Source organism: Paucibacter sp. DJ2R-2, from assembly GCF_025717675.1.
Classification (GTDB): Bacteria; Pseudomonadota; Gammaproteobacteria; order Burkholderiales; family Burkholderiaceae_C; genus Paucibacter_A.
In genome coordinates this window covers 287,264-469,677 of the sequence record NZ_JAJIRT010000003.1, presented here as the reverse complement: position 1 = coordinate 469,677, position 182,414 = coordinate 287,264, and the positions used below count along the sequence as shown (strand labels likewise).

Here is a 182,414-nt window from a genome sequence, read left to right as displayed (position 1 = left end):
ATGTTCGGAGCGATCGGTACCTTTGGCTATTCATGGTGCGGAGGCAATGTGCACACTTTGCACGCGAGGCTCAACGTTGAAGCTGAGCCGACGCCGCAGGCGATCGGCTCGAGCGACCGGTTATGCAGAGCCACGTCGAGGGCACTGCGGTGGAGGTGGCCGACAGCATACCGAAGCTGTACCCACGAGGCGATCGGCTGAGGCGGCAAGCGCGTAGTTCTTCTGCGGGCCGACGGAGAAACAAGAAAAGAGAATGAGCACCTTGGCCAAGACCGGCAAGATCACGGCGGCCGAATGCTGAGCTGGATCGGATGCAGCCTGACGCCGAGGAAATCATGGCAGATTGCTCCGCGCGATCGAGGCGAGCGCACGACCGAAAACGGACCTTCAAGCGTTGCTTAGCTTGCTGCATAACGTTTGAATTCAGCGGACCAGCCAGCGTAGCTGGCGCAGGTCCGCTGCAATGAAGGGTTGGGCGTCACCGCGCTTGCCACGTAACAAATGAAGCGCTCGACATTTCATGTGCACCACTCACCGAGCGCGTCGTTTGAAGAGAAACCATGCATCATTATGTCCATGGGATCATCCCCAAATCCGAGGGCAAAGTCATCTGCATTCTCAAGCGCTAGCAACCAACTGCCACCATCGCGGGCTATTGCCCAGACCTTCTCGTTCCGGTAACGCTCGAAATCGCCCTCTAACGCGCAAGCCGATGTGACCCTGACCTTGACAGGCTCAATTACACAGGCCAAAAGGTTTCCATACAGCTCCCGCACATATTCAGCATAGGAGCGACCAGGCGGTGTAATTACTTGCGCCTCCACGGTGACCTGGGAGTGCCTTATTTTGGCAATCGCTTCATCCTTGTTCATGACGCCCAACGTTGAAGCTAACTGGCCCGCGACGGCATGCTGCCGGAGGGCCAGAATGAAATGAGGCCCGTAGGCGGCATACCGTTGCGGGTCCGGTTGAGCGACTGGTTATCCCGCACCGCGCACCCCGTGTTCGCTTGATTGGCTCAGTATCTGCTGGACTGACCAATTACGGGTTATCCAGATTGTGAGCGCAGCACCTGAAAGGTGCCACCAGAACATGCCCGACGTACGTCGATGAACCAGGAGATGGCCCGAAGCAACTTGCCACGCGGCAAGCACTCCTGGATCTTGCGGTGCACCCCGGACCGTAGACAAGAGATACGAGTAGGGATTGAGCCTCGGGACCTTTGGCGTTCCTACACCTCGCACACGGTGCCAGGATAGGGCTTGCTGCTCTGTAGTCGCGACCGCAGATGGCGGAATTGGCAGGGTATCAATTGCGTCGAGTCCAAGCCAGTAGAGCGCCATCGGCCCAGCGGCGGCCAAAAATGCTGTGGCGACGACTAGACCAAATGCTAGGCGGAGAATCAGCTTAGCCATGCGGGATAACGTTCGAGCTAACCGGCCCGCGACGGCAGGACGCCGAAGGGCCAGAATGAAATGAGGCCCGCAGGCGGCATGCCGTTGCGGGTCCAGTTGAGCGACCGGTTATCCCTCAGGTGCGCCCAAGGTTTAGAAGTATTCATGGTTTGCCAGGATAGAGCGGCGACGGGTGTGAAATAGAAAGCTTGTCGCTGCGTGGAGTAATAGGCTTCAACGACCAGCTAATGGCAGGAAGGAAAGCGAGTACGGCAGCGACAGCAACTGCTGCAAAAAGCAAGGCCAGCCCACTAAGGAATCCCCAGAGTACCAAGGCTGCTATTGCTGCCAGCTCGAACATCACCGCAGCCGGAACCGATGCAATGCTTGGAAGAAAGCAGAGTTCATCGCAGCCCGCGCATCGAACCGGACGGCGCTTGCTTGAGCGGATTGCCGAAAGCCATGGTATTGATCGAGCCTGGCAATGTGGGCAGCACTTCATGATGAGGGATAACGTTGAAGCTAACTGGCCTGAATCGGCAGGACGCCGCAGGGCCAGAATGAAATGAGGCCCGTAGGCGAAGTGCCGGTGCAGGTCCAGTTGAGCGACTGGTTATGGCTCAGGCTCTGCATTGCGGCCAATCCTCTTCCTTGATCTGAGCCAAGTGGACAGCCAAAACTTCCACCCTGTCATGCCGCTCTTCCGTGATCGGAACTTCGAACAAAAAACAGATGCACTCGCCCGGCTCATTCAGCACTGGCGGTGCAGTAACAGGAAACAGTACTGCCGCTAGAGGATCTCGCGAAGCGTCCTGTAGGCACCAGGTAAGAAACTCAAGAGTGCGCCACCCGTTCTCTGACTTCTCGAGTTGAAACTTGACCCAAGCAATCTGCTGCCTACTCTCACCAATTTGGTCCTCTCTGGTTCCGCAGGTCGCCCAGCGAACTCCCTCGAATGAGGCAATGACGTTCCGCAGTGTCTCAGTGTTTTTCATGAGCCATAACGTGTTGTATATCGGTGGCAAACGCCGCTTATCACGGCTGACGTCGCAATAACCGGGTCCACGCGAGTCCAGGCAAGTGCCTGTCGGCTTTGACTTTTTTCGCTGATTGACTGTTGTTTCATACAGTATTAAATTTCACGTCAAAAGCCGCGCCTGTTACAAACACTCTGACGGGTTCGCGCGGCACCCTCAGGCGGGAAGGCGGAGCGTATGTTGCCATCAAATCGTGGCGTTATTTCAGCTCGCAAAGAACCTGGAGTTCCAGTTTCTGGCGAAGCGACGGGCTCGTCGTCTGCATCGCAGCAACAGCAACAGCAGCAACACTCACCCCGATCACCGCTGCGCCCGGTGAAGCTGCTGGATCAGCTGCGCGAGCGAATTCGATTGCTTCACTACAGCCGCAGCACCGAGCAGGCTTATGTCCATTGGTGCCGGGCTTTCATCCGTTTCCATGGCCTGCGCCACCCGCGCGACATGGGCGGCGCTGAGGTGGAGGCCTACCTGACTCACCTGGCGGCGGATCGTGGATTGGCGCCGTCCAGCCACAGGCAGGCGCTGTCTGCCCTGCTCTTTCTATACGGGCAAGTTTTGGGCTTGCAACTGCCCTGGATGAAAGACATTGGCCGGCCCATCCCCAAGCGGCGATTGCCGGTCGTGCTGAGCCCGGACGAGGTGTCGACAGTGCTGCAAAGAATGGAGGGCGAGCATCAGCTCTTGGCCCAGCTTTTGTACGGCACCGGCATGCGCATTTCCGAAGCCCTCGGGCTGCGGGTCAAAGATCTTGATTTTTCCCAGGGCGCGATCTACGTGCGGCAAGGAAAAGGAAGCAAGGACCGGGTCGTCATGTTGCCCAACTCATTGGGCGCCGCGCTGCAAGACCAACTGCGCCGAGTGCGCGCCATGTGGTGGGCCGATGTGGAAGCAGGCCAGGCCGGGGTGGAGTTGCCCTACGCGCTGGAGCGCAAATACCCACGCGCGGGCAGCAGCTGGGCCTGGTTCTGGCTGTTTCCGCAAGACCGGCTGTCCACCGATCCACGCAGCGGCGTCATCCGCCGACACCACCTCTACGCTGAGACCTTCCAGCGGGCGTTCAAGCGGGCGCTGGCGGCCGCACGCATCAGCAAGCCTGCCACGCCGCACACCTTGCGCCACTGCTTCGCCACCCACTTGCTGCAAACAGGCTACGACATCCGCACGGTGCAGGAGTTGCTGGGCCACTCAGATGTGGCCACCACCATGATCTACACCCATGTGCTCAAGCTGGGGGGTGGCGCGGTGCGCAGCCCGGTCGACAGCTTGCCTCGGCAACTGAGAGAGCCGCAGCCGATCTACCGGCTGCAAGCTCCCGCAGCCCTGCTGCACTGACATCAAGAGGAAGAAGAGAAGAAAGGGAAGTACGGAAGAACGGAGGAAAGAAACAAGCATGCGATCCCACCTCGATGGATCGCATGTCATGTCGGGTCTCGCTTCAGAACGCCGCAATCCCCGTCTGCGCCCGGCCCAGGATCAGGGCGTGGATGTCGTGGGTGCCTTCGTAGGTGTTGACCACCTCGAGATTCACCAGATGGCGGGCGATGCCGAATTCATCGCTGATGCCGTTGCCGCCGAGCATGTCGCGGGCCATGCGGGCGATGTCCAGGCTCTTGCCGCAGCTGTTGCGTTTCATGATGGAGGTGATCTCCACCGCAGCCGTGCCGTCGTCCTTCATGCGGCCCAGGCGCAGGCAGCCTTGCAGGCCCAGGGTGATCTCAGTCTGCATATCGGCCAGCTTTTTCTGGATCAGTTGGTTGGCGGCCAGGGGCTTGCCGAACTGCTGACGGTCTAGCACGTACTGGCGGGCGGTGTGCCAGCAGTCTTCGGCCGCGCCCAGCGCGCCCCAGGCGATGCCGTAGCGGGCGCTGTTCAGGCAGGTAAACGGGCCTTTCAGGCCGCGCACTTCGGGGAAGGCGTTTTCTTCGGGGCAGAACACGCCGTCCATGACGATCTCGCCGGTGATGGACGCACGCAGGCCCACCTTGCCGTGGATGGCCGGGGCGCTCAGACCCTTCCAGCCTTTCTCGAGCACAAAGCCGCGGATGGCGCCTTCGTCGTCCTTGGCCCAGACCACGAACACATCGGCCACCGGGCTGTTGGTGATCCACATCTTGGAACCCGTCAGGCTGTAGCCGCCGTCCACCTTCTTGGCGCGGGTGACCATGGAGCCGGGGTCGGAGCCGTGGTTGGGTTCGGTCAGGCCGAAGCAGCCGATCCACTCGCCCGTGGCCAGCTTGGGCAGGTATTTCTGCTTGGTGGCTTCGTTGCCGAAGTCGTTGATCGGCACCATGACCAGCGAGCTCTGCACACTCATCATCGAGCGGTAGCCCGAATCAACGCGCTCCACCTCACGGGCGATCAAGCCGTAGGCCACGTAGTTGAGGCCAGGGCCGCCGTACTCGGGCGCGATGGTGGGGCCGAGCAGGCCGATCTCGCCCATCTCGCGGAAGATGGCCAGGTCGGTGCGCTCATGGCGGAAGGCCTCGAGCACGCGCGGCGCCAGCCGCTCCTGGCAATAGGCCGCTGCGGCGTCGCGCACCATGCGCTCGTCGTCGCTGAGCTGCTCGTTCAGCAGCAGGGGGTCGTCCCAGTGGAATGAAGGAGAAGGTGCCTTGTTGCTCTTGCTCATGGTGTGTCTCTCGATCTGTTTTCTTCGTTCGTGGTCTCTGAAAGTGTTGTCGGTTGGCACCGACAGCGCCTGTGAATCTCATCGCGGCCTGCGGCTCAGGCCATTGGAAGTAAGGCCACTGTAACCAGCCGGCACCTCAGCCCGGCTGAGGCAGCGCAAAGTCCGGGTTGGCGTTCAAGGTATGACGGCGGTGACCTCGATCTCGACCTTGGCCCGGTCTTCCATCAAGCCCGCCACCTGCACCGCTGACATGGCGATCTGGTACTCATGCCCCAGCACCTCGCGGTAGGCCTGGCCCACCTCGCGGCCGCGGGCCAGGTACTCGCGCTTGTCCAGCAGGTACCAGGTCATGCGGGTGATGTGGGCAGGGGTGGCGCCGGCCTCGGCCAGCACGGCCTTGATGTTGATCAGCGCCTGGCGCACCTGGGCGATGAAGTCATCGCTCTCGAACTGGCATTGCGCGTTCCAGCCGATCTGGCCGGCCACAAAGACCTGGCGGCCCGTGGCCGCCACGCCATTGGCATAGCCGCGTGGCGCGGCCCAGCCGGCCGGTTGCAGGATTTGTTTGTCGAGCGAAGTCGGGTTCTGATCGGTACTGCTCATGGTGAGTTCACTCCTTGGGCCCGTCTTGCGAGCCGGGCGCGCGCAGCGTCAAGGTCAAGGCGGCGCGCAAATCATCGGGAAAGGCTTGGGGGCGGTGGGTGTCCAGCGAGGTGCAGACCAGCACCTGCTGAAACACCACGCGAGGGCCGGGATGGGGCTCACTCGACTCAGGCGCCCTGCCCTCATCGCCCTCCCCCTCAAAATGCACCGTCAGCCCCAGCGAGCTGCGGCCCAGCCGGGTGATGGCGATGCGCTGGATCAGAGTGTCGCCCATGCGGCTGATGCGCCGAAAATCGGTCTCCAGGTGCACGGTCGGCAGGCCCACGCGGCGAGGGCCCAGCAGCTGCGAAAAATCGACGCCCAGGCCCTCGCTGACCCAGTCTTCGATCAAGGCGTTGAGCATCTCGAAATAGCGCGGGTAGAAGACGATGCCGGCCGGGTCGCAATGGCCGAAACGCACCCGCTCGCGGCGCTCGAACACCCAGCGGGGCGCGGGCTCGCCGAGCTTCGTTTCCGTGTTCGTGTTCATATGCGTGCTCACCAATCACACCCCCAGATAACGCTGCCAGAGCTCGGGCTGCGCGGCCAGCTCGGCCGAGTCGCCCGACCAGACCATGCGGCCGCGCTCCAGGATGTGGTGCCGGTCGGCCAGGCGGATCAGGCGCCGCACGTATTTGTCCACCACCAGAATCGTCTGCCCCGCTGCGCGCAAATGGTCGAGGCAGCGCCAGATCTCCTCGCGCACCAGGGGCGCCAGGCCCTCGCTGGCCTCGTCCAGCACCAAGAGGCGCGGGTTGCCCATCAGGGCGCGCGCAATCGCCAGCATCTGCTGCTCACCACCCGAGAGCTGGTTGCCCATATTGGCGGCGCGCTCCTGCAGGCGCGGGAACAGGTGGAACACCCGCTCCTCGGTCCAGGGCTCGCGCGCGGCGCAGCGGTTGGCGGCAAAGGCCGTGAGGTTCTCGCGCACGCTGAGGTTGGGGAAGATCTGCCGCCCTTCCGGCACCAGGCCCAGGCCCAGGCGGGCGATCCGGTCGGCCGACCAGCCGGTCACATCCTCACCGCAGAAGCGAATGCGCCCGGCCGTCGGCGCCATCCATCCGCACAGGCAGCGCAACGTCGTGCTCTTGCCCATGCCATTGCGGCCCAGCAGGGTCAGCACCTCGCCGGCCTGCAAACGCAGATCGAGGCCGAACAGCACCTGGCTGCTGCCGTAGGCGGCCTGCAGGCCGCCCACTTCCAAGAGGGCTTCGCCGCCCGAGCTTTGCACGCCAGCACCCTTGCTCACAGCGCGGCCTCCATTTCGTCACTGGCTTCGTCGCCCAGATAGGCGCGGCGCACCTCGGGGTGCTCGCGAATCTCCTGCGGCGTGCCGCTGGCGATGATGCGGCCGAACACCAGGGTGGAGATGCGGTCGGCCAGGCGGAACACCGCGTCCATGTCATGCTCCACCAGCAGCAGGGTCAGGCCTTGCTCGGCACGCAGGCGCTGCAACAGCAGCACCATGCGCTCGGATTCATCAGGGCCCATGCCGGCCATGGGTTCATCCAGCAGCAGCAGGCGCGGCTGCGCCGCCAGGGCCAGGCCCACCTCCAGCTGCCGCTGCTCGCCATGGGCCAGGCTGCCCGCCAGTTGGTCGGCGCGCGCCGCCAGGCCGCACAGCTCCAGCAAGGCGGCCGCCTGCTCCTGCAAGGCCCGCTCGGCCGAGGCGCGGCGCCAAAGGTTGGGCAAGCCGGGCCGGCGCGCCTGCAAGCCCAGGGCGATGTTGTCGTGCACGCTCAGGCGCTTGAAGATGCTGGTGATCTGGAAGGAGCGCACCAAGCCGGCGGCGACGCGGCCGGCCATGCCCAGCGGGGTCAGGTCTTGCCCGTCGAGCAGCACCCGGCCGCTGTCCGGCCGCAGCGCGCCCGAGAGCTGATGGATCAACGTGGTCTTGCCGGCGCCATTGGGGCCGATCAAGGCATGGATCTCGCCGCGGTGCAGGGCAAAGCTGGCTTCATCCGTCGCAGCCAGGGCGCCGAAGCGCTTGCACAGGCGCTCAACCTGCAGCATGGGCCCGGTGTTCTGGAGTGCCGCGCTCATGCCCGTGCCCTCCAGCGTGCGGCCAGGCCGGCCAGGCCTTGCGGCGCCAGCATCACCACGGCCAGCAGCAGCAGGCCCAGTGCCATCTGCCAATGCAAGGTGTAGCCGCTGAGCAGTTCCTCCAGCAGCAAGAGCACCACAGCACCCAGGGCCCCGCCCCAGAGCGAGCCGGCGCCGCCGATGATGACCATGATCATCAGCTGGCCCGACTGCGACCAGTGCAAGGTGTGCGGCGTGACCAGGCCGCTCAGGTTCGCCAGCAGCGCACCGGCCAGGCCGGCGATCGCCCCCGCCAGCACAAAGGCCTGCCACTGCAGGGCGAACACCCGCGCGCCCAGGGCATGCATGCGCGCCTCGTTCTCCTTGATGCCCTGCAGCAGGTGGCCAAAGGGCGAGTTGATCAGGCGCTGCAAGCCCCACATCACCGCCGCCGCCAAGGCCAGCAGCAGCCAGTACATCTGCGCATCGTTCTGCAAATTAACCAGGCCGCTGAGCTGCGAGCGCTGGACCAGTGGCAAGCCGTCCTCGCCGCCGTAGGCCTTGAGCGACACGGCCAGGTAATAGAACATCTGCGCGAAGGCCAGCGTGATCATGATGAAGTAAACCCCGCGTGTGCGCAGGCTGATGGCGCCGATCAAACCCGCCGCCAGGCCGCTGACCAACATGGCCACCGGCCAGGCGATCCAGGCCGAGCTGATGCCCGCGTCCATCAAGATGCCCACGGTGTACGCACCCAGGCCGACAAAGGCTGCGTGGCCAAAGCTGACCATGCCGCCGAAACCGAGGATCAGGTTCAGGCTGGACGCTGCGATCACAAAGATCAGCACGCGGCTGGCCACGCCGGTGTAGAACTCCAGGCCCAGGGCTGTGAGCAGCGGCGGCAAGGCGGCCAGGGCCGCCAGCAGCGGCCAGGCCCAAGGCCCAAGGCCGCGGTGGTCCAGGCGGCTGAGCGCAGGCGCTGGGGAGACCGTGTTGTTGTGCTTCATGGAATTGTGTTCGTGGGTCCGCATCGCATCTCAACCGCGCGCCGGGAACAGGCCCTGCGGTTTCCAGAACAGCACGGCCGCCATCAAGACATAGATCAGGATGGAGGCCAGCGCCGGGCCCAAATTGGCGGCCAGTTCGGGCGAGGCCAGCTGGCGCAAAGCGGCGGGCAACAAGCTGCGGCTGCAGGTGTCCACCACGCCCACCAGGAGCGCGCCGACCAGGGCACCGCGGATGGAGCCGATGCCGCCGATCACGACCACCACAAAAGCCAGGATCAGGATGCTCTCGCCCATGCCCACCTGCACTGCCAGCAGCGGGCCTAGCAGTGAGCCGGCCAGCGCGCACAGCGCCGCGCCGAAGCCGAACACCGCCGTGAACAACCAGCGGATGTTCACGCCCAAGGCCGTGGCCATGGGCCGGTTCGAGGCCCCGGCCCGCACCCACATGCCGATGCGGCTGCGCGTCACCAGCACATAAAGCAGCAGCGCGACCGCCAAGCCGACACCGATGATGAGCAGGCGGTAAGCCGGGTAGTAGAGCCCCGGCAGCAGCTCCACCGGCCCGGACAGCGCCGCCGGCGTGTTCAGCATCACCGGCTGCTCGCCCCAGATCATGCGCACGCCCTCGTTGCAGATCAGGATCAGGGCAAAGGTCGCCAGCACCTGGGACAGGTGGTCGCGCGCATAAAGCCGGCGCAGCACGCTCATCTCCAGCAGCATGCCGAACACCGCCGTGCCCAAGAGCGAACCCAGCACCGCCAGGCCGAAGGAACCCGTCGCCTGCGCCACGGCGGCCGCCAAGTAGGCGCCCACCATGTACAGCGAGCCATGGGCCAGATTGATCATGTCCATGATGCCGAACACCAGGGTCAGCCCGGCGGCCAGCAAAAACAGCATGAGTCCGAACTGCAGGCCGTTCAAGGCCTGCTCGGCGACGAGCACCCAATCCATCGCTGCGCCTCAGCTCACTTGGCCGCCATCTTGCACGACGCCGCGTAGGCGTCCGCATGGTTGCTGAAGATCTTGCCCAGGGTCTTGTTGGTGACGCGGCCCTGGGTGTCCTTGCCGATCACACGCAGGTAGTAGTCCTGGATCGGGTACTGGTTGTTGTTGAACTTGAAGGCACCACGCACGGACTCGAACTTGGCGGCCTTGATGGCCTTGAGCACGGCATCCTTGTCCTCGATCTTGCCCTTCACATCGCGCACCGCGGCGTTCATCAGCAAGGCCGCGTCATAGCCCTGGCTGGCGTAAAGCGAAGGCAGGCGGCCGTAGTCTTTCTGGAAGTCGGCCACGAACTTCTTGTTGGCGGCGTTGTCCATGTCATGCGCCCAGTGCGAGCTGTTGAACATGCCCAGCATGGGCTCACCCACGGCCTTGATCACATCCTCGTCGGCCGAGAAGCCGGGGCCGAACAGCGTCACGTCCTTGGACAGCCCGGCGCCGACAAACTGCTTGATGAAATTGATGCCCATGCCGCCGGGCAGGAAGATGTACATGGCATCGGGCTTGGCGGCGCGCGCCTGCGCCAGCTCGGCGGCATAGTCCAGTTGGCCGAGCTTGGTGTAGATCTCCTCGACCACCGCGCCCTTGTAGAAGCGCTTGAAGCCGGTCAGCGCGTCCTTGCCGGCCGGGTAGTTGGGCGCCAGCAGCACCAGCTTCTTGAAGCCCTTGTCCATCACCGTCTTGCCCACGGCCTCATGCAGGTTGTCGTTCTGCCAGGCCACGTTGAAGAAATAGGGGTTGCATTGCTCACCCGCGTACTGCGAAGGGCCGGCATTGGCGCTGATGTAGGGCGTCTTGCTCTCGAACACGCTGGGGCCTACGGCCAGCATCAGATTGGAAAACACGATGCCGGTCATGAAGTCGACCTTGTCGCGCTTGATCAGGCGGTCCGAGGTCTGCTTGGCGACCTCGGGGTTCTGCTGGTCGTCCGCGGTGATCAGCTCGACCGGCAGGCCGCCGAACTTGCCACCCGCATGCTTGAGCCCCAGCTGAAAGCCATCGCGGATGTCCACGCCCAGACCGGCGCCAGGGCCAGACAAGGTGCTGAGCAGGCCGACCTTGACCTTGTCGGCCGCCAAAGCGGAGCCGCTGGCGCCGAGCAACACGCAAGCCATCGCAGCTGAGTTCAAGGCGGCGGGCACGAGCTTCATCATCATTGAGCGCTTGGTCTTCATGGCAAGGGTCTCCAGGGCGGGGGTGAATGGGACAATCAGCAAATCACAACACGAGGAATGGAACTGTTAGCTTGGGAATTTTCGTAGCGAGCGGCTGTCAGGCAAGGCGGACGGAGCGCAGGAACCGGAACGTACTTCCTGTACGTGAGGATTCCGAGCACCGGACCAACGACGCATGGCAGTCGCGCAGTAGAAAATTCACAAGCTCTAGGCGGGTTGGCGCAGGCGGAAGCGTTGCAGCTTGCCGGTCTCGGTCCGCGGCAGGCGCTCGCGGAACTCGATGGCGCGCGGGTATTTGTACGGAGCGATGGTGGCCTTGACGAAATCCTGCAAGGTCTTGCACAGCTCGGGCCCGGCCTCGAAGCCGGGGCGCAGCACCACCACGGCCTTGACGATCTGGCCGCGCTCCTCATCAGCCTGCCCCACCACCCCGCACTCGGCCACGGCCGGATGCAGCAGCAGGGCCGCTTCCACCTCGGGGCCGGCGATGTTGTAGCCGCCGGAGATGATCATGTCGTCGGTGCGCGCCTGGTAGACGAAGAAACCCTGCTCGTCGACGAGGTAGGCATCGCCGGTCAGGTTCCAGCCGTTCAGCACATAGTTCTTCTGGCGCTCGTCGGCCAGGTAGCGGCAGCCGGTCGGGCCCTTGACGGCCAGACGACCCACCTGACCGGGAGGCAAGACCTGACCCTCCTCGCCCAGCACGCAGGCGCGGTAACCCGGCACGGGCCGACCGGTGGCACCGGGCCGGGCCGTGGCCTCGTCGTGCGAGATAAAAATGTGCAGCAGCTCGGTGGCGCCGATGCCGTCGATCAGCTCGATACCGCCCTCGCCCGCCGCCGTGCGGCCCCGGGTCGCTTCTTTCCAGAGCTGGCGCGTGGCGGCGGGCAAGGCCTCGCCGGCGCTGACGCATTTGCGCAGGCTGCTCAGCTCATGCTCGCCCAGCAGCGGGGCCATCACCCGGTAAGACGTGGGCGCCGTGAACAGGACGGTGGCGCCATAGCGGGCCACGGCCGGCAGCAAGGCCTCGGGCGAGGCTTTTTCCAGCAGCACGGTCGAGGCGCCCACCGTCATCGGGAACAGCAGCAGGCCGCCAAGACCAAAGGTGAAGGCCAGCGGCGGGCTGCCGATGAAGACATCGTCGACCTGAGGGCGCAGCAGATGCGGCGGCCAGCAGCGGCAGATGGCCATCACATCGCGGTGGAAATGCATGGTGCCTTTGGGCTGGCCGGTGGTGCCCGAGGTGAAGGCGATGATGCAGCAGTCCTCGGCGGCGGTGTCCACCGTGGCGAACTGCGCCGGCTTGGCCGCGGCGCGCGCCTCCAGGCCATCAGGCGCGGCGCTGTGGAACAGCAGGGCCTGTGTCAGACCCGGGCAGCGTTCGCGCGCCAGGTGCAGCTCCTCGGCCAGGCGCTCGTCGCACAGGGCGTGACGGATTTCGGCTTTCTGGATGATCTGTTCCAGCTCCACCGCGCGCAGCAGGGGCATGGTCGCCACGGCGATGGCGCCCACCTTCATCACCGCGAACCAGCAGGCCGCCATGGCCGGCGTGTTGGCACCACGCAGCAGCACGCGGTTGCCCGGCACCACGCCCAGCTCATCGACCAGCACATGGGCGATGCGGTTGGCCTCGGCCTGAAGCTGGGCATAGCTCCAGCGCACCGGCTCACCGCCGACACCCAGGCCTTGCACACAGAGGCGCTCGCCCTGGCCGCGCTCGACCCAGGCGTCCAGAAGCTCATGCGCGCAGTTCAGGCGTTCGGGGAACTGCAGCTCGGGCAGCTCGAAGATCAGCTCGGGCCACTGCTCGCGCGGCGGCAGGTGCTCAAACGCGAAGCAATCCTGGTGCGATGTGTAGGCCATGGCAGTGTTGGAGGCAGAGTTGCTCATTTCAACAAGTCCCGTCCGATGATCAGCTGCTGCACCTCGCTCGCGCCCTCGTAAATGCGCAGGGCACGGATTTCCCGGTACAGCGATTCCACGATTTCGCCGCTGCGCACGCCGCGGCCGCCATGCAGTTGCAGCGCGGCGTCGATCACCTGCTGCGCGCCCTCGGTGGCCATGAGCTTGGCCATCGCCGCCTCGCGCGTGACCGTCTGGCCCTGGTCGCGCTGCCAGGCGGCGCGGTAGACCAGCAGGGCCGAGCTGTCCACCGTGCAGGCCATCTCGGCCAGCTTGGCCTGGGCCAGGGGCAGATCGGCCAGATGGGCACCGAACATGGCCCGGCTCTTGGCCTGGGCCAGGCCCTCTTGCAGGCCGCGCCGCGCAAAGCCCAGGGCGGCGGCGGCCACCGAGGTGCGGAAGACGTCGAGGGTGCGCATGGCAATCTTGAAGCCTTCAGCCGGCGCGCCGATGCGCTGGCTGGCCGGGATGCAGCAGTCGCTGAATTTCAGCCGCGCCAGCGGGTGCGGCGCAATCACCTCGATGCGCTCGGCAATCTCGAAGCCCGGCGTGCCGGCATCGACGATGAAGGCGCTGATGCCGCGCGAACCGGGCGCTTCCCCAGTCCGAGCAAACACCACGTAGAAGTCGGCAATGCCCCCGTTGGAGATCCAGGTCTTCTCGCCGTTCAAGACATAGCTGTCACCGTCCAGCCGCGCGCTGCACTGCAGGGCCGCCACATCGGAGCCAGCCTGCGGCTCGGACAGGGCAAAAGCCGCCAGCTTCTCGCCGCGCGCCACGGCCGGCAGATAACGCGCTCGTTGCTCGGGCGTGCCCGCCAGCGAGATCGCGCCTGAGCCCAGGCCCTGCATGGCAAAGGCGAAATCGGCCAGGCCGTTGTAGCGAGCCAAGGTTTCACGCAGCAGGCAGATGGCGCGGGTGTCGATCACCTCCGCCGCGCCACCAAGCGCCGTGCCGGCCACCGCATGGCGCAGCCAGCCACCCTGCCCCAGGGCGCGCACCAGGCTGATGCACTCGGCATCCACATCGGCACCATGGCCGCTGTGCAGAAATTCGGCGCACCAGGCGTCCAGCTGTGCCGCCAGCTCGCGGTGGCGCGGTTCAAAGAACGGCCACTCCAGGTGCTTGAGCGCGGGGTTTGCCATCGACTCACTCATCGCTCAGTCTCCCTGAAACTCGGGCCGCTGCTTGGCCACGAAGGCGTAGTAAGCGCGATGGAAATCCTGCGTCATCATGCAAATGGCCTGGGCCTGGGCTTCGGACTCGATGGCCTCGTCCACGCCCATGGCCCACTCCTGGTGCAGCATCTTCTTGGTCATGGCGTGGGCAAAGGCCGGGCCACCAGCGATCTGCTGCGCCCATTCCAGGGCCTCGGGCAGCAGACGCTCGGGCTCAACCAGGCGGTTCATGAAGCCCCAGCTCAAGCCCTCCTCGCCGCCCAGGCTGCGGCCGCTGTAGAGCAGGTCAGACGCGCGGCCCTGGCCGACGATGCGCGGCAGGATGGAGCAGGCGCCCATATCGCAGCCGGCCAGGCCGACGCGGGTGAACAGAAACGCAGTCTTGCTGCGCGCTGTGCCGACGCGCAGGTCCGAGGCCATGGCCATGATGGCGCCGGCGCCGGCGCAGACGCCGTCGATGGCGGCGATCACCGGCTGCGGGCAGGCGCGCATGGCCTTGACCAGATCGCCCGTCATGCGGGTGAAGGCCAGCAGGTCGGGCATGCTCATCGTGGTCAGCGGGCCGATGATCTCGTGCACATCGCCGCCGCTGCAGAAGTTGTCGCCCGCGCCCTGCACGACGATGGCGCGCACTTCATCGACATAGCTCAGGCGGCGAAACAGATCGCGCAGCTCGGCATAGCTCTCGAAGGTCAGCGGGTTCTTGCGCTCGGGCCGGTTCAGGGTGATCAGGCCCACATCGCCGTGCTGGGCCCAACCGAAGTGCTGGGGCATGTAGCCCTCCAGGCTCTGGCGGTTGCCCTCGCGCAGGTGTTCGCTCATGGCGCGTTCCGTCATTTCTTTTTCTCCTTGCTCACGGGGCTGGTGGCCGCGGCGGTCGCCGCTGCGGCAGCATCCAGCGCACCCAGATGATTTTTCAAGACGGCCATCAGGCCGTAGAGCTCCGTCTTCTGCTCGGCCGACCAGCCACCCAGCAGCTCCACCACCCATTGCTCATGCGTGGCCGCCATGCGCTTGAACTGGCGCCGGCCTTGCGGCGTGAGCTTGACGGTGAAAGAGCGACGGTCGCTGGGATGGGCCTCGCGCACCACCAGGCCCTCGGATTCGAGCTGGTCGGTGATGCCGGTGATGTTGCCGCCGGTCACCATCAGGCGCTGCGAGAGCTCGCGCATGGCCAGGCCTTCGGGGTGGCGCTCCAGCTGGGCCAGCAGGTCGAAGCGCGGCAAGGTGGTGGCGAAATCCTGGCTCAGGCGCTTGCGGATCACGCCCTCCACCCGGTTGGTGCAGGCCAGCAGGCGCAGCCAGAGCTTGAGCGCCTGGTGGTGGTCGTCGATGACCCGCGATTCCAGATCCGGCCCCAGGTCCAGGCCCGGGTCCAGCTCGGCGGGACCGAGGGCGCTTGTCATGCTTGTCATGGCAGCTCGCCCCCGCAGACCGAGATCGCTTGGCCGTTGATGGCCGCGCTGTCACGGCGCGCCAGCCAAAGCACCGTGGCCGCCACTTCCTGCGGCTGGATCAGGCGGCCCAGCGGGTTGCCGGCGGCCAGCTCGGCGCGCGCCTCCTCGGCGCTGCGGCCGGTCTTTTGCATGATGGTCTGCACCGCCCGGTCGACGATGTCAGTCTCGGTGTAGCCTGGGCAGACGGCGTTGACGGTGACGCCTTTCTTGGCCGTTTCCTGGGCCATGGCACGGGTCAGGCCCAGCACGCCATGCTTGGCGGCGCAGTAGGCCGCCACATAGGCATAACCCGTCAAGGCAGCGGTGCTGGCCACATTGATGATGCGGCCGAAGCCGCGCGCCGTCATCACCGGCAAGACCTCGCGGCTGCACAAAAACGTGCCGGTCAGATTGACCTGCAGCATGCGCTGCCAGAGCTCCAGCGAGGTGCGCGAGATCGGCGCGGTTTCCACTTGGCCCGCGTTGTTGACCAGGATGTCCACCGGCGCCAGCGCCGTGGCGGCGGCGAAGGCGCGCTGCACACTGACCTCATCCCCGACATCGACGATCTGAAACCCCACCTCGCCCAGGGCCGCTAGGGCCAGCTGCTGCACCTGCAGGCGCTCGTGGTTGCGGCCCATCAAGGTGACGCGGGCGCCGGCCTGCAGCAGGCTTTGCGCAATGGCCGCGCCAATGCCGCTGCCACCGCCGGTGACCACGGCGTGCAGGCCTTGCAACGGTTGCTGAACCAGAGGCGGAAAGTTGCCAGCCATGGCTCAGACCCCCAAGGCCTTGTTGGCCTGCTCTTGTGCGCTCAGGCCCGCGCTGGCCGAGGCCTGCTGAGCGCGCTGGCGCTCGAACTCCTTTTCCAGCTGCGGCTTGGCCGAGAGGTAGGCGCGCGGCCAGTCGAGACCGGGCCCCGCTTGGTAGCCGATGCGCGCCGCTTCGCTGAGGGTCCAGGCCGGGTTGGCCAGATGCGGGCGGGCGATGGCGCACAGGTCGGCCCGGCCGGCCGCGATGATGCTGTTGACATGGTCGGCCTCGGAGATGGCACCCACGGCCATGGTGGCGATGCCGACGCGGTTGCGGATGCTCTCGGAGAACGGGGTCTGCCACATGCGGCCGTAGGTGGGCTTCTCCTGCTTGCTGACCTGGCCCGAGGACACATCGATCAGGTCGGCGCCGGCCGCCTTGAAGGCCGCCGCGATCAGCACCGCGTCTTCCGGCGTGTTGCCGCCGGGCACCCAGTCATGGGCGGAGATGCGCACCGACATCGGCCGCTCCTCCGGCCAGACCGCACGCAAGGCGCGGAAGACCTCGAGCGGATAGCGCAGGCGGTTCTCCAGCGAACCGCCGTACTCGTCCTCGCGGTGGTTGGTCAGCGGCGAGAGGAAGCTGGAAAGCAAGTAGCCGTGGGCGCAGTGCAGCTCCAGCCAATCGAATCCGGCCGCGGCTGCGCGGCGGGCGGCGGCGACAAAGTCATCGCGCACCCGGTCCATATCGGCGCGATCCATGGCGCGCGAGGTCTGGCTCACAGCGGCCAGGTACTGCTGGGGCGAGGCCGAGATCAAAGGCCAGTTGCCGGTTTCCAGCGGCTGGTCGATGCCCTCCCAGCCGCGCCGGGTCGAGCCCTTGGCGCCGGCGTGACCCAGCTGCATGGCGATCTTGGCACTGCTGTGCGTGTGCACGAAGTCCACGATGCGCTGCCAGGCCAGGCCCTGCAGATCGGTGTAGAGGCCGGGGCAGCCCGGCGTGATGCGGCCATCGGCCGAAGGGCAGGTCATCTCGGCAAAGACCAGGCCGGCGCCGCCGGTGGCGCGCGCGCCCAGGTGCATCAGGTGGTAGTCGCCGACCACACCATCGACACAGGAGTACTGCGCCATGGGCGAGACCACGACGCGGTTCTTGAGCGTCAAGCCACGCAGGCGGAAAGGCGTGAACATGGGCGGCACGGCCTGCTCGGGCAGGCCGCTCTGCGCTGCCAGCCAGGCCTCGAAGCGGCCCACATAGCCGGCGTCTCGCTGGCGCAGGTTCTCGTGCGAAATGCGCTGCGAGCGGGTCAGCAGGGAATAGGCAAACTGCTCGGGCGCCAGATGGGCATGGCGATCGACGTTCTCGAACCATTCGGTGGAGTTGCGCGCGGCGTTCTGGATGCGCAGCACCTCGATGCTGCGGCTGGCCTGATAGACCTCCAAGGCGCGCGTCAGATCACCGCCGGCCTCGCCAATGTCTCGGGCCAGGGCGATGGCGTCTTCCAGCGCCAGCTTGGTGCCCGAGCCGATGGAGAAGTGCGCGGTGTGGGCGGCATCGCCCATCAGCACCACGGGCGCACGGCCGTTGTGATGCACCCAGTTCTTGCAGACCACGCGCGGGAAACGGATCCACTGTGCCGAGCCACGCAGGTGCGAGGCATTGCTGATCAGCGAGTGGCCGTCCAGCACCTTGGCGAACAGGCGCTCACAGAAGGCAATGCCCTCTTCCTTGCTCATGGCCTCCAGGCCAGCGGCCTGCCAGACTGACTCGGGCGTCTCGACGATGAAGGTCGAGTGCGTCTCGTCGAACTTGTAGGCATGGGCCTGGAACCAGCCATGCTCGGTCTTCTGGAAATCGAAAGTGAAGGCGTCGAAGAGCTTGGTCGTGCCCAGCCAGACAAAGCGGCATTGGCGCAGATCGATGTCGGGCTGGTAGGTGGCGCTGTACTTCTGGCGGATGCGGCTGTTCAGGCCGTCGCAGGCGATGATGAGATCCGCATCCACGCCTTCATCGTCTTGCACATCATGTTCGTAGACCAGCTTCACACCCAGCTCGGCACAGCGCGTTTGCAGGATGTTCAGCAGCTTCATGCGGCCGATGCCGCAAAAACCATGGCCGCCCGAGCGCATGCTGCGGCCGGCGATGTGCACATCGATATCGTCCCAATGGTTGAAGGCGGTCAGGATGGCCTCGGCCGTGGGCGCATCGGCTTCACGCATGGCGCCCAGGGTCTGGTCGGAGAAGACCACGCCCCAGCCGAAGGTGTCACCGGGGCGGTTGCGCTCCAGCACGGTGATCTCATGGCTGGGGTCTTGCTGCTTCATCAGCAGAGCGAAATACAGGCCGGCTGGGCCGCCGCCGATACAGGTGATGCGCATGCTCTGCTCCCGCTGAATCTGTGAACTTGCGACGCACTTTAGGCCTTGATAGTTTAAGCGTCAACAATTATTCTGAACTTGCCGGATCGGGACTTACCCTGTTCAATCTGGCTTCAGATTTCGCTTCAAACCCGGCGCTGGATGCGCGTGAGCAGATGTTGGAATTAACCGACACCACGCGCTTTCAGGCCTTGTTAAGGTCTCGCCCGCTGTGAGCTTGCCCCCCTCCCCCGGGGACTGGCCGCAATGTTTGAGCTGTTGATGAATCACTGAGAGCACCCCACACATGCCGCCCAAGACACTCTGGGACATCTCGCCCACGGTCTCGCCCGAGGCCCCGATCTTTCCCGGCGACGAGCCCTACCGCCTGAACTGGACGGCACGGCTCTCGCCCGACTGCCCGGTCAATCTGAGCGCGCTGACCATGTCGCCTCATGTCGGCGCCCATGCCGATGCGCCCTTGCACTACGCCAACGATGCCGCCGACGCGGCCAACGTGGCGCTCGACGCCTATCTGGGCCCCTGCCGCGTGATCCATGCGATCGGCTGCGGGCCGCTGATCCGCATCGAACATGTGCAGCATGCGGCCGATGGCCTGCCACCGCGCGTTCTGGTGCGCTGCTGCGAGCGCGCCGACACGGTCTGGAACCCTGATTTCAGCGCCTTCGCGCCCGAGACCGTGGCCTGGCTGGCCGCGCGCGGCGTGCGCCTGATCGGCCTGGACACGCCCTCGGTGGACCCGGCCAGCAGCAAGAGCCTGGACAGTCACCAGCAGCTGCTGCGACTGGACCTGCGCGTGCTGGAGAACCTGGTGCTGGACGAGGTGCCCGAGGGCGACTACGAGCTGATCGCCCTGCCCCTGAAACTGGCCGGCGCCTGCGCCTCGCCGGTGCGCGCCGTGCTGCGCGCGCTCTGAACGAACCCACTGATTTCGACTTTCCCCTGGAGACACGACCATGACCACCTTGCAAGACTGCGACGTCCTCGACCAAGAGGACCCCTTGCGCGAGCTGCGCCAGCAGTTCGACCTGCCGCCCGGCGTCATCTACCTGGACGGCAATTCCCTGGGCGTGCTGCCGCGCGCCACCCTGGGCCGCGTGCAGGAGGTGATCCTGCGCGAATGGGGCCAGGACCTGATCAAGAGTTGGAACACGGCCGGCTGGATGGACCTGCCCGGCAAGATCGGCGACAAGATCGCCCGATTGGTGGGCGCCGGCCCGGGCGAGCTGGTGGTGGCCGACTCGACCTCGCTGAACCTCTACAAGGTGCTGTCCGCTGCCTTGCGCATCGCGCAAGCGGATGCCCCGGCGCGCAAGCTCATCGTCTCCGAGCGCAGCAACTTCCCGACCGACCTCTACATCGCCGAAAGCCTGGCCCGCCAGCATGGCGCGCGCCTGCATCTGGTGGACAGCGTGGACGAGATCGCCGGCACGCTGAACGCCGATCTGGCCGTGCTGATGATCACCGAGGTCAACTACCGCACCGGCTACAAACACGATATGAAGGCCTTGACCGCCGCCGCCCACGCGGCCGGCGCCCTGGTGATCTGGGACCTGGCCCACTCGGCCGGCGCCGTGCCGGTGGACCTGAAGGGGGCGGATGCCGACTTCGCCGTCGGCTGCGGCTACAAATACCTGAACGGCGGCCCCGGCGCCCCGGCTTTTGTGTGGGCCCACCCGCGCCATGCCGATCGCTTCTGGCAGCCGCTCTCGGGCTGGCTGGGCCATGCCGCACCCTTCCAGTTCACGCCGGACTACCAGCCCGCCCCCGGCATCAAGCGCTATATCTGCGGCACGCCGGCCATGCTGTCCACCGCGGCGCTGGAATGCGGGGTCGACACGGTGCTGGCGGCCGAGAGCCTGGGCGGCATGGCCGCGCTGCGCAGAAAGAGCATCGCGCTGACCGAGCTCTTCATAGCCCTGGCCGAAGAACGCTGCGGCGCCCTGGGTGTGCGCCTGGCCTCGCCGCGCAAGCCTGAGCAACGCGGCAGCCAGGTCTGCCTGAGCCTGGCCGCACCGCTGCAGCATGCCGGCTATGCGGTGATCCAGGCCCTGATCGCGCGCGGCGTGATCGGCGACTTCCGCGCCGGTGACCCGGCCCGACTCGACGAGGTTCCCCACATCCTGCGCTTCGGCTTCACACCGCTTTACATCGGCTTTGCGGACGTCTATGCCGCCGTGGAGCACCTCTACCAGGTGCTCAAGACCGAAGAGTGGCAGCGCCCCGAATTCGCACGCCAGGGAGCCGTGACATGAGCTGCCCGCACCATCACGAAGGCCAGACGGGCCGGACCGAGCAGATTGTCAAAGAGGAAGGCGCTCAGCTCGATTTCTCGAAAGACATGAGCTACGGCGATTACCTCAAGCTCGACCAGATCCTCAGCGCCCAGCATCCGCTCTCGCCCGAGCACAACGAGATGCTCTTCATCGTCCAGCACCAGACCTCGGAGCTGTGGATGAAGCTGATGCTGCACGAGATGCAGGCGGCCGTGGCCTGTGTGGCGGCCGACCGTCTGCCCGAGGCCTTCAAGATGCTGGCCCGGGTGTCCAAGATCATGGAACAGCTGGTCCATGCCTGGGATGTGCTGGCCACCATGACGCCGCCCGAGTACACGGCCATCCGCCCCTACCTGTCCAACAGCAGCGGTTTCCAAAGCGCGCAGTACCGCCGCATCGAGTTCATGCTGGGCAACAAGAACGCGGCCATGCTCAAGCCCCACGCCCACCGGCCCGATCTGCTGGCCGAGGTAGAAGCCGCCTGGCGCGCGCCCTCGCTCTACGACGAGGCGATCCGCCTGATGCAGCGCCGCGGCATCAGCGTGCCGGCCGAAGCCATGGAGCGCGACTGGACCCAGCCTTATGCCGCCAGCGAAGGCGTCAAGGCCGCCTGGCTGGAGGTCTACCGCAGCCCCGAGCAGCACTGGGACCTGTATCAGATGGGTGAGGAGCTGGTCGACCTGGAAGACGCTTTCCGGCTCTGGCGCTTCCGCCATGTCACCACGGTTGAGCGGGTGATCGGCTTCAAGCGCGGCACGGGCGGCACCTCGGGCGTGTCCTACCTGCGCAAGATGCTGGACACGGTGCTCTTCCCCGAGCTGTGGGCGCTGCGCACGGAACTGTGAGATCGATCGGGCGACAAAGCCTGTTCAGGCCGGCTTCTCCGCCCTTTCCATGACCTAAACGCCCTGGGCTTTGCTATACAGTCGCCGAAGACGGCAGCCCGTGGGAGCACCGGGCCCTGTACGGCCCCCGCAAAGGTGCCTGAATGCATGCCGCACACAGGGGTTTTTGTCATGCGCAGTTCGATTCGTATTCCAGGCTTTGCTCCTGTCTTGGCCGGCCTGGGCTGTTTGGCATTCCTGAGCGCCGCTCCAGTCCCGGCCCAGGCCGGAGAGGTCCTGACACGCGTGCAGCGCAGCCAGTTGCTGCGCGTGTGCATCTGGCCAGCCTATTACGGCGTCACCTTCCGCAGCCCGCGCACGCAGGAGCTGATCGGCATTGACATCGACCTCTCCGCCGCCCTGGCCCAGGACCTGGGCGTCAAGCTGGAGCGTGTCGAATCGTCCTTCGCCAGCTTGATCGAGGACCTGCGCAGTGATCGCTGCGATGTCGCCATGTTCGCCATTGGCATGACGGCCGAGCGGCGCCAACAGCTGAGCTTCAGCAAACCCTATTTGCAGAGCGATGTCTACGGCATCACCACCCGGTCCAGCCGCAGCATCCGCAGCTGGGCCGACATCGACAAGCCCGGTGTCAAGGTGGCGGTGCAGGCCGGCACCTTCATGGAGCCCATCGTCAGCGCCTGGCTGAAGCAGGCGCAGACGGTGGTGATTCGCCCCCCGCAAACACGCGAACAGGAGCTCGAAGCGGGCCGAGTCGACATCTTCATGACCGACTACCCTTACAGCCGCCGCCTGCTGGACAAGGCCGACTGGGCACGCCTGGTGTCGCCGCCCACGCCCTTTTCGGTCATGCCGTACGCCTATGCCGCCAAGCCCGGTGACGAGGAATGGTTGCAGCGTTTGAACGGTTTCGTCAGCGCCATCCAGGGCGACGGGCGCCTGAGCGCGGCGGCCCGCAAGCATGGGCTGAGCGACATCGTGCTGAAGCGCTAACCCCCAGCGCTTCCCGCTTGGCCTTCATGAACAGCCCCCGTGCACCGCAACTGCCCGCCTGGGTGAACGGCCGGATGGCCATCTGGGGCTGCAGCTTGCTGAGTCTGGCCCTGGTGCTGCTTGGCGCGGGCTTTCTCTGGCTGGTCAACAAGCAAGAGCGTCAGGCCGAAAGCGAACACTGCAATCTCTACGCCCACACCCTGGAAGTCCAGAGCAATCAGGCCCTGGGCAGCTCTGAGCTGGCCTTGCAAGGCGTGGCACGCAGCCTGCAAGGCCTGGCTGCGAACCCGGAGAACGCCCGGGCCATCGCCGGCCTGCTCTACCAGAGCTTGAGCAACCTGCCCTTTGTGCGCAGCTTTTCCCTGCTTGATGAGCGCGGGCTGGTGCTGGCCAGCAGCAACCCGGACAACCAAGGCCACGTGGTGGAGCTGGCCCGGCTGCTGCCCAGCGGTGGTGTCCCTGGCCTGGGCAGCTTGATCGCCGGGCGGGACCTGTATGAGGTGCAGGACAAGGTGCCGGCCTCGGGCGCCTCGCTGCTGGCCTTCAGCATGCCTGTGAAGCAGAGCCAAGGGGCCAGGCATTTGATTGCAGTGCTCAACCCCGACTACTTTGCCAACCTGTTCGAGCGGCAGCTCGGGCAAAGCGGCCATCGTGTGGGCTTGTTCAATCTCGAGGGCCAGCTGATCGCGGCAAACCAGACCCTCCATCTGGCACCAGGCAGCCTGCTGCCCTCCCACGAGGTGTTCAAAAGCCTGCTGAAAGCCCGGGAATTCGGCAGCTACAGCACGGCCGATGGCCTGGACGGCGAGCCGGCGCTGGGCAGCTACCGCCTCACACGCAACTACCCCTGGGTGCTGATCGTCGAGCGCTCGCAAAGCCTGCTGGCCGAGGACTTCGCCCAACGCGCTCAGGTGGTCGGCCTGAGCTTGCTGGCTGGTCTGGCCCTGATGGCCATGCTGGGCGCGCTGGCCTGGCGGGCCCTGGCCGCCTATGACCTGGCCCGCCAAGACCTGCAGGCCGCACATGCCGACCTGGCACGCAAGGAAGGCGAGCAAAGACTCTTGATCAGCAGCGTGCAGGAGTTGATGTTTCAAACCGACGCCGAAGGCCGGCTGCAGTTCGTCAACCATGCCGATTTCCTGGGCAAGCAGGGCGCGAAGCTGGGCACCCAGTTCGAGGCCTTGATCGACCCGCGTGACCAGGCGCGTGCGCGCAGCCTCTTCCACCCGAGCAATGCCTTGCTGAATCTGCCCATCGCCTTGCGCCTGCAAGGCCAGCAAGGGCGCCAACGGGTGCTGGAGGTCAGTGTCACCGCGGTGCGTCAGGACAACGGCCAGATTGGTGGCTTCGTCGGCTTTGCCATCGATGTGACCGAGCGCGAGGATGCGCGCCAGCGCCTGCAGGCCCAGCTCGATTTCACGGCCCGGCTGATCGACGTCTGTCCGATTCCCATCTTTGCCAAAGACCTGGGCCTGCGCTTTGTCATGGTCAACCAGGCCTGGAGCGAGATGGCCGGGGTCGACAAAGACTTGGCCCTGGGCCGCCGCCTGAGCGAGCTGCGCCCGGCCACGCTGGCCCATCAGGCCGAGGAGCAAGACACGCGCCTGCTGCGCAGCGGCGGCAGCGAGCAGTTGGAAATGCAGGAGGACGGGCGCCATCTGCTGACCCACCGCACCGTCTTCACCGACGCCCAGGGCCGCACCGCTGGTGTGCTGGGCAGTGCCATCGACATCAGCCGCTTTGTTGAGGCCGAACGCCAGACCCGCGAAGCACGCGATGCTGCCGAGCGGGCCAACAACGTCAAGAGCGAATTCGTCACCCATATGAGCCACGAGCTGCGCACGCCGCTGCAAAGCATCATCGGCTTCTCGGAGCTGGGGGTGGGCCGCAGCGGAGAAACGCCGCGCCTGCAGGACATGTTCGCGCGCATCCATGCTGCCAGCCAGCGCATGCTCGAGCTGGTGGACAAGCTGCTCGACCTGTCCCGGCTGGAAAGCACCGGGGGCCAGCTCAGCTTGACGGTGCAGGACCTGAGCCCATTGCTGATCGCCCTGTCACGCGAGCTTCAGCCCCAGGCCGAGCAGGCCGGCGTGCAACTGAACCTGCAGCTGCCGCCGCAGGAGCTGCGCGCCGCGGTCGAACCGGCACGCCTGCAGCAGGCCTTGCGCAATGTGTTGGACAACGCCTTGCGCTTCAGCCCCAAAGGATCGAGCGTCGAGTTGAGTGCCAGCCAGGACGTCGCCGGCCTGTGCTTGAGCGTGCGCGACCACGGCCCCGGGATTGCGCCGGCCGAGCTCGATCTGGTGTTCGCGCCCTTTGTGCAGGGCCGCGACCACAAGCCCGGTGTTGGCAATATCGGCCTCGGTCTGGCGATCTCGCGCCGCATCATGGCCGCGCATGGCGGATCCATCAGCGCCCACAACCACGCCCAAGGCGGCTGCTTGTTCGAACTGCGGCTGCCGCCCGCCTGAAGACGGCCTGTGTTGGCATTAGCCCTGCCCCTGGGCTAGTCCGTGCCACCTACAATTCCGCCCACTTCCGGCACACACCCGCGCCGCTCGACCGCTTCGGAGACCAGACCATGGACGCCCGCACTTCCACCCTGACCCTGCGCATTGAAAAGATGCGCGACGCCCTGCAGAGCAACAATGCGCAAGCCGTGTTGGTGCCTTCGGCCGACCCGCATCTGTCCGAATACCTGCCCGAGCGCTGGCAGGCACGCCAGTGGCTGTCGGGCTTCACCGGCTCGGTCGGCACGCTGGTGGTGACGCGCGAGCGCGCCGCCATTTTTGCCGACAGCCGCTACTGGACCCAGGCCGAGACCGAGCTGGCCGGCACCGGCATCGAGCTGGTCAAGGTCATGAGTGGCGCAGCCACCGACTACATCGCCTGGATTGCCACCCAGTTGCAAGCCGGCCAGACCCTGGCTGTGGACGGCCAGGTGCTGGGCCTGGCCCTGGCTCGCCTGCTGAGCACGGCCATGGCAGAGGCCCGCATCACGCTGCGCACCGACATCGACCTGGTCGACGAAGTCTGGGCCGAGCGCCCGGGCCTGCCCGACAGCGCGGTCTGGGAACACGCCGCACCGCAGGCCACCGTCAGCCGCGCCGACAAGCTGGCCGCCATCCGCGCCGCCGTGGCCACCCAAGGCTGCAGCCACCACTTCATCAGCAGCGTCGACGATGTCGCCTGGCTGCTGAACCTGCGCGGTGCCGACGTCGACTACAACCCGGTCTTCATGGCCCATGTGCTGCTGGACGCGCAAGCCGCCACCCTCTTTGTGGCCGAAGGCAAGATCGACGCCGCCCTGCAGACCCGCCTGGCCGCTGACGGCGTGAGCTTGCGCCCCTACGCTGAGGCCGCCACCGCCCTGGCCGCCCTGCCGGCCGATGCGCGCGTGCTGATGGACCCCAAGCGCGTCACCTTCGGCCTGCGCCAAGCCGTGCCGGCCAGCGCCAGCATCCGCGAAGCCATCAACCCCAGCACCCTGGCCAAGAGCCGCAAGACCGCCGCCGAAGCGGCCTTTGTGCGCGAAGCCATGGAGCAAGACGGCGCCGCCATGTGCGAGTTTTACGCCTGGCTGGAAGGCGCCCTGGGCCAGCAGCGCATCACCGAACTGACCATCGACGAAGAGCTGACGGCCGCACGCGCCCGCCGCCCCGGCTTCAAGGGCCTGAGCTTCCCCACCATCGCCGGCTTCAATGCCAATGGCGCCATGCCGCATTACCGCGCCACGCCCGCCTCGCACAGCGTGATCGAAGGCAACGGCCTGCTGCTGATCGACTCGGGCGGCCAGTACCTGGGCGGCACCACCGACATCACCCGCGTCTGGGGCATCGGCGAGGTCAGCGCCGCGCAAAAGCGCGACTACACCCTGGTGCTCAAGGGCACGATCAACCTCTCGCGCGCCTGCTTCCCGCGCGGCACGCTCAGCCCCATGCTGGACGTGCTGGCACGCAGCCCGCTGTGGGAGCATGGCCTGGACTACAGCCACGGCACCGGCCACGGTGTCGGCTACTTCATGAACGTCCATGAAGGCCCGCAAAGCATCTCCAAGGCCGTGCCCGACGCGACCATGGCCATGGAGCACGGCATGATCACCTCGATCGAACCGGGCCTCTACCGCCCGGGCCAATGGGGTGTGCGCATCGAGAACCTGGTGCTCAACACCGGCCTGGACACGCCCGAGCGAGGCCAGTTTGGCGAGATGCTGCACTTCGAGACCCTCACCCTGTGCCCGATCGAAACCCGCTGCCTGGACCTGAGCCTGATGCGCGCCGATGAAATCGCCTGGCTGAACCAGTACCACGCCGAAGTGCGCCGCCGCCTGGCGCCGCTGCTCAGCGGCGCGGGCCTGGCCTGGCTGATGGCGCGCAGCGAGGCGATCTAAACCTCAATCCCTCGCTCCTTAGACAAAGCGGCTTCGGCCGCTTTTTTCATGGCCGGCAGGCCGGTAACAGGCCTGGACCTGAGGCGAGAGCGAGCCTAAAGTTGAGCGGTCCGATCGGCGTTTTTTCCACTCGCAAGGAGCGCATCATGGCCCGCAAGAACATTCATGTGTTTTCGGAAGGCGGTCTGCACACGGCTTTGCTCGTGGCCCTGCTGCTGCTGATCCTCGTCGGCGTGGTCGAGAGCTGGTTCTTCACGCCGGAAGGCAAGACGCCAGTGCTCTGGCGCCTGGACCCGGTGGTGGTCACCGCACCGGCCAGCGGGCGCTGAGCAGGAACTGACCCGGCACTGAACAGTGCACTGAACGCGGCGCTCACATCTGCCGGAACAGATGCAAATAGCTGCGGCTGACCGGCAGCACCTCGGGCCGGGCTTTCAGGTGCACATCGGCGGTCTCGTTGGGCCCGCGGGTGACATGGCTGATGGCATGCAGATTGACCACCACCGAACGGTGAACCTGGGCGAAACGCTGCGGGTCGATCTGCTCCATCAGCTCACGGATGGGCGTGCGGATCAAGGCCTCACCTTCGGGCCAGACCACCAGGGTGTACTTCTCGTCCGAGCGCAAATAGATGATCTCGTCGACCGGGATCAGCTTCAAACTGGCGCCGACCGAGGCGCGTATCCATTGCAAAAACGGCCCGGCCGGCGAGGCGGGCGACGAGATGCTTGCCACCGCGTCTGAGGGCATGGCCGCGCTCGCCGTCGGCGAGCGGTGGAGCCGCTCCAGCAGCTGGGCGAGCACAGCATCCAGCGCCGCCGCGGACTGCTCCGCGGCCTGCGGCTGTTGCAACTGCTGCGGCTTCTCGGCGAATCGCTGCTTGAGCCGGGCCACGGTGTCGGCCAGACGCGCCTCTTCGACCGGCTTGACCAAGTAGTCCAAAGCCCCTTGCTCGAAGGCCTGGACGGCGTACTGCTCATAGGCGGTGACGAACACGATGTGGGCGCGCCGAGCCAGCTGGCGCGCTGCTTCCACGCCATTGATGCCCGGCATATGGACATCGAGAAAGACGATATCGGGCCGCAGCTGCTCGAACTTCTCCACCGCCTCGCGGCCATTGCGCGCCTGACCCAGCACCTGAAGCTCAGGCCAGGCCTGCGCCAGTGCGCGCACCAGGCTGTCGCGCAGCAGCGGCTCGTCATCGGCGACCAAGGCCGTGGGCCCTGTGGCCTGTGCGGGGTGCTCGGGCGTATTCGGCAAGGGGTTTGGATTCATGGCTGGAACTCGATCTCGGCGCGCAAGCCGTGCGGCGAATTTTCACTCAGGGTCAGCTGGGCGCCGGCCGGGTAGAAGACCTTGAGGCGCTCGCGCAGATTGCGCAAACCGGTACCGCTGCCGCCGTCCTGCTGCAGTCCGATGCCGCTGTCGCTGACCCAGAGCCGCGCCGGTCCAGAATCTCCCTCGCGCGCGGCGCCGAGTTCGATATGGCCGCCCTCTTCGCTGGGATCGATGCCATGGCGCACCGCGTTCTCCACCAAGGTCAGCAAGGCCATGGGCGGGAAGCGCAAGGCCTCCATGGTCTGAGGCAGCTGGATCTCGAAACTGAGCCGGTCGGGCATGCGCAGATGCATCAGCTCGAGATAGGCACGCACGAGGGTCAGCTCGTCGCCCAGCGTGGCCGCTTCGTTCTGCAGGCGCGGCATGGCTGCGCGCAAGTAGGCGATCAGGCTGCGCAGCACCGGCGCCGCCTGCGGGCTGCCGGTCTCGACCAAGGCACGCACATTGGCCAGGGTGTTGAACAGGAAGTGCGGCTCCACCTGGGCCTGCAACAGACGCAGGCGTACATCGAGGGCCTGACGCTCGAGTTCGCTGCGTTCCAGCTCAAAACGCAAGGCCTGGCTGCGTGCCTCGGCGTCGCGCTGCCGGTAGAGCGCGCCCATGGCGAGCAAAGGTGCCACCAGCAGGCCGGAACCCGCGATCCAGAGGAAGCCAAAGATGCGGTTCTCACTGTTCAGCAAACGCTGCAGATCGCCGCCGACCGCCACCAGATACACCACCAAGGTGGCGGTGGGCACCATCAGCACCACGGCCAGGACCTGCATCAGCCAGCGCCCCAACCATTTGGGCAAGCGGCGGGGCCAATGGCCCGCTGCAGCAAAAGCCAGCAGACCAAGCAGGCCCACGAAGAGCGTGCGGCCCAGCAGCACCGGGAAGCTGGTGGCGAAGATCGGCGACAAGAGCAAGGCCGCAAAGCCGGCCAAGCCCAAGGTCGACAAGACCCGGCTGGGGTTCAGATAGGCCAGAAAGGCCTGCCAGGCTTCGCCTTGACTGAGCACGGCCGACTCGGCCAGCTCGGCCGGCGGGTGCAGCCCACCGATCGGGCTGGTGGCGCTGCTAGAGCTTGCAACCGAACGGCTCAGCGGAGAGGGAACTTTCAACATGCGGCCAGCGTAGCCGCACTGCGCCCGGCGACCAAGGCTTTGCCGGCGTCGAGGCGACGAACAGCGGTTTATCGACCTTGGGCGACTGCCGCCCGCCCCAGTGAACGGCGCTTTTCAACCACAGGCCACAACGCGGGCCAAAGTTTCAGGCCAGAGCGCCGACCCGGCACATCACAAAGTCGCGGCCGGCATTGATGGCAAAGCGCAGGGCCTCGGCCGGCGAAGACCAGCCAAAACCTCCCGCCAGGCTTTCATCCCGAAAGGCCTCCTGCCGCGCCTGCTGGCCGCGCACACGAACCACCACCACGGCGGCCACATAGCCATAGCTATTCAGGCGATTCATGGCCCCGGCGTAGATGCGGTAGTCACCGGTGTCGACTTCTTCGAAATGCATGATGAGCTCCTGTGCGCCGCGGAACATCCCGCTTGCGGTGCACTGTGCGCGCCGGCGCTGCATTTCGCTCTAACTCCAAAGAGGGCCCCCATTGGAGGGGCTGGCGCTCAGGGCGTGCCTGGCTGCAGCAAACCGCGCTGCACGGCCGGGCGTGCCAAAAAGCTGCGCAGCACCCGGTCGACCTCGGGAAAATCTGCAAAGCCGACCAGGTCGCCAGCGCCGTAGAAGTTCAGAAGATTGCTGACCCAGGGCAACACCGCAATGTCAGCCACGGTGTAGTCATCGCCCATCAGCCAGCTGCGGCCCGTCAGGCGCTGATTCAGGACAGCCAGCAAGCGGCGCGACTCTGCCACATAGCGATCGCGCGGACGCTTGTCTTCATAGTCCTTGCCGGCAAATTTATGAAAGAAGCCAAGCTGGCCAAACATCGGGCCGACGCCGCCCATCTGGAACATCAGCCACTGCAAAGTCTCATAACGGCGCGCCGCATCGGTGGGCAAAAGCTGCCCGGTCTTCTCGGCCAAATAGACCAGGATCGCGCCGGATTCCCACAGCGCCAGCGGCGCGCCACCCGGCCCCTGCGGGTCCAGGATGGCAGGAATCTTGTTGTTCGGATTCAGAGACAGGAACTCGGATGACAACTGGTCCTGGCTGTCGAAACTGACCCGGTGCGCCTCGTAGGGCAGACCGAGCTCCTCCAGCGCGATCGACACCTTGACTCCGTTGGGCGTCGGTAGCGAGTAGAGCTGCAAGCGCTCAGGGTGGCGGGCCGGCCATTTGCGGGTGATGGCGAAGGAGCTCAGATCAGTCATGGGCAAGCGGGGAATGGAGTTGAAACAAACACGCAGCGGCAGATCATCGCCGCCTGCCCATGACCTTGCCCTGACAAGCTCATCAATGCATCAACATCAAGCCAGCTTGGCCTTGAAAAAGTCCACCGTGCGCTGCCAGGCCAGCTTAGCCGCCTCGGCGTCGAAGCGCGGCGTGGTGTCGTTGTTGAAGCCATGCTGAGTGCCGGCGTAGATGTGCGCCTCAAACGGCACCCCGGCCGCCTTGAGCGCGGCTTCGTACTTGGGCCAACCGGCGTTGATGCGCTCGTCCTGGGCGGCGTAATGGATCAGCAGTGGCGCCTTGATCTTGGCCACTTCCTCGGCCGGTGGCTGGCCGCCATAGAAAGGCACGGCAGCGGCCAGATCGGGTAGTTGGGTGGCCAGGTAATTGGCGATGCCGCCGCCGAAGCAGAAACCGACCACGCCCACACGGCCATTGCCCTCAGGCAAGGCCTGCAGCGCGCGGGCCGCGGCCACGAAATCGGCCCGGGTCTTGCCGGCATCGAGCTTGCCGAAGAGCTCGCGCGCCTTGTCTTCGTCGCCGGGATAGCCACCGAGATTGAACAGGGCATCGGGCGCAAACGCCAGGAAGCCGTCCAAGGCCAGGCGGCGCGTGATGTCCTCGATATGCGGGTTCAAGCCGCGGTTCTCATGGACCACCAGCACCGAAGGCAGGCGGCCCTTGGCGCCGGCGGGCCGGGCCAGATAACCACGCACTCGGCCATTGCCCTGCGGCGAATCGATCTCCAGCCAGCGCGTGCTGATGCGCGCATCGTCGGGCTTGACCTGCTGGGCGACCGCAAAGCGCGGCGACAGAGCGGCCAGGGTGGCCGTGGCCGCGGCCGCGCTGCCCAGGGCGCGCTGGGCCTGGTCCAGAAAGCCACGGCGGCTGAGCCCCCCGTGCACATAGTGGTCGAAGAGCTGGAGGATCTCGGGCGAGAAATCCTGGGCGGTCAAACGTGTCATGGGTCGCGGCTCCGTGGATGCATTGAGGGGCGCTGGGCCGGTCTTGAGACCGGAGGGGTCTGCTCCGGCCATCAGCCCGGCATTCAAACCGCATAGCAGTCTCCTTGTCTACGAAGCTTTTCGCAAGACGATCTTCGCAATGGCAATGGCAAAGCTGCGACCATTGGCCACTCGGGGCACGCCGAGGGAGCGGTTTGCGTACACTGCCGCCCCTCCCCCATGCCCACCTGCTTTTGTTCCCCGGAGTCCCCTTCATGAAATCGCCCTTGCTGGCCTGTCTCTTGAGTGCCGCCCTGGGCTTGCTGGCCCCGGCCCCGGCCCCGGCCCCGGCCCATGCCCAGACCCTGCGCTGGGCCAGCGCTGGCGACCCGCTGACACTGGACCCCTATGCGCAGAACGAAACCCTGACCAACACCGTCAACGGCCAGATCTACGAGTTCTTGGTCACCCGCGACCCACAGCTGAACCTGGTGCCGCAACTGGCCACCGAGTGGAAGCAGCTGGGCCCGCAGAGCTGGCGCCTGAAGCTGCGCCCCGGCGTGAAGTTCCATGACGGCCGGCCCTTCACGGCCGACGATGTGGTCTTCTCCATCCAGCGCGCCCAGCAGCCCAGCTCGCAGATCGCCATGTATGCCAATGCGGTGGGCGAGCCGCGCAAGGTGGACGAGCTGACGGTGGAGTTCAAGCTGCCGCAGGTGAACCCAGTCTTTTTGCAGCATCTGGCCACCCTCTACATCATGAGCCGCGGCTGGGCCGAGGCCCACAAGGCCACGCGCACCCAGGATTTCTCATCCAAAGAGGAGTCCTACGCCGCCTTCAACGCCAATGGCACCGGCCCCTTCATGCTGGTCAGCCGCGCGCCCGACAGCAAGACGGTGTTCAAGCGCAACCCCAAGTACTGGGGCCAGATCGAGGGCAATGTGCAGGAGGTGATTTACACGCCGATCAAAAGCGACGCCACCCGCACGGCCGCCCTGGTCTCGGGCGAGGTGGACTTCGTGCTCGACCCCTCGCCGCGTGATCTGGAAAACCTGTCGCGCACGCCCGGCGTCAAGATCATCAACGGCCCCGAGAACCGCATCATCTTCATCGGCCTGGACCAGGGTCGCGATGAGCTGCTCTATAGCAATGTCAAGGGCAAGAACCCCTTCAAGGATGTGCGGGTGCGGCGCGCGCTCTACCAGGCCATCGACATTGAGCTGATCAAGACCAAGCTGATGAACGGCCAATCCGCGCCCACCGGTGCCCTGGTGCCCTCGCCCCTGGGCAGCTTCAAGGACCCGGCCCTGGAGGCCCGCCTGCCCTACGACCTGGCGGCCGCCAAGAAGCTGCTGGCCGAGGCCGGCTACGCCAACGGCTTTGAGTTCACACTGGACTGCCCCAACAACCGCTATGTCAACGACGAGCGCATCTGCATGACCCTGGCTTCGCAATGGGCCAAGCTCGGCATCAAAACCCGCGTGAACGCCCAGCCCAAGGGCCTGATCTTCAGCAAGCTGGAGCAGCTGGACACCTCGGCCTATCTGTTCGGCTGGGGCGGCTCCATCACCGACCCCGAGAGCATCTTCACCTCGCATTTCCGCAACCGCGGCGAGAAGGGCGTGGGCGAGTACAACCGCGGCAATTTCAAGGACGATGAGCTCGATGCCCTGGTCGCCGCCTCCAGCAAGGAGCCCGATGAGGCCAAGCGTCAGCAGCTGATCAAGCAGGCCTTCCGGCGTCAGGCCGAACAGGTGCATTACATCCCGCTGCACCGCCAGTTCATCCCCTGGGCAGCGCGCAGCAATGTTGAGGTGGTGCACCGGCCGGACAACTGGTTGGAATGGCGCTGGGTCACCGTGGGCTCCAAGTGAATCAGAGGAGCTTCACGCCCTCTGGCGGCCGACAGCAGCGCCCGAACTCCTGCAGCCGGTGGCCGGCTTTCAATTCAGCTCGTTATTCGATTCGCAGATAAACAAATTAAAAAACTATTGTTCCATGAATAAAGAGCGGCAGGCACAGTGCGGGTCCGACCTCACATACGGGCATGCCCTGCCCCGCCGCACATCATGGACAAGACCTCCCGCCGCACCGTTGCCCTGGCCGCCACCGCCCTGCTGGCCTGGAGCCTGATGCCCGCCGCTGCGCAAGCCCAAGGCGCAGCCGATGCCTTGCTGAACGTGTCCTACGACGTGAGCCGCGAGCTCTACAAAGAGATCAACCCGGCCTTCATCAAGCAGTACCAGGCCAAGAGCGGCAAGACCCTGACCATCAACCAATCGCACGGCGGCTCCAGCAAGCAGATCGGTGCCGTCATCGGCGGCCTGGAAGCCGATGTGGTGACCATGAATCAGGCCACCGACGTCGATGTGCTGGCCGAAAAAGGATTCACCCCGGCCGACTGGCGCAACCGCTTCCCCAACGGCGCGGCCCCCTACAGCTCCACCATCCTGTTCCTGGTTCGCAAAGGCAACCCCAAGGGCATCAAGGACTGGAACGACCTGACCCGTGCCGGTGTGCAGGTCATCATCCCCAACCCCAAGGTCACCGGCAACGGCCGCTACAGCTACCTGGCGGCCTGGGGCAGCGTGCTGGCCAAGGGCGGCTCTGAAGCGCAGGCCAAGGAGCTGGTGAGCAAGATCTTCGCCAATGTGCCGGTGCTGGACGGCGGTGGCCGCGGTGCCACCACCACCTTCACCCAGCGCGGCATCGGTGACGTGCTGCTGACCTTTGAATCGGAAGCCGAGCTGATCGAAAACGAATTCGGCAAGGGCTTGTTCGAGGTGGTCAACCCCAGCGTTTCGATTGAAGCCGACGCGCCCGTGGCCATCAACGACAAGGTCGCCGCCAAGAAAGGCACAGCCGCCACCGCCAAGGCCTACCTGGACTTCCTCTACACGCCCGAGGCCCAGTCCATCATCGCCCGCCACAACTTCCGCCCGCGTGATGCGGCCGTGTTCAAGCGCGAAGAAAAGCGCTTCGCGCCGATCAAGTTGTTCAGTGTCGACCAATTGCTGGGCGGCTGGGCCAAGGTCAGCAAGACCCACTTTGCCGACGGTGGCCAGTACGACCAGATCGTCGCCGGCATCAAGCGCTGAACCTCAGGGCTGGAATCGCTTCTCATGAGTTCTCACGCAATCACCAGCAGCGCCGGTCCGGCCGGGCTGCCTTCGCTGGAGCCGGGCCAGCGCCGGGCCAAGCGCCGCGTGCTGCCCGGCTTCGGCTTGACCCTGGGTTTCACGCTCTTCTACCTCGGCCTGATCATCCTGATCCCGCTCTCAGCGGTGTTCATCAAGTCGGCAGGCCATGGCGCCGAGGCCTTTTGGGCCGCAGCCAGTGCGCCGCGGGTGGTGGCTTCCTACAAGCTCAGCTTCGGCCTGTCGCTGCTGGCGGCCGCCATCAATCTGGTCTTTGGCCTGATCCTGGCCTGGAGCCTGGTGCGCTATGAGTTCCCGGGCAAGAAGCTGGTGGACGCGCTGATCGACCTGCCCTTCGCCTTGCCCACGGCCGTGGCCGGCATCGCGCTGACCGCGCTGTACGCCGGCAATGGCTGGCTCGGCTCGCTGCTGGCGCCTTATGGCATCAAGGTGGCGTTCACGCCGCTGGGCATTCTGGTGGCCCTGATCTTTATCGGCCTGCCCTTCATCGTGCGCACGGTGCAACCGGTGCTGGAGGACATGGAGACCGAGCTCGAAGAAGCCGCCGCCTCGCTGGGCGCGCACCGCTGGCAGACCTTCCGCCTGGTCGTTCTGCCGACGCTGACGCCGGCCCTGCTGACCGGCTTCGCCCTGGCTTTTGCGCGCGCCGTGGGCGAATACGGCTCGGTGATCTTCATTGCCGGCAATCTGCCCATGGTCAGCGAAATCACGCCGCTGATGATCATCTCCAAGCTGGAGCAATACGACTATGTCGGCGCCACGGCGATTGCCGCGGTGATGCTGATGTTCAGCTTCGTGCTGCTGCTGGCCATCAATGGCCTGCAAGCCTGGAGCTCGCGCCGCAACGGACAGGAAGGACGCAAATAATGGCTGGCATCGTTTCCGCCTTGGGCGTGCCGCAAAAGAGCAGCGGCGGCCGCTACCAGAGCAACCCCGCCACCCGAGAGGCTCCCTGGGTGCGCTGGACTCTGCTCACCCTGGGCCTGAGCTTTTTCTTTCTCTTCCTGCTGCTGCCCTTGGTGGCTGTTTTCCACGAGGCCTTGCGCAGAGGCTGGGATGTCTACATCGCTGCCCTGGTCGAGGCCGATGCGGTCTCCGCCATCAAACTGACCCTGATCGCGGCCTTCATCTCGGTGCCCTTGAACTTGGTCTTTGGCGTCAGCGCCGCCTGGGCCGTGGCCAAGCATGACTTCCGCGGCAAGCAACTCCTGATCACCTTCATCGACCTGCCCTTCTCGGTCTCACCGGTGGTGGCAGGCCTGGTCTATGTGCTGCTGTTCGGCGCGCAAGGCTGGTTCGGGCCCTGGCTGCAGGCGAACGATGTGAAGATCATCTTCGCCGTGCCAGGCATCGTGCTGGCCACCATCTTCGTGACCTTCCCCTTCGTGGCGCGCGAGCTGATCCCGCTGATGCAGGCGCAGGGCCGCGACGAGGAAGAAGCCGCCACCGTGCTCGGCGCCTCCGGCTGGCAGACCTTCTGGCGCGTCACCTTGCCCAATGTGAAGTGGGGCCTGCTCTACGGCGTGATTCTTTGCAATGCGCGCGCCATGGGCGAGTTCGGCGCCGTCTCGGTGGTGTCCGGCCACATCCGAGGCTACACCAACACCCTGCCTCTGCACGTGGAAATTCTTTACAACGAGTACCAGTTCGCCGCCGCCTTTGCCGTCGCGTCCTTGCTGGCCCTGCTGGCCCTGGTGACCCTGGTTCTCAAGCAATTCGTCGAGTGGCGCGCCCACCGATCCCTGAAGGAAGCATCGACATGAGCATCCAAGTCCGCAACATCCACAAGTCCTTCGGCGCCTTCACGGCCCTGGGCGACGTCAGCCTCGACTTCCCCTCCGGCGAGTTGGTCGCCCTGCTGGGCCCCTCGGGCTGCGGCAAGACCACGCTCTTGCGCATCATTGCCGGCCTGGAAACGGCCGACCGGGGTCAGGTCTTGCTGGACGGCGACGACGCTTCCGACACCCATGTGCGCGAGCGCCAGGTCGGCTTTGTGTTCCAGCATTACGCCCTGTTCCGCCACATGACGGTGTTTGAGAACGTGGCCTTCGGCCTGCGCGTCAAGCCGCGCAAGGAGCGGCCCAGCGAGGCGGTGATCCGCAAAAAGGTCCATGAGCTTCTGAGCCTGGTTCAGCTGGACTGGCTGGCCGACCGATTCCCGCCCCAGCTCAGCGGCGGCCAGCGCCAGCGCATCGCCCTGGCCCGCGCCCTGGCCGTGGAGCCACGCGTACTGCTGCTGGACGAGCCCTTCGGTGCGCTCGACGCCAAGGTGCGCAAGGAACTGCGCCGCTGGCTGCGCCGCCTGCACGACGAACTGCACATCACCAGCGTCTTCGTCACCCACGACCAGGAAGAAGCCCTGGAAGTGGCCGACCGCGTAGTGCTGATGGACCATGGCCGCGTCGAACAAATCGGCACGCCGCAAGAGGTGTATGAAAAGCCGGCCACGCCTTTTGTCTACGGCTTCCTCGGTGCGGTCAACCGCTTCGAGGGCCATGCCGAGAACGGCGTGGTCCACATCGGCGAACACCAGCTGCAGCACGGCGCCACCTTCAACACCACCGGCCCGGTGCAGGCCTATGCCCGCCCGCATGAGCTGCAAATCCTGACTGCGCCGGATGCCCAAGGCCTGTCGGCCACGGTGGAGCGCGTGCTGAGCTTTGGCGCCAGCGCTCGCGTTGAGCTGCTCGGCCCCAAAGGCCAGCACCTGGAAGCAGAGCTGAGCCGCGAGCGCGCCGAGGTCCTGAGCCTCTACAGCGGTCAGCGCGTGCATCTGGCGGCCAGCCGACTGAGCTTGTTTGAAGCGGGCCAGAACTCCGAAACCCCGCGCGCGGCCAGCACCACCCGGACTGCCTGAGGCATGAACTTCCAGCAACTGCGCTCCATCCGCGAGGCCCAGCGCCGCGGCTTCAATCTGACCGAAGTGGCCCATGCCCTGCACACCTCGCAGCCCGGCGTGAGTCGGCAGATCCGCGAGTTGGAGGACGAGCTGGGCATCGAGATCTTCATGCGCGCTGGCAAGCGTCTGACCGGCCTGACCGAACCGGGCCGCCATGTGCTGCCCATCATCGAACGCATGCTGCACGAGGCCGACAATCTGCGCCGCGCCGGTGATGATTTCGCCCGCACCGGTGTGGGCACGCTGCGCATCGCAGCCACCCACAGCCAGGCCCGCTATGCCCTGCCGCCGGTGGTGCGCGATTTCCGCGCCGCCCACCCCGATGTCGCCCTCCATCTGCACCAAGGCTCACCTCAGCAGGTGGCCCGTCTGCTGCTCGACGGCGAAGCCGACATCGGCATCGCCACCGAGGCCCTGGCCCAGTATGACGAGCTGATCGCCCTGCCCTGCTACCGCTGGACCCACTCGGTGGTCGTTCCACCCGACCATGCGCTGGCGAAAGAAGCGGCCGAGGGTCAGGTCTTGACCCTGGAGCGACTGTCCAAGTTCCCCATCATCACCTACGAGCTCGGCTACACCGGCCGCTCCCACATCGACGACGCGTTCCGCGCTGCTGGCTTGGAACTCAATGTCGTGCTGGCCGCCATGGACGCCGACGTGATCAAGACTTATGTGGAACTGGGCCTTGGCGTTGGCATCGTCGCTTCGATCGCTTACGACGACGAGCGCGACCTGCATCTCTCGGCCATCGACGCGCGTCATCTGTTTGCCGACAACATGACCCGCCTGGCGGTGCGCCGCGGCGCCTATCTGCGGGACTATGTCTACGCTTTCATGTCCACCTTCGCCGCACCCTTGACGCGCGAGGCCGTGGAAGCAGCCGCACAGGAATCAGCATCCCCGGCCAGCCTCTGAGCGGCACAGAACGAAGCCTGTAACTTTCGTTCAATCGTGCAAAAAACGGCAATAGAAAGCTGGAATCCTTCGAAGCCAGAACCCTAGATTGGTCTTATAGTGGCATTCATTGTGACCGAAGGGCGCCCGCTGCTGAAAAGCGAGTGACGCCGCGCTTCAGTTCCACTTTGTCTCCTCGATCGGATGCCCGATCGATTGGTTTGCCGCCTCAGGGCGACTGAACCGGCCCCTGCAGGCTTGCGAGTCTGCCGGGGCATTTTTTTGTCCGCACCGCATTCTCGCGCTCAGGGCAGAACTTGCAGCAGGCGCACCGGCAGGCGGCTGCGTTTGGGCACTTCGCCCTGGGCTTCTCCGCTGTCCAGATCGACCGCCCAACCATGCAGAAAAGCAATGCTGTTGGCATTGTCCGGCCGCCGGCCTTGGGCGATATTGCCGTAGTTGTAAGGGTTGACCGCAGCGGTATCGACCTGTGAGGTGACCGACCAATGCAGCCCTGCCGGCGCCGCAGGAAAGAAGCGCGGGTCCAGGCCCGCAGTCGCGCCATCCTTGACGCCGGCAGGCCGGTGCGCCGCCTGCGCCAGGCGCCGCATCTCGGGCACGCGCGGCAAGCGCCACACACCGTCCGAGCCGGCAGATTTGGCGGCTGCCAGGGTGGCATTGCGCGCACGCACCAAGGAGATGGCTTCGTCACGCGTCATCAGCATCGGCGTGCCGCGGCAGGTCTTGCCATCCCACTGCATGCCCTCAACGCAACGCGGCCAGCGCAGCAGGCCCTCGCCTTCCAAGACCCACGCGCCGTCAGCCGAAATCTGCAGTGAACTCGTATTGGCCGAAGCACTGTTCGCGAAGCCAGCGAGGCCGAGCAGAATGGCCAGCAAAAGGCGCCTTGCCAGCGAATTGCGTGGGCACATGGAAGACTCCTTTGCGTTCGTCACAGCGCGGGCATCGACGGCGCCAGCCCAAGCACTCATTGTGAGGGCGGCCTGAGGAGATTTTGGTCATCTTCACGCCGGGCGTCACAGATATGCGGGCACGCCGGACAATCAGAGCTGGGAGCATCGGTCAAGCCAGTTCACCTCCCCCATCGGAGGGCACCCTTTGCGGGGGTGTGAAGCAGGCCACCTTCGGAGGACAGTTGCATCCATCGACAGGAGAGCCCACATGCAGTTCCAGAACCGTTCCAGCAGCCACGCCTCGTTTCTCAGTTCGGTCCTGCCGCAGGTCCACGCTGCCGCCACGCCGCAGCATGCGATGCGCCGTCGGATCAAGGCCCGCAGCATGCGCGAATCCCAGCACGGCAACATCGCCCCAATGGCACCCGCCCTGCCTACGGCCACTCCGCAAACGCTAGAGCTTGAAGACTGCGACTGGGAGACCTGGCTCGATGCCGGCGGTGACCTGCTGATGGGTATGCCGGACTGAGTCGACGGCACACCTTTGCCCCCATCCAACGCCGATCACAAAATCGGCGCGCACAAAACAAAGACGGGCCACATGGGCCCGTTTTGCTGCGCCTGCTGAGGTAAGGCATCGGAAATCAGGCTGCAGGTCGCGAGAATGCTTGCTCTACTCATTGCCGATCTGATTACGTTCCCCGGTTCGTTCACCGGTCTGCCGACACCTGCTGCTCCTAGAAACAACCCTTTGCACTGATCATGAATCGGATGGTAGGCACTGTGGACTCGCCGTTTCCAGCGGCGTCTAATGAGAAGTTGTCTGATTCCTTGATGGCGGCCCCAGAAGCGCCGCGGGGGCGTTCACTTCGACGCGGGCCCAGGCCGCCCTCCCTGATAGAGATCGAATCTCTTGCGCCACCGGAATGCTCAGTGCTAATTCCAACAATCGCATCGCCACCTCAATCGCAGGCTCATCCAGTTCTCCCTGATGAACTTGCTGCGCAGCCCAACCCACATCGGTGAAGATGCGCCCCACGAGAGGCCCGTTGTACGGGAAGTCGCCCACCAATCCAAAAAGCTAGCGCACAGCCACCGCCATACACAGCAGAAAGCAGTCCTGCAATTCGACTGGACTTTTCATGCACTTATCTAGGCATCATCGCCGCCACCGCCGCACTGCCCCGGGTAAGCACTGCCGGCGCCATGGCAAAGATCACATTCACCTGAGCGATGTCGCGCCAGCCAGGTGCAGCCAATTGCGCCGTGAAATAGCTACCGGCAAAGCATCTGCGCCACGATGGGCGCAATAGTCGGCTGCAGCACGTCACGGCTGATCATCTGATACAGGCTGTCGCTCGGGTGGGCGTTGTCGTGGAGCAGCACCGGCCAGTCGGGCAGAGCGCTGGTGTAGGCGAACACGTCAGCCAGCGGAAGCCCCTTCTCTGCGGCCACCTCTCGCATAACCCTCACAAAAGGGCTGATATCCAGCTTTCGCAAGACGTTGGGTGTCTCGAACACGACGCGAGCGCCGGGTGCCATGCTCAACGTCTGCAGGTTCTTTCGATAGGCTGCGATGTCATTGACTAGATAGAAGTCATTGATGCCGTGGTTCACCACGACGATTTCGGCCGCCACTGAACCAGGCCAAGGCAAGTTCAAGGTGTCGCTACCTGCGACCAGTTGCCAGGCGCCGGACCCGTTCACCGCCCGACTGCTGACCTTGACCTTACCCAATCCATATCGAGCATCAAAAAAGGCTTGCAGCGCGGCGGCAGGGTTGTGCGGCGCCACCTCACCGGGCGAGGCGGAATCGAAACCAACCTGCGTTGAATCGCCGAACAATTGGATTCGAACCATCGGCAAAGCGGTACAGGTGGCAGAGGCCGGAGCATCACCGCCACCGCAGGACGCCAGCAAAATGGCAACCATTGGAAAAAGAAGCTTAAGCATGCGCGTCATTCTCCCGCGCTTCGCCCTCTCCCGCCTTGATGCAATCCGAACGGATGGCCTCGGCGAAGGAATGTGCTCATTGGATCTGGATTGACCGCAGTGAATCTGACTTTACGCCGCCAAACTTATGCCATCTGTCGCCAACAACTTCCATTTGTCAACAATGACAGGTAAACGCCAAAACCTTGCAGAGGGCAACCCTTAAGCATGCTGCACCTCTGCCATCACGCCCCCCCGGACCGGGAAACTGTGCTCCGTGCGCTCCAAGAACCACAGGTTTGAAAGTTGTAACGACGGCCTCTACTGATTCCAAGCAGGCCCCACTAGGCGGCAAGAGGGAGATCTCTCCATTTGGTCGCCACCGTCAATGTGCGGTTGCAGGGTTTCCGGCCGAGGTTACGACGGTGAAGTCCCTGTAGCTACAACCAAGTAAACGATGCACACGAGCAAGCTATAGGCAACCGGACCAACCACTAATGGGCAGGATGATGGGTAGAAACGCAAAACAGGCCCAGAGGGCCCGTTTTTTACGTACTACTTGGAGGAGAGGGGGGGATTCGAACCCCCGAGACGTTACCGTCCGCCTGATTTCGAGTCAGGTACATTCAACCACTCTGCCACCTCTCCGGTATTCTGGTGCTCGCGTTGGTTGCCGCGAGTAAGCCCGCTAGTATAGCGAGCTTTTTCAGATTTGCCAGTACTTTCTCGCTCAGGCCCGCAGAATTTCTGCTCCGCCCATGTACGGCCGCAGAACTTCAGGCACGGTGATGCTGCCGTCGGCGTTCTGACAATTCTCCAGAACAGCCACCAAGGTGCGGCCGACGGCCAAGCCGGAGCCGTTCAGGGTGTGGACCAATTCATTCTTGCCCTGCTCGTTCTTGAAGCGGGCCTGCATGCGGCGCGCCTGGAAGGCTTCCATATTCGAGCAGGAACTGATCTCACGGTAGGTGCTCTGAGCCGGCACCCAGACCTCGAGGTCATAGGTCTTGGTGGCGCCAAAGCCCATATCACCGGTGCACAGCAACACCGTGCGATAAGGCAAGCCCAGCTTCTGCAGGATGGCCTCGGCATGCAGGGTCATCTCTTCCAGCGCGGCCATGCTGTGCTCGGGGTGCTCGATGCGCACCATCTCGACCTTGTCGAACTGGTGCTGACGAATCAGACCCCGGGTGTCGCGACCGGCACTGCCGGCTTCTGAGCGGAAGCACGGGCTGTGCGCGGTCAGCTTGATCGGCAAGTCAGCAGCATCAAGCACTTGCTCGCGAACGGTGTTGGTCAGCGGAATCTCGGAGGTAGAGATCAGGTACTGCTCCTGCGCCTGGTCATCGCCGCCCCGCAGCACCCAGAACATGTCTTCCTTGAACTTGGGCAACTGGCCCGTGCCTTCCAGCACCTCGCGATTGACGATGTAGGGCGTGTAGCACTCGGTGTAGCCATGCTCCTCGGTCTGGGTGTCCAGCATGAACTGGGCCAAGGCGCGGTGCAGGCGGGCGACTTTGCCCTTGAGGAAGGAGAAACGCGAACCGCTGAGCTTGGCGCCGGTCTCGAAATCCAGGCCCAGGGCGGCACCCAGATCGACATGGTCGCGCACCTCGAAATCGAAGCTGCGCGGGGTGCCCCAGCGGCGCACTTCCACATTGCCGCTCTCGTCGCTGCCCACCGGCACGCTCTCGTGCGGCAGATTGGGCACGCTCATCAGCATGGTGCTGAGTTCGGCCTGAATCGCTTCCAAGCGATCGGCTGCAGCCTTGAGCTCATCACCAATGCCGCCGACCTCGGCCATCACGGCCGATGCATCCTGACCCTTGCCCTTCAACATGCCAATCTGCTTGGACAGGCTGTTGCGGCGGCTTTGCAGCTCCTCGGTGCGCATCTGCACCCCTTTGCGCTCGCTCTCAAGCGCGGCGTAACGGGCTTCATCCAGGAAGGCTTGCGGGTTCTTGCGGGTGTTGAGACGGGCCACCACGGCGGCCAGGTCCTTGCGCAATAGATTGATGTCTAGCATTTGAAAAGGTGTCCTTGGAATTCGGTCGATTCTATGAAAGCAAAACGGCGCCGAGTGGGGCGCCGCCGGCATGACGCTGCACCGGCATCAAGATCGAGAGCTGCTCAGCTCGGCCATGGATTTGTCGCCCAGCCCCATGGGCAATGGGAAGCGCACATGCTCTTCCACGCCTGGCAGGCTGCGCACCGTGGTCGCGCCCAGTTCGCGCAAGCGCTGAATCACAGCCTGCACCAACACGTCCGGCGCCGAGGCCCCGGCGGTCAGGCCGACACGGGCACGGCCGTCCAGCCACTCGGGCTGCAAATCTTCAGCGGCGTCGACCATATAGCCGGGCGTACCGAGGCGCTGAGCCAGCTCACGCAAGCGATTGCTGTTTGAGCTGGTCGGGCTGCCAACGACGATGACCACATCGACCTGCGGCGCCAACACCTTGACCGCGTCCTGGCGGTTCTGGGTGGCGTAGCAGATGTCTTGCTTCTTGGGCTCACGCACCAAGGGGAAATGCGCTTTCACCGCCGCCAGAATCTCGGCCGCATCGTCAACGCTGAGCGTGGTCTGCGTCACCACCGCCAGCTTGGCCGGATTGTTGACGCGCACATGGGGCACATCGCCGACCTCCTCGACCAGATAGATGCCTTCACTGAGCTGGCCCATGGTGCCCTCGACCTCGGGATGCCCCTTGTGGCCGATCATGATGAACTCATAGCCCTCGCGGTGCAGCTTGGCCACTTCCACATGGACCTTGGTCACCAAGGGGCAGGTCGCGTCAAACACCTGGAAGCCGCGTTGGGCCGCTTCCTGGCGCACCGCTTGGCTGACGCCGTGGGCGCTGAACACCAAGGTGGCGCCCGGCGGCACTTCGGCCAAGTCCTCGATGAAGATGGCGCCTCGCGCCTTCAAATCATTGACCACATAGGTGTTGTGCACGATCTCGTGGCGCACATAGATCGGCGCGCCGAACTTCACGAGCGCTCGCTCGACGATTTCGATGGCACGGTCCACGCCGGCGCAAAAACCGCGCGGTTCGGCCAGCAGAACTTCCTGAGGCTTGATATTCGGCATGTCAGAGCACCCCGATCACTTGCACTTCAAAACTCACCGGCTGGCCGGCCAGCGGATGGTTGAAGTCGAACAAAAGCGCTTCGCCATCCACTTCCCGGATCACACCCGCATAGCTGGCCTGGCCGTCGGGCGTGGGGAACTGCACCACATCGCCGACGTGGTACTCCTCGTGCGGGTCGCCGAGCTGGCGCAACAAGCTCAGCTTGACCCGCTGCAACATATCGGCATTGCGCTCACCAAAGGCTTCGCCGGCGGCCAGCTCGAACTGGGTGCGCGTGCCTTCGGCCAGGCCGATCAGGCGCGCTTCGATGGCCGGCGACAACTCGCCCGTGCCCAGGGACAGCGTGGCTGGCTTGTCATCGAAGGTGTTGATGACGTCGGCACCGTCCGGCCCCGAAAGGCGGTAGTGCAGAGTCAGGAAAGAACCGGCTTGGATAAGATTCATGAGGGCACGGGGTCGGAATTGCCGCGATTTTAGGGCCTGCGCGCATTGGGCTTGGGCGAGGCGCCGCCAAAGCCTTGCAGACCTCCCTTCCCTCTTGCCCCAGCCCCCTGCCTCCAGCCTGTCCGGAGTCTCCGCCATGCCGCTCCATGACCTGCCGCCCGACGCCCGGCCACGCGAGAAGCTGCTGGCCCGCGGCCCTGAAGCTCTGGCCGATGCGGAGCTGCTGGCCTTGCTGCTGCGAACCGGGCTGAAGGGTTTGCCCGTGCTGCAGATGGCGCAGCAACTGCTCGACCGCTTTGGCGGCTGGCACGGACTCTTGCATGCCAGCGTGGCGGACCTGAAGCAGATCAAAGGCCTGGGCCCGGCCAAGCGGGCCGAAATCGCGGCCGTGCTCGAGATTGCCCGCCGGTCCCTGCACGGTGAGTTGGCACAGCGTGCGGTGTTCGATGCCCCCGAGGCAGTCCGCCGCTACCTCAGCCTCCAGCTCGGCGGCCGGGATCACGAGGTCTTTGCCGTGCTTTTCCTTGACGCCCAGCACCGCCTGATCGCGCTGGAGGAGATGTTTCGCGGCACCTTGACGCAAACCAGCGTCTACCCTCGCGAGGTCGTCAAACGAGGCCTGGCTCTGGGCGCGGCCGCCGTGATCCTGGCCCACAACCACCCCTCCGGCGTGGCCGAACCTTCGCGCGCCGATGAGATCCTGACCAAGGCCCTGCAGTCGGCGCTGAGCCTGGTGGACATCCGGGTACTTGACCATTTCGTGGTGGGCATGGGCGAGGTCATCTCGATGGCGGAGCGTGGGCAAATATGATGGCGCTCGCCATGAAGCCCTCGCCCTCCAAACGCTCGACGCCCGCCCTGAACAGCCTTCAAGACCTGAAGCTGCTGCAGCGCGAACTGGCGCTGCAGCGGCGCGCCGAGGAAGAACGCCAGGAGCGCCTGGCCGCGGCCGCCCGCCTGGCCGAGCAGGAACGGCGCATCTTCGAGCTCAGCATCGGCCCGGTCACGCGCCTGGCGGCCAGCCAGCAGCGAGTGATGCATCGCCTGCCCCCGCCTGCGCCCGAGCCCCTGCAGCGTGAAGCCGATGAGCGACAGGTCCTCTTGCAGGCCTTGTCCGACGACTTTGATGTCGACACCTTGCTGGAAACCGACGACACCCTGTCCTTTCGCCGGCCCGAGATCACGCAAGAAGTGGTGCGCAAGCTGCGGCGCGGCCACTGGAGCTTGCAAGCCCAGCTGGACTTGCACGGTCTGCGTCGGGATCAGGCCCGCGAGGCCTTGGGCCAGTTCGTCCAGGACAGCGCTCGCCGCGGCCTGCGCTGCGTGCGCGTGGTCCACGGCAAAGGCAATGGCTCGCCCGGCCGCGAGCCGGTGCTGAAAGCGCGCGTGCGCCGCTGGTTGGTGCAGAAAGACCAAGTCCTGGCCTTTGTCCAGGCCCGCGCCAGCGACGGCGGCAGCGGCGCCTTGATGGTCTTACTGGCAGGCACGTAGCGCAAAAGCGCCACCAGTTCCACTCAAGCCGGCCGCCGGGCCGCCCCATGGCCGGCTTGAGGGCTCAGCCGCCGGCCACGCCGGCCGCTGAGTCCGGTCCCCTCGGGGGACCGCCCGCGTACCCGCGGGCGAGGGGCTCAAACATTCCTCATCCAGTCCGCCGTCCCCATAAAGCTCTCGAGCAGACGCTGCTGCAACGCGGGGTCCAGCGCGACATCTTGCATGGCCATGCCCATGCAGGCGACCCACTGGTCACGCTCAGCGATGCCAATTTTGAATGGCAGATGCCGGGCGCGCAGGCGCGGGTGGCCGAAGCGTTCGATGTAATGGTCGGGGCCGCCCAACCATCCGCAGAGGAACCAGAACAGCTTGTCGCGAGCGCTGTCGAGGCTGGGGCCATGGGCGGCTCGCAGTTCGGTGAAGGCGGGCTCTAACTCCATCAGGTCGTAAAAACGATCGACCAAGGCGCGCACTCGCGCCTCGCCGCCCACCCACTCGAAGGCAGTGGCAGGCCTGAGCTCTGACGAGCCGGGCGGCGTGGAGGAAGAGGAAGATTCGGGGGACGTGTCTGAACTGCTCATCCCAGCAGTTTATTGGCCAATGCCTTGATGGCCTGGGCCGCGTCACTGCCAGGGTAGTGTTCGAGCACCAACTGGCGCTTGAGCACCGCCTGGCGCACCGCCTGATCACTCTTGACCTCGCCGAGCAACTCCAACTTGAAGGCCTGGCCAGGCTTGGCGCCGACAAAGCGCTGCAGCACCTGCTGCAATTGCCCGCAAATCAGCTTGCCTTCACCGACTCGGTTGGCCTGATTGACCAGCAGGCCGACTTCGCGACGGTCCTGCTGGGTGGCCAGCACCTTGATGGTGGCGTAGGCATCGGTCAGCGAGGTGGGCTCCGGCGTGGCCACAACCAGCACATCGGCGGCCATGGAGATGGAAAACAGCACCACATCGGAGATACCAGCACCGGTATCGAACAAGATCCAGTCGAAGCGCGGACGCACCATCTCGACGATGTGCAAGAGCTTGTCTCGCACCTCAGGCGTCAGGCGCGAGTATTCGACCATGCCGGAGCCGGCGAGCAGCACCGAAAAGCCGCCCGGCGCCGGCAGGATGGCCTGCTCCAGGGTCGCTTTGTCCGTGAACACATCGTGCAGGGTCAGCTTGGGGTGCAAGTTCAGCACCACATCGAGATTGGCCAGGCCCAGGTCAGCGTCCAGCACCAGCACTTTCTGGCCGCGCAGGGCCAAAGCGGCAGCCAGGTTGGCCGTGACAAAGGTCTTGCCCACGCCGCCCTTGCCGCTGGTCACGGCCAAAGTGCGGGCACCCGCGCGGCTGCCCGCCTTGGGCGCCGGCCGAGCCGCCCCTTGCGGTGCCATCGGCATCGATGCAGCAGGATCAGGTGTCGTACTCATTCACTTTCCTGTTGCGTTATGGCGAACAACATGCCTTTTTCCTCGGCGCTGACCAGGGACTCCACCTGATTCTCCAGACAGGCGCGGTTGCGACCTTCGGCCTTGGCCCGGTAAAGCTGACGATCGGCCCGCTCCATCCAAAGCAAGGACGAAGACCTCACCCACTGCGGCGCAAAAGCACCACCCAGGCTGACCGTCACCGACAAAACTTGGCCCGAGGCAATCTCGATGCGCAACTCGGCCACCCGCTCACGCAAGCGCTCAGCCACCGTCGCGGCAAAACCGGCCGCACATTTGGGCAGGACGATGGCGAATTCCTCGCCGCCAACGCGGGCCACCGTATCCATGGGCCGCACCACCTGATTGAGCGCTCCGGCCACGGCTTGAATCACCACATCACCGGCCGCATGGCCGTAGCTGTCGTTGACGGCCTTGAAATGGTCGATGTCCAGCATCAGGAGCAAGGCCGACTCGCCGGACCGAGCAACCCGGTCCACTTCGCGCGACAGCGCCATCTCGAAACTGCGACGATTGACCAGGCCGGTCAAAGCGTCCTTGCTGGACAGGTCGCACAAGGCATCCAGAATGCCTTGCACCCAATCCTCGCTGTAAGGTTCCGCCTCAGGCAGCAAAGCGCCGGCCTGCTGCAACAGCTGCAGGGCCAGATCGAGCCGCAGGCGTCGAGCGTCCATCAAAGCGGGTGGTGGGCTTGTTTCCAAGATGTTCCAAGGGCGAGTGCGGGCTCAGTCTAGCAGTGGGGGTTTGTGGCCAAAGTTGCAATCTGGCCCTCATTGGCGGCTTTGTTTGCCCTATGCTGAAGACGCTTGAACCGCCAGACTGCCAGTCGATGCAAAATCAAAACCCGGGCTGCGCACAGCCGCCATGGGCGATAACCGAGCTCCACCTATGCCAGCTGTTCCAAGTGCCTCAGGCGCCGAAGTCATCGACCACGAGTTCAGCTTCAGTCGCGCCGATTTCGACCGCGTACGGGAACTGATTTACAAGCATGCCGGCATCAGCTTGCACGATGGCAAGCACGCCATGGTCTACAGCCGCCTGTCCCGGCGCTTGCGCGAGACCGGCCACAAGTCCTTTGCGGCCTATCTCCAATGGCTGGAGAACGCCAGCGGCGCAGAGGGCACACAGGAGTGGCAGGAGTTCGTCAACTGCCTGACCACCAACCTGACCTCCTTCTTCCGCGAAGAGCACCACTTCCACGCCCTGACCGACGACCTCAAGCCATTGGCCGGCAAGCCGGTGCGCATCTGGTGTTGCGCGGCTTCAACGGGCGAAGAGCCCTACTCGATCGCCATCACCTGCAGTGAAGCCCTGGGTAGCAATGCGCAGATGCAGATCGTGGCCAGCGACATCGACACCAATGTACTGAACACGGCGCGCCGCGGCGTCTACAACGCCGACGCGCGTGGTCTGGACTCGACCCGGTTGAAGACCTTCTTCATGCGTGGCACCGGCGGCAACTCGGGCCGCATCCGCGTCAAGCCAGAGTTGCAGCGCTGGATCGACTTCAAGTCTCTGAATCTGATGGATGCGCAGTGGTCGCTGGGTGAGCCCTTCCACATCGTGTTCTGCCGCAATGTGATGATCTATTTCGATCCGCCCACGCAGCGCAAGGTGCTGGAGCGCATCCACCGCGTGATGCGCCCGAACGGCTTGCTGTTCGTCGGCCACTCCGAGAATTTCACCGATTCGCGCGACCTCTTCCGCCTGCGCGGCAAGACCATTTACGAGCGCGTCTGAGCCCAGCGCCGGCGCAGCCCTCAAGTTCAAACTCCAGCGACCGATAAAAAAACATGAGCACCCCCCCGCCCCCTTCCGGTGCAGGCACCGGCTCGATGTTCACCAGTGGCGCGGGAGCGGCCCGCGTTGCCCAGCTCAAGGCAGTGCCGCGCAAGCCAGGTGAAGCATCGTTCTTCTTCTACGACGCCCATTTCAAGAATGCGGCGGTGAAGATCCTGCCCGGCGAATACTTCGTTGACAACGAAGACCTGCTGGTCATGACCACCCTCGGCTCCTGCATTGCAGCCTGTCTGTGGGACCGCCATGCGCAAATCGGCGGCATGAATCACTTCATGCTGCCTGAAGGCAGCGGCGACTCAGGCCGCTATGGCTCCTTCGCCATGGAACTGCTGATCAACGAGATGATGAAGCGCGGTGCCTCCAAAGGCCGCATGGAAGCCAAGATCTTTGGCGGAGGCGCCGTGATCGCCGGCATGAACACCATCAATGTCGGCGAACGCAACACCAATTTTGTGATCGATTTCCTCAAGCTCGAGCGCATCCCCATCGTGTCCAAGGACGTGATGGACATTTACCCGCGCAAGGTTTGCTTCCTGCCCTTCAGCGGCAAGGCCATGGTCAAACGACTGGCCCCCGCCAACACCGACGCCCTGGTGCAACAGGATCGCAATGCCGCGCAGAAAGCCCAGCCCGTGGTGGCAACGGGCGGCTCGGTCGACCTGTTCTGATTTCAGGCCCAAGAGGAGAAGTACGCAATGGCCAAAACAACTGTGGTGGTGGTCGACGATTCGGCGCTGGTGCGCAGCATCCTGACCGAGATCATCAATCGCCAGCCCGATATGGAATGCATCGGCGCCGCCGCCGACCCACTGCTGGCGCGCGAGATGATCCGCGCCCTCAACCCAGACGTGATCACCTTGGACATCGAGATGCCGCGCATGGACGGCCTCGATTTTCTGTCCCGCCTGATGCGCCTGCGGCCCATGCCGGTGGTGATGGTGTCCACCCTGACCGAGCGCGGCGCCGAAGTGACCCTGAAGGCGCTCGAACTCGGCGCGGTGGACTTTGTGGCCAAGCCCAAGATCGGCGTGGCCGATGGCATCCGGCTGCTCGCCGATGACATCACCGACAAGATTCGCATTGCCGCCAAGGCCCACATCCGGCGCAGCCATGCCGCCCTGCCCGCCTCCGGTGCCACTGGCGCCTCGGCCCATGCGGGGCACGCACCGGCCGCGCCGGCCAAGCCCGTCACCATGGCCAGTTTGGGCCGGCTTTCGACCGAAAAAATCATCTTCATCGGCGCCTCCACCGGCGGCACCGAAGCGACCAAGGACGTGCTGGTCAATCTGCCCGCCGACTGCCCGGCCGTGGTCATCACCCAGCACATGCCGCCCGGCTTCACCAAGAGCTATGCAGCGCGCCTGGACAGCCTGTGCCGCATCCGCATCAAGGAAGCCACGGACGGCGAGCGCATACTGCCCGGCCACGGCTATATCGCTCCGGGCGGATTCCATCTGAGCGTCGAACGCTCCGGCGCCAACTACATCGCCCGGGTCCAGGACGGTGAACCGGTGAACCGGCACAAGCCCTCGGTCGAGGTGCTGTTCCATTCCGCGGCGCGTGTGGTAGGGCCCAATGCCCTGGGCATCATGTTGACCGGCATGGGCGCCGACGGCGCCAAGGCCATGAAGGTCATGAAGGACGCCGGCTCCTACAACCTGGTGCAAGACGAGGCGACCTGCGTGGTTTTTGGCATGCCGCGTGAGGCCATCAACGCCGGTGCCGCCGACGAAGTGCTACCGCTGAACCAAATCGCACCGCGTCTGATTGAGCGCCTGCGCAGCACCTCGGGCATGTCACTCAATCGCGTGTAGGCCGGCCGCCACACCGGGCCTAACGCCAAGGCCGCAGGGCTGAGCAATTGCTCACGCCGCTGCGGCCTTCGTCGTTTCCGGGGCCGCGTTTCGTCGCCCTGTCACGCATGCGCGGCAGCATGCCAGGTATGACGAACACCGCCACTCTGAACCGCCCGCCGCTCGCGTCGCCACCGGCCCTGCGCGCCCCCTTGAGCGTGCAGACACTGATTGATCAGGCCCTGCTCACGACGGTATTTCAGCCGATTGCGCAGCTCGATTGCGGCCTGATCTACGGCCACGAGGCCCTGGTGCGCGGCCCCCTCGGCAGCGCCCTTGAATTCCCCGATGCCCTGTTCAGCGCCGGACGCCAGGAAGGGCTGAGCAACGAGCTGGAGGTGCACTGCGCCATGCAGGCCATTGCGGACTGGAGCCGGCTCAAGCTGCCCGGTCGCCTGCTGCTCAATATGAGCGCCACGGCCCTGTCCAGCGCCGTCTCCGAGGGCGTGGCGCAAGACCGGCTGTTTGTCTGCGAAGAACATGGCATCTGCGCCAGCCGCCTGATGATCGAGCTGACCGAGCATGAGCGCGTCGCCGACATCGAGAGCCTGCGCCGCGCCATCGCCGTGCTGCGCCGCAAGGGCGTGGGCATCGCCTTGGACGACTTCGGTGACGGCCGTTCCTCGCTGCGCCTGTGGTCGGAGATCCAGCCCGACATCGTCAAGATCGACAAATACTTCACCCACGACCTGCCCGACCATGCGGAGAAGCTGCAGACCTTCCGCGCCCTGCTGCAGCTGGCCGAAACCTTTGGCGCCCAGCTGGTGGCCGAGGGCATCGAAAACGCAGAGGAACTGCGCGTGCTGCGCGATCTCGGCGTGGCCTTCGGGCAGGGCTGGTTGATCGGCCGCCCCAGCCGCGATGGCGCACGCGAAGCCCTCCCTGGCGCGCGCGAGGTGCTGGCCAGCAGCGAGATTGCCGTGCTGCCCGAGTTGCGCCGCGCCTCCAGCAATGGCGTGACCGCCGAGCGCCTGATGATGGAAGCCGTCAGCGTGACGGCGGACACCACCCACGAGCAACTGTTCCGCGTCTTCAATGCACACGAGGACTTGCACGCCATTGCCGTGCTCAACGCCGCCCAGGAGCCAGTGGCCCTGGTCGACCGGGCGCAGTTCATCAACCGCTGGGCCAAGCCTTTCTTCATGGACCTGTACGGTCGCCACGCCTGCACCCTGTTCGCCAACCCGACACCCTTGATCGTCAACGCCGACACCGGCATCGAGGCACTGACGACGGTGCTGACCTCGGCCGACCAGCGCTATTTGCGCGAAGGTTTCATCATCGTGCGCGAAGGCCGCTATCTGGGCCTGGGCACGGGCGAGCAGTTGGTGCGCTCAGTCACCGAAGCGCGCATCGAAGCGGCGCGCCACGCCAACCCGCTGACCTTCCTGCCCGGCAACATCCCGATCAGCCAGCACATCGGACGGCTGCTGACCAGTGGCCGCGAGTTCGTGGCCGCCTATGCCGACCTCAACCACTTCAAACCCTTCAACGACGAATACGGCTATTGGCGCGGCGACGAGATGATCCGCCTGGTGGCGCGCGTGGCCAGCAACCACTGCGACAGCCAGCGCGACTTTCTCGGCCATGTCGGCGGCGATGATTTCGTCATGCTGTTCCAGAGCGCCGACTGGGAGCAGCGTTGCGAGCAGATCGTCAACGGCTTCAATGAACTGGCCCGCAACCTCTTTGATGCCGCAGCACTGCAAGCCGGCGGCATCATGGCCGAGGACCGCCACGGCGATATGCGCTTCCACCCCTGCACCACGCTCAGCATTGGCGCGGTTCGGGTCAGCCCCGGCAGCCTGCAGCGCGCCGAAGATGTGGCCAGCGCTGCGGCCACGGCCAAGCGTCATGCCAAGCATGAGGCCTTGAGTGTCTATGTGATGGCAGCCTGAGGCGCCGAAGCGATCAATCCGCCAAGAACAGGGATTGCAGGTCGCTGAGGAAATCGAAGCCCCGGGCGGTGGCCGCGATGCGCGCCAGGTCGAGCTCGAGCAGGCCGCGCTGGCGACCTTGCTCCAGGGCGCGGGCAATGCTCGACGGCGGCAGGCCGGTGCGTTCCAGATAGGACTGCAGGCCCACGCCCTCGCGCAGGCGCAAGGCATTGAGCATGAACTCGAAAGGCAGCTCGGCGCGGGCCACTTCGTTCTCGTTGGACACCGCCGTTCCGTCAATCGCCTGCGTCATATAGGCCGCCGGCTCACGCCAGCGCACCTGGCGCAGCACGCGGTGCGGGAAGGAGATCTTGCTGTGCGCACCGGCGCCGATGCCGAGGTAGTCACCGAACTGCCAGTAGTTCAGATTGTGGGCGCAACGGTGTCCAGCCCGGGCATAGGCCGAGACTTCATAACGATCCATGCCCACGGCACCGGTGCGCGCCGTGATCAGGTCCAACATCTCGCTGGCCAGGTCAGCATCGGGCAGGTCCTGCGGCGGTACTGTGGCGAAACGGGTGTTGGGCTCGATGGTCAGGTGATAGACGGACAGATGCGGCGGCACAAAAGCCAGGGCCGTGCTCAGTTCCAGATCCAGCTCGGCCAGGCTCTGGCCCGGCAATGCGTACATCAGGTCGATGTTGAAGGTTTCGAACGCCTGCGCTGCCTCGGCGATGGCGGCTCGCGCCTGCTCGCCGCTGTGCACCCGGCCCAAGGCCTTGAGCTTGGCATCGTCGAAACTCTGCACGCCGATGGACAAGCGGGTCACGCCGGCCGCGCGGAAGCCCTTGAAGCGGTCGCGCTCGAAAGTCCCCGGGTTGGCTTCCAGCGTGATTTCGCAGCCCGGCTCCAGCGGCAAGCGGGCGCGCAGGTCCGAGATCAGCTCGGCAATCTGCTCCGGCGGAAACAGGCTGGGCGTGCCGCCGCCGATGAAGATGCTGACCACCGGCCGGCCCCAGATCAAGGGCAATGCCGCCTCCAGGTCTGCCCGCAAGGCGGCCAGGTAGGCTCGCGCGGTGTCCACAGGAAGTTCGCGCGCGGCACCGTCGACACGCCACTCATGGCTGTTGAAATCACAGTACGGGCATTTGCGCAGACACCAGGGCAGGTGCACATAGAGCGAGAGTGGCGGCAGCGCCGGCAGGCTCAGCGTGCCCGGCCGCATCAGGCGAATGACATCAGCCAAGATGCCAGACCTCGCGCATCTGCACCGCCAGATTGGCGGCCGCCAAGGCCCGGTGACTCTGTACATTCTTTTCCGCGGCGCTCAGCTCGGCCACGCTTCGCCCCAGGGACGGAATGAACATCAGCGGATCGTAGCCAAAGCCCGCGTCGCCCTGGGCAGCGCTCAAGATCTGCCCCTGCCATCGGCCCATGGCGATCAGCGGCTCGGGGTCGCGCGCGCTGCGCACGGCCACCAAGGCACAGACGAAACGTGCCGCCCGCTGCTCGGACGCAGGAAACTGCGCCATTTGCTCCAAGAGCACGCGGTTGTTATCGGCGTCCGACTTGGGCTGGCCGAACAGCGTGGCATAACGCGCCGAAAGCACGCCGGGCGCACCGGCCAGAGCTTCGACCGCCAGGCCGGAGTCATCGGCCAGGGCCGGCAGACCGCTGGCCTCGGCCGCATGCCGGGCCTTGGCCAGGGCGTTCTCGGCGAAGGTGCCAAAAGGCTCTTCGGCCTCCGAGATGCCGAGCGAACCCTGGGTCAGCAACTCCACGCCCAGGGGCGCGAACAAGGCCTGCAGCTCAATCAGCTTTTTGGCATTGTTGGAGGCGAGAACAATCTTCATGCCGTCAGAGCTGCCTTTTGGGCAGCCAGCAACTCACGAATACCCTTCTCCGCCAGGTCCAGCAGCGCATTCATCTCGGTGCGGCTGAAGGCCACGCCCTCGGCCGTGCCTTGCAGCTCGACAAAGCCTCCGTCGGCCGTCATCACCACATTCATGTCGGTGTCGCAGGCCGAGTCTTCGGTGTATTCCAGGTCCAGCAAGGGCGTGCCCTCGACGATGCCCACCGAAATGGCTGCCACCGCCTGGCGGATCGGGCTGGCCGTGATCTTGCCCTGAGCCATGAGCCAGCTGACCGCATCGGCGGCTGCCACGTAAGCACCGGTGATGGCCGCGGTGCGGGTGCCGCCATCGGCTTGCAGCACATCGCAGTCGAGTGCGATGGTGCGCTCGCCCAGCAGCTTCAAGTCGAAGACGCAGCGCAGCGAGCGGCCGATCAGGCGCTGAATTTCCTGGGTGCGACCGCTCTGCTTGCCACGGGCGGCCTCGCGGTCGCTGCGGGTATGGGTGGCGCGCGGCAGCATGCCGTATTCCGCGGTGACCCAGCCTTCGCCCGATCCGCGCTTGTGCGGCGGCACTTTTTCTTCCACCGAAGCCGTGCACAGCACCTTGGTGCCGCCGAATTCAATCAGCACCGATCCCTCGGCATGGCAGGTGTATTGACGGGTGATGCGCACTGGGCGAAGTGCATCCGCCGCGCGGCCACTGGCGCGCAGCGCGCTGTTTGTTTCAGTCATGATGAAAAGTCCTTCAGGATTTCTTGAGAACGCCGTTCTGGCGCTCGTTGGCGCGGCGTATGGCTTCATTGATCTCGCGCACCGAGCGCTCGATTTCGGCCTCATCCAGCTCATCACCGCCGGAGCGGGCATCCTGGCCGGCGGCCTGGATGGTGGTGGCAAAGCCGTCGTCGGACAGGCTGCGGGTGGAAATGCCGGCTTCGGTATGGCCGTCGTCCGTATCGGCCTCGCCTTCCCACTCCACCGCCAGTGCAGTCACATTGTCACAGCGCGGCCCGCCATTGCGCAGGGCCTGCTCCACCAATTCCGGCACGGCATCAGCGACCGCGCTGGCAGCAAGATGCTCGGTGATCAAATCATCGGGCACCGTGCCCCACAGACCGTCGGAGCAGAGCAGCAGTCGGTCTCCCTGTTCGAGCAGCATGGGGCCATGGGTGTCGACCATGGGCTTGCCCGGGCTGCCCAGGCAGGTCAGCAAGACATTGCGGTTGAAGGTCTCGCCTTCTTGCGGCACCCGGCCCAAGGCGTTTTGCAGCTCGAGGTAAGAGTGGTCGCGGGTGCGCGCGATCAGCTTGCCGGCGCGCACCATGTACAGGCGCGAATCGCCGCAATGCGCCCAGAAAGCCCGCCGCCCTTGCAACACACAGGCCACGATGGTGGTGCGCGGCGTGTCGCTCATGCCTTTCTCGGCGGCATAGCGGAGCAGTTGCTGATGGGCGATCAGCACGGCATCCTGCAAGAAAGCCGCCGGGTCCTGCAAGGCCGGCGTGGCATCGCGCTGGAACAGCGCCGCCAGGGTCTGTAGCGCCATCTGCGCAGCCACCTCGCCCTCAGGATGCCCACCAAGACCATCGGCCAAGGCAAACAGCCCGGCCTCACGGGTGTAGCAATACCCCATGCGGTCTTCATTCTTCTCACGCCGGCCGCGACGGCTCACCTGGAAGGTGCTGAACCTCACGCTTTGGCTCCGGTCTTCAGATTCTCCAGTTGCAATTTGAGGCGCTCGCTGAAACTGAGTTTGGTGTAGCGACGCTCGGTCTCACGTGCCAGCTCCTTCTGCAAGGAGAACACGCTTTGGGGACGCGACAAAGGGTCCAGCGACATGCACCATTCGGTCACTTCGATGAGATTGTCGGAATAGACATTGCGCAAGCGCGACAAACTCAAGGCCAGGCGATCCTTCTCCAGGCGCTGCGGCGCGTCGTTGGGCGGATAGCCCTGCATGCAGGCGTAGATGCAGGCGCCGATGGCATAGATGTCGGTCCAGGGGCCTAAGGCGCCATCTCGCCGGTACATCTCGGGCGCAGCGAAGCCCGGCGTGTACATGGGACGGATGAAATTGCCTTCCTTGCTCAGCACCTCACGCGCCGCGCCGAAGTCCAGCAAGACCGCCTTGTTTTCATTGGTGATGAAGATATTGGCTGGCTTGATGTCCAGGTGCAGCATCTTGTGCTGGTGCACGATGCGCAAGCCACGCAGGATCTCGTCGAAGAGGCTGCGGATGGTCGACTCGCGGAACACCTTGTCGCGCTTCATATCGCGCGCCGTGACGATGAAATCCTGCAAGGTGTCGCCCTGCAAGTAGTTCATCACCATGTAGACGGTTTCGTTCTCGCGCAGGAAGTTCAGCACCGAAACCACGCTCGGGTGTGAAATCTGCGCCAGGGAACGGCCTTCTTCGAAGAAGCTCTTCAGACCCAGGCGGTACAGTGGCTGCTTCTCGGGTTTGACGCGCGGCGTCAACTCGCCTGGCGAACGTTCAGCCAGGCTGGAGGGCAGATATTCCTTGAGGGCGACGAGGTGGCGTTCCGGGTCTTCGGCCAAATACACCACGCCGAATCCGCCTGCTGCCAACCGTTTGATGATCTGGTAGCCCCCAACCACCGTTCCCGCAGGCAAGGGCGCCGGTTTCGGCTTTGACATAATCGAGTTTTATTCCACACCGAACGCTAGATGCCAGTCTACAGCATGACGGGATATGCCAGCGTCAGCTCGCAACCCTCCGCCCCCAGTGAAAACACCGGGGCCTCCAATGCCAACACTGCGGCAGGCCAGAGCGCCAGCGCGGCCACCGTGACCGTCGAGTTGCGTTCGGTCAACGGCCGTTTCCTGGACCTGGGCTTTCGCATGCCCGAGGATTTGCGCGGTCTGGAACCGGCCCTGCGTGAACTGCTGACAGCCAAACTCAAGCGCGGCAAGATCGAGCTGCGCATCAACACCCAGCGCGAAAGCGACAGCAACTGGCCCCAGCCACAGTCTGATCAGCTGAACAAGCTGGCACGGTTGGAAGGCTCGGTACAGAACTGGCTGCCCAAGGCCCAACCCCTGTCGGTCCACGAGGCCCTGATCTGGTGCAAGGGTGGCGGCTCGGCGACCGAGAAGCTCGACGAACCGGCCCTGGAGGCCGCTCGCCAGTGCGTGGCAGGCCTGCTGGAGGCACGCGAACGCGAGGGCGAGAAGCTGGTCGCCATCTTGCTGGAGCGCATCAGCCATCTGCGCCAGCTGGCTGATGCCGCCGAGCCCATGCTGCCAGCCATCGTGCAACGCCAGCAGCAGCGTTTTCTCGAACGTTGGCAAGAAGCCCTGGCCAGCACCGGCGCGGCCCAGACCATCCCCGAAGAGAACCTGCGCGAGCGCGCCCTCAACGAAGCGGCGGCCTACGCCATCCGCATCGACGTGGCTGAAGAACTGGCCCGTCTGCGCGCTCACCTGGAAGAAATCGCCCGTCTGCTCAAGAAGGGTGGCGAGATCGGCAAGCGCCTGGACTTCCTGATTCAGGAACTGCACCGCGAGGCCAACACCCTGGGCTCCAAGGCCGCGGCCCTGGAGTTGACCAATATCTCGGTGGAGATGAAGGTCGCCGTGGAGCAGTTGCGCGAGCAGGTGCAGAACATCGAATAAGCCGGCTGCCCCACAGCCTTTCGCAGCCCTCCCTTCTAGACAACGCTCCGTTTCATGGAATATCCCGGCAATCTCTTCGTCGTCGCTGCACCCAGCGGCGCCGGCAAATCCAGCTTGGTCAAGGCCTTGCTGGAACTCGACGCCAAGCTCGACGTCTCGATCTCCCACACCTCGCGTGCCCCGCGCGGCCAGGAACAGCACGGCCGAGAGTACTGGTTCACGCCCGAGGCCGAGTTCCGCGCCATGGCGGCCCGTGGTGAGTTCTTCGAATGGGCCGAGGTGCATGGCAATCTGTACGGCACCTCACGCGCCGCCATCGAAGCCCGCATGGCCCATGGTGATGATGTGGTGCTCGAGATCGACTTCCAAGGGGCACTGCAGATCAAGCAGCTGTTCCCCTATGCGGTACTGATCTTCATCCTGCCGCCGAGCTGGGACGAGCTGCAGCAACGATTGAACCGCCGCGGCGACACCGCGCCTGAGGTGATTGCCCAGCGAATGGCCAATGCACGCATCGAGGTGGCGCAAGCGCAAAACTTCGATTTCGTGGTCGTGAACGCCGTGTTTGACACCGCAGTTTTCGATCTCAAGGCCATCGTCCACGCACAGCGGTTAAAATACGCGGCTCAGCGCCGGAATCGCTCAGCCGTCTTCCGCGCTCTTGATCTGCCCTGAAGCCTGTTTGCCTGGCAAATATCTTCAGAATCCGATCCCCACGAACACCTGAACTGGAATCCACACATGGCCCGCATCACCGTTGAAGACTGCCTGACCAAGATCCCCAACCGCTTCCAGCTGGTGCTCGCCGCAACCTACCGCGCCCGCATGCTGAGCCAAGGCCACACGCCCAAGGTCGAAAGCAAGAACAAGCCCGGCATCACCGCCCTGCGCGAGATCGCGGCTGGCGAAGTCGGCATTGAAATGCTGCGCAAAGTGCCGGTCTGATTCAGACGCCACTGCTCTGAACAACGGGCGCCTTCGGGCGCCCGTTGTCGTTTCTGCTCATCGAGATGACAAGCAGGCGATGCCGAATGACACGGTCTTCTGCGCCAGCGCAGATGGCAGCTGATTTCATCGGTTAAATTCGAGCCATGGGTTTTCGATCATTTGCTGTCTCTCGCCTGCCCGCCGCGCTCAGCGGCTTGTCGGGTCTGCGCCCCGCCCCCGAGCCAACGGCCGCCGAGGCGGCATCGTTTGACGCCCTGGTCCAGCATCTGGGCTACCTGCCGAAAGCGGACATCAAGCGCATCCGCGAGGCCTACAAATTCGCCGATGAAGCCCACCTCGGCCAGTTCCGGGCCAGCGGCGAGCCCTACATCACCCACCCGATTGCCGTGGCTGGCATCTGCGCCGAGTGGCGTCTGGACGCCCAGGCCATCATGGCCGCCCTCATGCACGACGCCATGGAAGACTGTGGCGTCACCAAGACGGAACTGATTGAGCGCTTCGAGGCGCCGACGGCCGAGCTGGTCGATGGCCTGACCAAGCTCGACAAGCTGCAGTTCTCGACCAAGGAAGAGTCCCAGGCCGAATCCTTTCGCAAGATGCTGCTGGCCATGGCGCGCGATGTGCGCGTCATCCTGATCAAGCTGGCCGACCGTCTGCACAATATGCGCACCATGGAGGCCATGGCCGCACCCAAGCGCCGCCGTATTGCCCGGGAAACGCTCGACATCTATGCGCCCATCGCGCACCGCCTGGGCCTGAACGAGATCTACCGCGAGCTGCAGGACCTGTCCTTCCAGCACATCCATCCCTGGCGCCACGCTGCCTTGTCGAAGGCGATTGGCAAGGCACGTGGCAACCGCCGCGATCTGGTTTCACGCATCGAACGCGATGTCGTCAAGGCTTTCGCTGCTGGCGCCCATCCGGTGCAGATCCATGGGCGCGAGAAGGCCATCTACTCCATCTACAAGAAGATGCGCGAGAAGCACCTGAGCTTTGCCCAGGTCAGCGACATCTTCGGCTTCCGCGTCGTGGTCGACGAGCTGCCGCAATGCTATTTGTCCCTGGGCGTGCTGCACCAGCTCTACAAGCCGCAGCCGGGCCGTTTCAAGGACTACATCGCCATCCCCAAGCCCAATGGCTACCAAAGCCTGCACACCACCCTGGTCAGCCCGCTGGGCACGCCGGTGGAGTTTCAGATCCGCACCGAGGCCATGCACATGGTGGCGGAAAAAGGCGTGGCCGCCCATTGGCTGTACAAAAAGGGCGGCAACCCCAGCGGCACCAGCGCCGAGAGCGCCCAGCAGCTGGGCTCGCGTTGGCTGCAGTCCCTGATCGACATCCAGGACGAGACACGCGACGCCAACGAGTTCCTCGAACACGTGAAGATCGACCTGTTCCCGGACGCTGTCTACGTCTTCACCCCCAAGAGCCGCATCATGGCCCTACCCAAGGGCGCCACGCCGGTGGACTTCGCCTATGCCATCCATTCGGACGTGGGCGACCATTGCGTGGCCGCCAAGATCAACGGCGAGCCGGTCCCGCTGCGTGCCGAGCTGCGCAGCGGCGATGTGATCGAAATCGTCACGGCCGCGGGCGCCCGCCCCAATCCGGCGTGGCTGAGCTTTGTCCGCACAGGCCGGGCCCGCTCCAAGATCCGCCACTTCCTCAAAAACCTGGAGCAGGAAGAAAGCCGGGATCTGGGCGAGAAGATGCTGGCTCAGGCACTCCGGGCCGAAGGGCTGAGCTTACCCAGCCTCAGTGACGAAGACGACGACGCAGCCTTGCTCTGGCAACAGCTGGCCCGCTGGGCCGGCAACCGCCATGCTGACGAGCTGCTGGTCGAGATCGGCCTGGGCCGCAAGATCGCCACCATCGTGGCCAAGAAGCTGGCCCGCATGCTGGCCGAGCAAGGCCAGCGGCCCGATGCGGTCATGCTCAGCATCGGCCGCTTCACCGCTGATGACGGGCCGTCACAGGGTCAGGTCACGCTGGACGGCAGCGAAGGCGCCTCGGTGCGTCTGGCCGCCTGTTGCCGCCCCATTCCCGGCGACGAGGTCAAGGGCTATCTGGGTCGCGGCGAAGGCCTGTTGGTGCACACGGCCGAATGCCAGGTCGGCCGCAAGCTCTTCCAGCGCGACGCCGAACACTGGATCGCGGTGAACTGGGCCGAGGAGCTGACCCGCCCCTTCGAAGCCGCCGTGTCCTTGCTGCTCAAGAATGGCAAGGGCGTGCTGGCACAAGTGGCGTCGGCAGTCAGCGCCGCCGAAGCTGACATCACGCACATCATGATGAGCGACGAAATGCAGCAACGCGAGACCGCCGAGATGAACCTCATTCTGTCGGTACGCGACCGCCTGCACCTGGCCGATGTGCTGCGCACACTCAAGCGCTCACCCGCCGTGCTGCGGGTCTGGCGCGTCAAACCTTAAGGCTTCGAAGCCTCCGGCTTCGGGTAGCTGACTTCCAGCACCTCGATCTGCTCGACGCCGCCGGGTGTCATCAACTGCAGCTCATCGCCCACTCGCGCCTTCAAGAGCACACGGGCGATCGGTGACACCCAAGACACCTCGCCGGCCAGACTGTCAGACTCATCGATGCCTTTGATGGTGATGGTGCGCTCCTCGCCTTTGGCGGTGGCGTAACTAACAGTGGCGCCGAAGAAGATCTGCTCATTGCCGTGGTGCAGGCTCGGGTCAGCCACCTCAGCCAGGTCCAGACGCTTATTCAGAAAGCGCAGGCGACGATCGATTTCACGCAGACGCTTCTTGCCGTAGAGATAGTCGCCGTTCTCGCTGCGGTCGCCATTCTTGGCCGCCCAGGAAACGATCTCGACGATCTTGGGCCGCTCCTCGTCCAACAGCGTCATGAATTCGGCCCGCATGCGGGCATAGCCTTGCGGCGTCATGTAATTGCGCGCACCTTGAGGCAAGGCCGGTAGGGCCAGATCCTCGTCATCATCGGCGTCGCTTTCCTTGGTGAATGCCTTGCTCATGGGTGTATTGTCCCAGCAAGCACCCCCACTACCGACAAGCTCCCCCATGCATGCACCTCTGAACGCCTCCGGCCCACTGCACGGCCTGCGCGTGATCGAACTGGCCGGCATCGGCCCGGCACCACTGTGCGGCATGCTGCTAGCCGACCTGGGCGCCGACGTGATCGTGATCGAGCGACCCTCTGCCGCCGCCGAGCCCGAACGCATCGGCACCGGCGCCGCGCTGAACCGAGGCAAGCGATCGGTCTGTCTCGACCTCAAGACCATGGCCGGCCGCGAGGCAGCCCGCGCCATGATCCTCAGCGCCGACGCACTGATCGAAGGCTTCCGGCCGGGCGTGATGGAGCGCCTGGGCCTGGGCCCTCAGAGCTTCACCGAGCCGCACCCGCGCCTGGTCTACGGCCGCATCACGGGCTGGGGCCAGACCGGACCCTGGGCCCATCGGGCGGGGCACGACATCAACTACCTGGCCTTGAGCGGCGCCCTGTCGATCGCCTCGCGCCCCGGACAGGCGCCCAGTGCGCCAGCCAGCATGCTGGGCGATATGGGCGGCGGGGCCATGTTCTTGGCACTGGGGCTGCTCAGCGCCTTGTTGGAAGCACAGCGCTCGGGTCAGGGCCAGGTCATCGACGCTGCCATCGTGGACGGCCTGGGCACCTTGAGCAGCCTGGTGCTGGCCATGGGCAGCGAGGGCCATTGGCAGGATCGTGCACAAGACAACTTCTTCCTGCACAACTCACCGTTTTACGACTGCTTCGAATGCGCCGACGGGAAGTTCCTCAGCCTCGGCGCCATCGAAGCACCGTTCTATGCGCAGTTGCTGCAAGGTCTGGGCTTTGATGACGTCGACCCTGGGCTGCAAATGCAGAGCAGCGAATGGCCGGCACTGCGCGAACGGGTCAGCGAGCGCATCAAGACTCGCAGCCGCGATCAATGGATGAATGATCTGGCGGGCTTGGAATGCTGCGTGGCTCCGGTGCTGAGCATGGACGAAGCGGCCCGACATCCGCAGCAGCAGGCGCGCGCCAGTCATGTCATGGTCGAGGGGCACTGGCAAGCGAGCCCGGCACCGCGCTTTTCCCGGAGCACATTGCGTACGCCGCAAGCAGGCCCTAAACCCGGCGAACACACAGAGCAGGTGCTGGCCGAATTGGGCCTTTCCCTGCCGCAGGCCGAAGGTTTGACCTGAGCAAAAGCAACAAAGCCCCGATGATTTCTCATCGAGGCTTTGTGCATTTCTTATTGTTTTGGTGCGGCTGGCAGGATTCGAACCCACGACCCCTTGGTTCGTAGCCAAGTACTCTATCCAACTGAGCTACAGCCGCTCCAAGCCCTCTACTATAGCACGGTATTTTCGTACCGCACAAGTCTTTTTAAAAATTCTTGCGAACTCTTCAAAACCCCCATCCGAGCCGATTTGAATCAATACCTCAATTCAAACCCAACCCCTTCGCCAGACACTGCGTCGAGGGAAACTCGGGGCCAAGTATTCACTCGGCACAACAGGAATTGAAAAAGGTCAGCGATTTCTCACTGACCTTTTCGTTTTCTTCTTTTGGTGCGGCTGGCAGGATTCGAACCCACGACCCCTTGGTTCGTAGCCAAGTACTCTATCCAACTGAGCTACAGCCGCCAAGCCTCAGACTATAGCATGGTTTATACCGCTGAAGCAAAGATTTCAGTTTTTTGCATCACTGGACCAGCGCAGCAGACTCATGACACCGGGCACGGCGCTCCAGGTCGCCGTCCTGCTCGGCCAGCCGAGCGAGCATGAGCCAGCTGCGCCGACGCGCCGCCACAGCCAAGCTGGATTCATCAGCGACCTGCTCCAAAATCAAGCGGGCCTTGCCCCAGAGCTGGCGCTCGGCCAGGGCATGACCCAGGGCATAGCTGAAGGCGCGGTCGCGCGGGAAACGCTGCACCGCCGACTCCAGGCGCTGCAGCCACTCGGGCCCCAGGCCCGGCAAGACCAGCACCAAGGCCTCGGCCAGCGTCGCCCGCTCGTCGGCGCCCAGCTCGGCCACATCGTCCCAGAAGGGGCGCAGCCAGCCACGACCGTCATCGGGCACGCCGAGCGCTCCCGCGCGTTGGGCCGCCCTCGCGGCCACGAACACATCGCGGCGGTCAGCGCTGTCCAGCTGCTGCCAGACGGCACGCAGTTGGTCGGCATCGCGCGCAGCGTCGAGCGCCTCAAAGGCCAGAGAGCGCAGCAGGCCTTGCGCCGCGACCTTGGAAAAGCCTTGGTGCTTGGCCAGCAGACGTGCGGTGCGCAGCGCCTCCAGCGGTTGCTTGGCCAGACGGCTGGCCTGCAGCTTCAGGCGCAAGGCCTGGGTCCGGCGCGCCACGCCCGGCGAGAGCTCAGCCAACAGGCTCAGCGCGCGCGGTGCATCGCGGTCGTCCAGGGCCCATTCGGCAGCCAGCAAGCGGGCGCCCTCCTCCTGCGCACGGCCTTGCGGCGAACGCTTGGCAGCGTCCAGCGCCAGCTGCAGCTGCTCATCACGGCGGCGCTTGTCCTGCAGGCGATGGGCGCTGCTGGCCGACAGCAGATGACCCAGGGCCAGAAAGCCCTCGTCCTGCTGCAGCTCGGGCGTTTGCGCATGGATGCTGAGCGCACGCTGGGCGGCCTTCTGGGCGCGGCCGTAGCGGGCGCCAAAGAACTCGGCCAGCGCATCGCGCAAAGCCAGCTGGGCGCCACGCTCGCGCTGTGCCAGGCGCCATTCATGCGCGCGACGCGGCAGGCTGGTCAGGGCGCCGATGGTCTGGATGGCGGTGACCAAAGCAAAGCAGGTGCCGACCAAGGCCAGCAAGAACAGGTTCAGCGACACATCCAGGCGCCAGCCGTTCCAGTAGAAGCTGGCCAGCCCATCGTTCTGACCCAAGGCCAGCGCAGCCACCACCGCCACGGTGAACAAGAGGACCAACCACACCACCGTACGCATGAACCGAACCTTTGCTTTCGTTCTTATTGACTTGGGGAGCCGCAGCCCTGACCGGCGTGATCAGCGACCGGCCGCAGCTGCCGCCAGCGCGGCCAGGGTGTCATCGGGGCGAGGCACATTGACCTGGCGTGCCTGGCCAGCCACCTGGCGAACCAGCTCGATGGCCGAACTGACCTTGCGCGAGCGGGCATCGAAATAGTGATTCAGCACGTCCTGGCTGTCGCGCAGATCGGCTTGTGCCGTGTCGAACTGGCGGCTCAGCAAGGCCAGGCGGGCATTGAGCAGGCGCAGCTTGAGGTTCTCGCGCAGGAAGAACGCCTGCTCGGGCGCCAGCAACACCGCCTCGGGGTGATCGATGCGGGTGACGCGTACCAGGGTCCGGGTCTCGCCCCAGACCAGGCCGGCCATTTCGGCCAAGCGGGTCTTGGCCCCCCACCACCAGACCGCCAGAAGTCCATCTTCTTCTCTCGGCGCAACTTCGGCCTTGCTTCCAGCCGACTTGCCCCCCGCCGAACTCGGCTTGGGCTTGACGCCCGAGGCCGGTGGCTCACCGCCGCGCTCGGCCACGGCCAGCAGAGGCAGTTCGTCCAGCAAGCGCACCACTTCGTCGAGCTTGATCGTCAAGGTCGAGACGTCGACCACGCTGATGGCCTTGACGCGATCCAGATCGCGCGTTACGGCGCGGCGTACACCTTCCATGCGCGGTTGCTTGTAGCGCAGCAGGCGCTCGTCGGCTTGCTTGAGCGTGGCCACCAGAGGTTCGACGCTGCCGGTCACGGCGGCTTGCTGCAAGGCCACACGGATCGAGGCTTCGATGTCGCCGATCACGTTTTCATCGCGCGAGCGGGACATGGACTGGATCAATTCTTCCAGTTGCCCGCGCTGCAAAGCCACCTCGGCCAGGCGAGCATCGAGCAAAGCCACCTTGGCGGCGGTGTCGCGGGTCAGGTCTTGCGACTGACGCGAAGCGGCGCGGGCCTCGCTGGCCTCGGCCTGCACCAGCTCCTGGCGGCGCACCAGCTCTTGTTCCAGCGCCTGCTGGCGGCTCAGGCCTTGCCAAGCGAGGCCAACACCGGCCAGCGAGGCGACGCCGAGCAAGAGCAGGGTCACCGGCACCCAGCTCGGCAAGGCGGCGGCGGGCAGCGCTGCGGAGGGAACAGAAGTCGCGGAATTCAGGCTCGCGCCGGGCGCATCGCTGGCGGGCGCAGCAGCGCCCGTCGTGGCGTCGAGAGGGGGGGTTTGGGGATCACTCACAGTGAAAATGATTGTAGGCGTCGGCCTGCACCGCACCGAAGGCTTGGGCCACGGCCGCCGCATCGGGTCGCGTCAAAACCACATGCCCCCAACCCTCGGCTCGCGCGCGCTCGGCGATGCGGGTGTGGGTGGCCAGGCAGCGCTGACGTGACCAGTCCACGCCGGCCGGCGCCAGGCGGTGCAAGTGTCCGACCGCTTCGCCGCTGCTGAACAGCCACAGCATGCGCTGCGGCTGAGCGAGCAGATCGGCCAGCTCCTCCTGCTGCGCCGCATCCAACTGCGGGCAGCCGCGCCGGTAGACGCTGAAAAACTCGATCGGCGCCGCACCACGCTCGCGCAAGCGTTCGGCCAGCCAGTCACGGCCGCCCTCACCGCGCAGCATCAGCACCGCCTGGCCTTGCCAATCCATGCCACTGAGCTGGGGCCACAAGTGCTCGGAGTCGAGGCTGGGCGCGTCGGCCGGCGGCTGGATGATGAGGGACGCCGCCACGCCGGCCGCCTGCAAGGCGCGCGCGCTGCCGGGCCCGACACAGGCGGCCAGACAGGCCGCGGGCCATTCAAAGCCCGCCGGTGCTTGCGCAAAAAAGCCCTCGACCGCATTGGGGCTGACGAAGAAGGCCAGGCGCGCCCGCGGCAAGGCCGCCCAGGCCGCTTGCGCCTGCTCGGGCGGCGCGGGGCTGATGGCCAGCAGCGGAAAGCTGCGCGCCGGCACGCCCTGCGCTTGCAAACGCTGCAGCCAGTCGCCGGCCTGCTGCTGCGGCCGGGTCAGGATCAATTGCAAAGCGGCCGTTTCGGGCGACGCCATGGCGGCGAGCGAGTCAGGCCGCGGGCAGATAGTCCGCCGCGCCCAGATCACGCAGGGCCTGCGCGGCCTTTTCGCCCAAGGCCACGGCCTCCGCATCGCTTCGCACCACGGCCTGCAGCTGCGCCTTCAGCAATGGCCGCTCGGGCGACTCGGCATGACCCAGGGCCACGGCCACCTGCAGTTGATCGCCCTGCCAGCGCGCATGGGCCGCCAGCGGCATGCTGCAGCTGCCGCCCAGGCTGCGCGAGACGGCGCGTTCGGTCTGCGTGGCCAGCCAGGTCGGGCGGTCGATCAAGGTGGCCAATTGAGCATTGAGTTCTGCCGCATCGGCGCGCAGTTCGATACCCAGGGCGCCTTGGCCAGCGCAAGGAATCATCTCTTCGACGCTGAAATGGCAGCGGATGCGATCCGCCAGGCCCAGGCGCTTGAGGCCGGCCGCAGCCAGGACGATGGCGTCGTAGCCACCTTCGTCCAGCTTGCGCAAGCGGGTGTCGAGATTGCCGCGCAGCGGCTCGATGCGCAGATCGGGGCGCAAGGCCTTGAGCTGGGCGACGCGGCGCAGGCTGGAGGTGCCAACCAAGGCGCCTTGCGGCAGTTCAGCCAACGAGGCATAACGGTTGGACACCAGGGCATCACGCGGATCTTCGCGCTCCAGGATGGCAGCCAGGGCGAAGCCTTCGGGCAGCTCCATGGGCACGTCCTTGAGCGAATGCACTGCCAGATGGGCGCGGCCTTCTTCCAGCGCGGTTTCAAGCTCTTTCACGAACAAGCCCTTGCCGCCGACCTTGGACAGGGTGCGGTCCAGGATCTGGTCGCCGCGGGTAGTCATGCCCAGCAGGTCGACGTTCAGATGCAGGCTTTGTTCCAGCAGCGCCTTGACATGCTCGGCCTGCCAGAGGGCCAGGCGGCTTTCGCGCGTGGCGATGATGATGGTTTCTTTCATGGCCGGCATGCTAGCAGGCGGCTGTTGTAACTCAGCCGAAATTGGCCACGCGAAGAAACTGCTAGAGTTGGAATAACGTAACCTTGTTACATCACCCCTGTCCAGCCGAGCCCCGCCATGCCCGCCTCCTCGAAAGCCGCCCCGCGTCGCGCCAAATCCGCCCCTCCGGCCACTACCAGCAGCCGCCAGGCGGCAGACAAAAACCAGCCGCTGATGGACGACATCCGCCTGCTGGGCCGGATCCTGGGTGAGGTGATCCGCGAACAGGAAGGCCGCGAGGCCTACGAGCTGGTCGAGCGCATCCGCCAGCTCTCGGTGGCCTTCCGTCACAAGCACGATGCTGCCGCGGGCAAGAGCTTTGACAAGCTGCTCAAGAGCCTGTCGGGCGAGCAGACGGTCAGCGTGATCCGTGCCTTCAGCTATTTCTCGCACCTGGCCAATATTGCCGAGGACCGCCACCATGTGCGCCGCCGCGAGGTGCACGAGCGCGCCGGCAGCTTGGCTGAAGGCTCGCTGGCTTTTGCCCTTGAACGCCTGCACGAGGCCGGGGTGCGGCCGGCCGAGATCGCCAAGACCTTGCAGCACGGCTTCATCTCGCCGGTGCTGACCGCCCACCCGACCGAGGTGCAGCGCAAGAGCATCCTCGATGCCGAGCGCGCCGTGGCCCAACTGGTGGAGCAGCGCGACAGCCTGCACAGCGAGCGCGAGCGCCGCGACAACGAGGCCCTGATTCGCGCCCGCGTGACCCAACTCTGGCAGACCCGCATGCTGCGCTACAGCAAGCTGACCGTGGCCGACGAGATCGAGAACGCCCTGTCCTACTACCAGGCCACCTTCCTGCGCCAGATCCCCAAGCTCTATGCCGAGCTAGAGGAAGCCCTGCCCGGCCATGAGTTCAACAGCTTTTTGCGCATGGGCCACTGGATCGGCGGAGACCGCGACGGCAACCCCAACGTCACCGCCACCACCCTGCGCCATGCGCTCTCGCGTCAGAGCGAAGTGGCGCTGCGCCACTATCTGACCGAGCTGCATGAGCTGGGCGCCGAGCTGTCCATCTCGGCCCGCTTGGCCCAGGTGACGCCCGAGATGCAGGCCTTGGCCGAGCGCAGCCCGGACCGCAATGAGCACCGCATGGACGAGCCCTACCGCCGCGCCCTGACCGGCATGTATGCGCGAGCCGCCGCCAGCTTGCAGCAGCTGACCGGCACCGAGGCCCTGCGCCACGCCGTGGCCCCGCAAGCGCCCTACGCCAGCCCCGACGAGCTGCTGGCCGATCTGCAGGTGATCGAGCGCTCGCTGCGCAGCCACCATGCCGGTGCCCTGATCGCGCCGCGCCTGAAACCCCTGATGCGCGCCGTGCGCGTGTTCGGCTTCCACCTGGCCACGCTGGACCTGCGCCAGAGCTCGGACCAGCACGAAGCCGTGATCGCCGAGCTGCTGAGCACCGCCCGCGTCGAGGCTGACTACAGCGCCTTGGACGAAGCCGGCCGCCGGGCCCTGCTGCTGCGCCTGCTGCAAGACGCCCGGCCGCTGCGCGTGCACGGCGCCCAGTACAGCGAAAAGACCGTGGGTGAGCTGGACATCTTCGAGGCGGCGCTGGAGAGCCTGCAGCGCTTCGGCCGCGAGGCCTTGCGCCACTACATCATCAGCCACACCGAGTCGGTCAGCGACCTGTTGGAAGTGCTCTTGCTGCTCAAGGAAGTCGGCCTGCTGCGCGGCACGCTGGACGGCGAGGCCGTCAGCGACCTGATCGTCTCGCCGCTGTTCGAGACCATCGGTGACCTGCGCGAGGCGCCGGTCATCATGGCCGAGTTCTACGCCCTGCCCGGCATCTCCGCCCTTCTCAAGCGCAGCGGTGGTGAGCAGGACATCATGCTGGGCTACTCCGACTCCAACAAGGACGGTGGCGTGTTCACCAGCAGCTGGGAGCTCTACCGCGCCGAGATCGCACTGGTCGACATGTTCGCCACCCTGCCCGAGGCCCGCGGCATCACCCTGCGCCTGTTCCACGGCCGTGGCGGCACCGTGGGCCGCGGCGGCGGCCCGAGCTACCAGGCCATCCTGGCCCAGCCCCCGGGCACGGTGAACGGCCAGATCCGCCTCACCGAGCAAGGCGAGGTGATCGCCTCCAAATACGCCAACCCCGAGATCGGCCGGCGCAATCTGGAAACCCTGGTGGCCGCCACGCTGGAAGCCACCCTGCTGCACCCGACCAAGAGTGCGCCCAAGAGCTTCCTGGAGGCCGCGCAAGCGCTGTCGGACCTGAGCTTCGGCGCCTACCGCGGCCTGGTCTACGACACGCCCGGCTTTGCCGAGTATTTCTTCGCCGCCACGCCCATCCGCGAGATCGCCGAGCTCAACATCGGCTCACGCCCGGCCTCGCGCAAGCCCACCCGAGCGATCGAAGACCTGCGCGCCATCCCCTGGGGCTTCAGCTGGGGCCAGAGCCGCGTCGCTCTGCCCGGCTGGTGCGGCTTCGGCTCGGCCGTGCTCGACTTCCTCGGCCCTGAGGGCAGCGAGCAACATGGCAAGAACCTGGGCTTGCTCAAGCGCATGTTCAAGCAATGGCCTTTCTTCCGCACCCTGCTGTCCAACCTGGACATGGTGCTGGCCAAGACCGATCTGGCGATTGCCGAGCGCTATGTCGACCTGGTCGAGGACAAGCGTCTGGGCAAAAAAATCTGCGCCGCGGTCAAGGCCGAGTTCGAGCGCACCAGCCTGGCGCTGAGCCTGATCACGGGCGAGCGCGAACGTCTGGCCGGCAACCCGGCCCTGGCCCGCTCGATCAGCCACCGCTTCCCCTACATCGACCCGCTCAACCACCTGCAGGTCGAGCTGCTGCGCCGCTACCGCGCGGTGCCGCTGGAGAGCCGCGCCAGCGACCCCAGCATGGAACGCGTCCAGCGCGGCATCCATCTCTCGATCAACGGCATCGCCGCGGGTTTGCGCAACACCGGCTGATCCGGGCTCAAGTTCCAGGCCGGGGCGGCCGACAACTGCGGAAGAAGCAGCACCAAGGAGCCCCGCATGGAACTCGCCAACACCGCCCTGGCCCACAAGGCCGGCTCCGCCGCGCCCGGCAGCGTGCAGTCGAGTGCGCAGATGCTGGTGCTCAAGAAGGCGATCGACATGCAAGGCCAAGGTGCCCTGGAGTTGCTGGCCTCCGTGCCAGCCCAGCCTGCGCTCGCAAGCAGCGGACATCTGGGCACGCGGCTCAATGCCTACGCCTGAGCTCCAGCGCTGCCCAGGCACCGGGCACTTCGCCGCACGGCTGTTGCTCCTGTAAGCTAGGCCCGTCAAGCTGATCGCCAAGCCGGCCCCTCGGGCCGCAGCCAAGCGACAAAATTGCCGCACAAGGGAGCTTATGCGCGTCGACACACCGTATTCCCGAATCGAAGCCCTGGTCGTGGACGATATGGCCACGCAGCAGACCACCTTGCGCGGCCAGCTGGGCATGCTGGGCATTGGCAAGATCGACGCCGCCGGCTCCGCTGAAGACGCCTTGCGCATGGTGCGCAGCAAGCACTACGGGCTGATCCTGTGCGACTACAACCTCAACCACAAGACCGACGGCCAACAGCTGTTCGAGTTCCTGCGTGAGGCCCAGCTGCTGCCACCCGACACGCTGTTTTTCATGATCACGGCCGAGAGCAACTACAACTCGGTCGCCGCGGCCAGCGAGCACATGCCCGATGCCTATCTGCTCAAGCCCATCACCGCCGGGGACATCGAAGACCGCTTGAAGAGCCAATTGGACAAGCGCCACGCCCTGCTGGACATCAGCAAGGCCTTGAGCAAAGGCGACCTCGCTGGCGCGCTGCTCGCCTGCGACGCCGTGCTGGCCAAGAAGGACCGCTGGTTCATGTACGCCTTGCAACTCAAGGCGCAGACCTTGCTGGATCTGGGCAATGCCGAGGAAGCCCGCCAAATGTTTCAGAGCGCGCTCGACCTGCGCGCCGGACTGATGTGGGCACAGATCGGCCTGGCCCGTGCGCAAAAAGCTGCCGGCAAGTTTGACGAGGCCAAGCGCCTGGCTCTGGCCATCATCGCGACACCCGAGGGCGAAAAGAACTTGGCTGCATTTGATGTGGCCGGCCAGGCCATGGAAGCTCTCGGTGACCCCACGAGCGCCATGCAGATGATGAAGAAAAGCGCCCAGGTGGTGCCTTCAGCACGGCGGCTGCGACAGCTGGCCGAAAGCGCCTACCGCAACGGCGACCTGGCCACGGCCAAGGCCAGCTTGCTCAAGGCGATCAAGTCCAGCCAGGGCTCAATCACGGCCCAAGCGCAGGACCTGCACGCCCTGGCCCAAACCCATATTGACCTCGGTGAGGCCAAAGAGGCCCTGGAACTGATCAGCGATACCGCCACCCGCGCCACCCGCGGCGCGCACGAACCCGATTTCGAATGCGTCACCATGGCCATACGGGCCCAGGCCCATGCCTTGCTGGGTGAAGACGAGAAGGCCCTGCGCGAGGCCACCCAGGCCCTGACCCACCACAGCACGGGCAAGGCCGATTTCGCCTCTGTGGCGCTGGCAAGGGCGGCCTTGGTGACAGGTCAAGTCGAAGCTGGTCTGAAGTTGATTGCGCAAGCCATCAGCGCCGATCATGAGAACAGCCGTATTCAGCAGCTGGTCTGCAAAGCCCTGACCGACACCGGTCACAGCGAGCAGATCGAGCTGGTGGTCCACGCCGCATCCAAGGGCTTGAAGACCCGCCTGCATGAGGCCAAGCTGCTGCTGCGCAGTGGCAAGCTCGACGAAGCCTTGCAGGCGATCGAAGCCGAGCTGGCGGAGTACCCCGAGAACACCACTGTGCTGCTCGAATGTGCGCAGATGAACTGCATGGCTTTGCGTCTGAAGAAGCGGATGGACGACGGCCGCCTCAATCAGGTGCGCGACTATCTGGCTCGCCTGGAGAAGCTGCTGCCGGCGAACGACCGGGTCGCGCAGATGCGACGCTATTTGCGCGAGACTCTGGCCGCTTTGCAGGGCAATGGCGCCTTCAGCATGAGCGCACCGGCACCGCTGACAGGCGCCAGCACCGCGCCATGAACCGCGAATTGCTGGCCATGCTGGTGCATGACCTGAAAAACCAGTTGGGTGTCCTGGAGGCGGAATTGAGCCTGCTGGCTCTCGAGCCAGCGCCCGAGCCCGCGCACCGGGCCCATCAGCGTTGCGCACAGCTGCGCCAGCGCCTGGTCGCCTACCTGACACTTTACGCAGCGCCCGAGCGGCACATGAATGCCCATGTCTCGGACGAATCGCCGCGGGACTTCCTGCAACAGCTGCTGCGCATGGACTCACGCCCCGATGGAGCGCCACTGCGTTTGAGCGGCGAGGCATCGGCACCGGCATTCTGGTACTTCGATCCGCGCCTGGTGCTGCTGGCTCTGGAGGCGGCCCTGCACAACGCCTGGCGCTTTGCCCGCAGCGACGTGCTGCTGGATGTGCGGGTCCGCGACGGATTCCTGGTCTTTGCCGTCGAAGATGACGGTTTGGGACTTGATGCCAAAGACCCTTCGGCGCGCTCCTCGACCGGCCTGGGCATGGAGCTGTGCGCCGCCGTGGCGCGCGCCCACAACCTGGGCGAACGCCACGGTCACGTGCTGCTCCAGCCGCGCGACCCGCTGCAGCGCCACAGCGGAACACGTTTCGAGATCTGGCTGCCCTGAGGCCGCCCCATCAACGCATGGCGAGCGCCACGCGCTCCTGGCGGGCCATGCCAGCGGCTGCTGTGGCCTCTGGGCCGGCGGCATTGAAGCTCAGCACCAGCTTGTATTCGCCGCCCTGTGCCACGCCGGTTTGGCAGCTGACATGGTGCATGGCGCGGCGGACTGCCTTGCGGTACTCGAGCGGTCCGTCCTGGATGCGCAGATCGCTGGGCTGTTCGCCGCCGACCTTGAAGCTCACCCGCACGGTGGCCGCGCTGCCTTCACGCGTCGCCACCGCGCTGAGCTGCTCTTGCAAGGTCTGTGCATATGCGGGGCAGACCATGCTCAGGGGTGGCAGCTGCAAATCATTGACGCCTTGCCCGGTCACATCGACGCGCTGCAAATGCGTCTGCGCCTGAACCGAGGCCGTGGCCGTGGCCAAAGTCATGGCGATGGCAAACAAGGGGGTGAGAAAAGAAATGGGCTTCATGGTGACTCCGTTCGGTGGGCCTGATTTGCCACAAAACTTCCGACTCGTGACGTCGAAAACATGTGGTCTGGGAGTCAGCTTAGAAGTCGCGTCAGCTCACACCAAGTCTCTTGTGACGAGCGCCAAGATCCTGGCCACCAAATGGCAGAAATCGGGCTTGGAATGCATGCGCGGCGGCGGCCCGCAGTCACCCGCATGCCCGGCGCCTCGCATCAGAAGGGGTTGTATGACTTCTTGCTGCGGTAATGCACATAACCCACACTGGCCCCGGCCCGCAAACCCACGCCAAGGCGAATCGGCGCCAAGGTGATGCCCTTCAGGCGCTGGTAGTTGATGCCGGCGCCGCCGACGTAGTAGAGGCTGCCATCCACGCCCGGAAAGCGCTGGTAGATGGCGGCAGGCTTGGGCAAGTGGTAGACCAAGGTGAACACCTTGGATGCGTTGACGCCGGCGTCGAAGCCGATCGATGGCCCGGCCCAGAACACCGGCGCACTGCCGCCCGACTTCATCTGCAAACGACCCTCGCCGTAGCGCAGACCGACGCTCAGTGCCGCCCCGACCTCCTCGCCCTTGATGAAGGCATTGGGTCTACCCTGCTCCTTGAAGGCTTTTTCGATCACCCGCGCCAGGCCCTCGGTGCTGTCGCCGAAGAAGTCGGTCGCGGCCTTGAGGATGGAGTCTTCGTCATAAGCACCATCCTCGCCTTCAGACGGTGCCGCCAGAGCATGGCCAGAGCCCGCCAGCGCAACGAACAGGCCGCCGAGCTGCAGCAGGCTGCCGCGTCGGTCCATGGTTTCCTTGAAATCTTGCATGTCTGTCTCCGGTGGCGCTGAACTGAGTGTGGGCCGGTGCAGAGGCGCGCCGCTTCCGTGACGGTATGCGCGCTTCAACCCTGCATAGGTATCCGGCCATCAGCCTACACTGTCGCACGCTGAAAACGGCCTCTCGCCTCCCACCTACGTCCATGAGTTCGCACACTGATCTGCCCAAGCTGGCCCTGGCGCTGGAGTACGTCGACCTGGCGGCGGCCCTCTATCTGGCCGGCGGCAGCGACCATGCCGCTCGCCTGCTGGCGGCCGCAGCCGAACAGGTGCTCGGCGATTTGGCCAAGCTGCTGGGGCCCCATGCGCACACGGACGAGGTGCAAGGCCTACTCGCACGCATTGCGCTGCGCTACCGCGCGCCGCTGATCGAGCCGCGCAGTCACCAGCAAAGCCGCATGTCTGAGAGCCTCGCCCTGGACAGCGCCGAATTGCGCGGCGTCCCCCTGGGCGAAGCCCGACACGCCACCGCGGCCTATCTGCGCGCCTCCTGGTACACCTTGGAGGCCATGGGCCTGGACGCCGTGGTGCCGGCGCGCCTTCGCAAGGCTGTGGAGCAAAGCACCATCTGCGAGCCCTGGACCGGCTGAGCCTGGCACACCCAACTGAGCCACAAAGCCAGGCTGATTCGCCTCGCCGTTTTCCCAACCCCTCTGCTAGCATGGCTCGGGACATTCCTCGCCATTGGGAGACTGCCATCAATACCGAACGCCGCCAGTTCGCCCGCGTCGCCTTCGACGTGCATGCCGAACTCATCACCACACAAGCCCATCTGCAAGCCCAGGTGCTCGATCTCTCGCTCAAGGGCGCCTTGCTGCGACTGCCGGCCGGCGCAGGCGCCAGTCTTGGCGCGCCCTGTCTGCTCAAAATTTTGCTTGCCGATGGCGAAACTTGCATTGCCATGGCCGGCGAGTTGACACATGTGGAAGGTGAGCGCGCCGGCGTGCTGTGCCGCAGCATCGATATTGAAAGCATCACCCATCTGCGCCGCCTGATCGAAATGAATCTCGGCGACGCCTCACTGGTCGAACGCGAACTGGCCGCGCTGATCAGCGCTTGAGACGCGCGATGGAGGGGCTTGGCATCAAGCCTGAATGAAGCGGCGCAGGACGGCGAATGCCGCCTCCGGGTCGTCTCGCCAAGCGCCATGCCCGACACCGGCAAAACGCACCAGCTGCGACCATTGGCTGGGTAGAGCCGCGGCAATCTCCTCGGCATCCTCGGGCGGGCAGACCGGGTCCTCCTCGCCACACAGCACCAGCACCGGGCACTGCGCCAGCGCCAAGCCGGGCAGCAACTGCATGCCCTGCTTCTCACCGGCGACAAAGTGCAACAGGATTTCGGGCTTGATCAGGGTTCGCGCACCGGCCTCGGGATCCAGTGGCGGGCGGGTGTTGTACAGCCCGCGCACCCCGTGCCAATAGGCCTGCCAGCTGCTGTCGCTGGGCGCAGTCCAGAAAGCCTCGGCCAAGGCCCGTGCCGCGTCCCCGCCGAGACGCTGAAACGCGGCCAGCTTGCGCGACAAGCCCATGTGGTGCGAGGTGCTGGACAGAATCACCTTGCTGGCATGAGCAGGGTGGCGGGCGATGTAGCGCTGCGCCACGAAGCCCCCGAAGCTCTGGCCCAGCACCATGGGCTTGACCAGACCCAGAGCATCGCTGAGGCGCACGACGTCGTCGGCCCAGGTGTCCAGATTCCACTCGCTGGATGGCCTCGGGTCGCTGCGCCCATGGCCGCGATGGTCGTAATAGATGACCTGAGCAATATCGGCCAAGGCGCCGAAACCCGGCTTGAACGCGGCATGGTCAAAACCCGGTCCGCCATGCATGCAGATCAAGGTCGGAAGCTCACGCATGAGAGGACCGTCAGGCAACAAGCCAGGCCCTTGAACATCCACAAACAAGCGTACGCCGGCTTCAATTTCAATTCGCATCGCAGAGACTCCTCTTCTTTAGCGACTGCATCCTAGCCGGCACTCACCAGCTGCCGCCGTAGTAGGCGACGAGGCCGCGCCAGAAAGCATCAGCTTCGCGAGCCAAGCTGGTGTCGCGCGCATGAGGCTTGGCATTGGCACTGGTCTGCACCATCACCAATTTGAGCGCCGGGTCGACAAAAATCATCTGCCCATAGACACCCAGCAAGGCGAAACGGCGCGCGCGACCTGGAAAGGTCCAGAACTGGTAGCCGTAACCAAAGTAGGGCGTGGCCTGGCCGGGCGAAAACATTGCCGGGTGCCGTCCGGCATCGGTCGCTTCGAGCAGATAGTCACGCGGCAAGACCTGCCGGCCGCTGTCCGGTCGCTGGCCGTCATGGGCCAAGAGCATGCCCAAGCGGCCGTAGTCACGCAGGCCGGCATTGAAATTACCGCTGGCAATCTCCACGCCCAGCCGGTCGGTTCGCCATAAGGCCGACATCTCCGCACCCATGGGCTCCCAGAGCCGGCTCTGCAAATACTCGCTCAGGCCCATGCCCGTCGCACCACGCAGCACCAAGGTCAGTGCGATGGTGTCGGCACTGGCGTAATTGAACCGTTCGCCCGGCGGCGCTGCGCGTGTACCGAGCTGCACAGCGGCGGCCTCCAGTCCTTCGCGCGCAGCAACACGTCCGAAGCGCTCCAGATCGTCGACACCGTCGTAGCGCTCGGTGAAGCGCAGGCCGGAAGCCATGCGCAGAAGGTCTCGCAATCGCACAGGGCCGTAAAGAGAGCCCGTCAGAGCGGGTGCATAGCGCTGAGCCGCGTCGTCCAGCGAATGCAACAAACCTTCTTTCAAGGCCAGCCCCACGGCCAAGGAGACCAAGGACTTGGACATGGAGTTCGAAACAAAGCGGTGTTGTGGGCCACGCCGATACTGATAGCGCTCCACCTGAATGACCCCGTCCTTGATCACCAGCAGACCCATGACTCTCTGGCGCGCAAGATAGTCATCCACGCCCAAATTGCGCAAGGCATCGATATGCCAGCGGTAGGTCGGCTCGGTCGCGCTGCGCAGCAAGGTCAGGGGCTGAGCACTGGGCGCCAGTTCCCGCACGCCGCCATTCATCAAGCCCAGGATCTCGCCTTGATGACTGAATGAACCCACACGCACCGATTCCTGACTGAACCAGTTGCTGGCATGCCCGACCGGATAGCCCTGGGCGCGACCCAGCAGCTCTTCATCAGGCGCCGCACAAACGCTGGCTGACCCCAACGTCAGCAGCAAACAGAGAAGCACCGAGGCGCGCGTGGAGCCGCTGGGCGGCGCAAGACTGGAGGCAGTTTTCATGGAGCCGCGCAGCTTGCCAGTTACTGGGGCGCAGAACAAGTCCCATCGCCACGCGCTGGGATCTGTGCTACATTAGCGGCATAGATACGCACAAGACCGTTTCTTCAAGGTCTTCAATCTGCAGCCCCGCCGTACGTTCGCTTCATTCGTCGCGCCAGGCTCGCTTCAGTTTCAACTCCCCGTTTGACTGTTCTTGAGTGTTTCTGTCTCCGCAGGCTTTGCGTTGTCGCGAGCCGCGGAGTATTTTTAATTTGTTCAAAAGGAACACATCATGACAACAATGCAAACTGGCACCGTGAAATGGTTCGACGACGGCAAGGGCTTCGGCTTCATCACGCCTGAAGACGGCTCCAAGGACCTGTTCGCCCACCACAGCGAAATCCGCAACAACGGCGGCTTCCGCACTTTGGCCGAAAACCAAAAGGTTGAATTCGAAGTCAAGCAAGGCCCTAAGGGTCTGCAAGCTTCGAACATCCGCGCTCTGTAATTGAGCCCGGCGAGTGGCGCTCTTGAGCGCCGCTCACCTGATGGGTTGGCGTGCAAGCGTCAACCCATTGTTTTTTGTTTGCATCGGGCACCTTGACCTGGGCAACAGAAAACGAAGTACCAAGAAGTAGAAAAACAAACGAAGAAGACAAGTCCGGCCAGCATCGCGCTCTGTCAAAGCGCACACACTGGACCTGACAAGCCCTGCCGATGATGGCAGGCTGAGGCGGCCCCGCCATGGCCGAGCACCTCAAGCCAAGCCGAGCATCCCAAGCCCGGCCCTGAGATCGATAGAGACCTTGAGGACTCTCGATCCACTGCATGCCCCAACATGCCGTAGCAAGCTACCCTCCCCCTGTTTCGAACGCTTTTCCGAACTCCTTGGACTGAATCTTTTCATTCCAATCCCTGCGGCACGGGCAGCCAGCCCAGCCGCACTGCAAGAAAACAAGAATATGCAAAACAAGCACAGCATCGAAGTCGGCAAGTACCTGGTCTCGCCGATGATCAAGCCGCAATCCGACGGCAGCTTCGCCGCCTCGGTCTCCATCCGTTCTGGCCAAGGCATGGCCAGCCACGACCGCGTCATGCGCTTCACGCCGAGCTTCCACAGCCAGCGCGCCGCCATCCGCTACGCTCGGGCAGAAGGCCTGGCCTGGATCCAAGCTCACTGAGAGCTGCCTGAAGGCCGGATGGACACAAATCCATCCGCATGAATGAGCGAAAAAAAGGCGCCCGGTCACATCGACCGGGCGCCTTTTGCTTGGGAAGAACCACTCAGCGCATCAACCCGCTTTCAAGCCACCGCCCAGAGCCTTGTAGAGCTGCACGCCGTTGAGCAAGGAGCCCAGGCGCACTTGCAGCAAGGCCTGCTCGGCCGCGAAAGCAGCGCGCTGCGCATCGAGAAGCTCCAGACTGTTGGAGGCGCCGTTGGCATGGCGCAGTTCCACCAGCTTCAGGCGCTGCGATTCAGCGGCGCTCTGCGCGGCCTGGGCCTGCAGTTGCTCGCCGAAGGTGGCGCGGCCCGCGAGTGCATCGGCCACCTCACGGAAGGCGGTTTGCACCGCCTTTTCGTACTGCGCCACGGCCACGCCCTGGGCCGCCTTGACGGCTTGCAGATTGGCCTCGTTGCGACCCGAATCAAAGATCGGCATCAAGGCCTGACCCACCAGGCTGAAGGCCGTGTTCTTGAACAATTCGGACAGCTGCGAGCTGGTCGTGCCCAGATTGCTGGTCAGGGTGATGCTGGGGAAGAAGGCCGCACGCGCCGCGCCGATATTGGCATTGGCGGCGCGCAGCTGCTGCTCGGCCTGCAGCACATCGGGGCGCTGCACCAACACTTCCGAGGGCAGGCCGGCCGGCACATCGGACAGGCTTTGCGCTTGCAGGCGCTGGCCCGCCGGCAGATCGGCCGGCAAGGGCTGACCGACCAGCAGCACCAGTGCGTTCTCGTCCTGGGCACGCTGGCGCTGCTGCTGGGCCACGGCCGCGCGGGTGGCGGCTGCGGCCGACTCGGCCGCGCTCAGGTCCAGCGAGGACGCCGCGCCCGCCTCGAACTTCAGGCGGGTCAGGCGCAGCGTGTCTTCGCGCGAGGCCAGGGTGCGCTGGGCCAGCTGCAGCAGCTCCTCATCGGCCTGCAGCACCAGATAGGCCGAGGCCACGCCGGCCACCAGGCTGATCTGGGCGGCGCGGCTGCCTTCGGCCGTGGCCAGGTAGCGGGCCGTGGCGGCATCGACCTGGTTCTTCACCCGGCCCAGCAGATCGACCTCATAGGCCGTGACCTGCAGGCCCGCCTGGAAGTTGTTGCTGCTGCCCACGCCATTGCTATTGGGCTGGCGGCTGGCGCTGAAACCAGCGTTGACCGTGGGCAGGCGGCTGGCTTCGCTGACGCGGGCCAGGGCCCGGGCCTGCTCGACATTGAGCAGAGCCACGCGCAAATCGCGGTTGTTCTTGAGTGACAGGTCGATCAGAGCGCGCAGGCGCTCGTCCTGGCCGTAAAAGCTCTGCCAGCTCAGCTCGGCCGCGGCCGTGCCGCTGGTGGCGGACGGGGCCGACCACTGTGCAGCCACCGGGGCGGCCGGGCGCGCATGCTCGGGCGCCAGGCTGCCGCAGGCCGTCAGGCTCAGGGCCGCGAAGGCCAACGCGCTCAGACGCAGCAACGGGGTCTTGCGAAAGTTCTTGTTGTTTTCCATTCAAACCTCCTCGGCGGGCAAAGCACCGCTGGGCTGGGCACCATCGGCCTGATGGGCGTAGATGCGGCGTTGGCGTTCGCTGCCCTTGAACACGCGGCGCACCACCAGGAAGAACACCGGCACAAAAATCACCGCCAGAACCGTGGCCGACACCATGCCCGAGAGCACGCCGGTGCCGATGGCACGTTGGCTGGCTGAGCCGGCGCCGGTGGCGAAGAACAGCGGCGTCACGCCCAGGATGAAGGCCAGCGAGGTCATGATGATGGGACGGAAGCGCAGGTGGCAGGCTTCGAGGATGGACTCGATCAGCCCCTTGCCTTCGGCCTGCAAGTCCTTGGCGAACTCGATGATCAGGATGGCGTTCTTGGCGGACAGGCCGATGATGGTGATCAGGCCGACCTTGAAGTACACGTCATTGGGCATGTCGCGGAAGCTCGCACCCATCAACGCACCCAGCAGGCCCAGCGGCACGACCAGCAGCACCGACAGCGGGATGGACCAGCTCTCGTACAGCGCAGCCAGGCACAGGAACACGGCCAGCAGCGAGAAGACGAGCAGGATGGTGGCCTGCGAACCCGAGAGCTTTTCTTCGCGCGACAAACCGGTCCATTCGTAGCCGATGCCGGGTGGCAGCTGCTTGACCATCTGCTCCAGCTCGGTCATGGCCGCGCCGGTGGAAGCACCGGGTGCCGCATCGCCAGCAAGGCGCATGGCCGGATAGCCGTTGTAGCGCGTGGCTTGCATCTGACCTGTGATCCAGTGGGTCGAAGCAAAGGCCGACAGCGGCACGCTCTGACCCTTTGTGTTGGTCACGTTGAGGCGCAGCAGATCTTCCGGTTGCATGCGGGCCTGGGCTTCCGCTTGCACGACCACACGTTGCAGGCGGCCGTTGCTCGGGAAGTCGTTGACATAGGCCGAACCCAGCTGGGTGCCGATGACGGCAGCCACCGCGTCGAAATTCACGCCGAGCGCGGCCGCCTTGTCGCGGTCAATGTCCAGCTGCAGCTGCGGCGCATCTTCCAGACCGTCCGGGCGCATGCCGGTGATCAGCTTGCTCTTGCTGGCCATGCCCATCAGCTGGTTGCGGGCGTTCAGCAGGGCCTCGTGGCCGAGGCCGCCGCGGTCCTGCAAGCGCAGGGCGAAGCCGGTGGCCGTGCCCAGTTCGGGAATCGGCGGAGGCGAGAGCGGGAAGATGAATGCATCACGCACCGCCATCATCGCGCCGAAGGCACGACCGGCCAGGGCCGAAGCGCTGTGCTGCGGGCCGATGCGCTCTTCCCAGGGCTTGAGCGGCACGAACACCAGGGCGGCATTCTGGCCTTGGCCCGAGAACGAGAAACCGATCACGCCCACGGTGTTCTGCACCTCGGGCTGGGCCAGCATGAAGTCTTCGACTTGCTTGACCGCCGCCTCGGTGCGGTTGGCCGTGGCGCCCGGAGGCAGCTGCACATTGACGATCAGATAACCCTGATCTTCGTTGGGCAGGAAGGAGGTGGGCATGCGGGTGTACATCAGGCCGACGGCGGCGACGATGACGCCGTAGACCAGCAGCATGCGGCCGCTGCGCTTGAGCAGCTTGGCCACCCAGCCTTCATAGCCCTTGGCCGTGCGCGAGAAACCACGGTTGAACCAGCCGAAGAAACCGGTCTTGGCGTGGCCGTGGCCGGCTTCCACCGGCTTGAGCAAAGTGGCGCACAGGGCCGGGGTCAGGGTCAGCGCCATCAGGGCCGACAGCAGCATGGAGGCCACCATGGCCAGCGAGAACTGGCGGTAGATATTGCCCACCGATCCGGCGAAGAAGGCCATGGGCACGAACACCGAGACCAGGACCACGGTGATGCCGATGATGGCGCCCGAGATCTGGCCCATGGCCTTGCGGGTGGCCTGCAGCGGCGGCAGCCCCTCCTCGTTCATGATGCGCTCGACGTTCTCCACCACCACGATGGCGTCGTCCACCAGGATACCGATGGCCAGCACCATGCCGAACAGGGTCAGCACGTTGATGGAGAAACCCATCCACAACATGATGGCGAAGGTGCCCAGCAAGGCGATCGGCACCACGATGGTGGGGATCAGGGTGTAGCGCCAGTTCTGCAGGAACAGGAACATCACCAGGAACACCAGGACCACGGCCTCGACCAGGGTCTCGACCACTTGCGTGATCGAGATCTTGACGAACTTGGACGAGTCGTAGGGCACCTCGTACGCCACACCCTCGGGGAAGTAGGCTTGCAGCTCGGCCATGCGTTCCTTGACGGCAGTCGCAGAAGCCAAGGCGTTGCCGCCTGGCGCCAGCTGGATGCCGATGCCGGTGGCCGGCTTGCCATTCAGGCGAGAGTAGGAGCCATAGTTCTGACCTCCCAGCTCGACCCGAGCCACGTCCTTCAGGCGCACGCTGGAGCCATCGGTGTTGGCGCGCAAGACGATGTTCTTGAACTGGTCCGCGCTTTCCAGCTGACCCTTGACCACCACGGTGGCCGACATGGTCTGCTCGGACAGATTCGGCAGCTCGCCGATCGAGCCGGCCGGCACCAGCGCATTCTGGGCGCGGATGGCGGCGTTGACCTCGGCCGGGCTGATGTTGAAGGACAGCAGCTTGGCAGGGTCCAGCCAGATACGCATGGCGCGCTCGGTGCCGAAAAGCTGGGCCTGGCCGATGCCGGGCAGGCGCTGCAACTCGGGCACGATGTTGCGCGCCGCATAGTCACCCAGAGCCTTGGTGTCTAAGGTGCCCGTCTTGCTGGACAACATGACAAAGAGCAAGAAGTTGTTGCCGGCCTTGTCGATGCGCACGCCTTGCTGCGTCACCGCAGCGGGCAGGCGTGGCGAGGCGCGGCTCAAACGGTTCTGCACCTCCACCTGAGCCAGCTCCAGATTGGTGCCGGGCTCGAAGGTGACGGTGATGGCGCCCGTGCCATTGGCCTGGCTGACCGATTCCAGATAGGCCAGCTTGGGCGCGCCATTGAGCTCTTGCTCGATGACGGAGATGACGCTCTCGTCCAGGGTCTTGGCCGAGGCGCCGGGATAGGCCACATTGATGGACAGGGCGGGCGGCGCAACCGTGGGGTACTGCGATACCGGCAGCTTGGTGATGGAGACCGCGCCGAAGACCAGGATGAACAGTGCGATCACCCAGGCAAAGACCGGCCGGTCAATGAAGAAACGTGCCATGTTGTGAACCTCGTATTAGCGGCTGGCGGCTGAGGCCGGAGCGGCGGGGGCGGCCGGCGCCGAAGCAGAAGCGGCCGACCAAGGCACCGGCGTAACCGGCGCGCCGGGCACGAACATCTTCTGGAAGCCGTCGACGATGACTTGCTCGCCCGGCTTCAGGCCGTCCAGCACCACCCATTGGTTGCCCTGGGCGCTGCCGACCTTGACCATGCGCGGCTCGGGCTTGTTGCCGGCACCGACCACCAGGACCGAGTCACCCTGGTTGCTGCGCTTGACCGCTTGTTGCGGCAGCAGGATGCCGGCCGGAAGCTCGCCTTGCGACAAACGCACCCGCACATACTGACCCGGCAAGAGCTGACCCTCGGCATTGGGCACCTCGGCGCGCAGGCTGACCTGGCCCGATGCGGCATCGACGCTCAGGTCGGTGAACAGCAGGCGGCCAGGCTTGGCCAGCTCGCTGCCGTCGTCCAGCACGATGCGCACCTGGGCGGCCTGAGCACCGGCCGAGCGCAGCTTGCCGCCCGCCAGGGCACGGCGCAGCTGCTGCACCTCATTGGCGCTCTGCGTGAAGTTGACGTAGACGCTGCTGGTCTGCTGCACCAGGGCCAGCTGCGTGGCTTCCGCCGCGCTGACCAGGGCGCCTTCGGTCACCAGAGCACGGCCGATGCGGCCCGAGATCGGCGCTGTGACGGCGGCGTAGCCGAGGTTGAGCTTGGCGCTCTGCACCGCAGCTTTGCCAGCGGCCACATCGGCCTCGGCGGCCTTGGCGGCGGCCACGCTGCTCAGGTATTCCTGTTGGCTGATGGCACGAGCCTCGACCAAGGGCTTGTTGCGCTCGGCCTGCGCGGCGGCCTGGGCCAGATTGGCTTGCGCCTTGGCCAGACTGGCCTGCGCGCTGTCGAGGGCGGCCTGATACGGTGCCGGATCGATCTGGAACAAGACCTGTCCGGCTTTGATCTCGGAGCCTTCGGTGAACAGGCGCTTGAGCACCACGCCGTTGGCGCGGGCGCGCACCTGAGCCGTGCGCTGGGCTTCCACCCGGCCCGGCAGCTCGGTCTGCAGGCCCACAGCCTGCAGCTCCGTCTTGACCACGCCGACCGGCGCTGGTGGCGGCATGCCGCCACCGGCCGGGCCAGCACCGGCCTTGTCGCCTCCGCCACAGGCGGTCAGCGCGGCAGCCACGGCGATCACCAGGGGCAGCACATAAAGCGCGCGAGTACGCAGAGCGTCACGGGCGGGATTCAGGGCATCAGGGGCTTGAAGTTGGGAGGGCAGCATTGGGCTTGTCCTTTGGTTTCGCTGAGCGTGCGACGCAGCAGGGGCGATCGAAAAAGTGTGATTTGGCGTGTCGGGCATCTTGCTTCAGATCAAGCGCCGGCGACAAATGTCAGGCACGCTCGAGTCGTGGGGCTGTTGCAGAACGGTCGCCAGTATATACATACATTCGCGCATGTATGTTTTGTGACTTAAAATCCCTGCACCATGGCCCGGAAAACCAAACAAGAAGCACAAGAAACACGCATGAGCTTGCTCGACGCGGCGGAACAGCTGTTCCAGCAGCGCGGCGTCTCGCGCTGTTCCCTGCAAGACATTGCCCTTAGCGCCGGGGTCACTCGCGGTGCGATCTACTGGCATTTCAAGGACAAGGCCGAGCTCTTCGACGCCATGATGGAACGCGCCACCATGCCCCTTGAAGAAGGCATGGACATGAATGTGGACGCCAGCGGCGTGCTCAGCCTTGCCGATCTGCGCTGGGGCCTGATCAACGTTTTCTACTCGGCCATGCACAACGAGCGCACCCGGCGCGTGTTCGAAATTGCCATGCAAAAGGTCGAATACACCGGCGAGATGCAGGCCCTGCAGGAGCGCAAGCTGCAGTCGCACCGCAACTGGCGCGAACAGAACCGCCTGGCTTTTGAACATGCCATCAGCCTGGGGCAGCTGCCGCCAAGCTTGAACACCGGCCGCGCCGCCGTAGCCCTGGTGGCCCTGGTGGACGGCTTGCTGCACCAATGGATCATGGACCCGGAGTCCTTTGACCTGATGGAAGTCGGCCAGACCGCCATCGAAGGCTTTCTGACCAGCCTGGCGCAGAGCCGCGAACCCTTGCTGCCACCGATGAGCGCAGAGGAGATCGCCCGCCTCGGCCAGCAAGGCATTTGTCAGGGCCTGAAGCGGGAAAGCTGACGTGGGCCTGTGCAGGCAGCACGGCCAGCGCTCCCCTGCATTTCCACACAGAAAGCCCCGCAAATTTCACGGCTGATGCCGGGTTTGCCCGCAGTCCTGGGACAATCGCAGGTTGCTCTTTTGGAAACCGCCGCCGTGTCCGCACACCCCACCCTCACCGTTCCGAAACCGAACAAAGCCCTGACGGCCTACCGCCCGTTCTGGGCCAAGCGCTTCGGTCCTGCCCCATTCCTGCCCATGAGCCGGGCCGAGATGGAGCAGCTGGGTTGGGATTCCTGCGACATCATCATCGTCACCGGTGACGCCTATGTGGACCACCCCAGCTTCGGCATGGCGGTGATCGGGCGCACGCTGGAGGCCCAGGGCTTCCGCGTCGGCATCATCGCCCAGCCCGATTGGCAGAGTGCCGATCCCTTCAAGGTGCTGGGCAAGCCGAATCTGTTCTTCGGTATTGCGGCCGGCAATATGGATTCGATGATCAACCGCTACACGGCCGATCGAAAAATCCGCAGCGACGACGCCTACACGCCCGGCGGCCTGGGCGGTTCACGACCCGACCGCGCCACCCTGGTCTACACCCAGCGCTGCAAGGAAGCCTGGAACGATGTGCCCATCGTCATCGGCGGCATCGAGGCCTCGCTGCGCCGCATCGCCCATTACGACTACTGGCAGGACAAGGTGCGCCGCTCGGTGTTGGTGGACTCGAAAGCCGATCTGCTGGTCTACGGCAATGCCGAACGAGCCATTGTTGAAATTGCCCACCGCCTGGCCGCGCGCCAGCCGGTCGAGAGCATCACCGATGTGCGCGGCACGGCCTTCATGCGCCGCACCGACGACCCGACTTCGTCGGAATGGTTCGAACTGGACTCGTCCAACGTCGACCAACCCGGCCGCATCGACACCCTGATCAGCCCCTACCAGACCATCGAAGAGACGGCCGAGAGCAAGGCTGCCTCCTGCGTGACCGGCCAGGTGAAAGCACCCGGGCTGGAAGACGGCGCCAAGCCCATCACCATCGTCCGCAAGCCCCAAGCCCAGCCGCCCAGCGGCAAAATCCAGATGCCGCCGCGCGAGCGCACCGTGATCCGCCTGCCGGCCTACGAGCAGGTCAAGAGCGACCCGGTGCTCTATGCCCACGCCAACCGCGTGCTGCATCTGGAGACCAACCCCGGCAATGCCCGCGCCTTGGTGCAGCGCCACGGCGAGCGCGACGTCTGGATCAACCCGCCGCCGATCCCGCTGACCACGCCGGAGATGGACCATGTCTTCGACCTGAACTACGCGCGCTCGCCGCACCCCCGCTATGCCGACGAGAACGGCAGCCACGAGGGCGCGACCAAGATCCCGGCCTGGGAGATGATTCGATTCAGCGTCAACATCATGCGCGGCTGCTTCGGCGGCTGCACCTTCTGCTCGATCACCGAGCATGAGGGCCGCATCATCCAGAGCCGCAGCGAAGACTCGGTGATCCGCGAGATCGAAGAGATGCGCGACAAGGTCAAGGGCTTCACCGGCATCGTTTCCGACCTCGGCGGCCCGACCGCGAATATGTACCGCATCGGCTGCAAGAGCCCCGAGATCGAGGCCGCCTGCCGCAAGCCCTCCTGCGTCTACCCGGGCATCTGCTCCAACCTGAACACCAGCCACGACCCGCTGATCAAGATGTACCGGCGCGCGCGCGCCTTGAAGGGCGTGAAGAAGATCCTGATCGGCTCTGGCCTGCGCTACGACCTGGCCATCAAGTCACCGGAGTATGTGAAGGAGCTGGTCACCCACCATGTCGGCGGCTACCTGAAGATCGCGCCGGAGCACACCGAAGGCGGGCCGCTGTCCAAGATGATGAAGCCCGGCATCGGCACCTACGACAAGTTCAAGCAGATGTTCGAGCAGGCCAGTGAAGAGGCCGGCAAGAAGCAGTACCTGATCCCCTATTTCATCGCCGCCCACCCGGGCACCTCGGACGAGGACATGATGAATCTGGCGGTCTGGCTGAAGAAGAACGGCTTCCGCGCCGACCAGGTGCAGACCTTCTACCCCAGCCCCATGGCCACGGCCACGGCCATGTACCACTCGGGCAAGAACCCGCTGAAGAAGATCACCCGCAGCGCCGAGACCAGCGAAACCGTGGACATCGTCCGCGGCGACCGCCGCCGCCGCCTGCACAAGGCCTTTCTGCGCTACCACGATGCCAACAACTGGCCGATGCTGCGCGAGGCATTGAAGACCATGGGCCGCGAGGACCTGATCGGCAATGGCAAGTACCACCTGATCCCGACCTACCAGCCGGTCACCGACGGCAGCTACGAAAGTGCGCGGCGCAAGAACTCAACGCCGACCGGCGTCAAGACCTCAGTGGCCAAGCCCCTGGCCAAGCAAGGTCTGGGCAATGGCCGTCCGGCGGCACCGCGCCAGGGTCAGATCTTGTCCCAGCACACCGGCTTGCCGCCGCGCGACAACGGCAGCCGCCCGGCCAAGGCTGGCACTCGCCCGGCTCGCCCTGCCGGTTCCGCCAGCCCAAACAGCCCTGCTGCGCGAGCGCCCGGCAAACGGCCACGCTGAAGCTCTGGCGGTCAGAGCTCGGCTTCGCTGGCGGCAGGGCGCGCGCCCTGCCCCTGCCCTCGCCCATCTGCCGCCGCCTCAGGCCTGAAATCGGCCCTGAATTCGGCTTTGACCGCGGTCCAGAGGCGTGCGACCCGCAAGGCCAAGCGCAGCCAGTTCAAGCTTGCACCCAGGCTGCCAGCGCTCGACCTTGCGCCTCTGAAGTACCAGGCCAAAGCCGCGGCCGCCAGGCCCAGGCCGCCCCACAGGCCGGAACGGAATCGTGGCCCTGAGCCCATCAGGCCCTGGACCAACTGCAAGGGCTGGAGCAGATCACGGTGCGCCACTGCCAGCTCGGCACGCAGCTCGATGTGTCGCAGCCGCAAGGCCAGTTGGCGCTGCTGCTGCTCATTCAGTTCACGCTGAAACAACATGGCGGCTCACCTTTCCAGACCAGCGCGATCGCGCGCCAATTCAGCCGCGCTGGCCGCGAACAAGCCCGAAGGCTGGCTCAGCTGCGCACGCGCACCGGACCAGGCCCAAGCCGCCAGGCCTGCATAGATCACCGTCAAGACCAGGCCACTGAACCAGCGCCAACCTTCAGGGCTCAGCAGCAGAACAGCCAAGCTGAACATGAACAGCGCACCGCCGGCCATCAAGAGGGCGAGCAGCATCTGAACCAGGGCGCCGAACAGGCGAAGCTTCTCAGCTTCAAGCTCGCTGGACAGCAGTTCAACCCGAGTCTGCAGCAGCTCCAGGAGCACACGAGCCAGGCGCCCCAGAGGCCCGGCGCCAAGGCCCGCAGCCGCCGCAGTACCTCCGGCCTCTTGTCGCGATTCAGGCCGGGGCCCGGTTTCATTCATGCTTGCCTCCCATATGTGACCATCTTGCATTGCATTTACAGCGATCACATAGCCGGCAAATGCTCTATAAACTCAAACTGCATGTATCGTGAGTACCACCACATAGGCACTTGCGCTCATGGCGACCGGGTACAGAATGAAATACCCTCAAGCTATTGTCAATCCATCGGCTGGAGCACAGGCCCTCATGCGCGAGACAAACAGTCCGGCCAAGCCCGATCACGAAGACGACGACGATCTGCTGGAATTTCTGGACAGCCCCGAGCAAACGGACCCGACCGATGCTCACCTGATCCATCCCTGGCGGGTTCTGATCGTCGATGACGACGGCGATGTTCACAAGGCCACCGAGCTGGCCATGCAAGGCCTTCTGGTGGAAGGCCTGCCCCTGAGTTTTCTGCATGCCACCTCGGCCGCCGAAGCACGCCAGGTGCTGGCCAATGAAGCCGATCTGGCTGTCGTTCTGCTCGATGTGGTGATGGAGTCCGAAGACGCCGGCCTGCAGCTGGTGCGCTACATCCGCGACGAGCTCAAGCTCGGCGCCGCCCGCATCGTCCTGCGCACCGGCCAGCCGGGTTATGCGCCCGAGATCGAGACGGTGCAGGCCTATGACATCAACGACTACAAGACCAAGTCCGAGTTGACCCGCACCCGCCTCTACACGGTGCTCACAGCGGCGATCCGCTCCTACCGGCAGATCTGCGCGCTGGAAGCCAACCGGCGCGGGCTGGAGATGATTGTCGACGCCAGCACCGAGCTGAGCCGTTTGCGCGGCCTGCATCGTTTCGCTGAGGGCGTGGTGACCCAGCTCTGCGCCATGTTGGGCATCTTGCCGGAGGGCCTGGTCTGCGCCCAGGTCGGCATGGAAGCCGACGCCGAGGTGCGGGTGGTGGCCGCCGCCGGCCAGTACAGCGGCATGATCAATGCGCCGCTTTCGGCCGTGCAGATCAAGACGGTGCGCGAGCGCCTGCAGCAATGCCTGGACCAGCGCCAGAACATCTACGACGAAGGCACTTGCCTGTATTTCGGCATGAGCAATGGCCGGCCGATGGCGGCCCTGGTCGACGTCGGCCGCGAGCTCAGCGAAACCGACCAGCAGCTGTTGCGCGCCTTCTGCTCCAACATCTCGGTCGGTTTCGAGAACGTGGTTCTCTATGGCCAGCTGCTGGACCAAGCCTACAACGACCAACTGCTGCATCTGCCCAACCGCAATCGCTTCGTCGAGTTGCTGGACAAAAACCTCAAAAACCCCGCCGATGTCACCCTGGCCCTGATCGACATCGACGACTTCTCCGACATCAATGACGCCTTCGGCCACCACTTTGGCGACCAGGTGCTGCGCGCCGTGGTCTTGCGCCTCGGTGAAGCCCTGGGTCTGAACACCGCCATGGCACGGGTCGGCGCCGACACCTTCGGTCTGCTGGGCCCCAGCGACCAAGTCAGCGCCGACAACATCCAACAGGTCTTCCTGGAGCCCTTCTCGGTGGCCGGCGAACGCCTGCAGCTGTCCGCCACCACAGGCCTGGTGCGCCTGGCCGAGTCCGCAGCCGTGGGCTCCGAGCTGCTGCTCGACGCCCAGATCGCGCTCAAGCAGGCGAAGTCCCAGCACCGAGGCTCCTCGCAGTACTTCTCCTCTGCCATGGGCACCGATGCACGCGAGCGCTTCAAGCTGCTCAAGGGCTTGCGCGCCGGCTTCGAGGAAAACCGCCTGTTCGTGGTCTACCAACCCCAGGTCCTGCTCAGCGATGGCCAGCCCCTGGGCGCAGAAGCACTGCTGCGCTGGCGCACCGAAGAGGGTCAGTTCGTACCGCCCGACCAATTCATTCCGCTGGCGGAGAAGTCCGGCCTGATCATCAGCATCGGCGAGTTTGTGCTGCGCACCGCCTGCCACCAGCTCAAACGCATGCTTGAGCTCGGTTACCAGGACTTCCGCATGTGCGTGAATGTCTCGCTGGCGCAATTCCGTCACCCCGGCTTCATGGCCGTGCTGAGCAGTGCCTTGCGTGACACCGGCGTGGACGGGCGCAATCTCGAACTCGAAATCACCGAGTCCATGGCCATGGAGGACACGGAACTGGTCATGCACATCCTGGCTGACATCAAGCGCTGCGGCGTCAGCGTGGCCATCGACGACTTTGGCACCGGCTTCTCCTCGCTCAGCCATCTGCGCCAGCTCGACGTCGACCGGCTCAAGATCGACCGCGCCTTTGTGCGCGAGGCACAGACCTCGAGCGCCGGCTCGACGATTGCACAGATGGTGATCAACCTCGGCCGCGGCCTCAATCTGACCGTGATCGCCGAGGGCATCGAAACTGAAGAGCAGCGTCAACAGCTGATGGAGCTGGGCTGCCATGAGGGTCAGGGCTATCTGTTCGCCCGCCCCATGCAAGCCGACCAGCTCGAGCGCTGGATGGAACAGGCACCAGGCAAGACCTGACACCTGGCGAATTTTTCGCCTCGTCAACGGTTCAAAGAATAGAAAGCCCCGCAGGCCCTCAGGCCGCGGGGCTTTTTTTGCTCATGAGGCCGAGCGCGCTGCTCGGCCTCAGGCCTTTAGCGCCCCTTAGCGCCGGGCGATCAACATGCCCAGCAACAGGCCGACGCCGGCCGCCACGCCGATCGACTGCCAGGGGTTCTCATGCACATAGTGGTCGGTCGCCCGGCCGGCGGCCTTGGCCTTGTCGACAGCGGCATCCTGCAGATCATGAAGATTTCGCTTGGCACGGTCCAGGCTGGCCTGCACCTTGGCGCGCAGTTCGCTGGCGCCCTCGCTCGCCGAACCGGCGGTCGCCCGCAACAGGCTTTCGGCCTCGGCGACGACCGCATGCAGATCGTCCATCAAACGGTCTTTCTGGGATTGGTTGATGCTGGACATGAGAAACCTCCTGGGTTGAACGAAATCAGATGATGCGGGCCTCGCCGCCGGCGTTCGCCGTTCGCTTGATCGATCGATCAGTCGAACAAAGCCTCGGCCGGCACATACTCGTAGCCGAGGTCACGGGCCACCGCTTCATAGGTGACATGACCCCGGGCCACGTTGAGGCCGGCGCAGAGATGCGGGTTGTCGATCAAGGCCTGCTTCCAGCCCTTGTCGGCCAATGCCACGGCGTGCCCTATGGTGGCATTGTTCAGCGCAAAGGTCGAGGTGCGAGCGACCGCACCCGGCATATTGGCGACGCAGTAATGGACCACACCGTCGACCAAAAAGGTCGGCTCGGCATGGGTGGTGGCGTGCGAAGTCTCGAAGCAGCCGCCCTGGTCGATGGCCACATCGACCACCACAGCGCCCTTTTTCATGCGCGAGACCATGGAGCGGGTCACCAGCTTGGGCGCCGCCGCGCCGGGGATCAGCACACCACCGATGACCAGGTCGGCGCTCAGCACCGCCTCCTCGACACTGGCGACGTTCGAGTACTGGGTGCAGATGCGGTTGCCAAACACCAGATCCAGCTGACGCAGGCGGTCGACATTCTTGTCCAGCACGGTCACTCGCGCGCCCAGGCCCACGGCCATCTGCAGCGCATGGGTGCCGACCACGCCGGCGCCCAAGATCACCACATGGCCCGGGGCCACGCCGGGCACGCCGCCCAGCAGGATGCCCATGCCGCCCTTGCTCTTCTCCAGATGGGCAGCGCCGGCTTGAATGGACATTCGGCCAGCCACTTCGCTCATGGGTGCCAGCAGGGGCAAGCCGCCGCCGACCCCGGTGACGGTTTCGTAGGCGATGCAGATGGCGCCGCTCTTGACCAAGGCCGCCGTCTGCTCGGGGTCCGGTGCCAAATGCAGATAGGTGTAGAGAATCTGACCTTCCCGCAGCATGGCGCATTCCTGCGGCTGCGGCTCCTTGACCTTCACGATCATGTCCGCCTTGGCGAAGATGCGGGCCGCGTCGGCCTCGATCGCGGCGCCGGCGGCCACATACTGCTCGTCACTGAGGCCAATGGCGGCGCCAGCCCCCGCCTGCACCAGCACCTGGTGGCCGCGGCTGCTCAGCTCGCGCACGCTGGCCGGCGTCAGGCCGACACGGTATTCATGGTTCTTGATTTCCTTGGGGCAACCGATCAGCATGTCTGTCTCCGTGGCTCTGTGGCCGAGTTGAGGTGTCTCTTTGTACGAGCTATGTCGGCCGATGGGAAGCGGCATTTCTGCCTCTTCAGTTCGATTAGAACCGCTAATGCAAGAAGCCGACGGCACACGCGGCTTTGTCTGACACGTGCACTGCGCCCCGATGAGGTCCCGGCCTCCATAGACCGTGCTGAGGCGTCCGATCAAGTGCAGCAGCTACTGGGCGGCTGAGTCGCGAGCCACAAGCTCGCGAAAACCTGGCCTGAGCTGCCGCACAATCAAGCCCCATGGCCGGGCTGCGTTCGCCGCCTGCCACCGTCACCGGAGCACCTCATGAGCCCCTGCAAGATTCTCGTCACCCAGGGCGGCGGCCCGACTGCCGTCATCAATCAATCCATGGTCGGCGTGGTGCTGGAAGCCCGCCGCCAGGCCGGTGTGGCCGCCATCTATGGCGCCCGCCACGGCGTGCGCGGCATCCTCACTGAAGACTTTGTCGACCTGGCCCAGGAAACCAGCCACAACCTGGAGTTGGTGGCGCAGACGCCCTCCTCAGCCTTGGGCTCCACCCGCGACAAACCCGATGCCGCCTACTGCCACAAGATCTTCCAGGTGCTGCAGGCCCACGGCATCACGCATTTCTTCAATATCGGCGGCAACGACTCCTCGGACAGCACGCGCATCATCAGCGAGGAGGCTGCAGCCGCGAACTACCCGCTGCGCTGCATCCACATCCCCAAGACGATTGACAACGACCTGGTGCTGAACGACCACACGCCCGGCTTTCCTTCCGCCGCGCGCTTCGTGGCCCAGGCTTTTGCCGGCGCCAACCTCGACAACGCCGCCCTGCCCGGCGTCTACGTCGGTGTGGTCATGGGCCGCCATGCCGGCTTCCTGACCGCCGCCGCGGCCCTGGGCAAAAAGTTTCCCGACGACGGCCCGCACCTGATCTACCTGCCCGAGCGGGTGTTCGAGCTCGATCGCTTCCTGGCCGATGTGAAGGCCATGTATGAACGCTACGGCCGCTGTGTGATCGCCGTGTCCGAAGGTATTCACGATGCCAGCGGCCAGCCCATCGCCGCCCAACTGGCCAAAGACCTGGAGCGCGACGCCCACGGCAATGTGCAGCTCTCGGGCAATGGCGCCCTGGCCGATCTGCTGTGTGAGGAGATCAAGAGCCGGCTGGGCATCAAGCGCGTGCGCGGCGATACCTTCGGCTATCTGCAGCGCAGCTTCATCGGCTGCGTCTCGGACGTGGACCAGCGCGAAGCGCGCGAAGTCGGCGAGAAGGCCGTGCAGTTCGCCTTCCACGGCGCCGGCGGGCGAACTTCGGGTTCGGTGGCCATCAAGCGCAGCGGCACCTACTCGGTGGACTACGAGCTGCTGCCCCTGGCCGATGTGGCCGGCAAGACCCGGGTGATGGAAGACGAATTCATCAGCCCCTGCGGCACCAACATCACCGACGCCTTCCGCCTCTATCTGCGCCCGCTGCTGGGCTCGGGCATGCCGGACGCCTTCCGCCTGCGGCCCAATGCGGTGCCCAAGATCCTGAATCGCAGCTGATTCCATCCTGACCGTTCCTGCGCCCGGCTTCCTTACAGTCAGCGGCTCACTCCACCCCGCATCGCATCGCATCGCTGAACCATGACGCCCACGCCTCTACCGCTGAACCATTTTCTGCCCGGCAGCAGCCGCCTGGTCCTGGGCTGCATGAGCTTGGGCGGCCCCTGGGACGCCCAGGACATCGGCGAGGCCGACATCGCCCAAGCCCATGCGGCGCTGGAAGCGGCACAGTCCATCGGCATCACCGTCTTCGACCATGCCGACATCTACAAACGCGGCCGGGCCGAGCGCTGTTTCGGCGCCCTGCTGCGCCGCCAGCCTTCTCTGCGTGACGGCATCATCCTGCAGAGCAAATGCGGTATCCGCTTTGCCGATGACGCGGGGCCAGGGCGTTATGACCTGTCGGCCGAGCACATCATCGCCTCGGTGCAAGCCAGCCTGGAGAGGCTGGGCACCGAGTACCTCGACTTGCTGCTCTTGCACCGGCCGGACCCGCTGATGGAGCCCGAGGAAATTGCCGAGGCCTTTCGCCTGCTGCAGAGCCGCGGCCAGGTGCGCCACTTCGGCGTTTCGAATATGCAGACCAGCCAGATGCGCTGGCTGCAAAGGGCGCTGGACCAGCCTCTGGTCGCCAACCAGCTGGAAATGAGCCTGGGCAAGCTGGACTGGCTGGCCCAGGATGCCAGCTTCAATGATGGCCAAAGTGGCGCCGCCCTGCCCTGGGCCGGCACCTTGCAGCATTGCCAGGCCGAGGGCGTGCAGCTGCAAGCCTGGAGCCCGCTCGCCCAAGGCCGCTTCAGTGGCGCGGCAGCGGCCGACGATCGCATCGCTCAGGCCGGCACCGCCCTGGTGCGCGAACTGGCCAACCAGCACCAGGTGGCACCCGAAAGCATCGTCTTGGCCTGGCTGCTGAGGCACCCGGCCGGCATCCAGCCCGTGATCGGCAGCAGCCAGCCCGAACGCATCCGGGCCTGCGGTGCCGCGACTCAGGTGCAACTCAGCCGCGAGGATTGGTACCGGCTGTTTGTCTGTGCGCGGGGTCAGGCCTTGCCCTGAGCACCGGGCTCAGAAAGCGCGGCTGAAGCTCATCGCCAGCGTTGGCTGGCGGCGCTTCTGAACCAAGGGGCTGTTGCCGGCATCGCCGCGCAAGCTCTGCAAGCCCATGCGGGCGCTGAAGTTCCAATCCCTGTCCAGCGGCACCTGAGCTTGAGCAAAGACGCCGGCGCTGGCCACTCCTGCACGGACGCTGTGCACGCGCAGCTTGCTGCTGGCAGCCTGGCTCGCATCGACGCCGAACAAGGCCTGGCCCAGGCGGGCATCCATGGCCTCGACGCTGACGCCGGCGGCCAAGGCCAGGCCAGGCGTGGCCAACAAGCCATAGCTGGCATCGAGCTGCACACTGTGCCCACCCTTCTTGTTCTTGCTGCCAGCCGCGCCGCGGCTCAGCGTCCCCAGGCGAGAGCTGCTGCTGAGCTCCACGTTGAACCGCTCGACCTGCCACTGCGCTGCCAAACGCAGGGTCGGCGCGAACTTGACTTCATCCAGGCTGGCCCAGGCGGCGGGCAGGTCCTTGCGGCGCCGCCAATGGCTGTCCAGCACCAAGGCGGCACTGAGGCTCAGGCCCTCTGCTGGCCGCCAGTCGGCGCCCAATCCTTGCAGAGTGCTGGCAAAGAAATGCTCGCCGAAGCGCGCCTCGATCAAGGGCGCGGCGAACAGCTGCTGGCGATCAGCACCGGGGTACTTGGGCAGGCTGATGAGGGCTGCGCCCCAACGCATGGTCTGACCGTCCGGTGCGGGGGCCGGAGGCTGGGCTTGTGCGTAGCCTGCGCTGCACAGGATCAAGGCCATCAGCCCGTTGAAGTGGTGTGTGAGTTTCATGGTGTTCAGCTTCGCAGTCATGGATTCATTCAAGGAGACGCTCATCTCGGGAACGCAAAATCAGTGTCGGCCGACGCGCATGAAGCGGCCATGAAGGCCGCGGCAGCACGGGCGCGCAGCGCACGCTTGGGGCCTGCAGGGCCGTCGCGGCGCGCACCACTCAGGGTCGCGCCAGCAGCGTCTGGCCCTGCTTGGCTTCGCCCCGGGCCCGCACCGAGCCCGAGCCAAGCATCCAGAGCTGCAAGGCCGGTTGTCCGGCATAGCTGACGTCGCCCGAGCCGTAAATGCTGAGTTGCAATTGCTCCATGGCGCCGAGATCAGCATCGCCACTACCAAAACCACGCAGCTTGACCCGCTCGCCTTGCAGGCCGGCAGCCCGCACATCGCCACTGCCGGAAAGCAGCCATTCCTGCTCGCGCGCCCGGCCCGCCTCGATGCTGACCCCGCCGGAGGCACGCAACCTGGCTTCCAGCTGCTCGCTCTGCAAAGCACCGACTTGCACGCTGCCTGAACCCGTGAGGTTGATGGCCAAGCGCCGCGCTTGTACCTGGCCCAGCTGCAGCGAACCCGATCCGTGCACCAGTAGGTCAAGATGTCCTACCTCGACCCGCTCCACCCGCAAGCCACCGGAGCCACTCAGCAACAGCTTCAAGCGGCCTGCCTGCAGGGCACCGATCTGCACCTGGCTGGAGCCACGCAGCTCGATCGATTGCAACTGCTCGGCAGGCTGCTGCAGGCGCACGCGCGGCCGCGCGCTCAAGCCCAGCTCGCTCGCGACGGTGCCGCTGACCGGCGACATCAGGTGCAGGGTGTCACCGTCCACCCAGGCACGCACGCCGCCGCTTGGCAGCTCCAGCACGGCCTCACCATGGGCCATGAGCTGCAGGTCCATGGCGCCGTCCAGCTGCAACTTGCTGAAGGCCGGCAAGCGCTGGCTCTGTACCGCGGGCACGGCGAAGGTCGTGGCGGGCGCTTGGGGTGCCTGCGCCCCGCATGGCAACGCCGCCCACAGGCAGGCTGCGACGGCACAGAGGCGCCGCGCGAATAGGGCTGTACTCATGGAGTGATCTCGATGTTGTGAATCAAGCGGCCAGTTTGAAACCGGGCGCATGAAGGCCCTGTGAACGGTGCGGCCCGCCAGCAGCGGCTGGCGAACGCACCGCAGCCGGGCGCGAGGAAACCGAAATGATGCCCAGATGAAGCCTGGATGAAGACCCGCTCCAGGCAGGCCACAGCCCTGCCAGATACCCGCCCTAGAATCCGCCGCCAACGCCTAACTCCGGACTCACGCGCCAGCCCTCCCGCACATGGCCAACATCCTGCTTGTCGAAGACGATCTGCCCCTGGGCAACTCCCTGCAACGTGTGTTGAGCATGGCCGGCCACCAGGTCGTCTGGCTGCGCAACGGCGGCGATGCTCGCCGCTTTCTCGGCGAAATGGATTTCGCACTGCTGCTGCTGGACATCGGCCTGCCCGACGAGCTGGGCCTGGACCTGCTGGCCTGGTTCCGCCAGCTTGGCCGGCAAACACCAGTGATGCTGCTGACCGCACGCGACAGCGTCGGCGAGCGCGTGCTGGGCCTGGACGCCGGCGCCGATGACTACTTGGGCAAGCCCTTCGCCATGGAAGAGCTGCTCTCGCGCGTGCGCGCCCTGCTGCGCCGCCACAGCGGCCAGGCCAGCAATCAATGGCAGCTCGGCCCGCTGTCCATCGACACTGCGCGCCGCCGCGTGCTGCTGAACAACCAGGAAGTGATGCTGTCGGCGCGCGAGTACGACATCCTCCTGACCCTGGCGGCCGAGCCGGGACGGGTGCTGACCCGAGCCCAGATCGATGCCCGCCACCAGCTCGCCGACACCCTGGACAGCAATGCCACCGATGTCCATGTCTACAAGCTGCGCAAGAAGCTGGGCAACGAGCTGATCGGCACCGTGCGCGGTGTCGGTTATGTGCTCGATGTGCCGAGTGCATGAAGGTGGCCATGGCGAGCAAGAACACACATGTACAGGCCGCGGTGCAGCGCTACCCCTCGCTGATCCAGCGCCTGATCGCATGGCAGGCCCTGGCTCTGGTGCTGGCCTGGCTGGCCCTGGCCGCGCTGCTGACCTGGCGCGGCGTGGCCTGGGGCGAGGCCGAAGTGAACGCCCGGCTGCAGCGCATGGCGACGGTGCTGGCCGGCGCCGCGCTCAGCCCGGAGGCCGAACTGCAAGCCCGAATGGACAGCACCGAGGATGCCGTGATGGCCTTGCTGGGTCTGGAGGGAGACGTCGCCAAGGGCTTGCGCTCCGTCTACCAGCTCTGGGACCACCAAGGCCGGCTGCTGTATCGCAGCGCCAATGCGCCGACCACGCGCCTGGACGCAGCACCGGGCCCGGGCGAGGCGCCGCGCTGGATGGTCCAGCGCTCGGATCCGGGCCAGGGCATGGGCCGTGTGCTCTTGATCGCCGAACCCCTAGAAACCCCGCTGAGCGCGGTGCTGCCCCTGCTCTGGCTGGTGCTGAAGTCGCAGCTGGGCGTTTTTCTCTGGCACGGCCTGGTCATCTGGCTGAGTGTGCGCGTCGGCCTGAGGCCGCTGGCGCAGCTCGCGCAGCGCATCGCCAAACGTCGGGCTGGCGACACGGCGCCGGTGCAGGTGGATCGCCTCTACGCCGAGACTGCGCCGGTGCTGCGCGAACTCAATGATCTGCTGGCGCACGAGGCCCAGCGCCTGGAGCTGGAGCGGCGATTCCTGGCCGACGCCGCCCATGAGCTGCGCACGCCCCTGGCCGCCGTCAATGCCCAGGCTCATCTCTTGCTCAGCGAAGCCGAAGGACCCGCTCGCCACGAGGCCGCCGGCGCCCTCCAGCAAGGTATCGCCCGCGTGTCCCATCTGCTGGCCCAGCTCCTGACCCTGGCCCGCGCCGAGGCCGGGCCGAGCGAACCCGAGGCCAGCCCGGTCGATGCCGCCGATCTGCTGCGCGGACGAGTCGCCCTGCTGGCCGGGCTGGCTCGGCCACGTGCCATCGAGATCTCGCTGCAGGCCCCCGACAGCCTGCCCTTCCGCCTGGAGCACGAAGGCTTTTGCTCCATCGTCGACAACCTGATCGACAACGCCATCCGCTATACCGCCCCAGGGGGTCGCGTCGAGGTCAGCTTGAGTCGGCTCGGGCCGGCGTTGGAGGTCCGCGTGCGCGACAACGGCCGAGGCATTGCGCCCGAACAGCGCGAACGCGTGTTCGAACGTTTCTACCGCGTGCCCGGCAGCAGCGAGCAAGGCACCGGCCTGGGCCTGGCGATCGTCAAGCGCATGGCCGACCGCATGCACGCCGAGCTCAGCTTCTGCGATGGCTTGGATGGGCGCGGCATCGGCCTGCAATTGCTGCTGCCCGAGGCTTGAGCCGCGGTCTGTGGCAGCATGGCGGGCCGCGACACCGAAGGAGCGACCTGCCATGGGTCAGATGATCGAATTCCAGCGCCCCGACGGCGCCCACAGCCCCGCCTACCTGGCCACCGCCTCACGGCCTGACGCATCGGGCTTGATCCTTTTGCAGGAATGGTGGGGCCTGAACGAGAACATCCGCGCCACCGCCGACCGCTATGCGGCGGCCGGCTTTCACACCCTGGCGCCCGACCTCTACCGCGGCCGCCATGCCAGCGATGCCGACGAGGCCAGCCACCTGATGAGCGGCCTGAGCTTTGCCGACGCCACCCACCAGGATCTGGCCGGCGCCTTGCGCCATCTGCGCGAGCAATGCGGCAGCCCCAAGGTCGGGGTCAGCGGTTTTTGCATGGGCGGCGCACTGACGGTGGCGGCCGCCGTGCATGTGCAGGGCTTGTCCGCCGCCAGCTGCTTCTACGGCATCCCGCCGGCCGACTTTGCGGCGCCGCAAAATGTGAAGATCCCATTCCAGGGTCACTATGCCGACATCGACGACTGGTGCACGCCCGCGGCCGTGCGGGCCTTCGTGGCCCAGCTGCCGCCGGGCGCCGAAATCCACCACTACCCGGCCGCCCACGGCTTCTTCAACAGCAGCCGCGCCCATGTCTTTGATGCGGCCTGCGCCGAGCAGGCCTGGCAGCGCACGCTGGTTTTCCTGCGCGCGCGCTTGAGCTGAGCTCAGGCCTGGCGGCGACGCCGGGCCTGCAGGCCGAACAGACCCAGCAAGCCCAGGCTCATCAGGGCGACTGTGCCGGGCTCGGGCACCGGCGCCAGCTCCAGCTTGCCCAGCAGTCCGTCGCGCTCTTCATCCGGGCCGGCCGTGAAGTAGAGCGCGTTGGCGTCGCCCAGCGCCACGCCGTTGCCGAAGGTCAGACCCCAGATGCCGTCGATGCTGATGACCTCACCCTGCGTATCGCGCAGATAGCCCAACGAGGCGCCGCTCTGCACGTCGTAGCCGGCGATGGTGCCATCGCCAAAATTGGCCACCAGCAAGGCGCCGGCAAAGGCACCGAAGCTCTGCGGCGCGATCGCCATGCCCCAGGGGGCGTTGAGCAGGCTGTGCTCGGAGAAATCCTGCAGCAAGCGGCCATCGCGGTCGTAGGCGGCGATACGACCGAAGCCGGCGCCAGGGATCTCCTCGGTCGGTTCGTCGATTTCAAAAGAGTTTTCGGCCCAGGCCACATAGACCCGATCGCCCATCACCTGCACATTGAAAGGGTGGTAGCTGGAGGCCAGGCCCTCGGGCCGGGCGAAGCTGCCGGCGGCGCTGACGTCCTGCCACTGGTTGTCAAAGGTCTGGATGCGGCCGTTGGCAAAGTCGGCGGCATAGAGGCGATTGTCGGCCAGCTTCTGGCCCTGAGCATCCAGGCGCCAAGCATCGGTCGTCATGGCCACGCCGGTGTAACCCGGGGCGACGCGCAGGCCATGGGCGGCCGGCTGGATCAGGGAATAGTCCTTGACCACCACGGCTTCCAACATGCCCGGGTTGGTGCCACTGCGCCAGGCATTGATGGTGCCGTCCATGGTCACGAAGACGAACTTGGCGGCACCCTCGATCACGCCGGCGCTCTGGCCGTTGTTGTAGTTGACGGCCGCGCCCCTGACCTTGAATTCCAGCGGCTGGCCGGCCACATCGCTGGCAGCGTTGTAGACCTGGCCGGTCACCTGGGCCACGCCGTCACTGCCGGTGGCGAAGGGGTCGCGGTCGCGAGCGCTGGTGACGATGGGCACGAGCTTGAGCCCATCCTGATGCAGAGGCAGACCATTGACATCACCGATGTAGGTGCTGGTCGTGCCGGTGCCGGCATTGCTGGTCCAGATGTGGCCGCCGATGCCGGGCGGGCGAAGGGCAATGCCCCAGGGGTTGACCAGATCCGGGTCGATCAGAGCGGTCGGTTGGTATTTGGCGCTGTTGGCGACCAGATTGGTCTGCACAAAGGCGTTGAGCGCATTGGGCGCTGCCTGGCTGGCCACAGAGGTCAGCAAGCTCATCAAGCCAGCCAAGGTGATGCGCGAGGCGGGGTGCAAGTTCAGCATGGGTCGGTTCCGTGAGGACTGAGGCCGACAGGCTGGCTTGCACGCCGAATTCAGGAGCTGGCTTGCCGTCGAGAAAATAAGTTATCAAACAAAATGGTCGGCGCAGCTCCGGCCCACTGGGCCCGGGGCCGCGCCGAACATCAGGGCCGGTCAGGCCTTGCGGCGACGGGCGACGAAGCCCACCAGGCCCAAGCCGGCCAGCAGCATGGCGTAGGTCTGCGGCTCAGGCACGGCCGTGATCTGGACCAGGCGATCAACACCGCTGCTCGGATGCTGCACGTTCACATAGGCCACATTGGGGTTCAGGGTGTCGAAGTACAGGCCGGTAGGTTCGGCACCGGTCGTGCTCAGGCTGGCCCACTTGCCGACGGCATCGGCCACGCCGTCACCATCCGTGTCCTGGGCGAACCAGATGTCGGCCTTGCCACCGTCCTGGTCTTCGATCACATAGATATTGCCGTCGGCGTCGATGGCCAGGTTGTCCGGGTTGCTCCAGGTGGCGCCGACCTTCTGGCCGGTGGCCATGTCGATGGTGTTGTTGTCGGCGAAGAGCTTGACCTCGGTGCTGTCCAGGTTCAGCGAGTAGACGCGACCACGGCCGTTGCTGCTGTTGCCGTCGTTGTCGGAGTCGGTGGTGGTGAAGTAGAGGATCTGCTTGCCATTGGCCAGCGTGCGGATCTCCAGATCTTCCGGACGGTTGTAGCCAGTGGCCAGCACGCTGGCATGGTCAGCTGTGGCACGGCCGTCGATGGTGCCATCAGCCAGCACCGTGGAGATACCAGCCAGGGCACCACCGCTGGCGTTGGTGATGGCCACCCAGGAAGCGGCACCAGCGATGGCCGAGCCGTTCGTGCCTTCGAACTGACCACCGGCACCCACCCTCAATGCGAAGGTCTGGCCGGCTGCGAAGTAGTCGTTGCCATTGTTGGCATTGGGATTGGCCGACACATACTTGTAGACGGAACCGCCGTTCAGCTCATCGACGAAGTACAGGCTGTTCTGCTGATCGAAAGCCAGGCCTTCGTGGGAGACACGCGGCAGGATGCTGCGCTGGATGAAGTTGCCGCCGTTGGCCGTGGCCGTCGTGGCATTGGTCAGCTCGAACAGGCGGCCACGGGTGCTGCCCGTGCCCCAGGACTCTTCGGCCGTGACATAGCTGCCCCAAGGGGTCCAACGCGAAGCGTCGCCCGAGACAAAGCTCTGGGTACCCGGTGCGACGATGGTCACGGTGCGGGTGGCGTAGTTGTTGTCCCACAGGTCCACGCGCTGCACGCCAGCGGTGTTGGTCTCGAAGGGCATGAAGAGGTAGCGGCCGCGGTCCGGGCCGGTCTCATTGGCGGTGATCATGTCCCAGGAACCGGAGTTGCTGCCCGGAACCAGGCTGTTCTGCGTGGCGCGGTCGGCCAGGATGGTCTGGCTGAAGTTGGCCGAAGACAGCTGGAAAGGTGCGGTCTCGGGCAGTGCGCCGGCAGCCACATTGCCGGTCATCGGTGTGAAATTGGAGAACTGGCTGAGGCCGGCAATTGCGCTCTGGCTCAGGGCAAGAAGACCGAGGCCGGCGATGGCGGCAGCGATGCGGGACGGTGCGAAGGTCATGTGGGCGACTCCGTAGGGTGGGCTTGTAGAACTGGCGACTGCTGTCTTGGTGCAAGACCTGCAGCGTGCAGTGTCGACAAATGCCGTGACCTCGGAATGACCCGCAATACCTGGGCATGAGCCGATCGGCTCATGCTCTTGGACTCATCTCAAAGCAGGTTCAGCCCGCCCGTTTCGCCAGCAAGGCCCGGGCCACGCGCGAGACCGGCGGACGGCCGAGCACGCCCGAGATGAAGGCTCCGGCGTCGACGAGAAGATCGAGGTCGATGCCGGTGTCGATACCCAAGCCGTTCAGCATGAAGACCACGTCCTCGCTGGCCACATTGCCGGTGGCACCCTTGGCATAGGGGCAGCCGCCGAGGCCGGCGACGCTGGTGTCGAAATGGTGAACGCCCAGCTCCAGGCAGGCGTAGATATTGGCCAGGGCCTGGCCGTAGGTGTCGTGGAAATGGCCGCTCACCTCGACCAGAGGGTAGTGCTTGAGCGCCCGCTCCATGGCCGCCTGGACCTTCCTCGGCGTGCCCACGCCGATGGTGTCGGCCACGCCCAGGTGATCGACGCCAATGCCCTTCATCAGCTGCACCACGCGCTCAACCTGGTCGGCGCTGATGTCCCCCTCGTAAGGGCAACCCACCGCGCAGGACAAGGCGCCACGCACCTTGATGCCGGCCGCATGCGCGGCTTCGACCACGGGCGCGAAACGCTCGATGCTCTCGGCGATGCTGCAATTGATGTTCTTTTGGCTGAAAGCCTCGGACGCCGCCGCAAAGACCACGATCTCATCCGGTCGGGTGGGCAGGGCCGACTCAAAGCCTTTGAGATTGGGTGTCAACACCGAATAGCGCACACCGGGCTGGCGGGCGATGGCCGCCATCACCGCCATGTTGTCTGCCATCTGCGGCACCCACTTCGGTGACACAAAGCTGGTGACCTCGATTTCCTTCAAGCCCGCAGCCTGCAGCATGGCCACCAGCTGCGCCTTGTCCTCGGTGGAAACCGCCTGTTTCTCGTTCTGCAGGCCGTCACGCGGGCCGACATCGACGAGGGTGACATGATTGGGTAGCTTCATTTAAAACTCCTCATTGCTGGGCAAGACTGCTGTCGGAACAGAGCCGTCGTTCGCTGAGATTTGAATACGAACGCAGAGTGCGCGGAGGACCGCAGAGGTCGCGGAGAAGAGAGCTGGATTTCTAGTCTCAGCGTCCTCTGCGGTCCTCTGCGAGCTCTGCGTGCTGAAATTTCTTCGCGAACAACGGTTGAGTGCCCATTGCCGCAGCTGGCGCTCCGAACATCGCCGCGCCCCTTATCGCATCAAGCCTCGAGCCGCAAAAGCTCTGCGCCGTCGCCGATCTGGTCGCCTACAGCGAACAGCAACTCGGCCACCACGCCGTCCTTGGGCGCATTGATGGTGTGCTCCATCTTCATGGCTTCCATCACCGCCAGGGGCTGGCCCTTGCTGACCTTGTCGCCCACCGCCGCCAAGAAGCTGACCAGCTTACCGGGCATGGGCGCTGTCAGGCGTCCCGCTTCGGCGGCGCCGTCGCCGGCATGGGCCAGGGCATCAATCTCGGTGATGTAGGCACTGCCTTGCGGCGCGAACACGGCCACGGTTTCGCCGTCGGCATAACTGTTCACCAGCACACGCTGCTGCGCCAGGCCCGAGCCCAAGAGCAGCTCATGGCGTTCCAGGCTGCTGGAGTTGACAGCAAAAGCCAGGGCCTCGCCGCCGTCGATGCTCAGCTGCATGCCGCCCTGGTGGTGGCGCGACAGCAGCACCGCGTGGCGCTGTGCGGCGATCTCCAGATCGAAGCGGCGCGCCGAGGCGCCGAACAAGCGCCAGCCGTCGCGACGGCTCCAAGGGTCGGCATCCTGTTGCTGCGCCTCGGCGGCCAGGGTGTGGGCGACCACAGCGGCCGCGCTGATCTGCAGTGGAAGACCTGGCTGCTCGAACAGGGCCGCGCGCTCGCGCTCGATCAGGGCTGTGTCCAGATCGGCACTGGCAAACGAGGCCGTGGCGGCGCAGCGGCGCAGAAACGCCACATTGGTCTGCAGGCCGACGATATGGGTGTCGCGCAGGGCGGCGTCCAAGCGGGCCAGGGCCTGGGCACGGTCCTCGCCCCAGACGATCAGCTTGGCGACCATGGAATCGTAGAAGGGGCTGATGGCATCGCCCTCGCCCACTCCGGCGTCAATCCGCACCGGGCCACGCTCGAAGGCCACATGCTCGGGCCAGCGGGCCACGTTCAGCGCGCCGGTAGCGGGCAGGAAACCAGCCTCGGGGTTCTCGGCGCAAATGCGCGCCTCGATGGCATGCCCATGCATGCTCAACTCGTCCTGCTTCAGCGGCAAGGGCTCGCCCGAGGCCACGCGCAGCTGCCACTCGACCAAATCCTGGCCGGTGATCGCTTCCGTCACCGGATGCTCGACCTGCAGGCGCGTGTTCATTTCCATAAAGTAGAAGCGACCATCCTGCTCGCAAATGAACTCCACCGTGCCGGCACCGCTATAGCCCACGGCCTTGGCCGCCGCGACGGCCGCGCCACCCATCTGGGCACGGCGCTCGGCCGTCATACCCGGGGCCGGGGCTTCTTCCAACACCTTCTGATGGCGGCGCTGGACCGAGCAATCGCGCTCGAAGAGGTAGACACAGTCGCCGAAGTTGTCGCCGAAGACCTGGATCTCAATATGGCGAGGGCGCTGAACATAACGCTCGATCAGCACCGCATCGTCGCCAAAGCTATTGATCGCCTCGCGCTTGCAAGAAGCCAGCGCGGCATCAAACTCGTCGGCGCTGTGCACCGCCCGCATGCCCTTGCCACCACCGCCGGCGCTGGCCTTGATCAAGACGGGGAAACCGATGCGCACGGCCTCGGCCTTGAGCAGGGCCGGGTCTTGATCGGCGCCGTGGTAGCCGGGCACCAGGGGCACGCCGGCCGCTTCCATCAAGCGCTTGGACTCGGCCTTCAAGCCCATGGCCTGAATGGCGCTGGCCGGCGGGCCGATGAAGACCAGACCATGCGCGGCGCAGGCCTGCGCGAACTCCTCGTTCTCGCTCAAAAAGCCATAGCCTGGATGGACGGCTTCGGCGCCGGTGGCCTTGGCGGCGTCGATGATGCGCTGCCACTGCAGGTAGGAATCACGCGGCGCCGGGCCGCCGATCAGCACCGCTTCATCGCAAGCCTGCACATGGCGGGCCTGGGCATCGGCCTCGGAATACACGGCCACGGTTTTCACGCCGATGCGGCGCGCAGTGGCCGCCACGCGGCAAGCGATTTCGCCGCGGTTGGCGATCAGGATCTTCTTAAACATGGCTTGGTCTCCTCTTGGCCCGGAAATGCGTCCGGCTTGTATTGCATGGGGCTCACAGCCCCAGTCGACGCAAAGCGTCTGCCCGCAGGCGAATCACTTGATTCATAGGCGGCGTCGGCAAGCTCGATGGGCAAGCCAGCTCGGTGTCCGGGCCCGCTGCATAGCGAACTGCGATCGGTTGCCCGCCCTGACATGCCTTTGCCACAGCGGCATACGCCGCCACAGGGTCGGCCAGCACCGGCTGCCCTGCCAGGGACTCAACCTCGCCAGTGACACGAAGGCTGCGGCACTGCACAGCTGGGTCCAACCTGAAGGCCTGGGGCAAAGTCCAGAAGCCGACGGAGCCGCCGCAATCGCTGCGCATCAAGGCGGACATCAGCGCGGCGGCCGACTGCCTGCGCATGCCCAAGGGCAGCTGCTCGCTGCGCTGCACCGGCTCGGGATCAGCAAGGCCCAGCGCTTGAAGGCGCGCCAAGAGTCCGCTGGCAAAAGGCTGCTGCGGGTCCTGCAAGAGCTGCGCCATCGCAGCCACGGCGGAACCGGCATCGGCCCAGGCCACAAAGGCGGCCACGTCCAGCGGGCGGTCCTTGCTGTGCAGCGGCCCCATCTGAGCCAAGGCCGACAGCTTGTCGTCGCGGGCCGTGCGCTGGGCTTGGCCGAGCAACATCAGACTCATGCCGCAGGCATAGGCGTCGTCACCTTGGCGCCCCGGCTTCATGGCGGCAGCCACTTGCGCACCGCGGGCGGCCACGCAATTGTTCAGGTTCGACTCGATATCGGCACGCAGCTCCGCGGCATCCAGAAGCGACTGCTCGCGCAAGAGCAAGCGAGCCATCCATTCGGCATGGCCCTCATGCAGCCAAGGGCGCTGCTGATCGGTGCCGAACAGCCCGCTGTTCCACCAATGCACCACCTCATGCGTGACGAAACCTTCCAAGGCGGTGCCGGGCATGGTCTCCAGCGTCCGCGGCAGGCGCAGGCGCATCATGCGCCCGGCCGTGGTGTCGCCGTGAAAACCAGGCAGGCCCGATACCGCAGTGACCACCGCGCCCGGCCCGGGCAAGGCCGCACCATAGAGTTGGGTCAGGCGGGCCAAGGTGTAGTCGAGCACTTTTCGTATGCGTGCAACTCGCTCGTTATCAAGGCTCGGGTCGACCAGGACATTGGCACCGGGCAAGGCGGTCAGCCCCGTGGAACTTCCCATGTACACATACTGGGCCACGCCGAGAGCACGGACTTCATCGCGAGAGGCGCCGGCCAGGACGCGATCCACTTGCTCCGCACTCGCACTCTGCTCGACGGGCGCGCGCTCCACGCGGCCCTGGTGGATGACGATGCCGCCTTGCGGCGGCAGCCAGCGCCAACGCAAGCCATGGCCCTTGAGCAGGACTGCTGCATGGCCGCTGTAAGCGAGCACGCCGCTGGAGTCGCTGAGCGGCTGGGCCGCTTCGTAGGTCGCATCCAGCGCCAAAACGCGCGCCTTCAGGCGCAGCACGGCGCTGCGGCAGTCAGGCTCTTGGCGCAGCCGGATGCCGGTCGCCGTCAGCTCTGTGCATGAGCCTTGCGGCTTCATCATCTCGCCGCGCCAGCGCTTGTGAGCGTCCCGGGCGGCATCGAAAAAGCTCAGCTCATGCACACCCTCGGGAGGCGTGTAACGGACCTCCAGCTCACCACCCGGAAGCAGCTGCTGACTGATCAAGAGCTCTCCGGCCTTCGTCGCCTGGGCGCCCAAGGCCAAGGCTCCGACGGCGGCGCACAGCATGCGCCGCCAGGTCGATGCGCACAGACTCATGGCCATGCTCCGCGCACTCAGTGGCCGTGCGAACAGCCAGCCGCTGCCTCTTGCGGCGCCAGATTGGCCTCGCTGGCGCAGCGCATGCCCAGGCGGTTCAGCAGGGCCCGGTCTTTCTCGGCCTGCGGGTTGCTCGTGGTCAGCAGCTTGTCGCCGTAGAACATGCTGTTGGCGCCAGCCAGGAAGCACAGGGCCTGCATGCTCTCGGGCATTTCTTCGCGGCCCGCCGAGAGGCGGACCATGGCACGAGGCATGGTGATGCGAGCCACGGCGATGCTGCGGATGAATTCGAAGGGGTCGAGCGCCTCCGTGCCCTTGTCGGCCAGCGGCGTGCCTTCAACCTTCACCAGGTTGTTGATGGGCACCGATTCCGGGTATGGGTTCAGATTGGCCAGTTGCACGATCAGGCCGGCGCGCTGGCGGCGGGTTTCACCCATGCCGACGATGCCACCGGAGCAGACCTTGAGGCCGACATTGCGCACGCGGTCCAGCGTGTCCAGGCGGTCCTGGTAGGTGCGGGTGGTGATGATCTGACCGTAGAACTCGGGCGAGGTGTCGAGGTTGTGGTTGTAGTAATCCAGGCCCGCTTCGGCCAATTGCTCGGCCTGGCCGTCACCCAGCATGCCGGCGGTCAGGCAGGTTTCCAGGCCCATGGCTTTGACTTCCTTGACCATCTCGCCAATGGCTTCCAGATGACGCTCTTTCGGCGAGCGCCAGGCGGCGCCCATGCAAAAGCGGGTGGCGCCATTGGCTTTTGCCGCGCGGGCAGCTTCCAGCACTTCTTGCAGCGGGATCAGCTTTTCGGCCTTGAGGCCGGTGTCGAAGTGGGCCGACTGCGGGCAGTAGGCGCAATCCTCTTCGCAACCACCGGTCTTGATGGACAGCAGCGTGGACAGCTGCACCGCATTGGCATCGAAGTTCTCGCGGTGCACTTGCTGGGCTTTGAACAGCAAGTCGTTGAAGGGCAGATCGAACAAGGCCACCACCTCGTTGACGGTCCAGGGCTTGGCGTTCTGGCGGTCGGCGTCCGTGGTCGGCGTCAGCGATTGGATCTGGTTGGTGGTTTGGGTGTGGGAAGAGTGGCTCATGGCGATTCCGAAAAACAGCAGATGTCAGGTATCAGGTGGCAGAGGCGGCCAGCGAGGCTTGCACGCGCTCAAGATTCAGATGGGCGGCCACGGCCGCGGCGGAAGGGTCAGACAAGCGGGGTACATGGCCCCAGCAGGGCGCGGCCAGGGCCGCGTCCAGCGCGGCCAGATTGTCCGCCACATAAGGCATGGCGGTGTCCACGGTGTTGGCCACCCAGCCGACCAGGGCCAGGCCGCGCGCGCGCACGGCTTCCGCCGTCAGCAAGGCATGGTTGATGCAGCCCAGGCGCAGGCCCACGACCAAGACCACAGGCAGGCCCAGATCCTGCGCCAGATCGGCGGTGTCAAAGCCCTCGCCCAGGGGCACACGGAAACCGCCCACCCCTTCCACCAGGGCCAGCTCGCCCAGGGCGGCGCTGGTGCGGATGGCGGCCAGCAGCGGCGCGCGCTCAATGCGCTGCCCTTCCAGGGCGGCGGCGATGTGCGGCGCACAGGCCGCGCGGAACTGCAAAGGCCCGACTTGCTCGGGGCGCATGCCCAGACGCTGGGCCGCCTGCAGGCGTTGCACATCGTCATTGACCCACGCGCCGTCGACCAGCTCCTGCCCCGCCGCCAGCGGCTTGATGGGCGCCACCCGCAAATCAGCCTCGGCCAGCAGATGGGTGAGGCCGGCGGTGATGCTGGTCTTGCCGATTTCGGTGTCGGTGCCGGTGATGAAAAAACCTCTCATGCGGCGGCCCTGTCCATGTCGGCGGCAGCCTCAGCCAGCGCGGCAAGCAGCTGATCCACATCCGCATCGCTGTGCGTCGCGCACAAAGTGATGCGCAGCCGCGCCTCGCCCTTGGGCACGGTGGGCGGACGGATGCCCGGCACGCGGATGCCTTCGCGCTCCAGGCGCGCGGCCAGGGCCATGACCTCGGCATTGCCGCCGACGATCATGGGCTGAACAGGGGTGTCCGAGGGCGCCAGGCGCCAGCCCAGGGCCGGGTGGCGGGCCAGCAAGGCATCCACACCCACGCGCAGCCGCGCCTGCAAGTGGCGAAGGTTGGCACGTCGGGCCTTGCCCAGATCGCCCTCGATCAGGGCAAAGCTGCTCAGCAGCGCATGCTCGACCGCCGGCGGCGAGGCGGTGGAGAAGATGTAGTTGCGGGCCGCCTGCAGCAGGTACTGGGTCACGGTGGCATGGGCCACGACGAAGGCGCCGGCCAGACCGGCCGCCTTGCCCAGGGTACCGACCAGGATCAGGCGTTCACTGCGCAAGCCAAAGTGCTCCAGTGAACCGCGGCCGTGCTCGCCCAGCACACCAAACCCATGGGCGTCGTCGACGATCAGCCAGGCATCGAACTCTTCAGCCAGGGCCAGCAAGGCCGGCAACGGCGCCAGATCGCCATCCATGCTGAAGACCGCATCGGTGACGATGAGCTTGACCTTGGCCGTGCTGGCGGCCAGCAGCTCGCGCAGCGCCGCCACATCGCCATGGGCATAACGTTTCACTTGCGCGCGTGCCAGGCGGGTGCCGTCGATCAGCGAGGCATGGTTCCAGGCCTCGGAGAAGATCTCGGCCTCTTCATCGCCGAGCGCAGTCACCACGGCCAGATTGGCCATATAGCCGGTGCAAAAACCCAGAGCACGGGCCTCGGGGATGTGGGGCACCAGCCAGCGGCTCAAGGTTTCAGCCACCTGCTCATGGGCGCGGCTGTGGCCGCTGATCAGGGGCGAGGCACCGGAGCCGCCGCCATAGATCTGGGCGCCTTCGATCAAGGCTTCACGCAGCGCGGGCTCGGCGGCCAGGCCCAGGTAATCGTTGGAACAGAACATCAGCAGCTCGCGCGTGCGGCCGTCGGCGCCGCGCACCTGCTGGCGCGGCGCGGTGCCGCTCTCGGCCTGGCGCAGGAAACGCGTCAGGCTCTGGGCTTCGATGGTGCGCAGCTTGGCGCTCAGGTGATCAAGCAACATGGACTTCTTTGCTCACGGGCTGGGCGCTGCCCTCAGAAGATTGGGACAGCACCTCATCCAAGGTCAGGCGCACAGCGCGGGCCAGGAAGGCGGCCGCTTCGGCGTCGATCAGATAGGGCGGCATCAGGTACACGGTGCCGCCGATGGGGCGAATCAGCAGCTCATGGGCGCGCGCGGCCAGATGGAAACGCTCGGCAAAACGCAGGCCCGGCTCGATCACATCGAAGGCCAGCACCATGCCCTGCTGGCGCAGATGGGCCACGCGTGGGTGGCTGGCCAGCGGCGCGAAGGCCTGCTTCAAGAGCTGAGCCTGCTCGGCATTGGCCTGCAGCTGACCGGCATCGAAGCGGTCCAGCACCGCATTCGCTGCGGCACAGGCCAGGGCATTGCCGGTGTAGGAATGCGAATGCAAGAAGCCGCGGCTGACGTCTTCACTCCAGAAAGCCTGGTAGACCGCCTCGGTCGTGAGCACCAGGGACAGGGGCATGGTGCCGCCGGTTATGCCTTTGGACAGGGTGATGAAGTCGGGCCACATGGACACGCCCCCACGCTCGTGGGTACACGAGCTGCCCCCCGAGGGGGCGCCGCCAGCTTGGGACGGCCCGGCGCTGGCTTGCCCACCGTCAACCAAAGCGTGTTCCCAAGCAAAAAAGGTCCCCGTGCGGCCGCAGCCCATGGCGATCTCATCGACGATCAGGTGCACCTCGAACTCGGTGCACAAGGCCCGCAGGCCGCGCAGATAGGCAGCGTCATACATCACCATGCCGGCAGCGCCTTGCACCAGAGGCTCGATGATGACGGCGGCGATGTGCGGGCCACGCTCGCTCAGCAGCTCGCGCATGGCAGCCAGGGCGGCCGCTTCGTTGCCCAGGCGGGCATCGGGCGACTCCACGATGTGCGCCCGCATCAAGAGCGGGTCATAGGCGTCGCGGAACACCTTCACATCGGTCACGGCCAGGGCGCCGATGGTTTCACCGTGGTAGCCGTTCTTCAGGCAGACAAACTCGCGCTTCTCGGCCCGGCCACGGTTGCGCCAGCTGTGGAAGCTTTGCTTGAGCGCAATTTCCACCGCGCTGGCGCCATCGCTGCCGAAAAAGACATGGCCCAGGGCCCCGCCCGTGCGCGCGCTCAGGCGCTCGGCCAGGCGCACGGCCGGCGCATGGGTGCAGCCGGCCAGCATCACATGGGGCAAGGTGTCGAGCTGCGCCTTGATGGCGGCGTTCAGGCCGGCATCGGCATGGCCAAAAAGATTGACCCACCAGGAGCTGTTGGCATCGAAGTAGCGCCGGCCCTCGTAGTCGTAAAGCCAGGGGCCGGCACCACGGGCAATCGGCAGCGGCGGCACGACTTCGGCGCGCGCCATCTGCGTGCAGGGGTGCCAGACGGCGGCCACGCTGCGGCGCTGCCAATCCTGCTGGGGTGTCAAAGGTGTACTGCTGGAAGTCATCAAACGGGATCGAAAAGAACTCAGGCCAACCAGCTCGGCCGGCTCTTGTTCAAAAAGCTCTGCACACCTTCACGGCCTTCGTCGCTGGCACGGATGTCAGCGATGCGGCGCGCGGTGTCATCACGCAGCGAAGCCGTGATTGTCGCGTGTGCGACATCCTGCACCAGGCACTTGCAGGCGCGCACCGCCGCCGGGCCGTTGGCACAGAGGGCGGACAGCAGGGCTTCGACCTTTTCGTCCAGGGTCTCGGCCGTGGCCAACTCATGGACCAGACCCAGGCGATGGGCCTCGGCGGCACTGAAGCGCTCGGCGGTGATGAAGTAGCGGCGCGAGGCCTGCTCGCCCAGGGCACGCACGACATAGGGCCCGATGGTGGCCGGCAGCAGGCCCAGCTTGGCCTCGGACAGGCAAAAGCCCGCCGTGTCCACGGCGACCACCACATCGCAGACCGACACCAGGCCCACGCCACCGGCGTAGACATCGCCCTGCACGCGGGCGATCACCGGCACCGGGCAGCTGTAAATCGTCCAGAGCATCTCGGCCAGGCGGGAGGCATCGGCATGGTTTTCGTCCCAGCTGTAGCCGGCCATGGCCTTCATCCAGTTGAGATCGGCGCCGGCGCAAAAAGCCTTGCCCTCGGCAGCCAGCACGATGGCACTCAGGCTGGTGTCCCGGCCCAGTTCCGCGAACGCAGCGCCCAGCTCGGCGATCACGCCCTCGTTGAAGGCATTGCGCACCTCGGGGCGGTTCAGGGTGACGCGGGCGATCTGGCCCGAGGGGCCGCTGCGTTCGATCTTGAGGCTGCTCTGCTGTTCACTCATGGCTGCTGCTTTCTGCTCCACACCACGGCGTCGTCCACCGCGTACAACTGACAGGTTTGGTTGCTGTAACGCTGGCAAAACGCCAGGGCCCGCGCCACGGCCGCATCGCCAAAGGCATAGCCGGTGCGGCCCTGCGCATTGAAGGCAAAAGCGCGCGGCTTCTTGGCGGCGAGAAATTTTCGATAGCTGTCCTTGGCGCCGGAGCCGCTCAGGGGCAAGGCCGCTTCGTCCTGCACGTCCAGCTCGGCATTGGCCGGCGGCACGGCGATCACCCCCGGGGTGCTGAAGCCCAGCTGGGCCAGGAACTCGTCGACCAGGGGCTGCCAGCTGTCACTGCCGGCACCGAACAGCGTATGGCCGTCTTCACCGAAGGCAGGCAAGAGACGGTAATCCAGTGAGGCGCCAGCCTCAGCAAAAGCTTTGGCCCAGCTGCGGCTGTAGCGCGGCGCGAAGTAGCGATCGTTCTCGGTGTAGACCCAGAGCGACTTCAGCTGGGGTGAGTTCTGCGCGATCAATTCGCCATAAGCCTGGTAGATCTGGCGCAGCTGCGTGCCGCCGCAGGGCTCGCCGGGGTGTTTGTCCGGGTCGCCGCCATGGCCGCCGGCGAAATTGATCGAAGCCACCTGCCCCGGCAAGCCGGCCGCCGTGGCGGCCACAGTGGAGATGCCACCGACCGATTGCCCGAGCAGCACCACGCGCTTGGCATCGATGTCAGCCTGCTGCTGCATATAGCCAACCACCGCCAGAATCTGCGAGGCGGCCGCCGCCAGGGCCGGCGCAAAACGCGGCTCGCGGCAGGAGATGCTGCTCTCCGGGTCGCCGGCCTCGGCCAGCTCGCCGTAGCCCAGACGCAGAGGCACAGCCACGGCAAAGCCTTTGCGCACAAAGTAGCGGGCGGCCGTCTCGAAACGCTGGCGTTTGTACTCGGCACGCTTGTCGGTCGAGCGGCCATGGCTGATCAGGACCAGCGGGAAGGGCCCAGGGCCGGCCGGCCGGAAGGTGGTGACCAGCAGATCGCCCTTGCTGGGCTTGCCAAAGGCATCCTGCACCTCGACCGGCACGCGCAGGATCTGCTCGCGCACATCGAGATGCAGACGCTCGGCGTCCGCAGCGGGAGCTGTGACCGCAGTGTCGCTGGCTTGCGAATGCACAACGCTCACGCCGACCAGCAGCGGGGCCGCCAAAAGGCACTTCAGAGCGGCCGGCAGAAAAGCGATGCGGCGCAGGCGTTCTATCAAGGTCATGGGGGTCAGGTCTTGCCTAGCCTTGCGGCCCATCACATGCGGAAGACGCCGAACTTCGTCTCGGCAATCGGCGCATTCATCGCCGCCGACAGACCCAAAGCCAGCACCCGGCGGGTGTCGGCCGGGTCGATCACGCCGTCGTCCCAGAGGCGGGCGCTCGCGTAGTAAGGGTGGCCTTGGTCTTCATACTGCTGGCGGATCGGCGCCTTGAAGGCTTCTTCTTCCTCGGCGCTCCAGCTGCCGCCCTTGCCTTCGATGCCGTCACGCTTGACCGTGGCCAGCACCGAAGCGGCTTGCTCGCCGCCCATCACCGAGATGCGCGCGTTCGGCCACATCCAGAGCCAGCGCGGGCTGAAAGCACGGCCGCACATGCCGTAATTGCCGGCACCGAAACTGCCGCCAATGATGATGGTGAACTTGGGAACACTGGCGCAGGCCACCGCCGTCACCATCTTGGCGCCCGCGCGGGCAATGCCTTCGTTCTCGTACTTGCGGCCAACCATGAAGCCGGTGATGTTCTGCAGGAACACCAAGGGGATCTTGCGCTGGCAGCAGAGCTCGATGAAATGCGCGCCCTTGTTGGCGCTCTCGGCAAACAGGATGCCGTTGTTCGCGACGATGCCGACCGGCATCCCCTCGATGTGCGCAAAACCGCAGACCAGGGTGGCGCCGTAGCGGGCCTTGAACTCGTCGAACTCGGAGCCATCGACGATGCGGGCGATGACCTCGCGCACATCGAAGGGCTTGCGCGTGTCGGTGGGGATCACGCCGTGCAGCTCGGCCGCATCGAACAGCGGCGCGCGCGGCGCTTGCAGGCGCTGCTGCTGCGCGCCTTCCTTGCGCCAGTTCAGCGCCGCCACCGACTGCCGGGCCAGGGCCAAGGCATGGGTGTCGTTGTGAGCCAGATGGTCGGCCACGCCCGAGAGCCGGGTGTGCACATCGCCGCCGCCCAGGTCTTCGGCCGTCACCACCTCGCCGGTGGCTGCCTTCACCAGCGGCGGGCCGCCCAGGAAAATGGTGCCCTGGTTCTTGACGATGATGGTCTCGTCGCTCATGGCCGGCACGTAGGCGCCACCGGCCGTGCAAGAACCCATGACCACAGCGATCTGCGGAATGCCCTCGGCGCTGAGGTTGGCCTGGTTGAAGAAGATGCGGCCAAAGTGATCGCGATCCGGGAAGACCTCGTCCTGGTTGGGCAGATTGGCGCCGCCCGAGTCGACCAAATAGACGCAAGGCAGGCGGTTCTGCGCCGCGATCTCCTGCGCGCGCAGATGCTTCTTGACCGTCATCGGATAGTAGGTGCCGCCCTTCACCGTCGCGTCGTTGCAGACGATCATGCAGTCCACACCCGAAACTCGGCCGATGCCGGCGATCATGCCGGCGCCAGGCGCGGCGTTGTCGTACATGTTCAGCGCGGCCAAGGGCGCGAGCTCCAGAAACGGCGTGCCCGGGTCCAGCAGCATCTCGACGCGGTCGCGCGGCAGCAGCTTGCCCCGGGCCGCATGCTTGGCGCGTGCCGCGTCGCCACCGCCCAGCGCGATCTGCGCCAGGTGCGCATTCAAGTCGTCAAGCAGGCCTTGCATGGCCTCGGCGTTGGACTTGAAATCTGCCGAACGGGCATTGAGCTTGGTGGTCAGCTGGGCCATGGGGTCTCCGAAAAACGGCGGCCCGCAGCGACGACGCCAGGGCCACGGGTGAGTTCAACTCAAATTCTTCTCAGGGCCTCGCACACCAATTGTGAGAGGCGGCGAGGCGCGAAGAATAGGCCAGACCGGAAAGACTGGCAAGTCCGACTTGAGTTCTACTCAATTATTGCGCAGAATCGCGCCGTGACTGCCTCAACGCCCTCCCCCACCGCCGCCGTCACCAAAGCCGCGGCCACGCAGCCCGCCCGCCGTGCGCCCGCCGGCGCCAAGGCCGAGCAGCGCGTGCGCGACATCCTGCGCGTGGGCCGCGAGGTGTTTGCCGAGCGAGGTTTCGAGCGTGCGACGACAACCGAAATTGCCGAACGCCTGGGTGTGTCCGAGGCCACGGTATTCACGTACTTCCGGGGCAAGCGCGAGTTGTGCATGCGCGTGATCGCCGATTGGTATGACGAGATCATTGCTGAGATTGAGGCCGGCCTGCCGCGCGAAGCCTCGGTGCGCGAGCAGCTGGAGTTCATGGTCCACACCCATTTGCGCCTGTTTCTGATCCAAGGCACGGGCTTGTGTGCCCTGGTGCTCTCGGAAGGCCGGCGCAGCGGCGACGACAAGCTGGGCGATGGTTTTGTCGAACTGCAGCGCCGCTACACCGCGCCCCTGATGGACTTGCTGGCCCGCGGCCAGGCCAGCGGCGAGCTGCGCGCCGACATCCCGCTGCGCCTGCTGCGCTCCCTGGTCTTCGGCCCCATGGAGCACATGCTCTGGGAGGTCATCCTGACGGGCCGCCAGATCGACACCGACCGCAGCGCCCGCGATCTGGTCGCCCTGCTCTGGCCCGCCCTGCAAGCGCCCGAGCAAGAGCTTCAGCGGCTGCGTGCTTTGAAGCAGCAGCTTGAGGCGGCATTGGCGCAAGGCTAGCTGACAGCGGGTTTCGGCACCCAGCAGTCGCTCAGATTGGGCTGTTGCCAAGGGTCGCCGGGCGAGTGCTTCCGCTCATGTCCCCCGGCCCGCGCTGCGCGCGGCCCTCCTCCTTGACTTCGCTTCAGCACTCACCCGACACCCCTTGTCAGTTCAATCGGGCGGCGTCTTCGTCGAAGGGGCAAAGCCTTGCTGGATCGGGGCGGCTGGGTGCTCTGCGCAGTGAAGTAAAGGAGGAGGCGCCAGCCGAAGGCTGGGGCCGGGGGACATGAACGGAGCAGAGTGCCCAGTCGGCCCGATCTCCGCCCAATCGAACGGCTGCTCAGTGCCGAAAGCCGGCAAACCGTAAAAAGGGCGGGCATGAAAAAAGGCCGGCATCAAGCCGGCCTCTCAGGTTCATGCTCGAGGGATTCGGGATCCAAGCCGCCTCTCGCGAGTCGGCTCGAACCAGATACCCCCGGGGCAGCTCAGATCACCAGAAGGTGTACTCGGCAGCCAGGCGCAGCATGCGGCCTTGGACGTCTTCACGATCCGGAGGAATCACGCCACCGATACCGAAGCCGCGATAGTCCACCGGCGCGCGGGTGCCCAGGATGTTGCGAACGTTGGCACTCAGCTTCAAAGCCTTGATCGGGCTGTAGCTGACGTTGTAGTCCACACGCGAGTAGGCACCGTAGCGGCACTGATCAGCATTCAGACCCTTGGTCTTGGCGCAGTCTTCGGTGGTCCAGGCAGGGGCATTGAAATCGCTGTTCAGGGCCGTGCTGTTCTGGTAGTGGAAGCTCAGCGCCTGCGACACATTGGCCACCGAGTGGCTCAAGGTGAAGCGCGACTTCCAACGCGGCGTGCCGTAGCGGCCTGCCATATTGTCGCCATAGCCCTTGCGCGCAGCGCTCCAGTAGTAGAGGCCTTCGGTGTAAGTCAGGTCCAGATCGGCACCGAACTTGCCCACTTCCGTGACGACCTGACCCTTGACGGTCACATCCCAACCCGAGGTCTTGGTGCGGAACAGATTCTCGAAGGTCGCGACCACCGAGGTCAGACGACCGGCCGTCACACCGTACTTGGCACGGGCTGCGGCATCAAAAATCTGATCGTCAGCCAAGGGCAGACGGTTGATCACACCGGCAGGCAAAGTGTCTTCGATGTTCAGCAGGTCGTTGGTCCCCTTGCGACCGATTTCGTCCTTGCGCTCGATATGCCAGTAGTCAATGGTTGCGCTCAGGTCCTTGACGGGCGAGAAGGCCAAGCCGAGGGTTGCGGAGCGGGCCGTTTCAGGCTTCAAGTCCGGGTTGTAAGCCACGATGCTGGCCAGACCGCGCGAGCATTCGCCGGTCACGTTGTCCGCCTGGGCGGTCAAGAGCTGCTTGTCGGGGTTGTTGGCCGGCAGAGCTGCGGCTTGCGCCTTCAGATCCTTGGCGTAGTTGGTCGCCGCGGCGCAACGCTTGGGGTCGCTGATGCCGTTGTTGAATGCGAACTTCGTCGAAGGCGCGTTCTCGGTCAGATTCGGAGCACGGAAGCCGGTCTCCACGGTGGCACGGAACAGCAGCTCCTTGCTGGGCTGGAAGCGCAGAGCGACCTTGGGCGAGAAGTGCGCACCGAAGCCAGGGAACTTGTCCACGCGGCCAGCAGCGGCCAGCTCCAGGGTCTTGGTCAGGGGCAGGTTGGCTTCCACGAACAAGGCGCCAAAGTTGCGCGCCGCGTCCGAACGAACCGAACCGTTGCCGACGATGTTGCCGCGCTCCAGACCACCCGTGGGCGTGATCTTCACTTCTTCACGACGCAGTTCGAAGCCGGTCGCAAAACCAATGGCGCCAGCAGGCAGGCTGCCCAGCTCGCCGGTCAGCTTGCCGTCGACAAAGTACTGCTTGATCTCAGCGTCATAGCCGTAGGTCGGGAACAGCTTGGCCAGCACTTCCGGGCTGTTGACTTGACCGATCTTGTAGCCATTGGGCTTGTTGAAGAAGTCGGGGTCCAAGACCTTCTTGGTGTAATCGCCGATGACTTCCTTGAAGCCGGCTTCGCTGAACGCGCCGCGCTGAGCCATGCGGCTCTTGCCGCCCATCACGCCCACAGCACCGTCCCAATCGAAGGCACCCCAGACGCCCTTGAGGCCACCCAGCACGCGGTACTGGTCCGTGTCGACAACGCTGCCGGCGCCAGAGTCCACGAAGCGATAGCGGAACTCAGCCTCGGCTCCGGTGTTGTTGAGTGGGTGACCAGCAGGCAGACCGCGGTTGGTGAAGCTGCGCAGGCCATTGGTCGTTGGGTCGCCCCAGACGGTCGTACCCTGGGCAGTTCCATAGGCGTTGTAGGCGCTTTCGTAGCTGGTCTTGGTGCTGGCGTACAGCGCTTCACCATAGGCCTGCAGATCCGGATTGATCTGGAACTTGGCGGCCACCAGCGCCGTCACGCGGTCGGCAGCGGGCGTGGCTTCAAAGCGCTCATAGCGGTCGTACTGGCACAGTCCACCGATCACGAGGTTGGCTGGGCAGCCAGCCACCGGGCCGATGGTGTTCTTGCCGTTTGCACCCTTGGTCAAGACGTTGCCGGGGTAGCTGTAGCTCGACGGGGTGCCGAAGCCAGAGGAGAAGGCAGCGTAGGCCGGATTAGAGTCACCCAAGACCTCGTTCCACATCACGCTGTTGCGCTTGTAGAGGTCGACATTGGCCAGCACATTGAAGCGCTGGGTGGCCAAATCGCCATAGCCGGCAGTCAGGGTCACGGACTTGTCGTTGAACTGGCTGTTCAACAAGGAACGCTCGCCAGACACCTTGCCAATCAAGCCTTGGAAGTCACGGCGGGTGATGATGTTGATCACGCCGGCCACAGCGTCAGAGCCATAGATTGAAGAGCCGCCGCTCTTCAAGATTTCCACGCGCTCGATGGCTTCCAAGGGCAGCGTGTCGATATTGGTGAAAACTTGGCTGTAGTCGGCCAGCGGATAGCTGGCGACACGGCGGAAGTTCATCAGCACCAGGGTGGACTGCTTGCCCAGGCTGCGCAGCGACACCGAAGAGGCGCCACCCGCAAAGCTGTTGCTGCCGCCCAGGTCACTCAGGCTGCCAGTGCTGGCGGCCAGTTGCTCAACCAGCTGGCGCACGGTGGCGACACCGCTCTTGGCGATGTCCTCACGGCGGAACACGGCCACGGGCGAAGCGCCTTCAGCGTCAACGCGCTTGATGTGGCTGCCGATGATTTCAACGCGCTCGAGCGACTGTGTCTCGGCAGCGAAGGAAGAAGAACAGGCCAGGGCGCTAGCCAAGGCGATGCCGGTCAGGGCCATGGGGGCCTGGCGCTTGATGGAACGGGACATGAGAAACCCTCAGAGTCGCTGCTTGGCCTGGTGGGCCGCCTGCAGCATTTTGTTGCTTACGTGGACTCGAACATGTGCGCCCTGCCACTCTGGAGCCCCTCGGAAAATCCCGATCTGGTGCTCCCGGAGCGGGCGCGGACCACATTCTGGCAGTGGTCCTCATGGTTTTCACGAGGCCGTTTCAGGGGATGCGTGATTGCCACACCTGGGTGCCAACTCGGTTTTTCAGGAGTTTTTGTGGCATGCAGATGTCAGTTCCGACCTTGGCAAGAACGCAAAAACTAGGGAATACCCGAAAGACTTGCGAAACAATTGAGCAAAGATCCACACGAAAACCCTGTCGATTCTGCGTTTGCAGCCTCCTAAGATCGTCTGTTCGAAAGCATGAGCCGTGCGCTCTACGACAACCAAGACGAGGAGACTGTCCATGAACAAACCATTTCTGGCCGCCCTAGGCCTGAGTCTGGCGGCGCTGAGCCACGCCAGCCTGGCCGGCGAGAAGATCTGGATCAGCCTGGGCGACGCCGCCCTGGCCCAGCTGCAAAAGCACAGCGACAGCGCCCGCCCCCGACTGAGCATCAGCAGCGGCCTGAGCCGCTCCGGTGAATTCACCTCCGCCAACGGAGCACGCCGGCCCGGCCTGAGCAGCGGTGCCGCCAGCACTGCGGCAGCCGCCCAGCCCGAATCCATCCACCTGCTGCAAATCGACGAAGACCTGCTCGGCCAGCTGTCCGATTCCATCCACGAAGAGCTGCGCCGCTGCGGTGGCTATATGTTCCACGCCAGCCTGGAAGACGGCCTGGCCACCCTGCAAGCCCACAGCGCCGAAGCTGCCAAGACCCGCGGCCAACTGAGCAGCACGGGCGACGCCACGGCGGCAGGCCGCGTGCCTCTGCTCTCGCGCCCCAGCTACGTGATCGACCAGCAGGCCCTGGTCACGCCCATGCTGACGCAGATGCAGGCCAGCCGCATCGGCCAGACCATCATCGACCTGTCCAGCTTCACCAACCGTTTCTACAAAACCAGCTCGGGCGTGGCCGCGTCGAACTGGATCCAGCAGCAATGGGCCGCCTTGGGCGCCGGCCGCAGCGACTACTCGGTGGTGCAGTTCAACCACCCGACCTGGGCCCAAAAATCGGTGATCGCCACCATCAAAGGCAGCGACAACAGCCGCGAAGTGATCGTGCTGGGCGCGCACATGGACTCGATCAACGGCTCCAACACCACCGAAACCACGGTGGCGCCGGGCGCTGACGACGACGCCTCGGGCGTGGCCAGCCTGACCGAGATCATTCGCACCCTGATGGCCAACAACTACAAGCCGCGCCGCACCATCCAGTTCATGGCCTACGCGGCCGAGGAAGTGGGCCTGCGCGGCTCGCAGGAAATTGCCAAGAGTCACAAACGCCTGGGCGCCAATGTGGTGGGCGTGATGCAGTTGGACATGACCAACTACAAGGGCTCGCCCAAGGACATCTACATCTACACCGACTACACCGATGCGGCGCAGAACCAGTTCGTCAACAACCTGATCCAGACCTACCAGCCCGAGCTGAGCATCGGCACCGATGTCTGCGGCTACGGCTGCTCGGACCATGCCTCCTGGACCGCCCAGGGCTTCGCAGCGTCCATGCCCTTTGAGGCCGCCTTCAACCAGGACAACCCCAAGATCCACACCGCCAACGACACCTACGCCAACACCGGCAGCCAGGCCGACCATTCGTTGAAGTTCGCGCGCCTGGGCCTGTCCTATGCGGTGGAACTGGGCAGCGACGGCCCCGGCAGCAGCGTGCCCAGCGACAAGACTGAAATCCTCAAGGGCCGCCTGGCCACGGGCGCCAGCCAGGTGCTCGGCCCCTTCAAGGCCAAGGCCGGCGCCTTCAAAGCCAGCACCATCGGCGAAGGCGACATCGACCTCTACGTCAAGGTCGGCGCCGCGCCCACGACCAGCAGCTTTGATTGCAAGTCCGACGGCAGCACCTCCAGCGAAAACTGCGCCGTGAATCTGAGCGGCAACAGCGAGGTCTATGTGCTGCTCAAGGGCTACGCCGCCGGCACTTACAAGCTGACGGTCAGCTACCAGCCCTGATGACGGTGTTTATGAATCCCTGACGAGTGAAACTTCGGCCAGCCCTTGGGTGCGAACTCAGGGCTGGCTTTTTTTATTCGTCAGCGACAAGGCCTCGGCTTGGGCCGCGGAGAGCTTGCGGGCATGCAAAAGCTGCAGCTCGCCGAGGGTCGCCAGATCGGCAAAGTACTGCACAAAATCGGGCCGGCTTGAGCATTCCAGAGGCTGGCCCGCGGCGGCTTCGTAGAGCTTTCCACCTTCAGAAAGTGCGCCGGCTTGAAGACCCATGCGCTCCTGCCCACGAGCAATCCAGTCGTGTGTGGCACCGTCCGCACGCCTGCCGAGAGCTTCGGCCAAGGCGAGTGCGCCGAGGTCCTCACTCTCTTTCCAAAGTTGCTGCGCCAGGGTCGAGCAGGCCTGCTTCAACTCTAGGTCCGCCGCAGCTTCTTGCACTGTGCACAAGCGCATCAGGCCGCTGCGATGAAACAGCCCCGTGTCAACGGCGAACAGCACCCACAGCGATTGCTGCGCCGCCTTGCGCAGGCCTGGGGTCTGAATCAAGGGCAGGCTCAGCAAGGCCTGCAAGGCGTGGCGGCCGTATTCGATGGACCGGGGCGCTTGTACAGCCCGCATCAAGGCCGCACGCTGGGCGCTCGCCGTGGGCATTTCTCCCAGGGCCGCCAGCCAGGCCAGGCGATTGTCCGGCTCTACCTCCGCCCACAGGGACGCCGGGACACGTGTACAAGCCGCCGCACCCGAGCAATGCGCCTGCAAGGCCTGATACACGGCGAAGGGCTGGCGACTCTGACGAGCCAGCTCCTGCAGCCGGGCCTGGGCCCGAGCTTTCATGGCCTCGTCGGCCGGGTAGCGAAACTGCAGCCACTCCGCCACCACCTGAGATTGCGTATCAGCCCGCAAGCGAAGCTGCCGCGCCGACTCGTCGACCAAGCGACGCATAGCCCGACTCCGCTGGCCGTCAGCTGAAGCGTCCTCGCCTTCGCCCTGACGCCAAGCTTCATCGGCACACCAGCGCGCATCGACCCGCCGTGCTTCCCACTCCGCTGCGTCGATGCGCGAGCCCGGCGGCGGCGTCAGCGTGGCCACACCGGCACGACGGTATTGCTCGGCCAGCACCTGGTCCTCGGCTTCGCGAGTCAGGCTCCAGAAAGGGCTGATCGACGCGCCCGAAGCCGCAGCGGACTGGGCTGTCGCCGTGCGCGCAGCGAGCTCAGCCGCCGCCTCAGCCGGCGCGTGCACGGGCCAGTACAGCCAGGCGACCAGGCCCGGCCCGGCCAAGCCGGCCAGCACGCCGAGCCATCGGCGGCGATATGGATGACGATGAATTCGAACGCCTGGCTCTGTGGCCATGTTTCCCCTCCCCGGGTCCCTCTGACGATTTTGTCTGCTCAGTCGGGACGCAGATGATAGGGGCCTAACTCAGCTGCCTCGGTCGGCCAGCGCTTCCCGCACGGCCGCCACCTGGCGGCGCGAGACCGACAGCCATTCGTTGACATGGGCGATGCGCACCGCCCAGCCATCGGCCACCTCGGCGTTCACCAGGTCCAAGCCGCCGAGCTGGGTATCGCTGCCATCGTCCGGGCTGGCATGGCTGGGCGCATGGCGCTCCAGCTGGCGCACCGCCGACTTGGCCACCAGGGCATTGCGGTGCACGCGCAGAAAGCGCTCGCCCAGGCGAGGCTCCAGCTCCGACAGGCTGCCGTCCATCACCAGGCTTTGGGTGGCGGTGCGCAAGGTCAGGTACTTCAGCTCGGCCTTGAGGTACAGCACTTCGTTCAGCGGCACGCGGATCAAACGGCCTCGGTCGCTGACCACAATGACCGGCTGCTCCGGCTCCAACTCGCCGGGCTGGGTGGCCTGGAAGGTCTGCATGGCCGAGCGCTCAGCCAGGCGCTGGGCGACACGGGTCAGCGCCGCCTGCAAACGCTCGCGCCGCACCGGCTTGGTCAGGTAGTCCATGGCCTCCAGCTCGAAAGCTCGCAAGGCATGGCCGGCATGGGCGGTGACGAAGACGATGGCCGGTGGCTGGGCCATCTGCTGCTGCAAGCTGTCGGCCAGCTGAAGGCCATCGGCACCGGGCATCTGCACATCAAGCAGGATCAGGTCACAGCTGTGATCGCGCAACCAGTGCTGAGCCTGGGTGGCGCTGCCCGCCTCGGCCACCACCTCGGCGCGCGGGTCCACACAAGCCTCGAGCAGGCTGCGCAGGCGCAAGCGGGCCAGGGGTTCGTCATCGACGAGAAACACAGTGAGGGCAGCGGACTGCATGGCGTGAAACTGAAAAACGGCAAGACAAGGCAAGGGTCAAAGCGGCAGGACGATGCGCACGGCAAAGCGCCCCGGCGAAGGACTCAGCTCGAAGCTGGCCGCGACATCATGCATCAGGCGCAGGCGCTGGCGCACATTGCGCAGAGCCAAACCGTGACCAGATGTTTGCGCCACGCGGCCGACGCTGTTGCTGACGGAAATCTCCACCTCGGCGCCGCGCCGGCGGGTTCGGATCTCGACGTCACCGCCATCGTCATTGGGTTCGACGCCGTGGCGCACGGCGTTCTCGACCAAGGGCTGCAGCAGCAGGGGCGGCACGCGCGCGCCGCTGGCGGCGGGGTCCAAGTCCCAGTGCAGGCGCAGGCGTTCGCCGAAGCGCACCTGCTCGATGTCGAGGTAGCGCCGCGCCAGCTCGACCTCCTCATCCAGGCGCACCACCGTGGTGGCATCGGCCAGGGCGACACGAAACAGCTCGCTCAAGTCTTCCAGCAAGCCCTCGGCCTTGAGCGGGTCCAGGCGCACCAGAGCGATGGCGCTGTTCAAAGTGTTGAAAAGAAAGTGCGGGCGGATGCGTGCCTGCAGCTCGACCAGCTGGGCCAGGGCGTCGGCCGGGCGCTGCGAGCGCTCGCGCAGCTTCATCCAGGCCAACATCAGGGAAGCCACGGCGGCGCCGGCCACGAAAATGCTGACCAAGCGAAACAGCGTGCTCGCTTCGAAGGCCGCAAAGCTCAGCAGCTGCCAGCCCATGGACGAACACAGGCCGCCCAAGCTCAACAAGCTCAGCCACTGCGCGGGTTCGCTGAAGCGGGCGAGCAGACGTTTGCTGGCACAGACCAGCAGCAACCAGAGCAGCACGGCCGACAGCGTCACCACCGTGCCGCTGGCCACCCAGCTCATCCACTCGTCCAGATTGCGCGCCGCCAGCGCCAGGCCCAGGCCCAGCAGCCCTTGCACGCCCAACACCGCGCGCAGCACCAGGCCGACATGGCAGACATCAAAGACCCGCTGTGGGTCGAACAGAGGCAGGACCTCGGTCTCCTCGGCCGGCTGGGTGGGCAGGCCGAGGATGCTGGTCAGGCTGGTGGTGTCCGGCCAGACGCTGACGCGGCTGGGCGTGCCGCCTTCGGCATCGGTGGAGGAAGGCTTGGGGCGAGGCGAGGACACGAGGGACACAGCTCCTGAAGTCATGCGAGCCGCGCGGGGCTGCGGCCGGTGCGGCTCGATAGAATCGGGCGCCCTCGGATTGTGCGTCAGCCCCGAGGGCCCCAGCCTCTTCTTCAGCAGCAAAGCGCCCTTCTGCCCATGTCCTCCTCCGCCCAAGCCCCCGGTCAGCCCAGTGACAACCAGCTCGCCAACAAGGCACAAGCCTGGTCCGCGCTCTTCTCCGAGCCCATGAGCGATCTGGTCAAGCGCTACACCTCCAGCGTGTTCTTCGACAAGCGCTTGTGGGCGGCCGACATCCAGGGCAGCCTGGCGCACGCCGAGATGCTGCATGCCCAGGGCATCCTGGCCGCCCAGGACCTGGCCGACATCGAGCGCGGCATGGCCCAGATCAAGAGCGAGATCGAAGCCGGCCAGTTCGACTGGCAGCTCGATCTGGAAGACGTGCACCTCAATATCGAAGCCCGCCTGACCGCCCTGGTCGGCCTGGCCGGCAAGCGCCTGCACACCGGCCGCAGCCGCAACGACCAGGTCGCCACCGATGTGCGCCTGTGGCTGCGCGGCGAGATCGACGAGCTGCTGCTCCTGCTCAAGGCCTTGCAGACCGCCTTGGTCGATGTGGCCGAGAAGAACGCCGAGACCATCTTGCCGGGCTTCACCCATCTGCAAGTGGCACAGCCGGTCGCCTTCGGTCACCACCTGCTGGCCTATGTGGAAATGTTCGCCCGTGACGCCGAGCGTCTGGTCGATGCACGCCGCCGCGTCAACCGCCTGCCCCTGGGCGCGGCCGCCCTGGCCGGCACCAGCTACCCGCTGGATCGCGAGCGCGTGGCCCGCACGCTGGGCATGGAAGGTGTCTGCCAGAACAGCCTGGACGCCGTGTCCGACCGCGATTTCGCCATCGAGTTCAGCGCCGCCGCCTCGCTGGTGATGGTGCACATCTCGCGCCTGTCGGAAGAACTGATCCTGTGGATGAGCCAGAGCTTCGGCTTCATCGACCTGGCCGACCGTTTCTGCACCGGCTCGTCCATCATGCCGCAGAAGAAAAACCCCGATGTGCCCGAGCTGGCACGCGGCAAGACCGGCCGCGTGGTCGGTCATCTGATGGGCTTGATCACCTTGATGAAGGGCCAGCCCCTGGCCTACAACAAGGACAACCAGGAAGACAAGGAGCCGCTGTTCGACACGGTGGACACCTTGAAAGACACGCTGCGCATCTTTGCCGAAATGGCCGGCGGCATCACGGTCAAACCCGAGGCCATGGAGCGCGCGGCCCTGAAGGGTTATGCCACCGCCACCGACCTGGCCGACTACCTGGTCAAGAAGGGCCTGGCCTTCCGCGATGCGCACGAGATCGTCGCCCACGCGGTCAAGACCGCGATCGCCAGCGGCGTCGATCTGTCCCAGCTGCCCCTGGCCGAGCTGCAGAAGTTCGATGCCCGCATCGGCGACGATGTGTTTGAGGTGCTGAGCCTACGCGGCTCGCTCAACGCCCGCAACATCCTCGGCGGCACGGCGCCAGCCCAGGTGCGAGCCCAGGTGGCCCGCCACCGCGCCCGCCTGGCGTAAATCCGAGCGAGCCAGCACCGAGACCTCATTCATGTTCAAAGCCCGCTTGAGCGTCTGGCTGGGCGTGCTGGTGGCCGTGGTGGCCACCCAGTTCGCCGTGGTGGTCTGGCTGGTCAACCAGTCGGAGCTGGAGCGCTCGCGCAGCCTGCGCGCCAAAGACGCCCTGGTCCAGTACCTGGACCTGGCCGCCAACAAGCAGCGGCTCAAGGTCTGGTTCGCCCAGTACCTGCTGACCGATGCGGCGCCCGTGCCCTTGCGTGACAGCTATCTTCAGCGCATGCAGGCCAGCCTGACCGAGCTGGAGCGCTTGCACGCCTTGGAGTCCTCTGACCCTGGCGACCGCGCCATCGAAACCGTGTCGCGCCAGACCCTGGCCGCGCTGCAAACGAACTTCGAGGCCTTGCGCGCCCAGATCCTGCAGGCCCAGCCGCACACCCCCCACCCCAACCCGAGCAGCGAACGGGCCACGGTCTGGGACGAGATGCTGGGTGTGTTCGACATCTCCCAGGGTCAGGACATGCGCACCCTGATCGCCGAGGCGATCCGCCTGCAAGAGACGCACAGCCGCGCCACCGAGGCCGCCGCGCAAACGGCGCTGGAGCGCTCGCGCCGCCTGGCCATCTTCAGCATCTTGTCCACCATCGTCCTGTCCATGGGCTTTGTGGCCTATTTCGCCTGGGACATCCGCCGCCGCATGGCGCCCTTGCTGGACGGCACCCTGGCCTTGCAGGCCGGCCGCATGGAGCACCGCATCGCCGTGCATGGCCGCGACGAATTCGACCGCCTGAGCCTGAGCTTCAACCGCATGGCCGAGGAGATCCAGCTGCACCGCGCCAACGAAGCCAGCCAGCGCCAGCGCCTGGAAGACGCCGTGGCCCAGCGCACCCAGGACCTGCACGCCGCCAACCAGCAGTTGCTGGAGATCGACCACTCACGCCGCCAGTTTTTCGCCAACATCAGCCACGAGCTGCGCACGCCCACCACCGCCATCCTCGGCGAGGCCGAGATCAGCCTGCGCCGCAGCGGCCATGCCGAGAGCGTCTACCGCGAGGCCCTGGAACGCGTGGCCGCCACCGCGCGCCAGCTGGGCGCTCGCATTGCCGAGCTGATGAGCGTGGCCCGCCAGGGCGAGGACAGCCTGCAGGGCGAGCGACAGCCCATTGATGTGCCGGCCCTGCTGCAGCAAGCGCTGGAGCAGCAACGCGGCGCGGCGGCCGCGCAAGGCCTGGACCTGCAGCTGCAGGGCGATGCGCTGGAGCTGCTGCAGGCCCTGCCCGGTCAAGGCCTGCAGCTGCGCGGCCAGGCCGCCAAGCTGGGCCAGGCCCTGACCATCTTGCTGGACAACGCCCTGCGCTACACGCCCGCGCCGGGCTCGGTCTTCCTGGGGGCCAGACTGGATCTGGCCACGCCCCAGCCTCGCCTCGTGCTGTGCGTGGAAGACAGCGGCATCGGCATGGCCCCCGAGGAACTGGGCCGCGCCCAGGAGCGCTACTGGCGCGCCGAGGCCGCGCGCCGCCTGCGCCCCGAGGGCATGGGCTTGGGCCTGGCGATCGCCGCGGACATTGCCGCCGCACATGAGGGCCGGTTGGAATTGCAAGCCCGGCCCGAGGGCGGCTGCCGTGCCTGCCTGATCCTGCCGCTGGATGCGGCGGCGCAAGCCTGAGCAGCAAGGCCCACGACATGCCCCATCTCCTGATCGTCGAAGACGACCGCCGGGTCTCGGACTTTCTCAACCGCGGCCTGCGGGCCGAGGGCTACCAGATCACCGTGATCGAGCGCGGCGACCTGCTGCAAAAAAGCGTGGAACAGCTCGAGCCCGATCTGATCCTGCTCGATGTGATGCTGCCCGGCATCAGCGGCGTGGAAGCCTGCCAGCGCCTGCGCGCCGCGCGCTGCCGCACGCCGGTGCTGATGCTCACCGCCATGGATGCGCTGGAGGACAAGGTCAGCGGCCTGCGCTGCGGCGCCGACGACTACCTGACCAAGCCTTTTGCCTTCGAGGAGTTATTGGCCCGCATCGAGGCCTTGCTGCGCCGCGCCGAAGCGCCCGGCGAAGACGCGGGCGGCAGCAGCGTCCGCCAGCGCCAGCTCAGCCTGGGCGATCTGGTGCTGGACCTGGAGCGCATGCAGGTGCGGCGAGATCAGCAGTTGGTCACCATGACGGCGCGCGAGCTGGCCCTGCTGGAGATTTTGATGCGCCACCCAGGCCGGGTGTTCAGCCGCGAGCGCATCCTCAACACCGTCTGGGGTTACAGCGAGGATCCACTGACCAATGTGGTCGATGTCTACATCCGCCGCCTGCGCGCCAAGCTGGACGAGGGCCGCGAGCAACCCCTGATCCAGACCGTGCGCGGCCTGGGCTACAAGATCGACAGCGAGCCGGCCTGAGCCTTTTTGCTTCTGGCCGGACCCGCTGCCGCGACTCAGTTCGCCGTGTAGGGCAGCGAGGAGTGGTGCAGCACGATGCGGATCACGCCGCTGTCGTCCTTCTTGAAGGTCCAGGTCTTGTCGACCGTGGTGACCTTGCCGTTCTTGTCGGTCATGCTGACCTTGCCCATGGTGTTGGCCACATCACCGTTGATGTGCACGGCGGCGTTGCTGACCTCGACCTTTTTCCAGCCCTTGAGCGCGAAGCCGCTGTCCTTGGGGAAGTTGGCGTCGCCGCCGACGAAATAGGACAGTGCGCCCTCCTTGGTGGTGCGGAAGGTCTGTGGCTCCACCGTCAACGTGGGCTTGAACAGCACCGGGCCGAGCTTGTAACCGTAGGCGCCGTCCAGCACGGCGCTGGCCGTGGCCTTGGCCTTGGCAAGGCCACCGCTTTGGTAGTCGTCGCTGATCTTGACCAGGGCCTCGCCCCAGGCCTTTTGCGCGGCCTCGACCTCGGCCAGGCTGATATTGCTGTTGTAGACGCGTGCTTCGCCGGTCTGGGCCAGGGCGGCGTTGGTGCCGAACAGGGCCAGCGAGGCGGCCAGGGTCAAAACACCGGTGGAGAGCTTGGATTTCATATTCATGGCGAGCTTTGCGGTCGCGCTGCAGACGCAGGCGGGTTGAGGGGAATGGTTGGCATCGTGAGCGAGGCCGACCGGTCGATTTCTCTGCTTCATTCAGCGCCGCACCCTGGGGTGCTGCACGGCCTTCATTCCATCAAGCCGGGCTGATCGCTCCATGAACTGCAGATGAACCGCAGCGCACGCGCAGATGAACCTCAGATGAACAGCCTGCCCGGCGCTACCCCACGGCGCGGATGCCGCTACGGCCACGGGCTGGCACGGAGCCGCTGCACGCACGGCCACAATCGCGCGCCATCACCACCCGGCTTCGGCCCCACGCCCCATGCCACGCGCACTTCTGCTCGCCCTGTCCCTGGCCCTGCTGCCCGTCCTGCAACTGCTGCCCCAGAGCAGCCAGGCGGCCGACCCGCTGTGGCTCAAGACCCTGGCGCATCTGGAAGCGCAAAAGCAGGTCGTGCCCGATGAATCGAGCACCCGCATCGAGGCCACCAGCAACTACACCGACACCACGCTGACCCGCCGCAAGCTGGACCATTGGGAGGGCAGCAAGCCCATCTACCGCATCACCGCTGCCGAGCCGCCGCTGGCACCGGGCGACGCCGAGCGCGAAGGCCAGAACCAGCAGATCGGCGAAACCATGAGCCGCGGCCAAGACTGGCTCAAGCCCGACACCCCGGTGCGCCGCAGCGAGGGCGTCGCGCTCGACGGCCAAAGCTGGACCCTGTTCGAGGCTGAGGACAAGAGCTTCACTCGCAAGGTGCAGCTGCGCGCCTGGGTCGACCCCGAGACCGGCCGCCCACATCGCATCGACATCCAGGGCCGCTTCATGATGGTGATCCAGCTGGACGTCAGCTCCCGCTACCAGGCCGACGCGCGCGGCCGCAGCCTGGCCCAGAACGTGACCGGCACCCTCAAGGTGGACACCCTGGGCAAGGGGATGAATCTGCGCTTTGACATCGCCGTTGATTCCTGGGCCGAGCGACCCTGAACCCAGGACCGCAGCGGCAGGGCCCAACGGCAGTCTGATTGATTTGCGACAAGAAAGCCGCGAACCGTCCGCGCCCGAGCCGCCAAATGCGCTACCCTGCCGGCCCTATGAGCACCACCCTTGCATGGACCGACGCCCTGGTCCTGAACCAGCCCCAGATCGACCAGACCCACCAGGAGTTCGTCGCCCTGCTCAATGAGCTGGGCGAAGCCCTGGCCCAGCCCGAGCCCGATCCCCTGCCCTTGTATGCGCGTCTGCTGAGCCACACCGAGGCCCATTTCGCCATGGAAGAGGGCTGGATGGCTGCCACCGGCTTTGCCGCCGACAACTGCCACAGCAAGCAGCACGCCATGGTCTTGGATGTGATGCGCCAGGTGCTGGCTCACACCCATGCCCATGCCGACCTGGAGCCCATGCGCAATCTGCTGCCCGAGCTGGTGAACTGGTTTCCGGCCCACGCCGACATGATGGACGCGGCCCTGGTCTTCCACATGAGCCAGGTCGGTTACGACCCGGTCAGTGGTGCGATCGCCCAGCCCCTGGCCACCGAGGCCAGTGGCATCAGCTCCTGCGGCAGCAAAGACTGCAGCTGAGCCGTCTTCGCTGCACTCAAGCGGCGCGCAAGCAGTCGACGATCTTGAGCCGGGCCGCCCGCCAGGCGGGGATGAAACCACCCACAAAGCCCATGAACAGGGAGAACAGCAAGGTCTTCCAGACAATGGCGGGCGTCAGGCGAAACTGAAACGCCAGCTCCGAGAAGGTCTGGAAATTGGTGGTGCTGATGTTGACGGTTTGCATCAACGAGGCTGCCGCCAGGCCGAGCAGCCCGCCGATCAAGGACAGCAGCATGGCCTCCAGCAAGAAGGCCAGCAGCACCGCGCCGCGGCGAAAACCCAGCGCGCGCAAGGTGCCGATTTCGCCAATGCGTGAGGCCACGGCCGCGAACATGGTGATCATCGCGCCGACGATGGCGCCGATCGAGAACACCACCGACAAGGACGTGCCCAGGATGCTGATGAAGGTCGCCAGGGCTTCGCTCTGCTCGGCGTAAAAGCGGATCTCGGGCTTGGCCTCCAGCTGTAGGCGCGGGTCGGCCTCGATGGCGGCGCGGATCGCCTCAAACTGGGCCTGGTCTTGCAAGCGGAACACCACACTGGAGAAAGCGTCGCGCCGGAAAGCCTGCAGCATCTGCTCGCTGTCGCCCCAGATCTCGGAATCGAAAGCGCTGCCGCCGGCATCGAAGACGCCGACCACGGTCCAATCGCGCCCGGCGAAGCGAAGCGTCTCGCCCAGGCCCGCACCCTGGAAACCCTGAGCGACCGCGCGGCCGGTGATGATCTCGGAGCTGCCGGCCCGGAACATGCGCCCCTCGATCAGGCGCAAGCTCGGGCGCAGCTGCAGGCCCAGCTCCGAGCTGCCACGCACGGTCACATTGCTGGGCTTGCCACTGCCGCGCTTGGGCAGGTTGTTCAGCACCACAGGCTCTTTGCTGAGCAGCGGCAAACCGGCGGCATCGGTGGCGATGCCGGGCAGGCTCTCGACGATGGCGGCCTGGCCACGCGAGATTCCGCTGTTGATCTCGGCGCCGGCGCCCTTGCGCAGCACGATCACGTTGTCCGCCTGCCCGGTGGCCACCAAGGTGCTGCGTATGCCCTCGCTCATCATCAGCACGGTGGCGAAGACATAGACCACAAGGGCCATGCCACCGGCCGTCAGCAAGGTGGTGACGCGCCGCACCCAGAGGTTGCGCGCGATGTAGCTGAGTGGAATGGCTCTCATGTACACCGGCCTCGCCGATTCAGGCAGGCACCCATGGCCGAGCCCTGCTGCGCTTCAACCCACATGGCGCAGGCCCTGAACAATGTCGATGCGGCTCATCTTCCAGGCCGGCCAGGCCGCAGCCACCGCACCCACGACCAGGGCCGCCGCCAATTGCAAGCCCATGGTCAAGGGCGAGACCTGGAACACCGGGAACAAGGTGCCTGCCGCCTGAGCAAAGGCAGCGGCCATGGGCAGGGTCAGGGCCACCGCCAGCAGGCCGCCCGCCAGGGCGATGGTCAGGCTCTCGCCGAGCAGCAGCTTCACCACGAAACCGGGGCCGAAGCCCAGGGCCTTGAGGGTGGCGTACTCGGCCAGCCGCTCACGCGCCGTCATGCTCATGGTGTTGGCCATCACCGCCATGATGATGATGACGATGATGTAGCTGACCGCCTGCACTGCCACCAGGATCGCCTCGCTCATGGACACAAAGCTGAGCTGAAACGCACTCTCGGTTTCGGTCAGGGTTTCGGCCAGAGAGTTTTTGAACTGGGCGTCAACGCGCTGCGACACCAGCGGCGCCTGCTGCGGCTCCTCGATGCCCAGCACATAAACGCCGACGAAATCAGCCCGGTTGCCATAACGCTTGCGCAAGCTCTCGTTGATCAGGCCCCAATGGAACAGCATCTGGCTTTCGTCGGTCTTGGCCTCGGCGCCGTCCCAGATACCGCGCAGGGTGAAACTCCAAGTGCCCGGGTAAATCGTGCCGCGCAGCGGAATCTGGTCACCGATCTTCCAGCCGAACTTGTCCGCCAGCTTGCGCCCGACGACGGCGCCTTGCCGGTCGCGAATGAAGGCCAGGCGCTGCTCATCGCTGAGGCGGTACTCGGGGTAGAGCGCCAGGTAGCTGGCCGGCTCGACCGCGAACTGGGGGAAAAAATTGCGCTCGGTGATGTAGACGCCGCCGAACCAGTTGGCCCAGGACACACGGTTCACCCCCTCCACCGCCTTGAGCCGCTGGGCATAGGCCAGAGGCAGCGGGAAGGTCAGCGAGATCGCGCTGCGCGAGACCAAGCGTGTGCTGCTGGAGGCCTCGACGCCGGCATACCAGGCGTCGACGATGGTGCGCAAAAGGCCAAAGGCCGACAGTGCCACCACCAGGCCGACCAAGGTCAGCAGCGTGCGCAAGCGATGCCGGAAGGCATTCTTCAGCAGGAGCTTGAGCAGAAAGGGCATGGCAGGCGGCTGAACTCGGGGGCGGACGCGGTTTCGGGCTCGGCTTATGGCGCAGGGGCGCCGGCCACATCGGGCACCAAGACGCCCTTTTCCAGATGGATGAGGCGCCGGGCCCGGGCTGCGGCCTTGGGGTCGTGGGTCACCATGACGATGGTCTTGCCCAGCCGGCGATTGAGGTCCTCGAGCAAGTCCAGCACCTCCTGTCCGGTCACGCGGTCCAGGTCGCCCGTGGGCTCATCGGCCACGATCAGGCTGGGGTCGCTGACCAGGGCGCGGGCGATGGCCACACGCTGCTGCTGGCCGCCCGACAACTCGTTGGGAAAGTGATCCATGCGGTCATCCAGCCGCACCAAGGACAAGGCCGCTTCGGCATGCAGGCGGCGTTCGCGGGCCGACAGCCCCGTCAGCAACAAGGGCAGTTCGACGTTCTCCAAGGCCGTCAACACCGGCATCAGGTTGTAGAACTGGAAGATGAAGCCCACCTGCGCCGCGCGCCAATCGGCCAGCGCCCCTTCGCCCAGGGTGGCAATGTCCACGCCCCCGATCACGATGCGGCCACTGCTGGGCTGATCGATGCCAGCGATCAGGTTCAACAAGGTGCTCTTGCCCGAACCGCTGGGGCCCATCAAGGCCACGAACTCGCCGGCCTGCACATCAAGGCTGACATCCAGCAGCACCGGGATGTCCTGCTGGCCGCGGCGGTAGGCCTTGGACAAGGCCTCGATATGAATCAGCGGGGCCTTGTCGCTCATGGCTTGGCTGACAGGGTGACCTGGCTGCCCGCGGCCAATTTGGGCCCTGGCTCCAGCACCACGCGGTCCCCGGACTTCAAACCCGCCGCGCTCACTTCCAGGACATCGCCCAGCACCCGCCCCTTGCGCACCTCCAGCGCCTCCAGCAACTCCCTATCGCCCTGGCGGCTGAGCCGCAGCAACCAGAACTTGCCGTCCTTTTCCTGCAGTGCCTTGGGGTTCACGGCCAGCACCGGCAAGAGCTCCGCAGGCGCGGGCTTCTTGGACAGGAACACGACCTTGGCGCTCATCTCGGGCAGCATGCGCGCGTCGAGTTGGTCGAAGCGCACCTTGGTCATCACCGTGGCCTTGGCCCGGTCCACGGTCGGCACAATGCCCACGACCTGGCCTTGAAAGCGCTGGCCCGGCAAGGCATCCAGGCTGATCTCGACCGGCTGGCCGCTGGCGACCTTGGCCAGGCTGGACTCGGACACATCCGCCTCCACTTCCAGCGTGCCGAGGTCGGCCATGGTGACCACCGCGCCCTGCGAACCGGCGGCGTTCGAGAAGGGCGTGATGATGTCGCCCACATTGGCGTTCTTCACCAGCACCACGCCATCGAATGGCGCCCGGATCTCGGTGAACTCCCGATTCACCTGCTGCAGATTCAGCTGCGCCTGCGCTTGTTGCACGGCCGCCTGGGCCGAGGCCACGCCCGCTTGGGCGGAGACCTGGGAGGCGCGCGCGGCGTCGAGGCGGCGCTGGGCGGCGTCGAGCGCTTGGCCGGAGACAAAGCCCTGCTTTTGCAAGCTGAGGCTGCGCTGGTACTCGGCCTCGGCATTGTTCCACTCGACCTGCGCCTGTTGCACCGCACTTTGAGCCTGGCGGGCACCGGCCTCGGCCAGACGCACGCCGGCCGCGGCGGCAGCGATGGACGCCTGCACATCCGAAGCATCGATGCGGGCGATCAGCTCGCCTTTTTTGAGCACCGAGCCCTCGCGCACATTCAGCTCCATCAGCCGGCCGCTGGCCTTGGAGGCCACCGCCGCACGCCGCTGCGCAACCATATAGCCTGAAGCGGTGAGCTGCGCATACTGGGCCGCCGGCGTGCTTTGCAGCACCGAGCTGACCCGCACCTCGGTCGGGCGCGGCATCAGGGCCACAGCGGCCACCCCCAGCAGCACGAGCAGAGCGAGGATCCAGCGCCAAGGCAGGCGGCGGCGCTTGCCGGAGGCCGGCGCGGCCGTCCGGTCGATCTTCAGTTGAGCCAGGCCGGCAGCGGGAGCAGGAGAAGAATCAGCCATGGTGTGGAGCGTCGCCTCTTGGTGATACAGCCCTGAACTCTCGGGCTCGCGCATTGTGCACAAACTCCATGAAGCCGCGGTTACGCTGAGCCCCCATTGCTGCCATGGCCTGTCAGTACCCAAGGCGGACAATGCTGCGATGGCTGCCGCCCCCGATCCTCGTCCCTCCGACGCCTCCTCCCTCGCCGCACTCCAGGCCAACTCTGGTTCCCTGCCCGAGCGCCTGATCGCGCATCTGGACATGGACGCCTTCTATGCCTCGGTCGAGCTGCTGCGCTACCCCGAGCTCAAAGGCCAGGCGGTGGTGATCGGCGGGCGGCGCATGCACGAGCCGCGCACCTTGGCCGATGGCACGCGCGAGTATTCACGGCTGCGCGACTACACCGGCCGCGGCGTCATCACCACTTCCACCTACGCCGCGCGCGACCTGGGCGTGTTCTCAGGCATGGGCATGATGAAGGCCGCCCTGCGCGCACCCGATGCCATCCTGCTGCCCACCGATTTCGATGCCTACCGGCACTACTCGCGCCTGTTCAAGGCGGCGGTGGCCGAGATCGCGCCGGTGATCGAGGACCGCGGCATCGACGAGATCTACATCGACCTGGGCGAGATCGCCGGCATCCGCGAAGCGGTGGGCTTTGACCCGCTGGGCGGCGTGCGAGCAGTGGCGCGCGAGATCAAGAACTCGGTGCTGCGCGCCACCGGCCTGACCTGCTCGATCGGCATCACGCCCAACAAGCTGCTGTCCAAGATCGCCTCCGAGCTGGACAAGCCCGATGGCATCAGCCTGCTGCTGGCGCCCGACGACTTGCAGACCCGCATCTGGCCACTGGGCGTGCGCAAGATCAATGGCATCGGCCCCAAGGCCGGGGCCAAGCTGCAGGCCCTGGGCCTGGAGACCGTGGGCCAGTTGGCCGCGGCCGAACCGGCCATGTTGATTGCGCAGTTCGGCAAAAGCTTCGGCGCCTGGCTGCACGAAGCAGCCCATGGCCGCGACAACCGGCCCGTGGTCACCCACAGCGAGCCGGTGTCCATCAGCCGAGAGACCACCTTCGAGCGCGATCTGCACGCCGTGCACGACCGCGCCGCCTTGGGCGCCATCTTCACGCGCCTGTGCGAACAGCTGGCCAGCGACCTGCAGCGCAAGGGCTACCTCGGCCGCACGGTCGGCATCAAGCTGCGCTTTGAAGGCTTTCACACCGTCACCCGCGACCTGACCCTCGACTTGCCCACGCAAGACGCCCAGGCCATACGCCGAGCCGCCGGCGCCTGCCTGAAACGGGTGGCGCTGGACAAGCGCCTCCGCCTGCTCGGCGTGCGCATGGGCAGCCTGAGCCGCCCCGGCCAAGCCACTGAAATGCGCGCCCGCGCCAAGCGCGCCCCCGCCAGCACTGGCCCGGCGCCGGCAGAAAACCTGAGCCTGTTCTGAACGCCAGCCGGGCCGGAACAGGCGCTGCGCTGCTATCCTTCCGCTCTGCGGCCGCAGCATCTGCGCGCCCTGCGCCTCGCAGGGCCAAGCAGGCGGCCTGAAGGAGAGCTGCCCTGCTGAACCAGCCCGCCCCAGCCCCCAACGGCCCAACCGGCCCCGCCACGCGAGGACGGAGCTGCCCTGCCCTGCAACGCCTGGCACGGCTGGCCAGCCGCCACCCCCACTGCGCCCTGCCGCGCCACGCGCGTTTGGTCCAGGCCCTGCGCCAGGCCGGTGAGCTGGCGGCGGCACTTGACGCCCTCTATGCCCAGTTCTACCTGGCCGAGCGCATGGGCCAGGCCCTGAGCTTGCAGCAAGAGCTGAACAGCGCGCTGAACGAAGCAGCGGAAGCCCACCTGACCTCCCAGGCGGCCTGCCTGCACGAGGCGCTGGGCCGGATCGCCTACCAAAAAGGCGAGTATTTCGAGGCCACCGAGCAATGGTCGCGCGCACTCGACCTGTCCAACCTCGCGCAAGCCCGTGGCGAGCCGCAGGCGGAGGCAGCGGCGGAGGCACAGCAGCGGACATCACAGCAAGCCGAGCAGCTGCGCGTCGGCGTGGCGGCCCGCATTGGCCTGGGCCAGATCCACTACGCTCTGGGCGCCTGGGACCGCGGCCGACGCTTTCACCGCGATGCGGCCGAGCTGCTGGGCCAGCTGGACGACCCCTATCTGGCGGCCAAGCTGGCGCTCAATATGGGCGTGGGGCATTTCGAGAATGCCCAGCTGGCCGACGCCGAGGCGCAATTCCGTCTCGGCCTGGAACAGGCCCAGCGCGGCCCCCACCCGGAGTTCATCGGTGAAGCCTATTGGCAGCTGGCGCGCACGGCGCTGGCCCGGCGCCAGGTCGAGGCGGCCGCCGAGCCCTGCCAGCTGGCCCTGGCCTGGGCGCGCCGCCTGGGCCACCAATGGCTGGAAGGCATGGCCTGCCAGACCTGGACCGAGATCGCCCTGGCCCGCGGCGACCGCGACGAAGCCCTGCGCAGCGCCCGGCAAGCGCTGGCCTTGACGCGCCAGATCCAATCGCGCAGCGGCGAAAGCCAGGCCCATCTGCAGCTGGCACGTCTGCTACAAGCCCAGGGCGATGCGCAGGCTGCGCTCGACCATCTCTGGCAACACCAGGCCTTGCGCGAAGAAATCGAACGGCTGAGCCTGCCCGAGCGCCTGCTGCGCCTGGCCCATTACGACCTGACCCGCAAGCCTCCCGAGGAGCTGCTGCTGGAGCTGTCGAACCGGCACTGGCGCATCGAAAGCGAGGCCGATGTGGTGTTCGCCGCCTCGGAAATGCGCAGTGCCGCCCTGCAGATCATGCAGCTGGACACCGTGCATTTCTGGTGGGCCAGCGAGAGCGCCGGGGTGCTGCGCCTGCATGACGAGCCGGCCGAAGATGGCACAACACGGCTACTGCTGCGCGCACCGGCGCAAGCCGCCTACCTGCAGCTGCTGGCCGGCCGCAGCGAGGCCCTAGCCCTGCATGATCTGCGCCTGCATCCCTGCGAGGCCGAGCTGGCCCTGTTGCCGGGTCTGGCACCTGCCGTTTCGCGTATCGAGATCCCGCTGTTCGTGCAGAACCGTCTGGTCGCCCTGCTCTGGCTGGAACAGAAAAGCAGCCGCAACTGGAGCCGCCAGGACATGTTGCAGGCCAGCCACCTCGGGCGCTTGTTCGAACGCCTGCTGGTCGGCCACGACCTGGCATGCGCCCAACACGCCCAGTGGCTGATGGAGCAGGAAAAAGCCGACGCCCTGGGCCGCTTGGTGGCCGGCGTGGCGCATGAGGTCAACACGCCCATCGGCGTGGCCGTGACGGCAGCTTCCAGTGTGGCCGAGAACGCCCAAAAACTCGCCGCCGCCCTGCGCAGCGAACGGGTCAGCCGGGTCGAACTGACCGAGCTGTCCACCCGCTTGATCAGCGGCAGCGATCTGGTCGAGCGCAATCTGCAGCGTGCGGCCAGCCTGATCGGCAACTTCAAGAAGGTGACCGTGGACCAGGCCTCCGAGGAGGTCAGCGACTTCGTGCTGCTCGACTATCTGCGCAGCATTGCCTCGGTGTTGGGCCCGGCGCTGCGCAAGGCCATGGTCTCGGTGCAGCTCGATGTGGACGCCGCGATCGAGCTGCGCATGGCCGCCGGCCTGCTCACGCAAGTGGTCTCCAACCTCATCATGAACAGCATCAACCACGCATTTCCCGAGGGGCGCGGCGGGCTGATTCTGATCAGCGCGCGCCTGGAGGGCCGTTATGTGCTGCTTGATGTGGCGGACGACGGTTGCGGCGCCAGCGCCGATGTGCGCGCCCGCATGTTCGAACCTTTCTTCACCACCAAGCGTGGCAAGGGAGGCTCGGGCCTGGGCCTCTACATCGTGGCCTCGCTGATGGAGCGCTTGGGCGGCGACGTCGAATTGCCGGCCAGCGAGCGCGGCCTGTGCGTGCGCCTGCGTCTGCCGCGCGGCCGGCCAAGCTAAAGAACAAGCGGCACAGGCCGCTCAAGGGCGGCGCGTGGGCAGGCTCCACAACCAGGCCGCCACGCCGGCGCAGCAGGCCGCGGGCAACCAAGCCAGATGCAGCGGCAGCTTGAAGGCCGCCATCACCGAGCCGAAGGTCATCATGACGCTGGCCAGCTGCTTGGCTCGCAAGGGCACCGCGCGATTGGCGCGCCAGTCACGCACCATGGGGCCGAAAACGCGGTGGCCCAGCAACCAGCGCTCGCAGCGGCTGCTGCCGCGCGCAAAACAGAAGGCGGCCAGCAGCACAAACGGCGTGGTCGGCAGCAGAGGCACAAAGATGCCGATGATGCCCAGCACCAGGCTCAGCACACCGCCCAGCAGCCACAGCAGGCGCAGCCAAATGGGATGAGTCGGTACAGGCGGCGGGCTTGGGTCCATGGCGCCGCAGTGTAGGTGATGTGTTCCGGGCTAGGATGGCCGCGTTCTCATTGACCCAACGGTTCGCCATGCCCGTCATCACCTGCATCGAAGACCTGCGCCTGCTGGCCCAAAAGCGCGTGCCGCGCATGTTCTACGACTATGCCGATTCGGGCAGTTGGACCGAGAGCACCTACCGCGCCAACTCAGCGGACTTCCAGGCCATCAAGCTGCGCCAACGCGTCGCCGTGAACATGGAGAACCGCAGCACGGTGGCGCGCATGGTGGGCGTCGATGTGAAGATGCCGGTGGCGATCGCGCCGACCGGCCTGACCGGCATGCAGCACGCCGACGGCGAAATCCTGGCCGCCCGCGCGGCCGAGAAATTCGGTGTCCCTTTCACCTTGTCCACCATGAGCATCTGCTCCATCGAGGACATTGCCGCACACACGAAAGCACCGTTCTGGTTCCAGCTCTATGTGATGCGCGACCGCGACTTCATCGAGCGATTGATCGACCGCGCCAAGGCCGCCCGCTGCGGCGCCCTGGTCCTGACCCTGGACCTGCAAATCCTCGGCCAGCGCCACAAGGACATCAAGAACGGCCTCTCGGCGCCGCCCAAGCCCACCCTGGCCAACCTGATCAACCTGATGACCAAGCCACGCTGGTGCTTAGGGATGCTGGGCACCTCACGGCGCCAGTTCGGCAATATCGTCGGCCATGTCAAAGGCGTGGAGAACATGGGCTCGCTGTCGGAGTGGACGGCCAAGCAGTTCGACCCGGGCCTGAACTGGGGCGATGTCGAGTGGATCAAGAAGCGCTGGGGCGGCAAGCTCATCCTCAAAGGCATCCAGGATGTCGAGGACGCGCGTCTGGCGGTTGACTCCGGCGCCGATGCCCTGATCGTCAGCAACCATGGAGGACGCCAGCTCGACGGGGCCGAGTCCAGCATCCACGCCCTGCCCCGCATCGTCGAGACCGTGGCCCGCGAGATCGAGGTGCATATGGACGGCGGCATCCGCTCGGGCCAGGACGTGCTCAAGGCTTGGGCCCTGGGTGCGCGTGGCACCTACATCGGCCGCGCCTTCCTCTATGGCCTGGGCGCCATGGGCGAGGCCGGGGTGACGAAAGCCTTGGAGCTGATCCACAAGGAGCTGGACCTGACCATGGCCTTCAGCGGCCATACCCGGTTGGAGGGCGTGGACCGCAGCATCCTGCTGCCGGGCACTTACCCGGGCAGCAGGGATCGCTGACAGGCCGGCCCCCGCAGGGGCTGGCCGCGCTTCACAGCGCCTTCATTTCCTTCAGGAGGCGCTCGGCCTTGTCGACCACCTTCATCTGCCAGAGCATGTAGCGCGCATCCAGGCAGATGCTGCGCGTGGTCTTGGGGTTGAAGTCCCAGTCGGAGATCACGGCGTCCAGCGTACCGTCGAACAGCAGACCGACCAGCTCGGCGTTCTGGTTCAGCACCGGCGAGCCGGAGTTGCCGCCGGTGGTGTCCAGGGTGGCCAGGAAGTTGACCGGCACCGAGTCGAGTGACTTGACCCCGTACTTGTCGAACTGGCGCGCCTTGATGGCGGCCAGCTGCTCGGCTGGCGCATCGAACTCGCCCTCACCCTTGTGCTTGGCCACGATGCCGCGCAGGGTCGTGAAGGCCGACCAGGCCGTGCCATCGGCGCCCTCGGCGCGGCCGGCCACCTTGCCGAAGCTGACGCGCAGCGTGCCATTGGCATCGGGGTAGACCGCCTTGCCTTGGCTGGCCTTGAAGGCAATCAAGGCCTTCATGGTTTCGGCATAGGCACGCTGGACCTGTCCGCCCAGTTCCTTGTCACGGTCCTCACGGGCGCGGTCGTCGGCGTAAAGGGTCACGGCGGCGGCGATCAGGCTGTCGCTGCTGGCCTTGAACTCATCGACGCTGCGCGACAACCAGGCCATGCGCTCGGTCTTGTCGGCCATCTTGCTGCCGGCATAGATGGCGTCCAGGCGGGCGCGCACCGCGCTCTCGCTCATGCCTTGCTGCAGACCCAGGGCTTGCAGCAGCACCGGGTTCAACTGCGCCGCCGGCTGGGCCAGGTACTGGGCGAAGAAATAGGAGGCCACGCGCTTGTCGACTTGCTCGTCATAGCGGCGCTCCATGGCCTCAACGGCCTGGCGGCGGCGCTGCTGGTCGCGCTGCTGGAAACCGGGCTTGCGCTCGGCGTCGGGCTTGAGGTTCTCCTGCGCCTGCTGGTAGAGGGTGCGCGCACCGCTGAGCAAGGTGGTGGAGGCGAAGTTCAGGAGCAGCTCACGGCGGGTGATGGCCTGGCGCTCGTCGAGCAAACGCTCGACCTCGGCCAGGCCGGCACCGTACTGGGCGCGCCGGCCGGCGTCGCCATTCACCCAGGCCTTGAGGGCGGCGAAATCGGCCTGCTTGCGGGCCAGGATGTCGCTGCCCTGCCAGCTCTGCAGCTGGCCTTGCAGGTTCTTGTAGTAGTTGCCGATGCCGGCCACGGTGTTGGCCAGCTTGATTTCGGCGTCGCGGCGGCCGGCGGTCTCTTGCTTGATCAGGTCCAGCTGCTGGGCAAAGGCCTTGACCAGCTCGGGCGCTTCCCAGTCGAAGTTGAAGGCCACTTCGGTGGGCAGGCGGTGGCGGTCGGTGCCGCCCGGGTAACCCGTCACCATGACGAAGTCACCGTCCTTCAAGGGGCTGCTGGCCAGCTTCAGGTGGTGCTTGGGCTGGTAGGGCCTGTTGTCGGCGCTGAAATCAGCCGGCTTGCCGTCCGGGCCGACATAGGCGCGGTAAAAGCTGTAGTCGCCGGTGTGGCGCGGCCACATCCAGTTGTCGGCGTCACCGCCGAACAGGCCCACGCCCTGGGCCGGCGCGTGCACCAGGCGCACGTCGCGAATTTCCATCTGCTTGATCAGCTGAAACACCAGGCTGCCGTAGAAGCGCGCGACGCGGCAGCGGTGGCCGGCATCCTTCTCGCACTCGGCCACCAGGGCTTTTTCCTTGGCTTCGATCGCATCGCTGCGGGCCTTGCCCTTGAGCGCCGAGGTGGCGTTGTCCATGACTTGGGCGCTGACATCACGCACATCGACGGTCACCAGCACGCGGCTGCCCGGCGCGGCCGGCAGCTCGTCCTTGAAGTCGGCAGCCAGGAAGCCCTTCTTGAGCAGGTCGCGCTCGGGCGTGGAGTTGAACTGGATGCTGCCGTAGGCGCAGTGGTGGTTGGTCACCACCAGGCCTTGCGGCGAAACGAAAGAGGCCGTGCAGCCGGCCAGGCTGATCACCGCGCCCATGGGGAACTCGGTCAGCTGGCTGAGCTTGGCAGGGTCCAGCTTGAGGCCGGCCTGCTTGAGCGCCTTGCTGATCTGGGGCAGCTGTTGCGGCATCCACATGCCTTCTTCGGCCTGGGCGGCGCCCAGATTCAGCAATGCCAGCGATGCCAGCACAGGGACTGCGGCCCGATGGGGCCAGGTCTTGAGTTTCATGCGAGGGTCTCCGCCCGGGTATGGGAAGCCGGCACCATACCTGTTTTTACGCGACTCTCGCAGTGTGAGGAGGCACTCAGACAAACCCTGAGTGCGCCGCAAGAGAGCCCAAAAAAAGGCCCATGAAAAAGGCCCTCCAGCGGAGGGCCTTGAGAGCAGGAACGGCGGCGATCAGAGCGCGTTCATTTCCTTGAGCAGGCGGTCGGCCTTGTCGACCACTTTCATCTGCCACAGCATGTAGCGTGCATCCATGCAAATGCTGCGCGTCATCTGGGTGTTGAAGTCCCAGTTGGAGATGACGGCGTCGAGCGTGCCGTCAAACAGCAGGCCCACCAGTTCGGCCCGGCTGTTCAGCACCGGCGAGCCGGAGTTGCCGCCGGTGGTGTCCAGCGTGGCCAGGAAGTTGACCGGCACGGAGTCCAGGGACTTGACCGCGTACTTGTCGAACTGGCGCGCTTCGATGGCCTTGCGCTGCACCTCGGGGGCATCAAAGTCACCGGTGCCGGTGTGCTTGGCGGTGATGCCGCGCAAGGTGGTGAAAGCCAGCCAGTCGTTGCCATCGGTGCCCGGCTTGCGGCCTTGGACATGGCCGTAGCTCACGCGCAGGGTGCCGTTGGCGTCGGGGTACAGGGCCTCGCCCTTGCTGGCCTTGAAGGCCATCAGGGCGGCCATGGTGTTGGCATAGGCCTGGTCGATGCGGCCTTCCATTTCCTTGTCGCGCTTCTCGATGCGCTCGTCTTCCTCGTACAAGGCCACCGCGGCGGCGATGTAAGCGTCCTTGCTGGCGGCAAAGTCGGCGACGCTGCGGTCCAGCCAGGCCAGGCGGCTGGCCTTGTCGCTCAGTTGGGTGGCGGCTTGCAGTTCGAGCAGGCGGGCCTTGACGGCCGCTTCATCCATGCCGGCCTTCAGGCCCATGGCCTTGAGCAGGGGTTGGCTCAGTTGCTCGGCCGGCTGGGCCAGGTACTTGGCATAGAAGTGCGAAGCGAGGCGGATGTCGGTCTGCGCGTCGTAGCGGCGGTCTTGCGACTCCAGGCCTTGGCGCAGGCGCAGGGCATCGCGCTCCTGGTAGCCCGGCTTGCGCTGGGCATCGGGCAGCAGGCGCTGCTGGGCGTTTTGGTAGAGGCCGCGGGCGGTGCCCAGCAGGCGCGGCGAATAGGCGCGCAGGCTGGATTCGGTGCGGGCCAGGGTCTGACGCTCGGCCAGCAGACTTTCCACGGCGGCCAGGTCGGCACCGTACTTGGCGCGGCGAGCGGGGTCGCTGTTCACCCAGTTCTTGAGATCCTCAAAAGCCTTGCGCTTGCGAGCCAGGATGTCGCTGCCGGCATAGCTGGCCATCTGGCCCTGCATATTCTTGGAGGCATTGCCCAAACCGGCCACCGAGCCGGCCAAGGCGATCTCGGCCTCGCGACGGCCGCTGGTTTCCTGCTTGATCAGGTCCAGCTGGGTCAGCATGTTCTGAATGCCGGTGGGCTGGGAAAAGCTGAAAGCGAAATCCACTTCCTGCGGCAGGCGGTGGCGCTGGGTGCGGCCGGGGTAGCCAGTGACCATGACGAAGTCGCCTTCGTTCAACGGCGTGCTGGCCAACTTCAGATGGTGCTTGGGCTGGTAGGGCTTGTTGTTGGGGCTGAAGTCGGCGGGCTTGCCGTCCGGGCCCACATAGGCGCGGTAGAAGCTGTAGTCGCCGGTGTGGCGCGGCCAGATCCAGTTGTCACTGTCGCCACCGAAGCGGCCCACCATATCGCCCGGCGCATGGACCAGACGCACGTCGCGAATCTGCATCTGCTTGATCAGCTGGTACTGCAGGCCGCCGTAGAAGCCGGCCACACGGCAGCGGTAGGCCTTGTCCTGCTCGCAGGCGGCGACCAGGGCTTTTTCCTTGGCTTCGATGGCGTCGACGCGGGCCTTGCCCGAGAGTGCCGCGGTCTTGGCGTCCAGCACTTGGGCGGTGACGTCCTTGACCTCTTCGGTCACGAAGATGCGACTGCCCGGGGCGGCCGGCAGTTCGTCCTTGAAGTCAGCGGCCAGGAAGCCGTTCTTCAGCAGGTCGCGCTGCGGCGTCGAGTTGTACTGAATGCTGCCGTAGGCGCAGTGGTGGTTGGTGACCACCAGGCCTTGCGGCGAGACGAAGGAGGCGGTGCAGCCACCCAGGCTGACCACGGCCCCCATGGGGAACTCGGTCAGCTGGTTCAAGCGGCTGGGGTCCAGCTTGAGCCCGGCGGACTTGAGCTGCTTGGCGATCTGCGGCAGTTGCTGCGGCATCCACATGCCTTCGGCGGCATGGGCGGCGGTGATGGCCAGCAGCAGGCCGGCAGGGATCAGTCGTTTCATGGGGATGCAACGCAGTTGGAAGACAAGCGCGGAACGATACACAGCCAAAAGACACATGACTAAAGGCATCCCTTCGAATCGACCAAGCAATGGCCTAGGACATTCCCTGATTCGCGGCCCCAGGATCAAGCCAGATCGTCAAAGGGCGCAGCCACCAGACTCAGCGCCCAAGGGCGCGGACGGCCGTCGGTGACCAAAAAGCGAGGCCGCCGGTGCAGCATCCGACCCCGGGCATTGAAGACCACCACGTCCATCGGCGCCAGCAGCGACGCCGGGCAACGCTCTTGCGCCAACCAAGCGGTATCCAGCGAAGCGCGCGCGCCCAGGCGGCATTCGCTGGCCGGGCCGCGGTAGCTGCACACCATGCGCAAGGGCGCTCCCATGCACAGCCACTGACGATCGACCTCGCTGCGCAGGTCACCCAGGCGCAAGGAAAGCTGCTCACAGCCATTCAAGCGCACGAAGCGTCGCACCAGCTGCATGAGATCAGCCAGCAGCAGATTGCGCATCTCGCCATTGGACATGCCAAGCGCATCCAGACCCTGCTGCAGGTCGCGCTCCAAGCCCTGCGCATCGGCCACGCGGTGCAAGCTGGGCAAAGCGTCCTCGGGCAAGGCATCCATCCAGGCCTGGAAATCGCTCGGAGCCGAGCGCAGCCATACCGCCAGATCCGGCCCGCCCCCATGGCGCTGGGGCGGCCCCACCTGCGCCAACACATCGGGAGACTCGCTGAACCGCGCGCGCGGGTGCAGAGCCACATGCGGCCGCGGCAGTTGCGGCAGATCGGTGCTCGGCGGCATCAAGGAAAGCATGGCATTCAAGTGAGCATCTCCGTTCGCGCGATCGCACATCCCGGCAGGCCTGGGTGGATCACATCTGAGCTCTGCATTATTCGATATTGATAACGCATTATTAAGATGCGCAAAAAACGATCGCAGCGACAATCACCGCGCCACTCATCTCGCGCAAGCGCATCACGCCAGTCATGGAACGCACCACCCGCCAACGCACAGCCATCCGGGACGCCATTGCCAACGCAGGCCGCCCGCTCTCGCCCCAGGAGGTGCTGGACGCTGCGCGCGCCGATGTCGAGGCGCTGGGCATGGCCACGGTCTACCGCAACCTCAAGTTGTTGCTGGAAGACCAGTCCATCAGCCTGGTACAGCTGCCGGGAGAAGGCCCGCGCTACGAGATGTCAGGCCATGCCCACCACCATCATTTCCAATGCACCTGCTGTCAGCGGGTGTTCGATGTGGAGCGCTGCCCGGGTGACCTGGCCCAGTTGGCCCCACCCGGCTTCAGCGTCGACAGCCACGAGATCACCCTGTACGGTCGCTGTGCCGATTGCAAGGAACCTCAGCGCGGCAAGAAACGACCCGCAACAGCAGCGACAGCCGCCGGCCACAAGGCTGGAGCCACGCAGTGCCAGCACAAACACCGCTGATCGCGCTGAAGACAGCCATGCCGTAGAGCAGCCACCCGCCTCTCCTTCTCAAAAAAGCTCAAACCGCACTGGAACTTGCACGCCAACTCGCCGATATTCAATCTGACGCCAAACTGACAAATCCGTCAGGCGTCGTGTATCGGGGAGCCGTCCATGACCCTGCAACAGGTCTCTCAAGTCATCCGCTGGTTGCGTCTGCACGCGCGTGGCCACCGCCTTGAAGGTCAAGCCTGGGATGTGATCTTGACCGTCTGGCTCTTGGGCTGGGCCGGCTTGCCGCCCTCCTTGCTGCTGCACGAATGGCAATGGCTGCCCTTGTGCCTGCTGGGCTTCTTGATGCCCAGCCTCTATGCCCATCTCAGACAACAACTGCACCGGCGCGGCCAGCTGCGTTGCGACTGGCTGACGGCCTTGTGAGCCCCAAAAACAAAAAAGGCCCTCGCAAGCGAGGACCGTTGGCTGCAATTCAGGCAAGCAGGAGGCCGCTTGCCTCAGTTGCATCTCAGTGCATCAGACCAATCCACTCGCCCGCGCGCTGGTAGTCGCTGAACAGGCGCAGCGCCAGCGCTCGCAAGCCCGGGTTGGCGCAGGCATGAGCCCGGGCCAGGCATTCAAAGGCATAGAGCCGGTCATACAGCATGCGGGTGGGCTGGAGTTGCTCGCCCTCATCGGCCATCAAGGCCTGGAAGCAATGCAGATCGGACAGAGCCACCGGGCCGACGATGGGCGAAGTGAGCTCGCCCAGCGCCTGCAGCGGCTGCGGCACTTCACGAGGAAGCGAAAAATCCAGCGGGATCGGCGCGCCTTGATTGAACTCGGGCAGAAGATGCAGCGGGATGATCATATGGGCCTCGCGATTCCGGCCTGCACAGGACCGGGATGGCGCCATGATGCCGGCCGCTGGCGAAACTTAAATGCGAAACAGCCGGCGATTCACCGGCTGTTTTCACTCAAGTTTGGCCGGGCACTGAGGCCGAGTCAGGTCTTCGGCAGGGTCACGCCGCGCTGGCCCTGGTACTTCCCGCCACGGTCCTTGTAGCTGGTTTCGCAGACTTCGTCGCTCTCGAAAAACAGCACCTGAGCGCAACCTTCGCCCGCGTAGATCTTGGCCGGCAGCGGCGTGGTGTTGGAGAACTCCAGCGTCACATAGCCTTCCCACTCGGGCTCGAAGGGTGTGACGTTGACGATGATGCCGCAGCGCGCGTACGTGCTCTTGCCCAGGCAGATGGTCAGCACATTGCGCGGGATGCGGAAGTACTCAACCGTACGCGCCAGCGCGAAGCTGTTGGGCGGGATGATGCAGTGGTCGCCTTCCATGTCGACAAAGCTCTTGTCGTCGAAATTCTTGGGGTCGACGATGGAGCTGTAGACATTGGTGAAGACCTTGAACTCGGGCGCACAGCGAATGTCGTAGCCATAGCTCGAAGTGCCGTAGCTGACGATCTTCTCGCCGGCGGCGTTGGCGCGGATCTGGCCCGGCTCGAAGGGTTCGATCATGCCGTGCTGTTCGGCCATGCGGCGGATCCACTTGTCGCTCTTGATGCTCATTGCTGCAGGTCCCTCATTGGTATGCCGGCCATTTTAGGCGCGCTCACCCGGGCCGCCCCTCAGGGCTTGATCGTCACGCCGTCGAAGCGGTAATTGCCGTCCGGCGCCAGCTTGAAGCCCTGCACCCGCTGGCGCACCGCCACCGCGATCTTGCCGTGGGCGATCGGTGTCCAGGGCAGTTGGGCCAGCGCCATGCGCTGGGCCTGGCTGTAGAACTTCTTGCGCTCTGGAATATCCAGGGTCTGGCGGGCCTTGGCAAGAAGGGCGTCGTAAGCGGGGTCGCACCAGAAGCTGCCGCTGGCAGCACCGCAGCTGAGCTGGCCCAGGGTGGAGGCCGGATCGGCCTCGCCATTCCAACCGATCATGGCGGTGTCGTGCTCGCCCTGGTCCACGCGCTTCAAATACTCGCCCCACTCATAACTGACGATTTTTGCGGTGACACCGACCTTGGCCCAGTCGGCCTGAATCATCTGCGCCATCAGCTGCGCGTTGGGGTTGTAGAAGCGTTGCACGGGCATGGCCCAGAGCGTCAGGCTCAGGTTCTTGACGCCGGCGCTCTTGAGCAGCTCGCGCGCCTTTTCGGGCGAATAGGGCGCCGCCTTGAGGCTCGCATCAAAGGCCCAGCTGGGCGGCGCGACCAGGGAGTTGGCCAGCTCACCAGCGCCGCCGAACACCGTCTTGACCAAGGTGTTCTTGTCGATGGCCATGTCCAGGGCCTGGCGCACGGCCAACTTGTCCAGCGGCGGCTTCTTGGTGTTGTAGGCCAGAAAGCCGATATTCAGGCCGGGCACGCTGTGGATTTGGATGGCCGGGTCGCGCTCCAGCTCGATCAGATCGGCCTGGTTGGTCAGCGCAGCGATGTCGCATTCATTGCGGCGCAGGCGCTGGGTGCGCACATTGCGATCGGTGGTGATGGCGAAGACCAGCTGCTCGACCACGGGGCGATCACTGCGGAAGAAATCCGGGTGGCGGCTGTAACGCAAGATGCTGTCGGGCTGGTAGCTCTTGTAGACAAAGGGGCCGGTACCAACAGGCAGGCTGTTGATCTGCGCCGCCTTGCCGGTCTTGAGCAGCTGCGCGCCGTACTCGGCCGACTGGATGGCGGCAAAGGCGTAGGTCAGCAAGTTCAGAAAGGTGGCGTCGACGCTATGAAAGCGGATCTGCACCTCGTCATCCGCGATGCGATCCACGCCCGCGATCAGCTGTTTCCAGCCGGCCGAGATCACATAGGGCGAGACGATGGGGTGCGCCTTGGAGAATGGATGCTGCGGGTCCAGCAGGCGCGCGAAGGTGAAGATCACATCGTCGGCATTGAAGTCCCGCGTGGGCTTGAAGTAGGCCGTGCTGTGAAACTTGACGCCATGGCGCAGCTTGAAACGAATGCTGCGGCCATCGGCGGCCACCGTCCATCGTTCAGCCAGGGCCGGGATCAAGCGATCCGTGCCGGGCTCGTTGTCGATCAGCCCGTCAAAAATCGGATAGGTCGCCGCATGGTCGATGCCCGAGTCGCTGTTGGCCGGGTCGAAACTCTTGGGGCTGCCTTGGGCGCAAAAGCGCAAGGTGCCGGGCACGGCGATCGGGGCGGCCAGGGCCTCGGACAGGCTGCAGGTGAAGAGCAAAGAGAGCGCCAGGCGGCGCAGAAAGACTGGCATTGAAGCGGGCATGAGGGTACCGGCTGACCGGCTTGCTGTAGGGGGCGTGGAGGGCAGATCCAGATCGTGCGTTTGCATATTCGCATGCAGCGGCCACGGCCTGCCGAGGGGCAAACCCGCAGGCGCTCGGTGGTTCGGCGGAGCCGGTGGCTGCGAGCAACTCTAGAATCCGCCGCCTCCTCGCTTGCCTACTTGCTTGCACCCTCGCCTGCCTCAAACCCGCCGCCCCATGTCCGCCCTGCCCTCCGTTTCCGCCTGGCTGCAACAACGCTGGCACTTCGAAGCCAGCCCTTGGGCGGCCTTGCGGCGTTTTGGTCTGGCGGCCGGCCTGATGCTGCTGGTCTTGTTCTGGCTGCAGCCTTTCGGCGGGGAGCGCTACCGCCCACCGGGCTGGGTGCTGCGCCTGCTGGGCTACGGCTTGTGCCTGCTGCTTGCGGTGCTGCCCATGCGCGCCTGGTCACTGCGGCGGCGAGCCCGCCAATCAAGCTGGCGCCTGCAAGATGAGTTGCTGGCCCTGGCGATCTGGGCCGGCTTCAGCGTGACCCTGAGCTATGGCCACAGCTGCTGGTGGGTGGCACCGCGCGCGCCCTCTTGGGCTGACTTCGCCATCTTCAGCCTCGCCTTCGCCCTGCCTTTCTTGCTGATGCTGCTGCCGCTGCTGCTGTGGCAAGGGCGAGCCGATGCGCTGACTGTCCAGCCTGCGAGACCAAGCGCGCAAACGGACGCGGAGACCCAGCCCGGCGCCTCCCCGGCCGCCGCCCCGCCCCTGATCGTGGTGCAGGGCCGCAATCGCGACGAGCAGCTGAGTTTTCGCCGCGATCAGTTTGTCTGCGCGCAGGCCCAGCAAAACTATGTGCGCCTGCAGCTTGAAGCCGAAGACGGCCGCGGCATCCAAGCCCATCTGCTGCGCTTGCCGCTGGGCGAGCTGGCCACCACCCTGGCCGGTGGCGAGTTGGCCTGTTGGCGGGTCCATCGCTCCTGGCTGGTGGCGCCCGAGCGGGTCCAGGCCTGGGGCCAAACGGGGCGCCAACGCCAGCTCCGCCTGCGCGGTCTGGACGCGCTGATCCCCGTGTCCGCCGATTTTGAACTGCCGCCCGAACTGCCAAGCGCGAACCCCGAGGCCCTGCAGTTTCGTCCCTGAGGCCTGCAAATTCGCCCCTGGCCTGGCGGTTTCGTCACCGCCGCGTCCGCCTGGTCACAGACGGTCGTCGGACTCCTCTCAGGCCGAGTTGCAGCCCCTAGGCTGCACAGCCCTGGCGCCTGTCGCGCCGGGCGCCGTGCGGCATGGCCGGCGCAAATCCCAAGGAGTCCTGTTTTGATTCGCTCGTCTTTCAATGTCCCTGGCCACCTGGCCAAGCGCGTGCTCGCAATCTTCGCGCTGTCGCTCAGCCTGAGCCCCTTGGCCCAGGCGGCGGCCCCGGAGCCCAGCGCACAAACCGTTTACGCCCAAGCTCTGGCCTTGAGCGATCGCCTGCTGCCCCTGCCCACTTGGAGCCAAAGCCCCGCTTTTGCGGCCTTTCGCCAGGCCTTGCTGGCCGCACCCGAGGGCTTGGATGCCGCCGGCATCGCCTTGCACTTCAACCGCAGCCAGCAAGCCGCGAAACTCGGCTTCAGCCACTTTGCCCTGCTGGCGCCGCAGCCCGAAGCGCCAGCGGCGAGCGCCCCAGCGGCTCCCGCGGCCCTGCCGCAGCTGAGCTGGCCGCGGCCCGGCGTGGCCTTGCTCAGCATCCCCAGCTTCGCGCTCGAGGCGGCGCAGATGTTGCCGGCTGCGCAAGCGCTGGCCGCCGCCCGGCCTGAGGCCTTGATCATCGATTTGCGCGGCAACGCCGGGGGCGCCTTGCCGGCGGCCGCCAGCTTGCTGGGCCTGCTGGCCCCGGCCCCGGTGGACGCGGGTGTCTTCCTCTCACGCCGCTGGTATGGCCAGGGCCGGAACGAACCCGATGCGGCTGCGCTGGCGCAGATGCCCACGCTCGCCACGCTCGATCTCGCAGCCTTGAGCCAGGCCCTGCAAACGGCGGGCGTGGCACGCCTGCACATACCGGCCAGCCCTGCAGGCGGCTTCCGCGGGCGATTGCTGGTCCTGATCGACGGGCAAACAGCCAGCACCTCGGAGCCCGTGGCCTGGCTCTTTCGGCAGGCCTTGGGTGCCCGCTTGATTGGCCAGCGCACGGCCGGCGCCATGCTGTCGAGCGAAGCGCTGCCGCTCGCAGGCGGCTATCGCTTGCGTCTACCGGTGGCCGACTACCTGACGCCCAGCGGCCAGCGCCTGGACGGGCACGGCGTCCAGCCCGACCTGCAAGTGGCGCCCGAACAGGCGCTACAACTCGCCCTGGAAACGCTGGGCTGAGGCTCAGAACCCTAGCCCGCTCACATAAGTAGCAGCTTACTCGGCGGTCAACTGATGGCTGCCATCGGCACGGAGCCGTCGCTCGCGAAGAAGTTGCAGCACGCAGAGCTCGCTGAGGACCGCAGAGGACGCCGAGACAAGAAATCTTCTTCCTCTCTCTCCGCGGACTCTGCGGTCCTCCGCGCACTCTGCGGTCGAACTGAAACGTCAGCAAACGACGGCACTGTGCTGCCTCCAGCCAACAATCCCGCCTCAATCGGCGGTGCAGCGAGTTCCTCTCTCAGCTAGCCATCGCCGGCGTCGTGATCTCGCCCGGAATGCTCTTGCGGGCAAACAAGGTGTACATGGTGGGCACGACGAAGATGGTCAGCAGCGTGCCCAGGCTCATGCCGCCGACGATGACCCAGCCGATCTGCTGGCGGCTCTCGGCGCCGGCACCGGTGGCCAGGGCCAGGGGCAAGGCGCCCAGCACCATGGCGCCGGTGGTCATGAGGATGGGCCGCAGGCGCAGGGCCGAGGCCTCGACCACCGCCTCCATCGTGCCCTTGCCCTGCTGGCGCAGCTGGTTGCTGAACTCGACGATCAGGATGCCGTGCTTGGTGATCAAGCCCACCAGCGTGATCAAACCGATCTGCGAGTAAACATTGAGCGTGCCGCCCGCCCATTGCAAGGCCGCCAGCGCGCCGACCATGGACAAGGGCACGGACAGCAGGATCACAAAGGGGTCAATGAAGCTCTCGAACTGCGCCGCCAGCACCAGGAAGATGAAGAGCAGCGCCAGCACAAACACCAGGCTCAAAGCACCACTGCTGGACTTGAACTCACGCGACACGCCGTTCAGCTCGGTCGCATAGCCGGCCGGCAGAATCTGCTGCGCCGTCTTGTCCATGAACTCCAGCGCCTCGCCCAGCGAATAGCCCGGGGCCAAGCCAGCGCTGATGGCCACCGAGCGGCGCTGGTTGAAGTGGTTGAGCTCGCGTGGGCTGACCGCTTCTTTGACCGTCACCAGACTGGACAAAGGCACCAAGGCATCGCCCTTGCCGCGCACATAGAGCTGCTCGATCTGCTGGGGCGTCGTGCGGTTCTGGCTTTCGGTCTGCACGAGCACGTCGTACTGCTCGGCATCGCGCTTGTAGCGCGTGACCGCACGACTGCCCAGCATGGTCTCGACCGTGCGGGCGATCTGGTCCACCGGCACGCCCAGGTCCGCGGCGCGCTCGCGGTCCACCTCGAGGAAGAGCTCGGGCTTGTTCAGGCGCAGGTCGTTGTCGATCTGCACCAGGCCTGGGTTCTTGGCCAGAGCGGCGCTGAAGTCTGCTGTGACCTTGGCCAAGTTGGTGTAGCTGTCGCCGGTGACGATGACAAAGTTGACCGGCCGCGAGGTGAAGCCCTGGCCCAGGCTGGGCGGGGTGATGGGAAACGCGCTCACGCCGGGCAGCAGATTCATCTGCGGCAGCAGAGCGCGCGCCAGCTCGGCGCTGGAACGGCTGCGCTGGTCCCAATCCACGGTGCGGAAGATGGCCAGGCCGCCGGCCACGTTGCCGCCGCCCGAAAACACAAAGCGACGATCGAACTCGGGGTAAGTGGCGGCGATATCCTCGATGGCATCGAGATAGCGCGAGGTGAAGGCCAGGGTCGAGCCGTCGGGCGCGCTGATCGGCAGCACGATGACGCCGCGGTCTTCCTGCGGCGCCAACTCCGACTTGGCGTTCATATACAGCCAGCCCGTGCCGCCGGCCGAGGCCAGCATCACCAGCACCACCACCCAGCGCTGGCGCAGGGCCAGGCGCAGTGCAGCGGCATAGCGCTCGCTGATCAAGACCAGCACCCGCTCCATGCCGGCGTCGAAGCGTGTGGGCTTGGCGTTATGGCGCAGCAGCTTGGAGCACATCATGGGCGTCAGCGTCAGCGCCACAAAGCCCGAGACCAGTACCGCTCCCGCCAGGGTCAGCGCGAACTCGACAAAAATACGGCCGGTGCGGCCCGGCGTGAAGGCCAGCGGCGCAAACACCGCCACCAGGGTCAGCGTCATGGCGACCACGGCGAAGCCGATTTCCTTGGCGCCCTTGAGCGCGGCCTGGAAGGGCTCCAGCCCTTCCTCGATGTGGCGGAAGATGTTCTCCAGCACGACGATGGCATCGTCCACCACCAGACCGATGGCCAGCACCAGGGCCAGCAGAGTCAAGGTGTTCACGGTGAAGCCAGCGGCGGCCATGATGGCAAAGGCGCCGATCAGGCTGACCGGGATGGTCACCAGCGGGATGATGGAGGCACGCAGGGTGCGCAGGAACACAAACACCACCAGGGCCACCAGCACCACCGCCTCGGCGATGGTGTGATAGACCGATTCGATCGAGCGCTCAATGAAGAGCGCGTTGTCGCTGGCCGGGCGCACGGTGATGCCGGCCGGCAGGTCTTGCTGCAGGCGCGGCATCATGGCCGTGACGGCAGCCGAGACTTCCAGCGGGTTGGCCGTGGCCTGCTTGATCACGCCCAGGGACACCGAAGGCAGGCCATTCAAGCGCACACGCGAACGCTCGCTGGCGGCGGCTTCCTCGATGCGGGCGACATCGCGCAGCTTGACCCCATAGCTGCCCACCTGTCGCAAGTTCACCTCAGCGAACTGGGCCACGGTGTTGAGGTCGGTGCGGGCAGTGACGTTGAACTCGCGCTGCTGGCTCTCGATACGGCCGGCCGGCACTTCCAGGTTCTGGCGGCGCAGCGCGTCCTCCACATCCTGCACGGTCAGCTTGTAGGCGGCCAGGCGGGCGGCGTCGAGCCAGACGCGCACGGCATAGCGGCGGTCGCCACCGATTTCCACATCGGCCACGCCGGGAATGGTTTGCAGGCGCGGCTTGACGATGCGGTTGACCACATCGGTGACCTGCAGGGGGTCCAGGGTCTCGCTGGTGAAGGCGATGCGCAGCGTGGGCTGGGCATCGGCCTCGACCTTGGCCACCACCGGCTCGTCCACCGCCGTGGGCAGGCGGCCGCGCACGCGGGCGACCCGGTCGCGCACATCGGCGGCGGCGTTGTCGGGGTTCTTCTCGAGCTTGAAGCGCACCGTGATCTGGCTCGACTCCGAGCGCGAGATCGAGGTGACGATGTCGACGCCCTCGATGCCGGAGATGGAGTCTTCCAGCGGCTTGGTGACCTGGCTTTCAATCACCTCGGACGAGGCGCCCACCAGGCGGGTGCTGACGGTGACCACCGGCTCGTCGATGCGCGGGTACTCGCGCAGCGAGAGCTTGCCGAAGGACACCAGGCCCACCAGCAAGAGCAGCAGGGACATCACCGTCGCAAAGACCGGGCGACGGATGGAGGTTTCAGAAATCTTCATGGCCGGTGGGCTTTCAGCGGCTGGCGGCGGAGGACGCTGCGGTCGGTGCCGATGCGGCTGGCTTGGCCGCCTTCTTGTCCACATCGACCACCTTGACCACCTGGCCATCGCCGCGCAGCAGCTTGGCCTGGCCGGCGGTGACGACGCGCTCGCCCTCCTTCAACCCTTCCAGCAGCTCGACCTGACCGTTCAGGCGCAGGCCCAGCTTGGCTTCGATACGGCGGGCCTTGAGCTGGCCTTCTTCTTCGACCAGCTTGATCACGAACTGCTTGCCAGCCAGCGGCACCAGCGCTTCTTCCGGCACCAGCAAGGCGCCGGCATGGGTGGCCAACACCACCCGCACGCGGGCGAACAGGCCGGACTTGAGCTCCGGTGCCGCGCCCAGGACGCGCGCGCGCACCAGCAGGGAGCGGCCGGCAGCGTCCAGCGCCGTGTCCAGGGCTTCGATGCGCGCCTTGAAATTGCGGCCCGGCCAGGCGTCCAGCGAAACCTCGACCTCTTGGCCGGCCTTCAGGCGCGGCACATAGCGCTCGGGCAGGCGGAAGTCCACCCACATCGAGGAAGCATCTTCCAGACTCAGCAGATCGCTGCCGTCCTTGACGTAATCACCGAGGTTGACGGCGCGGATACCGACCCGGCCACCAAAGGGTGCGCGCACCTGCATGCGCGCCAGCTGGGCCTTGTTCAGTGCCACCTGCGCCTCGGCCACCTGCAGCGCAGCCTGGGCCTGGTCCACCACATTGGCGCTGACGAAGTTCTGTGCCAGCAGTTCGCGGTTGCGCTGCAGCTGAGTGCGGGCTATGCCGGCTTGCGCCTCGGCTTGCTGCAGCTGAGCCAGTTGCAGGGCGTCGTCCAGTTGCACCAGCAGCTGCCCCTTGCGCACCATCTGGCCGTCGCTGAAACCCAGCTTGACGATGCGGCCGCTGACCTCGGGCTTGAGAACCACGGCCTGGGCCGCACGCAAGCTGCCCACGGCCTGCGCCTCGTCTGCCAAATCGGCGCGCTGCACCCGGCCGGCTTCCACCGGAATCGGGCCGGAGGGTTTGGCGTCTTTCTTGTCGCCGGGTTTGGCGGGGGCGCTCTTGCCCTCGGCCGGCGCGGCCATGGCATCGGCCACCGGCACGCGGTGTTGCCACCACCAGGCGGCGCCACTCAATCCCAACAAGGCCGCAATGGCCACGACACGGTGCAGTTTTTTCGAGCTCATGGGTTCTCCGAGCGTGCACTCTAGCGGCTGCACAAGTCGCCCGCTGGCCTCAGGGCATGAAGCACGGGCTGGAAGGTGTCAGTGACGGTGGACGGGCGGCAATCGCACAGAGCGCGCCCGCCGCTGCGGCCAGATTCAGCGGCCGACCGAGGCCACGCCGCGATTGGCCAGCGCATCGGCACGCTCATTGCCGGGGTCGCCGGAATGGCCCTTGACCCAGCGCCACTCGACCTGGTGCAGCTTGCGCAAGGCATCCAACCGCTGCCAGAGCTCGGCGTTCTTGACCGGCTTGTTGTCCGCCGTCTTCCAGCCGCGGCGCTGCCAGCCGCCGATCCATTCGGTCATGCCTTTGCGCACGTACTCGCTGTCGGTGTAGATGGTGATCTGGCAGGTCCGCTTGAGCGAAGCGAGGGCTTCGATCACGGCCGTCAGTTCCATGCGGTTGTTGGTGGTGTCGCGTTCGCCGCCGAACAGCTCTTTCTCATGGCCGCCGGCGCTCAGCCAGGCGCCCCAGCCGCCCAGGCCCGGGTTGCCCTTGCAAGCGCCGTCGGTGTAGATGACCACCACCGGCTTGGCGACGCTGACCGGCGCCTTGGCCTCGGGAGTGGACGGGGGAACTGCTGCATTCATGGGTCGGGGGTCGCTGGTGAAATTCAAAGGGAAGAAGAAGACGAAGGTGGCGCTGCAGCGGCCAGAGCCGGTGGCTCGGGCTGCCGCAAGGCCGGCATGGGGCTTTGGCTGGCTTGCGTCAGCACGGCCGGCGCCCCGGCCCGGGCGAATTTGCGCGAACGCCGCAGCCCGATCAGGCGCATGCCGTGCACGCGCTTGACCGCCTGAATGAAATAGACCGCGCCCAGCACCGGCCACCAGCGCGCGCCGATGGGCTCGATGCCGCCCCAGCGCTCCAACCAGGCCTCGCTGCGCAGCGGCGGGCTGTAGCAGCCGAAACGCGCGGCTTCCACCTCGAAGGTCAGCAGGCGCAGCCAATCGCGCAAGCGCCAGTAGCCCAAAAACTCACCCGCCAAGGGCAGGAAGAGCTTTTGCTCACCCGGCAGCAAGCGACCGAGATTCTGCCTCAGGCCCCAGAGGCTGGCCGGATTGAGGCCCAGAATCACCAGCCGCCCCTCGGGCCGCAAGACCCGTTCGACCTCGCGCAAGGTCTGGTGCGGGTCGGGCGCCAACTCCAAGCTGTGCGGCAGCACGACCAGATCGAGGCTGTTGCTCTCGAAGGGCAAGGCGTCGAACTCGCTCAGCAAGACCGGGCTGGCGATCTGCGCGTGGCTGCTAGCCGCTTGATCATCCAGCGCCAGCCAGCGGTGCGGCATGCGGTTGGCGCGCAGGGCCGGCAGCTCGGGCAGGCCCAGCTGCAAGGCATGGAAGCCGAAGATGTCGGCCACGGCCGCGTCCAGCTGCCGCTGCTCCCACTGCAGCAGGTACTGGCCGGGCGGCGTCTGCAGCCAGGAGGCCAACTCTATAATCGAAGCTTCGCGTGTCATGCCAAGCTCGCTTCTCGAGCCGCGCAGCGAAGCCGCAGCGGATGGCGGCATGGGGTCAGGTCTTGCAGGCCGACACCGGCCGGCCAGTCAGCGCACATGGAAGGGAGTTCCCGGAATGAAGAACGGCGGAATGAAAACCTGCGCATGGAACTGACAGCCCTCCCCGCTTTCACGGACAACTACATCTGGATGCTCAGCGACGGCCGCGACGCCGTCGTCGTCGACCCCGGTCAGGCCGAGCCGGTACTCGCAGCGCTGCAGCAACGTGGCCTGAGCCTGCGGGGCATTCTAGTGACGCACCACCATGGCGACCATGTCGGTGGCATCGCAGCGCTGCGCCCCCTGCTCGATGGCAAGGTCTGGGGCCCGGCGAACGAACACATACCCGAACCCTTCACGCCGCTGCAGGAAGGCCAACGCTTGCAGTTGCTGGGCCTGGACATCGAGGTGATGGACGTGCCCGGCCACACCGCCGGCCACATCGCCTATGTGATCCGGCAGCCCGCAGCCGGCCAGAGCCCCTTGCTGTTCTGCGGCGACACCTTGTTTTCGGGCGGCTGCGGCCGGCTGTTCGAGGGCACACCGGCGCAGATGCAAGACTCGCTGGCGCGGCTCAGCGCCCTGCCGGCCGACACCCGGGTCTGCTGCACGCATGAGTACACCCTGGCCAATCTGCGCTTCGCACGCGAGATCGAGCCCGACAACCGCGCCCTGGCCGACTACCAGGTCTGGTGCGAAGCAAAACGCGCCCAAGGTCAACCGACCCTGCCCTCCCGCGTTGGACTGGAGCTGCAGATCAACCCTTTTCTGCGCTGCGCTGAACCCAGCGTTCAGGCTGCAGCCCGTCGCCACGCCAGCTTCTCCGCCCTCGAGCCCTCGGCCGCGGGCGAGTTGCAAGCCCCGGCCGCCCCATCCCTCGCTGTCTTCGCCGCCCTGCGGCAATGGAAGAACGACTACCGATGACTTCACGCCCCACTTTGAGCTGCGGCCTGCAGCGCCTGTCCGCCCTGGCCCTGGCCGCCCTGCTCTGCGCTTGCGCCAGCAGCCCGACACAGACCGGCGAAACCAGCCCGCCCAGCGAACGCAACGCCTTGCCGCGCAGCTTCGGCAGCCAGGCTGCTGCACCGGCCACCCCCGAGGCTCCGCTCTTGCTGAGCATGGGCAGCCAGACCCCGGACGAAGCGCTCGGCGCGCCGACCGTGGAAGACAGCCTGCGCCCAGGCATGAAGATCGACCTGGACGCCCCGACCGCGCGCCGCGACCTCTGGGACCGCCTGCGCGCCGGCTTCCAGCTGGAAGACCTGGAAAACGAGGGTGTGCGCCGCGCCGAGGCCTGGTACAGCGCCCGGCCCGACTATGTGCAGCGCATGACCGAGCGCGGCAGCCGCTATCTGTTCCACATCATCGAAGAGGTCGAGAAACGCGGCATGCCGGCCGAGCTGGCCCTGCTGCCCTTCACCGAGAGCGCCTTCAACCCGCAGGCCATGTCCACCGCCAAGGCCTCGGGCATGTGGCAATTCGTGCCGGCCACGGGCCGTGACTTCTCGCTCAAGCAGAACATCTTCCGTGACGACCGCCGCGATGTGCTGGCCTCGACCCGCGCCGCGCTCGACTACCTGGGCCGGCTGAACAAGATGTTCGGTGGCGACTGGCGCCTGGCGCTGGCCGCCTACAACTGGGGCCAGGGCAATGTGGCCAAGGCGATTGCGCGCAATCAGAAGGCCGGCCTGCCGACCGACTATGAAAGCCTGCGCATGCCCGAGGAGACGCGCTACTACATCCCCAAGCTGCAAGCGGTGAAGAACATCGTGCAGAACCCGGAGAAGTACGGCCTGTCCCTGCCGCCGGTGGAAAACCACCCCTACTTCCTGAGCGTCACCATCGACCGCGACATCGACCTGGACACGGCCGCCCGCCTGGCCGGCATCACGCTCGAGAAGTTCAAGCAGTTCAATCCGCAGATGAACAAGCCGGTGATGCTGGCGGCCGGCAGCAACCAGCTGCTGCTGCCCTACGACAACGCCAAGTCCTTCGCCCGCAACCTCAACGCCCACCGTGGCCCGCTGGCCAGCTGGACCGCCTGGGTCGTGCCCAAGACCATGCACCCCTCGGCGGCGGCCAAGCAGGTTGGCATGGATGAGTCGGAGCTGCGTGAGGTCAACAAGATTCCGCCGCGCATGCTGGTCAAGCAAGGGTCCACCTTGCTCGTGCCGCGCAGCGCCAAGCGCAGCGAGGATGTCTCCAGCCACCTGGCCGACAACGCCTCGATCACTCTGGCCCCCGATGTGCCGGCCTTGCGCCGAGTCAAACTCAAGGCCGGACGCAACGACAGCGTGACCACGGTGGCGGCGCGTTATGGCGTCAGCCCGGCCCAGGTGGCGCAGTGGAACAAGGTGGCGGTGGGCGCCAAATTCAAACCCGGCCAGGCGCTGGCGGTGTACCTGCCCAACAAGCCGGCCGCCACGAAGCTCGCCAGCAGCAAGACCGCGAAACCGGCAGCCGCCAAGCCACGGGCCAGCAAGAACATCCGCGTGGCAGCGGCGGCCAAACCGGCCAGCAAGAGCAGCAAGTCGCGCGCCCTCACGGTCGCAGCGGCGCCCGAGACTGCCGCGCGCACATCGATCAAACGTTGAGCCTGCACGGCGCCAGCGTCACAAAGATCAACGGGGCCCGAGGGCCCCGTTTTTCATGCCGGCAAGCGCCTTACTTGGCGCCGACAAAGAACAGCGCGATGCTGCAGCCCAGACCGACGAACCAGATCAGGGAGCGCAAGGCCGCCAGGTCGGCGAGGTAAACGCCGATATAGCCGACCCGCGCAGCGATGAAGCCCAAGGCCAGCGCATCGACCGTGGCCTGCGGCGCCTGCATCTGCTGCGCCGCCAGCACGCCAGCGATGAACAGAGGCAAGGCCTCGAAGCTGTTGGCCTGGGCGGCATTGGCGCGCGCCTGCCAGCCACTGAGGGTGGCCAGCCAGGCGCGGGGCTGGTGGTTGTCGTAACCGCCTTCACGGCGACGCTTGCCAAAGCCCTTGGACTTGGCCAGACCGGCACAGACGATGGGCAGCAGGCTGGCGACGATGATGCAGGTGTTGGCGAGAGTCATGACTTCCTTGGGGTGAAGGCCGGGCCGATCAACGCCGATCGACCAAAGCGTGAGCGATGGTACCGAGATCCACATATTCCAGCTCGCTGCCCACCGGCACGCCGCGCGCCAGGCGGGTGGCGCGGATGCCGCGCGAGCGCAGGGCCTCGGCCAGCACATGAGCGGTGGCCTCGCCTTCGGCAGTGAAGCTGCTGGCCAGAATCACCTCTTCCACGCCGGCCTCGGCGGCGCGGGCCAGCAACTCGGCAGCGCCGATCTGCTGCACGCCCACACCGTCCAGCGGGCTCAGACGCCCGAGCAAGACAAAGTAGTAGCCGCGGTAGGAATTGCTGCGCTCCAGCGCCGCCTGGTCGGCCGGTGTTTCCACCACGCAAAGCAGGCGCGCATCACGCTCGGGGTCGGCACAGACCCGGCACAGCGCCGTTTCGCTGAAAGTGTGGCAACGCTCGCAATGGCCGATGTCCTCGGCCGCCGCGCGCAAGGCCCCGGCCATCAGGCGGGCGCCTTCGCGGTCGTGCTGCAGCAGGTGGTAGGCCATGCGCTGGGCCGATTTCTGGCCCACGCCGGGCAAGCGCTTGAGCGCCTCGATCAGCGCGTCCAGCAAGCCGGCGGGCGACGATTCCGTCAACGTGGCGCGCTCAGAAAGGGAACTTCATGCCCGGAGGCAGGGGCATGCCAGCGGTCAGCTTGCCCATCTTCTGGGCGCTCACCTCTTCGGCGCGGCGCACCGCGTCGTTGAAGGCCGCGGCGACCAGGTCTTCCAGCATGTCCTTGTCGTCCGCCAGCAGGCTGGGGTCGATGGTGACGCGCTTGACCGCGTTCTTGCAGGTCATCAGCACCTTGACCAGGCCGGCGCCCGACTGGCCTTCCACCTCGACATTGGCCAGTTCATCCTGGGCCTTCTTGAGGTTGTCCTGCATGGCCTGGGCTTGCTTCATCAAGCCGGCGAGTTGACCCTTCATCATCTTCAATACTCCTCAATCAATGGTTCAGTGTTCGTTGGTTTTCAGTGGGACCGGATCGATCCCGGCACGATACGTGCTGTCTTGAACTGGGCCATCAAGGCTTGGGCAATCGGGTCGTCCAGCACGATCTGTTCGACCTGACGCTGGCGCGCCTGGATGCGGGCCAGATCGCGCAGCGCCGGCGAGTCCTGAGGCACACCGGCCTCCAACTCGATCTGCACCGGTTTTTGCAAACCAGCCTCGAGGGCGACCTGCAGCTTGTCCCTCAGGGCCGGCTGACGCAGCGACTCACGCTCGACGCGCAGGCGCAGCTTGCAAAGGTCGGGGCCGTTCTCCAGGGCCACGCACTCGCTGCGCACCGCCAGCTCGCGGGTCAGGGCCAAGAGACCCACGGGCGCGATCAGCGCCGCCCATTGCGCACCGAGTTCGGTGGGCTGCAGGGGCACGTCTTCACCGGCGGTGGAAGCATAGGACTGCCGACCGGCCGGCTCGCGGCCGCCGCGTGGGGTCTGAGCCAGCTCGCCTTCGTCGAACGCGGCCCCGCCTGCATACGAGCCAGCTGCGCCGTCTTCATCGGCCATTGGCGCATCGAGCCAGGGCGGCGGCTCACCGTCGTCGCTGGGCCGGCCATCGCCGGGCTCGTCCTCGACCACCGCCGCATGAACGACCGGGCGCGGGCGGAGGCGCGCACTGTGGCCATTTCCGCCGGCGGCTTCGGCTGGGCGAGCACGAAAGGCGGGCGCTGCGGGCTCAGGTACAGCTTCGGGCACGGGCTGTTGCGGCTGATAGGCAGCAGCCGCTGGCTCCTGCGCCTGCGGCACCCGGATGGGCCGCGCTGGCGGCACTAGCTCGACACCAGCAAGCTCCGCGAGCGGAAGCTCGGGTGCCGGCAGCGGTTCTGGCGCAGCAGCTGGCGCAGGTACAGCGGCAACAAGGGGTGCGACCGCGGGTGCCAAGGCAGCCGCCGGCGGCGCCGCCCGCACCGGCCGAGCCACGGCCGCAGCGGGTTTGTTCAGCGTCTGGCCGGCCGCACCGGCGGGACGAAAGCTGAGCATGCGCAGCAGCACCATCAACAGGCCGGCGTATTCGTCAGGCGCCAGGGCCAGCTCGGCGCGGCCGTGCAAGGCCATGCTGTACATCAGCTGGATTTCATCGGCCGGCAGCAGCGCCGCCAGGCGTTCGGCCTCAGCGGTGTCGGGGTCGGTCTCGTCCAGAGCGCCGGGCGCGGCCTGGGCCACGGCCATCTGCTGCAGCAAGCCGGCCAGGTCCTCCAGCGTGCCGGCGGCCGAGAGGCCCAGGGCGCGCAGGCCATCGGCCTGCGCCACCACAGCCGCACCGTCGGCGGCGGCCAGGGCATCGATGATGGCGACCACATGGCCGCGATCCACCGTGCCCAGCATCTGGCGCACGCCCTCTTCCACCAGCGAGCCGGCGCCGAAAGCGATCGCCTGGTCGGTCAGCGAGAGCGCATCACGCATGGAGCCGCGCGCGGCCCGCGAGAGCAGGCGCAGCGCGCCCGCATCGGCCGGCACGCTTTCCTGCTTCAGCACCTGCGTCAGATGGCTGAGCACGGTCTGAGGCGCCATGGGCCGCAGATTGAACTGCAGGCAGCGCGAGAGCACGGTGACCGGCACCTTCTGCGGATCGGTGGTGGCGAGCACGAATTTCAGGTAGTCCGGCGGCTCCTCCAACGTCTTCAACATGGCGTTGAAGGCGGTGTTCGAGAGCATGTGGACTTCGTCGATCATGTAGACCTTGAAGCGGCCCATGACCGGCTTGTAGACCGACTGATCGAGCAACTGGCTGATTTCCTCGACCCCGCGGTTGGAAGCGGCATCGAGCTCGATGTAGTCGACGAAACGGCCGGCATCGATGGCCTGGCAGGCATCGCAGACGCCGCAGGGCGTGGCGGTGATGGTGCCCGTGCCGTCGGGCCCGGTGCAGTTGAGGCTCTTGGCCAGGATGCGCGAGACCGTGGTCTTGCCGACGCCTCGGGTGCCCGTGAACAAATAGGCGTGATGCAGGCGTTGCTGGGTCAGTGCATTGGCCAGGGCCTGCACCACATGCTCTTGGCCCACCAGCTCTTCAAAACTGTGGGGGCGGTACTTGCGCGCGAGGACCTGGTAGCTCATGCGCGGCATTCTACGGGCCACCAGCAGCCCCATCAGGCACCAGGGCCGGCCGGCGAGCGGACAGGCGATAATCCCGGCCCATGAGCACGCCCGCATCCCACACCCCCTCCTCGCCCGACACCCTCAGCTACGAACAAGCCGGTGTCAATTACGACCTGATCGACCCGCTGAAGATCAGCGCGCAGCGCGCCGCGGCCGCCACCGGCGCCCATCTGGCCGCCCATGGCTTCACGGAAGTGCTGGCCTCGCGCGGCGAGTCGGCCTATGTCGTGGATGTGGGCCCCTTCTATATCGCGTCCATCGTCGAATGCCTGGGCACCAAGACCCTGGTGGCCGACGAGATGCGCCAGCTGACGGGCAAGAACTATTACGACGGCATCGCCCAGGACACCATCGCCATGGCGGTGAACGACCTGATCACCGTCGGTGCCACGCCCCTGGTGGTACAGGCCTACTGGGCCGCAGGCGGCTCGGACTGGTTCGGCGACAAGGGCCGGGCCCAAAGCCTGGTGGAAGGCTGGAAGCGCGCCTGCGACACCTGCCAGGTGGCCTGGGGCGGCGGCGAGACGCCCGCCCTGGCCGGCATCGTCGAGAGCGGCCGCATCGACCTGGCGGCCTCCTGCACCGGCCTGATCAACCCCAAAGAACGCCTCTCAGTGGGTGACAAGCTGGGTGCCGGTGACGCCATCGTGCTGCTGGCCTCCAGCGGCATCCATGCCAACGGCCTGAGCCTGGCTCGCAAGCTGGTCGAGCGCCTGCCGCAAGGCTACCTGACCGAAATCGAGCCGGGCCTGAGCTATGGCGACGCCCTGCTCGCCCCCACCGTGCTGTATTCGCCGGTGACCGAAGCGCTCTACAAGGCCGGCATCCAGCCGCATTACTGCGCCAACATCACCGGCCATGGCTGGCGCAAGCTGCTGCGCCATCCGGGCCAGTTCACCTACCGCATCCACACCGTGCCCCCGGTCACGCCGGTGCTGAAGTTCATGCAGGAGCATGCCAAGCAGGATGACCGCGAGGCCTACTCGACCCTGAACATGGGCGCCGGCTTCGCCATCTTCGTGCCCGCGGCCGACGCCGCCCGCACGGTGGAAGTGGCCAAGGCCTGCGGTATCGACGCCTGGGTCGCAGGCAGCCTGGAAGCGGGCGAGAAGCAGCTGCTGATCGAGCCTCTGAACATCCGCTTCAGCGACGACGACCTTCAGCTGCGCTGATTCCGGCGCGCCGCGCATCGACACAGGGCGGCTGCGGCTGCCCTTTCTTTTTTCCAGCCATGCACATCCTGCTGATCGAAGACGATTTATCGCTCGGTGCGGCGCTGCTGGAGGCGCTCAAACTAGATGGCTTCAGCGTCCAGTGGCTGCGCCGGGCCGGCGACGCGCCACACCGGCTTGCAGATGCCGGCTGCGAAGCCGTGCTGCTGGACCTGGGCCTGCCCGATGGCAGCGGGCTCAGCTTGCTCAAGGCCTGGCGAGCCCAGAACGACGCCACCGCCATCCTCTTGATCACCGCGCAGGGCGAACTCGATGAGCGCCTGGCCGGGCTTGACGCTGGTGCCGACGACTATCTGGTCAAACCCTTCGCAATTCCCGAGCTGCTGGCGCGCCTGCGTGCCGTGCGTAGGCGGCAAGCGGCGCAGACCGGCAAGGAGTGGAAATTCGGCGCACTGAGTTTGCTGCCACAGCAGTCCTTGGCCCGCATCGAGGGCCGCAGCCTGGAACTGACCCCGCGCGAATTCCAGCTGCTGCTGGCCCTGGCCGAAGGCGGTGGTGAGGTGGTCGGCAAACACAAGCTGGCGCAAAAAATGGAGCCGCTGGGTGAGGCCATGGACAGCGCCGCGCTGCAAGTGCATCTGAGCAATCTGCGCCGCAAGATCGGTGCGCAACGCATTGGCACGCTGCGCGGCGTCGGCTACTGGCTGGAGTCCCTGCCATGAGGCGCAGCCTGGGGCGCCGCACGGTGGGCGCCTTGCTGCTGGCCTTCGCCCTGATCGCGCTGGGCGTGGTGAGCCTGAACTACTGGTCGGTGCGCCAGGACATGAGCCGGCAGTCGCAAGCCAATCAGCTGGGCCGCCTGCTGGCCCGCAGCCTCGACGGCCTGGACAATGAAGACAGCGCGCGCGCCGTTCTGCGCGGCTTCCTGGCCGAATTCGATCAACTGCGCGAAGAGGCCGCCTGGGAAGCCGGGCAACTGAGCGTGGAACTGCTCCGGCGCGACGGGCAGCGGGTCTTTCACAGCGGCCCCGAGCTCGGCGACAGCCGCTGGCCCGAAGGCATGAGTCAGCTGAATCTGGCCGGCAGGCCCTATGCCACTTTCAGGGCAGAGGGTCCGCTCTGGACGCTGCGGATCGCCGACCCGCTGCCCAGCGATGCCATGCTGCTGCAATGGCTGGCCTCGGAGGTGGGCCCGTCCCTTGCCCTGGCCCTGCCGGTGCTGCTGCTGACGCTCTGGCTGGCCGTGCGCAGCGGCCTGAGGCCCTTGCGCGAGTTCACGGCAGGCATCGCGGCGCTGGACCTGCGCCGCGATCTGGCGCCGCTGCAGCTGGATCTGCGCTATGCCGAGCTGCAACCGTTGGCCCATGCCTTCGACCGCCTGCTGAGCCGCCTGAGTGAGCAACGCGCCCATGAGCGCGCTTTCGTCCACGACGCCGCCCATGAGCTGCGCACGCCGCTGGCAGCGCTGGGCGCCCACACCCATGTGCTGCTGCACAGCCCGGACGAAGCCGGCCGGCAAGGGGCAGCCGCGGCCTTGCTGCAATGCGTCGAGCGCACCGCTCACCTGTCCCAGCAGCTGCTCGACCTGGCACGCCTGGACCCAGCCGCCGGCCCCGCCCCGAGCGCAGACTTTGACCTGGTCGAGCTCTGCGCCTGGGTGCTGCAACAAGCCCACCCGCAGGCGCGCCAACGCAAGGTCAGCCTGGCACTGGACGGGCCTGAGCATTGGCCCTGGCACGGCCCGCGCCACGCGTTGCAATCGCTGCTGCAAAACCTGGTGGACAACGGCCTGCGCTACGGCGCGCGCGAAGTGCAGGTCGAACTGAGCCCGCTGGGCGCCGCAGAGATGCGCCTGGCCGTGCGTGATGACGGCCCGGGGATTGCGCCCGAGCTGCGTGCCCACATGTTCGAGCGCTTCTGGCGCGGCGCGCATGCGCAAGAGCCCGGCAGCGGACTGGGCCTGGCGATTGCGGCCCAGGCCGCGCACAGCCTGGGGGTCGAGCTGCGCTGCGGGCCAGGCCTGCATGGGCGCGGCATCGGCTTCGAACTGGACTTGCCCGTCCAAACACCGGGTTGAACGAGCTTTAGACGTTCTTTAGCACCCGCTGCCAAGAATCGCCGACTTCACACCTTGGAGTCACTGCTCGCCATGTCCGCCCCGCTCTTGCGCCGCCGCGCCTTTCTGCCCCTGCTTCCCGCCTTCCTCTTGCCCGCAGCCGTCTTGAGCGCTTGCGGTGGCGGGGCGGAACGCGAAGAAATTCGCCATCCCGAGCTACTTCAAGAAACCGCGCGTCTGAACGAGGTGGCAGGGGCCGCGGTGGCAGCCGGCCTGGTCGGCGCCGTCTTCGGCAGCCAGCCAGAGGGACTGCAAAAGCTCTACCTTGGCAGCGCCGGCCTGAGCCGGCAGTCGCAAGGCCCGGCCCTGTCCAGCGAGCAGCCCTTTCAGCTCGGCTCCTTGAGCAAGGCGATGACGGCCGCCTTGGCTGCGGAGCTGGTACGCCAGGGCAAGCTGCGCTGGGACAGCCGCCCGGCCGAACTCCTGCCCGAGCTCATCGCCCTGCAACACCCGGACTTCGCTGCCATCACCTTGCGCCAGCTGCTCGACCATCGCAGCGGCCTGCCGGCCTTCCAGGACCCCAGTGAACTCGAAGAGCTGGCGGCCTACCTGGCCATCCAGACGGAGCCCCTGCCGACGAGCGACCGCGAGCGCCGACGCCTGCTCGCCCGATGGATGTTGGCACGCAAGCCAGCGTTGCCGCCCGGGCAGGAGCTGCTCTACTCCAACGCCGGCTACACCTTGGCCGGCGCCATGATGGAAGCCGCCACCGGCCAGGACTTCGACAGCCTGCTGCTGAACTGGGCCCGTGGCCTCGGCCTGGAACTCAGCTTGAACCCAGCACCGCGCGCGCCGCAAGGCCATGTGGGACCCAAGCCGCAGAGCTTGAAGCCCTTCGAAGCGCTGGCGCCAGAATGGGCGGTCTGGGTGGACGGCGCGCTGCGCCCCTCGGGCAATGTCTGGATGTCCCCGGCCGCCTACGGCCGCTGGCTGGCCGAGCATCAGCGCGCCCTGCAAGGCCAGACCCATGGCCTGGCACCCGAGTATGTTCAGCGCCTGCGCCAATTGCCCGAAGGCGAATACGGCCTCGGCTGGGTGGCCATGCAGGCCCAGGGCCGGCGCGGCTTGGTCCATACCGGGGCCTACCTTGGGTTCATGGGCATGGTCTTCGTGCAGCAAGACGGCAAGACGGCCTACTTCGGCTTGAGCAATACCGAAGGCAATAACGAAGACGGCAGCAGCTGGGTGTTGAATGTGCTGACTCAGGCCGTGCTGCAACTGGCCAGCCGCTGAACTTGGGCGCTGCTTGAACGCCTGCGCACGCCCTTCGGCTCGAGAGCCCTGAGGCATCGACTACAATGCGTTTTGACGGGCCTCCTCGCATGGAAGCGCGGCCAACCGGGTCAGGTGGGGAACCAAGCAGCCCTAGCCGTTGTGACCAGTGCCGAGGTCGGGCTCGTCAACCCCAATTCTGAATTCAAGCCCGCCGAGCCCACTGCTCGGCGGGCTTTTTTCTGCGCGGTCAGCAGGCGGACTGAGTCTGCAAACGGCAAACGACCACTCGCATGCGGCTGAATACGGACGCAGAGTGCGCAGAGGACCGCAGAGGTCGCAGAGGGAAAGGCAGCACTTTGGGCCTCAGCGTCCTCTGCGGTCCTCAGCGGGCTCTGCGTACTGAAACTACTTTGCGAGCGACTGCTCCATGACCTTTGCCGACAGCACCGCATGATGGGGTCAAAGCCTAGCGTTGGCACCCAAGCACAGATCACCTCAATTCGACACGGGGCCAATGACACTTCAAGGTCCACGAACTCGAACGATGTCCGGGTCCGCTCGATCTAAATGAGCGAACTGTGGAATATGTGTTGAGCTGACCTAGGCCTGAAGCGCCGCGCCGGGCCAGCGCTTGTATTCTGAAATCGGCGAGCAAGGTCCCACACGACAGGCTCCGTTCCACACCCAAAGGCGGCCCGGTTGGCGTCAGCGACGGTACCCAGTCCGATTCATCAACACTGAGCGCAACCATGCCAAAGCCGACCACTTCACCCACGCGAACTTCCCAATTCAGCAAGTCAGTGCGAGGCCTTTCCGTCGCCTGCGCATTCGGCGCAATGGCCGCCCTTGCCCAAGCCTCGCCGGTCTTGCAAGGGCTCTACTTGCTGGACGGCAACGGGGCCAATGCTGCCGGTGCGGGGCCAGCCCTCACCGCGCCCGGTGCCGCTGTTTCCTTCGTCACCGGCTTGAGCGGTCAAGCGGCCTCCTTCGACGGCAGCGGCCGGTCCTGGCTGCGCGCCAATATCAACTCCAGTGGCAACACCAACCCCAGCTTCTCCTGGGGCGCCTGGGTCAAGCTGGCCGACCCCAATGCCTGGAACATCTTCCTGTCCAACGACAACGGTGGCTGGGACCGATTCACCCAGGCCAACGGTGGTCGGTGGTCGGTTTCACACAACGGCGTCGTTCGATCGGGGACGGCGAGCAGCGATGAGTGGACCCTGATCTCGCAGACCTTCGACGGTATCAACCAATCGCTCTACGTCAACGGCGTGCTGGCGATGACGGTGGCGGACAGCCCCAACGCCTCCCAGAACTTCATCGACATCGGCCGCAACGCCAACGGCGCATATCCGCTGCGTGGGCTGATGGACAGCGTGTTCTTCTTTGACGACACCCTCAGCGCCCAGCAGATGGCGACCATCAACGCGGGCGGCGCCAAAGGCAGCGGTGTGCTGGCCGTGGCCGGTCTGGGCGGCACCGTTCCTGAGCCTTCGAGCCTGATGCTGGTCGGCATCGCCGGCCTCCTGTTGTTGCGCAGCCAGGCCCAGCGCGGCCGACGCCTGCAAGAGGCCAGCACAGCGAGCTAGGGCCTCTGCAGGCCATCACTCAACGGCGAGGCAGTCAGGGATTCATCGCTTCGAAGCCCCTGACCACAGGGCCCTGCCCTGCACGAGCGTCCTGCGTTTCATGCGTGTCGCGCACATCCAGCACGATCAGCTCATTGCGACCGCGGTGCAGCCAAGGTGCGGGCAGATAAAGCCGCTGCTGGGGGCCGATATTCCAGTAGCGGCCGAGGTTGTGACCGTTGACCCAGACCATGCCTTTGCCGAAGTGAGAGAGGTCCAGGAAGGTGTCGGCTGGCGTGCCAGCGATCTCGAAACTGGCCTTGAAGAAACGGCCCGGTCGTGGGTCCAGCGCCGCCACGGATGCAGCCGGCAGCCCCTGCACCCAGCGCTCCCGCAGGGGCAGCGCGTGGTGGTCCCAGCCCAGCAAGGTCATGCCGTTGAGGCTCACACGCTCGGTGATGCCTTTGCGGTCGACCAGCAGCGGGCCGAAGTTGATGCGGCCCATGGCCTCAACCAGGATCTCCAGCAGCGGCTCGGCCGCATCGCTGGCGGGCAGTTCCAGGCTGTTCTCGCCCAGGCGGCGGTCCAGGTGACCGATCAGGCGGCCATCGAGGTACACACTGGCCAGGTCATGCAAACCATATAGAACCAGCTTGCCGCTGCGCGCACCGACCAGGCGGGTGCGGTAGAGCATCAAGCCCTGCTCATGGCCCAAGGCTTCGAAGGTCTTGGGATGCGAGCTGCGCCGAGCTGGGGGCAGGTGTTGCCAGAGCGAGGCATGCGGCTCCAGCTGCAGGGCCGGCAGGCTCATCACCGGAATCGGTTCGGGCAATTCGGGCAAGGGGCTGCGATCCTGGCGCAGGGCCGCAATGCGCTCGCGCAGCTGGAAGTACTTGGCGCGCGGCCGCCCCTGCTCGTCGATCGGCGCGTCGTAGTCGTAGCTGGTGACATCGGGCTCATAGCCCTTGCCGCCTGAATTGGCGCCGGCGGTGAAGCCGAAATTGCTGCCACCGTGGGCGACGTAGAAGCTGAAAGACTTGCCCGCGCGCAGCAGGAAGTCCACCTCCTTCAACAAAGGCTCGACCTCGGGCCGTGCCCAGGCCTCGCCCCAGTGGGTCAGCCAGCCGGGATAGGTTTCGCTGCTGAACACCGGCACGCCGGGGTTCAGGCGCTGGGCCAGCTCGAAGTGGGCCGGCTCGCTGCCCGAATCCAGGCCCACGGCCACGCCGGGCAGGCTGCCAGCGCCCAACATCTGGGCGGTCGGGCCATCGGCGGTGTAGAACGGGACCTGCCAGCCCTCGGCGCGCCACAGCGCAGCCAAGCGTTTGAGATAGCCGCGGTCATTGGCATAGCTGCCGTACTCGTTCTCGATCTGCAGCATGGCAATCGGACCGCCGCGCTGGACCTGCAGCGGCGCCAGCGCTCGGGAGACGGCGCTCACATAACGCGTCACTGCCTGCAGATAGCGCGGGTCCTGGCCACGCAGGCCGATGTCCGCATGGGCCAGTAGATAGGGCGGCAGGCCGCCCAGATCCCATTCACCGCAGACATAGGGCCCGGGACGCAGCAGCACCAGCAAACCCTCGGCCTGGGCCAGGCGGGCGAAGCGGGCGATGTCGCGACTGCCGGTCTTGAAATCAAAGCGGCCCGGCCGCGCCTCGTGCTGATTCCAGAACAAATAGATCGGCACCGCATTGCAGCCCATGGCGCGCGCCATGCGCAGGCGGTGCTGCCAGTACTCGGGCGGGATGCGCGCGGGGTGCATCTCGCAGCCGATCAGCTGGGTGGGCTGGCCATTCAACAGGAACTCGTCCCGGCCCAGCTCGAAGCGCGCGGGCGCGCTCCAGGCTGGGGCGGAAATCGAGCCTGCCAGGGCCAGCACCAGCAGGCCGGCGATCCAGGATCTGCGGCGCGGGTGGCTGCTCATGCGGCGGCTCAGTACTTGTCGTCGAAGGCGAAGATGGGCTTGCGCGTCTTCCACAGGCCTTCGGTGAAGTCCGGGAAGGCCAGGGTCTTGAAGCCCTCGGCGATGGACTGCTCGGACAGCGGCGTGATCGCGCTCCAGGCCACGGCGTCGTAGATGTCGATGGGCATGGGCGCATTGGCCTTGAGCGCTTCGACAAAGGCGTGAACGACGAAGAAATCCATGCCGCCATGGCCGGCGCCTTCGGCCTTAGCCGCGTACTTCTTCCACAGCGGGTGTTCGAATTTATCCTGGTAGGCCTTGAAGTCCTCCCACTGGTGGGGCTTGCTGATGCCTTCGATGTGGATGGAGTGGTTCAGATCCATCCACAGGCCATCGGTGCCCTGCACGCGGAAGCCCAGGGAATAGGGGCGCGGCAGCGAGGTGTCGTGCTGCAGGATGATGGTTTCGCCGTTCTCGCAGGCCAGGGTGGTGGTGACCACATCGCCGAGCTTGAACTTCACCTTGGCGCTGGGGTGGTCCTTGGCGCCCATCTTCTTGCTGATGTAGTCGTTCAAGCCGCGAGCCTTGCTGGCGAAGGCATTGATGTGGGTGAAGCGGTTGCCGCGGTGGATGTTGGCGTACATGGCGCAGGGGCCGATGCCGTGGCTGGGGTAGAGCTCGCCATTGCGCTGCACCGAATGCTCGGTGCGCCAGCGCGCTTCGCTCCAGCCCTTCTCGCCGAACTCCACGCCGCTGCCGTAGGGCTTGGCCGGGTCACCGTTGTTGAACTTGACCGCACGCAGATCGTGCTGGTAGCCGCCCTGCAGATGCACCAGTTCACCGAACAGGCCGACGCGCACCATCTGCAGCACCGCCATCACATCGCGTCGGTAGCAGACGTTTTCCAGCAGCATATAAGGCGTGCCGGTGCGCTGCTGGGTGCGCAGCACGTCCCAGTGGTCTTGCAGGGTGATGCCGGCCACCACCTCGCAGCCGACCGGCACCTTGGCATTCATCGCATCGATGGCCATGGAGGCATGCAACTCCCAGGGCGTGGCGATGATGACGCCGTCCAGGCCTTTTTGCTCCAGCAGCTTGCGGTAGGCGAGCTTGTCGCCGTTCTCGCCGTAGGTCTGCGGCTTGGCTTTCTTGAAGCGCTCCACCATGGCCAGCGCACGGCCCAGCATGATGGGCTCGATGTCGCACAGGGCCACCACCTCGACATCGTCGCGGCGCAGCAGCTCGGTCAGCAAGACCTGGCCCCGCATGCCGGTGCCGATCAGGCCCAGGCGCAGGCGCTCACGGCCAGCCGCGCGGGCCGCCACAGGCATCAAGGTGCTCAAACCCGCGGCGCCCAGGGCAGCGGAGCTGGTGGAGAGGAAATGTCGGCGTTGCATGGTGCGTGCGTGCATGGGATTAAGGGAAAAAAGAGTAATTCAGCCTGAGGCGCCGGCGCATTGTGGCGCCGCGCACCCGAGCGCGAAAGCCCGGGCGCGAAGCGGCCTTCCGATCAAGGCAAGGCGCTCAAATCCACGTTCGGCTTCTTGCCGGTCAGCGGGCGGGTGAAGCTCTGGTTGGCCGGCACGGTCTCGTTGAAGAAGCCGCCGTTGCGCAGGTAGAACTGGCCGCTGGCGTCGACACCGCCGGCGAAGTCCAGGCGCTGGCGGGTGCCGCCGGTCGGGTCCACGGTGAACCAGCCCTTGTTCAGCTCGGTCCAGGCGCCGCTCTTGTTGACGGCCCATTGCTGGCCCATCAGCATCTTGCGGCCGGCGAAGCCATTGGTGTCGATGAAGTTCTCGCAGAAGGAGTAAGGGCCGGTCAGCCAGGTGTTGGTGTTGGGCCGCTTCCAGGTGGCGATGAAGCGCCACTGGCCCTGCTCCACCGCATAGAACCAGGAGGAATACAAAGTGTTGCCCTGCCCGTCCGGGCGCACGCGGGTGATGAAGGGATAGGTGGTACCGGCCTTCCAGGGGTAGACCAGATAGCTCTGGCCGCCCGTGCCCTCGCCGCCGAACTCGTTGCTGACAACCTCGGGACCCTTGTTCATCAAGGTGGTCTTGCCACTGTCGGCATCCCAGACCGAGAACAACACCCAGCGTTCCTCTTCCTTGACCTGGATCCCGAAGTAGCCCTCGCCGAAACCATTGGCCATGAAGTAAGAACCGACGGCGTCCTCGCCCAGCGGAATGGTCAGCTCGTTGTAGAGGTACTCGGTGTTGGCCGGCGCGCTGTAGCTCATGTGCACCGAAGGGCCGCGGCGTGACCAGTAGTAGCCCCAATCGGCCTCGACATTGGCAAACACCAGGCCGGCAGTGGCCGTACCCGTCAACTCAATGGCTTGCAGCTGCGCGAACTCGGCGCCGGTGCGGCTCAGGCCCTGCACATCGATGCGTACATAGCCGGCCTGCGGCACATCGACCGTGGCCAGGGTGGTGAAGGGGCCGCCCGTGGGCGTCAGGCGCAGATTGAACTTCTTGCCCAGGGCAGAGACGCGCACCTGGCTGACGCTGCCGGCCGGCACCGTGCCCTTGAGGCTGATGTTGAACTTGCCGGGCTGGGCCACGCGCACCCAGCTGCTGATGACAGTGCGGGCATCGCTCCAGTCCATCAGGCCTTCGTTGTAGGAGATCCACTCGGGCGCATCGGGCGCTGCGCTGGTGATGAAGGCATTGCCGGCCAGGGCCACGCGGGCGGGGCCTGGCTTGGCGGCAGTTGCGCCGGCGGCAGCGAGGCCTTCGCCCCGGGCAGCAGCCTGCGCGCGCAGGCTGCTGGGGGCTGAATCGGCAGCGTCGGCGGCAGCGCGGGCGAGGCTGGGCTCCTCCGCCAGCGAGGCCGCGCCACCGCAGGCACTCAGGCCCAGCAAGGCCGCCAGCAACAAGGCATGGCGAAACACAGATCGAGAGTCAGACATGGCAGTTCTCGCAAGAAAGAAAAGAGGTTGAAAGCGCTGGCGCCGGACTCAGAAGGCGTGGTTGTATTCCACGGTCAAACGGGCCGAGCGGGGCGACATGCGGCTGGTGACTTCCTGGTAATGCGGGCTGATGTGATCGTCTTCCTCGCGAATTTCGTTGTACGAGGTGGCGGTCTTCTTATTCAGCACATTGAGCAGCAGGAACTTGGCAGTCAGGCCCTTGACGAAGCTCGGGCTGTAGGCCAGGTTCAAGTCCAGCTGCGTGGTCCAGGGCGTGCGGCCGAAGCTGCCGCGCGGCGCCGGCTTGCCATCGCAGAAGAAGTAGCTGGCGCCATAGCCTTGGTCTTCCACCACCGACTCGGGCACATTGCCCTTGCAGTTCTTGGGTCGGCCCGAAGTCAGGTTCAGATTGCCGCCCACCGTCCACTCGGGCGTCAGCTGGTAGAGGCCGTAGGCACGAATCGAGTGGGTGTGGTCATTGGGCAGGTAGCCGTAGGAATGGAGCATCAGCTCTTTCAAATCGGTGCCCACGGTCAGGGCCACATCGCCGCCGCCGATCGAGTCGATCTGACCCTCAGCATTGCCCTTGCTGCGCGACCAGGTGTAGTTGACGCGGCCGTACCAGCCGTTGCGCATGGGGTGCTCGGCAAACAGGTTCAGGGCCAGGTAGTTGCGCTTGACCTTGGGGTTGCCCCAGGCCTCGGCAGAGATGTCCACGCGCGTCAGCTTGCCATCGCCCGCCAGGTCCAGCCACAGGCTGTTGGCCTCGCCGGGGTTGATCACGGCGCAGGGGAAACCGTAGTGGCTGGTGTCCACGCCCTTGGCCTCGCCCCAGGCGTCGATGGGGCGCTGGTCGCAGGTGTCGTCGTTGGTGCTGCGCAGGGTGCGGTAGTTGAGCGAGCCGCCCACCACCAGCTCCTTGCTCAGCGACTTCTCGAAGCCCAGGGCCAGCTCGTCCTGGTAGAGCGGCTTCAAGTCGATGGCAACGATGGTGCGTGGGTCCTTGCTCTGGCCAAAGGCATTGTTGGCCGAGACCACGTCCGAGATGGCATGCAAGCCCGTGGGCGCGCCGGTGCTCGGGTCCACGCCGGTGTAGGTGTAGAACTTGTCGGTGCTGCGGAAGGGACTGGCCAGATTGCTGGACAGATTGGAGGGCACCGGCAGGTGGTAGCGGCCGGCATGGGCGAAGAGCTTGGTCGAACCGTCGCCGTTGAAGTCCCAGGTCGCACTCAGGCGCGGCGCCAGCATGCGCTTTTGAGAGATGAAAGGCTTGCCCTCGCTGTTGTTGTTGGTGAACTGCTCGTTGCGCAGGCCCAGGTCCAGCAAGATGTCCTTGGTCACTTGGTAGCGGTCCTGGATGTATTGGGCGCTCTGGGTGCTGGTGGGCGTGGCAATCGAGTAACTGATCACCTCGCTGACATAGAAGCCCTGGGTGCCGAAGCCGCCGCCCTGCAGCGGCGACTCGAAAGCCTTGAAGGGCTTGGTGTTGGGGTCGCTCATCTTGCGATAGCTCCACAGGCCGCCGCCGGCCTGGCTCTTGCCCACCACGGATTCGACCTTGATGTGGTCGATGCCGGCGCGCAGCGAATGCTTGCCCAAACGGTACTCGGCGTCCAGGCGCAGTACCTTCTGGCCATCGCCCGAGCCGGGCGCGGGCAAATCGCCGCCCGTGGTTTGGCCGGCCGGGTAGCTCAGGCCCGGCACGCGTGTGGCGACCGAGGAGCTGGTCTGGTAGGTGCCCGGCTTGTAGCCGAAGGGCGTCAGCGAATGGGTGGTCTTGGACTCGCCGTAGAGCGCCGTCACCGTCACATCGTCGTTCAGATAACCGGTGTACTTGAGCACATCGACCTCGGCACCCGGCGCACTGCCGGCGCCGCAGCAGTTGATGCTCAGCGAACCGCCGGACTGAATGCCGTCGCTGCGATTGGCGGCGTAGTCATAACCAAAGGCCTTGCTTTCGCCACGCGTGCGGTCGCCGATGCGGGTGTACTCGAAGTGATGGTTGTCGTTCAGGTGGTAGTCCAGCTTCAGCAGGTAGCGGCGCACTTGGCTTTCCGACTCGCTGTAGCCGGTCTTGCTGAAGGCCTGGCCGTTGGCCGGCGCGACGCTGCTGCTCTCGCTGCGAGTCTGCTCCAGCGCGGCGAACATGAAGAGCTGGTCTTTGATCAGGGGGCCACCGGCGTAAAGGCCATAGGTCTGGGTCTTGGAGTTGCTGAGGTTCTCGGAAATCAGCTTGCCGTCGGTCAGCGGGTTGGCCCCGGTGTTGGGGTAGTAGCTGGCGTCCTGCTTGGCACGCCAGGAGGCAGGCACCACGGTCAGCTTGCCGCCCACTTCCCATTGGTTGCCACCGCTCTTGGTCGTGATGTTGACCACGCCGCCGGTTGAGCGGCCGAACTCCGAGCTGTAACCGCCGCTGAGCACCTGGGCATTGGCGATGGCGCCAAAAGGCAGCTCGGATGCGCCCACCTGGGTCAGCAGATTGGTGACCGGAAAGCCGTTGATGTAGAAGGAATTCTCCGACGCGCCCGAACCACCGATGCTGGGTGCGCTGCCGTACACGCTATTGGTGTTCTTGTAGGTGCCCGGTGCCAGCTGCACGATGGCGCCTATGTCCTGGGCGATCGGCAGCTTGGCCAGTTCACGCGCGGTGAAGGTCACGCCGTTGTTGGTGTTGGAGACATCGATGCGCTTGACGCCGCCGCTGACGCGCACGGTGTCCAGGCTGTTGATGGTGACGAAGTTCGCCTCCACGCCCTGCCCCACCAAGGCTTCAACTTCCTGACTCTTCTCCACTGCGCTGCCGCGCAGCAGCTGCACCTGGTAGCGGCCCGGCGGCATGGAGGTGGCCTGGAAACGGCCATTGGCATCGGGCTGCAGCGTGCGCTGCACGCCGGTAGCCAAGTTCTTCAAGAGCACGCTGAGGCCCTCGCCGGGCGGCAGCTGTCCGTAAATCGTGCTGGTGGCATTGGACTGCGCCCGCACGGCCGGCGCCAGCGCCAGATTGAGCGAAGCGGCGCCAAAGGCCAGAGCCAGGGCCTGGGCCACGGCGCTGATGCGCATGGCACGGAGACTGCGGTGATCCGACATGGGGAACTCCTGCGTGAGGTGTGAGGTGGGGTGAGATGAAGTCAGACGCAGGCCATGACCATGGCGCGCCTGATGCCCGGGAGCGGGCCACAAGGAGAGGTCGACAGGCCAGGGCCGCAGCCCTGGCCTCAATCCATCACCAGAACTTGTAGCTGGCCGACACGCTCAACACCCGACCGAAGATGTTGTAGCGGTGGTCATAACCTTCCCAGCCATTGGGGTCGTAATAGGGCTGGCGGTTGAACAGGTTCTTGACGTTCAAGCCCAGGTTCAAGTGCTTGATCGGCGTCCAGTTCATCGACAGATTGACCGTGGTGTAAGACGGGATGCCGCGGCGGCAATCGTC

Annotated in this window: 154 protein-coding genes, 3 tRNA genes, 1 other RNA gene and 3 pseudogenes (1 of these 161 cut by a window edge); 65 read left to right on the top strand and 96 right to left on the bottom strand. The window is 65.7% G+C overall.

Going from position 1 to position 182,414, the window contains the following annotated elements; genetic code table 11:
- Positions 1–518: 518 nt before the first annotated feature.
- Complete coding sequence (locus tag LNV28_RS11365; protein WP_263519851.1) at positions 519–872, bottom strand: hypothetical protein; 354 nt, start codon at positions 870–872, stop codon at positions 519–521.
- A gap of 1,862 nt (positions 873–2,734) precedes the next feature.
- Between LNV28_RS11365 and LNV28_RS11360 the strand changes: the two are divergent.
- Positions 2,735–3,763 (top strand): annotated as a pseudogene (locus LNV28_RS11360) (integron integrase); the annotation flags it as partial.
- 103 nt (positions 3,764–3,866) lie between these two features.
- Here the strand turns inward: LNV28_RS11360 and LNV28_RS11355 are convergent.
- The 14 genes from LNV28_RS11355 to LNV28_RS11290 all read right to left on the bottom strand — a co-directional run bounded on the left by LNV28_RS11355 (position 3,867) and on the right by LNV28_RS11290 (position 18,558).
- On the bottom strand, positions 3,867–5,060 hold the full coding sequence (locus LNV28_RS11355; RefSeq protein WP_263519850.1) for an acyl-CoA dehydrogenase: 1,194 nt from the start codon (positions 5,058–5,060) through the stop codon (positions 3,867–3,869).
- Positions 5,061–5,234: 174 nt separating this feature from the next.
- Positions 5,235–5,663 carry a RidA family protein gene (locus tag LNV28_RS11350; RefSeq protein ID WP_263519849.1) on the bottom strand — a complete coding sequence of 143 codons (429 nt, stop codon included), beginning with the start codon at positions 5,661–5,663 and terminating at the stop codon, positions 5,235–5,237.
- 7 nt (positions 5,664–5,670) lie between these two features.
- Positions 5,671–6,192, bottom strand: a complete 522-nt coding sequence (locus LNV28_RS11345) for an acyl-CoA thioesterase (RefSeq protein ID WP_263519848.1) — start codon at positions 6,190–6,192, stop codon at positions 5,671–5,673.
- Between the two features lie 15 nt (positions 6,193–6,207).
- A complete protein-coding gene (locus tag LNV28_RS11340; protein WP_411969962.1) occupies positions 6,208–6,906 on the bottom strand; it encodes an ABC transporter ATP-binding protein in 699 nt (232 codons plus the stop codon).
- 41 nt (positions 6,907–6,947) lie between these two features.
- Positions 6,948–7,745, bottom strand: a complete 798-nt coding sequence (locus LNV28_RS11335; RefSeq protein WP_263519847.1) for an ABC transporter ATP-binding protein — start codon at positions 7,743–7,745, stop codon at positions 6,948–6,950.
- The gene (locus LNV28_RS11330; protein ID WP_263519846.1) at positions 7,742–8,731 is read right to left on the bottom strand and encodes a branched-chain amino acid ABC transporter permease; all 990 of its coding nucleotides are present in this window, start codon (positions 8,729–8,731) and stop codon (positions 7,742–7,744) included. Before LNV28_RS11330 ends, LNV28_RS11335 begins: the two co-directional genes overlap by 4 nt.
- Positions 8,732–8,761: 30 nt before the next feature.
- Complete coding sequence (locus LNV28_RS11325) at positions 8,762–9,682, bottom strand: branched-chain amino acid ABC transporter permease (RefSeq protein WP_263519845.1); 921 nt, start codon at positions 9,680–9,682, stop codon at positions 8,762–8,764.
- A 14-nt stretch (positions 9,683–9,696) separates the two neighbouring features.
- Positions 9,697–10,911, bottom strand: coding sequence for an ABC transporter substrate-binding protein (locus tag LNV28_RS11320; protein WP_411969957.1), 1,215 nt, complete (start codon positions 10,909–10,911; stop codon positions 9,697–9,699).
- 207 nt (positions 10,912–11,118) lie between these two features.
- The gene (locus LNV28_RS11315; RefSeq protein WP_263519864.1) at positions 11,119–12,774 is read right to left on the bottom strand and encodes an AMP-binding protein; all 1,656 of its coding nucleotides are present in this window, start codon (positions 12,772–12,774) and stop codon (positions 11,119–11,121) included.
- Between the two features lie 23 nt (positions 12,775–12,797).
- Positions 12,798–13,970: an acyl-CoA dehydrogenase family protein gene (locus LNV28_RS11310; RefSeq protein WP_263519844.1), complete on the bottom strand. Its 1,173-nt coding sequence runs from the start codon at positions 13,968–13,970 to the stop codon at positions 12,798–12,800.
- A 3-nt stretch (positions 13,971–13,973) separates the two neighbouring features.
- A complete protein-coding gene (locus LNV28_RS11305) occupies positions 13,974–14,828 on the bottom strand; it encodes an enoyl-CoA hydratase family protein (RefSeq protein WP_263519843.1) in 855 nt (284 codons plus the stop codon).
- The gene (locus LNV28_RS11300; RefSeq protein WP_263519863.1) at positions 14,825–15,397 is read right to left on the bottom strand and encodes a MarR family winged helix-turn-helix transcriptional regulator; all 573 of its coding nucleotides are present in this window, start codon (positions 15,395–15,397) and stop codon (positions 14,825–14,827) included. The genes LNV28_RS11305 and LNV28_RS11300 overlap by 4 nt, the downstream gene beginning before the upstream one ends.
- Before the next feature lie 5 nt (positions 15,398–15,402).
- Positions 15,403–16,200, bottom strand: coding sequence for an SDR family NAD(P)-dependent oxidoreductase (locus LNV28_RS11295; protein WP_263519842.1), 798 nt, complete (start codon positions 16,198–16,200; stop codon positions 15,403–15,405).
- 3 nt (positions 16,201–16,203) lie between these two features.
- The gene (locus LNV28_RS11290; RefSeq protein ID WP_263519841.1) at positions 16,204–18,558 is read right to left on the bottom strand and encodes a bifunctional salicylyl-CoA 5-hydroxylase/oxidoreductase; all 2,355 of its coding nucleotides are present in this window, start codon (positions 18,556–18,558) and stop codon (positions 16,204–16,206) included.
- A 20-nt stretch (positions 18,559–18,578) separates the two neighbouring features.
- Here LNV28_RS11290 and LNV28_RS11285 point away from each other — a divergent pair, with 20 nt between their 5' ends.
- The 8 genes from LNV28_RS11285 to LNV28_RS11250 all read left to right on the top strand — a co-directional run bounded on the left by LNV28_RS11285 (position 18,579) and on the right by LNV28_RS11250 (position 27,391).
- Positions 18,579–18,773: a hypothetical protein gene (locus tag LNV28_RS11285; RefSeq protein WP_263519840.1), complete on the top strand. Its 195-nt coding sequence runs from the start codon at positions 18,579–18,581 to the stop codon at positions 18,771–18,773.
- 71 nt (positions 18,774–18,844) lie between these two features.
- Positions 18,845–19,474 (top strand): arylformamidase, encoded by a 630-nt coding sequence (gene kynB, locus LNV28_RS11280; RefSeq protein ID WP_263519839.1) that lies wholly within the window; start codon positions 18,845–18,847, stop codon positions 19,472–19,474.
- Positions 19,475–19,514: 40 nt separating this feature from the next.
- A complete protein-coding gene (kynU, locus tag LNV28_RS11275) occupies positions 19,515–20,813 on the top strand; it encodes a kynureninase (RefSeq protein WP_263519838.1) in 1,299 nt (432 codons plus the stop codon).
- Positions 20,810–21,679 (top strand): tryptophan 2,3-dioxygenase, encoded by an 870-nt coding sequence (gene kynA / locus LNV28_RS11270; RefSeq protein ID WP_263519837.1) that lies wholly within the window; start codon positions 20,810–20,812, stop codon positions 21,677–21,679. The genes kynU and kynA overlap by 4 nt, the downstream gene beginning before the upstream one ends.
- A 171-nt stretch (positions 21,680–21,850) precedes the next feature.
- Positions 21,851–22,672, top strand: coding sequence for an ABC transporter substrate-binding protein (locus tag LNV28_RS11265; protein ID WP_263519836.1), 822 nt, complete (start codon positions 21,851–21,853; stop codon positions 22,670–22,672).
- 26 nt (positions 22,673–22,698) lie between these two features.
- On the top strand, positions 22,699–25,143 hold the full coding sequence (locus LNV28_RS11260; protein WP_263519835.1) for a sensor histidine kinase: 2,445 nt from the start codon (positions 22,699–22,701) through the stop codon (positions 25,141–25,143).
- A gap of 110 nt (positions 25,144–25,253) precedes the next feature.
- The gene (locus tag LNV28_RS11255; RefSeq protein WP_263519834.1) at positions 25,254–27,062 is read left to right on the top strand and encodes an aminopeptidase P family protein; all 1,809 of its coding nucleotides are present in this window, start codon (positions 25,254–25,256) and stop codon (positions 27,060–27,062) included.
- Between the two features lie 146 nt (positions 27,063–27,208).
- Positions 27,209–27,391, top strand: coding sequence for a hypothetical protein (locus LNV28_RS11250; protein WP_263519833.1), 183 nt, complete (start codon positions 27,209–27,211; stop codon positions 27,389–27,391).
- 43 nt (positions 27,392–27,434) lie between these two features.
- Here LNV28_RS11250 and LNV28_RS11245 read toward each other — a convergent pair whose 3' ends face one another.
- The 5 genes from LNV28_RS11245 to LNV28_RS11225 form a co-directional block, all read right to left on the bottom strand.
- The gene (locus LNV28_RS11245; RefSeq protein ID WP_263519832.1) at positions 27,435–28,337 is read right to left on the bottom strand and encodes a LytR/AlgR family response regulator transcription factor; all 903 of its coding nucleotides are present in this window, start codon (positions 28,335–28,337) and stop codon (positions 27,435–27,437) included.
- Complete coding sequence (locus LNV28_RS11240; RefSeq protein WP_263519831.1) at positions 28,334–29,503, bottom strand: sensor histidine kinase; 1,170 nt, start codon at positions 29,501–29,503, stop codon at positions 28,334–28,336. The genes LNV28_RS11245 and LNV28_RS11240 overlap by 4 nt, the downstream gene beginning before the upstream one ends.
- A 145-nt stretch (positions 29,504–29,648) precedes the next feature.
- Complete coding sequence (locus tag LNV28_RS11235) at positions 29,649–29,897, bottom strand: hypothetical protein (protein WP_263519830.1); 249 nt, start codon at positions 29,895–29,897, stop codon at positions 29,649–29,651.
- 107 nt (positions 29,898–30,004) lie between these two features.
- Positions 30,005–30,709 carry a glutathione S-transferase N-terminal domain-containing protein gene (locus tag LNV28_RS11230; protein WP_263519829.1) on the bottom strand — a complete coding sequence of 235 codons (705 nt, stop codon included), beginning with the start codon at positions 30,707–30,709 and terminating at the stop codon, positions 30,005–30,007.
- Between the two features lie 96 nt (positions 30,710–30,805).
- Complete coding sequence (locus LNV28_RS11225) at positions 30,806–31,693, bottom strand: dienelactone hydrolase family protein (RefSeq protein ID WP_263519828.1); 888 nt, start codon at positions 31,691–31,693, stop codon at positions 30,806–30,808.
- A 254-nt stretch (positions 31,694–31,947) separates the two neighbouring features.
- On the opposite strand from LNV28_RS11225, the gene LNV28_RS11220 reads away from it, so the two are divergent.
- The 6 genes from LNV28_RS11220 to LNV28_RS11195 all read left to right on the top strand — a co-directional run bounded on the left by LNV28_RS11220 (position 31,948) and on the right by LNV28_RS11195 (position 38,644).
- Positions 31,948–33,546, top strand: a complete 1,599-nt coding sequence (locus LNV28_RS11220) for an ABC transporter substrate-binding protein (protein ID WP_263519827.1) — start codon at positions 31,948–31,950, stop codon at positions 33,544–33,546.
- Between the two features lie 195 nt (positions 33,547–33,741).
- Entirely contained in the window at positions 33,742–34,770 is a 1,029-nt protein-coding gene (locus LNV28_RS11215; RefSeq protein WP_411910572.1) for a sulfate ABC transporter substrate-binding protein, read from the top strand.
- 24 nt (positions 34,771–34,794) lie between these two features.
- The gene (gene cysT / locus LNV28_RS11210; RefSeq protein ID WP_263519826.1) at positions 34,795–35,697 is read left to right on the top strand and encodes a sulfate ABC transporter permease subunit CysT; all 903 of its coding nucleotides are present in this window, start codon (positions 34,795–34,797) and stop codon (positions 35,695–35,697) included.
- Complete coding sequence (gene cysW / locus LNV28_RS11205) at positions 35,697–36,593, top strand: sulfate ABC transporter permease subunit CysW (RefSeq protein WP_263519825.1); 897 nt, start codon at positions 35,697–35,699, stop codon at positions 36,591–36,593. The genes cysT and cysW overlap by 1 nt, the downstream gene beginning before the upstream one ends.
- A complete protein-coding gene (locus tag LNV28_RS11200) occupies positions 36,590–37,687 on the top strand; it encodes a sulfate/molybdate ABC transporter ATP-binding protein (protein WP_263519824.1) in 1,098 nt (365 codons plus the stop codon). Before cysW ends, LNV28_RS11200 begins: the two co-directional genes overlap by 4 nt.
- Before the next feature lie 3 nt (positions 37,688–37,690).
- On the top strand, positions 37,691–38,644 hold the full coding sequence (locus LNV28_RS11195; RefSeq protein WP_263519823.1) for a CysB family HTH-type transcriptional regulator: 954 nt from the start codon (positions 37,691–37,693) through the stop codon (positions 38,642–38,644).
- A 284-nt stretch (positions 38,645–38,928) separates the two neighbouring features.
- Here LNV28_RS11195 and LNV28_RS11190 read toward each other — a convergent pair whose 3' ends face one another.
- Complete coding sequence (locus tag LNV28_RS11190; protein ID WP_263519822.1) at positions 38,929–39,555, bottom strand: Lcl domain-containing protein; 627 nt, start codon at positions 39,553–39,555, stop codon at positions 38,929–38,931.
- Positions 39,556–39,805: 250 nt separating this feature from the next.
- Between LNV28_RS11190 and LNV28_RS11185 the strand changes: the two genes are divergently transcribed.
- Complete coding sequence (locus LNV28_RS11185; RefSeq protein WP_263519821.1) at positions 39,806–40,066, top strand: hypothetical protein; 261 nt, start codon at positions 39,806–39,808, stop codon at positions 40,064–40,066.
- A gap of 746 nt (positions 40,067–40,812) precedes the next feature.
- Here LNV28_RS11185 and LNV28_RS11180 read toward each other — a convergent pair.
- The 5 genes from LNV28_RS11180 to LNV28_RS11160 all read right to left on the bottom strand — a co-directional run bounded on the left by LNV28_RS11180 (position 40,813) and on the right by LNV28_RS11160 (position 45,002).
- Positions 40,813–41,490 (bottom strand): SGNH/GDSL hydrolase family protein, encoded by a 678-nt coding sequence (locus LNV28_RS11180; protein WP_263519820.1) that lies wholly within the window; start codon positions 41,488–41,490, stop codon positions 40,813–40,815.
- Positions 41,491–42,029: 539 nt separating this feature from the next.
- Positions 42,030–42,117, bottom strand: a tRNA-Ser gene (locus tag LNV28_RS11175).
- Positions 42,118–42,199: 82 nt separating this feature from the next.
- Complete coding sequence (gene serS, locus LNV28_RS11170; protein ID WP_263519819.1) at positions 42,200–43,495, bottom strand: serine--tRNA ligase; 1,296 nt, start codon at positions 43,493–43,495, stop codon at positions 42,200–42,202.
- Between the two features lie 87 nt (positions 43,496–43,582).
- Entirely contained in the window at positions 43,583–44,557 is a 975-nt protein-coding gene (ispH, locus tag LNV28_RS11165; protein ID WP_263519818.1) for a 4-hydroxy-3-methylbut-2-enyl diphosphate reductase, read from the bottom strand.
- 1 nt (position 44,558) lies between these two features.
- Positions 44,559–45,002, bottom strand: coding sequence for an FKBP-type peptidyl-prolyl cis-trans isomerase (locus LNV28_RS11160; protein ID WP_263519817.1), 444 nt, complete (start codon positions 45,000–45,002; stop codon positions 44,559–44,561).
- 136 nt (positions 45,003–45,138) lie between these two features.
- On the opposite strand from LNV28_RS11160, the gene radC reads away from it, so the two are divergent.
- Both radC and LNV28_RS11150 read left to right on the top strand, forming a co-directional pair.
- Positions 45,139–45,813 carry a RadC family protein gene (gene radC, locus LNV28_RS11155; RefSeq protein ID WP_263519816.1) on the top strand — a complete coding sequence of 225 codons (675 nt, stop codon included), beginning with the start codon at positions 45,139–45,141 and terminating at the stop codon, positions 45,811–45,813.
- 11 nt (positions 45,814–45,824) lie between these two features.
- Positions 45,825–46,493 (top strand): Smr/MutS family protein, encoded by a 669-nt coding sequence (locus LNV28_RS11150; protein WP_263519815.1) that lies wholly within the window; start codon positions 45,825–45,827, stop codon positions 46,491–46,493.
- A 137-nt stretch (positions 46,494–46,630) separates the two neighbouring features.
- Here LNV28_RS11150 and LNV28_RS11145 read toward each other — a convergent pair whose 3' ends face one another.
- From LNV28_RS11145 to LNV28_RS11135, 3 genes are read right to left on the bottom strand one after another with little or no spacing between them, the layout of a single operon-like run.
- Positions 46,631–47,074 (bottom strand): group II truncated hemoglobin, encoded by a 444-nt coding sequence (locus LNV28_RS11145; protein WP_263519814.1) that lies wholly within the window; start codon positions 47,072–47,074, stop codon positions 46,631–46,633.
- Positions 47,071–47,910 carry a MinD/ParA family protein gene (locus LNV28_RS11140; RefSeq protein WP_263519813.1) on the bottom strand — a complete coding sequence of 280 codons (840 nt, stop codon included), beginning with the start codon at positions 47,908–47,910 and terminating at the stop codon, positions 47,071–47,073. The genes LNV28_RS11145 and LNV28_RS11140 overlap by 4 nt, the downstream gene beginning before the upstream one ends.
- Complete coding sequence (locus LNV28_RS11135) at positions 47,907–48,602, bottom strand: GGDEF domain-containing protein (RefSeq protein ID WP_263519812.1); 696 nt, start codon at positions 48,600–48,602, stop codon at positions 47,907–47,909. Before LNV28_RS11135 ends, LNV28_RS11140 begins: the two co-directional genes overlap by 4 nt.
- 214 nt (positions 48,603–48,816) lie before the next feature.
- Here LNV28_RS11135 and LNV28_RS11130 point away from each other — a divergent pair, with 214 nt between their 5' ends.
- The 4 genes from LNV28_RS11130 to LNV28_RS11115 all read left to right on the top strand — a co-directional run bounded on the left by LNV28_RS11130 (position 48,817) and on the right by LNV28_RS11115 (position 53,479).
- Positions 48,817–49,668 (top strand): CheR family methyltransferase, encoded by an 852-nt coding sequence (locus LNV28_RS11130; protein ID WP_263519811.1) that lies wholly within the window; start codon positions 48,817–48,819, stop codon positions 49,666–49,668.
- Positions 49,669–49,763: 95 nt separating this feature from the next.
- Positions 49,764–50,396 (top strand): chemoreceptor glutamine deamidase CheD, encoded by a 633-nt coding sequence (gene cheD / locus LNV28_RS11125; RefSeq protein ID WP_263519861.1) that lies wholly within the window; start codon positions 49,764–49,766, stop codon positions 50,394–50,396.
- Positions 50,397–50,423: 27 nt separating this feature from the next.
- Positions 50,424–51,542 carry a protein-glutamate methylesterase/protein-glutamine glutaminase gene (locus tag LNV28_RS11120; protein WP_263519810.1) on the top strand — a complete coding sequence of 373 codons (1,119 nt, stop codon included), beginning with the start codon at positions 50,424–50,426 and terminating at the stop codon, positions 51,540–51,542.
- A 128-nt stretch (positions 51,543–51,670) separates the two neighbouring features.
- Complete coding sequence (locus tag LNV28_RS11115) at positions 51,671–53,479, top strand: GGDEF domain-containing protein (RefSeq protein WP_263519809.1); 1,809 nt, start codon at positions 51,671–51,673, stop codon at positions 53,477–53,479.
- A gap of 13 nt (positions 53,480–53,492) precedes the next feature.
- On the opposite strand, the gene hemW is transcribed toward LNV28_RS11115, so the two are convergent.
- Genes hemW through LNV28_RS11090 form a run of 5 tightly spaced genes read right to left on the bottom strand, consistent with a single transcriptional unit; the run spans position 53,493 to position 57,968 of the window.
- Complete coding sequence (hemW, locus tag LNV28_RS11110) at positions 53,493–54,683, bottom strand: radical SAM family heme chaperone HemW (RefSeq protein ID WP_263519860.1); 1,191 nt, start codon at positions 54,681–54,683, stop codon at positions 53,493–53,495.
- A gap of 13 nt (positions 54,684–54,696) precedes the next feature.
- Complete coding sequence (gene rdgB / locus LNV28_RS11105) at positions 54,697–55,311, bottom strand: RdgB/HAM1 family non-canonical purine NTP pyrophosphatase (protein WP_263519808.1); 615 nt, start codon at positions 55,309–55,311, stop codon at positions 54,697–54,699.
- Positions 55,308–56,045, bottom strand: coding sequence for a ribonuclease PH (gene rph / locus LNV28_RS11100; protein WP_318013848.1), 738 nt, complete (start codon positions 56,043–56,045; stop codon positions 55,308–55,310). Before rph ends, rdgB begins: the two co-directional genes overlap by 4 nt.
- A gap of 13 nt (positions 56,046–56,058) precedes the next feature.
- Positions 56,059–57,003 (bottom strand): PP2C family protein-serine/threonine phosphatase, encoded by a 945-nt coding sequence (locus LNV28_RS11095; protein WP_263519807.1) that lies wholly within the window; start codon positions 57,001–57,003, stop codon positions 56,059–56,061.
- Positions 57,000–57,968: a serine/threonine protein kinase gene (locus LNV28_RS11090; protein ID WP_102769957.1), complete on the bottom strand. Its 969-nt coding sequence runs from the start codon at positions 57,966–57,968 to the stop codon at positions 57,000–57,002. The genes LNV28_RS11095 and LNV28_RS11090 overlap by 4 nt, the downstream gene beginning before the upstream one ends.
- 30 nt (positions 57,969–57,998) lie before the next feature.
- Between LNV28_RS11090 and LNV28_RS11085 the strand changes: the two genes are divergently transcribed.
- The 4 genes from LNV28_RS11085 to LNV28_RS11070 all read left to right on the top strand — a co-directional run bounded on the left by LNV28_RS11085 (position 57,999) and on the right by LNV28_RS11070 (position 62,323).
- Positions 57,999–58,946, top strand: coding sequence for a YicC/YloC family endoribonuclease (locus LNV28_RS11085; RefSeq protein WP_263519806.1), 948 nt, complete (start codon positions 57,999–58,001; stop codon positions 58,944–58,946).
- A 54-nt stretch (positions 58,947–59,000) separates the two neighbouring features.
- A complete protein-coding gene (gmk, locus tag LNV28_RS11080) occupies positions 59,001–59,621 on the top strand; it encodes a guanylate kinase (RefSeq protein WP_263519805.1) in 621 nt (206 codons plus the stop codon).
- A gap of 66 nt (positions 59,622–59,687) precedes the next feature.
- Positions 59,688–59,891 (top strand): DNA-directed RNA polymerase subunit omega, encoded by a 204-nt coding sequence (rpoZ, locus tag LNV28_RS11075; protein WP_263519804.1) that lies wholly within the window; start codon positions 59,688–59,690, stop codon positions 59,889–59,891.
- Between the two features lie 146 nt (positions 59,892–60,037).
- Positions 60,038–62,323: a RelA/SpoT family protein gene (locus LNV28_RS11070; RefSeq protein WP_263519803.1), complete on the top strand. Its 2,286-nt coding sequence runs from the start codon at positions 60,038–60,040 to the stop codon at positions 62,321–62,323.
- On the opposite strand, the gene greB is transcribed toward LNV28_RS11070, so the two are convergent.
- Positions 62,320–62,886, bottom strand: a complete 567-nt coding sequence (gene greB, locus LNV28_RS11065) for a transcription elongation factor GreB (RefSeq protein ID WP_263519802.1) — start codon at positions 62,884–62,886, stop codon at positions 62,320–62,322. The two genes, LNV28_RS11070 and greB, sit on opposite strands and share 4 nt — an antisense overlap.
- A 46-nt stretch (positions 62,887–62,932) precedes the next feature.
- On the opposite strand from greB, the gene LNV28_RS11060 reads away from it, so the two are divergent.
- Positions 62,933–64,075, top strand: coding sequence for a CaiB/BaiF CoA transferase family protein (locus LNV28_RS11060; protein ID WP_263519801.1), 1,143 nt, complete (start codon positions 62,933–62,935; stop codon positions 64,073–64,075).
- A 59-nt stretch (positions 64,076–64,134) separates the two neighbouring features.
- Here the strand turns inward: LNV28_RS11060 and LNV28_RS11055 are convergent.
- The 6 genes from LNV28_RS11055 to hemC form a co-directional block, all read right to left on the bottom strand.
- Positions 64,135–64,211, bottom strand: a tRNA-Arg gene (locus tag LNV28_RS11055).
- A gap of 231 nt (positions 64,212–64,442) precedes the next feature.
- Positions 64,443–64,519 (bottom strand) — tRNA-Arg (locus tag LNV28_RS11050).
- A gap of 58 nt (positions 64,520–64,577) precedes the next feature.
- Positions 64,578–65,825, bottom strand: coding sequence for a heme biosynthesis HemY N-terminal domain-containing protein (locus LNV28_RS11045; RefSeq protein ID WP_263519800.1), 1,248 nt, complete (start codon positions 65,823–65,825; stop codon positions 64,578–64,580).
- A gap of 60 nt (positions 65,826–65,885) precedes the next feature.
- Positions 65,886–67,079 carry a uroporphyrinogen-III C-methyltransferase gene (locus LNV28_RS11040; protein ID WP_263519799.1) on the bottom strand — a complete coding sequence of 398 codons (1,194 nt, stop codon included), beginning with the start codon at positions 67,077–67,079 and terminating at the stop codon, positions 65,886–65,888.
- Positions 67,072–67,884 (bottom strand): uroporphyrinogen-III synthase, encoded by an 813-nt coding sequence (locus LNV28_RS11035; RefSeq protein ID WP_263519798.1) that lies wholly within the window; start codon positions 67,882–67,884, stop codon positions 67,072–67,074. The genes LNV28_RS11040 and LNV28_RS11035 overlap by 8 nt, the downstream gene beginning before the upstream one ends.
- Positions 67,885–67,897: 13 nt before the next feature.
- Positions 67,898–68,827, bottom strand: coding sequence for a hydroxymethylbilane synthase (gene hemC, locus LNV28_RS11030; protein WP_263519797.1), 930 nt, complete (start codon positions 68,825–68,827; stop codon positions 67,898–67,900).
- Between the two features lie 117 nt (positions 68,828–68,944).
- Here hemC and ppc point away from each other — a divergent pair, with 117 nt between their 5' ends.
- The 4 genes from ppc to LNV28_RS11010 all read left to right on the top strand — a co-directional run bounded on the left by ppc (position 68,945) and on the right by LNV28_RS11010 (position 74,503).
- Positions 68,945–71,788: a phosphoenolpyruvate carboxylase gene (gene ppc, locus LNV28_RS11025; RefSeq protein WP_411969955.1), complete on the top strand. Its 2,844-nt coding sequence runs from the start codon at positions 68,945–68,947 to the stop codon at positions 71,786–71,788.
- 66 nt (positions 71,789–71,854) lie between these two features.
- Positions 71,855–72,058: a putative motility protein gene (locus LNV28_RS11020; protein WP_263519796.1), complete on the top strand. Its 204-nt coding sequence runs from the start codon at positions 71,855–71,857 to the stop codon at positions 72,056–72,058.
- 133 nt (positions 72,059–72,191) lie between these two features.
- Entirely contained in the window at positions 72,192–73,883 is a 1,692-nt protein-coding gene (locus LNV28_RS11015) for a tetratricopeptide repeat-containing response regulator (RefSeq protein ID WP_263519795.1), read from the top strand.
- The gene (locus LNV28_RS11010; protein ID WP_263519794.1) at positions 73,880–74,503 is read left to right on the top strand and encodes an ATP-binding protein; all 624 of its coding nucleotides are present in this window, start codon (positions 73,880–73,882) and stop codon (positions 74,501–74,503) included. Before LNV28_RS11015 ends, LNV28_RS11010 begins: the two co-directional genes overlap by 4 nt.
- Before the next feature lie 10 nt (positions 74,504–74,513).
- Here LNV28_RS11010 and LNV28_RS11005 read toward each other — a convergent pair whose 3' ends face one another.
- Entirely contained in the window at positions 74,514–74,972 is a 459-nt protein-coding gene (locus tag LNV28_RS11005) for a hypothetical protein (RefSeq protein WP_263519793.1), read from the bottom strand.
- A 212-nt stretch (positions 74,973–75,184) separates the two neighbouring features.
- A complete protein-coding gene (locus LNV28_RS11000; protein ID WP_263519792.1) occupies positions 75,185–75,784 on the bottom strand; it encodes a DUF1134 domain-containing protein in 600 nt (199 codons plus the stop codon).
- A 152-nt stretch (positions 75,785–75,936) separates the two neighbouring features.
- Here LNV28_RS11000 and LNV28_RS10995 point away from each other — a divergent pair, with 152 nt between their 5' ends.
- Together LNV28_RS10995 and LNV28_RS10990 are read left to right on the top strand one after the other, a co-directional pair.
- Positions 75,937–76,383 carry a hypothetical protein gene (locus LNV28_RS10995; RefSeq protein WP_263519791.1) on the top strand — a complete coding sequence of 149 codons (447 nt, stop codon included), beginning with the start codon at positions 75,937–75,939 and terminating at the stop codon, positions 76,381–76,383.
- Positions 76,384–76,454: 71 nt separating this feature from the next.
- On the top strand, positions 76,455–76,853 hold the full coding sequence (locus LNV28_RS10990) for a PilZ domain-containing protein (RefSeq protein WP_263519790.1): 399 nt from the start codon (positions 76,455–76,457) through the stop codon (positions 76,851–76,853).
- Between the two features lie 24 nt (positions 76,854–76,877).
- Here LNV28_RS10990 and LNV28_RS10985 read toward each other — a convergent pair whose 3' ends face one another.
- Together LNV28_RS10985 and LNV28_RS10980 are read right to left on the bottom strand one after the other, a co-directional pair.
- A complete protein-coding gene (locus tag LNV28_RS10985; RefSeq protein ID WP_263519789.1) occupies positions 76,878–77,648 on the bottom strand; it encodes an alpha/beta fold hydrolase in 771 nt (256 codons plus the stop codon).
- Between the two features lie 121 nt (positions 77,649–77,769).
- A complete protein-coding gene (locus tag LNV28_RS10980; protein WP_263519788.1) occupies positions 77,770–79,056 on the bottom strand; it encodes a serine hydrolase domain-containing protein in 1,287 nt (428 codons plus the stop codon).
- Positions 79,057–79,336: 280 nt separating this feature from the next.
- Between LNV28_RS10980 and LNV28_RS10975 the strand changes: the two genes are divergently transcribed.
- On the top strand, positions 79,337–79,543 hold the full coding sequence (locus tag LNV28_RS10975; protein ID WP_058720877.1) for a cold-shock protein: 207 nt from the start codon (positions 79,337–79,339) through the stop codon (positions 79,541–79,543).
- A 454-nt stretch (positions 79,544–79,997) separates the two neighbouring features.
- Positions 79,998–80,216, top strand: a complete 219-nt coding sequence (locus LNV28_RS10970) for a hypothetical protein (RefSeq protein ID WP_263519787.1) — start codon at positions 79,998–80,000, stop codon at positions 80,214–80,216.
- 111 nt (positions 80,217–80,327) lie between these two features.
- Here the strand turns inward: LNV28_RS10970 and LNV28_RS10965 are convergent, their stop codons facing one another.
- The 3 genes from LNV28_RS10965 to LNV28_RS10955 are packed head-to-tail and all read right to left on the bottom strand — an operon-like array spanning position 80,328 to position 86,183.
- The gene (locus tag LNV28_RS10965) at positions 80,328–81,734 is read right to left on the bottom strand and encodes an efflux transporter outer membrane subunit (RefSeq protein ID WP_263519786.1); all 1,407 of its coding nucleotides are present in this window, start codon (positions 81,732–81,734) and stop codon (positions 80,328–80,330) included.
- The gene (locus LNV28_RS10960) at positions 81,735–84,905 is read right to left on the bottom strand and encodes an efflux RND transporter permease subunit (protein ID WP_263519785.1); all 3,171 of its coding nucleotides are present in this window, start codon (positions 84,903–84,905) and stop codon (positions 81,735–81,737) included.
- Positions 84,906–84,920: 15 nt separating this feature from the next.
- Positions 84,921–86,183: an efflux RND transporter periplasmic adaptor subunit gene (locus LNV28_RS10955; RefSeq protein WP_263519784.1), complete on the bottom strand. Its 1,263-nt coding sequence runs from the start codon at positions 86,181–86,183 to the stop codon at positions 84,921–84,923.
- Between the two features lie 243 nt (positions 86,184–86,426).
- Here LNV28_RS10955 and LNV28_RS10950 point away from each other — a divergent pair, with 243 nt between their 5' ends.
- Together LNV28_RS10950 and LNV28_RS10945 are read left to right on the top strand one after the other, a co-directional pair.
- On the top strand, positions 86,427–87,092 hold the full coding sequence (locus LNV28_RS10950; protein WP_263519783.1) for a TetR family transcriptional regulator: 666 nt from the start codon (positions 86,427–86,429) through the stop codon (positions 87,090–87,092).
- A gap of 135 nt (positions 87,093–87,227) precedes the next feature.
- Entirely contained in the window at positions 87,228–89,651 is a 2,424-nt protein-coding gene (locus LNV28_RS10945) for a YgiQ family radical SAM protein (RefSeq protein WP_263519782.1), read from the top strand.
- Positions 89,652–89,662: 11 nt separating this feature from the next.
- On the opposite strand, the gene LNV28_RS10940 is transcribed toward LNV28_RS10945, so the two are convergent.
- Both LNV28_RS10940 and LNV28_RS10935 read right to left on the bottom strand, forming a co-directional pair.
- The gene (locus LNV28_RS10940; protein WP_263519781.1) at positions 89,663–90,064 is read right to left on the bottom strand and encodes a hypothetical protein; all 402 of its coding nucleotides are present in this window, start codon (positions 90,062–90,064) and stop codon (positions 89,663–89,665) included.
- A gap of 6 nt (positions 90,065–90,070) precedes the next feature.
- The gene (locus LNV28_RS10935) at positions 90,071–90,493 is read right to left on the bottom strand and encodes a phage holin family protein (RefSeq protein WP_263519780.1); all 423 of its coding nucleotides are present in this window, start codon (positions 90,491–90,493) and stop codon (positions 90,071–90,073) included.
- 187 nt (positions 90,494–90,680) lie between these two features.
- On the opposite strand from LNV28_RS10935, the gene LNV28_RS10930 reads away from it, so the two are divergent.
- Positions 90,681–92,930, top strand: a complete 2,250-nt coding sequence (locus LNV28_RS10930; protein ID WP_263519779.1) for a putative bifunctional diguanylate cyclase/phosphodiesterase — start codon at positions 90,681–90,683, stop codon at positions 92,928–92,930.
- A 126-nt stretch (positions 92,931–93,056) separates the two neighbouring features.
- Here LNV28_RS10930 and LNV28_RS10925 read toward each other — a convergent pair whose 3' ends face one another.
- Both LNV28_RS10925 and ald read right to left on the bottom strand, forming a co-directional pair.
- Positions 93,057–93,368 carry an ElaB/YgaM/YqjD family protein gene (locus LNV28_RS10925; RefSeq protein WP_263519778.1) on the bottom strand — a complete coding sequence of 104 codons (312 nt, stop codon included), beginning with the start codon at positions 93,366–93,368 and terminating at the stop codon, positions 93,057–93,059.
- Positions 93,369–93,445: 77 nt separating this feature from the next.
- A complete protein-coding gene (gene ald / locus LNV28_RS10920; RefSeq protein WP_263519777.1) occupies positions 93,446–94,561 on the bottom strand; it encodes an alanine dehydrogenase in 1,116 nt (371 codons plus the stop codon).
- A gap of 330 nt (positions 94,562–94,891) precedes the next feature.
- On the opposite strand from ald, the gene LNV28_RS10915 reads away from it, so the two are divergent.
- Both LNV28_RS10915 and LNV28_RS10910 read left to right on the top strand, forming a co-directional pair.
- The gene (locus LNV28_RS10915; RefSeq protein ID WP_263519776.1) at positions 94,892–96,118 is read left to right on the top strand and encodes a 6-phosphofructokinase; all 1,227 of its coding nucleotides are present in this window, start codon (positions 94,892–94,894) and stop codon (positions 96,116–96,118) included.
- Between the two features lie 81 nt (positions 96,119–96,199).
- Positions 96,200–97,174, top strand: coding sequence for an aldo/keto reductase (locus LNV28_RS10910; protein ID WP_263519775.1), 975 nt, complete (start codon positions 96,200–96,202; stop codon positions 97,172–97,174).
- A 9-nt stretch (positions 97,175–97,183) separates the two neighbouring features.
- Here the strand turns inward: LNV28_RS10910 and LNV28_RS10905 are convergent, their stop codons facing one another.
- Entirely contained in the window at positions 97,184–97,996 is an 813-nt protein-coding gene (locus LNV28_RS10905; RefSeq protein ID WP_263519774.1) for a MipA/OmpV family protein, read from the bottom strand.
- Between the two features lie 160 nt (positions 97,997–98,156).
- Positions 98,157–99,056, bottom strand: coding sequence for a GIN domain-containing protein (locus LNV28_RS10900; protein WP_263519773.1), 900 nt, complete (start codon positions 99,054–99,056; stop codon positions 98,157–98,159).
- Between the two features lie 247 nt (positions 99,057–99,303).
- Between LNV28_RS10900 and LNV28_RS10895 the strand changes: the two genes are divergently transcribed.
- Genes LNV28_RS10895 through LNV28_RS10885 form a run of 3 tightly spaced genes read left to right on the top strand, consistent with a single transcriptional unit; the run spans position 99,304 to position 102,090 of the window.
- Positions 99,304–99,969: a response regulator transcription factor gene (locus LNV28_RS10895; RefSeq protein WP_263519772.1), complete on the top strand. Its 666-nt coding sequence runs from the start codon at positions 99,304–99,306 to the stop codon at positions 99,967–99,969.
- A gap of 8 nt (positions 99,970–99,977) precedes the next feature.
- A complete protein-coding gene (locus tag LNV28_RS10890) occupies positions 99,978–101,372 on the top strand; it encodes a sensor histidine kinase (RefSeq protein WP_263519771.1) in 1,395 nt (464 codons plus the stop codon).
- 52 nt (positions 101,373–101,424) lie between these two features.
- Positions 101,425–102,090, top strand: coding sequence for a dienelactone hydrolase family protein (locus tag LNV28_RS10885; RefSeq protein ID WP_263519770.1), 666 nt, complete (start codon positions 101,425–101,427; stop codon positions 102,088–102,090).
- 2 nt (positions 102,091–102,092) lie between these two features.
- Here the strand turns inward: LNV28_RS10885 and LNV28_RS10880 are convergent, their stop codons facing one another.
- The 13 genes and pseudogenes from LNV28_RS10880 to LNV28_RS10825 all read right to left on the bottom strand — a co-directional run bounded on the left by LNV28_RS10880 (position 102,093) and on the right by LNV28_RS10825 (position 118,350).
- Positions 102,093–103,451, bottom strand: coding sequence for a TIGR03118 family protein (locus LNV28_RS10880; protein ID WP_263519769.1), 1,359 nt, complete (start codon positions 103,449–103,451; stop codon positions 102,093–102,095).
- A 150-nt stretch (positions 103,452–103,601) separates the two neighbouring features.
- Positions 103,602–103,688: pseudogene (locus LNV28_RS25210) on the bottom strand (FxDxF family PEP-CTERM protein); the annotation flags it as partial.
- A gap of 42 nt (positions 103,689–103,730) precedes the next feature.
- A pseudogene (locus LNV28_RS10875) lies at positions 103,731–104,750 on the bottom strand (alkaline phosphatase PhoX); the annotation flags it as partial.
- Between the two features lie 457 nt (positions 104,751–105,207).
- Positions 105,208–106,116 (bottom strand): hydroxymethylglutaryl-CoA lyase, encoded by a 909-nt coding sequence (locus LNV28_RS10870; protein WP_263519767.1) that lies wholly within the window; start codon positions 106,114–106,116, stop codon positions 105,208–105,210.
- Between the two features lie 242 nt (positions 106,117–106,358).
- A complete protein-coding gene (locus LNV28_RS10865; protein WP_263519766.1) occupies positions 106,359–108,356 on the bottom strand; it encodes an acetyl-CoA carboxylase biotin carboxylase subunit in 1,998 nt (665 codons plus the stop codon).
- 52 nt (positions 108,357–108,408) lie between these two features.
- A complete protein-coding gene (locus LNV28_RS10860; RefSeq protein WP_263519765.1) occupies positions 108,409–110,148 on the bottom strand; it encodes a hypothetical protein in 1,740 nt (579 codons plus the stop codon).
- A gap of 17 nt (positions 110,149–110,165) precedes the next feature.
- Complete coding sequence (gene bioB / locus LNV28_RS10855) at positions 110,166–111,236, bottom strand: biotin synthase BioB (protein WP_411969954.1); 1,071 nt, start codon at positions 111,234–111,236, stop codon at positions 110,166–110,168.
- Between the two features lie 31 nt (positions 111,237–111,267).
- Complete coding sequence (gene bioD / locus LNV28_RS10850) at positions 111,268–111,966, bottom strand: dethiobiotin synthase (protein ID WP_263519764.1); 699 nt, start codon at positions 111,964–111,966, stop codon at positions 111,268–111,270.
- Positions 111,963–113,192, bottom strand: coding sequence for an 8-amino-7-oxononanoate synthase (bioF, locus tag LNV28_RS10845; RefSeq protein ID WP_263519763.1), 1,230 nt, complete (start codon positions 113,190–113,192; stop codon positions 111,963–111,965). Before bioF ends, bioD begins: the two co-directional genes overlap by 4 nt.
- Complete coding sequence (locus tag LNV28_RS10840) at positions 113,182–114,639, bottom strand: aminotransferase class III-fold pyridoxal phosphate-dependent enzyme (protein ID WP_263519762.1); 1,458 nt, start codon at positions 114,637–114,639, stop codon at positions 113,182–113,184. Before LNV28_RS10840 ends, bioF begins: the two co-directional genes overlap by 11 nt.
- 20 nt (positions 114,640–114,659) lie before the next feature.
- Positions 114,660–115,460 carry an enoyl-CoA hydratase/isomerase family protein gene (locus LNV28_RS10835; RefSeq protein ID WP_263519761.1) on the bottom strand — a complete coding sequence of 267 codons (801 nt, stop codon included), beginning with the start codon at positions 115,458–115,460 and terminating at the stop codon, positions 114,660–114,662.
- Positions 115,457–116,704: an alpha/beta hydrolase family protein gene (locus tag LNV28_RS10830; protein ID WP_263519760.1), complete on the bottom strand. Its 1,248-nt coding sequence runs from the start codon at positions 116,702–116,704 to the stop codon at positions 115,457–115,459. Before LNV28_RS10830 ends, LNV28_RS10835 begins: the two co-directional genes overlap by 4 nt.
- A 32-nt stretch (positions 116,705–116,736) precedes the next feature.
- On the bottom strand, positions 116,737–118,350 hold the full coding sequence (locus LNV28_RS10825; RefSeq protein WP_263519759.1) for a carboxyl transferase domain-containing protein: 1,614 nt from the start codon (positions 118,348–118,350) through the stop codon (positions 116,737–116,739).
- A 183-nt stretch (positions 118,351–118,533) separates the two neighbouring features.
- Between LNV28_RS10825 and LNV28_RS10820 the strand changes: the two genes are divergently transcribed.
- Positions 118,534–119,265, top strand: a complete 732-nt coding sequence (locus LNV28_RS10820) for a TetR/AcrR family transcriptional regulator (RefSeq protein ID WP_411969953.1) — start codon at positions 118,534–118,536, stop codon at positions 119,263–119,265.
- Between the two features lie 472 nt (positions 119,266–119,737).
- Here LNV28_RS10820 and LNV28_RS10815 read toward each other — a convergent pair whose 3' ends face one another.
- Positions 119,738–122,581 carry a TonB-dependent receptor domain-containing protein gene (locus tag LNV28_RS10815; RefSeq protein WP_263519758.1) on the bottom strand — a complete coding sequence of 948 codons (2,844 nt, stop codon included), beginning with the start codon at positions 122,579–122,581 and terminating at the stop codon, positions 119,738–119,740.
- A 427-nt stretch (positions 122,582–123,008) separates the two neighbouring features.
- Here LNV28_RS10815 and LNV28_RS10810 point away from each other — a divergent pair, with 427 nt between their 5' ends.
- Positions 123,009–124,670, top strand: a complete 1,662-nt coding sequence (locus tag LNV28_RS10810) for a M20/M25/M40 family metallo-hydrolase (protein WP_263519757.1) — start codon at positions 123,009–123,011, stop codon at positions 124,668–124,670.
- A 57-nt stretch (positions 124,671–124,727) separates the two neighbouring features.
- Here LNV28_RS10810 and LNV28_RS10805 read toward each other — a convergent pair whose 3' ends face one another.
- The 3 genes from LNV28_RS10805 to LNV28_RS10795 form a co-directional block, all read right to left on the bottom strand.
- Positions 124,728–126,017, bottom strand: coding sequence for a hypothetical protein (locus LNV28_RS10805; protein WP_263519756.1), 1,290 nt, complete (start codon positions 126,015–126,017; stop codon positions 124,728–124,730).
- A gap of 69 nt (positions 126,018–126,086) precedes the next feature.
- Positions 126,087–126,935, bottom strand: a complete 849-nt coding sequence (locus LNV28_RS10800) for a LytR/AlgR family response regulator transcription factor (RefSeq protein ID WP_263519755.1) — start codon at positions 126,933–126,935, stop codon at positions 126,087–126,089.
- Between the two features lie 36 nt (positions 126,936–126,971).
- Positions 126,972–128,099: a sensor histidine kinase gene (locus LNV28_RS10795; RefSeq protein ID WP_263519754.1), complete on the bottom strand. Its 1,128-nt coding sequence runs from the start codon at positions 128,097–128,099 to the stop codon at positions 126,972–126,974.
- Between the two features lie 138 nt (positions 128,100–128,237).
- Here LNV28_RS10795 and argH point away from each other — a divergent pair, with 138 nt between their 5' ends.
- From argH to LNV28_RS10780, 3 genes are read left to right on the top strand one after another with little or no spacing between them, the layout of a single operon-like run.
- Complete coding sequence (gene argH, locus LNV28_RS10790; protein ID WP_263519753.1) at positions 128,238–129,665, top strand: argininosuccinate lyase; 1,428 nt, start codon at positions 128,238–128,240, stop codon at positions 129,663–129,665.
- Between the two features lie 31 nt (positions 129,666–129,696).
- Positions 129,697–131,328 carry a sensor histidine kinase gene (locus LNV28_RS10785; RefSeq protein ID WP_263519751.1) on the top strand — a complete coding sequence of 544 codons (1,632 nt, stop codon included), beginning with the start codon at positions 129,697–129,699 and terminating at the stop codon, positions 131,326–131,328.
- A gap of 17 nt (positions 131,329–131,345) precedes the next feature.
- The gene (locus tag LNV28_RS10780) at positions 131,346–132,053 is read left to right on the top strand and encodes a response regulator transcription factor (RefSeq protein WP_263519750.1); all 708 of its coding nucleotides are present in this window, start codon (positions 131,346–131,348) and stop codon (positions 132,051–132,053) included.
- A 35-nt stretch (positions 132,054–132,088) separates the two neighbouring features.
- Here LNV28_RS10780 and LNV28_RS10775 read toward each other — a convergent pair whose 3' ends face one another.
- Positions 132,089–132,676, bottom strand: coding sequence for a metal-independent carbonic anhydrase family protein (locus tag LNV28_RS10775; RefSeq protein WP_263519749.1), 588 nt, complete (start codon positions 132,674–132,676; stop codon positions 132,089–132,091).
- A 322-nt stretch (positions 132,677–132,998) separates the two neighbouring features.
- Here LNV28_RS10775 and LNV28_RS10770 point away from each other — a divergent pair, with 322 nt between their 5' ends.
- Together LNV28_RS10770 and LNV28_RS10765 are read left to right on the top strand one after the other, a co-directional pair.
- Positions 132,999–133,664, top strand: coding sequence for a hypothetical protein (locus tag LNV28_RS10770; RefSeq protein ID WP_263519748.1), 666 nt, complete (start codon positions 132,999–133,001; stop codon positions 133,662–133,664).
- A gap of 107 nt (positions 133,665–133,771) precedes the next feature.
- Positions 133,772–134,257 carry a hemerythrin domain-containing protein gene (locus tag LNV28_RS10765; RefSeq protein ID WP_263519747.1) on the top strand — a complete coding sequence of 162 codons (486 nt, stop codon included), beginning with the start codon at positions 133,772–133,774 and terminating at the stop codon, positions 134,255–134,257.
- 16 nt (positions 134,258–134,273) lie between these two features.
- Here LNV28_RS10765 and LNV28_RS10760 read toward each other — a convergent pair whose 3' ends face one another.
- Genes LNV28_RS10760 through LNV28_RS10745 form a run of 4 tightly spaced genes read right to left on the bottom strand, consistent with a single transcriptional unit; the run spans position 134,274 to position 138,693 of the window.
- Positions 134,274–135,443 carry an ABC transporter permease gene (locus tag LNV28_RS10760; RefSeq protein WP_263519746.1) on the bottom strand — a complete coding sequence of 390 codons (1,170 nt, stop codon included), beginning with the start codon at positions 135,441–135,443 and terminating at the stop codon, positions 134,274–134,276.
- A 54-nt stretch (positions 135,444–135,497) separates the two neighbouring features.
- The gene (locus tag LNV28_RS10755; protein ID WP_263519745.1) at positions 135,498–136,658 is read right to left on the bottom strand and encodes an ABC transporter permease; all 1,161 of its coding nucleotides are present in this window, start codon (positions 136,656–136,658) and stop codon (positions 135,498–135,500) included.
- Between the two features lie 44 nt (positions 136,659–136,702).
- Positions 136,703–137,410, bottom strand: a complete 708-nt coding sequence (locus LNV28_RS10750; protein ID WP_263519744.1) for an ABC transporter ATP-binding protein — start codon at positions 137,408–137,410, stop codon at positions 136,703–136,705.
- Positions 137,407–138,693 carry an efflux RND transporter periplasmic adaptor subunit gene (locus LNV28_RS10745; RefSeq protein ID WP_263519743.1) on the bottom strand — a complete coding sequence of 429 codons (1,287 nt, stop codon included), beginning with the start codon at positions 138,691–138,693 and terminating at the stop codon, positions 137,407–137,409. Before LNV28_RS10745 ends, LNV28_RS10750 begins: the two co-directional genes overlap by 4 nt.
- Before the next feature lie 241 nt (positions 138,694–138,934).
- Between LNV28_RS10745 and LNV28_RS10740 the strand changes: the two genes are divergently transcribed.
- Both LNV28_RS10740 and LNV28_RS10735 read left to right on the top strand, forming a co-directional pair.
- On the top strand, positions 138,935–140,122 hold the full coding sequence (locus LNV28_RS10740; RefSeq protein ID WP_263519855.1) for a Y-family DNA polymerase: 1,188 nt from the start codon (positions 138,935–138,937) through the stop codon (positions 140,120–140,122).
- A 248-nt stretch (positions 140,123–140,370) separates the two neighbouring features.
- Positions 140,371–142,620, top strand: coding sequence for an ATP-binding protein (locus tag LNV28_RS10735; RefSeq protein WP_263519742.1), 2,250 nt, complete (start codon positions 140,371–140,373; stop codon positions 142,618–142,620).
- 21 nt (positions 142,621–142,641) lie between these two features.
- On the opposite strand, the gene LNV28_RS10730 is transcribed toward LNV28_RS10735, so the two are convergent.
- Positions 142,642–143,040 (bottom strand): YbaN family protein, encoded by a 399-nt coding sequence (locus LNV28_RS10730; protein ID WP_263519741.1) that lies wholly within the window; start codon positions 143,038–143,040, stop codon positions 142,642–142,644.
- 68 nt (positions 143,041–143,108) lie between these two features.
- Between LNV28_RS10730 and LNV28_RS10725 the strand changes: the two genes are divergently transcribed.
- Complete coding sequence (locus LNV28_RS10725) at positions 143,109–144,272, top strand: alpha-hydroxy acid oxidase (protein WP_263519740.1); 1,164 nt, start codon at positions 143,109–143,111, stop codon at positions 144,270–144,272.
- A 31-nt stretch (positions 144,273–144,303) separates the two neighbouring features.
- On the opposite strand, the gene LNV28_RS10720 is transcribed toward LNV28_RS10725, so the two are convergent.
- From LNV28_RS10720 to LNV28_RS10710, 3 genes are all read right to left on the bottom strand, one after another.
- Positions 144,304–146,490: a S46 family peptidase gene (locus LNV28_RS10720; RefSeq protein ID WP_263519739.1), complete on the bottom strand. Its 2,187-nt coding sequence runs from the start codon at positions 146,488–146,490 to the stop codon at positions 144,304–144,306.
- 171 nt (positions 146,491–146,661) lie between these two features.
- Complete coding sequence (locus LNV28_RS10715; protein ID WP_263519738.1) at positions 146,662–148,818, bottom strand: S46 family peptidase; 2,157 nt, start codon at positions 148,816–148,818, stop codon at positions 146,662–146,664.
- Between the two features lie 125 nt (positions 148,819–148,943).
- The gene (locus tag LNV28_RS10710) at positions 148,944–149,630 is read right to left on the bottom strand and encodes a DUF1826 domain-containing protein (RefSeq protein WP_263519854.1); all 687 of its coding nucleotides are present in this window, start codon (positions 149,628–149,630) and stop codon (positions 148,944–148,946) included.
- A 173-nt stretch (positions 149,631–149,803) separates the two neighbouring features.
- Between LNV28_RS10710 and LNV28_RS10705 the strand changes: the two genes are divergently transcribed.
- Together LNV28_RS10705 and LNV28_RS10700 are read left to right on the top strand one after the other, a co-directional pair.
- A complete protein-coding gene (locus tag LNV28_RS10705) occupies positions 149,804–150,262 on the top strand; it encodes a Fur family transcriptional regulator (protein WP_263519737.1) in 459 nt (152 codons plus the stop codon).
- Between the two features lie 153 nt (positions 150,263–150,415).
- Entirely contained in the window at positions 150,416–150,679 is a 264-nt protein-coding gene (locus LNV28_RS10700; protein ID WP_263519736.1) for a hypothetical protein, read from the top strand.
- An 85-nt stretch (positions 150,680–150,764) separates the two neighbouring features.
- Here the strand turns inward: LNV28_RS10700 and LNV28_RS10695 are convergent, their stop codons facing one another.
- The 3 genes from LNV28_RS10695 to LNV28_RS10685 all read right to left on the bottom strand — a co-directional run bounded on the left by LNV28_RS10695 (position 150,765) and on the right by LNV28_RS10685 (position 153,462).
- Positions 150,765–151,106, bottom strand: a complete 342-nt coding sequence (locus LNV28_RS10695; RefSeq protein WP_263519735.1) for a hypothetical protein — start codon at positions 151,104–151,106, stop codon at positions 150,765–150,767.
- 134 nt (positions 151,107–151,240) lie between these two features.
- A complete protein-coding gene (dcd, locus tag LNV28_RS10690) occupies positions 151,241–151,810 on the bottom strand; it encodes a dCTP deaminase (protein WP_263519734.1) in 570 nt (189 codons plus the stop codon).
- Positions 151,811–151,869: 59 nt separating this feature from the next.
- Positions 151,870–153,462: an ABC transporter substrate-binding protein gene (locus LNV28_RS10685; protein ID WP_263519733.1), complete on the bottom strand. Its 1,593-nt coding sequence runs from the start codon at positions 153,460–153,462 to the stop codon at positions 151,870–151,872.
- A 229-nt stretch (positions 153,463–153,691) separates the two neighbouring features.
- Here LNV28_RS10685 and LNV28_RS10680 point away from each other — a divergent pair, with 229 nt between their 5' ends.
- Positions 153,692–154,603 (top strand): LytTR family DNA-binding domain-containing protein, encoded by a 912-nt coding sequence (locus LNV28_RS10680; protein ID WP_263519732.1) that lies wholly within the window; start codon positions 153,692–153,694, stop codon positions 154,601–154,603.
- A 174-nt stretch (positions 154,604–154,777) separates the two neighbouring features.
- Positions 154,778–155,809, top strand: coding sequence for a S41 family peptidase (locus LNV28_RS10675; protein WP_263519731.1), 1,032 nt, complete (start codon positions 154,778–154,780; stop codon positions 155,807–155,809).
- 280 nt (positions 155,810–156,089) lie between these two features.
- Here LNV28_RS10675 and LNV28_RS10670 read toward each other — a convergent pair whose 3' ends face one another.
- The 4 genes from LNV28_RS10670 to LNV28_RS10655 all read right to left on the bottom strand — a co-directional run bounded on the left by LNV28_RS10670 (position 156,090) and on the right by LNV28_RS10655 (position 161,852).
- Entirely contained in the window at positions 156,090–159,149 is a 3,060-nt protein-coding gene (locus tag LNV28_RS10670) for an efflux RND transporter permease subunit (RefSeq protein ID WP_263519730.1), read from the bottom strand.
- Positions 159,150–159,162: 13 nt separating this feature from the next.
- Positions 159,163–160,356: an efflux RND transporter periplasmic adaptor subunit gene (locus LNV28_RS10665; protein ID WP_263519729.1), complete on the bottom strand. Its 1,194-nt coding sequence runs from the start codon at positions 160,354–160,356 to the stop codon at positions 159,163–159,165.
- Between the two features lie 135 nt (positions 160,357–160,491).
- Entirely contained in the window at positions 160,492–160,986 is a 495-nt protein-coding gene (rnhA, locus tag LNV28_RS10660; RefSeq protein ID WP_263519728.1) for a ribonuclease HI, read from the bottom strand.
- A gap of 23 nt (positions 160,987–161,009) precedes the next feature.
- On the bottom strand, positions 161,010–161,852 hold the full coding sequence (locus tag LNV28_RS10655; protein WP_263519727.1) for a class I SAM-dependent methyltransferase: 843 nt from the start codon (positions 161,850–161,852) through the stop codon (positions 161,010–161,012).
- Positions 161,853–161,996: 144 nt separating this feature from the next.
- Between LNV28_RS10655 and gloB the strand changes: the two genes are divergently transcribed.
- Together gloB and LNV28_RS10645 are read left to right on the top strand one after the other, a co-directional pair.
- On the top strand, positions 161,997–162,815 hold the full coding sequence (gene gloB, locus LNV28_RS10650; protein ID WP_263519726.1) for a hydroxyacylglutathione hydrolase: 819 nt from the start codon (positions 161,997–161,999) through the stop codon (positions 162,813–162,815).
- On the top strand, positions 162,812–164,485 hold the full coding sequence (locus tag LNV28_RS10645; RefSeq protein WP_263519725.1) for a transglycosylase SLT domain-containing protein: 1,674 nt from the start codon (positions 162,812–162,814) through the stop codon (positions 164,483–164,485). The genes gloB and LNV28_RS10645 overlap by 4 nt, the downstream gene beginning before the upstream one ends.
- Before the next feature lie 70 nt (positions 164,486–164,555).
- Here LNV28_RS10645 and LNV28_RS10640 read toward each other — a convergent pair whose 3' ends face one another.
- Genes LNV28_RS10640 through dnaX form a run of 4 tightly spaced genes read right to left on the bottom strand, consistent with a single transcriptional unit; the run spans position 164,556 to position 168,051 of the window.
- Positions 164,556–164,954, bottom strand: a complete 399-nt coding sequence (locus LNV28_RS10640; RefSeq protein WP_263519724.1) for an MAPEG family protein — start codon at positions 164,952–164,954, stop codon at positions 164,556–164,558.
- 28 nt (positions 164,955–164,982) lie between these two features.
- Positions 164,983–165,582: a recombination mediator RecR gene (gene recR / locus LNV28_RS10635; protein ID WP_263519723.1), complete on the bottom strand. Its 600-nt coding sequence runs from the start codon at positions 165,580–165,582 to the stop codon at positions 164,983–164,985.
- A gap of 10 nt (positions 165,583–165,592) precedes the next feature.
- On the bottom strand, positions 165,593–165,919 hold the full coding sequence (locus tag LNV28_RS10630) for a YbaB/EbfC family nucleoid-associated protein (protein WP_263519722.1): 327 nt from the start codon (positions 165,917–165,919) through the stop codon (positions 165,593–165,595).
- A 41-nt stretch (positions 165,920–165,960) separates the two neighbouring features.
- Positions 165,961–168,051, bottom strand: a complete 2,091-nt coding sequence (dnaX, locus tag LNV28_RS10625) for a DNA polymerase III subunit gamma/tau (protein ID WP_263519721.1) — start codon at positions 168,049–168,051, stop codon at positions 165,961–165,963.
- 80 nt (positions 168,052–168,131) lie between these two features.
- On the opposite strand from dnaX, the gene LNV28_RS10620 reads away from it, so the two are divergent.
- The 6 genes from LNV28_RS10620 to LNV28_RS10595 all read left to right on the top strand — a co-directional run bounded on the left by LNV28_RS10620 (position 168,132) and on the right by LNV28_RS10595 (position 174,185).
- Positions 168,132–169,265 (top strand): AIR synthase related protein, encoded by a 1,134-nt coding sequence (locus LNV28_RS10620; RefSeq protein WP_263519720.1) that lies wholly within the window; start codon positions 168,132–168,134, stop codon positions 169,263–169,265.
- 59 nt (positions 169,266–169,324) lie between these two features.
- Positions 169,325–169,987: a response regulator gene (locus tag LNV28_RS10615; RefSeq protein WP_263519719.1), complete on the top strand. Its 663-nt coding sequence runs from the start codon at positions 169,325–169,327 to the stop codon at positions 169,985–169,987.
- Positions 169,984–171,342 (top strand): sensor histidine kinase, encoded by a 1,359-nt coding sequence (locus LNV28_RS10610; protein ID WP_263519718.1) that lies wholly within the window; start codon positions 169,984–169,986, stop codon positions 171,340–171,342. The genes LNV28_RS10615 and LNV28_RS10610 overlap by 4 nt, the downstream gene beginning before the upstream one ends.
- A gap of 72 nt (positions 171,343–171,414) precedes the next feature.
- Positions 171,415–172,614 (top strand): serine hydrolase domain-containing protein, encoded by a 1,200-nt coding sequence (locus LNV28_RS10605; RefSeq protein ID WP_263519717.1) that lies wholly within the window; start codon positions 171,415–171,417, stop codon positions 172,612–172,614.
- 74 nt (positions 172,615–172,688) lie between these two features.
- An RNA gene (gene ffs / locus LNV28_RS10600) (signal recognition particle sRNA small type) lies at positions 172,689–172,785 on the top strand.
- 647 nt (positions 172,786–173,432) lie between these two features.
- Entirely contained in the window at positions 173,433–174,185 is a 753-nt protein-coding gene (locus LNV28_RS10595) for a LamG domain-containing protein (protein WP_263519716.1), read from the top strand.
- A gap of 34 nt (positions 174,186–174,219) precedes the next feature.
- Here the strand turns inward: LNV28_RS10595 and LNV28_RS10590 are convergent, their stop codons facing one another.
- From LNV28_RS10590 to LNV28_RS10570, 5 genes are all read right to left on the bottom strand, one after another.
- Positions 174,220–176,091: a glycoside hydrolase family 35 protein gene (locus tag LNV28_RS10590; RefSeq protein ID WP_263519715.1), complete on the bottom strand. Its 1,872-nt coding sequence runs from the start codon at positions 176,089–176,091 to the stop codon at positions 174,220–174,222.
- Between the two features lie 8 nt (positions 176,092–176,099).
- Positions 176,100–177,482 (bottom strand): Gfo/Idh/MocA family protein, encoded by a 1,383-nt coding sequence (locus tag LNV28_RS10585; protein ID WP_263519714.1) that lies wholly within the window; start codon positions 177,480–177,482, stop codon positions 176,100–176,102.
- A gap of 98 nt (positions 177,483–177,580) precedes the next feature.
- Positions 177,581–178,981: a DUF3472 domain-containing protein gene (locus LNV28_RS10580; RefSeq protein ID WP_263519713.1), complete on the bottom strand. Its 1,401-nt coding sequence runs from the start codon at positions 178,979–178,981 to the stop codon at positions 177,581–177,583.
- A gap of 48 nt (positions 178,982–179,029) precedes the next feature.
- On the bottom strand, positions 179,030–182,068 hold the full coding sequence (locus LNV28_RS10575) for a TonB-dependent receptor (protein WP_263519712.1): 3,039 nt from the start codon (positions 182,066–182,068) through the stop codon (positions 179,030–179,032).
- 136 nt (positions 182,069–182,204) lie between these two features.
- Positions 182,205–182,414, bottom strand: partial view of a TonB-dependent receptor domain-containing protein gene (locus LNV28_RS10570; protein WP_263519711.1) — the end only. The gene runs 2,748 nt beyond the window's last position; only the last 210 of its 2,958 coding nucleotides appear in the window; its start codon lies off the right edge, out of view — the gene reads right to left on this strand; it ends in the stop codon at positions 182,205–182,207.

Excerpts from the sequence above, each read along its gene's own strand:
- LNV28_RS10830 (WP_263519760.1), bottom strand. The coding sequence starts at position 116,704 with ATGACCTTGATAGAACGCCTGCGCCGCATCGCTTTTCTGCCGGCCGCT.
- LNV28_RS11330 (WP_263519846.1), bottom strand. The coding sequence starts at position 8,731 with ATGAAGCACAACAACACGGTCTCCCCAGCGCCTGCGCTCAGCCGCCTG.
- LNV28_RS11310 (WP_263519844.1), bottom strand. The coding sequence starts at position 13,970 with ATGAGTGAGTCGATGGCAAACCCCGCGCTCAAGCACCTGGAGTGGCCG.
- LNV28_RS10615 (WP_263519719.1), top strand. The coding sequence starts at position 169,325 with ATGCACATCCTGCTGATCGAAGACGATTTATCGCTCGGTGCGGCGCTG.
- LNV28_RS10665 (WP_263519729.1), bottom strand. The coding sequence starts at position 160,356 with ATGAGCTCGAAAAAACTGCACCGTGTCGTGGCCATTGCGGCCTTGTTG.
- bioB (WP_411969954.1), bottom strand. The coding sequence starts at position 111,236 with ATGAGCCACTCTTCCCACACCCAAACCACCAACCAGATCCAATCGCTG.
- gmk (WP_263519805.1), top strand. The coding sequence starts at position 59,001 with ATGGAATATCCCGGCAATCTCTTCGTCGTCGCTGCACCCAGCGGCGCC.
- LNV28_RS11325 (WP_263519845.1), bottom strand. The coding sequence starts at position 9,682 with ATGGATTGGGTGCTCGTCGCCGAGCAGGCCTTGAACGGCCTGCAGTTC.
- kynB (WP_263519839.1), top strand. The coding sequence starts at position 18,845 with ATGCCGCCCAAGACACTCTGGGACATCTCGCCCACGGTCTCGCCCGAG.
- ppc (WP_411969955.1), top strand. The coding sequence starts at position 68,945 with ATGCCCGCCTCCTCGAAAGCCGCCCCGCGTCGCGCCAAATCCGCCCCT.
- LNV28_RS10745 (WP_263519743.1), bottom strand. The coding sequence starts at position 138,693 with ATGGCTGATTCTTCTCCTGCTCCCGCTGCCGGCCTGGCTCAACTGAAG.
- LNV28_RS11160 (WP_263519817.1), bottom strand. The coding sequence starts at position 45,002 with ATGAATCTTATCCAAGCCGGTTCTTTCCTGACTCTGCACTACCGCCTT.
- LNV28_RS11345 (WP_263519848.1), bottom strand. The coding sequence starts at position 6,192 with ATGAACACGAACACGGAAACGAAGCTCGGCGAGCCCGCGCCCCGCTGG.
- LNV28_RS11070 (WP_263519803.1), top strand. The coding sequence starts at position 60,038 with ATGGGTTTTCGATCATTTGCTGTCTCTCGCCTGCCCGCCGCGCTCAGC.
- LNV28_RS10710 (WP_263519854.1), bottom strand. The coding sequence starts at position 149,630 with ATGCTTTCCTTGATGCCGCCGAGCACCGATCTGCCGCAACTGCCGCGG.
- LNV28_RS10670 (WP_263519730.1), bottom strand. The coding sequence starts at position 159,149 with ATGAAGATTTCTGAAACCTCCATCCGTCGCCCGGTCTTTGCGACGGTG.
- LNV28_RS11220 (WP_263519827.1), top strand. The coding sequence starts at position 31,948 with ATGAAATCGCCCTTGCTGGCCTGTCTCTTGAGTGCCGCCCTGGGCTTG.
- argH (WP_263519753.1), top strand. The coding sequence starts at position 128,238 with ATGTCCTCCTCCGCCCAAGCCCCCGGTCAGCCCAGTGACAACCAGCTC.
- cheD (WP_263519861.1), top strand. The coding sequence starts at position 49,764 with ATGTTCACCAGTGGCGCGGGAGCGGCCCGCGTTGCCCAGCTCAAGGCA.
- LNV28_RS10815 (WP_263519758.1), bottom strand. The coding sequence starts at position 122,581 with ATGTCCCGTTCCATCAAGCGCCAGGCCCCCATGGCCCTGACCGGCATC.
- LNV28_RS10835 (WP_263519761.1), bottom strand. The coding sequence starts at position 115,460 with ATGAGTGAACAGCAGAGCAGCCTCAAGATCGAACGCAGCGGCCCCTCG.
- LNV28_RS10870 (WP_263519767.1), bottom strand. The coding sequence starts at position 106,116 with ATGAAGCTACCCAATCATGTCACCCTCGTCGATGTCGGCCCGCGTGAC.
- serS (WP_263519819.1), bottom strand. The coding sequence starts at position 43,495 with ATGCTAGACATCAATCTATTGCGCAAGGACCTGGCCGCCGTGGTGGCC.
- LNV28_RS11195 (WP_263519823.1), top strand. The coding sequence starts at position 37,691 with ATGAACTTCCAGCAACTGCGCTCCATCCGCGAGGCCCAGCGCCGCGGC.
- LNV28_RS10965 (WP_263519786.1), bottom strand. The coding sequence starts at position 81,734 with ATGGAAAACAACAAGAACTTTCGCAAGACCCCGTTGCTGCGTCTGAGC.
- LNV28_RS10620 (WP_263519720.1), top strand. The coding sequence starts at position 168,132 with ATGAGCACGCCCGCATCCCACACCCCCTCCTCGCCCGACACCCTCAGC.
- LNV28_RS10915 (WP_263519776.1), top strand. The coding sequence starts at position 94,892 with ATGAGCCCCTGCAAGATTCTCGTCACCCAGGGCGGCGGCCCGACTGCC.
- LNV28_RS10590 (WP_263519715.1), bottom strand. The coding sequence starts at position 176,091 with ATGAGCAGCCACCCGCGCCGCAGATCCTGGATCGCCGGCCTGCTGGTG.
- LNV28_RS11135 (WP_263519812.1), bottom strand. The coding sequence starts at position 48,602 with ATGGACGCTCGACGCCTGCGGCTCGATCTGGCCCTGCAGCTGTTGCAG.
- LNV28_RS11005 (WP_263519793.1), bottom strand. The coding sequence starts at position 74,972 with ATGAAGCCCATTTCTTTTCTCACCCCCTTGTTTGCCATCGCCATGACT.
- LNV28_RS10955 (WP_263519784.1), bottom strand. The coding sequence starts at position 86,183 with ATGCTGCCCTCCCAACTTCAAGCCCCTGATGCCCTGAATCCCGCCCGT.
- LNV28_RS11145 (WP_263519814.1), bottom strand. The coding sequence starts at position 47,074 with ATGAGCAGTTCAGACACGTCCCCCGAATCTTCCTCTTCCTCCACGCCG.
- LNV28_RS11320 (WP_411969957.1), bottom strand. The coding sequence starts at position 10,911 with ATGAAGACCAAGCGCTCAATGATGATGAAGCTCGTGCCCGCCGCCTTG.
- LNV28_RS11365 (WP_263519851.1), bottom strand. The coding sequence starts at position 872 with ATGAACAAGGATGAAGCGATTGCCAAAATAAGGCACTCCCAGGTCACC.
- LNV28_RS11060 (WP_263519801.1), top strand. The coding sequence starts at position 62,933 with ATGCATGCACCTCTGAACGCCTCCGGCCCACTGCACGGCCTGCGCGTG.
- LNV28_RS10630 (WP_263519722.1), bottom strand. The coding sequence starts at position 165,919 with ATGATGAAGGGTCAACTCGCCGGCTTGATGAAGCAAGCCCAGGCCATG.
- LNV28_RS11015 (WP_263519795.1), top strand. The coding sequence starts at position 72,192 with ATGCGCGTCGACACACCGTATTCCCGAATCGAAGCCCTGGTCGTGGAC.
- LNV28_RS10580 (WP_263519713.1), bottom strand. The coding sequence starts at position 178,981 with ATGTCTGACTCTCGATCTGTGTTTCGCCATGCCTTGTTGCTGGCGGCC.
- LNV28_RS11260 (WP_263519835.1), top strand. The coding sequence starts at position 22,699 with ATGAACAGCCCCCGTGCACCGCAACTGCCCGCCTGGGTGAACGGCCGG.
- gloB (WP_263519726.1), top strand. The coding sequence starts at position 161,997 with ATGGAACTGACAGCCCTCCCCGCTTTCACGGACAACTACATCTGGATG.
- greB (WP_263519802.1), bottom strand. The coding sequence starts at position 62,886 with ATGAGCAAGGCATTCACCAAGGAAAGCGACGCCGATGATGACGAGGAT.
- cysW (WP_263519825.1), top strand. The coding sequence starts at position 35,697 with ATGGCTGGCATCGTTTCCGCCTTGGGCGTGCCGCAAAAGAGCAGCGGC.
- LNV28_RS11355 (WP_263519850.1), bottom strand. The coding sequence starts at position 5,060 with ATGAGCAAGAGCAACAAGGCACCTTCTCCTTCATTCCACTGGGACGAC.
- LNV28_RS10770 (WP_263519748.1), top strand. The coding sequence starts at position 132,999 with ATGCCACGCGCACTTCTGCTCGCCCTGTCCCTGGCCCTGCTGCCCGTC.
- LNV28_RS10985 (WP_263519789.1), bottom strand. The coding sequence starts at position 77,648 with ATGCGTGAGCTTCCGACCTTGATCTGCATGCATGGCGGACCGGGTTTT.
- LNV28_RS10775 (WP_263519749.1), bottom strand. The coding sequence starts at position 132,676 with ATGAATATGAAATCCAAGCTCTCCACCGGTGTTTTGACCCTGGCCGCC.
- LNV28_RS10685 (WP_263519733.1), bottom strand. The coding sequence starts at position 153,462 with ATGCCAGTCTTTCTGCGCCGCCTGGCGCTCTCTTTGCTCTTCACCTGC.
- LNV28_RS10970 (WP_263519787.1), top strand. The coding sequence starts at position 79,998 with ATGCAAAACAAGCACAGCATCGAAGTCGGCAAGTACCTGGTCTCGCCG.
- LNV28_RS10680 (WP_263519732.1), top strand. The coding sequence starts at position 153,692 with ATGTCCGCCCTGCCCTCCGTTTCCGCCTGGCTGCAACAACGCTGGCAC.
- LNV28_RS10725 (WP_263519740.1), top strand. The coding sequence starts at position 143,109 with ATGCCCGTCATCACCTGCATCGAAGACCTGCGCCTGCTGGCCCAAAAG.
- LNV28_RS11225 (WP_263519828.1), bottom strand. The coding sequence starts at position 31,693 with ATGACACGTTTGACCGCCCAGGATTTCTCGCCCGAGATCCTCCAGCTC.
- cysT (WP_263519826.1), top strand. The coding sequence starts at position 34,795 with ATGAGTTCTCACGCAATCACCAGCAGCGCCGGTCCGGCCGGGCTGCCT.
- dcd (WP_263519734.1), bottom strand. The coding sequence starts at position 151,810 with ATGAGCATCAAGAGCGACAAGTGGATCCGCCGCATGGCCGAACAGCAC.
- LNV28_RS11120 (WP_263519810.1), top strand. The coding sequence starts at position 50,424 with ATGGCCAAAACAACTGTGGTGGTGGTCGACGATTCGGCGCTGGTGCGC.
- rph (WP_318013848.1), bottom strand. The coding sequence starts at position 56,045 with ATGACTGAAACAAACAGCGCGCTGCGCGCCAGTGGCCGCGCGGCGGAT.
- LNV28_RS10825 (WP_263519759.1), bottom strand. The coding sequence starts at position 118,350 with ATGGCCCAGCTGACCACCAAGCTCAATGCCCGTTCGGCAGATTTCAAG.
- LNV28_RS10975 (WP_058720877.1), top strand. The coding sequence starts at position 79,337 with ATGCAAACTGGCACCGTGAAATGGTTCGACGACGGCAAGGGCTTCGGC.
- kynA (WP_263519837.1), top strand. The coding sequence starts at position 20,810 with ATGAGCTGCCCGCACCATCACGAAGGCCAGACGGGCCGGACCGAGCAG.
- LNV28_RS11090 (WP_102769957.1), bottom strand. The coding sequence starts at position 57,968 with ATGTCAAAGCCGAAACCGGCGCCCTTGCCTGCGGGAACGGTGGTTGGG.
- LNV28_RS10700 (WP_263519736.1), top strand. The coding sequence starts at position 150,416 with ATGACCCTGCAACAGGTCTCTCAAGTCATCCGCTGGTTGCGTCTGCAC.
- LNV28_RS11240 (WP_263519831.1), bottom strand. The coding sequence starts at position 29,503 with ATGTTGAAAGTTCCCTCTCCGCTGAGCCGTTCGGTTGCAAGCTCTAGC.
- LNV28_RS10610 (WP_263519718.1), top strand. The coding sequence starts at position 169,984 with ATGAGGCGCAGCCTGGGGCGCCGCACGGTGGGCGCCTTGCTGCTGGCC.
- LNV28_RS10885 (WP_263519770.1), top strand. The coding sequence starts at position 101,425 with ATGGGTCAGATGATCGAATTCCAGCGCCCCGACGGCGCCCACAGCCCC.
- LNV28_RS10720 (WP_263519739.1), bottom strand. The coding sequence starts at position 146,490 with ATGAAACTCAAGACCTGGCCCCATCGGGCCGCAGTCCCTGTGCTGGCA.
- LNV28_RS10765 (WP_263519747.1), top strand. The coding sequence starts at position 133,772 with ATGAGCACCACCCTTGCATGGACCGACGCCCTGGTCCTGAACCAGCCC.
- LNV28_RS10695 (WP_263519735.1), bottom strand. The coding sequence starts at position 151,106 with ATGATCATCCCGCTGCATCTTCTGCCCGAGTTCAATCAAGGCGCGCCG.
- LNV28_RS10655 (WP_263519727.1), bottom strand. The coding sequence starts at position 161,852 with ATGACACGCGAAGCTTCGATTATAGAGTTGGCCTCCTGGCTGCAGACG.
- LNV28_RS10645 (WP_263519725.1), top strand. The coding sequence starts at position 162,812 with ATGACTTCACGCCCCACTTTGAGCTGCGGCCTGCAGCGCCTGTCCGCC.
- LNV28_RS11010 (WP_263519794.1), top strand. The coding sequence starts at position 73,880 with ATGAACCGCGAATTGCTGGCCATGCTGGTGCATGACCTGAAAAACCAG.
- LNV28_RS11265 (WP_263519836.1), top strand. The coding sequence starts at position 21,851 with ATGCGCAGTTCGATTCGTATTCCAGGCTTTGCTCCTGTCTTGGCCGGC.
- rnhA (WP_263519728.1), bottom strand. The coding sequence starts at position 160,986 with ATGAATGCAGCAGTTCCCCCGTCCACTCCCGAGGCCAAGGCGCCGGTC.
- LNV28_RS10900 (WP_263519773.1), bottom strand. The coding sequence starts at position 99,056 with ATGAGTACAGCCCTATTCGCGCGGCGCCTCTGTGCCGTCGCAGCCTGC.
- LNV28_RS11250 (WP_263519833.1), top strand. The coding sequence starts at position 27,209 with ATGGCCCGCAAGAACATTCATGTGTTTTCGGAAGGCGGTCTGCACACG.
- LNV28_RS10960 (WP_263519785.1), bottom strand. The coding sequence starts at position 84,905 with ATGGCACGTTTCTTCATTGACCGGCCGGTCTTTGCCTGGGTGATCGCA.
- LNV28_RS11140 (WP_263519813.1), bottom strand. The coding sequence starts at position 47,910 with ATGAGTACGACACCTGATCCTGCTGCATCGATGCCGATGGCACCGCAA.
- LNV28_RS11335 (WP_263519847.1), bottom strand. The coding sequence starts at position 7,745 with ATGAGCGCGGCACTCCAGAACACCGGGCCCATGCTGCAGGTTGAGCGC.
- LNV28_RS10780 (WP_263519750.1), top strand. The coding sequence starts at position 131,346 with ATGCCCCATCTCCTGATCGTCGAAGACGACCGCCGGGTCTCGGACTTT.
- LNV28_RS10805 (WP_263519756.1), bottom strand. The coding sequence starts at position 126,017 with ATGGCCACAGAGCCAGGCGTTCGAATTCATCGTCATCCATATCGCCGC.
- LNV28_RS10910 (WP_263519775.1), top strand. The coding sequence starts at position 96,200 with ATGACGCCCACGCCTCTACCGCTGAACCATTTTCTGCCCGGCAGCAGC.
- ald (WP_263519777.1), bottom strand. The coding sequence starts at position 94,561 with ATGCTGATCGGTTGCCCCAAGGAAATCAAGAACCATGAATACCGTGTC.
- LNV28_RS11180 (WP_263519820.1), bottom strand. The coding sequence starts at position 41,490 with ATGCTTAAGCTTCTTTTTCCAATGGTTGCCATTTTGCTGGCGTCCTGC.
- LNV28_RS11190 (WP_263519822.1), bottom strand. The coding sequence starts at position 39,555 with ATGTGCCCACGCAATTCGCTGGCAAGGCGCCTTTTGCTGGCCATTCTG.
- LNV28_RS10730 (WP_263519741.1), bottom strand. The coding sequence starts at position 143,040 with ATGGACCCAAGCCCGCCGCCTGTACCGACTCATCCCATTTGGCTGCGC.
- LNV28_RS10575 (WP_263519712.1), bottom strand. The coding sequence starts at position 182,068 with ATGTCGGATCACCGCAGTCTCCGTGCCATGCGCATCAGCGCCGTGGCC.
- LNV28_RS11305 (WP_263519843.1), bottom strand. The coding sequence starts at position 14,828 with ATGACGGAACGCGCCATGAGCGAACACCTGCGCGAGGGCAACCGCCAG.
- LNV28_RS10880 (WP_263519769.1), bottom strand. The coding sequence starts at position 103,451 with ATGCTGAACTTGCACCCCGCCTCGCGCATCACCTTGGCTGGCTTGATG.
- LNV28_RS11350 (WP_263519849.1), bottom strand. The coding sequence starts at position 5,663 with ATGAGCAGTACCGATCAGAACCCGACTTCGCTCGACAAACAAATCCTG.
- LNV28_RS11020 (WP_263519796.1), top strand. The coding sequence starts at position 71,855 with ATGGAACTCGCCAACACCGCCCTGGCCCACAAGGCCGGCTCCGCCGCG.
- LNV28_RS11255 (WP_263519834.1), top strand. The coding sequence starts at position 25,254 with ATGGACGCCCGCACTTCCACCCTGACCCTGCGCATTGAAAAGATGCGC.
- LNV28_RS10890 (WP_263519771.1), top strand. The coding sequence starts at position 99,978 with ATGGCGAGCAAGAACACACATGTACAGGCCGCGGTGCAGCGCTACCCC.
- LNV28_RS11295 (WP_263519842.1), bottom strand. The coding sequence starts at position 16,200 with ATGGCTGGCAACTTTCCGCCTCTGGTTCAGCAACCGTTGCAAGGCCTG.
- LNV28_RS11200 (WP_263519824.1), top strand. The coding sequence starts at position 36,590 with ATGAGCATCCAAGTCCGCAACATCCACAAGTCCTTCGGCGCCTTCACG.
- LNV28_RS11235 (WP_263519830.1), bottom strand. The coding sequence starts at position 29,897 with ATGCATTTCGAAGAAGTCGACACCGGTGACTACCGCATCTACGCCGGG.
- LNV28_RS10895 (WP_263519772.1), top strand. The coding sequence starts at position 99,304 with ATGGCCAACATCCTGCTTGTCGAAGACGATCTGCCCCTGGGCAACTCC.
- LNV28_RS10760 (WP_263519746.1), bottom strand. The coding sequence starts at position 135,443 with ATGAGAGCCATTCCACTCAGCTACATCGCGCGCAACCTCTGGGTGCGG.
- LNV28_RS11045 (WP_263519800.1), bottom strand. The coding sequence starts at position 65,825 with ATGCGTACGGTGGTGTGGTTGGTCCTCTTGTTCACCGTGGCGGTGGTG.
- LNV28_RS10595 (WP_263519716.1), top strand. The coding sequence starts at position 173,433 with ATGGCCGCCCTTGCCCAAGCCTCGCCGGTCTTGCAAGGGCTCTACTTG.
- LNV28_RS11035 (WP_263519798.1), bottom strand. The coding sequence starts at position 67,884 with ATGGCGTCGCCCGAAACGGCCGCTTTGCAATTGATCCTGACCCGGCCG.
- LNV28_RS10785 (WP_263519751.1), top strand. The coding sequence starts at position 129,697 with ATGTTCAAAGCCCGCTTGAGCGTCTGGCTGGGCGTGCTGGTGGCCGTG.
- LNV28_RS10740 (WP_263519855.1), top strand. The coding sequence starts at position 138,935 with ATGGACGCCTTCTATGCCTCGGTCGAGCTGCTGCGCTACCCCGAGCTC.
- LNV28_RS11185 (WP_263519821.1), top strand. The coding sequence starts at position 39,806 with ATGCAGTTCCAGAACCGTTCCAGCAGCCACGCCTCGTTTCTCAGTTCG.
- LNV28_RS10715 (WP_263519738.1), bottom strand. The coding sequence starts at position 148,818 with ATGAAACGACTGATCCCTGCCGGCCTGCTGCTGGCCATCACCGCCGCC.
- LNV28_RS10940 (WP_263519781.1), bottom strand. The coding sequence starts at position 90,064 with ATGTTGTTTCAGCGTGAACTGAATGAGCAGCAGCAGCGCCAACTGGCC.
- radC (WP_263519816.1), top strand. The coding sequence starts at position 45,139 with ATGCCGCTCCATGACCTGCCGCCCGACGCCCGGCCACGCGAGAAGCTG.
- LNV28_RS10950 (WP_263519783.1), top strand. The coding sequence starts at position 86,427 with ATGAGCTTGCTCGACGCGGCGGAACAGCTGTTCCAGCAGCGCGGCGTC.
- LNV28_RS10800 (WP_263519755.1), bottom strand. The coding sequence starts at position 126,935 with ATGCAGTCCGCTGCCCTCACTGTGTTTCTCGTCGATGACGAACCCCTG.
- LNV28_RS10750 (WP_263519744.1), bottom strand. The coding sequence starts at position 137,410 with ATGAGCGACAAGGCCCCGCTGATTCATATCGAGGCCTTGTCCAAGGCC.
- bioF (WP_263519763.1), bottom strand. The coding sequence starts at position 113,192 with ATGTTGCTTGATCACCTGAGCGCCAAGCTGCGCACCATCGAAGCCCAG.
- LNV28_RS11130 (WP_263519811.1), top strand. The coding sequence starts at position 48,817 with ATGCCAGCTGTTCCAAGTGCCTCAGGCGCCGAAGTCATCGACCACGAG.
- LNV28_RS10605 (WP_263519717.1), top strand. The coding sequence starts at position 171,415 with ATGTCCGCCCCGCTCTTGCGCCGCCGCGCCTTTCTGCCCCTGCTTCCC.
- LNV28_RS11085 (WP_263519806.1), top strand. The coding sequence starts at position 57,999 with ATGCCAGTCTACAGCATGACGGGATATGCCAGCGTCAGCTCGCAACCC.
- LNV28_RS11115 (WP_263519809.1), top strand. The coding sequence starts at position 51,671 with ATGACGAACACCGCCACTCTGAACCGCCCGCCGCTCGCGTCGCCACCG.
- hemC (WP_263519797.1), bottom strand. The coding sequence starts at position 68,827 with ATGAAAGAAACCATCATCATCGCCACGCGCGAAAGCCGCCTGGCCCTC.
- LNV28_RS11245 (WP_263519832.1), bottom strand. The coding sequence starts at position 28,337 with ATGAATCCAAACCCCTTGCCGAATACGCCCGAGCACCCCGCACAGGCC.
- LNV28_RS10865 (WP_263519766.1), bottom strand. The coding sequence starts at position 108,356 with ATGTTTAAGAAGATCCTGATCGCCAACCGCGGCGAAATCGCTTGCCGC.
- LNV28_RS10860 (WP_263519765.1), bottom strand. The coding sequence starts at position 110,148 with ATGAGTCTGTGCGCATCGACCTGGCGGCGCATGCTGTGCGCCGCCGTC.
- LNV28_RS10980 (WP_263519788.1), bottom strand. The coding sequence starts at position 79,056 with ATGAAAACTGCCTCCAGTCTTGCGCCGCCCAGCGGCTCCACGCGCGCC.
- LNV28_RS10585 (WP_263519714.1), bottom strand. The coding sequence starts at position 177,482 with ATGCACGCACGCACCATGCAACGCCGACATTTCCTCTCCACCAGCTCC.
- LNV28_RS10840 (WP_263519762.1), bottom strand. The coding sequence starts at position 114,639 with ATGACTTCCAGCAGTACACCTTTGACACCCCAGCAGGATTGGCAGCGC.
- rdgB (WP_263519808.1), bottom strand. The coding sequence starts at position 55,311 with ATGAAGATTGTTCTCGCCTCCAACAATGCCAAAAAGCTGATTGAGCTG.
- LNV28_RS10755 (WP_263519745.1), bottom strand. The coding sequence starts at position 136,658 with ATGCCCTTTCTGCTCAAGCTCCTGCTGAAGAATGCCTTCCGGCATCGC.
- LNV28_RS11300 (WP_263519863.1), bottom strand. The coding sequence starts at position 15,397 with ATGACAAGCGCCCTCGGTCCCGCCGAGCTGGACCCGGGCCTGGACCTG.
- LNV28_RS11150 (WP_263519815.1), top strand. The coding sequence starts at position 45,825 with ATGAAGCCCTCGCCCTCCAAACGCTCGACGCCCGCCCTGAACAGCCTT.
- LNV28_RS10990 (WP_263519790.1), top strand. The coding sequence starts at position 76,455 with ATGGCTCGGGACATTCCTCGCCATTGGGAGACTGCCATCAATACCGAA.
- rpoZ (WP_263519804.1), top strand. The coding sequence starts at position 59,688 with ATGGCCCGCATCACCGTTGAAGACTGCCTGACCAAGATCCCCAACCGC.
- LNV28_RS11290 (WP_263519841.1), bottom strand. The coding sequence starts at position 18,558 with ATGCGCATCACCTGTATCGGCGGCGGCCCAGCCGGCCTGTATTTCGCT.
- bioD (WP_263519764.1), bottom strand. The coding sequence starts at position 111,966 with ATGAGAGGTTTTTTCATCACCGGCACCGACACCGAAATCGGCAAGACC.
- hemW (WP_263519860.1), bottom strand. The coding sequence starts at position 54,683 with ATGCGGCCGGGCACGCTGAGCCTGCCGGCGCTGCCGCCACTCTCGCTC.
- kynU (WP_263519838.1), top strand. The coding sequence starts at position 19,515 with ATGACCACCTTGCAAGACTGCGACGTCCTCGACCAAGAGGACCCCTTG.
- LNV28_RS10905 (WP_263519774.1), bottom strand. The coding sequence starts at position 97,996 with ATGAAACTCACACACCACTTCAACGGGCTGATGGCCTTGATCCTGTGC.
- LNV28_RS11315 (WP_263519864.1), bottom strand. The coding sequence starts at position 12,774 with ATGGCCTACACATCGCACCAGGATTGCTTCGCGTTTGAGCACCTGCCG.
- LNV28_RS10935 (WP_263519780.1), bottom strand. The coding sequence starts at position 90,493 with ATGAATGAAACCGGGCCCCGGCCTGAATCGCGACAAGAGGCCGGAGGT.
- dnaX (WP_263519721.1), bottom strand. The coding sequence starts at position 168,051 with ATGAGCTACCAGGTCCTCGCGCGCAAGTACCGCCCCCACAGTTTTGAA.
- LNV28_RS11215 (WP_411910572.1), top strand. The coding sequence starts at position 33,742 with ATGGACAAGACCTCCCGCCGCACCGTTGCCCTGGCCGCCACCGCCCTG.
- ispH (WP_263519818.1), bottom strand. The coding sequence starts at position 44,557 with ATGCCGAATATCAAGCCTCAGGAAGTTCTGCTGGCCGAACCGCGCGGT.
- LNV28_RS11230 (WP_263519829.1), bottom strand. The coding sequence starts at position 30,709 with ATGACTGATCTGAGCTCCTTCGCCATCACCCGCAAATGGCCGGCCCGC.
- LNV28_RS10930 (WP_263519779.1), top strand. The coding sequence starts at position 90,681 with ATGCGCGAGACAAACAGTCCGGCCAAGCCCGATCACGAAGACGACGAC.
- LNV28_RS10640 (WP_263519724.1), bottom strand. The coding sequence starts at position 164,954 with ATGACTCTCGCCAACACCTGCATCATCGTCGCCAGCCTGCTGCCCATC.
- LNV28_RS10995 (WP_263519791.1), top strand. The coding sequence starts at position 75,937 with ATGAGTTCGCACACTGATCTGCCCAAGCTGGCCCTGGCGCTGGAGTAC.
- LNV28_RS10810 (WP_263519757.1), top strand. The coding sequence starts at position 123,009 with ATGAACAAACCATTTCTGGCCGCCCTAGGCCTGAGTCTGGCGGCGCTG.
- LNV28_RS10925 (WP_263519778.1), bottom strand. The coding sequence starts at position 93,368 with ATGTCCAGCATCAACCAATCCCAGAAAGACCGTTTGATGGACGATCTG.
- LNV28_RS11000 (WP_263519792.1), bottom strand. The coding sequence starts at position 75,784 with ATGCAAGATTTCAAGGAAACCATGGACCGACGCGGCAGCCTGCTGCAG.
- LNV28_RS10705 (WP_263519737.1), top strand. The coding sequence starts at position 149,804 with ATGGAACGCACCACCCGCCAACGCACAGCCATCCGGGACGCCATTGCC.